Below are 230686 nucleotides of genomic sequence, written 5' to 3' on the forward strand. Positions count from 1 at the left end.
CCCGCGCAGCAGGCGTTGTCTGTCCGGATGATGGATATGTGGGCCACGTTCGGACGATCGGGCACGACCGCGCCATGGCCGGCGTGGACCCCGCAGGCCCCCGATGTCACGGTGCTGGCGCTGCCAGCCGATGGAGGGATCCGGATCGAGCGCGACGTGGCGGCCCGCCATCATTGCGGGTTCTGGGACCGTCATCCCACCATTCCCAACAGCCTTTTTCCGTAATCGCATCACCCGCGCCGGACACCCGATGGCGGGAATGCAACGTGGGTCTATAATACCCAGATAGAAAAGACGCCGCCATTCATGAACGCAGACCCCTTCATCCTGTCCACGATGCCGTGACAACGCGCGCCCATAGCCGGACATCCATATTCTTCAGGCAGGCCTGTGGGGCACGGCTCCTCCTTGCGGCCCCTGCCATACTGACATGCGGCGACGGGGTCGTGTCGCACTATCCGGACGGAGGAGGGGAGGACGGTTTGAACATCGGCATGAATGGCGACAGGGTTTTTGACGGCCATACCGAACTGAAAGGCGCCGATCCCGACATCATTCTGGAACTGATCGCGTGGGATGAACTGCGCTTCCTGATCAGTGGCGACATGGCCTATTGGTCAAAGGCCCATGAAGCCTCCATGGGAAAGCAGGGCTTTGCCTCAAAGATTTACAGGAAAAAGCCTCATCTCAGGCCTGCGCCCCGACACGTCCAGAGATCAAATGCTGGAAAATCCGTCGTCCGGTCCCGTGTCGAGCATGTCTTGGCTGATCAGAAAGCACAGACGGGACTGTTTGTCCGGACAGTGGATATCACCCGTGCTACCATGAGGATCGGACTGGCCAATATTGTCTACAACATGCGCCGCTTTCTGTTCCTGGAGCGGATCAGCGCCCCAATTTAGAAAACAAGACTATAATGTTCCCCGCTCTGCCCCGGACGCAGAGCGAGAGTCATCACCCAAAACCATCAATACCTGCTGCTTGAGCCCAAAATCAGGACATTGGTGCCTCAATCAAATGCTCGGATGACTGACACAAAACCGTTGTAGGTCCAGATCGGCGGCGATAAGGAATTACCGATGTTGCAACCCACGGTGGTGGTTTGTTTCATGGTAAAGAGGCTCGAGGGGATAGGATAGTCTTCCTATGTATCCTGCAATACGAAACCATTTATCATACTTATAATCACTCTTTAGCAGGACACGGATCAGGTTGTTCCAGTGGTATAAAAAAGTACTTTAATAAACGTTAATACCAGTGTAGGAGATGCAGGATATAGACATTTCAAGAAATATTCTGCAATAAAAGGTTTTTATGCTAAATGGCTACGGTACAAGGGCTGCCCGCGTCCAGCACCATTATCCCCGTCATCCTGTCAGGTGGGTCGGGTAGTCGCCTTTGGCCTGTTTCACGCAGCAGCTTTCCCAAACAGTTCTGGCCACTGCTCTCGGATCAGACACTCCTTCAGGAAACCGCACTACGTGGTGAGTGTGAAAGCTTTTCGCCGCCAGTCATAGTTTGTAATGAAGCCCACAGATTCATTGTGGCGGAGCAATTGCGTGAAGTAGGCATTACCGACGCGCAGATCGTGCTTGAACCGGCAGCACGCAATTCCGCCCCTGCCATTGCCGCTGCGGCATTTCTGATTGCGGCACAGCACCCGAACGCCATCCTGTGGATCATGGCTGCGGATGCTGCCATCCAGCACCAGGAAAAACTGCACAAGGCCCTGGCATCAGCCGTGGACGCGGCCTCAAAAGGGTATATTGCAACCTTCGGTATACATCCGACCAAGCCGGAAACCGGTTATGGTTATATAGAGCGTGGTGCCGAACTGGATGACGTGCCTGATGTTTACCATGTCTCAAAGTTCCTGGAAAAACCGGACGCGACCCGTGCTGCCGAGTTCGTACGTGATGAACGTTTTTCTTGGAATTCCGGGATGTTTGTTGCAAAAGCAAGCGTGCTGCTTCGTGAAATCGAAACCTTTGAACCGGATGTGTACGCATGCGTGCGGGAGTCCGTGAAGAACCGCACGGTTGATCATGACTTTGTCCGTCTGGCCCCGGATGCATTCCGTAACGCCCCCGATATTTCCATTGACTACGCCGTAGCTGAACGCACAAAGGCCGCGGCTGTCGTCCCCGCCGCTTTCGGCTGGTCGGATATCGGTAGCTGGGATGCGCTATGGGAAATCACGCCCAAGGATGAAGACGGGAATGCCACGTTTGGAAATGTCTTTCTCGACAGGGCGAAGAACTGTTACGTCCGTTCCGATGGGATTGTTGCCACCGTGACCGGCGTAGAGGATCTTGTTGTAGTCGTGACACGTGATGCCGTCATGGTATCTCATCGTAACCGGGCGCAGGATATCAAGGCTATGGTCGCGCGTCTGACGGCCGCTGGACGACCGGAGGCAACCAATCATATCCGTATGTATCGGCCTTGGGGTTTTTACGAAAGTCTGATCCAGGGCGATCGTTTTCAGGTCAAGCGTATCCACGTCGATCCGGGTCACAAGCTGTCGCTGCAAAAGCATTTTCACCGCGCGGAACACTGGGTTGTTGTTGAGGGTACGGCCATTGTGACGCGTGATACTGAACAGGTCATGGTGCATGAGAACGAGAGCATTTATCTCCCACTTGGGGCCGTTCATCGTCTTGAAAATCCAGGGAAAATTCCTTTGACCCTCATCGAGGTCCAGTCCGGATCCTATCTTGGAGAGGATGATATCGTCCGCATCGAAGACATTTATGCGCGAACATAAAACAACTCTCCCATGTGCATGAAGGATAATGTTCGTCCACAGGATTTCAGGCAAAACTAAACGACTGAATTCTGTAGAAGTTTTTATCTCCCCCCGCGTGCGTTCTGCATCACATTAAAGACGTGAGAATCCCCTGATGAAGTCCGATTATGGTAAGTACCTGCTTGCCAGCAGCCTGTTTTGCCTTCTATCCGCCACGACGCTCCATGCGGAAACCGTCAGCACCCTTGCCCAGCAGGGGATGACGGACGGCATTTCGCTTCTTGATGGCGAAAGTCCCGCAAATTTTTACATGCGCGTGCCAGCGGACATGGCGTTGGCAAATGCCCATATTGGTCTCCACCTCGACGTGGCGCCGGGGCTTGGTCAGAATTCGGTCCTGCAGGTCTTCATCAATGGACTGCCCCGCGTGCAGGTGCCGATCGGCGATCTGTCAGATGCGAATACAGACCGTATGGTCAATATACCACTGACCGTGCATGACCTTGAAAGTCGTTATCTTGCGGTAAGGGTGAATCCCGTTTTTACCGACAAAGGCACGACCCATGGCCGTGGGTATGTCCATATTCTCCCCGACAGCGGATTCGTCTTTGACGATGCAGACCGCGGTGCACGTTCCATCCGCGGCTTTCTAACCATGCTTGGCCCGACTGTGCGCGTCCAGCTTCCCCCCGCTGTCACAACCGGCCATGATTTCCAGTCAATCCTTGCTGTTGCCACCTACCTGCAGGCCCAGGGGCGCCGCATCGACTGGGTTGCCGCCAATAGCACCCCCCAAACGCCTGTAGACATTATCCTTGGCGATAATGGCAACAATGGGGCCACTGGAACGAATATGCACGGTATGCATCTTGTTCCTGGCAAGCCGGGCATGCCGACGCACCTCGTGATCTCCCTTGCTGGTCCGCAGGCCCTTCTGCTCAGCCCATGGACGGATCTGCTGGTCGCCAATACATACGATGACAGCAGCATGCCCGTGCACAATGGGCCGCCAGCCGGACGGGTCATTCCACTATCGGAACTGGGCGTAACCGGGGACACGATGTCGCTTGCGACACGTGCTTCCTGGTCGTTCACCCTGCCGCTGGAAAAAATGCGCCAGCAGGCCCCCAGTCATATTCACCTCAACATGGTCGTGCCGCCCAGCATACCGGGCAATCCCCTGCTGCTGCATGTCTTTGACAACGGGGAACTGCGCAACATCGCGGCCTTGCCTGAACATGGCGGTCCGGTCAGCGTTGATCTGCCGCTGGCTGAAACGAACAATGCGACGACGGACAGCGTACGCCTTGACCTGTTGCGGCAGGATTCCACGGGGGGGCAGAATACCCTTACGCCGTCCTATGCACAGATCATGCCGTCATCAACGATCACGATCAGTCCTGTTACGGCTCCGGCCGATACACTTAATGTTATTGGCCGGACCTTCGGTGCAGCAACGCCGGTATATCTGCCAGCAGATGCCCTGTCCCATCCCGATGCATGGATGGCGACACTTGGTGGCATTATCAATACGCTTCACCTCAACCCGTACAACCTGGTCATCCATGCTGATGCCAGCATGCCGGCGGACGGGCAGTCTTTCATCTGGCTTCGGTCGGAACTGCCGGCCGGCTTCACGGCGCCCGTTGCGTTCGATCACGGTCGGCTGCGCATTGTCGAAAGCAATGGCGCGGTCCTGCTTGACGCGCCTCCGCTGCCGGACATCGAACTTGCCGCCATTCTACGGAACGGCAACAACCGCGGGTTGTGGATCAAGCCCACGGCTGATACGCCGCCCATCCGTCCGCTGGGCTTTGATACTGCGGCTGGCGACCTTGTCTTTATGGACCGTCATGGACAGGTCACGTCGCTCGATACGCGTGTGATACCCGTATCACATGATGCGCCTCCAGCCATTGCCTATCCTGACAGTCAGACCTGGCTTGACCGTGTCCAGAACGCCCGGCTGTGGATTCTGGGAAGCGGCCTCTTTGCCCTGACGCTGATTTTCCTGGCCATCATTGACAAAATCAAGCCGAGGCAGTCTGGAAAAAATGACTCGTGATCTTTCGCGTCTTGCCCTTGCATTCACTGGCCTGATCGTTGCCTGTAGTATGGCGGTACTGGGAGCGGGGCATGCATATGCCTCCGCCTGGACACAGCCCAAGGGGCACGGCATCGTCATCATTCAGGACGATCGCTGGAGCGCCAATGACGGTTTTGCCAGCAACCATAACCAGTTCCGGTTTCCCAATAACGGCCAAAGTTATGTGAATGAGACGAACGTCTATGTCGAATATGGCCTGACACGCAAATTGACCCTTCTGGGCAATTTCTGGCTGGATCAGGTCGGATATAAAAATGACTACAGCAGGCAGGAAAATTTTGGCTTTGCCGATCAGGAAGTCGGAGCCCGCTATAAAATGCGACCTCTGGGCTTTCTGGGTAAACCATGGGTCGGGTCATCGCAGATACTGGTCGGATTTCCGACCTACAAGCTTCATGATGTTGCACAGCCACTCGGGACTGGCGGCGCTTCTGTTGAAGTCCGGCATGCCATAGGTCGTCCCTACAAGCTGTTCGGTATGTGGTCCTATATCGACATGAGTGGCGGCCTGCGCATGACCACCGGACGTGGCTCGCATGAACTGCGCTTTGATGCGACAAACGGCACAAATATTGGCGCCGGGTTCACAGTAATGGTTGAATTCAGTCACATCCAGACGATGAACAATGCGGCGATATACAACTACGGAAATCCGATCAGCAGCACCAATTTCGACCTGACGAAGATGCGTTTCTCGCTTCTGAAAAAGCTGGGGCCGGTCAGCCTTCAGGCGGGTTATGAACGGGATCTTGCCGGTCGGAACACGGGTGATGGTCAGGGTCCTTTTGTGGGCATATGGATCCCCTTCGGCGGCTCTTCCGGCCACTGGGAACCATGAGAGGATCGGGAAACATGGCGACATCCACAGACAGGCTTCTGTTCGGTCAGTTCCTGATCAGTCATGGCTATCTGGACGCGGACCAGGTCGAGATGGCCCTCGAACTGCAGAAAAACTGGAAATCCCGTATTGGCGAGATCATCCTGTCGAAACGATGGATGAAACCGCTTACGTTCTATCAGGCGCTGGCACAATATTACGGTCTGGACTTTGTCAACCTCATGACAGAAAAGCCTGACCCCACGCTGTTCGATAAAACAATGATCGATGCGTACAGCGAGCGATCCTTTCTGCCATGGCGTCGCAACGACAATAACGGAATCACATTTGCCCTTGCCAATCCTACGGATGCGCTGATCCAGGAACTGGTGGGCAAATACGGTCCCCAGACCAGCTTCGTTGGTACCGGTCGCTTTGATATTATCTGGCTTGTTCAGGAACTGGGTCAGAAGACGCTGTCGGATGATGCACTTCATGCGCTGTCCCGCCTGTCCCCCGAACATTCCGGCCAGAATGTTTTTACAGTGCGGCAGATCATCTTTTTTTACCTTGTCGCCATGGTCTTTTTCGCATGCCTGTGCTTCCGCATGGAAGCGACTCTGATTGCGGCCAATGTCATCGCGGCTGTCATTTTCTTTTCAAGTTTCATCCTGAAATTCCTCCTCGCCTGTGTCGCCAGCCGACGCGACGTTGACGTGAAGGTTGAGGAAAGCGAAGTCGGCAGCCTGCGTCATGAGGAATATCCGATCTATACAATCCTTGTACCGATGTACAAGGAACCCGATGTTCTTCCCATCCTCGTAAATGCAATTCGTAATCTCAGCTATCCGCAGTCGAAACTCGATGTGAAACTTGTACTTGAGGAAGATGATATCGAAACCATTGATGCGGCAAAAAAGCTGGCACTAGAATCAACTTTTGAAATCATCGCTGTCCCGCCGTCACAACCGCGCACCAAGCCCAAGGCCTGCAATTACGCGCTTCGTTTTGCCAAAGGTGAATTTCTTACAATTTACGACGCCGAAGATAAACCTGAAGCGACCCAGCTTGAAAAGGTTCTGGTTGCTTTTCACAAGATGCCGAAGACAACCGTCTGCATCCAGGCGCGTCTCAATTATTACAACGCCACTGAAAACTGGCTGACCCGGATGTTTACGCTTGAGTACACATCCTGGTTTGACTTTTATCTTCCGGCGCTTGAGTTCCTGCGTATTCCAATTCCGCTGGGTGGCACATCCAATCATTTCCGTATGGATGCCCTGCGTTCCCTGAAGGCATGGGATCCTTATAACGTTACGGAAGATGCCGATCTTGGGGTGCGTATCACGCAACGCGGGTGGAAGGTTGCCGTCGTTAATTCAACAACATACGAAGAAGCGAATGTCAGCATTCCGAACTGGATCCGGCAGCGCTCGCGATGGCTGAAGGGATACATGCAGACCTATCTGGTGCATATGCGTTATCCCATCCAGTTCTATCGCAAGACAGGGGCAACTGGCTTCTGGGGGTTCCAGTTCTTTATTGGCGGCACCTTCATGACGGCACTGCTTGGGCCGATTTTCTGCATACCGTTCGTACTGTTTACGATTTTTCACCTGCAGACCGGGCTTAATATCTTTCCGACCTCTATTGTTGCGATGAATACTGTTAACCTTCTTATGGGTAACGGGTTTCTTATCTATACTTACGTTTTATGCTCGTTCAAACGACAATATCAGCATCTGGCGCTCTATGCGCTGACAGTGCCCCTGTACTGGGTGCTCCAGTCCATTGCCGCCTACAAGGGGCTGATCCAGTTGATTACCAAACCTTTCTACTGGGAAAAAACCCAGCACGGCCTTAGCAAACATACGGCTGCCGAACTTAAGGACATCACCACATGAGGGTGGCGCGGCTTGTTTTATTTTTATGGGCGGTCGCTCTATTTAGTGCTGTCGCATTCATGCTTCTGCATAATCAATATCTCAGTGATATTATATTGCGAGAAGTCTCTGATCACATCGTCCGTTCGGGGGGCGATACCCGTGCCGACCTGATCCTGGGTAACCTGCCATATGACCTGCCTACGGCGATTTATGATCTTACGGCGCGTATATTTGGCCGGATGCATGAAGTTGTTCCCATAATTACGGCAATTATCTCGACAGCGGGCCTAATATGGCTCGCCGCCACTCCAGCAGATGAAAGACCGGAACAACGTCCCGGTTTATTGTGGACAGGGCTGTTCGTTGCCGCGATCGCGCTTAATCCGATTGTATTGTGGGTTGCAACCGCTACGGGCGGCCATGCGCTTGCTGTCCTGATCTTTGCCTATTTATGCAGTACGCTTACGCAGATCGCCGAGCGGCAGGATCCGGGTGCGTATCTTAAATTCGGACTTGCGGCCATGCTTTTTATCATGACCGATCCGACTGCGATCATCATGTGTATCGCAATGATTCCGTGGATCATACTGACCAAGCCACGCAACGAAACCGTGCAGCAGCCTTTTGCCTATTATCTGGTGACATTTACACCGGTTGCCATGACGGCCCTTTCTGTCTGCTACCTAAACTGGGCTGGAATTGACCGGGTTTCACCGTTTATCACTTCGCTTAATGCTGATCATGGACAGGATTTCATCTGGGATCATGCCCTCAATGCCACCGGACTGGCCGAACGGCTTGATATCGTGCCAATCTTCATGATCGCTGCTGTGGCATTTTTCCCTGTCCTCGTATTGTCGCGCCCTTTTGATACCGCACCGGACAAGCGTGCGTTCGCCGTCGTCCTGCTTACGATCTTCACCGCGCCCGCCATTGCTGCCCTGGGTGGCACGCCTTATCATGTCCTTGACTATCTGCCCTATCTTACGGGACCGCTTGTCATGATTGCCAGGCAGACCGCGCCGAACCACCGCATGACGACATTAGGTATTCAGATAGCGTCCGTTGCACTTGGCTGGATGCTCCTTTCAGTGCCGGGGGAGGCACTTTCCAACGGCTGGATGCAGGCTGTAACAGGTACAAAAATCGCAGGACATGCCGATGAGGAAGCCATTGCAAAATGGATTGCAAAACGGCATGACACGATAATTGTCGATCCGACTACGGATTATCGCGTCATCGCACTTACCGGTCGAAGCGATAATCTGGTCATGCCAGTCAATGTCACAAACCAGACGACAGATCTCCGATCCATATCTCACGATGTACTAACAATGAACCCGGACACCGATCAGGGTGAAATCGATCGTCTCAACGCACTGAAGCCTACGATATGGGCGTTTGGCATGCCCGGATACAAGCTGGCTTTCGAACGTGGCATCTACAGAATATGGACGCAGGTGACCCAACCATGAAGATCTTTCGCATTGCTCTTGTCGGCGTAGCATTATTGACAGTGGGCTTACTCTTGTTTTTCCGTACACCCACCTACTGGACCGGCGCCAACATCAAGATGTCACCCAGTGCGCCATGGGGTTCACCTGCGGCGCAGGTGTCGATGAAACAGCTTGCTGCGACGGGTGCAAAGACCGGCATGCTTGTCGCCTTTACTTGGCAGGAGAAACCGGAATCGGTTAATCCGATCCTGGGTAACGATAGCCAACCAGAAACGGTCAGGCAGGGCCTGCGTGATATTCGCGCGGCCGGCCTGATACCCATTCTGAAAATTCACCTCTGGATTCCGTGGCACTGGGCAGGCGAGGTCGCGCCTGCGCAGATGGATGTATGGTTCGATAATTACCAGAAAGCCATCATGCCGCTGATTGACATCGCCCGTGAAGAAAACGTGCCAACGGTAATCGCCGGGACCGAAATGCGCGGCGTGGAAACCGCATCCCAGTGGCCGGCTTTCGTCAGTGCCGTTCGGGCCCATTATGCAGGTCACGTTGTGTATGATACGGACAGTCTTGAACAGGCTGAGAAATTCCAGCACTGGGATCTTTTCGATGCGGTTGCTACCAGTCTTTACACGGCGCTTCCAGATAAAAAGGATGAGCGTATTGCCGTAATGACCGACAATGCCCGCCGTCTGCAGGTCTTGGGAAAGAAATGGAAGCGTCCTGTCTGGGTTGCCGAACTGGGTATTCGTTCCGGTCAGGGAATTCTACAGCGACCGTGGATGAGCCCGGAACAACTCAAGGTTCCAGTCGATCTTGCCGTTCAGAAAATGGCCCTGACCGAATGGCGCGACATCCTCACGGCCCATGGCGTGACTGGCATTTCAATCTGGTGCTGGTATACCGATCCGCATGACGGGGGGAATGACAACTCTGACTTTACCGTACAGAACAAGCCAGCAGAAAGCGTCCTTTCCCGGCCTGCTTTCCATTTCTAGAGGGCGTTATGTAATTTCGTGCCTGATTGGTGCAGTGATGAAGAATGGTCTCTGGTTGTCCCGTATCTGGTCCTGTGCGCGAGGATGCGGAGCAGCGACGTCATGCATTGCGCGAACTGTTCAATGGGCTGCGCTACGTAATCCGCTACGGAATTGCCTGGCGCGCCATGCCGAATGACCTTCCGCCGTGGTCGGCGGTCTACCAGCAATCCCGGCGCTGGATGGAGGCAGGCTGTTTTGACGCATTGGTGTCTGATCTGCGTGCCGTCCTGCGTATCGCTTCTGGCCGCAGGGCGGACCTAACGGCAGCCATTATCGACTGGACTTGTGACGGTTCTGTGCCGGTCAGGAAGTGATTATGCCCATCTTGCTTCAAAAGCGAGGGGGCTGATGCCGCCCCGATATGAATGGCGTCGCCGTGGATTGTAGAAACCATTGATATATTGGAAGGTGGCGGCGGTGGCCTGACGACGGGTTGGCCAGTTCTGCCTCCAGAGCCGTTCCGGCTTCAGGCTTTTGAAAAACGTTTCGACAGCAGCGTTGTCAAAATAGTTTCCCTTCTCGGACAGTAAGCCACCATCCATTTCGTCAAGGTGGATTTGCCAATACCCAAATCGACCGCAACGCGTGTGCGTCACAGCCCACTGCTCAACGCAATCCCCACGGCCTCGCGCTTGAAATCTTCCGTATGCTTCATGGTCTCGTCGGTCTCCTGATACGAGCTTAAAATACTCGGATGACCGACACAAAACCGTCACAAGTCCAGTCCGATGGCCGCCAGAAGCAGGGGCGGGGTGAAGCGCGCGGTCGAGAGGATTTCGCGCCAACGCGCTGGATCCCGTATCTCTGCCAGACGCTGCCGTGTCAGTTGGTCAAGGCGGGCGTGCAGCGCGGCCAGAGTCTGCCGCTTGGAGCCGAGGATACGGACATCGCTCAGCATGGGTGGCTTGCCCAATCGTATTACCCCCGGCGATCATATGGGCAGTCGGGCAAGAGCTGGTAGACAGACATGGTGAAAAGGCTCTGGAGCCGGTGCATTGCAGGTTTTTTGCTGAAAAGCCGCATTAATGGAATGGAAATCCCATTTTATTAATCACTTAATTTTAATACGTTAATCAGGAGAATGCCCTTAATTGAGGTGAAAAAATATCCTTAATTATGCGAAAGAATGATTTCAATATTTTCAGAACTGAGACTACTTCCGCCACATTTCGATCATCAAGAACATTACCACTCGTTCTAAAATGCCGACACGTCGTGATCCGATCAATCGCTGCGGCACATGCCATCCAGCAACACGTCCAGTGCGGCCGGGACTGGCGCGACCCCAACCTTCTCCTCAAGCAACTGATTACTGATCGCCAGCATGGCCAGACCATGCACCTGCGCCCAGCCTGCGGCCGCCAAAGCACTGACGGCAACCGGCCGGAAGCTGCCGTCGCGTTGTCCCTTTTCCAGAAGCCGCAGAAGAATCCCGAAGGTATTCATGGCCGCGTCATGCAACAACGGGTCTACCGTCTTGTCGGCATCGGAACTGAACATCAGCCGGTAAAGACCGGGGTTCTGGCAGGCAAACCCGATACAGGCCTGTGCCGCCGCCATGAATTGCGCGCGCGTGGACGACAGGTCTGGCGATATTGCTTCAGTCAGGCTCTCCCCAAGCCTGACAAATCCGATCCGGGCCAGTTCCCGCAGCAGCATCTCGCGGTCACGGAAATGCTTGTACGGCGCTGCATGACTGACACCCGTGCGTCGCGCCACTTCCCGCAGGGTGAAGGTCCAGTTCTGCTCCGTGGCCAGCATGTCCAGCGCCGTGTCGATCAGGGCGCGGCGCAGGTCGCCGTGATGGTAGGGGCGGTCCGTGGTTTCACTCATCCGTGAGGCCCATGTTTACACAAGAAACTTTCATTGACACCAGATCGTCATGCTCCATACCCTGCCTGCATAAGTTTCTCCTGTAAACATGGAGGGCGCGATGTCCGATGTTACTCCCGCTGACCTGCACCGTATTCTCGACCGCCAGCGCGCCGCGTTCCTGAATGCCGGGCCACCCGACCTGAAACAGCGCCGGGCCGATCTGCGTCGCCTGAAAGCCGAGATCCTGAAGCGACGGACTGACATTGTGCATGCCCTGAAAACGGATTTCGGCCAGCGGTCGGAACGCGAAAGCGCCATTGTGGAACTGATCCCGCTGGTGCAGTCGATCAATTACATGATCGCGCATCTGGGGCACTGGATGAAACCGCAGCGCCGCCACGTCTCGGCCTATTTCCAGTGCGGTCGTGCGTGGGTGGTGCGGCAACCGGTGGGTGTTGTGGGGATTATCGCGCCTTGGAACTATCCGGTCTCGCTTGCCCTCGTGCCGCTGGCGACAGCGATTGCGGCTGGCAACCGGGCCATGCTCAAACCCTCTGAATTCACCTCGGCCACATCGGCGGTGATTGGCGAAATCGTTCGGGCTATTTTTCCGCCAGAGCAGGTTTCTGTCGTGACCGGCAATGGCGAAGTGGGGGCTGCGTTCTCGGCCCTGCCTTTCGATCATATCCTGTTCACAGGCAGCACGGCGGTCGGAAAGAAGGTCGCTGAGGCTGCCGCACGCAATCTGACCCCGGTCACGCTGGAACTGGGCGGCAAGTCGCCGGTGGTGATCGCGCCCGGCTTTTCCATGCGGCGGGTGGCAGATCGCGTGGCGTTCGGCAAACTGACCAATGCAGGGCAGACCTGCATCGCGCCGGATTATGCGCTTGTGCATGAAAACGACAGGGATGCTTTTGCCGCAGCCTATCAGGACGCCGTGAAAAAGCAGCATCCGGGTGGTTATGCGGGATCGCCTGATTATACGGCCATTCTCAACACGCATCATTACGAGCGCCTGAGCGGTCTGATCGACAATACCGCAGCACAGGGGGCGCAGGTTATCCGGTTGGGGACAGATTCAGCTACGGATCACGTCCTGGCCCCCGTGCTGCTGCTGGACGTTACCCCCCAGATGGCCGTCATGCAGGAGGAGATTTTCGGTCCCGTCCTGCCTGTGCTGACCTACCGCACACTGGACGAAGCAATCGCCTTCATCAACGCGCGTCCCCGGCCCCTGGCTCTGTATTATTTTGGTGACAATCGCATTGAACGTGACAGGGTGTTAAAGAACACGGTTTCAGGAAACGTGACGATCAACGGCACATTGATGCATTATGTGCAGGACGATCTGCCGTTTGGTGGCGTTGGGGATAGTGGCATCGGGGCGTATCATGGCAAGGAGGGATTCATGACACTCACCCATGCCCGTGGCGTGTACCGACAGGGACGGTTCAATGCGGCAACGCTGCTTCAGCCGCCTTTCGGCAAACTCACCGACGTCATCACAAATCTGATCCTGCGATGACGACGCGCGTTCTGCTTATCGGAGGCACCGGTCTCATCGGGCATTCTGTCGATGCGGACCTTGCCAGGCGGCCCGATACCATCGTCACCAGCCTGACGCGTCGGCAATCATCTGGCTCCGATCATATCATTGATTTCGAACGTCTATGCGCGGCGCCTGACGCGACGTTACGGACCGTCGCTCCAACTGGTGCTGATGTGGCGATTTCCTGCCTGGGCACCACAATTCGTGCCGCTGGATTGCTGGCGGCCATGTTCCGTGTCGATCATGACTACGTACTTGCTTTTGCCAGGGGCGCGCATGCGCTTGGCGCACGTCAGTTTATTCTCGTTTCTTCCGTGGGGGCGGGCGGTCCTGGCTTTTACCTCAGGACCAAAGGCGCGATCGAGCGCGACATCAGGGCGCTCGGTTTCAGCCGTGTCGACATCCTGCGCCCCGGCATACTGCTGGGTCATCGTGCACAGGCACGACCGATGGAGGCGATCGGGCAGCGACTGGCGACAGCGCTGTCGCCGCTTATGGTCGGAAGACTCTCGGAATATGGCGCGATTGATGCGAAAACCGTCGCGAAGGCGATTGTTGGGCTTGTGGGGCAAACGGGCAATGGATGTCGGGCATATGACAATGCGGCCCTATGCCGCATTGCCAGTCAGACTGCCAACTCATGAGATGACCCGATTCAGAACCACTGGGATCAGGAATTAAGCAGACAGGCAGCACTCGCCTTCATGTTGGTCGAGTTGGCTGATGGCATTAAGCTGGTGAAGCGTAACCTCAAGCTTGAACGCCAGATAGACCTTGCCCGTGAAGTGCTGCGTGAACAGGCTGACGCATTTCAGGAACTGGCGAAACGGTGAACGAACCGGGGTTTCTCGAGGTTGATGCCGTGCAGAGGTGGCCCTGTTTGTTCGGACAGTTTTGGGGGTGAATAAGCTATACCCGATTGATGTCATGCTGCCATTCTGACGGCATTGCTGCTGGCCATCTGGTCCGGGGTTTTAACCCCGGACCAGATGGCGTTGATGCGGCATGATACGCCTCATCAGGCGTGCGTCCACCCTGCGCGGTATGCGGACGCTGCCCGTTATAATGGGCGATCCACTTTGCGCGACCCGCACGGAGATCTGAGCCGGTCTCAAAACCATGCCGGTAGACGCATTCATATTTCAGTGACCGCAACAGACGCTCGATGAAGACATTGTCCAGCCACCGGCCTCGGCCGTCCATGCTGATGCGGATCTGACGTTCCTCCAATACTTCGGTGAGGCGGGGCGTCGTGAATTGCGAACCTTGGTCGGTATTGAAAATATCCGGTGAACCGTAGCGCGTCAGTGCTTCCTGGAGCGCCTAGATGCAGAACCCGGCGTCCATTTTATTCGACAGACGCCAGGCCAGAGCCCTGCGCGTTGCCCAGTCCATGATCATCGCCACGAGGTAAAGGAAGGCTCGCCTCATGGGGATATAGGTAATATCAGAACATCAGGCCTGGTTGGGCCGGTCGATCGCCAGATCCCGCAGCAGATAGGGATATTTCTGGTGTTTAGGATGCGGCACTGTCGTGCGCGGCTTCTGGTAGGTCGCCCGCAGCCCCATCTTTGCCATGAGCCTGCCGACCTGTTTGCGGCCAACTTCGTGGCCCAGACGCCGAAGATGACGCGTCATCTGCCGTGACCCGTAATACGGCGTCTCCAGAAACTGTAAGTCGATCAGCCGCATCAACGTCAGGTTCGCCACATTTTCCGGCATAGGTCGGTAATAAACGCCAGACTGGTTAAGCTGCAACCGCGTGCATTGCCGCACCACCGAAAGCCGGGGCGGTTTCAGGTCGATCATTTGCCGCTTCTGATCACGCCCAACCGAGCAAAGGCATCCCGTAAAAAATCCCGCTCCACCAACAGTTCGCCAATTTTCGCATGCAGAGCCATTTGCGACTTGAACTCACCTGAATACCATTTCCTCGTAACCTTACCCATAAACCCCGTCCTATTTCAGGTTGGATTATAGCTTAATCATCTGTCCGAAAATCCGGGACCACCTCTTCACGCGAGTGTAAGCCATGCTTTTGGAAAAATAAGACCGTAGATCGGCCTTCTGTCCGTTCGGCAGCTAATACATGCACTCGCATAATAAAAATTTAGTAATAATAAATTTAATCAATAAATACCTGCTGGTTCAGTATGCCTCCATATCGAAATGATAATCATTTTCACAATATAAATTCTTTTTCGTATATTGGGTGTTCAGGTTCGCGTCAGGTTTCTCTGTTATCGTTATAAAGTCATCACTGTGATGGCAGGAATTTTATGTATAACGGAGAACAGACGCTGATTATGCAAAGGATATTGCGGGATAGTCTGTATACAGCCTGTATTTTCTGCCTGATGGTATCGACCGCCTGGGCAGATGTTGGAACAGAGGGCATATGCATGACGGTCCGTCAGGGTATCCGTCTGCATGTGGATGGCATGTATGGGGGCTATCCCCATTCCGTACTGCGTGATGCGGTGCTGCAGGGCGTGGCGTGTCCGTCTGATGATGCTGAACTGCACGCATTCGGTCTGATTGCCGACCCCTCACCGCATTTACGTATTTCTGTTACGCGGCCTATTGGGCAGGGGCAGCAGGGGGCGATTTCCGCCAGGCTGTTCTTCAAGGGGCATTTTGTTATTGGGGAACGCATGTCCCTTTCGCCCCTGGCGCGTTCCCAGTCCCCCTTTTCGGTCACGTCTGACATCAATCTCATGATGGCGCGGCTGTGGAGCGATCTGGCCGAACGGATCAGCCACGGTGGTCCCGTCATTCCATGATGGCCTGAAGCATGAACCACACCATGCGCCCGTTCCTGTTCATCGCCATGGCCTGCGCCGTGGCGTGGGCGGCGTCCGCACGGGCTCAGGTGCCCCAGTCCGGCCCATCCTTTCATGAAGCGGTCGGAATGGCATGGGCCATTGATCCTGTCCGCATTGAACTGCAGGTCGGTCATCATTCCGCCCGCGCCCGCGTCAGCGCGGCAGGATCATGGTTTGCCGGTGGCCCGACCCTGTCTGGTGAATACATGGATGACCATATGCTGGGCAGTAACGAAGGCTATACAACGTATCAGGGCGGTGTGTCCGTTCCGCTATGGCTGCCGGGACAGGGCAGCGCCACGCAACAGGTTGCAAGCGCGGAAGCCGCGTCGCTTGATGAACAGCTCAATGTCGAACACATGGCGCTGTCCATCCGGGTGCTTGACGCGGCTGCTGCGTCCCTGATCGCCCGTACCCGGGTGGATGTGGCCCATACCCTGTATGATGCGATGGCACGCATGGCCGCCAGCGCCACGCATGCAGTGCATGGTGGCGAACTGGCCTCGACCGATGGGCAGATGGCGCAGGCGGCGATGGAAAACGCCCATAACGAACTGGCGCTGGCGCAGGAAGAGGCTGAAAACGCAGCCGCCTCACTGGAGGCGCTCCTCGGTCGCCCGGTCGTGCCGGATCTGGCCCGTTATGGGGAAGGCGACGTTACGCATGCACGCTTCATCGCGCCTCGTGACATGGAAGATAATGATCCCCGCATCAAGGTCGCGCACCGCAATGTGGAAGCCGCCGAGGCCAATATGAAGCTCGCCCGTCGTTCCTTCATGCCCAACCCGGAAATTGGTGTCGACGCGATCCATGAAAAGCAGTACGGCAGCCCGTGGGATGATCGCGTGGGCTTGAATTTCAGTATTCCCTTGCCCAGTGAGGTCCGCAATACCCCGATCATGTCTGAAGCCCGCAACCGGCTGGCTTCGGCCACCAGTCAGGAAACGCAGGCACGACGCATGGTGCATCTGGAAATGATGCGCGTGCGGGAACGCCTGATTGCCGCCACTACGGTGCGACAGGCCACCCGTACCGCCGCCGACAGCATGGAGCGGCGCGCCGCGGCACAGGAACATGCATGGCGCGTGGGCGAGGCTGGTCTGGACACGGTAATTGCCGCCCGGCAGGCGGCAGGGGGCACCCGGATGGCCAGCGCGCGGGCCGATGTGGAATGGCATGTCGCCAGCATCCGCATGCTGATCGCGACAGGCATCGTGCCATGAAGCACATTGCCCTCGCGCTGCTGCTTCTGGGATATGCCTGCCTTCAGGCCCGGGCGGAAGAGGGAACGCTGCCTCCTGTCGTGAAGCTGGATGCGGCGGCTGTTGCCAATGAAGGCGTGAGCGTCGCCACCGCCATGCCCGGAACGGTTACGCCCGTACTGCCGGTCATAAGCCGGGTCATGCCTGATACGACGCGGGTCGTTCATATCCACCCGGCGGGTAGCGGCAAGGTGCTGGCGGTTCTTGTCCAGCCGGGCACGTCCGTGCGGCGGGGACAGGCGCTTGTGCGCTATCAGGATCATTCCCTGCACGTTGCGCGCCTGCAGGCGGTCCAGATGCGTGCGGCGCTCACGGCTGCCATTGCAGCCCGGACCGATGCGGCAGGTGCGGTGCAGCGGGCAAGGGCCCTGGCGGGCGAAAGCATATCCATGGCCGAACTGCACCGCAGGCAGGATGCGCTGGCGCAGGCGGACGCCACCCTGCGCGCGCGACAGGCGGATATGGACACGCTGGGCCATCGCTTTGCGGAGGAGTTCAATTCATCATCGGAACAGGACAGCCAGGGTGCGGAAGATGAGACTTCGACCCTGATTTCCCCCGTCGATGGCATGGTGCAGGCGATCAATACCTCGGTGGCGGGCGACATGGACCCGACCATGGATGTGGCGACCGTGGCCGACCTGTCCAGCGTATGGCTCGTCTCCGACATTGCGCCCGATCAGGCGGCGCAGGTCGCACCGGGCGGGCAGCAGGTGACTCAGGCGGCAACTGGCCCGTTCATTTCCCGCATTGATACGGTGGACGGCATGGCCAGCCCCCTGACCGGGCTGGTCCGGGTCACAAGCAGTGTTGCCAACCCGACGGGCCTGTTTGTGCCCGGCATGGTGCTGGACGCAACACTGGCGCAGCGTGGCAGCGTGGCGGGCATTGTCGTGCCGTCCGAAGCCATCCAGGAGATTGACGGGCATAGCGTCGTGTTCATGCGGGTGGATCAGACCGATTATCGGCCCGTCGTGGTTGATGTGGCGCTGGATGAAGGGTCGCGGGCGGTGCTGCGTTCCGGCCTGAAGGGGGGGAGGCAGTTGTCGGCCATGGCAGCTTTGCCCTGCGTTCCATCATTGGTCTGGCCGGAATGGATGCCGACTGATGGCGCGCGCCTACCTTGCCGCGCTGATCCGCGCGCGCATGCTGGTGCTGGGCGGGCTTGGCCTGCTGCTGGCGGCTGGCATCATGGCGGTGCTGGGCCTGCCGGTGGAGGCTGTGCCGGATATCTCGCCCCGGCAGGTGCTCGTTTCGGTCGTTGCCCCCGGCCTTGCGACGGAGGAGGTGGAAAAGCTCATCACCTTTCCCGTCGAGGCCAGCATGACCGGCATTCCCGGTATGACCGACCTGCGTTCCGTCTCCCGTGGCGGGGTGTCGGTGGTATATGTGCAGTTTGCCGATGACACCGACATCAACCTGGACCGCACCCGCGTGAACGAGCGCATGCAGCAGGCGCGCGCAACCATATCCGTGCCCGGAATCACCATCAGCATGGGACCGCTGGCCACCGGCATGGGCGAGATCATGCAGTTCCAGATCACCGGGACAGGGCGCTCGCTCATGGATCTCAACCGTATCATGAACTGGACCGTGGTGCCGCAGATGCGCCTCGTACCCGGCGTGGTGGATGTCAACGTCAATGGCGGGGCGGAGGAAACCTATGAGGTGACACTGGACCCGGCACGCCTGACAGGCAGCAACCTTTCGGTGGGCGAGGTCTATCGCGCGGTGGACGCAGGCAACGCGGCATCCGGCGGCGGCTGGATTACCCACCATGCCGAACAGCAGAGCGTGGTCGGACGCGGGCTGGTGGGCAGCCTTGCGGATTTTGGCAATATTGCCGTGCGGACCAATACGGACGGTTCGATCGTGCGGCTGCGCGACCTTGGACGTATCACCACGGGGGCACGCACCCGGCTGGGGGCGGTCACGCGCGACGGGCAGGGCGAAATCGTGATTGGCGTGGTGATGATGGAAAGCGGGGCCAGTTCCAACGCCACCCTTGCCGCGATCGACCACGCCCTGCCTGGCATCAGGCAGGCATTGCCCGCGGGTGTGACGCTGAAACCCTATTACACCCGCGCCACCCTGACCGGACAGACCATCGCCACCGTGCGCGACAACCTTCTGATGGGGGCGGTGCTGGTGGTGGGCGTGCTGGTGGTGGTGATCGGTAGCTGGCAGGCGGCGCTGGTGATCGCATCGGTCATTCCGGTGGCCCTGATCTGCGCCATGGCGGGGATGCGGCAGTTCGGCATTTCGGCCAACCTGCTCAGCCTGGGGGCCATTGATTTCGGCATGATTGTCGATGGCTCGCTGGTGGTGATCGAGCATGTCCTGTCGCGGCGGGAAGAAGAACCGGACGCCGAATTCATCCCGCTGGTCATCTCGTCCGTGCTGCAGGTCATGCGCCCGGTGGGGTTCGCCATACTGGTCATCGTCATGGTCTACCTGCCCATCCTGACCCTGCAGGGGATCGAGGGGCACATGTTCCGCCCCATGGCGCAGACGGTCATCATGGCGCTGCTGGCGTCGCTTGCTTACTGCTTCATCTGCGTGCCGGTTCTGGCGGCCCTGACGCTGGGGGGCCTGCGGCCTGCGGGGGATACGCGGCTGATCGCCTTCATGCGCCGCCCCTATGCCCATATGGCGATGTGGGGGGAAAACCATCCACGCGTCCTGTTTGGCGGCACGCTGGCGGTGCTGGCCGTATCGGCGGTCCTTGCCACACGGCTGGGTGGCGAGTTCATTCCCCAGCTTGACGAGGGCGCGCTGGCGGTCACCACCACACGGCTGCCCTCGGCCTCGCTTGACACCGTTCTGGCTTCGGTCACGAAGCAGGAGCAGATCCTGCGCCGCTTCCCCGAAGTGCGCTCCGTGGTCAGCAATACCGGCACATCCGCCATTCCGACCGATCCGATGGGCGTGAACGAGACCGACAGCTTCATTTTCCTCAACCCGTCCTCCACATGGAAAACCGCCCGCACGCAGGCGGGGCTTGTGGCCGCGATGGACGACACCCTGCGGCACGAACTGCCTGACGCGCTGTATTCGTGGAGCCAGCCGGTGCAGATGCGCATGGATGACCTGCTGTCCGGCGTACGCACGCAGATTGCCGTGTCGATCTTTGGCGATGACCTGGCCACGCTGGCCGATCTGGGCGACCGGGTGGTGGCTGCCATGTCGGGCGTGAAGGGGGCGGCGGACGTGGCGGCGGCGGGCGATGGCACCGTGCCGCTGATCGTGGCCGATATCGACCGCACGCAGGCCGCCAGCCGCAACGTGGCGGTGCAGGACATACTGGATACGGTGGAGGCGATAGGCGGCCATATCGGCGTCCGGCCGGTGATCGTGGACAACGCCATCATCAGCACGCAGGTCCGCCTTGACCCCCGCGCGGCGACATCCGCCGCCGCCATCGGCGCGCTGCAGGTCAGGCGCATGGACGGGCAGGGCAGCGTCATGCTGTCGCAGGTGGCGCATGTACATGAAGTCGATGGCCCGCCACGTATAAGCCGTGATGGCGTGCGTCGGCGCATGGTGGTGCAGGCCAATGTGCGCGGGCGCGACCTGTCTTCCTACGTGGCCGAAGCACAGGCCCGCGTGGCGCGGGAGGTGAAACTGCCCGCAGGCTATACCATGCAGTGGGATGGGCAGTTCCGTAACCTGCAATCGGCCATGCAGCGGTTGGAAATCGTGCTGCCCATTGCCCTTGGCCTGATCTTTGCGCTGCTGGTGGTGGCGTTTGGCGCCGTGCGGCCCGCGCTGCTGGTGTTTGTCAACCTGCCGGTGGCAGCAACCGGTGGTATCGTGGCGTTGACCGTGCGGGGTATGCCGTTCAGCATTTCGGCGGGGATCGGCTTCATCGCGCTGTTTGGCGTAGCCATTCTGAACGGCGTGGTGCTGGTCAGTGAGATCGCAGCCCTGCGGGCACGGGGCATGGCCGTGGCGCAGGCAGCCTTTGCGGCTGCGGAATCCCGCTTCCGTCCCGTCATGGCCACGGCCCTTGTCGCCAGTCTTGGCTTTTTTCCCATGGCGTTTTCCCAAAGCGCAGGCGCGGAGGTCGAGCGCCCGCTGGCCAGCGTGGTGATTGGTGGGCTGGTGACATCTACATTGCTCACACTCCTGGTGCTGCCATCGCTTTATGCCCGGGTCATGCGAGAGAAGGTTCAGGATTGATGCGTATCCTTATCGTGGAAGATGAACATGACCTTGGGGCGGCAGTGCAGGAACGCGTGCGGCTGGATGGGCATGCCGTGGACTGGTTCACGACGCTGGAGGATGCGCGCGCGGCCATGGCGACGGTGGATTATGATTTCATGCTGCTCGATCTCGGGCTGCCGGACGGGAACGGGCGCAACCTGCTGCGTGACATCCGCCGGACACCATCGAATATCGCCATTCTCATCACCACGGCGGAAGACCAGATCAGCGACCGCATCGCAGGCCTGTCCGACGGGGCGGATGATTACATCGTCAAGCCCTATGACCTGAACGAACTCGTGGCCCGCATCGCTGCCGTGGCGCGGCGCTATGCGGCTCCCCGCAGGCGGGTTCATTACCGTATTGGCGAGATTACGATTGACCGGGAAGGCTGTTCGGTATCGCGTGATGGACGGGTGCTGGATCTGACCGCGCGTGAATGGGCCATCATGGAACTGCTGTCACGCCATCCCGGCCGGATCTATTCACGTCCGCAGATCGACACGGCCCTGTATGCGCTGGACCAGGATGTGGATAGCAACACGGTTGAGGTTTTCATAAGCCGCCTGCGCAAGAAGGTGGGTAATAAGGTTATCAGGACGGTCCGTGGTCGTGGGTACTGTCTGGCCGATGGTGAGACCGTATGAAGAACTGGAGCCTTGCCACCCGGATCGTCAGTGGTGTCCTGAGCGTCGTGACGCTCAGTCTGCTGGCCCTCAGCCTGGCCGTCGCGGGGTTTACCCGCTACGAAATAACGGAACGGCTGGACAATTCCCTGCAGGAAGTCTCCGAACGGCTGCAGGCCACCATCGCCACACAGTACCGTGGACCACGGGACACTGTTGCCTGGGTGCCCGATGTCGGGCCACGCACGCTTGCCTATCAGGTGGTCGATCAGTCCGGGCATGTCGTGTTGCGTTCACAGAATGCGCCGGTTCAGTCTTTTGTGCCAGATATCCATACCGGGTTTGTCGATACGCCCCGTTTCCGGGTCTATATCGCGGCGCCTACTGCCACGGCCTATCGTGTCCTGGTGGGGGAGCCCACGTTGCATCGTCGTGGTGCCACGTGGCGCGCAACGGCGATTGCCATCGTGCCGATACTGGTTTTTCTGCCTGTCATCTGGCTGCTGGTACGCCTGATCGTGCGGCGGGCCCTTCGCCCGCTGGACCGCCTGCATGATGAAATGCAATCCCGTGGCAGCGGCAACCTGCGGCCCATCCCGTCGCTTGACCTGCCGGTCGAACTCGTCTCCATCCAGCATGCCGTCAATACCCTTCTGGCCCGTCTGGAAACGGCGCTTTCCACGGAACGGGCCTTTGCCGCAAGCGCCGCGCATGAACTGCGTAACCCGCTTGGAGCCCTGCTGGCGCAGGTGCAGATGCTGGGCCGTATGGTTCCGGCGGGCACGGAGGCCAGCCGCAGAGTGGACATTATTGCCGACCGTACCCGCCGACTGGGACGGACGGTGGAAAAACTGCTGCAGTTTTCCCGTGCATCCTCAGGCGTTGCCTTCCGGCGCAACCGCTTTGACCTGCTGACCGTGCTGCGTGTCCTTGCTGATGACCTTGGTCATAACCTGAATGATGGCCGCGGCATCATCCTGAACGCAAACGGGATCAGCCACATATTCGTGCATGGTGACATGGATGCGACCGGCATCATGCTACGCAACCTGCTTGAAAACGCGTTGCTGCATGGGATGGGCAACATGCCGGTGAATGTGACCGTCCTGCCGGATGGCGGCATTGATATCATCAATGATTGCCCGGCTCTGGCGCCTGACATGCTGGCGCGGCTGACCAGCCCGTTCGTACGCGGCGGGACAGGCACGCGCGGAAGCGGCCTCGGTCTGGCCATCGCCAGCAATATCGCGAGGCAGATGGACGCGACCGTGTGCCTGCGTTCCCCCCTTTCGGAATCAGGCAGGGGGTTTGGCGTCCGCATTGCTTTTCCTGACCCTGACGTGACGCAATCACCTGGTGAAGTCTGAGACCACGCGTCCAGTTTCGATTCTCTTGTCAAATACGGTATCAGATGACGAAAACGCCTATAATTCCGGTGGTGTGTCATCGGCGCGCCGTGGGGGAATGAAGCGTGCGGAAACGGTATTTGCCGCATGCCAGTGTCTCCGGTATCGCTCCGCAGGCTCACGCGCCAGGGGTGATCGGCAGGTTGCGCTCCCGCCTGCCGGTCGCATGGAAAATGGCATTGGCGATGGCGGCGGCCGTCCCGCACATGCCGATTTCCCCCACGCCCTTGACGCCCAGCGGGCTGACCTCATCATCATGCTCATTCACGAACAGCACGTCCATGTCTGGAATGTCGGCATGGGCCGGAATGTGGTACTCGGCAAAATTGTGGTTCATGAAGCGGCCGACGCGCTCATCCATCAGGGAGTCCTCATGCAGTGCCATGCCGGTCGCCATCACCATGGCGCCGCGTATCTGGCTTGCGGCGGTTTTCGGGTTCATGATCCGCCCGGCGGCAACGGCATTGACCAGACGCGTCACGCGCACGGTGCCCAGTTCCGGGTCCACGCGTACCTCGCAGAAAACCGCGCTGTGCGTGAAACGGGCCTTGCGCATCTGGCTGATTTTTCCCCTTAGTCCCGGTTTCGCGGTCTCCTCGGCCTCAAGAACATCCTGCCCGGTCAGCGACAGGGCATCAGACAGGGACAGGCTGTCCTGCGCATTTTCGTTCATGCCATGCAACGCGCCGCCTTCCAGCTTCACGCTGTCCTGTCGTGCCCATAATGGCGCATTTTCGCATCTGGCCAGCGCCGCGAGCAGTTTCGTGCGCAGGCTGTGGCACGCAAGCCAGACCGCCGCACCGGCAGAGGCAGCCGTCCATGACCCGCCTTCCGTCGGGCATTCGGGCAGGGCGGAATCCCCCAGTTCGATATCGATCCGGTCCAGCGGCATGCCGAACGCCTCCGCCGCGGTCTGCGCCAGTATGGTATAGGTTCCGGTGCCAATATCGGAAGCCGCCGTGGCAATATGCAGCCGTCCATCCTGACCCAGCCGGGCACGGGCGGAAGTGGGGGAGAACATGGCATCCCATATGCCCGTCGCCATGCCCCAGCCAACCAGTTCCCTGCCATCACGCATGCTGCCGGGGATCATGGAACGGTCATGCCAGCCGAAATGCTGTGCGCCCTGGGCCATTGCGTCCCGCAGCGCCTTGCTGGTCAGGGGCATGTCATGCATGGCGTCAATATCGGAATAATTGTGCAGACGGAATGCCAGCGGGTCCATGCCGCAGGCATAGGCCATCTCATCAATGGCCATTTCCAGCAGGTTGACGCCGGTTGCCGCACCCGGTGCGCGCATGTCGCTGGACGTATAGGTGTCACGCGGTGCGACCTTGTAATCAGCCATGGCGTTCGGGCATCTGTAATTGATCAGTCCCCAGATGACGATGTTTTCCATATTGTGCTCGAAGCGCGACGTATCGGTCACGCCTTTGACAATCATGGACTGCAGGGTGCCGTCCCGGCTGGCGCCAAGGGCAATGTTCATGACGGCTTCGGGGCGGAAGGCGTGAGTGAACATCTGCGGTCGCGTCAGGGTCACGCGCACCGCTCGTTTCAGCATTTTTGCGGCCAGCGTGGCAAGGAAGACATTGTACACCGCCCGCAGGCCCGAACCGAATGCGCCGCCTACATAGGGATTGCGCACACGCACCTGATCCCTTGACAGGGAAAGGGCGCTTGCCAGATAGGCCTGCACCGCCTGCGGACCCTGTGTCTTGTCCCAGACCGTGAACGTACCGTCATCTTCCATGATGACGGTCGTGGCGTGCATTTCCATCGGGTTGTGGTGTTTGGGGGCCAGATGATAGCGACCCTCGGTTTTTACCGCGCTCAGCGCATAGGCTGCGGCAGCGTCGCCGCGGGATTTGGGCGGCACGTAATTGCTGCGTGTTTTCGATGGCATGTATTTCTGGTGCAGGGCAACTTCGAAATCCGCATTGTGCGGCCATCGTTCATAATCGACCCTGACCAGCATGGCCGCTTCACGCGCAGCCTCGAATGTTTCGGCAAGGACGACGGCGACGGGCTGCCCGTTGAAGTGGATTTCACCGTCATGCAACGGCCTGTAGGGCGCACCAGGTACGCCCAGGCCGTCCATGTACGATTTTTCGAACAATGCGGCATGGGGACGGTTGAGGTGGGTCATGATTTCGATCACGCCGGGAATCTGTCGCGCCTCGGCGTCGTGAATGGTTTCAATCCGTCCGCGTGCGATGGGGCTGTTGACAACGACGCCATACAGCATGCCCGGTGGGTGAGGCTCTGCGGCGTATTTCGCCTGACCGGTGACTTTCGCAACACCATCGATCCGCGAGACAGGCTGCCCGATATGCGTGGATATGACGTTCATGGCTACGTATCCTTCAGCGAATGGCCTTGTCGGTCTGGGATTGCGGCGTGCCGACTGCGGCCTGCCACAGCGCGCGTTCAATCACGCGCGGAGTCAGCCTGATCTTGGCGGCGTTGTCACGGTCCGCCACGGCCCCATGCAGAAGCCGTTCGGCAACATCGCGAAACAGCGAATGCGACGGTGGCTGACCGTTCAGCAGCGCTTCGGCTTCCGGCACGCACCACGGTTTTGTTCCCACGCCACCCAGCGCGATGCTGCCGCGCCTGATCCGGCCATCTTCCATCTGCAGCCCCACGGCTACCGAGACGATTGCAAACGCAAAGGACTGCCGGTCACGGATCTTGAGATAGGTATGATGCGGCCCGAACGGTGCGGGCGGCAGGTCGATGGCGGTCACGATTTCACCCGGTTGCAGGACATTGTCGCGCCATGGCGTATCACCGGGCAGGCGATGGTAGTCACGCACGCTGACCGTGCGTTCACCCTGCGGACCATGCAGGTTGACCGTGGCGTTGAGTGCTGCGAGGGCTATGCACATGTCGGACGGGAAGGTGGCGATACAGGCGTCACTGGTGCCCAGAACGGCCATGATCCGGTTGCGCCCGCCGCGTGCGGCGCATCCCGTGCCGGGCGAACGCTTGTTGCATGCCATGGCGGGATCATAAAAGTAGTGGCAGCGCGTCCTCTGGTTCAGGTTGCCGCCATTGGTGGCCATATTGCGGATCTGCGGGCTGGCCCCCGCCAGAATGGCCGAGGCGAGCAGGGGATACCTGCCTGTTACAAGGGGATGGGCCGCCGTATCGGCATTGGTAACCAGCGCGCCAAGGCGCAGGCCGCCATCGGGCCGGTCTGTCATATCGTGCATTGGCAGGGACTTGATATCGACCACATGGGCGGGCCGTTCGACATCCGATTTCATAAGGTCGATCAGGTTTGTCCCACCTGCAAGAAAGCGCACGGATTCCGCACCCTGACAGGCTTCATCAAGGGCGGAGGGCCGGGAATACGAAAAACTTCTCATGCCGCCTCTCCCGCATGATTGCCGCGCTGCTGGGCCACAATCCGTTCGATGGCGTCGATGATGCCGTTATAGGCGCCGCAGCGGCACAGGTTGCCGCTCATGAATTCGCGGATTTCCGCTCGGGAATGAATATGACCTTCTTCCAGCAGGGCGATGGCCGACATGATCTGCCCCGGCGTGCAGTAGCCGCACTGGAAGGCATCCGTGTCGATGAAGGCCTGCTGCATCGGGTGTAACCGGCCGTTCTGGCTGATTCCCTCAATGGTCGTGACTGCGGCATCCGGGATCGAGATGGCAAGGATGAGACAGCTTTTGACCCGCTTTCCATCAACCAGCACGGTGCATGCGCCACATTGTCCGTGATCGCATCCTTTTTTCGTACCTGTCAGGCCAAGCCGTTCCCGCAGCAGGTCGAGTAACGTGACAGAAGGCGGCAGATCGGCAGCATAGCCCTGGCCATTGATCTGGAGGCGACACGGCACGGCGACAGACACATGGGTCATGGGAAATCGCTCCGGCGGATACCTGGATTTTTCTGGGTCAGTGCAGGGTTTAAGGGATCAGCACGCCGCCGGTTGCGCCTGCAGGCACGAAAATGGATGTATAAAATTTCGGGGATGACGTCTGGGTGTCAATTATCGCCATACAGAACAGCCCCATATGAATATGCATAAATTAAATATTGGAATTTTTGTATAAAACCATTTTCGGGAATGATATTTCCCGTGTGCCCATGGAAACATATGGCACAGATATGGGTATAATCTTATGCCATGCAGGTAAATACAGGCATCGTATCCTCCCAGTATGCTCGCCATATTCACGGCTGTATGGCAGATATCTCTTCCTGCATTGCAATGCCCTGACCTGAACCCAGGAGGGTATGGTAATAATTATGATTTAAAATCATTCAGAATGAATTCAAAATGAAATATTCCCAATATGTTTTCATATTTTTATTTTCAGTAATATAATATTCTTCTCAAAATTTTTGAAACTGTATTCAGGCCCGGCGGTTTGTCCTGGGGCGGTCGGATGAACGATCGTCCCCAATCAGAAATAAAGGAATGGAAAAATGGCAAATCAGGGTGGTAGCCATGAACAGCACGTCAAGGCCGGCGAACAGAGCCACAAGAACACCGGCACATCGCATGGCGAGAAAAACGAGGGTGCCCACAGCACCGGCACCCGGGGCGGCACGCATGAACAGCACGTCAAGGCTGGCGAGCAGAGCCACAAGAACACCGGCACGTCGCATGCCGGAAAAGACGAGGGTTCCCACAGCACCGGCACCCGGGGCGGCACGCATGAACAGCATGTCAAGGCTGGCCAGCAGAGCCATAAAAACACCTGACATCCTGTTGGATACCGGGGGCGTCAGCGATCTGCTGCCGTCCCCCGGAATCTGAATGCTCCGGTCAACGCATCGACGACCGTGCGCCGACCAGGCGAGCGGTATCTTTTCGAAAATGGAGAAAATCAATGGGCCTGTTTTCAAAACCGATCAAAACCCTTGATGACCTGTTCGTGCATACCCTTCAGGACATCTATTATGCCGAAAACCAGATCGTCAAGAATCTGCCCACCATGGCCGAAAAGGCCGCTGAACCGGAACTGAAAGCCGCGTTTCAGGATCATCTGACGGAAACACGGGAGCATGTACGCAGGCTCGAACAGGTCTTCCAGATGCATGGCCAGCCCGTTAAGGGGGTGACGTGCCAGGCGATGGACGGAATCCTTACCGAAGCAAAAGACATCATCAGCGACTGTGACGACCCTGCGGTCCGTGACGCCGCCATGCTTTCGGCAGCCCAGGCGGTCGAGCATTATGAAATAACCCGTTATGGCAGCCTGATTGCCTATGCCCGACAACTTGGTCGCAACGACTGCGCGCGTGTTCTGGAACAGACACTTGCGGAAGAAAAATCTGCTGACCAGAAACTGACGCGCATTGCCGGGATAAGTGTAAACCAGCATGCGGCCTGAAGCCGGATATATATATGAAAAGGCTTGTCCTTCCTATCGGGAGAAAAGGGGCAGGGGACCCGGTCCCGGCTGCCCCATTCCATGTGCCCTGATGTAAAACGCTTTGTTTATAAAATAATTTCTACATATCAGGGCACGCATTGTTCATGTTCAGCATGAATAACCGGTTTCTCCTTGTGTCTATGCAAAACAGTTCTGCCAGAAGACAATCACACAGGGGGCGTACGCGCCCTGCATGTGACCGTTCGCGCCATACCCGGCGGAAAAGAAGTAACCCCTTCGAATTTTCGGCGTTGGCCAGATGTATCCGACAGGAGACCCCGAAATGAATGTCAGCGAATTCTTATGGAAACGCCTTCAGGAATGGGGTCTCAGGCGCGCTTACGGTTACCCGGGCGATGGGGCAGGCGGAATAGACGTGGCCCTGCAACGCGAAGTGGATGCGGGCAATGTTGAATACGTTCAGGTGCGACATGAGGAGATGGCGGCGTTCATGGCGACAGCCCATGCCAAGTTTACCGGGCAGGTGGGGCTGTGTTTCGCAACGTCCGGCCCCGGTGCCATCCACCTGCTGAACGGACTGTATGATGCCAAGCTGGACCATGTCGGTGTGGTGGCGATCATGGGCCAGCAGGCCCGCACGGCGATTGGCACGAATTACCAGCAAGAAGTGGACCTGCAGTCGCTGTGCAAGGACGTGGCATGCGAATACATCGTCACCGTGACCGAACCATCACAGATGCGCCATGCGCTGGACCGGGCCGTGCGGATCGCACGCGACAGACGCGCCCCCACGGTCGTGATCGTGCCCAACGACCTGCAGGAATTGCCCTATGCCGACCCGCCAATGGCCCATGGTTCGACCCATACGGGCATTGGTACGACAATCGGCAGCAAGGTGCCGGAGGATACAGGCCTGCGCGCCGCGGCCGAAATACTCAATTCAGGCAGAAAGGTCGCGATCCTGGCCGGCGCGGGTGCGCTGGAGGCAACGGACCAGTTGCTCCAGATTGCGGAAATCCTTGGGGCAGGAATCGCCAAGGCGCTGCTGGGCAAGGCCGCCGTGCCCGACGAACTGCCCTTCGTCACCGGTTCGATCGGGCTGCTGGGGACGAAGCCATCATGGGACCTGATGAAGGAATGCGATACGTTCCTTATGGTGGGGTCATCGTTCCCTTACAGCGAATTCCTGCCAAAACCCGGTCACGCACGCGGGGTGCAGATCGACATAGACAGCGCCAACCTGTCCCTGCGTTACCCGATGGAGGTCAACCTGCAGGGCGATAGCGCCGCGACATTACGCGCCCTGATCCCGCTGCTTCATCACAACAGTGACCGCTCATGGCGCGGCCGTATCGAAAGGGAAGTGGCGCAGTGGTGGAAAGTGCTGGAAGCCCGCGCCATGACCAGCGCCCGGCCGCTCAACCCGCAGCGTGTGTTCTGGGAACTGTCACCCCGTCTGCCCGAAAACGCCATCATCACCGCTGATTCCGGTTCCGTCGCCAACTGGTATGCGCGTGACCTGAAAATGCGCCGGGGCATGAAGGCATCACTTTCAGGTGGCCTGGCCTCCCTCGGGACGGGGACGCCTTACGCCATGGCGGGCAAGATGGCCTATCCCGAACGCACGGTCATTGCCTGCATGGGCGACGGGGCCATGCAGATGAACGGCCTGAACGTCATGATCACGATTTCCAAATACTGGAAGCAGTGGTCCAATCCCAGGCTGATCGTCCTGGTACTGAATAATCAGGACCTCAATCAGGTGACATGGGAAGAACGCATCCAGCTTGGCAGGGGCAAGACGGAATCAACCCAGTCCATCCCCGATTTCCCCTATCATCGATATGCCGAACTGCTGGGGCTGAAGGGTATTTATGTTGACGACCCCGCACACGTCGCCACCGCATGGGAAGAAGCCCTGAGCGCCGACCGCCCGGTCATTCTGGAAGCACGCACTGACCCCAACGTGCCGCCACTGCCCCCGCACATCACCCTGCAGCAGGCCAGGGCCTTCCTGTCCGCGCTCCCCACGGAACCGGAGCGGGCCAGCGTCATCCTGGGTTCGGCAAAGGAAATGCTGGCGTCCCTCCTGCCAGCAGGGAAATCTTGAGACGCCCGGGTTTACAGATCGACGGCGTCATGGCGCAGGCCTTTATACCCCCTGCCGACAGCCCGGAAGCCGATGGCACACGATGGCATGATCGGCCACGACAATCAGTGTCGTGCACGTCATAGCGGGGGCTTTACCGGCCTTGGCTATACCTATTCCGATGCCGCGGTAGCGCGCCCTGAAGCATCGGATTGTGGGGAGCGACCCGTATGCTCCGACAAAATTGCGGGACACGCCATCAGGCGGGCGTGCGGACATGGTGGCCAATGCAATCTCGGCTGTCGATACGGCGGTATTCACCGTCTTGTGATGGGATCGTTTTTTTCGGCAGTAACGTTCTGTCCGGGGGATGCCCCGAGCGTGCCGCGTACCTGCCTGTGACCAGATAAAGCCCGGTCCAGAAGGCCGCCATCACAGATGGAACGCAAACTGATGGGAGCACCGTTCACCCCCCGCGCCAATATCATCATGACGACATGCCTGGCCGTCATTGCCTGTGTGGTCATAAGTGTGTGCCTGCTGTGGTTTGCATGGCCGTATTCCGATTATGACCGGCATGTGGGCTGGGCTGTCGAACAGCCGGTTCCTTTCAGCCACCAGCATCATGTGGCTGGCCTGGGGCTTGATTGCCGCTTCTGCCACAGCAGCGTGGAACGCAGCGCTCAGGCCAGCCTGCCCCCAACCTTTACCTGCATGACGTGCCATTCACAGATCTGGACGAATGCCGCAGTGCTCGCGGCCGTTCGCGACAGTTTGCTAAGGAACACCCCCATGACCTGGCAGCGCGTGACCAATGTGCCGGACTATGTCTATTTCAATCACAGCATTCATGTCGCCAAAGGGGTGGGCTGCGAAAGCTGTCACGGCAACGTTGCCGCCATGCCGCTGACCTACAAGGCAAAAACACTGACGATGCAGTTCTGTGTGAACTGCCATCGCAACCCCAGTCCGAACCTGCGCCCGGCGGAAAACATATTCGACACGGACTGGCACCCCGGCCCCGACACACCGGGCGCACCCGCCTTGATGGCACGGTATCATCTTGGCAGGCGTAACCTTACGGAATGCTCGATATGCCACCGGTAGGGCAGGCGCCACGTACCGCCATCGAAATGTCGGACAGGGCGCTCGTCCGCCATTTTCCCCAGCTTGAATCCGCGCTGTCCCACACGCTGGATCGGCGGCGCATGCTCAAGCTGCTGGGGCTTGCGCTGGCCAGTGGCGGGGTGGCCGGCTGTGACCCCGGCACGCCTGACCGCGGCTTCGTTTCGGCCGTGCGCGCGGCGGAAGGTGTGGTGCCCGGTCTGCCCAATGTCTACGCCACGGCTCATGTGCGTGATGGTTATGCGGAGGGAATTCTGGTCACGCACCAGATGGGGCGGCCGATCAAGGTAGAGGGCAATCCTGGTCACCCCAGCAGCCTGGGCGCCACGGATGTGATGGCCCAGGCGCTGATTTACGATTTTTATGATCCCGACCGCGCCACGGGTCCGCTCCACAAAGGCATGCCGACCTCATGGCCGGATCTGGCCGCCGCCATGCAGAAGATGCGCGCAACCGCCATGACCCCACGCGTCGGTGGTACCCATGCAGGCGAGGGGGTGCGTATCCTGACCGGTACGGTCACGTCTCCCACGCTGGGCCGGACGATCGAACGGATCCTTGCCGCTTTCCCCGGTGCGGTATGGCATGAATGGGATGCGATCGGGCGTGAGAATGTAACGCGGGGCCTTGGTCTGGCTTATGGCGCACCTGCTGCGGTTATTGTCGATCCGGGACAGGCGGATGTGCTGCTCGCGCTGGATAGTGACCTGCTGGATAGCGCGCCGGGACATCTGAGCCATGCCCGCGCCTTTGCCACGCGCCGCAATCCGGTCAACGGCACCATGAACCGGCTTTATGCAGTGGAACCCACGCCGTCACTTACAGGCGTTGCGGCGGACCATCGCTTCATTGCAACGCCCGCCTTGATGAATGAGGTGATCGGACGCCTGTCGGCCCGGCTTTTGCAGAATGAAGCGCCATCGGGCGGTCCTGACTGGCTTTCCCCCGTTGCGACTGACCTGCGTGCCCACCCCGGCCGGGCCCTGGTGCATCTGGGACCGGATTACCCGCCCGAAGCACAGGCTGCCGTACTGGCCATGAACGAAGCGCTGGGCGGCCGGGGACAGGTGTTTGATATTGTTGAATCCCCTCTGTACCAGCCAGCCGTCCCCACCAGCACCCTGACGGCATTGATGGACGACATGGAACGGGGCGCGGTTCAGGCGTTGCTGATCCTGGACGTAAATCCGGCCTGTCAGTCACCACGCTTTGCGGCGGCACTGAAGCACGTGCCCACCAGTATCGCCCTGTCAGACCGCCCGCACGAGACGGCACTGGCCGCACATTGGCATGTGCCCCTTGCGCATGCGATGGAGGAATGGGGCGATGCACGCGGGCATGATGGCACCGTTGCCCTTATCCAGCCACAGGCCATGCCGCTTTATGGCGGGATGAACGCGCTCAGCGCGCTTCATGCCTGCCTGGGCCAACCCCTGCGCCCGGCCATGAACATGGTGCGCGGGACATGGCGCGACCGGCTTGCGTCATCACGTGACTGGCACGATGCCTTGGCGGCCGGTGTCATTACGGGCACGGCATCACGGCGCATGGACGTGCCGCTGCTGCAGGCGGCGACGCGCGTGGTGTCACCGGCCTGGCCTTCCCGTCCATCTTCCGGACCCGTCCTGCTGCTGCGGCCCGACCCGTATCTGTGGGATGGTCGCGGGGCCAGCAACCCATGGCTGCAGGAACTCCCGCGTCCTTTGAGCAAGGTGGTCTGGGACAACCCGCTGCTGATCCCGCCCGACATGGCGTGGGCCATGAACCTGCATAATGGCGACAGGGTCACCCTGACCTGCGGCACAACCCGCACGCAGCTACCGGTATGGATACAGCCGGGGCAGGCGACAGGCTGTGTGGTCGGGCTGCTGGGGTGGGGCCGCCGCCAGGCAGGCGGGACGGGCAGCAACGTCGGCTGCGATCTCTATCCGTTCCGTGATGCAACTGGTTCCGTTCAGATCGAGGCGGCGCGTGGGGACAGCATGCCTGTCGCCAGTACGGAACATCATGCCACGCTTATTGATGCATCCCCGTCTGATGTGGCGCGACATGGCACGCTGGCACAGTTTCGTGATCGGCCTGACTTCCTGGCCGCCGTGTCCGCGCCACAGGACACGCTGTACCGCCACGAACCCGATGCGCCCGTGGCCTGGGGCATGGGTATTGACCTCAATGCCTGTATTGGCTGCAACGCGTGTGTGACCGCCTGCCAGGTGGAGAACAACATTCCCGTGGTCGGTCGTGACGAGGTGCTGCGCCAGCGCGAGATGCACTGGCTGCGGATTGACCGTTTCTACGAAGGAACGGAGCATGCGCCCGATACGTTCTTCCAGCCGATGCTCTGCATGCATTGCGAACAGGCCCCGTGCGAGACCGTCTGTCCGGTAGGGGCCACGACGCATGATTCTGAAGGCCTGAATGTCATGGTCTATAATCGGTGTATCGGCACGAAATTCTGCTCCAACAACTGCCCCTACAAGGTCAGGCGGTTCAATTACTTCGCCTTTGCCGAACAGGAAGGCAGGCCCGCCATCAGCCGCAACCCCGATGTATCGGTCAGGGCGCGGGGCGTTATGGAAAAATGTACCTTCTGCGTGCAGCGCATCGCCCAGGCCCGCATTGCCGCCGATCGCGATGGAACAGGCGAGCACGTGGTCACCGCCTGTCAGGCCGCATGTCCCACGCAGGCCATAAGTTTCGGGGATATCAACGACCCCGGGGCCGAAGTGACGCGCCGCAAGGCCAGTCCGCTTACCTATGCCGCCCTGCCCGAACAGGGCACGCACCCGCGCGTGACCTATGAAGGGCGTATCCTCAACCGCAATCCGGCCATCCCGTCATGAAGGCGGAGACAGGTGCCGGGGTAGAAGATGACATCCTCGTCTTTCCAGCCGAGACACCACACTCCCTGACGGAACACATCTGCGCCACCACCCTGCATGAGGGCGAGGCGGGCTGGACACCCCTGTGGTGGTGGCTGGGCCTTGGCTTTGCCCTGTCGCTGCTGGGCATGGGGATCATTTCCGTTGCCTGGCTGTTTTATGCGGGCCTGGGCATATGGGGCATCGACTGGCCCGTGGCGTGGGGGTTTGATATCCTCAATTACGTCTGGTGGATCGCCATCGCCTCGGGCGGGACGTTCATTTCCGCCCTGTTTTTCCTGCTGCGCGCACCGTGGCGTACCTCGCTGAACCGGCTGGCCGAAAGCCTGACCCTGTGCGCGGCCCTGTGCGCGGCCATATTTCCCATCCTGCATCTGGGGCGGCCACGGTTTTTCTACTGGCTGTTTCCCTATCCCAATACCATGGGGCTGTGGGCCCAGTTCCGCAGCCCGCTGGTGTGGGATTTCTTTGCAATCCTGGCCTATGTGCTGTGCTCGATCGTGTTCTGGTATTTCGGGCTGCTGCCCGATCTGGCCACCCTGCGCGACCGGGCGCAACGGCGCTGGCAGCAGGTGTTCTATGGCGTGCTGGCGCTGGGGTTTCGTGGTTCGGGGCGGCAGTGGCGGCATTACCAGCCCGTGTATGGGGTCATGGCGGCGCTGATGGCGCCGCTGGTTGTTTCGGTCCACAGCATTGTCGGCATGGATTTCGCGGGGGGCGCCACAACCGGCTGGCATTCAACCCAGTTTCCGCCGTTCTTTGTCTTCGGGGCCGCCCTGTCAGGTTTTGCCATCGTGCTGCTGGCGGTCATACCGCTCCGCCCGGCCATGGGGCTGCAGCCATACATCACGCCGCGGCACCTCAACATACTGGGGTGCCTGCTGCTCACCAGCAGCCTGTGCATGGCCTACGCCTATGTGATGGATGTATTCTCGACCTATTATGGCCCTGACCCGGCGGACAGGATCATGTTCGCCTTTCGGCTGCATGGCCTGTACGCGCCCATCTACTGGGGCACTATCGTGCTCAATATCGTGTTCCCGCAACTGTTATGGTGGCGGGCGATCCGGCTTAACCAGTTAGTGGTATGGCTGGTCTGCCTGGGGGTGCTTGTCGGCATGTGGCTGGAGCGTTTCCAGATCATCGTGAGCAGCCTGGCACGCACGCAGCTTCCTTCCGCCTGGGGACAGTACACGCCCACCGTGTGGGAATGGAGCCTGCTATGCGGCAGTATCGGGCTGTTCCTGACCACTTTCCTCCTGCTCCTGCGCTTCATGCCCATGCTTGCGATGGCCGAGATGCGCACCATGCTCGGTAACCGGTCATGATCGTCGCGGCCTTCGCTACCGAAAACGCGCTGCATGCGGCCGCGGCCGAACTGCGGCGCGACCGGGCCTGCAGGGTCGAAACCTACGGCGCGGCCCCGCCACCCGGTGTGGTCACGTCCTCCGTCGTGCCGCTGTTCATGCTGGGTGGGGGCATGGCGGGCGCCGTGGGCGGATTTGGCATGCAGGTCTATGCCACGACACTGTCCTATCCGCAGGATATTGGCGGCAGGCCGGCCTTCTCATGGCCTGCCTACATCCCGGCCAGTTTTGAACTGGCGGTCATGGGGGCCATGCTGGCGGGCATTATCGGTTACTTCATGACCGTGCGCCTGCCGCGCCTTTATGATCCCGTGGATGAGGCCGGGGCCATGCATGCCGTCATGACAGGCGGCCATGTGGCTGTGGTGCGCGATGGCGATATCGGGGAGGTAATGAATACGCTCACCCGCCACGGCGCGCTGACGATTGAGGAAATCGGGCCATGAGGTGCCCGTGGCCACTGCACGTCCTGCCCGGTACGTTGCTGCTTCTGGTGGCCGGGTGCGATGACATGTCAAGGCAGCATAAGGAAAACCCTTATGCCAGCCCCCGCAGCGCGCCGGCCGATGTCGTGCAGGGCAGCGTGGAATACCATGATGCCCCCCATCATGCGCCCGCCCTGACGGCCACCCTGCTGCAGCGTGGACGTAATGAATATCATGCCTTCTGCGCGCCGTGCCATGCACGGACGGGGCAGGGTGACGGCATGGTGGTGCAGCGGGGTTTTCCCGCCCCGCTGCCTCTTGCCACCGCCCCGACACGCAGCGCCACGCCAGGGCAGCTTTATGCCATCATCACAATGGGGCAGGGCGTGATGTATGGTTTTGCCCAGCGGATCATGCCCGATGACCGCTGGGCCATCGTGGCCTATCTGTACGCGCTGCGCCGCAGCCAGCAGGCCATGCTGGCCGACATGACCCCCGCCCAGCGGGCTACCCGGCCATGAACCGTGTCCGGTACAGCGCATTTCTGGTGGCGCCTGTCGCGCTGGCTGGCATGGTGGCCGCTGCCATCTTCATGCCAGCCGCCGCATTCCCCGCATGGCTTGCGGTCGGGGCGGCATGGCTTGGCTGGCCGCTTGGCAGCATGGCGCTCATGCTGGTGCATGCCCTTACGGGCGGGCGCTGGGGGGAAATCCTGCACCCCGCCCTGCGCGCGGGGACTGCAACCCTCCCGCTGGGCCTGCCCGCGCTGGGGGGCGTTATGCTGGGCGCACGCTACCTGTACCCGTGGCTGCACCCGGACAGGGCCACGCCACTGGCAAACGGCTTCTATCTCAACATGCCTGCCGCGCTCGCACGGGTGGGGATCTATGTGGTTGCGTGGGGCGCATTGGGGCTGGTCTGCCTGCGCAGGCGGGATCTGGGGCGGGTGGCGCCTGCCGGGCTGATCGTACTGGGTTTTACATCCGGCTTTGCGGCAATCGACTTTACGGAATCGCTTGATCCGCATTTCAGTTCCAGTGCTTACGGGCTGGTGGCCTCTGCCGGGGCCGTACTGCTGGCGTTTGCGATAGGGATCGTGCTGGACGCGGCACGGGCAGGTACGGCGGAATTGCCGGATCTGGCGCGCCTGCTGCTGGGGCTTACGGTGCTGTGGGCCTATCTGGATTTCATGCAATTCCTGATCGTGTGGCAGTCCAACCTGCCGGTGGAGGCGGCATGGTATGGCCCCCGCCTGCGCGGTAGGTGGGGGGTGGTGGCACTGTGTATCGTGGGGCTGCATTTTATCCTGCCATTCGTGCTGCTGGCCGTGCCGCGATTACAGGCACTGCGGCCTGTCGTTATGGCAGTGGCCGGGTTGCTGGTGGGCATGGAGGTGGTGCGCAATTTCTGGCTGGTGCTGCCTGGCCTTTCATCCGCATACGTCGTTCCGCCCGTGCTGCTGTCGCTTGCCTTCTTCGGCAGTGCGAGCATTTTTCTGGCTTTTCGCCCCACGATACAGGTGCCGTTTGCAGCACGCGGACCCGAGGGGAAAGATGTTCATGTCTGAGCACAAATCCCAACCTGGCGCACCACCATCGGGGCATGAAACCCGCGATGTTTCCTTTCGTGCAGTCATGATCGGGGGGCTGGCCATCGGTCTGGCGGTGGGCGGGCTTGTGGTGGCGGCGGATATGCTGTTTCCGCAAAAATCACTCGACCGCCTGCTCAAGCCGCCTTTCCCGGTCATTGCCGAACCCCGGCTTCAGTCTGATCCGGTAGCGGACATGGCGGCATTCGCGGCCCGTGAAAAGAACGCCCTGAACAGTTTCGGCTGGACGGATACGGACAGGGGGATCGGCCATATTCCGATCGATCAGGCCATGCAGGAAATCGCCCGCGAAGGCATTCCCGGCTGGCCGGCGAACGCAGGGGCCGCACCATGATGGGATACCGTGCGGCCCTGTTGCGTCATGGCATGGTGCTGGTGGTCGTACTGGCCTGCATTGTGCCGGCATGGTGGATACAGCCTGCCGCGGCGCAGGATACATTGCAGGCGCTGGCTTTTACCCCACGGCAGGGCGCAGTACTGCCGCTTGATGCGCCCTTTACCGATACGTCAGGCCAGACCCGGCCATTGCGGGCCTTTCTGGGGCACGGGGCGACCATTGTATCAATGGGATATTATGCCTGTCCCAACATGTGTGAACTTGAACGCACGGACCTGCTGGACGCGCTGGCGCGGGGGGGGCTGAAAACGCCAGCGGATTACACGCTGCTGGTTGTCAGTATCGACCCGGCGGAAACACGCTTTACGGCGCGGCAGGCGCTTGTGGAAGATCTGGCACGCTTTCCCGACCCGGGGGCGGGGCAGGGATGGCATTTCGTGACCGGCGCGCCCGCCAGCATACGGCGCCTGTCGCGCGCGGTGGGATTTCACGCGCGTTATGATGAAAAACTCCACCAGTACCTGCATCCCATGGGGCTGGTGTTCATAACCCCGGCAGGCATCGTATCGGGGTATGTGCTGGGTATCGGTTACCAGCCGGGTGACGTAAGGCAGGCCGTGGTCCATGCCGCGCGTGGCGAGCAGGCCAGTGCCGCGCCCATCCTGCTTCTGTGCTTTCATTACGATGAAACGACCGGCCGTTATACGCTGGCAGTGGAAAAACTGCTGAAACTGGGCGGCGTTCTGACCGTGCTGATGCTGGGCACCCTGCTGGGCATGGCCCACTGGCGGGGGCAAAGATGAGCTGGCTGCCCGAAGCATCAGCCCATGCCAGCCGGGTCGATATCCTGCTGGCGGGGCTGCTGCTTATCAGCCTGGCGGTGCTCGGGCTGGTATTCGGGCTGATGATGCTCAACATCATCCGCTTCCGCGTTGGCAGCAGGGTGCCCGTCTCGGCGGAGACGGTGGCCCATAAAAGCTGGCGTTTCGAGATTGGCTGGACCGCGACCACGCTGGCTATCTTTTTCATGCTGTTCCTGTGGGCGGCACGGCTTTACGTGGTGGGGTTCCAGCCGCCACCCGGCGCCATCCAGATTTATGTGACGGGCAAGCAGTGGATGTGGAAGGTCCAGTATCCCGGTGGCCAGCGTGAAATCAATGCGCTGCATGTGCCAATGGGGCGGCCGGTGCAACTTCTGCTTACGTCGGAAGATGTCATTCATGATTTCTCGATCCCGGTGCTGCGCATCAAGCATGACGTGCTGCCCAGCCGGTACCAGAGCCTGTGGTTCACCGCGACACAGGCGGGGGCATTCCGTTTTTACTGCACGCAGTTCTGTGGCATCGGGCATTCGCGCATGACCGGCACCCTGATTGTCCTGACCCCGACCGATTATGCCAGATGGCTGGGCCAGACCCCTGCCAGCGGCAGCCTGGCGACAAAGGGGGAAGCCCTGTTCATCCACAACGGATGCAGCGGCTGCCATGTATCGCAGCCTTATGCCCCCAGTGCGGATGATACCAGTCGCGCGCCGTCCATGGTGGGGCTGTATGGCAGCGAGGTCACCGGCGCGGATGGCCAGCGCATGCGGGTGGATAACGCATTCCTGCACGATGCCATCCTTCATATCGGGGCTGCGCGCGGGCAGGTGGTGACTTACGCCACCCGGATGCCGTCGTACCGTGGCGTGCTGGGGGAGGAGGATCTGGCGGCCCTGATTGCCTATCTCCAGACCCTCTCGCCATCCCGGTCGTCGGGTATGGGCGTATCGGCCGTCAGTGCGCGCAAAGGGGACTGACACAATGGCACCCATATCTGGCCCGGACACCACGCAGCGCAGCTATCTGTGGCAGGATGGCACGGTGCGCTCGTGGCTGCTGACAACCGATCATAAACGGATCGCGCTGTTATACATGGCCTCGATCACCGCGTTTTTCGTGCTTGGCAGCGTTGGCGCGGCCCTGATCCGGCTGCACCTGATTTCCCCCACCGGGGCCATCCTGTCCGATGCGACCTACAGCCGCATGTTCACCATGCACGGCATTGTCATGGTGTGGCTGTTCCTTGTGCCTTCCATACCGGTCACGCTGGGCAATTTTCTTGTGCCCCTCATGCTGGGGGCCAAGGACCTGGCCTTTCCACGCCTGAACCTGATCAGCTGGTACCTGTTCATCATGGCGGGCGCGCTGGTGGTGTACGGCCTGTTCCGTGGCGGGCTGGAAACGGGATGGACCTTCTATACCCCGCTTTCCACCGATTATACGCAAGGTCGCGTGCTGCCGGTCGTGGCGGGGGTGTTCCTGAGCGGGTTTTCCTCCATTGCCACGGGGGTGAATTTCATCATCAGCATCCATCAGCTTCGCGCGCCGGGACTGACATGGTACCGGCTGCCACTCATGCTGTGGGCGCTTTATGCCACCAGCGTCATTTTTGTTCTGGCGACCCCGGTGCTCAGTATTACGCTGCTTCTTCTGGCGTTCGAACATTTCTTTCATGTCGGTGTATTCGACCCCGCGCTGGGGGGTGATCCGCTCCTGTTCCAGCACCTGTTCTGGTTCTACTCCCACCCGGCGGTCTATATCATGATCCTGCCGGGTATGGGCGTGGTCAGCGAGGTTGTGAGCACGTTCTGCCACAAACCGGTTTTTGGCTACCGGTTCGTGGCGTGGTCTTCCATATCCATCGCGGCCATCGGCTTTCTGGTCTGGGGACATCATATGTTCGTGGCTGGCACATCGCTTTATGCGGCGGTTGTGTTTTCCATGCTGAGCTTTCTGGTATCGGTGCCCTCGGCCATCAAGGTCTTCAACTGGCTGGGCACCATGCATGGTGGCGCCATAAGACTTGACGCCCCGATGCTTTATGCCATGGGGTTCATCGGGCTTTTTACGGTGGGCGGCCTTACGGGGCTGTTTCTGGCTTCCCTTGCCAGCGACGTGCATCTGACCCAGACATATTTCGTGGTGGCGCATTTCCACTATATCATGGTCGGCGGCATGGTATCGGCCTATTTTGCCGGCCTGCATTACTGGTGGCCCAAGATAACAGGGCGCATGTACCCTGAAATGTGGGGGCGCACGGCAGCGGCGCTGCTGTTCTTTGGCTTCAACCTGACATTCTTCCCCCAGTTCATTCTGGGTTATGAGGGCATGCCGCGCCGGTACGCGACCTATCCCGCGCAATTTCAGGTACTTAATGTCCTGTCGTCTGCCGGTGCCAGCATTCTTGCGCTGGCCTATATCCTACCGTTGATCTACTTCACCTGGTCGCTGTTCCGCGGCGCGCTTTCAACCGACAATCCATGGCAGGCGACCGGGCTGGAATGGCGGACGTCCTCGCCCCCGCCAGTGGAGAATTTCATTACCCCGCCCGTCGTAACACATGAAGCCTATGATTACGCCGCACTGGACCACCCGGACACCGCCCAGCGTGCGGAGGCCCCGCATGTCTGAGCACCCTGAACCCTATGACAGCCCGCAGCACCGCGATGAAACGGCAATAGCCGGCATGTGGCTGTTTCTTGCCAGCGAAATACTGCTGTTTGGCGGTCTGTTCCTGATTTTTGTGGTCTATTCCCACAGCCATGCCGCAGGCTGGGCGCTGGGGGTCAGGCATACCAGCCTTGTAATCGGCGGCATCAATACCGTACTCCTGCTGACCAGCAGCATGGTCTATACCCTTGGTGTAGAAGCCGCACGCAATGGAAATGCGCGTGGCATCATCCAGGCCGGGCTGGGTGCGGCCGCGCTGGGTATGACTTTTCTGTGCCTCAAAGGGTGGGAATGGCATACGGAACTCGGTGAGCACCTGTTTCCCGGACCCGGATTTGCCATCGGCGGCCCACAGGCCGGTGGGGCGCAGCTTTTCTACAGCTTCTATTTTCTCTCCATCGCACTGCATGGTCTGCACATGCTGGTGGGGATCGGGCTGATTGCCTGGGTCTGCCTGCGGACTTACCGGGGCAGGGGCAGGCTGCTCCAGGTCATGCCAGTCGAGGTTGTCGGTCTTTACTGGAGTTTTGTCGATCTGGTCTGGATCCTGCTTTTTCCCGTTCTTTACCTGATCGGGCGGGTATGATGGTACGCGTCCTGTCATGCTGGGTTGTGCTGCTGATGCTGCTGGCAGTGGAACTGCTCGTGGCTGCAGCCGGGTCCGGCTGGGGCATTGGCGCCTGTGCCGGAATGATGGCTCTGCTGATTGCCTATGGCTTCATGCGTATTAAGCGGGCCCCCGCGCTGGCCTTTATTTTTGCCATTGGTGGTCTGTTCTGGCTGTCCATCCTGCTTGCGCTGGGCAGCCTGGACAGTTTTACACGCACCAATTTCCCGGTAGGCGATACGTTATCTTCCACTGCGCACGACCCGCGCACACCGCCTGATACCGCGCCCTGATGCAAAATTATTTACCGCGCGTCACAAACCGGGCAGCACTGCAGCCATTATCTGAAGCCGGACATGCCATGAACCACAGGTCAGCAATAGACACCGGACCGGTTGAGCTGCAGCAGCGCACTGCCGCATCACCGGAGGTCGTGGCTGTGGCATGTTGATCATTTGCCGCCTCTGATCACGCGACAGCGAACGGAGGTATTACGTAAAAAATCCCGTTCCACCAGCAGTTCGCCAACCTTCGCATGCAGCTTCGCCACGTCAACCGGCCGTGCCGACCTGCCTTACATCAACTGGATGTGGCTTTTGAATCCCAACAGGGCTGCGTCACGCAGGTTGGATTGGGCATTGGGGTGAATATAGTATTCGAACAATGGGGTGAAGATAACGCCCGGCATGACGTGTATGGCATAGTTTGCTTCCATGACGACCGTATCGCGCTGCACGCCGGTTGCATGGTTGGGCAGGCTGCTTCTGTTGCCGGTGTCGATCATGTCCTGTTCCGTCATTGTCACGCCATCGGCGATCCGTGTATAGGTCAGGGCGAAGCCCATCGTGTCATACGGACGCGCACGGAAGTAACCGCGATTGATCAGCGCGGCATATACAAGATATTTGCGCAGTGACGTACGCGGGTCGTTATATATCGCGCCGGACAGCGCGGTCAGGCCGGAATCCTTGTCATGGTAATGCAGCAGACGCTGGTCGAACATGACCCATGTGGACCATGACGCGCCATGCTGTCTCTGCTTGCGGCCCGTCAGCGCGTAGGGTGCGCCGGCCACGTCAAGGTAATTATCGTTCTGCGGTGTGCTGAACAGCTGCGCACCGAATTTATAATGCCCCGGCAGGGTGCCATGGCGGAACACGGGTTCCCACGCGGTTTCGATTGGTGCTGCATAACCGATGATGTTCGCGCCATTGAACTTGAAGCCGGTGCGGTGCTGGTACACCTGGTAAATCCCGTTTTCAATCGGGTACAGGCCGGTCTGTACGTAAACCGACCGGGCGGGGCGGCCACGCACGCGGAACCCCCATGTGCCCGCGGGGTAGCCCGCGTCGTAATTCGTGTCGGTAATGCCCTTGGGCCGTCCGCAGAAACTGCCGTTCTGGAAGTTGCAGAACAGGGGGCTGGCCGCGAAATCCGATATTTCGGACATGCGGCCTGCGGCAATCGCCAGCCGGCCGCCCAGAAGCGTTTCCTCCCCATAGGCATAGACAAGGTGGACCACCACGTTGCCGCCGCCGCCGTAATCTTCGGATGCATGGTTCAGCCAGTCGCCAAACATGCGGTTGGCGGTCGTGCCATACCGGCCCACGGTTATCATATGGGTGGCGAACCCGTGCCAGCCCGCCAGCTTGTCCCAGTCCACGTCCAGCTGCATGGCGTACTGCCCGGCGTTGCTGGCCCCCTGCTTGTAATTGCTGAACCCCGGCGTGCTGCCCCGCGTGGGCGGCGTGATCGCACCCGCGAATTCATTGGTATTGTCCACAAGGAAGTTGATGCCGCGACGGCGCAGCCATTTTGACACGGGGTTGGGGGCCACCGCTTCGGGCTGGGAAAACGGCGGCACCCATGTCTTGTGCGAGTCATGCTTTGGCAGCGGGCGCGACACCAGCAGGCTGGGGGCCGATCCGATGTCACGATCCATGACCTGTGCCCCTGCGGGCATGACCCCGTACAGCAGGCAGCCCAGCGCAAGGGCGGTCGCCTGAAGCGCCATATTGCGCGCGCGCACGGGTATTGCGGTATCCGGAAACAGCATGATGCGTCCCTTCAATGCACGAAAATGGAAGCAATCAGGCAGAAGACCAGCCCGCATACCGCAATCAGCGTTTCCAGCACTGACCACGTTTTTATGGTCTGCGGTACGGTCAGGCCCAGATATTCCTTGATCTGCCAGAAACCGGCGTCATTCATCGGGCCGAAGGCAACCGATCCCGCCCCGGTCACCAGCACCATAAGTTCAGGTGAGACCCCGGTGCTGTGTTCCAGGATGGGGGCGACAATGCCCGACGCCGTCGCCATCGCCACGGTGGACGACCCGCACGCCACGCGCACGATGGCCGCCAGCACCCATGCCAGCACCAGCAGGGGCATGTGCGCGCCAAGGGCGGCATCGGTGATGGCGCGTGATACCCCGCTGTCGATCAGCACCCGGCCAAAGCCGCCGCCCGCGCCGATCAGCAGCATGATGAGCGCCGTGGGGCCAAGGCATTCGTTGGTAAAGCGCAGGATGGTGGCGGCAGAAAAACCCTGCGCCACCCCCAGCACGTAAAAGGACAGCAGCGTTGCCAGCGCAAGCGCTATGTCCGTATTGCCCACGAAATGCAGCACCGTATTGGCCGTACCGTGTACCGTCGTGATCCGGTCGGCCATCGAGCCGACCAGCATCAGGACAACAGGTGAAAGGATGGTAAAAACCGTCAGGAAGAAGCTCGGCATATTGGTCGCCGGTTCGTGTTTGACGAACTGTTCCGCCAGCGGGTTTACCCCGCTCAGCGGCACGCGGGCAGAGGCAAAGCGGCCAAAGACCGGCCCGGCAATTACGGCGATGGGTGTGCCGATCACGATACCCAGCATGATTGTATGGCCGATATTGGCGTGATACGCGCTAAGGGCCAGCAACGCCGCCGGATGCGGCGGAATAAGCGCATGCGTGACCGACAGCGCCGCCCCCATGGGCAACGCCACCCGCAGCAGGGGCATATTGGTGCGGTCCGCCAGCACGAATACCAGTGGAATGAGCAGGACGAAGCCCACCTCAAAAAACACAGGCAGGCCGATCAGCAGGCCAATCACCATCATGGCCCAGTCCACGCGTTCGCGCCCTGCGAACCCGGATATGGTCAGTGCAATACGGTCGGCCCCGCCGGATTCCGCCAGCATCTTGCCCAGCATGGTGCCAAGCGCGATGACGGTGCCAACATGGCCGAGTACATGGCCCGCGCCATTTTCAAAGGACGCAACGACATGATCCGCCGGCATGCCGGCAAAAAGGGCAAGGGCTATGGATACGACGAAAAGAACAATGAAGGGGTTCAGACGGAACCGGGCGATCAGGACAATAACGGCCAGAATTGCCGTTACCGCAAGAGAGATGGCAAATGCCGCGCTCATCCCATAAACACTCCCATGGTTTGACATAACGCCTAACGCCTGCGGTTGATGGGAAGGTCAAACCATAAAGAAAATGTTATAAAAACATCGTTTGTCCTATAATTGTTCTGATCATTGTTGCGGGATCCTAAATAAAAATAGACATAAAAACTAAAAATATACATGTCTTTTGCAGAAAAATTTTTTATGAATTGTGCAATGCACAATGTCTGGTCCAGCCCCATCGGGGATGACAGGTTACCTGTCATGATCATGTAGCCTTTCCACACAGGGCAACGGGCCTGCAGCATGATTGCGCCGCCGCACGCGCAGACGTGTGAGGGCATGGACGCGTGGTCCTGCTATGATCATGGTCCTGATAACACAGACGGACATTGTCATGCAGGACGATACTCTTTTTTCACTGGCCGGAAGATGCGCGCTTGTTACCGGGGCCTCTCGCGGCATCGGCCTGACCCTGGCGCGGGGCCTTGGCCGGTATGGGGCGAAAATTGTGCTGAATGGCCGCCATCCCGAACCGCTGGAGGCCGCCCGCGCCATGCTGGAACGCGAAGGGGTGGATGCCGCGATCGCGCCCTTTGATGTGACTGATCAGGATGCCGTCATTGCAGGGGTTGAAAAGATAGAGGGCGAATGCGGGCCGATTGATATCCTGATCAACAATGCCGGCATCCAGCGCCGTGCGCCGCTGGATCAGTTCAGCCGGGCGGACTGGGATGCCCTGATTGCCACGAACCTTAACGCGGTTTTCTTTGTCGGGCAGGCCGTGGCAAGGCATATGCTGCCGCGTGGGCGGGGGAAGATCGTCAATATCTGTTCGGTACAGAGCGAACTGGCACGACCAGGCATCGCGCCCTATACCGCAACCAAGGGGGCGGTCAAAAACCTGACCAAGGGCATGGCAACGGACTGGGCGCGTCATGGTCTGCAGATTAACGGGCTTGCTCCGGGTTATTTTAAAACGGAAATGAATGAAAAGCTGGTGGCCGACCAGGCGTTCACCCACTGGCTGTGCCAGCGCACGCCTGCCGGTCGCTGGGGGAACGTGGAGGAACTTGTCGGGGCGGCTGTCTTTCTGTCTTCCGATGCCTCAAGCTTTGTCAACGGGCATGTGCTCATGGTTGACGGGGGCATAACCGCTTCCGTGTAAACGGAAGCCGGGCTTCTTACCCATTTCTGTCAGTAAGGTCGGGCAGAAATGGGTAGCGTCCTTTCAACTGCTCAGGGACAGCAGGATCTTGGCGGCCTGCCTGCGATCTGGCGCCAGGGCAAAGGCTGCGGCAAATTCGCTCAGGGGAAATTGCTGGGTGACCAGAATATCTGCAATTTCGGGCCGTTCGGCCAGTAGGGCAAGGGCTGCATCAAATTCGGTGTCAAAACGGAAAGTGCCCCTGAAATCGAGTTCACGGTTGATGATCTGGGCAATCGGCACGGGTATGTCCCCTGGCGGGAACATGCCAACCTGCACCAGTATGCCGCCCCGCCGTGTGCGGGCTATGGCCGCAGGCAGGGCGGCTGGCACGCCTGTGGCCTCAAACAGGATATCGAATTCTTCCTCTACTGCGGCATGGCGGGTGTTGTAGCACCTGCTTGCGCCCAGCCGGGTTGCGCATTGCAGTGGAAAATCTTCCAGATCAGTTGCCACAATCCGTTCTGCCCCGTGATGGACCAGCCCCGCCACGATTAACAGCCCGATTGGCCCCGCACCCTGCACCATCACGCTACGACCGCGCACATCGCCCGCGCGCGCAATGGCATGCAGGGCCACGGATAAGGGTTCGGCAAGACAGGCCCGGCGGAGCGTCAGGCCGGGGGGGAGGGCATGAAGTTGCGCCGCCTTGACAGTCATCGCCCGACGAAAGCCGCCATCGGTATGGGGATCACGGGCGGCACTACCCAGAAAACACATGTTACGACACAGGTTGCGCTGTTCGCGCATACATTCGGGGCAGTGACCACAGGGTCGCGCGGGGTGAATGGCCACGGCCTCGCCTACGGAAAAGCCTTTAACATCGCTGCCCAGCGCATCAATGGTGCCCGAGACTTCATGCCCCAGAACCATGGGGGCGTGCAGCACGGACGCCCCCACGCCTCCATGCGCAAAATAATGCAGGTCCGAACCGCATATGCCGCCCCAGGCCATATTTACCCGTACTTCATCGGCGCCGGGATAGGGTAGGGAAGCGGGATCCAGCCTCAGGTCATGCGGCGCATGGATAACCAGTGCCTCGGTCAGGCAGGAACCGACGTTTTTTTGACTTGCTTCAGCGTACACGTTCAGGATGCTCCCCGCCTGTAACAGGACCGCCGCCGCATAAGGACGACAGGCCATTTTCCTGTTTTTTTTGAGCCGACATGACAGCCCAGAACAGTGCATGGCACAAAAATAAGGCTGCGCTCACTCTAACGAGACAGTAGACGGTCTGGTTTCCAGCATGAGCAGGGACGACGATCGTCGGTGGAAACGGATCAGGTGCTGCGCGCATGGTCGCCTGAATATTGTCCAGCCTGAGGCGTCCGTATCGAAGACTGGGGCGGTCAGTACTTCACGCAATGCCTATACGCTACCATTTTACTGGATTTATTCATCCCGTTTCTGTCAGGATAAGACGACCTTGTGCGTCAACGGGGCGAGAAATGATTACTTTCTTATTCGTTCCCTGTTCAGAGAGGCGAAGGCTTATCACTTTATCATGATAATATTCGGTAGGATATGCAATGTATGATACTGGGCAGGATATGGTTTCACTCTCACGTAGATTTGGTGAGGCAGGACGACCGTGTGTGCTGATTGTTATGGGCGTGTCAGGTTGTGGCAAGAGTACACTGGCCCAACTGATGGCTGAACGGATGGCCTGGCCCCTTATCGAAGGGGACGACCTGCATCCTCCCGCCAATATCGCGCGAATGAGCAACGGCATTCCGTTGACCGATATGGATCGTACGCCATGGCTTGATCTTATTGCTGGCCGGATACAGTCATGGCGCGATGCAGGCCAGTGTGGCATCGTGACGTGTTCATCGCTAAAGCGCAGTTACCGTAGACAGATTGGCGGCGACAGCGCGGATGTCTGCTTTGTCTATCTCAAGGGCAGCAGGGAGGACATCATGCCCCGCCTGCACCAGCGCACCGGTCATTTCATGCCGGTTGCCATGCTGGACAGCCAGTTCGCCACGCTGGAGGAACCCGACATGCATGAGGAAGTGGTCATGGTTCTGGATGTCAACGCCCCGCAGGAGCATCTGGCTGAGCGGGCCTGTGCACATCTGGCACAGTTTTCCCTGTAAAAACACGGCATGCCGTGACCGGTATTCCCTCACTATCTGATACCGAAACTCCCGAAGTCCTGGCCCACAAGTGTGCGTGTTTTAGGGCTTGTTAGACCATGAATGACAGAACGGATTGCATCGCTGTTTATGATGAGCATGATGCAGCCTGGCATTTCCGATACCGCATAGTCCGTCTGGGAGCCTTTGATCGAGGAAATCCGCCCGAAGGGCAGGACCTCACCGAGGAACTTTCGGCGGACGATATTCGCGATTTTCTGGCGCCATCGAAGCGGCGCGAAGTGGCGGACGCATCAGATCCCAGGGAGCTGCGCTCAGCGCTGCATCACTGTCTTCATCGTCATGGAATTTCATGCTGGCCTGACATTGAAGGGGACAAACCGAAGCGTCAGCGCTTCAGACGCTACCCGATCAGGTTCTTCAACCTCGATATCGCCGAGGTCCAGACTGCTGATGGTAAGTCGTATCTCTTTGTGACCATGGACCGGACGAGCAAGTTTGCGGTAGTGCAACTCGCGGACAAGGCCACCAGAAGAACAGCCCTGGACCAATGGCCAAGGTCGAGCGGATGAACCGCACGATCATGGAAACAACTGTCAAACACTTCCATTACGACGGCCATGAGCAGTTGAGGACTCACCTCAATGATCTCATGGCCGCCTGTAATTTCGGGCGAAGGCTCAAGATACTCAAAAGTCTCACGCCCTATGAATACATCTGCAACGAAACGCGTCAGTTCGATGATATATGCGACCGATTACTTTAAAGGCATGCGTGCCGCAGTAACCTCGATTTCAACCAGCCAGCCCGGATTGGCCAGACGGGCAACACCAAAGGCCGACCGGACCGGCAGAGCCGGCTGTTTGTCGGTACCATAAAACTGGGTGTAGGCTTTCATCATCCCGTCAAAATCGAGTTTGCCCAGCTTGGGATCATCAACCATGTAGATATGCATCTGCACGACATCGCCCATGCCCAGACCCAGCTTTTTCAGTTCATCCTGAATACGCCGCAGGGCAGCAAAGGTCTGGGCCTGCGTGTCCCCATAGGCGGCAAGGGTGTGCGGGTCTGCCTTCTTGTCCTGCACCGGCGCGCCCATGCCGCTGAGGTAGATGGTGCTCGCCCCGGCTGGAACCTCGATAGACGATGCAATGGGAAATTTGCCAGCGGAGTGACGCACGATACCGTCATCGGCCCAGGCAGGGACGGCACCAGCCATGCCCGTCATGATGGTCAGGCCCGCAACTGTCTTCTTAAGGTCGAACATCTGTCTACTGCTCCTGCGGTGATGTGGCGGGTCGCTGGGCGGCGACATCGGCCGGTGTAATGGCATCCGTATAATGATTGCCAAAATGCGTGCGGATGTAATTGACCACATTGGCAATCTGGTCATCTTTCAGCGTGCCCGAAAACCATGGCATGCCGCCATATCCGTTCATGATGACATAAACCGGATAGGCACTGCTCTGCAGTTTTGCATTGCCGGCAAAGGCGGGGAACTGCGCGCCAGCCCCGGTCGCCCCCTTGCCGTCGGGCATGTGACAGCCCTGGCAGACATGGCGATATACGTCCTCGCCTGTATTCAGGGGCTGTACCTCACCCACAACAGCGCTGGCGCTATCCGCCCGCGCGGGATGGGAGGTGGCCAGAAGCGGCAGGGAGGCAAGAACGGAAAGGAAAAGGATCTTGCGCATCAGCTGGCTCCCTGTGCCCGTTTATGCAGTTGGGTTACGGCATCCAGCGCGGACAGGATGGCCCCTTCCTGCCAGCAGCCCACATAGGATGCATGTTCACCAGCCAGCACGATGCGGTTGTCCATCGTGCACAGGGCCTTGTAATGGGTCTTGCGGGCCTGTTCGCTCCACATCGAGCAGCAGCCCATGGTCCAGGGCACGCGGCTCCATGCAAAACTGACGCCGTTGGAAAATTCCTTGCGGTATTGCTTATGGAAGACCTCACCCTGCGCAAGGGCATGTTCGATCCGCTCCTGCGGGGTCATGCCGGCAAAATCATATGCTGCCGGGCCGAACATGTAGCCCCCCAGCAGGACCGCTGGCCCGCGGGAGAAGTAGCCATGGCTGGGATAGGAAATCTGGCTGATCGGCTGGTCGGTAAAGCTGATGCCGCCATAGATCTGGTCATCCTCCTCCCAGAACCGGCGCTTGAATTCCAGCCCCAGCTTGACGGAGGAAGCATAGGGCACCGCCATGATCGCGGCCTTGAGCGGTGCGCCAACCTGCACGTCAAGCTGCGACAGGATGGGAAGCGGGATGGTGCACACGCAGTAATCGGCCTGCGCCTCACGCACGGCACCGCCATGGGTCATATCGTTATAGGTAACCGTTACGCCGCTGTCGTCCTGATGGATCGCGGTGACCTTGCAGTTCAGGGTGATCAGGTCATGCACCTGCCTGTTGAAGCCCTTGCCGATCATGTCCATGCCACCCACGGGCTGGAACATGGTGGTCTGCATGTCCAGACGTTCATGGAAGGCCAGCCATGTCCACAGGCCGGAGCGCATGACATCCTTGCGGGCAAACGGCTCGGACGGGATGGGCGCGCCATTTATGCCGCCACCCTGCGCCTTTTCGTAACCACGGGTTTCGGAACTGATAATACCTTTGCTGTAATTCAGCCCGGAATCCAGACTGCCCCACCGCCGCATGGCGGTCATGATGTGATCATGCTCATCGGCCGAAACCATGTCATCAAGCTTGTGCTGGTTGATCGCCTTGCCCAGCAGTTCCGCCGTGAAACCATGAAAATCCGAGGCGAATTCCCGATACCGGACCGGCTTGCCGTCAAACGCCCGGCTCGAATGAAGCCATGAATTGTGGTTCAGTTCCACAAACGGTTCCAGTTCCACCCCGAATTCGCGGCAATAATGCAGCAGGCCCTGATGGTGATAGGGAATACGCCACGGACCCGGATTGATGTAATTGCCGGATGCGAAACCGACCTTCTGGGTAACACCCCCCAGTTCGGTTACGGTATCGCCCCCACGCAGGCTGATATTACGGCCACCGGCGCGGTTCTGGAATTCCAGAACCTGCACATGGTAGCCTGCCTTGCGCAGTTCATAGGCGGAAAGCATGCCCGCGAGTCCGGCCCCCAGAACCAGCACGCGTGTGCCACGTTTTGCACCGGACAGGACAGGGGGGGCGGTAAAGTCCGTGCCCTGCGCATGCCCCATGGACGTCATGGCCTGATACAGTGCCGCACTGCCGGCAAGGGTGCCGATCCGGGTTAGAAGTTGCCTGCGCGTGGGCGCCTTGCGCGGATGAGCGTTTGTCACCAGAAAATTCCCATAATATCGACTGTGGTAAAGGTGGCTTCCATTGGATCGGACCGATTCCGACCGAACACGATGCCAGCAGGTACGAAGATCATGCCCCCCAGGAAAATTAGGTACACTTCAGAAATAATACAGAAAAACAGAAGCCTGTCACGCCTGCCCGTCAGTACAATGCCCATGACTCCCGTCATGGGCATTTTGGCTTCAAATCTTAAACACGATCAGAAGTTGGCGTTGAGACGACCATAGTAATAGCCGCCCGTGATGGGAATCTGCGCCGAATTCTCATCATACGGCATCGCACCAAGGGCGTTCAGTTCCTGGGACATCATGCGGGGACGAACATTGAACACATCGTTCGCGCCGACGGCAAAGTGCCAGTTTTTCTGGAAACGCACACCGATTTCGATATCGGTCATCCAGTGCGGCGTGTTGATGAACTGCTGAAGGGCGTTGTTGGAGTACTGCAGGGCCGCAGGACCCCAATCCTGGTACTGCACCATGTCGCTGGTCTGACCGTAGCGGGTCTGGCGAATGTTGAAGTCCCAGTTTTTGTAAGTGTAATATGCGTTCAGGATGATTTTGCTGCGGGGATTGTCCGAGGTGATCGAGGCAATGTCCGCCAGGTTCAGGTTCGAACCATTATGGTGCAGGCGGGTGCGGTTGAGGTCGATGGACATCGACAGCGCCAGGTTACCGTATTTATGGAAGTGGAACAGGTAATCTGCCTTGATGTCCACGCCCTGCGTGCGGGTGCTGGCACCGTTGGTGAAGTAGTCGGCATACACGTCATTATAACCGGAGAAGCCGGTTGGCAGGGAAGCCAGCTGGGCAATGGCCTGAGCCGCGACGTAGCCTTCGGTCGTGTTGCCGTAAGGGGTCGAACCGCCGAAGTTGGTATCCTGAACGATACGGTCACGCAGGTTGATCTGGTAGACGTCAGCTTCCACATGGAAACCATCGACGGGTTCCAGCACGATGCCACCGCTGACACTGGTCGAGCGTTCGGGCTTCAGCTTGGTCGCGCCAATCGCCTGGGCCGCCGCAGAATCCGCTGCAAGCAGGCCGCTTGCACCCGTGGGCGAGACGTTGACGGCGCTGAAGTGCGATTCAGCCAGCGTAGGGGCACGGAAGCCCGTGCTGATGGTGCCACGGATGGCGATACGCTTATTGAAGTTGTAGCGCGTTGAAATCTTGCCGTTTTCCGTGTTGCCCACGTCGGTGTAATGTTCCAGGCGACCGGCGAAATCGAGTTCCCACTTCTTGGTCAGGCGGAAATCGCCATCCATGTACCACGCCCAGATGTCACGGTACCACGTACCAGCCGACCCCGGTGAGATACCCGCATAACCCTGCGTGCCACCGCTGGTGTAGGAAACCGGTTCACCAGCGGTAATATTGTAGGATTCCATCCGTTCTTCGGCGCCGAAGGCCAGCGTCATCGGAACGGCGTTCCCGATATTGAAATGACGCCGGAAATCAACGTTGTTGGTCCACTGCGTCATGCTGTAGGTTTCGGCCCGCGCCGTGCGGGGGCTGGAGCCGTATTCGGTCACATAGGCGGTGTTAAGGGTGTTCTTGTTACCGATCTTGTCGATATCTTCACCGTAAGTGGAGCTGATATCCCAGTTGAAGCCCATGAAGTTATCACCCTTCAGGCCCAGCGTGGCGGCAAAATCGTTTTCTTCCATGGTTTCCAGTGGTGAAAAACCGAAGGGCGCGATGGAGGCACAGGCCGCGCAGGAGTCGCCTACCGTGGGAGTACGGTAGTTTTCATAAGCTTCCGCATGACGATGGGCATAGGTAATCAGCCCGTAGAAATTGATGCCGGGCGTAAACTGCTTGCCCCATTCGATCGCCAGGTTTTCACGCGTTTCTTCCGGCGTGCTCATGATCTTGTTGGAGCGATCTGAAATCTTGCCGGCATTCACGCCCGTGTAGCTCGCGGTGCTGGCGTCGGCAGGCTGGGAGCCAAGCAGCCGGTGGTCACGCGCATTGTTGGCCACGAAATGGTCCGTATGGTACATCTGCCCGCTGATATGCAGGAAACCATCCTGACCCAGCTTCATGCCGCCATCGGCATTGAGCTGATAGTTCCAGCCATCCCCGTTATAGGCGTTCGCACCGGTCTGGCCGCTCAGGTTCAGGCCGTGATCCTGCTTCTTGGTGATGATGTTGACCACGCCCGCGATCGCGTCCGAGCCATACATGGCCGCCGCGCCATCTTCCAGCACTTCGATATGATCGATGGCGTTGGCGGGGATCATGTTCAGGTCAACGGGGGTGGAACCTGATTCCGGACCGGAATCCGCGTACAGGTTGGCCGTGGTATGACGGCGCTTGCCATCAACGAGCACCAGCACTTCGTTCGGGTTCAGGCCACGCATGCGGATGGCGGATGTCAGGGCCCCCGCATCCGCGCCCATGGCGCTGACATTGATCGAGGCATTGGTGCGCGTCAGCGCATCGGCCAGGTTCATCTGGCCGGACCGGCGCAGGGCCGCTGCACCAATCACCGAGACCGGGCTCATGCTGTCACGGGCCTTGCGGTTGACCGAGTGCGTGCCAGTAGAAACATTGATTGTTTCTACACCGGAACTGTTCACGCCCCCGCTGTTATCATGCTTCAGGGTCTGCGAGGCACGTGCGTGGGTCTGTGCCGTGGCCGCATGATGTTGCGTGTGAACCGTACTTGTCTTCTGCTTCTGTTCCTCTGTGACAGAATTGCCGTTAGGTGTGGCGGCGACGGCCCCGTAAGAGACCAAAGAGCAGATGGTCGTAATTAAAAGAGAAGTGCGTCTGTTCATGATGCCCCGCGATTCTTCTATCGTTTACGATATTAACGGGTCGTAATGAATATCTAGGAAAAAATGCCCGCCATATCGTTCCGATATCAGCACGTTGCAATAAGGCAACACTTTTCAGCATGTCACGTTATATTTACAACATAAATAACTTAACAGGATAATATTCAGAAATGGCGATTGATTGCCGGTATCTATAAAAACATTAAATAAGAACTCTGATTGGGATATCGACTGATCATGCGGGAGCTTGCAGATATTTCCTGGCGCTACAGTTGCATTTTATAGTGAGCGCCAAATCCATGGATAACCATGATACAGTATTTCATTAATGACGGGGTGTATGTTGACGAGACGCTGGAAGGGCGGGCGTCTGCATTTCGGGCAGCCAAGGAATGGATTGTTCCGCTGTCTATTCAGAAGCGTGTCGCGGCTTCTGCATGTGCCTGAACTTGTGACGGTTTTGTGCCGGTCAGGAAATGATTATGCCACTCCTGCCTCAAAGGTGAGGGGTTGATACTGCCTAGATATGAGTGGTGTCGATATGAATTATAAAAGTTATTGATATACTGGAAGATGACAACAGCAGCCTGACGATGAGTTGGCCAGTTCTGTTTTCAGAACCGTTCTGTCTCCAGGTTTTTAGAAAAAATTTCGACAGCAGCGCTGTCAAAAGTGGTTTTCATTTCCAGACATTGAAGTCACCAGCCCAGTTATTCGGCCGCATGTACAAATGTCCGCGTGATAATCCCTTCTGAGTTGGCGTCGCTCATGCTCTCCATGCATTCGGCATAGCTGTCTTATTCCGGCAACACCTGCTGACTATATATACGCAAACATATGTATGGATACGAATATATATAGACAAGCCCAGCCTGTGAATGAAAGAACTCTATATACGTCGTTTATTCATATAATGGGCAAATGTTATGCGAAGTTGTTATAGTGCGTTTTTCATCACCGGAACGTCAGGCATGTTTCTGCTGGCGACGACCGCGCTGGCGGCCCCGTCAGTTTCCGCGTCGGTGAACGCACCTGACGGGCCGGTCACCGTAAAAAAGCCGGCTCCCCAATCCCGTGCCACGCCATCGGCAAAAACGCAGGTAGCCCAGACATCGTCAGCCGCAACATCAGGTACAGGCGCGCCCATCGCCGGAATACTCGACGGATCCAATGGCGAAACGATAACCGTTCACGGCCACCATGCGGCAGACGGTACCGGCGCCAAATATATGAACAAGAACATCTATCTTGGCCCGCTGGGCAACCGGGACACGCTGGATACACCATATTCCGTCATGGGTGTCCCGCATGATGTCGTGGTGAACCAGCAACTGCGAAACGTCAACGACATGGCGGAGTACCTGCCTTCCGTGCAGCTGGAAATCCGCGGTGACCCCAATACGTCCCGCCCGCAGTCGCGTGGGTTCGAGGCGGACGTGATTTCCAACTCCCGCCTCGACGGGCTGAACGTGGTGTCCACCACCCCGTATCCGGCGGAATGGGTTGACAACCTGCAGGTCCTCAACGGTCTGGCCGGGGCGATGTACGGACCGGAAAACCCGGCTGGCGTGTTTGAATATACCCTAAAGCGTCCGACCAACCGGCGCACCGAACGGCTTTCGGTTGGCGTGGATTCCATCGGCACGCCTACGGTCAATGGCGACATTTCCGGTCGTGTCGGCAAGAAGGGCTGGTTTGGCTACCGCCTGAACATGCTGCATGCCAATGGTTCGGCCTATGCGCCCGGCAGCTGGATCCGGCGTGAGATGGTCAGCGCCGATTTCGATATCCATTTCGATTCCAAGACGGTCCTCGAACTGGACGCCAGCCACTATACCTATGACGAACGCGGCATGGCGCCGGGCTTTGGCATTTCTGCCGGCACCGCCACCAATCCCACCGGCATTGGCGGCCAGTTGCCCGAGGCCCCGGACCTGAGCCGGCGCATGGCTCCTGACTGGAGCGGGTACAACATGGAGACCAATACCTTCCTGGCCAAGATCAAGCACCAGATCAACAGGGACTGGAGCTTCACGCTGGGGGGGCTGTACCAGGACGCCAAGCGCCAGTCCTTTGGCATAAGCGATACATTGAGCGCCACCCAGGGGTATGAAGGCTTTTATACCTCCAAGGCCACGGCGACCACGACGGCAGATGATTTCCGCGTGGGCAGTAACATGGCGTATTTCAACGGTCGTGTCCGTACCGGTCCGCTTACGCATGACCTGGTCATTGGCACCAATGGCTACATGATGGGGAATTATAATCCGACCACGGCCGTGACCAGCGCCCAGCAGTTGGGTACGTACAACATGTATGGTAAGGCACCCACCAACGGTACGCAGCCCTATTATAGCGGTCGCTATAAATCCAGCAGCATCATGAGCCAGTCCTTCATCATTGGCGACACGATGCGGATCAACAAGCACTGGTCGGTCATGGGAACGCTGGCCTGGAGCTGGATCAGTCAGGAAGGCACGACCAGTTATAAAACCCCGCTTCAGAAAACGTTTGAAGCCGACGCGACGTTCAGCCCGACGGCCAGCGTCATATACAAGCCGACCCAGAACCAGACCCTGTATTTCACCTATGGCCGGTCGGCAGAGGTGGGGCCTGTTACGCCCAATAACGCTGCCTATACCAATCCGAACATAGCGTTGCCGGTCTCGCATTCCGAGGAATATGAAGTCGGGTACAAGGTGCGTTACCAGAAGATGCAGTTCAATGTTGCGGGTTTCCGCATGACCTCGCCTTATGCGATGTATGTGCCCACGGCCAGCAATATCTGTACTAACGGCAAAAGCTGCCAGACCTATGAATATGGCGGGACGCAGCGCAATTATGGCGTGGAAGCCCAGATTTCGGGCGAGGTCCTGCCCAACCTGTCCGTACTCGCCGGCATGACCTGGCTGGATGCGGAACTGGTCAACAGCAAGACCGCCACCTATAACAACAAGGAAATCGTGGGCGCGGCCCCGCTGCAGGCCAACCTGCTGCTGGACTACCGCCTTCCGGCCTCGCTAGGTGCGTTTGCCTCGGGCTGGGCGTTCAATGCCAGTGTCCATTACATGGGCAACCGTGCGGCCAACATTACCAATACGCTGCATACCGGTTCCTACACTACGCTGGACCTGGGTACACGTTACGCCTTCCACGTTTCCAAATTCCCGTGGGTTGCGCGTTTTGGCGTCAGCAACGCCACAAACGAACGGTACTGGGCATCAGTCTATACCGGTGCGCCCAGCGGCACGTCTGGTGCGGCCTCTACCCTGTATGCCGGGTTGCCGCGCGTCTATCACTTCACCCTCTCGCTGGAATTCTGAGAGCACTGCCGGGTCGTCAGCAGATCGTGGTCTGCGGCGACCCGGATATAGCAGGAAATGCTGCCGGTAGCAGAGCGGCAATCAATATTTCATAAGATCCGTTCTGAACGACCGCATACGGAACTGCCATCCGCTGTCCTGCGCGTCCGGCATGAAATCCAGGTTCAAGTACTGATTCGGCCCATCGGGCAGCATCATTGGCAGGCGTGTGCCCATCGCCCTTTTCCGACCGCCATGCTTGCGATACCTCCATCCCGCCATATTTCGACCGCCAGATGTAGAAGATCGTATCGCTGATCCCGTGCCTGTGGCACAGACCCGCAGCCGTGGCGCCCGCCTGATGTTCCTTCAGGATGCCGATGATCTGATCTTGCGTAGAGCGTGTTCTCTTCATCGTCCGTCTCCGGTGGACAGGCCTTGCTTCAATCCGAGGGCATTTCAGGGGACAAGGTCAACAGGCTCCGGCGGCTTTCTCTACAAAACAATGTATATTTGCAGTAGGGAACGACCGCGTGAGCGGATCAGTTCGTGTTTGCCGAAGATCATGAATTCGGGAGCTCACAGCATTATTATTATATTTTCCAATATATTACCAATTTATTATTTTTTATTGTTTGAAATATATTTCATAGACCATGAAAACGTGGGGAAACTTCAGAATGATTTCCCCGTGTCGAAGATACTCATATTTACAGTCCTGATTTTTGTATCTCTGATCTACGCAGACGAAGGATTTGCCCAGAGCGAAACCTCCAAGTCCCTGCCGGTTGTCCTGGAACCATACTCCGCCCATGCCTTTCCGCTCGAAGGATGGGGTAACGCTGTGGTGGATCCGCAGGTGCCCACCCTGCACGGCGCGCCGCATCTGTTTGGTGACTGGTTCGGCACACGGAAATGGCTGAACCGGCGCGGCCTGTATCTCAACGTCGCGGTCAATGAAGAATACATGGGCAATGTGCGTGGCGGGCGCACGCGTTCGGACGTGCTGGCTGGCCAGGTCGCGGCCGAACTTGATATCGACTGGCAGCGTCTTGCGGGGGTCAGCGGGTTATGGACCCATCTTCTCGTCATCAACGGGCATGGGCGCAACTTTGGCTATAATCTTGGTGATTCGGTTACGAACCCTGAACAGATATATGGGGGGCGCGGTAATGTCGTCGCACATCTGGTTGCGATGTATGCTGAAAAGACATTCCTGCGCAAACGGATTGTTGTTTCCGCCGGGGATATTCCGACCGGCAGTTTCTTTGCATATGATTACGTGGCCTGTTCCTTTATGAACGTGTCCGTGTGCAGCAATTTTGCGCCGGGTAAATATGTTCCCGGCGGGCGGGACTGGCCTTCGGGTAATCTCGGTGGGGTGGTGCGGGCCTTTCCTGCCAAGAAAGTCTATGTCATGGGCGGGATCTTCGCCGTTTCGCCCCATGCCTATAACGGTGGCATTTCAGGCTGGGCGCTGGCCCAGAGCGGGCTGGGCAAGGTCTCGTCTCAGGTCGAGGTGGGCTGGATGCCGTGGTTTGGCAAACATGCCCTGCGCGGAAATTACAAGATTGGCGCGTGGTACGATAATTCACGCTATCCAAACCTTTATGCCGATATTCATGGCAATTCCTTCCAGTTGACGGGGCAGCCGCGCCGTTACGAAGCGGGCATGAGCACGGCATGGTTCATGTTTGACCAGATGCTGGTAAGGAATGGCCCGGGCGTGGCGGAGGGATTGCTGGCGGTTGGCGGCGTGGGTTATTCGCAGGGCAGCGTCGTGGCCATGCGTGACCATGAATGGATCGGACTGGTGGAGACGGGATCTCCATGGCACCGTAGGGAGGACCAGATCGGGGCCATGTTCCAGCATATGGACATGAGCCGCACCGTTTCCCGGCAACAGGAATCGTCCCGCGCGTTAGGTCTGCCATACCTTGCCAACCAGTGGGGGCCGGTATGGGGCGTTCAGCGTTGGGAAAATGTCTATGAAGCTTTCTACAGCACGCATGTGCTGCGCAATTCGACAACGATGCAGTTTGACTTCCAATATCTGCAGCATCCCGGTGCGACCACAACATTCCGGGATGCAGCCGTAATGGGCATTCAGTTCACGGCCAATCTGTAGAGGATAGGCGAAGAACCCTGATTGTAATGGTTTCAAAAACTTCGTCCTGTAGACAGCACCCAGCCTTACGACTTTGCCGTCCAGTCATCCCTGTCTGTTCCGATCATCATCAATACATGGCTGGTAAAAAAGCAGGCATGGAAAGCGACCTGTCATCCATCCGCCAGGATCATTTCAAGGACGGCCCCTAGCGTGTTGTTCAGGATATCCGCCTGTTCACGGGAAAATATGAGGGGCGGACGGATTTTCAGGACATTTCCGGCCGGACCGGAAGAACTGATGAGCACGCCGCGCACACGCATTTCATTGACAACCCGTGAAGCAATGGTCCCGTCCGTCAGTTCGGCACCCATGAAAAGTCCCACCCCACGGACATCATGAATGCCCGGGTGTCGGGACAGTTGCGCCCGGAGGTAGGCACCGACTGTATGGGCGTTTTCCATAAGGTGCTCGTCCTGAATTACACACAATGTCGCCAGCGCTGCGGCCATGGCGACCGGGTTGCCGCCAAACGTATTGAAATAACGGATACTGGCCCCGAAATCCCGGATCACTTCCGGTTGGCATACAAGGCCCGCAACCGGGTAGCCGTTCCCCATGGGCTTGCCCATTGAAACCATGTCCGGCACGATGCCATGCCGTTCAAACCCCCACATATGGGAACCGGTCCGCCCAAAACCTGGCTGCACTTCATCGGCAAGGAACAGCGCGCCGGCTTCGTGGGCAGCTTCAACCGCAGGCGCCAGGAACCCGGCGGGATCAGAAAATATCCCATCGGAGGAGAACAGCGTATCCACCACCAGAAGGGCGGGCCGGATATCATGGCGTTGCAGGTCCGCGATGGCGGATCTGACCCCCGCGGCAAAATCCGTGCCCGCGACAGGGGCGGGAACCGTGCGGACATGCATTCCCAGATTGACGCTTTTGCCAAGGGAGGGAGAAATCGCGGCTGTTGCGGAAGTCACGCCATGGTAGGCGTTTTCGGTTATGATTATGCCTTCGCCACCGGTTGCATGGCGGGCAATCCGGATGGCCAGGTCATTGGCCTCGCTGCCCGAGCACGTAAATGTTGCCTGCGCGGGGAAGGGGAAGGTCGCAAGCAGCGCATCCGCATAGTCCACGATGGTATCATGCAGGTAACGCGTATGCGTGTTCAGCCGTTCCGTCTGGGCCACGATGGCGGCCACAATGCGCGGGTGGCAGTGCCCGGCCGGGACAACATTGTTATAGGCGTCCAGAAAGCGGCGGCCATGCACGTCAGTCAGCCACGCCCCCTGGCCCGATGCCAGATGGAGCGGTTCTTCATAGAACAGTCGGTAAGACGGACTGAGTAACTGCTGGCGGCGTTCAAGAAGGGGCGGCGTCATATTGCGTCCAGTCTGGAATGGGAAATTGAAACACGCAAGGGCATGATATGCGGGCGGTAGTCGCCTGCCAGTTATTGCAGGCGGATGTACGGTGTCCAGTACGCCAAGTTTAGGACCATAGCCCGAACATGACGGTGGCAGCGCGGCAGATTGCCGGGAAGAGGACGGTCGGGAAGCTGTCATGGCATGTGACGACATGACGCCGGTTCCTGATACGGTCGAACATGATCTCAATCCATGCCTGCACGGGTGCGGTCGCGGCACGTCTGCATGATTATGCTGCGCATGGAGGCCGATCATCAACCATACAGGCCAGTCCCTGCCGGAAATCCCCTTTGGCGGGATCGGGAATTCCGGTTATGCCTCGGAAGGCGGGGCGGAGGCGCTCGACGCCTGCCTTGACCCGTCTGGTGACGTCAACGGATTACATGTGAACAGGAGGCACCCGATGGGCGCGACTGTATCTTCTACCGGCATGGGGAAGGCCGGGTCCGATTTTGAAGCGGCGCTGACCCTGCTTGAACAGCCATCGCGCCCCGTATCGGTCGAGGACGCCACACGGATCGCGCATGACATGTTTGGCATGACCGGCGTGCTGTCACGCCTGCCGGGAGAGCGCGACAGGAATTTCCGCCTCCGGTCCGCGCAGGGCGGGGATTATGTGCTGAAAATCGCCCATTGTGCGGAACGACCGGACGTGCTGGACCTGCAGGACAGCGTCCTGCGCTACCTTGGTGCGGAAGACCCGACGCTGGCCGTGCCGGAGCTGCTGGCCCCTCATGTGCCGCATGCCGTATGGCGCGATTGCGCGGGTGATGAGCGGATCGTGCGGATGGTGACATTCCTGCCCGGTACGCCACTAGGCAACCGGGCGACGACGGTGCCGCTCTGTGCCTCTATCGGGGAAATGCTGGGGCGGCTGGATCGGGCTTTGGCGAGCTTTCACCATCCGGCCCAGTCCCATGCGCTTTTGTGGAATTTGTGCAATGCAGCCTATATGCACAATTTCATCCGTTATTTCCCGACCGGGGCACAGAGAGCGCAGGCCAGCGCGGCGCTGGCGGCGTTCGAGCAGCAGGTGCAGCCTGTCATGGCAATACTGCCCGCGCAGGTGATCCATAACGACTTCAATGTTCATAATATCCTGTGCAGCGAGCAGGCCATCGAGGGGGTGATCGACTTTGGCGATGTGATATGTGCCCCGCGCGTGCAGGACCTTGCAATTGCCGCATCGTACATGATGGGCACCGGCACGCAGCCGCTGGAGCAGTTCATGGCGATCCTGTCTGGCTATTGCCGCACCATTGCGCTGACAGGGGTCGAACTGGCGTGCCTGCCCGCGATGATGGGCGCGCGGCTGGTCATGTCGCTGGGCATCAGTTCATGGCGCGCCAGCCGCAATCCTGCCGATGCCGAATACATCACGCGCAATCAGGCGATTGCCTGGCAGGGTCTGGCCCGGCTGGAGGCCCTGCAGGACATCCTGCGTGACAGGGTGCTGACTTTTGCAACGGCGTGACCGTATACGATACGGCTGACTGAGTGCAGCCCTTGGCTGTTTCCTTACGGTAGATACCACGGCAGCCAGCTTTCGCGCTTGCAGGGGAACAATCACAGCCTCCCACCGCTGATGATGGGTAGCCATCTCGATACCCCGTCCATCGGCGGCAGATACGACCGCATTTCCGGCGTGGGACATGACGTAGCCCATATGATTCGGATCTGCCCGGCCGCGATGATCTTCATTCCCCGCCGTGACGGGTTGAACTACAATCAGGCGGAACACGCCGATCCGGGTGATATCGTAGCAGGCGCAAACGTGCTGGCACACACGATCATGGCGGCGGATGAACATTGCGACCTAGCCTGAGTGATGACAGGAAAGTTTCTGGTGAATCGTGTTTGAAAGATTCAGGAAACGCCGTCTTTTTAGAAACATGACCCATGGGATTAACGGGACAGTCCGGGTAATACCGCCTTGATCCCCGCGATAACCATGCCGACGGAAATGGCCAGCAGGATCATGCCCATGAGGCGCGTGGTAATGGTGCGCATGGTCTCGCTCATGACCTTGCCGATCTCCGAGGCAAAGAACAGGGTGACAAACAGGATAAGGAGTATGCCCGCGATAATGCCGCCAATCTCCGCCATGTCGGTCAGCGAACTGCCATGGCCGGTATAGATGATGATGGTCGCGATCGTGCCCGGGCCGATCAGCATGGGAAAGGTCAGGGGGTAAAAGGCCAGGCCGGACAGGTTCTGTAACTGGGCCTGTTCCTGATGGCTGCCCTGATGGGAGGGAATGCTGCTGCCATTGAGCATCGACCACGAAATCTGGGCCAGGACAATACCGCCCGCCACACGGAACTGGTCAATGGTAATGCCGAAGAAACCGATGATCTTCTGGCCAGCCAGAAGGATGACCAGGCACATGACGGCCGAAAACAGGGTGACCTTGACAGCAAGCGCGCGCTGCTGGGTCACCGAGAACCCTGATGTCATTGCCAGAAAGACGGGCAGGCTCAGGAAAGGGTTCATGATGGCCAGAAATGTACCAAGCGCCTTGACGATTTCCGTATGGTCCAATGGTTGATGTCTTTCGTACTATGCAGCATATGACAGGAGAAAATAAAATGTCTCATACGGGCATAATGCGTGGCCGCCAACCTTTTTAACCCGCGTCAGCGGCAGGGAAGATATGTGCCTGCCACTGTATCGCATGCGTGTTGTATTATTCAAGAACGCTACACATGCATGGCAGAATTGATCGATCGTTAATTTTTGAACTAGTTCATTATTAAATTAAAAATATATTTCATTAAATATTCATTCGCGCACGCGGGAAGCAGTATTGTCTGGCCAGAACGAGGCCATCGGAAATGTACGCCGGTCGGATATCGCATCTTTCCGCCATCTCACGCTTTTTGTGAACCGGATTATGGGATGCAACCTGATTTTTTGATACGGTTCATTCACACAGAACCGGCAATATCTGAATTTTCGTGTTGATGAATACGCGGACCAATGTTTCCGGTCTGAAGACTGTTGCCGTGTCGTGTAATGACCATTCGGTGTCTGGTAAAATCGTTAATGCGCTCCGTTGTCATGAAAAAGCTGTTGGATACCTTTACCACAGGTAAACGAATTTGACGTAATATGCATTACTTTCCGGAATATTCCGGCCATCAACGGAATGCGAATATCGTGTGGTAAAGGAAACATGCTTCGTGATGTTAAACATGGCACCAAGGCCCAGGGTTATTTCACGACTGTTCGAATCGTCCAGATACTGGCCCGCCGTCCGGTCATAGGTGCCTTTGACATTCTGCCAGTCCAACGCGAAGAAAGGTTCGAATAACCGCGTGGCTTTCCAGCTGAAGCGCAGATTGGTGTAGAAGACCACACCGGGTGAATAGGTGTGGCCGCCTTTTACATGCTTTGCCGCCCCCGCGACAGTGCCGGCGTCGCCATCAAAGCTGAAATGTTTCCATTCATAATCAAAAATAAAACTGGATATGTTCGACCAGTAATTCGGGGACGTTGCGTCGCGTGTACCAACGGCGGTCTGCATGAAGGTCTGGATGCCAAACGTGCTGTGCCTGTTGGGTTTGAACCATGCTGCCGGCCCCACGATGGTTGGGCCAAGGCCACCATAATTTGTGCCATCTGCCAGATTGTAGCTTTCGGTCTGGATCAGTTCAAACGCAAAACCGACATGGGGGATGGCATCGAAACTGCGGAAATGGACATATTTGGTCATGCCTGACCATGTATGGCTGCCGCCACCGGGTTTGCGCTGGCCAAGACTGTTATAGGAATTGCCTGCCGCATTACCATCGCCATACTGGACCAGTACATTGAACGGCTTGAAATCAACCGGCAGGTCATATTCGTGGGGACCGATGATACCAAGCGTGACGTCCGCAGCATGCGCGCCGGACGCACAGAACAACATGATGGAAGGGATGGTGATGCGGAGCAGGGCAATGAACCCGGACGATCTTGCCGGCAGATACATGGGACGAAATCCCCGGGAAGGAGCAGGCACAGGGTTTTCTCCTGTTGCCTGCATTGTTAATTACCGGGCGGCATGATCTTCCTGTGTACCATCATGGATGTAGGTGATGCTGTCGTCTTTCCTACAGGTACCAAAGCCATCATGGCCGCTTTCATTTTTACGCAGGACATGGAGGCTGCCTTCCGCAATGGGCGGACGGTTCCCCATGTCCCCTGTCAGTGACAGGATCGAAGATATGTGGGCACACCATCTGCCGCATCGGCAATGAATGCAATGCATGGAAAGTAAAAATATTGATATGTTTGTTACATATACTTGTGATTTCATACAAATAATTGTGCATATGAAAATGGCGTTATTCCGGATGGCGCCGGAAATTTCTGTCGATCAGAACTTATTCCTCAGGTCACTTGCATTCGGTGTGCCCTGTACAAGTCATGTCCTGGGGCACGTAACAGGTCCGGAGCGCATATCTGAGCGTAATCGGTTCAGGCGTCATGCTGCCCGGGCTCAACGGGTAAATGGGGTCTGAGGCTGGCAGACCGGGGCGGTTGCAACCCTGTGCGGAATGCCCCACCCCAGCGTCTGATCCCTGCGCCCCTTTTCCGTTCGCAGCCTGTTGATGGGCGCGGACGATCATTGAATTGAACATCAGGTACTGGTTGTCCCGATCGGTCGTCAGCGTCGCGCAAATCCTTCCAGTGTGCGCCCGAACGTAGAATTCAGAGGCAGCCATTTACGAACAGGCGGTTATCCGCCCCACTGCGGCCTGCATTTCCAACTTTGCCCGGGAGCAGAGGCGCAATGCGCTGCCATAGCGCTTCGTTCAATTCGTGTCGATCGCGTCATGAGATACGCCAGTGATGTCTTGCAATCTGACTGCCTGGCATGTCGCCCGTATATGATCAGGCAATTTCTGCAGCGGCCCTTGCGGCTGCCCGCGCGGCGTTCTTTTCTTCTTCGGTCCAGACTTTCCGTTCGCGCTTTTTCTGCGGCTTGATCTGCTTGACCGGTCCACCGCCCAGAACCGGAGGCCGCATGGTCGAATTCCGTGCCGCTTCCGAATGCCACGGATGATCGGCCTGCACGGTCAGGGGGCGACCGATTTCGCGTTCCACGTCCCGCAGCCAGGCGCGCTGTTCGGCATCGCATAGTGTTATGGCAAAGCCATTGCGGCCAGCGCGCCCGGTGCGGCCTATGCGGTGGACATAGCTTTCAGGCAGGCTGGGCAGGTCGTGATTGAAGACATGCGTCACCGTATCAACATCGATGCCACGCGCCGCGATATCCGTTGCCACCAGCACCTGTGCCGCGCCAGAGCGGAAAGCGTCAAGCGCACGTTCGCGCTGGCCCTGCGACTTGTTGCCGTGCAGGGCTTCAGCCGTGATGCCTGCCTCGGTAATGAAGGCGCAGACTTCGTTGGCAATATTTTTCTGCAGGGTAAAGACCACGGCCTGACCCATCCCCGGCGTCTGCAGCAGCGCCAGCAGTGCCGCCTTCTTGTCGGTGGCATCGACAAACATGACCGACTGTTCGATCCGGTCAACGGTGGTCGAGGGCGGCGTGATCTCGACCTTTGCCGGGTCGCGCAGCAGGCGTTCGGCCAGTGCGGTTATGGATTTTGGCATCGTTGCCGAAAACAGCAACGTATGCCGGTCGTTCGGCAGTGCCGCGACAATACGCTCGATCGGCTTGGCGAAGCCCATGTCGAGCATCTGGTCGGCCTCATCCAGTACCAGTGCCTCAAGCTGCGACAGGTCGCACAGGCCCTGATTGATCAGATCCAGCAACCGTCCCGGCGTGGCCACGATGATGTCCACGCCGGCCTTGAGCGCATTGATCTGGTGAAACTGGCTGACGCCACCAAAAATCGTTGTCACGCTGGGGCGCAGATGGCGACCGAAGCGCTCGAAACCATCCGCGATCTGCGAAACCAGTTCGCGCGTGGGGGCCAGCACCAGCACGCGGGCGCCACCTGCGGGCGCCGGGCGCGGCGTCGTGGCAAGACGATGCAGCAGGGGCAGCGCAAAGGCGGCGGTCTTGCCCGTTCCGGTCTGGGCCATGCCCAGCAGGTCGCACCCTTCCAGCAGCAACGGAATTGACCGGGCCTGAATCGGGGTGGGGCTGGTGTAACCTTCCTCGGCCAATGCACTGAGCAGGGACGGCGCCAGGGAAAGGTCGGCGAATGTCATGGACATGGTCAGGCGGCGCCTCCGGCGCTAGGTCAAAGGCTACGCCGGTTCGGGCTTCGCTGGTTCGGGACGCGCACTCTTACGGGGGATGCCACATTACGTCAACGCGCGAGGGTGGACCGGCCAAGGTTTTTTTCTTGTCCTGACATCCCTCGGTCAGGTCCGGACCCATGCCCGGAAAAGGTGGCTGAAAGGACAGTCCCGGTAAGCCTGTCGCCACCCGGTCCCGATCCGTGGGATGTGAAGGCTGCACCTATTGCGGGCCTACCGCCCGGTGTGACCGGCATGCGGGATGGCCGGTTTCGGTGGCCGATGTCGTCGTGCCGCGAAGGGCAGCATTTCAATCAGGAATATCGGCTGCCGACACGTGTAATTCACGCCCGCGTGGCATTGGCCAGGCATGTCATGATGCAGCCCGCTTCATGCGGTAACGGATACCGGATGATCAGCCATTCCTGGCGGCCTGCTGGACATCTTCCGTCCTGTCGCGTCATTCTTGGGCATAGGCACCACAAAGGAGAATGCATCATGGATGAACAGGCCAGAAAAACCGCGTTGCGGATGATTCCGTATGGACTTTATGTGCTGACGGCTGGAACGAAAGAGACCACCATCGCGTCCGCCACGATCAACTGGGTCACCCAGACCAGCTTTGCCCCGCCGCTTCTGGCCCTTGGCATCAAGACGGATTCCGCTGTTTATGCCGCCGCGCGTGAAAGCCGTGATCTGGTGCTCAACATCCTGGGTCAGGGGCAGGGCGGTCTGGCCTTCGCTTTCTTCAAACCCGCGGAATACGCTGATGGCAAGCTGGGTGGACAGGAAGTCCGCTGGGCCGCGAATGGCGCGCCCATCCTGACCAGCGTGCCGGCCGCAGTGGAACTGAAGGTACGTCACATCGTGGAACTGGGGGACCATCATACCTTCGTTGCGGAGGTCACGAATGTGCACCTGAACCAGCAGATTACGGGTCGCCCCGATGAAGCCATCCTGCATATGAAGGATCTGGGCGAAAAAGTCTTCTACGGCGGCTGATTGTCCTGTTCCGTGACCCGCCCGTGTCGGTCATGCAGGCTGGCACCGGCATGGCGGCGGGTCATGGCCGGTGGGGATCTTCATTCCCAAGCGCCAGTATCTGCATGGTTGGCTTTGATGACGACCGACTTGCTCCGCCATGGTGCAAGCGTATCTTCAGGTCATGATTCCGCCCGGTATATGTCCTGTGATTTCAGTGTTATGGTCGGGCCAGACGCATCACCGAACCGGATCAGGAGTTTCCCATGTCACGACCGCCATTTCCCCCATTCGATGCTGAAACCGCTGCGATAAAGACCCGTCTTGCCGAAGATGCCTGGAACAGCCGCAATCCCATGCTGGTTGCGCAGGCCTATACAATGGACAGCCAGTGGCGCAACCGTATAACCTTTATCAGGGGGCGGAGTGAAATCGTCTCTTTCCTCACGCACAAATGGGCCATGGAACATGAATACCGCTTGATCAAGGAATTCTGGGGCTTTCGCAATAATCGCATGGCGGTCCGTTTCGCCTATGAATGGCATGACGCAACGGGATGCTGGTTCCGGTCCTATGGCAATGAAATGTGGGAATTCGATGAGGTGGGGCTCATGCGCCGTCGCTTTGCTTCAATCAACGACCTGGCAATTGCCGATGCGGACCGGCTGTTTCACTGGCCACAGGGGCGCCGTCCGGACAGTCATCCGGGATTGTCCGAACTCGGGCTGTAATTCTGGTTAAAAAGCCAGTCTTCAAATTATAAAGAAGTTTTGGTGAAACTTTTTTCAAACGGTTTCCAGGCAGGCACTTGCAGATATGACGATTTGCAGGAATGCGTTTTTCGTGAAAACGGATTTCGTCCTTTTCTGCAAACGATCCCTTTATCTGTGGCTTTGCAAGGACAGACATTCATGGATGAAGACCAGACGGTATCAATGCCATGCCGTGGCACTATTTCCTAATATCCAATGCCTGTTACCGCAATGCGTCCTCAAGCAGGTCTTCAAGTGATATGTCTTCCTCCTGGCTTGACAGGAGGGGATTCAGAAGCCCGTCAATGGCCAGGACCGCCAGCCCATGCACCTTGCCCCAGTGGGCCGCGCGTATTCCACTGCGTGTCCGCTGGGGCGGGTGATCCGTCATGTTGCCGATCAACCGGGTCAGCATCTGTGAAGTCCGGGCGGAGGCTGCAACCAGTGCGCGATCGCTCCGGTCAATCACGTCACTGCGGAACATCAGGGTAAACAGGCCAGGATTGTGAATGGCAAAGCGCACGTAAGCCAGACCGGCGGCATGGGCACCGATTTCAAGAACGGGTTCAAGGGCGACAGCCAGCTCTTCATGGCCAGTGGTTGCCAGCGCACTCAGCAGGCCCGCAAGATTGCCGAAATGCGGAACGGCAGCCGCTGAGGAAACACCGGCATGGCGCGTGATGGCACGCAGGCCAAGGGCTGAAATCCCCTGCTGTTCAAGCAGGGCACGGGCCGAACGCAGGAGCGCCGACCGCAGGTCCCCATGATGGTAATTCTTCCTGGCTTTCTGCCGTTCCATGACCTGTGATCCCATGAGCGCCCTGCCTGCCATCATCCTTGACAACAGGTCCGGGGCGATATCTTATCATTGATAAGTTTTGTTCTCGGGGCGGGTCAAGCAACGATTTCACCGCAAAAGGATTCATCATGCTTTTTTGTCGTTTCAGCTTTACGGTTGCTGGCCTGCTTGCGGGTATCTGCTTGCCTGCCCTGAGTATCGGTGCCTATGCCGCCGCGACCTCTACCCAGGCTGGGCCAGGCACGCTGAGTTCATCTGAAACCCTGGCCCCATCTTTCAGCCTGCCCGATGCGGGGCGGTCAGTGCGGATTACCTACCTTTCCACGAATGGCGTGACGGACAAGGGGCTTGTTCCCGTGACGGCGGAAGTCATCCTGCCCGCAGGCAAGCCGCCGGCAGGTGGCTGGCCAATCGTCGCCTGGGCCCATGGCACGGTGGGTGTGGCCGACCATTGCGCACCGTCCAGCAATCCGTGGACCGAACGCAACCGTCGCTATCTGTCGGAATGGATGAAACGTGGCTTTGCCGTGGTTGGTACCGATTATCAGGGTCTGGGCACGCCCGGAACGCATGCCTATCTTGATACCCGCGTAGAGGCGTACAGCGTGCTGGATGGCGTGCGCGCGGCGCTTGCAGGTGTTCCGGGATTGCAGAACAAAATCATGATTGTCGGGCAGTCGCAGGGTGGTGGGGCCGCATTTGCCTCGGCCGCTTTCGCGCCCGGCTATGCGCCTGAACTGAATATCCGGGGAACGGTGGCCACGGGGGCACCCTATATCACGTCAGAACTCCTGCAGCAGATGACCGCACTGGATCAGGCAAGGGGTGGCTATGATCCTGTCATGGTCTACGCCCTGTATCTTGCGCAGGGTCTGGCAGGCTACGACCCCGCTTTCCGACCCGAAGACACCTTTACCCCAAAGGCGATGCCGGCCTATCAGGCGGCTGCAGATCTATGCGTGCATGAACTGACGGATAAGGTGAGGCAGGACGGGCTGAATTTCAGCAATTCCCTGAAGCCGGGTTTCCTGAAGACCCTTGGGCCGGCCCTGCTGGCAATGAAATATCCGACCATGAAGCTTCCGCAACCGCTGTTCATGGGAACAGGCGAACTGGACCGTGATGTCCCGCCGCCGCTGCAGTTCGGCCTTGTCAAGGCAGCCTGCGCTGCGGGGACGGTTGTGCAGGCGCATGTCTACAGGGGACTGGATCACGACCAGACCGTCAATGCATCCCTGCCGGATTCAGCAGCCTTCACAAAGGCGGTCATGGCGGGCCAGCCGGTAACGCCGCAGTGCAGCCCGACCCCTGAATAAATATCCGGAAAAGCAGTCGGGTCAGGTAAAGGACGATCACGCCCGTATGCAAGATCTGCCTGCCCGATGACCACCCGCATGGTCGTCTGGTTCATGTCGACATCATGAAAATCATGCGTTGCGGGGGGCACATCATATGCACTGCCCCCGGAATGCATTTTCATCTGGTTGCGGACGGAGGGCATGGAACGCAGTCGCATGACAGGCGGTATGCAGGCTTTGCCCGGTTTCGTATCATGGCAGGCGGCTTAATTGTGTCAGCACGACTTCCCATAATGCCGCGCTGTCCACTTCGCGCAGGAAAAGGGCATTGCGTGGTCGGTCGGTGACCTGCCACCAGTCCACGGCTGTGGCTCCCTGCATGAGGGGGCTGTCCACCTCGACCGAAACATTGACCGTGCGGCCTGCAAACAGGTCTGGCGCCAGCAGCCAGCCGATGGTGCAGGGATCGTGCAGCGGCGCACCATCCCAGCCGTATTTTTCAAGATCGAACCGTTCGGAAAATCCCAGCATGGCTGCTGCCGCCTGCGCGCAGCGACCGGGCAGGGCACGCAGTCGATCCAGACGCGATGCGCTGATCAGGAATTTATGTGTGATATCCAGCGGGACCAGCGTCAGTGGCAACTGCCTGCGCAATACAATGTCCGCGGCATCGGGATCAGCGAACATATTGAACTCGGCACTGGGGCTGATATTGCCACATTCGGAATAGGCCCCACCCATGGAAACAACCCGCCCGATGCGTGCCGCAATGTCGGGTGCCTTGACCAATGCGACGGCAAGGTTGGTCATGGGGCCAAGGGTGACCACGGTTACGCTGCCTGACGGATGGGCCCTGATTGTATCAATCAGGAAATCCACGGCATGCTGCCCCTGTGGGCGCAGTTCAGGTTGTGGCAGGTCCGGACCATCCATGCCGGTCCGGCCATGGACATGCTCGGCCGTGATGGGCGTGCGGCGCAGGGGGGCGGCGCATCCGGCATGGACCGGGATATCCGGCCGTCCCGCCAGTTCCAGAATCCTGCAGGCATTCGCGGTGGTCTGGCTGACCGGCACGTTGCCCGCCACGGTGGATAGCCCAAGGATTTCCAGATGCGGTGCCGCCAGCGCCATCATGATGGCAATGGCATCATCCTGACCCGGATCCGTATCGATTATGATCTTTTGCATATCCACTTGGGTTTCATTCCTTTTCGCGGCTGAAGTGTTACTGGATGATGATACCGGCGATCGCGGCACTCAGCAGGTTGGATAGCATGCCTGCCAGTACGGCGCGGGCGCTCCTGCGGGCGACTTCCTCGCGCCGGTCGGGACACTGGCTGCCGAATGCCGCCACAAGCAGGCCGATGGAACTCAGGTTGGCGAAGCCGCATAGCGCGAATGAAGCAATCGCGGCAGCCCGGGGCGACAGCACGCCGCCCCGTATGTCGGGACCAAGATGCAGGTAGGCGACAAATTCGTTGACGGCCATCTTCAGCCCCAGCACTGACCCCACGGTGCCACATTCAGACAGTGGTACGCCCAGCAGCCATGCGACCGGGGCAAACAGCAATCCCATAAGGTATTCCAGTGACAGGGCAGGCCACCCGACAACCCCGCCCACGCCCTGCAATATACCGTTGACCAGCGCAATCAGCCCGATACACGCGACCAGCATGGCCGCGACCGATACGGCCGTGCGCGTGCCATTCAGCGCCCCTTCCATGACGGCTTCAAAAAAGGCGCGGTGATAGGCGGCATCGCCTGTGGCAAGTGGTGTGGGCGGTACGCCGGGGGGAAGCGGTTCAAGCAGCTTGGCAAACAGCAGTCCGCCGGGTATGGCCATGAAGGATGCGGCGACCAGATAATGCGCCGGAATACCCAGTCCGGCATAACCAACCAGTGTAGCGCCCGAAACGGACGCCGTGCCACTGCACAGTACGCTGAACAGTTCCGTCCCGCCCATGGTGGCAAGGTAGGGACCAAGGGCAACCGGCAGTTCGCTTTGCCCGACAAAAATGGTGATGATGGCGCCAAGGGATTCAACGGATGACGTCCCGGCCAGCCATTGCAGCCCGCGCCCGGACACGCGCGCGAAGGCCTGCATGATGCCGCAATGGTACAGAATGGCGATCAGGGCGCTGACATAGACCAGCGATGGCAGCACCTGAAACGCAAAAACATAGCCTTCTCCCGGAAAGACCGTATTCATTCGTGGCCCGACCAGCGCGCCAAACAGGAACCGCCCGCCTTCGTCACCATAGGCCAGCAGGTGCGTTACCATGCCCGATATCGCGCGCAGCAGCGCCTGTCCCGCGGGAATGCGCAGGACGATAAACCCGATGGCGACCTGAAGCCCAAGGCAGACAAGGATGATGCGCGGCCTGATCTGCCTGCGATCAGCCGAGAAGAGGATGCCTGTACACACCAGAAGTATGATACCGATACATCCACGGATATGCATGAAGCCGCCTTCAGGGAAGCAGGGAGACAGGTTTGGGGTAACGGTTTTTCTGATTATATGGTTGATTTATCGTAACATTGCACAGGCGCGCGTCAAGCCGCACGTGCCATACATCCTCCCGCATGAAGAATGGACACGATGATTTCCCGCCTGCTCGGGGTCGCCCTGCGCGGCATGTATGTCATTTCCGCCCTGTTGATGGTCACGCCCGCCAGTGCGCAGGCCACGCAGGGGACGCCAATGTCACGTATCCAGGCCCGTAGCCGTGCGCAGGCGCTCAGTGTGCTTGGGCGTGACCTGTTTCATGATGTCCGGCTGTCGGCATCCGGGCATATGGCCTGTTCTTCATGCCATGATGACACCCATGCCTTTGTACCCGCCAACGGCCTGCCCGTGCAGTATGGTGGCCCGGACATGCGCCAGCAGGGGCACCGGGCGGTGCCATCACTTATGTATCTGCAGGATGTGCCCCAGTTTGCCGAACATTTCTTTGATTCGGAAGACGAGGCCGATGAAAGCCTCGATAATGGTCCCACCGGGGGCCTGACGTGGGATGGCAGGGTGGATACGGCGCGGGGACAGGGGGAAATTCCGCTGCTTTCCCCGTATGAAATGGCGAACGCCAGCCGGAGGGATGTGCTGCGGCGGGTACTGGCCGCAGGCTACGGCCCGCGTCTGGATATGCTGGTCCGGACCCCCACGGATGACCGGTTTGCCCTGATTGTGGAGGCCCTGGCCACCTATCAGCAGGAACCGGGGCTTTTTTACCCCTACAGCAGCAAATACGACGCGGTGCTGGCAGGCCGTGCGCGGCTTTCACCACTGGAGGCGCGGGGACTGGATCTGTTTGAACGGACGGACAAGGGGAACTGCTCGTCATGCCATGTCAGCCAGCCCGGCCATGATGGCACGCCACCCCAGTTCACGGATTACGGACTGGTGGCGCTTGGGGTGCCGCGTAATCGTGCAATCGGACTGAATGCCAATCCGGCCTATTTCGACATGGGCCTGTGTGGACCGGATCGGACCGACCTGTCCGACCACCCGGAATATTGCGGCCTGTTCCGCACGCCATCGTTACGCAACGTGGCGACACGGCACGTCTTTTTCCATAATGGCGTGATTCATTCCCTACGGCAGGCCATCGCCTTCTATGCATTGCGTGATATCCGGCCACAGCTATGGTACCCAACCGGGCCGGATGGCAGGGTGCGGATCTATGATGATCTGCCCGCGCGTTTTCATGCCAATATCAACATGGACCCGCCCTTTGGTCCCCGGCCCGGTAACCGACCGGCTTTATCCGATGATGAGATTGATGCCGTTGTTGCCTTTCTCGGGACCCTGACGGATGGATATTTTCACCCCGCGGGCCACGTGCGTTGAGCCTCACCCACAGGGGGCAGGGGCGGAAAGCGCATGCTCCGAAAGCCTGCCATGACAGGACATGATCGACAGGCAGGGCCTACCGCATCCCCCGTGTCAGCAGCAGGGCGCCGGTCAGGTCGCCCAATGGTTGGCCCGTGCTGGCCTGTATGGCCTGCTCGCGGGTGGCAAGACCGTCCAGCGTACGCAGGTGAAAACGTTCGGTCAGGAATTTCAGGATGGACGTCGTATCCTGCACCGTATGGTCAACATAGCCACGTCGTGCGTAAGGCGAGATGATAATGGCGGGAATGCGTGATCCCGGTCCCCATCGGTCCCCTTTCGGCGGTGCGACATGGTCCCACAGCCCGCCATTTTCATCATATGTGACGATTACCAGCATATGCGGCCATTGGGGGCTTTTTTCCAGATGGGCGATCAGGTTGGCGATATGATGATCCCCGGACTGGATATCGGCATAGCCGGAATGTTCGTTCAGGTTGCCCTGTGGTTTGTAGAAACTGACCTGTGGCAGGGTGCCGTGGTCGATATCGTCAATGAACCGCATGCCCGCCAGCCCGCCATCGCGCAGGTGCGCCTGTCGCGCCGGTGTGCCGGGGGCGTAATTGAGGAAATAGTTATATGGCTGGTGGTGGTACTGGAAATCCGGCGTGGGATAATGGTTGCCATGGACCAGCACATCCTGCCATGCGCTGGCATACCATGCCCATGTGACCGCCTTTTCACTCAGGCGGTCACCAATGGTGGGGATCGTCTGGGGCGGCAGGGTGGTGGCCTGTGCGGGATCGGCAAAGCGTGGATCCTGTCCCGCCGCCGGTGCGTTGCCACTCGGCTGATAGGGGGGCTGCATCGTGTTGATGGCGTGAAAATCGGGCGTCAGGTTGCCGTCGCGCACGAATTTCGGAATGCCCTCCAGTGCGGAACGGGGGGAATTGGCGGCGACAAGCAGGGACGTGCCCGAAGGATCAGCCGCGGAAATGACCGGATGGGCGGGACTTGTATCCGCATCGGGATAGTAGGGGGCGCAGGCACAGGCCAGCCATTGATGGTTGAGAAACGAGCCGCCAAACGCCCCCATGAAGAAATGGTCGGCCAGGGTGTACCTGCGTGCGACCTGCCACATTTCCATCTGCGTGCCATCCCAGTAACTCATGGGCATGGCCCCGGAATCCGCCCATGCGACAAACATGTCGTTACGGCCGCCGTTGATCTGCATCTGGTTCTGGTAATACCGGTGCCACAGGTCATGCGTGCGCGTGCTGAGGGGGCGGTTGAACCCCTGCGGGTCATCCACGCGGAATGGCTGGTTCGGCAGGTGGGCACTCATGGCCTGCGTGACCGGATCAGGCACGCCCCGCCCCGTCAGCCCACCCCATACAGGGGGAAGTTCATGCAGTATTGATCCATCCCGGTCGCGCTGGGCAAACAGCGACAGGGGCTTGCCCGCAAATGTGTCCGCACCGGGAAAACCATTGTACAGGTTATCAAGGGAGCGGTTTTCGGCAAAGATCACGACCACTGTCTGGATCTGGTCCAGTGAAGGGGATACAGGCCCGGCACGGCTGCCGGTGACGCCGCAGGCCATCGTGACGGCAAGGCACAGGAGCCCGATCGTGGGCCGCACCACGCTGCGTCGGCTATTGGTATATGTCACGTCTGCCATGCTTTTTCATTATCCTGAACTTGCAACCGGTCAAGTCGGATGGCCCGCTATCCGTGATCGCGTGCGCGTGGGGCCGATGACCAGAATACCGGGATGGTGCAGGCAGGGCCTGTCCGTCCCGGCAGGACAGCGGGGCCGGGTGGTATTCTATTCCTGGTTGCGGTCAAGAAGGGTGACCTTCATATGGCTGAATTCGGTCATGCCGTTTTCGGAAAAGGTCATGATGCGATCGGCATCGGCTGGCGGAAAGACAAGATCCGTCATGACAACCGAACCATTGCGCGACAGGACTTCTACCGAATTGCGGTCAACAATGACATGCAATGAAACCTCCCCTGCCGGGGCAGGCATGCTGACGCTGTGTTCATGACTGAATTTGGGTGAGAACCCTGTCTGGCCCGAACGTGACCGGTCGACGGTCAGTGTCTGTTTCTTCATGTCATAGACAATTTTCGTGCCGACATGACCATCGACGGTAGCCCGCACGAATATCCCGGCACGATCCGCGCCATGCATATGCATGCGGATGTCAATGTCCATGACCTGACCACGCGCGGGTTCGGGCAGCAGGCGTCGTTCCGAGGAAAGCCGCATACCGTCAAAAGACAGCGCCGCATGGGCGGCGACCAGTGCGGTGTAATGCCCGTCGGGGGTCAGGCAAAGCTGCGGCCGGCCATCAATTGTCCGAAGGGCCATGGTCATGGGCAGGGTCATCTGGCCTTTCCATGGTGCTGTCGGAACCTGGGATGCATAGTCCCAGTTACTCATCCACCCGATGGTAACCGGTCTGGCTGCCGGCAGGCCCGCAAACACGATGGCGGCGTAATGGTCCGCCCCGTGATCTACCCAGTCATAGGCGGCAGGTCCCGACCCCTCGGGCGGCAGTCTCTCTGGCCGGAATGTCGTGCCATCGAAGGAACCGACGTAATAGATGCTTCCCGACCCGCCCGAGACGCCCCATGGATTGACCCCCAGCATCAGGATCCATTTCAACTGCGTGGGATTTCCATCCAGCGGCAAGGGAAACAGCGATGGCATTTCCCACTGGATTCCCGGCTGGACCAGGCCCACAGGCCCGAAATCACTAAGCAATGTCCAGTCTGTCAGGTTGGTTGATTTATACAGCTTGACCTTCGGTGCATTCGCAACGACCGTTGCCATGATCCAGTAGTCTCCGGGTTCGTACCAGAACACGCCGGGATCGCGGAAATGGGGCGAAGGGGGAGACAGCGTCAGCACGGGATCCTTGTGGTAGGATTTCCATGTCCGGCCTTCATCATTGCTGTAGGCAAGGGACTGGGCCTGCACGTCTGGTGTATTGGATGCGTTCTGCTTGAAAACGCTGGTGTACAATGCCACCAGCGGCGGGTTGTCAGTCGTGCCCAGTCCTGACGTATTGTGCTTGTCCACCACGACCGTACCGGAAAAAATATCTTTTGTTTCACTGAACGGCAGGGCCACGTCGTGTTCATGCCAGTGCAGCATATCCGTACTGGTCGCATGTCCCCATGACATGTTGCCCCATTCCGGGGCTTCCGGGTTGTACTGGTAGAAAAGATGATAGACCCCCTTGTAGAAAGACGGGCCATTGGGGTCATTCATCCAGTTGCGCCGGGGCGTATAATGCAATAACGGGCGCCACTGGGGTGTTTCATTCGCCTGCGCGGCAGGCGGGTTGGGCAGTGATGCCATCTACACGGTCCACCGTATCATTTTTGTCTGCATGGTATTGAGGTCTCCCCTTTCAGAATGCCGGTGGCGCATGGACGGCTGCCGCATTGTTATCGATGCATGAACGAGGCAGGTGATATATCGCCACTTGACCACGTTCCAGGGTGCGGCAGGCCATGCGCGTATTCCTGCCTGCAGGGATCATACCGGTCCGGCGCGTATGTGCATATGCCGGGCATCAGGCGTCGGAAGAGGCATGAGTATCCCCCATGGGAAACGGCACTGTCCGGGCGGGAGGATATCTGTCAATCCCCTACAGACGGGGCTGGAACGGGCTATGGATGGCCTGATATCGTCGTTGCATGGATATGGGACCCGGATGACCGTTTTTTGAGTTCGCGATGCTGCCAGCATATATTTTCATGCTTTTATCTGCCTGAACAGCCAGTCCCTTGCCGCCTTGATATAAAAGAATTTCCGCGCGGATCCCATGTGATCGACACCTTCAAAGGTCAGGAAGGTGATATTGGCGTCGTGGGCAAGATAGCTGTTGACCTGATCGGTAAGCTTCTGCTGCCTATCGAGCGGGAAGATCAGGGCGGGATCGAGGCGTTCCGCTGGCCGGACGACCCGGCCGCCTGCCTGTTCCCATACCGGTATGCACTTTTCATTCCAGGGCGTGGCCTTGTCATCCTCCGACCCGGTAATGATCAGGACTTTCTGGCTGGCAAGGGGGACAAGGTCACCGGGGCGCTGCTGCCCCGCAATAATCAGGCCCGCCGCAAACGTCTGTGGATGTTTCGCCATAAGCCACAGCGACGTCATGGCCCCCATGGACCAGCCGGTGCAATAAACCCTTTTGGGGTCGATCTTCAGGATCTTGTCACGCCGGTCATCCAGATTGGGGTTGCCATAATTCCACGTATTGCCGAGCAGGGATTCAACCAGCCGGTAGGTATTCTCGACATCGGATGTATGTTCCCAGTAATCGTTCATCGTCGTGCGTTCATAGCGCGGGGTAATGACGACGCATTCATGCCGCTCCTGTTCTTCAGGCAGGCTCCAGATACTGGCGATGCACTGTTCCGTCAGCGTCTGGGCACAGGTGCCATCGGGACTGGTGCCGGAATGGGTAACGGCCAGAACGAGGGGATAGGCCCTGTTCTCTCCACCTTTTTCCAGAAAGGATTTTGGCAGGTAGATGCTGTATTCAAGCCAGGCCGAACGCGTGTCATCCCACCACCAGTGATGCTGCTCCCACGCATCGACCCCACGGATCGCGACCCTGTTGCCGTGATGGCCCGCGTTGCTCCATACGGTCTTGCTGGCGGCATAGACCACGCCGCCCGTGGTTCTGACGCTCTTGTCCTGTGTCAGCGTGACCCTGTCGCTGTCGGTGGTGGGCACGCTCAGGTCCGGGTCATGCCGGAACTCCGTGATGACATACCTGCCGGTGACACTCTGCCTGTCGGGACGGATCGCCGGTCCGTCACTGGTGTAGATGGCCACGACCGGACGCGGCTTCGGTGCCGCAGTGGTGTCGTTCTTGTCCGGTTCGTGCGGCATTCCCGCGAAAAAACCCTGGGCGGCGGGAAAGACGGATGTGGTGTATGTATCGTGTGTCAGGCTGGCAGGATCGATCACGGCATCATATTCTGCTGCAATGCCGTAAACCTTCTCTCCGCCGCCCGTGACTTCACACAGCGCGCAGATGCCCTGCAGGCCTGGCGCTTTGTGCCTGTTGGGGCCGGGGCCGTCAGGACCGTCCGGCCCGCCTGCGGATGCGGCCATGAATCCATTTCCGCCCCCTGCGGCATGGACGGCCTGAACACCGGACCCCATGGCGGAGGCCACACCTGCGAAAGCCGCCCCGACCGTCACGAAGTTGCGTCTTGATATATCGGTCATGCGTGTTTTCTCCAGTCAAGGCAGTCGGGGGCAGGAAACACTGCAGCGCCATGACAGCATGCAACGGTGTTGCTGTCGAACAGGCCCCATATTTCAGATATCGCGGCCGTCGCCTGTCCCGGCGGCCTGTTTGCATCACGATCCCCATGCGTGGCATCACCCCGGCGGCCAAGACAGGCCCATGCCGCGGGGAGGGACGCAGGACTGCCGGATATACGGCGCATCCTGTCGCCTGCAGGTATCACCATGTCCATTGCCGTGATGACTGCAACCGGGTGCAGGCCGCATGGACCAGCAACGACATTGATGGATGTGTCCGCAAAGGAACTCCTTTCCCCATGTATCCGTTGACTTCCGGCCGAAGCAATGTGTGACGGGTGATGGAGTCTGTTCTCCGTCATCGGGAGGTCCTCATGTCCTGTTCTGCGAATACAAGATGGTTGTGTCTGGCTGTAATGGCCTGCAGTTTTCCCCTGGCGGCACATGCCCAGTTTGCAACGCCGCGTTCCTCTCCCGGAAAACCGGTCACCACGACCCCGCCTGCGCATGACCAGAGTGGGTCGGAAACGGGAATGCCGGAACACCGGCATATGAAAACCCATAAAAAACATGAACAATACCCATCAGGCCAGTCATCGACAGGACCGGAACCGGTAACGGGGGACCAGCACAGAACGGAACAGGCGGCCCCCATGCAGTAAGTCCATGAATGCCGCCTGTGTATCCGGGGTAACGGATTGCGGTCTGTTGCTTGTCGGCGCTACCCGGCAGGTCCGGGCCGAAATGAAGCATGCGTCGCAGGATCGTTGTGGCATATGGCGGGATCCGGGGACGCTATGCCGGGACATAAAGTGGCATGGAATCTTCCCACAGACTGTCCGTCAGGATACGTTTGTGGCTGCCATCGGCATTCATGATGAAGATCTGCCCGTAAGGCTGGAACGTATTGTCATACAGGGCCGCTTCGTCACGGAAGCCATATATGCCGCTTGACCACATGATCCGCCCGTCGGCGGTCCATACGGCATGGCCGTCATTGGCGCCGCTGGTGGTCAGCCGCTTCAGCCCGGTTCCATTGGGCCGGATGGTGAAAATATCATAATTTTCGTCGTCTACCCGACGTGTGAACACGATCCGGCCGCCATCGGGCGACCAGCCGGGCAGGTTGTCATATGCGGTCGTCAGCACGCGTGTCTGCCGGGTCGGCAGGTCCAGTATGCGCAGTCCCATGTTGTTTTCGCTCCACACCCGATACACGACCTGCTGGCCATCGGCGGAATAGCTGGGGAAACCGGAATGCACGGTGCCATCGGTCAGGGGTTCGACCGCGCTGCCGTCGCGGCGCATGCGCATGACCACAGCCCTGCCCGTGCGGCGCGCCTGGAACCATTGGCCCAGGCCAAAGGCGATCCATTGCCCATCCGGTGACCAGGCGGGGGCAAACGCACCGGCCATACCATGCGCCACCTGCATCTGGTTGAGATGCGTCCTGGACACGTCGAAGATCCGCTGCCGGTCCGATCCGTCCGGGTTCATGATCGCGATGGAGGAATTGAGCGCCTTTTCCGTCAGTACCAGCTTGCCATCATGTGACAGGCCGGGAAAGACATCCGTATGCCGGTAATCCCGCTCCGGATCCCAGCTGTACAGGGGCTGGTTCTGGGCAAAGGGCCTGAAGCTGGCTTTTTCGTACACGACCTGCCGTCCATCGGGGGACCATGCGGGGGAACGCAGGACCCTGTGAATGGCGGCGATATCGGTGGTATAGGCCAACCCCTCGTCCGGGCCGCCCTTGCGGTGATAACCGATGATCCGTGCCGTCACGAACTGGGGAAAAACCTTCAGTCCCGGGCCGGAGGTATGCTGGATACGCTCCCCGCTGGCGACATCGACGGATACGATCTGGGAGACGATGGACGCGACCCCTTCGGGCCGTCTGGCCCCCCATGTGCTTTCGGTCAGCATTTCATAAAATACCACCCGTCGGCCGTCCGGTGACCATTTGGGGGAGCCAAGGCAGTAGTCGGGACGGGCGGCGATGCGGCGGAAACCCCGGCCATCCGCACCGATGATGTAGATGCTGAGTTCCTGCGTATGTTCCCAGCCCCGGCCATTGTCATGCCCGCGCCACGGGGTATTGCGGTCTGAGGAAAAGGCCAGCCACCTGCCATCGGGCGACCATGCGGGGCGGAAGAAACAGTCCGGTCCCGCCTTGTTGCCCTGCACGCGGGCCGACCCGGTCAGGTTGCGCAGCTTTCCTGTCCGCAGGTCCATGACCCAGATATTGGCGCGGTAGCCATTGCGCGTGGAAACAAAGGCCAGACGCGTGCCATCGGGCGACAGGACGGCGGCGTCGTCCACAGATGGATGGCTGATCAGGGGTGTGACATCGGTTCCATCCGGACGGGCGCGGAATATGTCCGCCTGTCCCAGCCCGTTCCGTTCCGATGTAAAGAGGATGGACTGTCCATCCGGGGAAAAGGATGCGTGATAATCAAGGCCGTTCCCCGACAGGAAAGGCCGCTCATCACGCCCGTCCGCATTGGCAATGTAAAGCTGTGATGCTGATGGCCCGATACGATTCATCAGCATCACGCCCTTGCTGCGGGTGGCCGCCACGGCGCCGGCAGGCATGATGAGCCCGGCCCCCAGAATTTTCAGCAGATTCCGGCGGTTCATGAAGGTTTTCCCTGTTCTGGGGAGACTGCGGATGCGGTGCATTCTTCAGGATCCATCTTTGCGGTCAGGTCACTTAATGGACGGCATGGGTTTCAGGATGCCTGCCTCTTGTTCCGTGCGGATCAAGGGGCAGGGCGATGCGTACACGCAGGCCAGATGGCTGGTTGTGGTGAAAGGTCAGCGTACCCCGATGGCGCTGTACGATATCGTGGATGATTGACAGCCCCAGTCCCAGCCCGCCATCCGCACTGCGGGCCGGGTCCAGGCGTGCGAAGGGCAGCAGCACGATATCGTGCATTTCCGACGGGATGCCGGGACCGTTATCCGCGACTTCGATAATGGCCTCATTATCGTGCCGTCTTGTGTCAACCCGCACATGGCTGCCAAATTTGCAGGCATTATCGATCAGGTTATTGACCATGCGGGCCACGGCCACCGGCTGGCACAGGCAGGTCAGGCCCAGATCGCCCTGATAGGTCACATTCCGGCCAATGGCCTCGAATTCCGCGCATACGCTTTCCACCAGCGCGCCGATATCAACCCATTCGGCCGGTTCCGTGTCCCCCTGGCCCTTCAGGAACGACAGCGCCCCGTTCAGCATCCGGTTCATGAGCCACAGGTCGTTGCGCAGGGCCGAAGGGGAGGCGTCGGCCCCCCCCATTTCAATCCGCATGGACAGGCGCGTCAGTGGCGTGCGCAGGTCATGACCGATTGCCATGAGCATGCGGGTACGCTCCTCGGCCGCGGCGGCAATGCGGGCCTGCATGCGGTTGAAGGCACGCGCGACGCGGCGCAGTTCCACCGGTCCCTGTTCGACCAAGGGTTCGGGTGTAATGTCGTAGCCAAAGGTTTCGGCCTTGTCCGCCAGCACCTTCAGCGGGCGGTTGATGCGCCACAGGCTCCACAATGACAGGGTACCCATTATCACCAGCAGCGACAGGAACGACACGATCAGCGGCAGCGTCGTGCGCATGAGCTGTGGCAGGTGGTGATTGATTCCGTTATGGGCGGTAATGAATATCCCTTCGCGTGGCATGTCGATATGGGTCGAGGTCATGCCGCTTGAATCGGCGTCGCAGGTTGATTCCGTAATGATGGCGTTCCGGTTGTCCGGCTGTGCCTTGAGGATACGCCGCAGGAGGACCGAAAAATGCTCGGTCGGGATCCGCGCGCAGGGGAAGGGGCCTGTCGTATGGATCTGCATATCCGGCGCGGACATGCCGCGCGCGACGGCATCACGCGTGGCGGTTGGGCTGGCGCGCAGGGCGTCAATCGCCGTCTCGATGGCCAGCGCGTTTGGCCATGGCCCTTCAGGCAGCGGCGGCACGGTCGGGCGCAATGCGACGACCAGGAAGGCGACGACAAAAATGGTGACCAGCATGCTGGAGATCACGATCGCGACCATCTGCCCGTAAACCGTGCGGGGAAGCAGGGAAAAGCGGTCCGTCATCGTTGTGGCGCTTCCCCATCGGGGCCTGTCATGCCCGGGTCGAATATATAGCCGTCGCCGCGAACGGTCCGGAGCATTTCAAGCTGGCGCCCGCCATGGGCCAGCTTGCGGCGCAGGCGGCTGACAAGCAGGTCGATGGTGCGTTCCTCGACAGCGCCCGGTGAATTATAGAGCAGTTCGATGATGCGCTCGCGGCCCAGTAACATCCCGGCATGGTTCCACAGCAGCAGAAGAAGGTCGGTTTCGGCGCCAGTCAGCGTCATGCGCACGCCTTCCGTGCTGTAAAGGGCGCGTTTTTCCGGTGTGAAGATCCAGTTTCCAAATCTGTAGCCCTGCCCGGATTCCCGTGCCGCATGACCGGCGGGAAGGGGGGGACGCCGCAGGACCGCCCGCATGCGGGCAGCGAGTTCCTCCAGGTCAAAAGGCTTGCTGATGTAATCATCCGCCCCCAGGTCAAGGCCCGCGATCCGTTCGCGGACATCGGCAAGGGCCGTGACCATGATGATCGGGGCAGCGCTTCTGTCACGGATCATGCGGCAGATGTCATGACCGCTTTCGCGCGGCAGCATGAGGTCAAGCAGGACAATATCGGGTGGTCGCAATGCAATGATGGCCAGCACTTCGGCCGCCGTCATGGCGGATGCAACATGGTAGCCCCTGTGTGACAGGAAACGTGTCAGCAGGCTGCGGATATCCATGTCATCTTCCACGACAAGGACGGAATGATGCGCCTTCTGCGCCGGAACATCATCATTTCCGTGCCTGTCCGGGCGATCATTGCCACAATGCCCCGCTGCCAATCCCGTACTCCGCGCCAATCCATGCCAGTCCGTTCGCCGGCAGGGAGTATACCCGCTCCCGCTGTACTGCGTAGCAAAGAGAACGGGCGCCCGGCATTTATGTCAGGATTGACAAAAAACCATGCGGGCATGCGCCCGGCAGCCCCGGTGTAGCCTACTGGCAAATACGTGCTGTTGCATTTGCCGCCACGTGCCGGGATATGATCGTGGGACATGAAGCGCCACATACATATGCTGGCCAGCAGACATTATGACCGACAACGTCATTCACTGGAAAATCAGCCCTGCATGTCCAATTCATCCCCACGGAATCACTACACGCAACAGGCGGCCCCCGGTGCCACGATCGCGCGTTATTCGCCGCTCCTTGCCTTTATCATGGCCATGGCCACGTTCATGCAGAACCTTGATGGGGCCATCATCAATACCTCGCTTCCGGCCATGGCCAGATCCTTTGGCGTCAGGACGCTGGACCTTTCGCTGGGGGTTACGGCCTACATGCTGGCATCTGCCGCCATTTCGCCTGTATCCGCCTGGCTGGCCATGAAATACGGCGAAAAGCGCGTGATGTGGGTGGCCATGCTGCTTTTCACTTTCTCGTCCTTCCTGTGTGGCATCGCGCAAGGACTGGGCGCGTTTGTCTGCGCGCGCATCGGGCAGGGGCTGGCGGGGGCCGTCATGATGCCGGTCGGCATGTCCATCATCCTGCGCCACACGCCCAAAAGTGACCTGCTGAAAGCGCAGTCGGTTACGGTCTGGCCAGCACTCAGCGCACCTATCATCGGGCCTGTCCTGGGCGGTTACCTGACCCAGACCGTGGGGTGGCGGTGGAATTTCTGGCTTAATCTGCCGGTGGGGCTGATTGCTGTATTCTGCGTGCTGCGCGTTGTGCCGGCGGAACCGCCGGAAGGGGCGCCCCGGTTGGATGTCAGGGGATTCGGGCTGAGTGCCCTCAGCCTGACATGCCTCCTGTCCGGGCTTCAGCGATCGGCGGAAACGGGGACAGCGCGGTTTGTAGCCCTTGGCCTGATGGGGATCGGGGCCGTGACGGGGGTTGCCGCAATCCGTCACCTGCGGCGGCATCCCACGCCCATTCTCTCGCTCGCGCCGCTGAAGCGGGCCAGCCTGCGTTATGCCTCGCTTTATCCGGGACTGATATTCCGGGCCGTATTTTCATCAGCACCGTTCCTGTTGCCGCTGTTCTTCCAGCTTGGCTTCGGTTTTTCGCCCGCGCGTGCGGGCACATGGCTGCTGGCCTATTTCTGCGCCAATCTGGGCATCAAGCCGGCTACATCGGCCATCATCCGGTGGGCTGGTTTTCGGAATGTACTGTTCTTCAACGGGTTTCTGGTGTGTGCTTCCCTGTTGCCTTTTGTATTCCTGACACCGGATACGCCCGCCATCGTGCTTGGCCTGTCGCTGGCCTTTGCGGGCATGACCCGTTCCCTGCAGTTGACGAGCCTGTCGACCATTGCATTTGCTGATGTGGGGCAGGACGAACGCAGCCGGGCCGCCAGCGTCATGTCCATTCTGGGGCAGACCGGTTCAACCGCGGGGGTGGCCATTACAGCATTCTGCCTGACGGTTCTGGAAAGGGTGTATGGCCATGCGACGGTCAGCCTGAAGGAACTTCATATTGCGTTCTTCATGACGGCGGTCTTCGTGCTGGTGGGTACGCTGGGCTTTGGAAAAATGCCCGCGAATATCGGCCGGGAGGTTTCGGGCCATGGATTGCGCCGATAACTGCTGTCCTGTGATTCATTGAAAAAAACGGGACGTGATTATTGACGGCAATTGCGGCCTGCCTGTTTTCACGACGTCGGGGGCGCAGGGCACATACCGGCTGGTACCTGTGTGCGGCGGAAGCTGCGTGTTGATCTGGTTCAGGCATGGCTGTTCCGTCTGCGGTCAGTTGGAAAGATATTTTAAAAAACATATCTAGATATATCTTGACGTACGATATATCGGGACGTATATCGGTAAACATGAAACACAGAAACAGACACGCAGGCGGTCGTAACCGCCAGACTTTCTCCCCCGAAGGCATGGCAGGTTCCGGGGAACCCCGCCGCCATCACGGTCGCGGTGGACATCACGGCGGTGGCCGCCGGGGCGGGCGTCACCGGCTGTTCGATTATGGTGAGATGCGGCTGCTGGTTCTTTCGCTGATCGCGCAACAGCCGACTTACGGCTACGAAGTGATCCGCATGATCGAGGAAAAATTCGGTGGCAGCTACGCGCCCAGCCCCGGCGTGATCTACCCCACGCTGACCTGGCTGGATGAAGCGGGTTATGCCCGGATTGTCGAGGCCGATGGCCGCAAGAACTACCACATCACGCCGGAAGGCGAGGCCTTCCTGGCCGCCAGCCGTGCGGCCCTCGAGGAAATCCTGTCCCGTGCCGCGACCGGTGCGGCAGAGGGCAGGGGAGGTCGCAAGGATGTCCCGATGCCGGTCATGCGCGGCATGGAAAACCTGCGCACGGCACTCCGCCTGAGGCTGCGTAACGGTGGTCTTGATACGGAAGCCGAGGAAAAGATCGCAGCCCTGCTGGACGATGCCGCCCGGGCGATCGGGCAGGTCTGAAGCCGGTATTGCCCTGAGTGGTAGGTCAGCCGGTCAGGAAATATTTCCCATGATCAGGAATGTATAGGTAAAATTCTTTCAGGAATTCGTGGCATGATCCGTGAGTTTCCGAATCCCTGTCACTCCCGTTCCAGAATATTATGTCGATATCTGGAACATTTACCGGAATAATCTTTGTCGATAAATCTGGATGATTTTCAGGCAGGATATTTCTGATGCTTTTTGTTACATCATTCGGCCTTACATTTTCAGTGACACGACACAATGTGTAAAGGGTCGAATTAAAGGATATCATATTATGAAGCGTTCAATTCTTTTCGCACTGGCACTTGGCGCCTCCCTCCCGCTGGCGGCCCATGCCCAGTCCAGTGACTGGAACCAGGGCAGTGAACAGGGCGAACATGGTGGTCGTGGTGGTCACGGTCATCACGGTGGTCGCCATGGCGGGGGCGAAGGCAACCGTGGCGGCCAGGGTGGCGATCACCAGGGCGGTGGCGAGCAGAACGGTGGTCCGGGCGGCGATCGTGGCGAACGCGGCGGCGAAGGTCGCGGCGACCGGAACGGTGGCTTCGGTGGTCAGGGCAACCGTGGCGGCGACAGCCAGAATGGTGGCTGGGGTGAGCACGGCGGCAGTCGCGGTGGTGACCACAACGGTGGCTGGAACCAGAACAACGGCTCCAACTGATCCGCTGACTACCCAGAAGGCCCGGCATGTTGCCGGGCCTTTTTTATTATGGGCTGGTTTATTGGCGGCCATTTCATCGGGCGCTGTCTTGTCAACGGGATCTTCGCGCATGTCCGCAGGCTTCATGCCATGGCGGCAGGCCGGGCCAGACAACTGTAGTAATGGTGTGCTGTTCATCGGCCTGCGCGCCATGATCGGCATGGATAAGGGGTGGGCACGCTATTGCGCTTTGTCGGGCGCAATGATGGGGAACGGCGCATTGCGCTGAACATCATCGGTCCCCGCCGGGATGGCAATCAGGCCTTGTTCATCCCGGGGAGCGGGGCGATCATGCCTGCCGTCGTATAACGCTATTACCCAGCCGATGACATGAAGCACGGCATCCGGATATCCACGGGTGGCATGTCCTGTTTTTTACATGATTGTTATGGCCATATGGACCGGTTGGCAGTGCAGCCTTGAACCGGATCAGAAAAACGGGTTGTGTCAGTTGGCAGTACATATGCCATGCCAGACCGTCCGGATTGAATAACCCGATTGCGCTGTGCATGCCCCCTGCAAGGAGCCAGTCATGCATAATCTCGATTTCAGTTCATGGCATAGCCTTCTGGCCACAGCGATTGGGCTGTCCCTGATTACGTTGATTGGGGTGGGGATCCGGCTGCTTGTCATGGTTGTTGTCCAGCAACGGCGCGAACGGATGAACCGGCAGATCAACGAGCGCCTGCGCACCCTGATCGCCGCCTATCGCACGTTGGGCGGGTCCTTTACCGGTGATCTGGCTGTGGACCCACGGCACAGGCGGGAACTGCGTGTTATGGAAAATGGCGATATGCAGGCATCCGTCCGTCCGGATGAAGGAACGGATACGGCTGGATCTGACCGTGCCCGGCGTATTCGCGACGCCGTGGAGGCCGCGTTGTCGGATATCATCCTGCTGGGAACGGAGGAGCACGTCCGGCTGGCTGACCACGCGGCCCGCGAACTGGTGACCGGGCAGCGCGTGCATACGCATGATCTGGTTGTCTCCCTGCGGGATTTTATCCGTAAGGCGCTTGATCTGGAGCCCATTCCTTCCGACCTTTCCCTCCCGATGCAGGGACCGGCCCGCGCGCAGGCATCAGGGAACCGGGGGAAGGAAGAAGGCAAGAAAGAAGGGGCAGGGGGTAACGCCGGTGGAGGGGGCGGTGGCATGCAGGCAGGTGGCGATATGACTGTAACGGGTGAAAACCACATCGAGGGTCATGGCAACATATCGCAGCATTGATGGCATGACCTGGTTTATGAAAAATAATATTGCATGATGTGCTTATGATAAAGCTGCACCCTGTTTGAAAGATGCAGGGTCCGTGCTGTAGACCATTACAGTTTACCTCCAGGGGGGCATAAGACCGGATGGACGGATACAGGCAGGAAACGCAACCAGAGCCACCCGGCGATGGCTGCGATAACTGACCCCACGAATATCCCCATCTTGGCCAGGGCGACAGTATCCGATGCGGGAAATGCAAGACCGGCAATAAATATACTTATCGTAAAGCCAATGCCACAGAGCAATGAAAGCCCGAACAGTGTTTTCATGGATGTTCGTGACGGGAGTGTCGCGATTTTCAGGCGTGCAACCAGCATTGTCGTCCCGAAAACCCCGACCGGCTTGCCGATGAGCAGCCCGAGCATAATGCCAAGCGGAAGGGGTTCAAGCAGCATGCCGGCATTCAGGCCCGCAAGGGAAATCCCCGCATTCATGAAACCGAACAGCGGTAAAATCCCCCATGTTACGACAGGTCCCAGAACGCTGAGCGTGGTTTCCAGGGGCGTGGACCGTTTGATATCCCTGCCCGCTGATGTTGCAGGCAGGCACAATCCGGTCACGACCCCGGCCAGTGTGGGGTGCAGCCCTGAATTCAGCAATATGATCCACAGGAATACGCAACCGGCGGCATAGGGCCAGACAGTTCCTATACCTCCCCTGTTCATGCAGGCCAGCGCGGCGGCAATGATGAACGCGGCGACCAGGGCATCCGGGTAAAGGGCGGTCCCGTAAAACAGGGCAATGACGATAATCCCCAGTACATCATCGAAAATGGCCAGCGTCATCAGCCATGCCCTGGCAGCAGCCGAAACGCGTTGACCAAGCGCCATGATGATCGGCAGGGTAAATGCGGCATCTGTCGCCACGGGAATGGCCCAGCCACGTGAAATATCGGCATGGCCATGGGTGAGCAGAAGATAGGTCAGCGCGGGTACCATCATCCCGCCCACCGCACCGATCAGGGGAAGTGCGATCTGGCGGGGGGAGGAAAGATGCCCTGATATGACCTCCTTCCTGATTTCCAGGATCACTGTCACAAAAAACAGGGTCATCAGGCCGTCCGAGACCCATTCAGCACTATTGCGCGGCCCATGATCTCCCAGCGGGGAAAACTTCATCGGCCATGTTATCAATACTGCGTAATCTGTCCTCCATGGGGAATTTGCCATGGCAAGTCCCAGCACCGACGCCAGTAGCAGAATGGTGGCGCCACCGGCAGGGGACGCAAAAAGTCGACGGGCATGATGAAGGAGCACGGTCATGCATGTGTATTGCAGGAATTGAAATTCACGGGCAAGAAAAAGTCAGGCACCATGTCCATAGGTTAATGCATGGTGGAAATATCCTTTATAAAGGTGAATGGCGGGCAGCGTCCTGCTCCAAGGTACAGGTCTGCTTGCGTGGCCTGGCCGTATCATGCTGATGGGCCGCCAGTTCCATACGGGCCAGTTCCATGTCCGCACGAAAATCCGGGCTGCCGTGCATGGCGGCGACTTCCGCGGCGCCGAGCATATAGCCTGCCTGCACGTCACTTTCCCAATGCACGCCGCATATGATGCGGCTTTCACCAAAGACGCGGCCCCGCTGCAATATCCGTGTTGCCTGCTGGGGTAACAGTTCCGCCAGAACAAGTGCCGTACTCCAGCCCAGCATGGTGTGCCCCGACGGATAGGCACCGGATGTCGCAAGGTGCGCCCGGTCATTTTCCGTGCAGATGGGCTGTCCGTTTCCGACAAATGGACGCGCACGATGCCAGTAGGACTTGCTGTTACGCATGTCGGTTGTTTCAGATACATCCATCCTGTGTATCAGGGCGGTCAGATGTGGCATGTCGGCACTATTGATCGTAAATCCCGCCGCGCAGGAAAAGGCGCGTAACAGCGCATCTTCATGCAGATCGGCATCGGAGGTGGCCAACATCCAGCGTGGACTGCCCCTGAGCATGCGGGTTGAAGTGAATGCCTTGTCATCCACCATCTGTCGGGCCGTGCCCGGTTGGGGTGGTGGTGGCAGGTACGCCGTCGCATCCGGTTGCGTGGCCGGTGTGAAATACCCGGTTTCATCACCATTCGCGGAAAGGGGTTCAGCCGCCATGCCTGTACCCTGTAAAAGAGACAGGATGACGCAGAACAATTTTACATGATCCATGCATTTATGCAGGAAATGGTGTCCACCCCGCGTGGAATTGCCACGGGTTCCCGTGTTGCATATTCCTGCGATGGGGGAAGGGAACGGAAAGGGATGTCGCATTGCAGGCTCGTCTGAATGAATCACAGGGAAAGGCCGCCGGAACATTTCAGGAGTACAGGCGCAGTATAGATGTCATGACCGTGTCTGGTAATGAAAAAAGACGTGGATCATGTTGATGGCCGTCCTTCATCTGTCAGGTTTCCTGTCCGCAGGCATTAAAGGTAGTCATGACAGTTGGACAGGCGGAATATCGTTTTTCCCATTACCACAATGCAATCTTCATGAAACTGTCACATATTTTTCCTGATAGAATATTTTACACAGCAACGGTCTTTTTCGATGACCCAGAACGGGGTGAGGAAGCTGTTGACGGAAAATTGGTTACCACGTCGGCAGGATTGGTTACGCCTGTACCGCCGCGTACGTATGCTGACGCACAGACATGATGCGGAGGACCATCTGCAAAGTGCCTTCATGAATTATCTGGAACGGCCGGAAGGAAGCATCGAACATCCCGAAGCCTATATTACCCGCAGTGCAGTCAACCTGTCCCATAACGCGCGCAAGCGTGAACAGACCATCTGCACGGCGGCTGTCAGTTGGGATGACATGCTGGTTGATGTGCGTGATGCCACGCCTTCTCAGGAGGACGCCTATGAAAGCCGCCAGAAACTGGCGCATTTTCATGCGGGTTGCCAGCAGCTTCCGGAACGGACCCGTCAGGTCTTTTTATTTCACCGCGTAAGAAAAATGAAATACCGCGATATTGCAGGCCTGCTGGACATAAGTGAAAGCAGCGTGGAAAAACATATTGTCAAGGCGCTGACCTTTCTTTCGGCATGGATGGAGCAGTGAAGGATTCCACACACCGTTCCACCATCCGTCATGACGCGGCATGCTGGATTGCACGCCTGCATGCCGAAGACTGCACGGAACCTGAAAAACAGGCATTTCGATCCTGGCTTTCCATGGATCCGGACCATGCGGCCGAATTCCAGCATCTGACAGGGTTATGGGAATTGGGGGGCGGTGTGCCGCCTGCCTTGATTCCTGCCCCGCCTGCGGCAAGGAAACATGCTGCCGGGTTAAGCCGACGGCACATGCTGGCCTGTCTGGGGGCGGGCGGGTTGATGTTTTCCCCGTTGGGACGGCACGCGCAGGCGGCGCGGGTGCAGCAGACCGGGCCGGGGGAACTTGCGACCATTACCCTGGGCGGGCAGGCACGCTGCCTGCTGGATACCGATACCCGCCTTGTTTTTCTGCCTGATAGCCAATGCTGTCGCTTGGAAAAAGGTCAGGTGGTCCTGTCGACCGCAGGCTCCATTCCGCCGGTATGGCTGTTTGCGGGCAGTATCAACCTGCGGCTGCGACTTCATGCATCGGCTGATATCCGGATTGATTCCGACTGCGTTCATGTAACGGCAGTGCGGGACAGGGTGCTGGTGCATGATGGGGCCAGTACCCATCAGGGCAGGTGGCTGCAGCCCGGCCAACGGCTACGCTTTTTTAAAGATGGCCAGTTGCATGACGATTATCCGGATCTTGACGCCCTGCTCTCGTGGCAGGAAGGGCGACTGGTGTTCCGCAATCGTCCGTTGTGGGAAGTGATAGCCGAAATCAATCGCTATATGTCACGAAAGATCACGCTGGCTGCCCCGCTTGTGGCTGACAGGCGGTTGAGCGGTGTCTACTACATTGCCCGCGGCGACAGTTTTTTGCAGATGCTGGTGCACCTGTTTCCCGTTCGGCTGGTCAATGGCGCAGATGGACTGACAATCGCGCCAGTATGACATTTTTATGAAAACACGTCGGGAAGAATGAGGAAAGGCAGGGCCCCGTCTGTCTTTTATGGCGGTATGGTTCCGTCCCACGTGAAGAAGGATTTTTTTCATTATGGTATTTCTCAAGCGCAGGCATGTGCTGGCAGGACTTGGTGCCGGGCTGTTGCTGTCCGGTCGCATCAGGGCCCTGCATGCCGCAAACCCGCGTAATCTGGATGAAAAGCCCAGATTTGATACCTCTCCTTTTCAACTGGGCGTGGCATCAGGCGATCCGTCACCGGATGGTTTCGTAATCTGGACCCGACTGGCTCCCAGGCCCCTGTCGCTTGATGCAGGCATGACCCATAATCGTCCCATGCTGGTAAACTGGGAAATAGCGGAAGATGAGCATCTGTCGCACATCGTGCGCAAGGGGCAGGCATTGGCCCACCCTGAACTGGCGCATTCCGTCCATGTGGAGGTCACGGGCCTGAAACCGGATCGTCCGTACTGGTACCGCTTCCATATCGCCGGGTATGACAGCATGGTTGGACGCGGCCATACGTTTCCATTGCCTGGCGCATCACCTGCACGTGTAAGGTTCGCTGCGGCAGGCTGCCAGCATTATGAGGAAGGTTATTACACCGCGTGGCGCAATATTGCGAATGAACCAATTGATTTCGTCTTTCATTATGGTGATTACATATATGAAGGTGGCGACCGGAAAGACGGCATGCACAAGCTGAATGGCAGGCCGTTCAGGGCATTGCGCCGACATATCGGGCCTGAATGTTATTCGCTGGATGAATACCGGCGCCGTTATGCGCAGTACAAGACGGATCAGGACCTGCAGGCTGCCCACGCGGCTGCGCCATGGATTGTCACCCTGGATGACCACGAAGTAGACAATAACTGGGCTGGTGACAGCGATCAGGATGGCACGCCACCGGGCATATTCCGCCTGCGCCGTGAAGTTGCGATGCTGGCCTATTACGAACATATGCCGCTGCGCCTGACGTCCCTGCCTGATGGCAGCCATATGCAGGTTTATCGCAACCTGCGTTATGGTGATCTGATGAACACATTCGTGCTGGATACCCGCCAGTATCGTAGTGATCAGGTATATGGCGACCAGACCGCAGCACAGGGCGCGGATGTATGGTCGCCAGACCGCACGATGATGGGAGCGGAGCAGGAACGGTGGCTGTTTGACGGGCTGGGGCGTTCGGATACGAAATGGAACCTGCTGGCCCATCAGGTCATGATGATGAATCTGGCGCACCGCAAGTCCGGTCATGCCGAACTGGTTTACAGCATGGATCAATGGTCCGGCTACATGTACAGCCGCAAGCGGCTGCTGCAGTTTATCGAACAACACTGTCCGGGTAATGTCGTCAACGTGACAGGGGATGCGCACCGTCATTTTGCGGGCAACCTTGTTTATGACGCCAGTCATCCCGCGCCGGTATCGGTTGAATTCCTGGCGACATCGGTCTCATCCGGGTCGGACGGACTGGGGGATGATGACACCTTCAGCCGTTCCGTCCGTCGGGAAAACCCGCAGCTTATGGCAACAACGGACCAGCGGGGCTATGTCATATGCGATGTGGGCCGTGATGTCTGGCATGCAGACCTGAAGGTTCTTGATAAGGTAATGGAACGTGATGGCAGGCTGTCGACCTATGCCAGTTTTGCGGTGGAAAGGGGCAAGCCGGGCCTGCAGAAAGCCTGAAACGACAGGGCGGGCAGCCGCGGGGGCGAATGTATTTCCGCCTGTGGAAACGGTCCGCCCGTTCCCATTCACCATACCGCCACGCTGCTGTCTGATCTGGTCAAGATAGATCCCCGAATGCTGTTTTTATTATATGAATATGAAATATTATTGTAAAAATTTTCAGAAGATACCGATTTTTTTTGAAGCAGAGCGACGCGCAAAAAACTTTTGTTTATTCGATTTCAGACAGTTTCCAAGGGAATGGACGGCATTGTGGACAAATCTGCATATTCCATGCAGGACGGTTTGCAGGGAGGGTTTTCATTTCAGTAAATGTTTTTCCTGTATCCGCTGTCAGCATACATAGTCATATATTGTATTTGGTTCTGTGATATTTATGACAGTTTCATGAAACCTGTATCCCAGTAATGGGGAAGTCATTTTCCAAACTGTCTTCCTGTCATGACCGCTTTTAGCGTAGCCCGACAGGAACATGACATATGACAGCCCGCAGCCGGTGTAATTTTCGTTCTTTTCTGCTTCTGACCGCAGGGACGATTGGTGTTGGGACATCGGTCCCGTGTGGTAACGCGAACGCGACACCTGTCCATATTGCCAGCCAGCCCATGGCCCAGGCGCTGGAAATGCTGGGACGGCAGACAGGTGAAAATATTGTTTTTACTCCGCAGCAGGTTGCCAACCTGAAAGCGCCTGCCGTGAATGGGGACCTGTCGCCTACAGAAGCCGTGAGACGCCTGTTGGGGCAGAGTGGACTGACGGTTGAAAGTGTGCCGAATGGTGGCTTTATCATTCATGCGGCCTCCCCGGTGGCCAGAGGATCCGGGCATAAGACCGCGGCACCGGATCATGCCCGCAAGGACGGTGTCAATGACATTGAAAGAATGTTCGTGACAGGACACCGGAAGAGCCAGAGTGAAAAACGGACATCAAATATCATAATGGATTCGGTGGCTTACGATCCGTTTGAAAATCTGGGTGGGGTCTCGTCCGTGGCCCAGTCGGTCATCCAGTTACCCGGTGTCACGGCTATTACAGATGGTGATGAACCGCGTTATGTCAGTGTGCGCGGGATCAGTCCCGACCTGAACCATACGACAATGGATGGGGTGACCATTGCCTCCATTGGTGAAAGCGGGGCTGGGGGAACCCGGCGTGTCAATCTGCAGGATATTCCATCTGAAATGACATCGCGCACCAATGTGTACAAAAGCTTTACCGCCGAACAGGACGGTGATGCCATCGGCGGCGTGATCGACATGATTCCCATGAGTGCCTTTGACCACAAGGGACTTTACAAATACCTCGATGCCTATGGCATATGGTCCAGCAAACGCGGTGGCGTGGGCGCCAATGGCCTGAGCGGATATTCGCCCCATATGGGTGAAGGGGCCAAAGGTACATTTTCCGATACGTTCGGAAAAAATAATGAATTCGGTATCGTTCTGTCCATGCGCTATCAGAATCGCGCGCGTAATACGACCAAGAACTGGCAGAGTTATTATTATGATAACCCCGATGGAGGCAGTGACAGCACGCCAGACAGTTCGTGGAATGGTCATGTCAGGCCCAGCCAGTATTCCACGGGCGAATATGCCAATGACGTTACAAATATCGGCGGATCAGGCAAGCTGGAATGGAAGCCCACGGACAAGAACATTTACATGTCGCTTATGGGATGGTCCTACGCGCGGTGGGAACATTCCGTCATGGACAAGGAAGATTATAACCTGAAAGATACGGTAACGAGTGAAGACGGGATGAATATCCCGGTCAACAGCATGTATGTGCGGCGCAGGCAGAATGAATGGCACCGTCAGAACAGTGGTATCATAGGCCATATTGACTGGCACAGGGATAAACATAGCGTGCTGTTGCGTGCAGGCTATACAATGGAAGACTATAGTGACTATCAGCCCTATATAGCCGCGCGGGCTTACCCAAAGGGGATGACTGCAAATTATACCGGATATCCGAATGGTGAATACATGTGGCAGCAGGGTAGCATGTCAAACCCCGCTGCAGCACAGACATCGACCTGGAATCTGTACAATGATGGTTCGTACCAGACCTGGGAAAAAGCATCGGAGCGCATACCTACCGTTCGTCTGGATTATGGCTGGAACACCGGAAAAAGTGCCAGTGGCTTTGGTGTAATGAGTGGTTTCCAGTGGCGCGAACTGACGCTTGACCATAATGAAGAGCAGACTTATTACGACAGCAAGGCAGATTTCAGCAGCCAGATGCTACAGACCAGTCATATACCCTGGCTCAATACGTATTCCGAGACATTCATTGGTCCGAATGGTTATACTTTTCCATGGTCGAAATTGACGGTAGACCAGAAAAAATCGGCTTATAATAGTGGAATCGCCAATTACAAATACCGCGAAAACATATTCGATGGTTATGTCTCGCTGCATTATGCATGGAAAAACACCGTCCTGATCGCAGGCGTTCGGGCGGACGCCACCAATTATGCGGGCTGGACACCACAGATCAACAGTGCGGCCCAGACTGTTTCGTCAGGTTATACAAAGCAGCCGGGTTCGTATATCAACCCGCTTCCTTCATTCGATGCCGTGCATCATTTTCCGCATGATGTCACTGTTCATGCTTCCTACAGCCAATCCCTGGGGCGGCCCGCGCCGGGGCAGATTGCCATGGCCGCATCAGAAAGTTGTGGCGATGACGACGCGGGTGGCGCCGACTGTACTTTGACCATGGGGAATGCCCATCTGAAGCCACGGCATTCTCATAATTTTGATATTTCGGTCGATAAATGGTTCAACCGCGGTAATGGCATGGTCAGTTTGGCGTTTTTCAGTAAATGGATCAAGGACGATATTATAACCAGCCGCAGCCTTTATAGCCAGAATGGTGCAAATTACGAAGTCATAACCCCAATGAATGCGAATTCGGCTGGGGTAAGGGGAATTGAATTCAATATAATGAATAGAAACCTGCATGTTTTCAGTCAGATACTGGACCTGCAGGCCAATGTGACATGGCTGCAGGGGCACGAGAGTTATTCAGCTGGCACCACGACATACCGGTATAACGCAATGATCGATCAGCCCGGATTTATTGCGAACGGTATGCTGACATGGCATATACCGCAAATCAAAGGCGCGCTGCGCACGACAGTCAATTATTCTGGAAAATATTATACATCCTTTGGCGCAACGCCTGGCGCATCAGATGGGTTCGGGAAATTCCTGACCTTCAATCTCGGCTTCTGGCATCAGGTTTATCCGGGTATTACCCTGAAATACGAAGTAATGAATCTGGCAAATTACCAGCCTACCTATATGACAGGGGATCATCTGCAATATGCAGATGAACGGGATAATTATGGACGTGCGGTCTATTTCCATGTGGTTTTCAATTAAGAATAATATCTGACGGGCTGGCAATATCGGGTCATCCATACGGAATTGATGCACCAGTCAGGACTGTTGCAGGATAAAAACCGCGTCTGTCATGTTCCGAATGGTAATTGTCAGCCGTCCACCCACCATGCGCCTGCCCGTCATTTATAGGTCAGGTCCTAATGTTATATAATAACCAAATTTCATTTTCTGTTTTTTGGAATTACTATTTTATCGTCTGACAATCCAGGCAATGAAAGAAAATATTATACTGGCAAGCACGCAGGTTGTAATGGGAAGATAGAAAGTGAAATTCTGTCTCTGTATCAGGATATCGCCCGGCAGCCTGCCAAGTGGCAGGCGCGAAAGCAGAGGCCAGCACAGACCTGCAAAAAGAAGGATCAATCCGGTGGCAATCAGAGTGCGGGGCATAAAAGGTTATCCGTAACCTGGTCAGTCAATCTATCTATGTGTTACAAGATGGATATGGTCCCGTTGGAATACAACCCGATACGATGTCTTTTACACGTCAGGACATGGTCATGATCCCGAAAACAAGGACCATATACCAGTAAGACATGCGGAAGGGCCGCGTTCTGTTGACCCCTATGGTACGGAACAGCGCAGGGGACGGATGATCATGATGTCTGGCATATGGTAAATCTGTTCAGGAAACCATCATTGCCTGTTGTAAGGAAGGCATGGGATAAAGTTCAGCTTTTCTTTTCCCCGTATTGTATGGGAGGCGTGCCAGCAGGAGACTGAACAGCAGTATGGCCGCTGCCTATTATATATTCATGCAGTTCCTGTGCTTCCTGTTCCGTATTTTCGGCACGCAGTTTGATAATATCTCCCTCACTGAGCAGTCCCGCCAGTTTCCCCTTTTCCAGAACGGGTATGTGTCGGCTGCGGGAATACGTCATGCGGCAGGCAATATCATGAATACTGTCATCTGGCGTTGCGGTCGGCATGTCTCTTGTCATGATGTTTCTTGCAGTCAGGATCGCAAGATCCGGACCGCGCTGGGATAGCGCATGGACAATCATTTTTTCCGATATAAGACCGACCAATTGTTCATCAGGACCAACAACAGGTGCCCCACCAATATTATGTCGCGCCAGTGTGGTCGTGACGTTCAGAAGGGCAGCGCTGACCGTCAGCGGAATTGTGGATGTTGTTCGTAAAACCGATATGGTTTTGACCGACGTGCTGACTCAACCGATTGCAAGGATCGTCCATGTGGGAGACGCTGCCAGTTGTTCAGACGCGATAGGATGGGAGAAGTTGCGGTCTGGGCATGGAGGTTTTTTCCAGATGCGGCACCGTGTGTTACAGGACGTGTTCTTGCCGGTCTGTATTGTGTGTCTGTATGATGTAAACGGGGACGAAAGGCTGTCAACAGGAACGAAATGATCGCAAGACCCGTACTTTATAATTTTCGTCGCTGTCCTTATGCCATGCGGGCGCGCCTTGCCCTGCTTTCGAGTGGTGTGGAATGTGAAATCCGGGAAGTCAAACTGGCAGCCAAGCCTGTCGGTATGCTGCGTGCATCACCGAAGGGAACCGTGCCTGTCCTTATCCTGCCAGATCATACGGTTATTGATGAAAGTCTGGATATCATGCGTTGGGCATTGGGACTGCATGATCCACAGCGCTGGCTGGCCCATATCCGGCATGACCTGATTGCACAGAATGACGGTCCCTTCAAATATCATCTGGACCGTTATAAATATGCCAGTCGCTATCAATCCGATCCTGGTTATCACAGGGCTGAAGCCCTTAAGATTCTGGCAAACATTGATAAAGTACTGCAAACGGGATTTTTTATGCATGGGGACTGTCCTGGCCTGACCGATGCCGCCATCGCGCCATTTGTGCGCCAGTTCGCCGCAACCGATCCGGAATGGTTTGCCAGCGTTCCCCTGCCACGATTACAGCAATGGTTGCAGGCATTCCTGACTTCACCGTTATTTGGTCGCGCCATGTGTCGTCTTTCCCCGTGGCAGGAAGGTGATGCCCCGGTGTTGCTTCATCAGGATTACACAAATATCGACGCGTAGACACGCAACCTGAAGCAGGCGATATCCGTTATGGGGCGCAGGCGACGTTGCACATTTCATGAGATGGGAATTTAGATACAGAAATCCATGCTCCATGTAACAGGCATGTCCGGATTATATGTCTGTGACGGATGCATGTCTGAATATATTTTTTATTGTATTGATGAATCACGTTATAATGGAAAAGTGCATAATAGCCCCGCATGCCGTTAAATAGATAATAAAAAATAAAGGCGACTGAAATGACGAAAAACCGATTTTTTACGTAAAAAATAATAAATAAATCCATGGATGGAACAGGAACATATTGTCCGTTGTCCGGATCAACAGGCAACGGATGATCTGCGCAATCATCTATCCTGATTATCGGTGGATATCGCCCGTTTTCCAGGTAGCGCGACATTGATTTCCGTGAGGTCTAGGGTATGCACGTTCCTCATGAATGGTTTTTATTATCATTTTTCCATCATTGCTTTGACAGGATCGGCAGGGCATACCGCCAGGCAGGAATGGTATTCCTGCTTCTGATGGGCCTGTGTTCAGCCATGGATCTGTCATATGTATTGCCAGCCAGGGCTGCGGATCAGGATGCGGATCAAATATCAACAGTAAAAAATACACAGCAATCTGAACAGCCCGCGTGGTTGCGCAGGATATTGGGCACACAGGCTGTAAAAACAAAACTGCCGGAAGTTTCCAATCCCACGCCCTATGGCGAAACACAGCCGACGACGCCCTTTTATGAAACAATCCCCGGCTTCCTGCGCGCGCCTTACGGTCCTCCCTCATTCGGTCCACCCTATGGCACCACGCATATGCTAGGCGACTGGGGCGGTATCCAGCCCTGGTTGCAAAAACGCGGGCTGTATGTTGCGCTGGATGTCTATGAAGACCTCGCGGGCAACGTGATGGGTGGTAAAAAACGCGATTATAGCGTTGCGGGGCAGGTCGGGACCACGCTGGACGTTGACTGGGACACGGTGCTCCATTCACGTCCATGGACGAAGGACCTATGGCTGCACATGCTTGTGGTCAACGGGCATGGCCGTAACCTGAGCCGGTTGTTTGGTGACAACAGCAATCAGGTGCAGCAGATTTACGGTAGCCGTGGTAATGTAATTGCGCATCTTGTCTGGGCATATTTTGAAAAAGCATGGTTCGACCGTAGAGTGGACCTGTCCGTGGGCTGGATCCCGACCGGTGTGTTTTTCCAGAACTCACCATGGGTCTGTAACTTCATGAATGTGTGGCTGTGCGGGGGAGAGGCGCCAACCAAATTCCTGCGCGGTGGCCGTGGCTGGCCTTCGGGTAATATTGGCGGCATCCTGCGTGTCATGCCCATGAAGGAACTGTATGTCATGGGGGGACTGTTTGCTGTTTCGCCCCATAATTACAATGGGGGTATTTCTGGCTGGTCATGGGCGCAGGATGGACTGGGCAAGCTATCGACACAGGTTGAAATTGGCTGGCTTCCCGCCTTTGGGCGCAGCCATCTGGCCGGGCATTACAAACTGGGCGTGATGTACGATAATTCGCGGTATGATGACCTGTATGAAGATATCCATGGAGATCCGTGGGTATTGACCGGCCTGCCTGCCCGCAGGCAGAGCGGACAGACATCCGTATGGGTCATAGCTGACCAGATGCTGGTCCGTCGTGGTCCGGGGGAGATGAACGGGTTGATCCTGGGTGGCTATTATGCCTATGCATCTGGCCAGACTTCACAGATCAAGCATAGTTTCATGGCTGTCCTTATGGATACGGGCGCATTATGGCATCGCCCGCTTGATAGCGTGGGTATTGCTTTCCTGTGGGCCGGTTTCAGCCGTTCCGCCATCCTGTCGCAGGAAGCTGCGGCGACCCATGGCCTTGCCCTGCCGGGAGCAAATTTTGGCATACCATACGGTATTCAGGGCCATGAGACGATTTATGAAGCATATTATGGTTTCCATATAATCGAAGGCCTGTCGATCAAGCCGGATTTCCAGTACGTCAATCATGTTGGTGGCACCACGGTATTCAGGGACGCCGTAGTATTCAGCACCGCCATGAACGTTGCGTTCTGAAATGGATGTATTCCGTATAATTACGGTAAAGAATATGTTTTCTTAAATCTTTTTCCCAAGCCGGGTGTTTTCTTGGTGCCCCGCCATATCCCGTGGTGTGGGAATAAAAAAGAAAGATCACTATTCATGTCTCTCGTTGGCAAAGTTGCTGTTGTTACGGGCGCTGCACAGGGTATTGGGCGTGGTATCGCGCTACGCCTGGCGCATGATGGGGCAGATCTGGTACTGGTGGATATCAATCAGGACCGACTGGCTGATGTACGGGCGGAAATACTGGCACTTGACCGCAGGGTCATCACGCTGGCAGCCGATATCAGTGCGCGCGATCAGGTTTTTTCCATGATTGACCGGACGGTGGCGCAACTGGGTGGTATTGACATCATGGTCAATAATGCAGGGGTGGCGCAGGTCAGGCCACTGCTGGATGTAACAGGGGAGGATATGAACCGTATCTTCCAGATCAATGTCAACGGTACGTTATGGGGTATGCAGGCTGCGGCGCAGGCATTCAGGAAACTGGCCCGGAAGGGAAAGATCATTAATGCCTGCTCCATTGCCGGGCATGAGGGTTATGCCTTCCTAGGGGTCTATTCCGCCACGAAATTTGCGGTCAGGGGATTGACGCAGGCGGCAGCAAAGGAATTTGCCCCTTATGGTATTACCGTGAACGCTTATTGTCCCGGTGTGGTCGGAACCGATATGTGGGTAGACATAGACCGGCGTATGGCGGAAGCAACCGGTGCGGAAATAGGTGCAACCTATCGAAAATATGTCAGTGGGATCGCCCTTGGCCGTGCGGAAACTCCAGATGACGTCGCAGCCTTTGTCGCATGGCTTGCCAGTGCGGATTCAGATTACATGACGGGACAATCGGTGTTGATCGATGGGGGAATGGTATTCCGCTGACCTTGCAGGGCATTTTGCCTACAGATGTAAGAGCAGGCTTGTGTGCAGGTCTGGCAGAACTGTCAGGCATGATATTATGGCACATAATAAAATTAACAGGTCATTGATCCGCCTGTAGCGGCGGGAACGATACATATGACAGATTGCAGGAGGATGGTTTGCTACGCAGGATATCGACTGATGGCAGGACAGCCTGTAGGCAGGAAGGTCGGGATTATCAACGGTTCATGCAGACCGTCCTGGCTTCGTTATATGTTTGATGCCCGCCTGACATGGCGTGAATCACTTAAGGAAGGTTCCGCATAGGCAGCGCCTTGGGACCTGTTCGAAAAGGCCGCCTTTGCCACATCGTGCAAATTATTTTGGTGAAAACTTTTATTTATCAATGTGTTGTTTTCAGATAATCGCTTGAAACCGGTAACATTTCCTGACGATGGCTCAAAACGGGCTCTGCGGCCTGTTTTGTCGCCATCATGGCTTGATTGTCGCGATGATGATGCAGGGATTAAGCATTATGATCCGCTTTCGCGTCGTGCCGCGTTGCGACGCCGTATGGTCCACATGACCATGCCCGAGCACGTCAGCACGACAAGCGCCAGACCACTGGCCCCCACGGCGGTTTTCCATATGACGGCCATGGGGGCAGGGGCGGCAAGTCTTGCTTCATGAAGCATGTGCAGCCACTGGAAAATCCATTCTCCCTGCCGTTGCTGTCCCGGGTCGTGGCTTATGTGCATGCGGCCTGCATGCGCATCGTATTGAATGGTGGCCGGGTGGTTGGCGCCATAGGCAGGCAGGATTACCTCAAGCGACTGTTGTGCCGGGCGATCCCCCAGTTGGACCGACAGCAGGGCCGCTTCCGGCATCTGGCTTTTCAGCATGGCCAGCGCCCTGTCCAGTCCCTGTTCCCCCATGGAAGAGGTAGGGGGCATATGGTCATGATGGCTATGTTCGTGGGGCGCGGGACGGCTGATGCCAAACAGGGGGCGTGAAAAGGGAAACGCCAGTACGGACCCGCTCAGCGCCAGGAACAGCAGCAGGAACGAAAACCAGAATCCTGAACTGACATGTACTTCCCGCCACAGGCGCAGGCCACGTGCACGTGGTGCGATCATGATGGTCTTGCGCCATTTCCCCGTTTTCCACAGGGCAGGATGGGGCCACCATATGACCAGTCCCGTAAGGGCCATGGCGCTCAGCATTATGCCCATTATGCCCGTTGCTGTCTGTCCATACGGTAGAAGGAACAGGTCAGCATGAAGATTATGCATGAAACGGATATATGATGGTACGGTGTATGTACTGATAACTGACGGATTATAGGGGTTAACGAAAACCTCAAATGTCGGATGCCGTTCCCCCACCGGCCCGTATGTAACCATGGCGCTGTCCCCGGACCAGCGTGCCGGGTTGAAACGCAGCGGGATCATGCCCGGCAGGGCATGGGGGCGGGACGCGGCGATTATGGCTTCGGCCCCCGCCTGCATGCCGGTAGCCGTGACATGGGGACGTTGTGGCAATAGCAGCGGAATGACGATCAGCAATGTTCCGCTCAGTCCCTGCAGGACCATGGGAAGCATAAGGAGAAGTCCCATCCAGCGATGGATTTTACGAAACACGCTGCCTGTTTTCCTGCATGTCTATATCAAGCCGCAATGTTATCATGACATGGTGATGATGACCAACTGTTGACCCTTTGGATGGAAGTAAAGAAAGGTATCATTTCGGCCCGCATGCACTGCATGCGAATCAGATCGCATGATGTTGATCATAGTATGAATCCTCAACGGCAACATGAATTCAAATGTGTAGAAATACGCAAGGACTGCAATAATATAATGTAAAAATAGTATTCATTTATTTTTTAATAATAATTATATGGCCGTGGCAGCATTGTAAGCTGACTGACGGGTGCAGTCATTTTGTAATTCGTTTGTAACGACACGGTAAAAAATTTACATATCCACGTTTGTATATACACAAAATGCAATATTGATAAAATCAGAAAATATGTTCGCCGTAACGAAACGATTCCGTTATGAATGGGATGGTCTGGACAAAACTGAAGGTTAACAGGAGGATTTGTGAACAACGGTCCCGGTCATGCGCGCCGCGCAGCACTTTCGGCTTTTGTCGGAACCTCGCTCGAATTTTATGATTATTACGTCTATGCACTGGCATCCGCGCTGGTGCTCGGGCATGTATTCTTTCCTGGTGAAAAAACGACCGTTTCCGATATTGCATCTTTCGGCACGCTGGCGGCAGGGTTCGTTGCCCGTCCCCTGGCCGGGACCATATTCGGCATTCTGGGGGACCGCTGGGGACGCAAGCGGATACTGACACTGACAGTGGCGGCAATGGGCATGGCCACCATGGGGGTGGGCCTGCTGCCCGGCTATGCGTCCATCGGAATATGGGCACCCGTCCTGCTGGTGGCGCTGCGTATTGTGCAGGGCATATCGGTCGGGGGCGAATGGGGCGGTGCCGTGCTTATGGCCAGTGAACATGCGGCAGCGGGCAGCAAGACATTCGCAGCCTCCTTCGCCCAGCTTGGCAGCCCGGCCGGTATGCTGCTGGCATTGCTGACCTTTCGCATGGCCAATGCCTTTGGGCTGGAAACGTTTCTGGCCTGGACGTGGCGTATTCCGTTCCTGTTGGGCGGCGGCATTGCGCTGGGCTGTTACATGTTGCGACGACAATTGCAGGAAACCCCTGAATTCCTTGCCCAGGCTGCAAATGTGGAAGCGCCGCCGCCTTCATCCCTGCGTAACCTGTCGGGAGAGTGGATGAAGATCGTTTATGCCGGTGCCGCTGCCGTTATCGGGACGGCAGGTTTTTTCTTCATGAACACGTTCCTGCTCAGTTATGCGACGCGTTATGAACATATTGACCGCGAAACCATCCTGAATGCCCTGTTCATTGCCACTTTCCTGCAACTTGTTTCCCAACCGCTGGCGGCATGGACCGGCGAACGTGTGGGGGAAACGCGCTTCCTGCTGGCTATGGCCACGGCCTGTGTTTTTCTGCCTTATCCCATGTTCCTGCTGTTGCGAACCCATGATATCTGGCTGATTTCTCTGGGCATTTCGGTGACCATTATGGCCCTGTCCGCCTTTTATGCCGTTGTGGCGGGGTATATGGCGGCGGCATTTCGGCCTGCGATCCGTTATACCGCCATTTCCATTGCCTATCAGACCAGTTCTTCGCTGATTTCCGGTTTCACGCCGCTGATTGGCACGCTCATCGCAGCGCATTATGCAGGACAATGGCTACCGTTGGCTGTTTTTTTCTCTCTCCTTGCGGTTATATCCATCGTGGGCGTCATTGGACTGGCGCGCATGAAGACTGCAGGGCATTAAAAAGACTGTTTGAGAACAGACCGTTCATAAGTAATCAGGCAGCGGTGGTCGGGCATAAAAGCATGAAAATGCCTGTGCCACCCCTTATGCCCGGCTTTTTCATCCGGTCATGCCCATAAACCGCGTGACCCCGCCAGCGCCTGCCGCCGGGCTGATGCCAGCCGCGGTACTGGTAGCCGGCAACGGTGCGATGGCTCAGGACTGTCATGCGCCGGTCTGGCCCATGTGGGGGTCCGTGCGGCTTGGCCGGCCATTTTCGATATGTCCCGCGAACTGGACCAGATCGCGTGCATGGTCCGGGTCGTGGATGGTCAAATCATACCAGTGATCGGACCCGGCGATCGGCCATACGGTCTCGACTGTCCTATCGGGGGGCAGTTCAGTCTCGCGGGTGGTGTGGGCGTAGGCATCCTCGACCCGGACCGTGCGGGATGTATGGCCATGGTTATGCAGCGACAGCACGACCACATCACGGGCCGGGTCAAAACGCAGTGTCGTGGCCGGCAGGCTCTTGCCCTGGAACTGACGGAAAAAACCGTTGGGTCCATGGACTGTCACGGGTTGGCTGCCATGGGCCGTCACCGTTATGGTCATGTCGGATCCGGCGCCCAGCGTATAATGACGTGTTACCTTGCCATCACGGATACGCAGTACCGCCCCCTGGCTGCCTTCATTCGCAATATGAAGATGGCCTGGCGCAATCAGGTCCGCGTGCAGGCGATAAGGCAGGGCACGGGCCGGGCGCTGGCCGGTTTCCTGCTGCGGCAGGGTCTGCTGGACGGGAATGGTGGGTTTGGGCAGCATGCATGACTGGCGCGTTTCAGCCAGGTAGGTATCAGTCCGGGGCAGGCGTGCGGCCCAACGGCGATCCGTCTGTGCGAAATCGAAAATGGACGTCATGTCCCCGCACACGGCCCGCCGCCATGGGGTGATGTTGGGAGCTTCCACACCAAAGCGTGTCTCAAGAAAGCGCAGGACGGATGTATGGTCGAATACCTGTGAATTGACCCATCCGCCCTTGGTCCATGGTGAAACCACGATCGCGGGCACGCGTGGCCCCAGACCCACCGGGACGGTATGATAGGCTTCGCCATCGGTCACGACCGTGCTGCCGCCATGGCGTGGGTCCAGTGCGGGGACAGGCGGGGGAACGTGGTCAAAGAAACCATCATTTTCGTCGTAATTCAGAATAAAGACCGTCTTGGCCCATACATCGGGATGACGCACGAACACATCCATCAACTGGGAAATCAGGTGTTCCCCATAGCCCGGCGGGGCATTGGGGTGTTCCGACAGGGCGGCGGGCGGCACGATCCATGAAACCTGCGGTAGCCTGCCGTGCGCAACGTCGTCTTCAAAGGCAGCGACCAGATAGCGGCCTTCGGTGTCATGCATGCCGGAAGCGGTTGACCCCGGCACGATCATGCGGGCGCGCTGGTATTCCCATGACCGGGGATCAAGATTGCGGAACTGCGCAAAGGACGCCAGGGGATTATCGCCAAAATTGTCATATTCCTGATAAACCCGCCACGATACGCCCGCCGCCTGCAGTTTTTCGGGATAGGTGGCCCAGCGGAACGGTGTGAAATCGGCCCGGTCATGCGCCATGTCCGCCGACCAGTTGCCATCATCGACATTCCGTATGGCCTGTACTCCGTCATTGCCGACCGCCAGGCCGTTCGTGCCGGTGAACAGGAACAGGCGGTTGGGGTTGGTCGGCCCGAAAATGGAGGCATGATAGGCATCGCAGACCGTAAAGGCATCGGCCAGCGCGTAATAATACGGGATTTCCGTACGGGTGAAATGGCCCATGGTCATGGGTGTCTTGTGCGGCACCCATGTATCCCACTCATTCCATGCCGTCTGCGTACCCTTCCAGCTATGGTCAAGGCTGGCGATGCAGGCACTGGAAGTATGCGCGGTATTGAACAGGAAGGGCATGACATGGCCGCCCTTCCCATCCGGTTGGGCAAAGACACTGCTGCCATCAGGCAGTTTTTCGGCGCGGGGGTCGCCATACCCCCGCACGCCCTGCAGGCAGCCGAAGTAATGATCGAACGATCTGTTCTCCTGCATCAGGATGACCACATGCTCCACGTCCTGTATCGTGCCGGTCACCCTGTTGGGGGCGACTGCAAGGGCCCGTTTCAGGTTTTCAGGCAGTGCCGCGCCGATAGCGGCGGCAGCGCTGAATTTTAGGAACTGGCGACGGTTGGCGATATCGGACATGGTGGTCATCCTCGGGCTGATGGCAGGGCTGACGGGGGGTATCAGAAAAAGTGCTTGCGCAGGGTAAAGAACACCATGCGCGGCGCACCCGCCTGCAACGTCTGCAGGCTGCCCGTGGGGTCGCTGACCGCAAAGCCCGTGCTGCCGACCGTTGCAACGTAGCGCTTGTCGAACAGGTTGGTCACGTTGATCTGCGCATCCAGGCCATGCAGCGCCCAGTTATGGCTGTGGAAGCGGTAGCCGACGTTCAGGTTGAAGATGTCGTTCGGCTTGATCCACTGGTCGTTGGTGTAGGTATAGGTCCGGCGGCCCTGGTACTGCATGCCGATATTGCCCCAGATCGTGCCGTCATCATAACTGATCTGGACGTTGGCCAGGTTACGCGGCATGCCAACCACGCTCTTGCCGCGGGTGGCGTAGGTGATGCCGCCAGTCGTCAGGTTGTCGTCATAGACGGACTGGTTGTAGGCGTAGGACACATACAGCGACCAGTTATCCGTAAAGCGATAGTTGAAAGCCGTATCAATGCCACGTGCGGTCACGCCACCGACATTGGTGAGGATACTGGCGTAGCCCTGAACGTTCGTGCCGCTGGATACTGGCGAGATGGATGCCAGCCGGTCCTCGAATTCGATGTAGTAACCGGTAATGGACGCCTGAATGCGCCGGTTATGGAAGCGGTAGCCAATTTCCTCGCTGTAGGACATTTCCGGATGCAGCGTTTTCTTGGATGCGGCATAGGCTGCGGATGTCATTGCAAACGGACTGGTGGCACCCGTGGTCGAGTTGTCAAAGGCTGCCATGTTGCGGGCAAAGTCGGCAAAGATTTCATTATGGCGGTTGATGCGGTAGTTGGCGCCAAGCTGTGGCAGGAAGCCATTGGCTGAAGTAATGGAACCCGATGCATATGTATTGGCCACCGGCGTGCCCATGTAGTTGCCTTCCAGCTGACGCCCCCGGTTGTCAACAACCAGCGATTTGAAACCGTAATTAAGTTTCAGGGCCGGGGTGATCTGCCATGTATCCTGAATATGGAACTGGTAGGTCTTGGTGTTGAAGGCGCTCTGCCACTGGGTTTCAAACGGGTTGTTGCGGAACCAGTGGACGGAACTGCCGGTATATTTGTCGGCGCTGAGCGGATAGAAACGGCGCGCCTGTTCAAAATCATTGTTTTCAAACCAGAAGCCGCCTTCGATCGTGTGGTGACCGATCTCATAGGACAGGCTGCCGATGAAGCCTTCGCGGTGAATGTCATATTCCGTGGTACGGACGGAAAGGGGCGATCCACCCAGGGATGCCGGCGTTGCCGTATATGGCGTGGCATAAATGCCTTCACCCGTATTGGTATGACCGTAAACGGTCGCGAAGCCCTTCAGGTGGTCGGTAAGATGGAAGTCGAACTTGCCATAGCCCATTACGTCCTGACGGAGACCGGCGGAATTGTAATAGGACTGATCCTGATTGGCGATGCCCGCGGGGAAGGGCTTGCCGGTCTGGTAAGCCGTGGCGATCTGCTTGGCCAGTCCATAGTTGTTGGTGATGTTGTCGACGTTATAGCCTTTGGTCTGGATCATCTGCAGCGAGAGATCCTGATAATCGTTTTCCGCGCGCTGGCTGTAATCACCGAACAGGGTCAGCTTGACCTTGTCACCCAGCGGCTGGATGAACTTGGCGTTGGCCTGCTGCTGCTGCTGGATGCCGTCGCCCTTCCACTTGTTGGCATCCTGATAGTCATAGGAAACGTAAAGCCGTCCGCCACCGGGCAGGGTGCCGGAGTTAATGCGCCCGAATGTGCGCCATGTGCCGTATGACCCCACGGTACCCGCTACATCAACGCCAAATTTCTTGGTCGGGTCAATGGATGTGAATTCCAGCGCGCCGCCAAGGTCGTTTGAGGCCGCAACCCCGACCGCACCCGCGCCCTGGGCCAGTGTTGCCGGACCATTGTTTTCCGTCTGCAATGCACGGCCGATCGAAAGGCCATTGTCATTGCCGTAAGCAAGGTTGCCCAGCGGGATGCCGTCCATGGTGAAGCCAAGACGGCTCTGATCAAACCCGCGGATGATGATCTGCTGTGACCATTCATACGATCCCAGGGGGTCGGACGATGTGAACATGACGCCCGGCAGCTTGGACAGCGTCTTGAGCGGGCTGGTGCCGGGGGCGACTTCCTGCAGGGCAAGGTGAGACAGCGACTGTGTTTCGCGCGCGGCCCCCGCGCCCAGGACAATGATTGATTCCGCCTTGGTGGCGGTTACGGAACCAGCACTGGCGTTCGCCGTGGCTTTGCCGCGCTGGTCCGTCTGTTTGGTTGCGGGCTGCTTCTGTGCCGTGCCGGCTGCATGGGCGTTATTGAAAAACAAAGAACTCATGCATGTTGTGAGAAGAAGAAACGTGTTCTTTTTCATGCAGCGTGATCCCTCATGACAAGGCCCCGATCGGTGGTGGTTGGATGACGCGGCACACCCTATGTTTCGGGTTTCATGGTGTCTCGTGATGTTTTTATGACACTACAGTTACAGTATTATTAAACATATATTTGTCTATGGCGTATGAGTAATCATGTTATTATTGAAGTATCTGTATTTATTTTTATTAATTTTGGTGCGCTTATAAATTAAGTATAGTCATGTAAATTCCCTTATTTTATACTTAAAATTATAAATTATACCATTAAATAATATAATTTTATTTTAAAATTTAGGGTTGAGTTGCTTTGGGGATGGTCATTTTATAGAGCAAGATGGATTGTTCACATATAATGAATTTACAATGGAACATAAGGCGAATATGGAACGAATTTTCATAATTTCATTATTTTGAAAAGAAAATATTGAAACGGTATGGATATGAATTGGGGGAACTGCTCTGCCCTTGGGCATTGATATCACAGTGCCGGGATACATTGTTGTTTTTATGACACAGGGTTGATCGTTATCGTAATGGCGGCTTATGCGGACCGGAAAATGCTCTTGATATCCGTATTGTCACGATGACGAAGGGGCATGCCGTTTCCCGGCGATCCTGCTCTGCCTGTAATATGTCGCACGCAAGCAGGCCGATATCCTGTCCGGTTGTAGTGATGGGTGTCTGTATCATGCAGGCGCGGATCGTGTGCTACGTCATTTTGTACCATGCCATCTGGTGGCGTCAGAAAATTTCAGTATATATCTGGAGGGAATTTCAATATAATATTTACATAATTAAATAATAAGAAAGCTTCAGGGAATGTCATCTTTTTAGGAAATACTGCACCTGAAAGTTTTATTATTTTTTCAAACAATATTCGAAAAATAAAAATTGTATTTCCAACATATTGTCTGTTCCAAGGTTGAATACCCGATGGTTGACGGAAAAATCACGTGTCATTCCCGTCCATATTAGATACGATACAGGAATATTTAAGTCATGCGGGCTTTATCAGGAAAGGAAACAGGCTTCATGAGCATGCAGTACATTACCATATGGGGTCATCATCTTCCAAATCTTCGGTGGCGTGATGTCCTGCTGGGTATGGGAATGCTCCTGTGTGCGGCTGCCCCGGTCCATGCGGAATCGACAGGGGACGCCATTATTCATGCCGATGACCATCCCGGTGACTGGCTGACCCATGGCCGTACCTATTCAGAACAGCGATACAGCCCTTTAACGCAGATCAATGCCAAAACCATTGGTCGTCTGCATCTGGCGTGGCATTATGATCTGGATACCAACCGGGGGCAGGAAGCGACGCCCCTGATCGTCAACGGGGTCATGTACACCACCACCGCGTGGAGCAAGGTCAAGGCGCTGGATGCCGCGACCGGCCGCCTGCTATGGGCCTATGACCCGAAGGTGGATGGCAGGATCGGTGTCCGGGGGTGTTGCGATATCGTAAACCGTGGCTTGGGCTACTGGAATGGCAGGCTGTATCTGGCGACCTTTGACAACAGGCTGATTGCCCTGGATTCAAAGGATGGCAAAGTCGTCTGGAGTGTCAACACGATCCCGACAGATGCGGATCTGGGCCAGCAGCAGGCCTATACCATTACCGGCGCACCCCGTATTGCAAAGGGCAGGGTGCTGATCGGAAACGGTGGGGCGGAATTTGGCGCCCGTGGTTTCATTTCAGCGTTTGATGCGGAAACGGGCAGGTTGGACTGGCGGTTCTTTACAGTGCCCAACCCCCATAACAGACCCGACCACGCGCCGTCCGATACGGTTCTCATGACCCGCGCTTATCCGACATGGAGCCCCACGGGCGCATGGGTGCGTCAGGGTGGCGGCGGTACGGTATGGGATTCGATTGTATATGATCCGGTAACGGACCTTGTCTATTTCGGGGCGGGTAACGGGTCACCATGGAGTTATGGCATCCGTTCCAACGGAAAGGGGGACAACCTCTTCCTTGACAGCATTGTCGCGGTGAAACCGGAGACGGGTGAATATGTCTGGCATTTTCAGGAAACACCTGAAGACCAGTGGGATTATACATCAACCCAGCAGATCATGACGCTTGACCTTCCCCTTGGTGGGCAGATGCGGCATGTGATCGTGCATGCGCCCAAGAACGGCTTCTTCTACGTTCTTGATGCCGCGACAGGTGAATTTATCTCTGGCAGGAACTTCGTTTTCGTAAACTGGGCAAAGGGACTGGACCCGAAAACAGGGCGGCCGATCTTCAATCCGGCCGCACAGTATTCCGTCACCGGCAAACCATTCTACGTCTTTCCGGGGGATATGGGGGGGCACGGTATCGCCGCGATGAGCTACAGCCCCCGTACGGGACTGGTGTACCTGCCGACCCAGCAGGTGCCCGATCACCTGAAGGGCGCGCGTAAATTCAGGGCCCTGCCGGATGGCTGGAATCTGGGGCTTGATATTCAGCCGGATGACAGAATGCCGTCCACCGAGGAACAGAAAGCCGCGGTCAGGGACCTGCGGGGAACGCTGGTGGCGTGGGATCCGGTATCACAGACGGCACGATGGGAAGTGGTGCAGAAAGGCCCGGCGAATGGCGGAACACTTGCCACCGCTGGCGACCTGGTGTTCCAGGGACTGACGGACGGCACGTTCCATGCCTATGACGCGCATGACGGGAAGGATCTGTTCAGCTTCGATGCGCAAAGTGGCATCATCGCTTCTCCCGTCAGCTATCGTATCGGTGGGCGGCAGTATGTCGCGATTGAAGTGGGCTGGGGCGGGTCGTACGGCCTGTTCGCGACAGGACTGGCCCGTCAGGAAACCGGGTCTGTCAATCATTCCCGTGTCCTTGCCTTTGCCCTTGATGGCAAGGACCATCTGCCTGCTGTCAATGATGCTCCTGTTCCCTCATCCCCGCCACCGGCGTCGTTCGTGCCCCGGCAGGCACTGGCGGGAAGCCAGCAGTACCAGAATTATTGCCAGTACTGCCATGGTGCCAATGTGGAATGGAATGGCGTCCTGCCGGATCTGCGGAAATCCCCGGCCATTCAGGATAAGAACAGTTTCTACGCCATCGTGGGCAAGGGGGCGCTGAGCAGTTTCGGCATGGACGGGTTTGAAAAATCCATGAAGCCGGATGAAATTGAAAGCATCCGGCAGTTCATTATCGAACGCGCGCACCAGACCCTGTCACAACCATAGACGATACGGGAATCAGGAATTCATGCTGTCGGATACTTCAATCCCCCGGCCTACATAACTGCGCGAACGACCATATCCGTAATATATGAGCAATCCTATCACGCCCCATACCGGCAGTACCAGTATCGCGATCAGGTCCAGTGACAGGTAAAGATAGATGCAGCCAATGATGGCAAGCGGCGCGAACAGCCATATGGCAGGGGCCCGGAACGGCCGGACGCGCGTGGGATCGGTCCGGCGCAGGATCAGGACGGATACGGCCACCATGGCGAATGCAAACAGCGTGCCGGAATTGGAATAGTCCGCCAGGGTGCCCACGGGCAGGAAAGCGGCACCAAGCGCCGTGCCAATGCCCGTTACAATCGTCACGATATGCGGCGTGCGATAGCGGGGGTGGACACGGGCAAAGCTGTCGGGCAGCAGGCCATCACGCGCCATGGTGAAAAATATGCGCGTCTGCCCGAAAATCATCATCAGCACGACGGAAGGCAGGGCGATGGTCGCCGCAAGACCAATCAGGTTACCGATCCTGGTCCACCCGATGGAGCGCAGCACGTGTGCCAGGGCTTCATGCGAACAGGGCAGGGGATCTTGCGCGCCGGTTGCGGCAATTGCGCGGCATCTCTGTTCCAGCGCCAGCGTGCCTGGTGCCAGTATGCTGCCATCGGCCCCGGTAATTGGCTGTGCGCCAAGGGGGGAACCAATCGCCCCAAGCGAAACCAGCAGGTAGAAAATGGTGCAGAAGGCGAGGGAGGCAATCAGGGCAATGGGCACATTGCGCTGCGGGTTGCGTGTTTCCTCGGCCGCTGTTGATACGGCGTCAAAGCCGACATAGGCAAAAAAGATGGATGCCGCGGCCCCGGCCATGCCCGTGATCCCGGTCGGCATGAAGGGTTCGAAATGGCTGGTGTTCATGACCGGGATGGCAAGGATGGCGAACAGGGACAGGGCCGCGACCTTGATGCCGACCAGAATGGCGTTGGCCCGCGCGCTTTCGGTCGTGCCCAGAATCAGGAGCCAGGTGATCAGCAGGGTAATGACCACCGCTGGCAGGTTGATATAGCCGCCAGCGGACGGACTGTTCACCCATAAAGGGGATATCTTGATATGGAACAGGTTCTCGATCAGCCCGATCATGTATCCCGACCAGCTTGACGCCACGGCAGAAGCCCCGATGGCGTATTCCAGGATCAGCGCCCAGCCCACCATCCATGCCAGCCGTTCACCCATCACGGCATAGGTGTAGGTGTAGGCCGATCCGGCAGTGGGGACCATGGACGCCAGTTCGGAATAACAGATCGCCGCGCACATGCAGATGAAACCGGCAAGGATGAAGCTTAACATCATGCCCGGCCCCGCTTTCTGCGCGGCTTCCGAAGTCAGCACGAATATACCGGTTCCGATGATCCCGCCGATTCCCAGCATCGTGAGTTGGAAAGCCCCAAGCGACCGGTTCAGTGATTTCTTTTTGGCCGTCGCCAGGATTGCGTCCAACGACTTCACGCGATCAAACTTCATCCACCCGGTTTCCCCCGTTTTGCCCCTGGTCCGGCATTATACGCTTCCATGCGGAGCAGAACCTACGGATAAAATCGCCAAGCGCAAGCACCGGGGGGAAATGCGGCCTTCCGCGCGGCGGTATCACATATCCGGCATTTCTATGTCGCGTCCGGCACGCCGTGGAAAATCCGGGTGATGGGGGTCAGTCCCCCGATCCAGTATGACAGTTCATGCGGGCCACTGACGTTCCATATCGCCATGTCCGCCATCATGCCGGTCGTCAGCCTGCCCGTGCTGTCCTGCAGGTTCAGGCCCCGCGCGCCGATACGGGTGACGGCCGCCAGTGCCTCGGCCGGTGTCATGCGGAACAGGGTGCAGGCCATGTTCATTATGGCCGTCAGGCTGGTCGCGGGGGATGTGCCGGGATTGCAGTCGGTCGCCAGTCCCATGGCCACCCCATGCCTGCGGAACAGGGCGACGGGGGGCGCATGCTTTTCACGAATGAAGTAGAACGCGCCGGGCAGCAGTATGGCGATCGTTCCGGTCTGCGCCATGTCCATCACGCCCGCCTCGCTGACATATTCGACATGGTCGGCGGACAGGGCGCGGTACTGCGCGGCCAGGCTGCCGCCACCCGTATCGGATAACTGATCGGCATGGATGCGTACGGGCAATTGCAATTCCATGGCCCTGTCAAACAGCCGGCGGACCTGCGCGGGACTGAAGGCAATGTTTTCGCAAAAGGCATCGACGCTATCGACCAGTCCTTCGGCTGCGGCGCGTGGCAGCACGACATCAATCAGGAAGGAGACGTAATCATCCTGCCTGTCCGCATATTCAGGGGGAAAGGCATGGGCGCCAAGGAATGTTGTATGTACATATACCGGCAGGACCTCGCCCAGCCGTCGGGCGACGCGCAACTGCTTGAGTTCGTCTTCAAGCGTCAGGCCGTAACCGGACTTGACCTCGATGGTGGTGGTGCCCGCGCGGATCATGCGCTGCGCACGTTCCATGGCAAGGGAGAGGAGGGTATCCTCGCTTGCCGCGCGCGTGTTGGTGACCGTGGACAGGATGCCGCCCCCCTGCCGCGCAATTTCCGTATAGGAAACGCCGTTCAGCCGTTTTTCGAACTCCGTGCTGCGATCGCCCGCATAAATGATGTGGGTATGGGCATCAATCAGGCCCGGCGTCATCCAGTGCCCATGCCCGTCAATGACGGTATGGGCCAGCGTATCAGGGGTGGCGGGCAGGTCCGCGCGCGCGCCGATCCAGGCAATCTGGCTGCCGCTGGTGGCGATGGCGGCGTCATGAATGCACCCGTACGGATCATCCGATGCGTCAGTGGCGGGCATCATCGTCGCGATATTCAGGTTGATCCAGAGTCTGTCCCACATCGTGCGTTTTCCTTCGTTTCCCATGTTTTTTAGATAAGTATATACAAATAAGTCAAATCTGTTATCAATTCATAACAAAACGCAGGATCACCTGCCTATCAGGCATGAGAGTGAAAATGGTCACGATTTTTGCAAGACAGGCCATGCTGCCCACCGGATGGCGCAGCAATGTGCGGATCGAAGTGGGAAAGGATGGCTGCTTTTCCGCCATTATACCTGATTCCAGTCCCGACCCCGACCCTTCGGTAATATGCACGGATATTGTTATTCCCCCGCAATACAGCCTGCATTCCCATGCGTTCCAGCGCGCCATGGCCGGCCTTGCGGAAGGGCGCAGCAACCCGTCCGATACGTTCTGGACATGGCGCAGGGCCATGTACCGTCTGGCTGATAATGTTACGCCGGAACAGATGCAGGATATTGCTACATTCCTGTATATGGAAATGCTGGAACGCGGTTATACGCAGGTTGCCGAATTCCATTACCTGCATCATGGCAGGGGGGGCGTGCCGTATGCCGACCGTGCGGAAATGTCGCTGCGTATCGTGCAGGCCGCGCGAAACGTGGGCATGGGCCTGACCCTGCTGCCGACATTGTATGCCCGGTCGGGCTTCGGGGCACAGACGACGTTGTCCCAGCAGCAGCGTTTCGCCAGTACGCTACAGACCCTGGCGGATATCATAAGCCGGGTGCGCCAGGCAGATGATCATGCAATGTCCCCCATTGTCGGGGTCGGGCTTCATTCCGTCCGCGCCGTGGATATCCGTGAGGTCGGGGCGGCAGTCGATCAGCTGGCGGCTGGCGCGCCGATCCATATCCACGTGGCCGAACAGCAGGCCGAAGTGGCGGAATGCCTGCAGGCAACCGGTGCGCGGCCTGTGGAATACCTGTTTGATCATGCCGCTGTCGATGCGCGCTGGTGCCTTGTGCACGCCACGCATCTTTCGGCGGCCGAAACGACACTGGTCGCCCGCAGTGGCGCCGTGGCCGGTCTATGCCCGATTACGGAGGCCAATCTGGGGGACGGGCTTTTTCCCTTTTCGGCATACGTGGCGCAGGGCGGGCGTTTCGGCATTGGTAGCGACAGCAACATCCTGATCAGCCCTGGTGAGGAACTGCGCCTGCTGGAATATGGCGCGCGCCTCGATCGGCAGCAGCGTTGCGTCTGTCTGCCGGACGGGGAGATGGGTTCGGTTGGCGGCTACCTGTACCGTGCGGCATGCGAAGGCGGCCGTCAGGCCTGCGGCCTGCCATCATCGGGGCTGGTTGTGGGGGCGCGGGCCGACCTGTGTGTGCTGGCCCCGGAAAAACTGTCCCTGCCGGAACTGCAGGGGGACCGGATCCTCGATTCAGCCATTTTTGCCTGTCCCACGCTGCCGGTGCGTGATGTGATGTGTGCGGGGCAGTGGGTTGTGCAGGACGGTCGTCATGCCGATCATGACGGCATTACCCGTAATTTTCATCGTGCGCTTGCCGCGCTGGCGGCTGAATGAAAGGTTACGATCGATAATGACCAATCTTCCTTCGGGTTCCCCGGTATTCGACTTCCATCCCGGTCATGCGCCCGTCCTGCTGACCCTTCCCCATTCGGGCACGGACCTGCCCCCCGGCATGGCGGCGCGCATGACCCCGTATGGCAGGCAACTGCCTGATACGGACTGGTATATTGACCAGCTTTATACAGGCCCTGCACGCGAACGCGGCATAGGTGTCATCCGTGCGCGTTATTCGCGTTATGTAGTGGACCTTAATCGTGGCGCGGATGACGCCGTCCTGTATCCGGGACGGCCCAGTACCGGACTTGTTCCCAATCTGGCATTTGATGGCACGCCGATCTATCAGGCCGGACAGGAACCGGACCAGAACGAGATCCATGACAGGACCTCCGCGTTCTGGAAACCTTATCATGATGCAGTTGGTCAGGAACTCGAACGGCTGAAGCAGCAGCATGGCTGGGCGGTGTTATGGGACGGGCATTCCATCCAGACCCATATTCCCCGCCTGTTTGAAGGGCGCCTGCCTGACCTGAATATTGGCACCAACAGCGGCGCATCCTGCGACAGGCGGCTTCAGGACCGTATCGCGGCCCATGCCAAAAGCCTGTCCGGCTATACCCATGTCGTGAATGGCCGTTTTCGGGGGGGATACACCACCCGGCATTATGGACAGCCGGACCAGGGATTTCATGCCGTGCAGATGGAAATTGCCCAGAGTACCTATCTCCAGCATGAAGACGCGCCATGGCCGCTGGATGAAACGGCCTTCCGCAGGCTTTCCACAACCATGGCAGGATTTCTTGACACCGTTCTGGACTGGACGCCGCAGGTTCGGTGACCAGCAGAATACCACGCTAAAGAGATGGCAGATGCAGGCAGCACGTTTATACGGAATTGGGGATATCCGCATCGAAACCGTTCAGGCACCGGCTGCACCGGGTCCAGATCAGGTGCGGATACGGGTCATGGCGGCCGGGATCTGTGGTTCGGACCTGCACAATTTCCGGACAGGGCAGTGGATTACCCGCACCCCCGTCACACCAGGGCATGAGTTTTCCGGTGAAGTCATGGCGGTCGGCCCCGGCGTGACCGGCTTCCGGCCGGGGGATCGCGTGGTGGCGGATTCCCGGGTGGGGTGCGGGCAGTGCCCATCGTGCCGGCAGGGACAGAGCAATCTGTGCACCAGGCTGGCATTTGTAGGCGAGGTCTGTGATGGCGGGTTTGCACAGGAAGTCGTTCTCCCGGCCCGCCAGTTGCACCGTATTTCCCCCGACATGCCGTTCTGGCTGGCGGCACTGGCGGAACCCCTGTCCGTGGCGGTCCATGCCGTAAACCGGCTGGCTCCCGATCCGGGCATGCCTGTCGTGGTTTGTGGCGGCGGAACGATTGGCGGCCTTGCCGCACTGGTGCTGTCTGAACGGCATGATGGCACGGTGTATCTTGTTGAACGCGATCCGAAACGCATGCGCCTGTTGCAGGAAACCTGCGGCGTTTCGCCCCTGGCGCTGGATGCGGTCGGCACCGCCGTCAATGGTCAGGCGCCCCGTTTCATGCTGGACACCACGGGATCGGTTGCGGTGGCGGGGCATCTGCTGGATTGTGCCGCGCCGGGGACGCGACTGGTTCTGGCCGGACTGACCGCGACAAAGCTCAACCTCGACCTGAACTTTATTGTCGAGCGTGAACTGGAGGTGCGCGGCGTCAGCGCCTTTGCCGATGAAATGCCTCAAGCCATCGCCCTGTTGCCAGCCCTGCGCGAACGGCTGAAGGCTTTCGTCTCCATGATACAGGGGGTAGGGCAGATACCGGATGTCTATGGGGAACTGCTGGCGCAACAGCGTGCAGGACTGAAAACGCTGATCTTTCCCCATTCCATTGCGGAGGAAGCATGATGAAAAACCCCTTCTGTGTGCGCGGACGCACCATTGTCGTGACGGGGGGCGGTCGTGGCATTGGCCGGGCGGTGGCGCTGCATCTGGCGGGGCAGGGGGCACGGGTGTTTATCTGTGGCCGTTCTGTCGTCCCCTTGCGGGAAACCTGCGAGATGGCGCGGGGCGATGGCCTGCACATGGACCATTTTACGGTAGATGTTGCCGATACTGGTGATATCGAACGGGCTTTTCATGATCTCCACGCACAGGACATCCGGATCGATGCATTGGTAAACAATGCCGGTATGGAAGAACTGCGTCCCGCCATTGATGCGGACGAAGCATTATGGGACAGGATTGTCGATACCAACCTGCGCGGGGCATTTTTCTGTGCGTTGCATGTGGCGCGCGGGATGCAGGCCGGTGGGGCGATCGTCAACCTGTGTTCACTGGCGTCCGCGGTCGGCATTCCCGGGGCCGTGCCGTATGGTGCGTCAAAATCCGGCCTGCTGGGTGTGACGCGCGGACTGGCCACGGAATGGGGGCCAAAGGGTATCCGGGTCAATGCGGTGGGGCCGGGATATTTCCGCACGGAAATGACGGAGCCCTTTTTTCATGATGAAAAATGGCGTGAGACAATGATGGCGCGCATTCCGCTTGGGCGGTTTGGGGAGCCTGCGGAACTGGGGGGTATCGTGCAGTTCCTGTGCTCGGATGCTGCAGCCTATGTAAACGGCCAGATCCTGTATGTGGATGGCGGTTTCCTGGCGGCCATCTGAAGGTTGTATATATATGTATGATATTATCGTTGCCCATTCGTTTTGGAATTGATATGAATCGGGTGAACGGGGACCAGGAAGATCTGTAGCGCGCGGCAGGGAACAGACATGGTTTTTTGCCCGGCTATGGTTGCCGGTCGCCTATAATGCGTTGCCTGAGTGGAAGCGACCAGATGAACAAGACTGTCAATTTTGTCGATCTGCGGGATGCTGAAAATATTCCCGCCCACCTTCTTGACCGTACGGAAGCCGACCTTGGTCCGTATCTGGAACGGGTCAAGCCGATTATCGAGGCCGTCCGGACCGAAGGTGACGCAGCCCTGCGCCGTTTCGCGCAGGCCTATGACGGCGTGACCATACCCGACATGAGCATCCGCGCCACGGAGGAGGAGTTTGAAACCGCCTTCCGTGAAATGGATCCCGAACTGATCCGTTCAATTGAATATGCAATTGGCAATATCCGCAAATTCCATGAGGCCCAGAAGCCCGAGGACAGTTGGATGATCGAGGTCCAGCCCGGCGTATGGGCAGGGGACCGGAATGTCGCCATTGAATCGGTGGCCTGCTACGTGCCGCGTGGCAAGGGTGCGTTTCCCAGCGTCGTGAACATGACCGCCATTCCGGGCATGGTGGCCGGAGTGCCGCGCCTGGTCATCATCACGCCGCCCGCGCCGGATGGGCGCGTGGATGCGGGCACGCTTGTCGCCGCGCGCCTGATTGGCGTGACCGAAGTCTATAAATGTGGCGGTGCGCAGGGCGTGGCCGCCGTGGCGTATGGCACGGAAACCGTCCCGGCCTGCATGAAGATCGTGGGGCCGGGCAGCCCGTATGTCGTCGCGGCGAAGAAACTGCTTTCCCACGTCATCGATCCCGGCGTGCCCGCAGGCCCGAGTGAGGCGATCATCCTTGCCGATGACAGCGTGGATCCTGAACTGGCGGCGCTGGACCTGATTATTGAATCCGAACATGGGCCGGATTCCTCTGCCTGGCTGGTGACGGACAGCCCGCGCGTGGCAAAGGGCGTACAGGCGGCATTGCCCGGTCACTGGCAGCAGATGGACGCCAAACGCGCCGAGTTCTCATCCACTGTCCTGTGCGGGGCGTATGGTGGCATCGTTCTGACGCGTGATTTTGATACGGCAGTCGAATTCACCAATGCCTATGCCCCTGAACATCTGGAAATCCTGACATGCGACCCGATGGCTGACCTCGGGCGTATCCGTAACGCGGGCGAGGTGCTGCTGGGCAACCATACGCCAGTCAGCCTTGGCAATTACGTCATTGGTCCCAATGCCGTGCTGCCGACCAACCGGGCCGCGCGCACGCATTCACCGCTTTCGGTGCATGATTACATGAAACGGATGTCGTTTGCCCGTGTCTCCGCGCGGGGATACAGGGAAATGGCGGCCCATACGCACCGTTTTGCATCATATGAAGGGTTTTCCGGCCATGCGCGTGCGGTGTCTTCCGCCCGTCCACTACCCAAAGGCCAGTAAACCGTCGGTTGTGAACAAAGGCTGTATTCATGAATGACTCAGCATCCGCACAGGCGCTACAGGCCTTTCGTGCGAAAGACGTAGCGCGGACATGCATCATCCTTTCCGACCTGATACGGGAGGAATTCGGTCTGCAGGTCAGCAATATTACGCTGGGAAATGATGGATACAGCCTGAATTCCGTAAACGGCTTCCTGACCACCCCGACGGGGGAGGAATATTTCTTCAAGTTCCATCATGAGGAAAATGAAGAAAGTACCCTTCAGGAATTCTATCGTGGCGAGGTCCTGCGCGACGCTGGCTACCCGATCGACATGCCGGTTTATGTGTCGCGTGCTATCGGCCGGCAGATACTGCTTTATACCAGACGATCAACGCCACGGCTGGCTGATCTGTGCCGTACATATGACGGGACGGATGCGGATATCGGACCGGTCGTTGCGGCACAGCGCGAACTTGACGCGCTGACGGCGCGCATTTACCGCGAAACCTTCCACCCGATATCCGAAGCCGAATGCGCAGCCGAGCCCTTTCATCAGTTATTCCACCATCGGCTGACAACCGATGACCGGCAGCTTGGGGCGCGGGCGGCGCGTTTTTTTGCATCCGGGCGTACGTTTGCGTTTCCGGGCGTAAGTATGGCCGATCACGCGCTGCTGGACATGAAGTGGCGCATCAACGGGGTGATGCATGCCGATACGCTGCGTACTGTGCTGGAACGCAGCATGCGACTGCTGTCCCCCCGCATGCTGGCCCGTTCTGGCGGGGTTACGGCGCATGGGGACGCGCATAACGCCAATGTATGGTGGGAGGGGGCGGGCAGGAGCCTGACCTTCTTTGACCCTGCCTTTGCCGGACAGAATATTCCGGCCATCATGGCGGAGGTCAAGGCGACTTTCCATAACATCTTCGCCCATGCGGACTGGCTGTATCATCCCCACGACCTGCCTGCTGATATGGCGACCCATGCCAGCGTGACGCCCGACGGAATACTGGATGTCACGCTGGGGTGGGAGATGAATGACCTGCGGCGCGCCTTTCTGGATTCCAAGGCGGGGCTGCTGTGGCGTCCGCTGCTGGAGCATATGCGCGCCACGGGGCACCTGCCTGCCGACTGGCGTGCGACGATCCGGTGTGGCCTGTTCTGCTGTCCGACGCTGGTAATGGATTTGTGCGCCGATGGGGCTGGTGGCCATACGCCGCTTTCATCCCTGACGGGGCTGGCGGTTGCTGTCATGTGCGGCAGCGAACCCGTGCCGCCAGGGCAGGATGTGGTCAGCCGCTTTCTTGATGCAATTGATCCCGGAAATTAGAAATATCATTCCGGAACCAATCTGATAACAGTGATCCCCTGTTATTGAAGGAGTTGCCGTATATGGACATTGACGCACCATTGCGCAATTCGGTTCTGGCCGTTGAGGAAGATACGATTTTCCCCATACCGGCAGACCGGCGCAGGGGGAACACGCGTGGGCTGTGTCTGGTCTGGCTGGGGGCGAACCAGAACATACTCGCGATCCTGACGGGCATGATCTACTGCCAGGTCTGTCACCTTTCGCTGTTCTGGGCGGCGCTTGCCATTCTGGCCGGCAACGGGGTGGGGGGCATGTTCATGGCCCTGCATGCCGCCCAGGGGCCGCATCTGGGCATTCCGCAGATGCAGCAGACACGTGGCCAGTTCGGGGCCTATGGTGCGCTACTGGTCATTGTTGTCGTCATTGTCATGTATGTGGGGTTCACCGCGACACTGCTGGCCATCGGACGTGAACAGGTGCAGCAGGCCCTGGGGGGGCCGCCACATCAGTTGCCCGTCTATGTGCTGGCCGCGGCCATCCTTTCGCTGTGTATTGTCGGACATGGGTGGATTGAACGTTTTGTGGTCGGGTTTACCTATGTGGCGGCCACGGCGTTCTTTGCCCTTGCGGCCTTCTTCCTGTTTTACCTGCATGCCCTGCCGGTCCAGCCGTTGATGGCGCTCCCCAGCATGCATGATTTTGTGGCGGCCGTCTCGATCGGGGTGCTGTGGCAGGTGGCGTATGCCCCTTATGTGTCGGATTATTCGCGTTACCTGCCTGCCGATACACCCGAACGCGATGCATTCTGGTCATGCATGACGGGCAGCATCATTGGAACCGCGGTCCCCACCTTTCTGGGGGCCTATATGGGCAGTACCGCATGGGCGGGGAATTTCTATGCCGCGATCCATGCGCATTATACGCTGCCGACTTATGTCCTGCTTGGCATTGTCCTGATTTCGATCACGGTTTCATGCACGATGCAGATCTATTGCGCAGCCCTGTCCTGCATGACCCTGTTTTATACCATGTGGCCGACATGGCGCCCCACGGCGCGCAGTCGCGGGTTGCTGGCGGGTGGCCTGCTGCTGCTGTCCGTACTGCTGACGATTATGCTGAGTGGCGACATACTGCACATTCTCAACAGTTTCATTGAATTCCTGCTGGCGGTCCTGTCCCCGTGGACGGCAATCAATCTGGTCGATTATTACCTGATCCGGCATGGCGATTATGATATCCGGTCTTTTTTCCGTCATGATGGCGGCATATACGGGCGTTTCAACCGCCCTGCCATTTTCTGTTACATCATGGGTATTGTCGTGCAGGTGCCCTTTATTTCAAATGAACTGTATTCCGGCCTGATGGCACGGCAGATGGATGGGGTTGACCTGTCATGGGTGGTGGGAATCCTGCTGCCCGGCCTGGTTTACTGGCTGATATGCCGGCAGGCGGATTCCCCCGCACGCCCTGCCGTCAGATAAGGTCGTGGACGATACGGCCTGCCGTGACCGTCAGCATGCATTTCAGGTCCGGCAGGCTGTCCGGATCCGTCATGAAGGGATTGCCCGACAGGACGGCGATATCTGCGCGGTAGCCCAAGGCAATACGGCCTTCATACCGTTCCCGTCCGGCGGCCACAGCGGCCTTGCTGGTATAGCTGTCGAATGCTTCGGGAAAGCGGATCGCCTGTGTCGGGATCCATGCTTCCGATGCAGGTGCCCCGATGGGACGGCGCAGGACGGCCTTGCGCAATCCACGCAGGGGATCAAGGGATACAATCGGCCAGTCCGTCCCGAACGCCAGCATGCTGCCCGCATCCAGTAGCGAGCGCATTGGAAAAGCCAGTTGCGCGCGATTGTCCCCCACGCGTTTTTTCCAGACTCCTTCCATGCCCATCCACTCATCTGCAGGCGCGATCATGACGGGTTGCATGCTGGCGATGGTGGATGTGTGGGCAAAACGGGCAATATCATCGGGATAGGGCAGTTCGGCATGTTCCACGCGGATCCGTGGACGTTCCGGGCTGTTGCCTGCATTTTCCGCCGCGTCCAGCGCCAGGTGGATGGCGCCCGGCCCGATGGCGTGGGTCCATATGTCCAGCCCGTTTTCCACACCGGCACGGACCGCATCAATATAGGCCCTGCGGTCCCATAACAGGGTGCCGCGTGCATCAGGCTGGTCCGCATAGCCTTCGGGCATGTAGCCGGTATGGGATTCCAGCACGCCGTCAAGGAAGAACTTGATGCCATCCAGGCGAACCATCGCATTGTCATAGCGTGCGCGCAGGTCAAGTGCTTCGCGCAGGCGCTGTGACGTCAGGCCGGGATCGGGTTCTATTTCCGTCATCATCCCGATACGGACCGGCAGCGTGCCTGCCGCATCCCGTGCCGACAGCAGCGGCAGGTAGGCTTCGTCATATGCGGCACTCTGCATGCGGGTGATGCCCAGCCGGGATGCCGTATCCAGCACCAGACCCAGCGCGTGATCCATTTCCGGCCCGGTCATGGGTGGGATATGGCTGGTGACAAGGCTGACGGCGTCTTCCTTCAGCCAGCCCGATGGCGTGCCATCGGCGCGGCGCACGATCTCGCCATTTTCCGGGTCGGGGGTATCGCGGGTAATTCCGGCAATTTCCATGGCACGCGAATTCGCCCATGCCGCATGCGCCATGCCCGATGTCAGGATTACCGGCCGGTCTGGCAGGATGCTGTCAATCATGCGCGCATCGAATTCGCCATTGGGCAGGTCGGGGTAGCCATAGCTCCATTCCAGACCGCGGATCCATGGCGCGTCGGGATGCGCGGCCGCCCATTGCGCGACCCGTTCCAGCAGGGCCTTCATTGTCCGCACATCCCGCAGCCCGATGGCGGAAAGATAGTCCGCGGCCATGGCGATATGCATGTGGACATCAATAAAGCCCGGCATCAGGAACATGCCGCCCAGATCACGGATGACGGTTGTCGGGACACATTGCGCCATGATGTCGGATGATGTGCCGATCGCCACGATATGTCCGTCCATGATGCCGACTGCATTGACGGGTGGGGCATGGCCGTGAATGTCAGCATTGATGATGGCAAGGTCGAGGGGCATGGATCTGTTCCTGAGATGGCAATATAGTGTGATTAGAGCATATTGTTTCTTGGATGTAAGGGTATGCCAGCGGCCGCTGCGACACGTCCGTTCACGAACGGACGGCAACAGGAAAGCCGGGCCTGCGGGCCGGATGCTTCAGTGAATGGTCTATTGTTTTCAGCCGGTTGTCGGTAATGGTCTCGCTGGTTCGCGAATGATGCGGGCAGGGGAAGGGTGTCATCGCCAGGCCAGTTGCCTTGCATGGATGCAGCGCATCGGAAGTTTCTTCCTTTGGCATAGAAACTTCCGAGCAGGCGATGCCCCCGGACTGCCTTACGATAGGGCGGATGGCCCTGATGATGGAGCGAACATGACGTCCCTGCTGCATGACAGTAACCCGACCGTTGCGGCCCTTGCGCATCTGGTCGCGTGGCCGACCCTGAGCAGGGAAAGCAATCTCGGCCTGATCGAATGGTATGCGCAGCAGTTACGTGCGGTGCATGCCACGGCTACGATCGTGCGGCATGAGGAGACGGATCGTTATGGTCTGTTTGCCACGATCGGACCAGATACCGGACAGGGCATCGTGCTGTCAGGCCACAGCGATGTCGTGCCGGTGCGGGGGCAGGGATGGACATGCGACCCGTTCAGCCTGACGGACCGTGATGGAAAGCTGTTCGCGCGCGGCAGCAGCGACATGAAGGGCTTTCTGGCCTGTATGCTGACGGCGGCACGATACGCGGCGGGTCGGACATTGCGTCATCCCCTGCATTTCGCCATTTCCTGTGACGAGGAAATCGGCTGCGTGGGCGTGCGTTCCCTTCTGGCGTTCCTGCGTGAACGCGGGATTGCGGCACGGGGCTGTATCGTAGGGGAGCCAACCGGGCTGCAGGTTGCCGTGGCGCATAAGGGAAAGGTGGCCGCGCGCATTGTATGCCACGGCCGCGCGGCACATTCCGCCAATCCCATGCTGGGGTGCAACGCCATCCAGATCGCGGCCCGCATGACACAGGAAGTTGCCCGCATCCAGGCGGAAATGATGGACGCCCCGATACAGGACCCGTCATTCGACGTGCCATTCAACACGGCGCAGGTCGGGCTTATAAACGGCGGGGTTGCGCTGAATATCGTCCCCGACCGGTGTGAAATCCAGTTCGAGATGCGCCTGCTGCCCGGACAGTCGGCGGATACATGGCTGGAGCGGTTGCGCGAACGCGCAGTGGGTGTGGCAGCCGATTATCCCGGTGGGGCAATCGACTTCGAAATCATCAATGAATATCCGGGCCTTGTGCCCGAACCTGATACCGCCATCCGCAATATCGCCCTGCAGGCCAGCCAGCATAATGCGGTGACCACCATCGGGTTCGGGACGGAAGCGGGACTGTTCCAGCAGGAACTGACCCTGCCCACCGTAATATGCGGCCCCGGATCAATCGATCGTGCCCATAAGGCGGATGAATACATTACCCGCGACGAACTGGCCGCCGGTGACGCCTTCCTTGCCCGTATTGTTGATACATTGTGCGTGGCGTAAGGCCGTCGGCCCTAGTCGCTGCCCGGAAGTGGCTTTCCCGCAAGCAGTTCACGGCATACCTGCAGGAAGGCCGTCGCCCGTGCCGTCTGCCGTATGTTCGCGATCGTGGCCGTGCCGTACAGCAGCGGCTGGGGTGTGTCCTTGAGCGCAAGATAGGCCAGCGGCCTGCCATCCAGCGCCGCCTTGTTGCGGGGGCGTGCGTTGGCCAGGCTGTAGCCTTCGCCGCGGGCAACCAGCGAACGGATGACATCAATGCTCTGGAACCGTCCCATTATGTTGGGCACGATGCCCGCATGGGAAAACAGGGACAGGAAATAATCCCGTGACAGCGGCAGGTCCAGCAGCAGGAAGGGTTCATGTTCCAGTTCAGACAGGGCGACATGCCGCCTGCGGGCCAGACGGTGCTGCGCCGATACAAAGACAAAGGGAGGCAGGGCGGCCAGCGGAGAAAAATCCAGATCCTGCGGCATGTTCAGGTCATAGGCCAGCATGGCGCAGATTTCACCATTGCGCAGCTTTTCAATCAGTTCACTGTGATGGCCGGCGATAATGCGCAGCTGGGCACCGGGGTGGCGGGTTTCGAATTCCTGCAGCAGTTCCGGCACGATCAGGGAATACAGCGTTGTCATGCATCCGACTTCAATCATGCCGCTGACCTGCCCCGACAGGCCAGACGCCGTCATGTCCAGTTCCGCGGCATGAAGCAGCAGGTTGCGCGATTCACGCAGGAAGCTGTGACCTTCCTGTGTCAGGGACAGTCCGGCGGCATGATGGCGGATGAACAGGGTAATCCCGAACACGGCCTCAAGCTGGGCGATGGCGGCGGAAATGGATGGCTGGGAGATGTGAACCCGCCTGGATGCCGCGGTAATCGACCCCGTTTCGGCAGCCGCGACAAAATATTCGATCTGTTTCAGTGTGAAACGCATGGGGTGGCTCCGGCTGCTGTGTCTGTCACGACGGGACCAGGGACCGCATGGCGGCAGGTGGCGCCGGATCGGATGAAACAGGATAAAAAAGGAAAGGCAGGATCATGACATTTTCCATCGTCGCGCATTGCGCGCGTACCGGGCAGTTTGGGGTGGCGGTCGTATCGTCGTCGCCCGCCGTGGCGGCCCGCTGCGCCTATGCCCGCGCGGGCGTGGGGGCGGTCACGTCGCAGAATGTAACCGACCCGCGACTGGGGCCAATGGCCCTTGACCTGCTGGAACGTGGACTGACACCCGCTGAATGCCAGGTTGTCATGGCCCGCGTCGCAACCCATGCGCAATACCGGCAGATGACCTTTATCGACGGCAGCGGCCGCGGGGCCGCGTGGTCGGGTACCGGCACGCTGGGTACCCACGCCGAGGCCTTCGGCAAGAATGTCGTGTCCGCCGGCAACCTTCTGGCCAATGCGGATGTGCCGGCCGCGATTGTCGCCGCGTTTGAAAAGGGTGATCCGCCCCTCGAACTGGGGGAGCGGATATTGCTGGCCCTGCAGGCTGGCGCTGATGCGGGTGGCGAAGCCGGACCTGTCTATTCCGCCGGCATGCTGGTGGTTGACCGTGAACAGTGGCCGCTTGCGGACCTGCGGGTGGACTGGGGTGAAAATCCGGTCGCGCGCCTGATGGAACTGTGGGCGGTATGGAAACCCCAGATGTATGATTATGTCCAGCGTGCGCTGCATCCCGCCCAGGCCCCTTCATATGGTGTGCCGGGAGATGAGTAGAGCATTGCAATAACCTTTGATCAATCATTATTGCTTCGGTTTTTCTGAGGTCGATCTTCGATATATATTTCTTTAGCGGAATGATATTCCGTTCGAATATCCCATGGTCATAAGCACTGGTTTTCGGGAGGCGTGCCATGTCCACCCAGGCATCGGTATCACAGCATGGGCAGGGATCATCCGAACGTGACCTGTTTGTCGCGGCCATGGGGCATGTTGCTGCCCCCGTGGCCGTGATCACCACGGACGGCCCCGCCGGACGGTTCGGCATTACCGTCAGTTCCGTGACATCCGCATCCGCCGACCCGCCAATGATGATGGCGTGCATCAACCGGCGCAGCCCGGCTTTTGCGGCCATTATCGAAAACGGCTGTTTCGTCATCAACATGCTGTCGCACGACCATGTGGGGGTTGCGGAAAATTTCGCGGGCCGGGCCGGGGCTTTTCCGGCATTCGATTTCGGCTGCGCGGCATGGAAGCCGGGGCAGGCCGGGGGATGGCTGCTGGACGGGGCGCTGGCGTCCTTTGACTGCACCCTTGAACAATCCGTCGATGTCGGGACGCACGGGGTGATTATTGGTGGCGTCCGGCACACCTGTCTGCGGCCCACGATGACATTGCTGCATTTCCGCCGGGCGTTTCATCGGCCGGAACCCGTTCTTCATAATTCTTGAGCAGGAATATAATTCATGATCCGTACAGGACAGCAGTATCTGGACTCCATCCGTGATGGCAGGCGGATATGGATGAACGGCGAACGGGTGAAGGATGTCACGACGCATCCGATGTTCAGACCCATCGTGTCCATCCGTGCGCGGATGTACGACATGCAGCATGAAGCGGCTTTCCGTGACCGGCTTGTCTATACGGATGACAAGGGTGATGAATCCCCGCTGGCCCTGCAGTTGCCCCATACGCAGGAAGACTGGAAGGCAAAGCGTATCGCGACCGACACCGTGCTGGATGAAGTGGGGGGCATCGTTACGCGCGTCGGTGACGAGACGATTGGCGAGATGTGGTCACTGTATGACGGTCAGGACATCCTGAACGAGGTCAATCCCCAGTTCGCTGAAAATATCCGCCATCACGTTCACAAGGCGATGTATGCGGACCCGTTTCATGTCTCGGCCAACACGGACCCCAAGGGGGACCGTTCCAAGCGGCCGCAGGATCAGGACCCGGACATGCTGCTGCATGTCGTGCGTGAAACGGATGCGGGCATCATTGTCCGTGGCGCCAAATACGAAACGGCGGCGGCTTACGCCAACCAGGCCTTTACCAAGCCTACCATTGCCAACTGGGGTGATGCTGAACTGTCTGATTACGCAGTCGGGTTCATCTGTGACTTTTCCTCACCCAACCTGAAATTCATCTGTCGCACCGGGTTTGCCGGTCGCGCCCCGATCGAGGATTATCCACTGTCCAACAGATATGACGAGGTCGAAGCCCTTGTCATTTTCGATGACGTGCTGATTCCGTGGGAAAACGTACTTTTCTACCGGCATACCAAGGCCGCGACCTTCATCCGTGCGACGCTGCATCGCTACAGCGCCTTCGCCTTCGTGCAGCGCAACCAGAAACTGGCCGACATGATGATCGGCGCTGCCCTGTTCAACGTGCGCCAGACCGGACTGGACCGCCAGCAGGCGGTGCAGGAGAAGCTGGCGACCCTTGCCTGCTACCGTGAAGGGATCAATGCCCACCTGACGGCGTCCATCGCCATGGCGGAAGAAAGCCCCGGTGGCCTGCTCATGCCCAACCAGTCGCTGCTTATGGCCGGGCGTGTGCTTGCGTGTTCCAAGCTGCATGAAATGATGCACCTGACGCGCGAACTGTGTGGCGGACAGATCTGTGTCACGCCGGACGTGGCGACATTCCGGGATCCCGAAACCGCGCCATGGATGGAAAAATTCTATTCCATCAATGAAACATGGCAGGCCGAGGACCGGCGCAAGCTGCTGGCCTATGCCCGTGACATGCTCAATTCCGATTATGCCGGCCATCGTCTGACATTCCAGCTTTTTGCGCAGGCCCCGCCGTTTGCGCATCTGGCTGCGGTCTATCGTAACTTTGACTGGAACGGCGCACTGGAATTCGTGCAGCGTTCAGCCGGGCTGAGCGAAGGTGTGCTGCAGCAGGGCAAGGGAGGGAACAAATAATGACAGGCCAGGTAACACATAAGCGGATCCGCTGTTTCAACACGCGTGATACCTATCCCGAACAGAACCTGGACAATGACCTGTGTCAGGCTGTCGTCGCGGGCCAGACGGTTTATGTGCGCGGCCAGGTGCCGCAGGATCTCGATACACGTGAAAATGTTGCGGTCGGCGATCCGGTGGGCCAGGCTGAAAAGGTAATGGACAATATCGAACTGCTGCTGAAGGAAGCCGGTTCCGAACTGTCCCATATCTGCAAGGTTACGGTGTACCTGACCGATATCCGTTACCGGGAAGCGACATATCGTGTTCTGGGGCGGCGTATGAAGGGGGTCTTCCCCGTTTTCACGGGGCTGGTTGTCGTGGCGCTGGCCCGCCCGGAATGGCTGATCGAGGTGGATGTTATCGCTGTCATTCCATAAAGTATTTATACATAAGGTTTTTTTATCAGGGCTGCTGTTGCTGGCGCGACAGCAGCCCTGAATGTTTGTGGCAAGTATTGCAGCGAATGGTGATATAACAGCCAGAATAATTGCTAAAATGCAACATGTCCCGATAAATGTATGGACAGCCCATATAGAGACGTCTGGAATGTAGGAATTCTGTTGCCTTGCCATTACGGGACCACAATAATACAACGATGTTATCTCTGCTTGTACATACATGTGGTTATGCAGCCGGCTCCGGGCCGGAAAAGTCAGCAGACACGGGCATGACGCGTGTTGCTGGTGCAATCAGATATTTTCCTGTCATGATTTTTAAGGGGGCAGTATGCGCAGACGTTCGACTGGCTTGACTGTATGTATGATACTGTCATCAACATTCCTGACTAATGGACTGCGTCTGCACATGGCCCATGCGGCCGATGTCGTGCAAAAAAATCCTGTCAATGCAAAGGCTACGACTGCATCCGGTGGCGCGACGAAGGCTGCCAGGGCGGGGGGCACGACAGTCAATACGGGCATCAATGCCACCGGCGCGGGTGAACAGCTGCGTGTCACGCGCACGCGTTCGTATGGGGGCCTGATCCGTAACGAAACGGCGGCGAAATCGGTCAGTACCGTATCCCATGATTATATTGCCAAGCAGGCGCCCGCGTCCAACCCGCTGGCGCTGGTGGCCATGTCACCGGGTGCGAACGTGTCCATGGGCGACCCGTTTGGTGTCAGTGATGAATCCGATATCAATGTCCGTGGCCTGAACCAGCAGGAAATTGGCTTCACCTTCGAAGGGGCGCCAATGAACGATCCGGATGACTATACCCCCAATTCGTCCGAATGGGTGGATAGCGAAAACATGGATAACGTCCAGCTGCAGCAGGGCGCCCCCAGCCTCGAAACCCCCACCACCACGTCATCTGGCGGCACCATGGCCGTCAAGATGCGCGGGCCCAAGCATACCCGTGGCGGCGAATTCGATGTCAGTTACGGCACGCACCAGATGAACCGCCAGTTCATCCGGTATGACAGTGGGGATATCGCCAATACCGGTCTGCGGGCATTTGCGTCCTTTTCCGACCTGACCAGTCGCGCCTGGCGTGGTCCCGGGCGGAACAACCGCTGGCATGTGGACTACAAGCTGATCAAGGAATGGGGGGACGGGAATTACATTTCCCTGTCCGGTTCCTACAACAATGAACATACGGCGTGGTACAGCACCCCGACCCTGAGCGACTGGAACAAGTACGGGCTGAAGAACAACCCTGACGACATGCAGGGCAAATATACCTTTGGCAGTCCAAATTATTACAAATCCTATGCCACCAGCTGGACCGACTATTTCCTGAGCGCACCGTCACATTTCAAGCTGGCGCGTAACCTGACACTGGATGTAACACCCTATTATTACCATGGCAGCGGGAACTATCCCTTTGGCGTGACAACCGTTTCGACAACCGGGCCGTATTATAACGGAACGACAGCCAATTCTTCACCGCTTGCCGGGAATAATTATTCGGAAGATGGTCAGACCGCGGCAATCCAGAACTGGATTGGCGTGGAAAACTATACAGGATTCAACTCCACCCTGCATTACAAGGTGGCCAACCATGACCTCGTCTTCGGGTACTGGTATGGCTATACCGACATGCATGTTGATGAACCGCTCAGCGGGCTGGATGCGTCCGGCAATTCAACGGGCTACCTGCGGCAGCAGGATGGCACCACGCTGAATGAATGGTCCTATCACACCATCACCCAGACGAATGCGCTGTATATTGGCGATACCATGCATTTCCTGAACAGGAAGCTGACGCTGGATGTTGGCTTCAAGGAAGTCATGGCGGCACGAAATGGCACGCTGAACCAGCCTGGCCCCCAGTACAACGCCAATTATTATTCGGCACAGCCGCTGCCGCGCATGTCCATCAGCTACAAGTTCAACCCGAAAATCATGGTATTCGGCAACGTGACGACCAGTTACCGCCTGCCGCTGGGTTCCGCTTTCTACAACCAGTATGACAGTCCGTGGGATGGCGGGATGTATCAGACTGCGAACAAGAAACTGCATGATGAATACAGCGTGTCGGAAGAAGTGGGTGCACGGTACCATGACAAGTGGATCACGGCATCGCTGACCCTGTTCAATTACAACTTCTCGCATCACCAGATTAACGAATACATCGGTAACGTGCCATATTATCAGGATGCGGGCAGCATGACGACGCGCGGTTTCGATGGTGAACTGGCGCTGCATCCATGGCATCACATCACGCCTTACGGGTCGGTTGAATATCTGTATGCCCGTCAGGATTCCAACATTACAATGGATGGCGTGACCTATCACACGGCAGGCAAGATGGCGACTTCCGCGCCACGCTGGATGGCGGCGGCCGGCCTGCAATATGATGATGGTCGTTTCTTTGGCAGTGTGTCGCTGAAATATGTGGACAAGGAATATGGCACGTTCATGAACGATGAACAGATTTCCGGTCACAAGCAGGTTGACATGATGATTGGCGCCCGCGCGCCGGATATCGGCTTCCTCAAGGCGCCTTCACTGCGTCTGAACGTCATCAACCTGGCGGATCATCACTACCTGTCCGGTGTGTATAATACCGGGCCGGTCGCGGGCACCGCGCAGTACTACACGGCGCCGAACTTCGCGTGCCTGGGAACATTCAGCACGGGCTTCTGATCCGGTTGCGTTCCATGAAGGGGTCATGCCTGCGGGCATGGCCCCTTTTTTGTGGGGCTGGATAGGTTTTGACTATCCACCTGGTACGTTTTTTGTTGTTGTCCTATATGGGGTAAACATTACGATTTCAGTTATCTGAAATACATACATGATATCAGAAGCTGTTTGAAAAGTCAGATCGGGAAGCATCCTGCAATCATAGGGAAGTTTCTGCTGAAGCTTTTTTCGAAAAAGCGGAGCCTGGAAACTTTTACTGTTTCTTGTCAATCAATTGTTTTCAGATGGCTTCTTATCATGATTGTGACAAGGCAAGGTATGTAAATCGATGCGGCAGGCGTCCTTTCCTCGTGAATTTGACTATATCATTGTCGGGGGCGGATCCTCGGGGTGCGTGCTGGCTAATCGGTTGAGCGCCGATCCGCGTAACCAGGTCTGCCTGATTGAAGAAGGGGGCGGTGATAACACGCCCCGTATCCAGATCCCCGCCGGTACCCTGACCCTGTATAAAAGCCGCAAGCTGGCCTATCAGTTTTTCTCGGTGCCGCAGGCTGATCTGGATAACCGCCGCATCCATGTGCCGCGCGGCCGGGGTCTGGGTGGTTCCAGCATAATGAACAGCATGATCTATATCCGTGGCGACCGGTCGGATTATGATGGCTGGGCAGCACGGGGATGTGCCGGGTGGGACTATGCCTCGGTCCTGAAATATTTCATGAAATCGGAACATGACTGCCTTGGCCATGATCCCCGCTTTCATGGGACGCAGGGCGAACTGGATGTCACCGCCCCGCGTGAAGCCAATCCGCTGTCACGTCTGTTTATCGAAGCGGCCGAACAGGTCGGACAGAAGGAAAATCCCGATTTCAACGGCAGCGTCCTTGAAGGTGTGGGGATTTACAATGTCACGCAGCGCGATGGAAAACGGTTGAGCGCCTATCGTGCATTTGTGCATCCTGTACGCCACCGGCCCAACCTGCATGTCATGACAGGCATGACGGTCAGGTCCCTGATTATCCGGCAGCACAGGATACTGGGGGTCAATGTGGTCTATGGCGGGCAACAGTTTGGCCTGTTCGCCCAACGGGAAACCGTACTGTCGGCGGGGGCCATTGGCTCCCCTGTCATCCTTATGGCATCGGGGATCGGGCGGGGAAATGATCTGGTGGGGGCGGGTCTGTCCGTGATCCATGAATTGCCGGGGGTGGGACAGAACCTGCAGGATCATCTGGACGGCTTGGTCACCGTGCGGTCGGATGAGGCGCGCAGCCTTGGCTTTTCATGGAAATCGTTGCCCGCCGTCCTGTCTTCCCCGCATAAATATGCCCTGTGGCGCAAAGGGTGGCTGACAACCAACTATGTCGAAGCAGGCGGCTTCGCCCGCACGCCACTGGCGGATGGCCTGCCGGATGTCCAGTTCCATTTCGTACCCGGATTTCGCAGCCACCGGGGGCGTCTGTTTGAAATGGGGCATGGGTTTGCCATCCATACCTGCGTGCTGCGTCCGCATAGCCGGGGAGAAATCCGTCTGGGCCGAAATGGGCCGCAGGATATCCAGATTGATTTCCGTTTCCTGCATGATCCCCGTGACGGGATGGTCCTGCGGGAAGGGATCCGTCTGGCGCGCCAGATCATACGCGCCCCGGCCTTTGACGGCATTCGTGGGCGCGAAATGGCGCCTGGCCCCGATGTGGTGACTGACGACGAACTGATGGCCTATATCAGGCGTAGCGCCAGTACGGTCTTCCACCCCGCAGGCACATGCCGGATGGGCATGGACGAAAACGCGGTGGTGACCCCGGACCTGAAATTACGGGGAATGACGGGACTACGGATTGCCGATGCCTCGATCATGCCGACATTGGTCAGCGGCAATACCAATGCGCCCTGTATCATGATTGCTGAAAAAGCTGCCGATATGATCCTGTCAGACCGGCAGCAGTAAACAGGCGGGAAGACCGGAGCGGATCGGGGATGCCCTCAATCCGCTGTGGCGGCAAGGCCGGCCGGGGTTGCGCGTGCCTGCCGCCCCGCTGCCCACCAGTACAGGGGCGTGGTGACAACAAGACCGACAATCCATGACAGGTCTACCCCATGCACCAGCCGCGCCATGGGACCAGTGAACAGGGCATTGGACAGGAAGGGGATCTGGATCAGGATGCCGACAAAATAGCAGATGAAGGCCGGTTTGTTGTAGCGACCATAACGTCCGCCCGTCGGGTGGAAAAAGGCTTCGACATCATATTCACCCCGATGGATCAGGTAATAATCCGTCAGGTTGATCGCGGTCCACGGGATCATGACCGACATCAGCAGTTCAAGGAATTCGCTGTACAGCGTCATGAAGCTGCGGGCCATGAACACGGCCATAAGCAGTGCGATCGTCAGCAGCCCCGATGTAATGGCAAGGCGCAGCGCCTTCTGGTGCCGGCGCGTGGAGACAAAGGTCTGGATGATTGTCAGGGTGGACAGGGCGCCGCAATAGACATTCATCGCGTTGGCCACGGCAATGCTGAGCGACAGGGCACACAGCACCGGCACGGCCGCGCCATGCAGCATCTGCCCCAGGGTCGCGACAATATTATGGCCACTGGCCAGCAGGCCGATCATGGCCCCCAGCGCCATGGGCAGCACGGATCCCAGCACGGCGCCCCAGAAACAGGCATGGAACGCCTTGCGCTCCCCATCCGGGCCGGGAGGCAGGTAACGCGATGAATCGGATACATAGGGGGCATAGGCAATCTGCCACAGGGCGGCGGTCGAAATCGTGCCCAGCAGGCCACGCGTGCTGATATGGGCGTGGCTGGCCTGCAGCAGGTCCGTGCCATGTTCCCAACCGACAAGACACAGGCACAGCATGATGGCGACCCCGCACACCCATGTCATGATGCGTGCGGCCGTATGGATCATGCCATAACCGTAAATGGCGGGAATGACGGACAGCGCCTGAATGATCAGGATACCCCCCAGTCGGCTGAGATGCGGCACGATGAACTGCAGCCCTTCGCCACCCAGCACCAGGTTGGACGCGGCAAAGCCCACATACATGATGACGATCAGGGCCGTGATCGGCACGGCGCCGACAATGCCGAACTGGCCACGTGTCTGGACCATCTGCGGCACGCCAAGGCGCGGGCCCTGCGCTGCATGCAGCGCCATGAAGATGGCGCCGATCATGTTGCCGGCAATGATGGCGGCAAGGGCGGGCAGGAAAGGCAGGCCAAAGACACCTGTCGCCAGCGCCCCGGTCACGACCGTCAGCATCATCAGGTTGGAACCGAACCATATCGTAAACAGGTCACGGGGCCGTCCGTGGCGCTGGTCCAGCGGGATACGGTATATGGTCGCGGATTCGATTTTTGTCGGAACCGTCTCTGCCATCAGGAAATATACTCCGTAACGATATGGCGTTCCCTGTCGGGCAGGGGCGCTGGACCTATCGTAAGTGATGCATAGCGTTTGCTTGCATAACTTATTCTGTCTCAACGAAACAAAAAAATATATGCGATGCTGAAGTTAAGGGCAGTCCGCGCCCTGGCGCGCGGTTGTGGCCGCATCTGTCGCCACAGGAAAACATCATATCATTTCGGGTATGGATTGACAGGGCAAAATCGATATGCGCTAACTATTGATATATACAAGTGCATGCAAGGTGATCCGACGCTATGACCGAGACCTCCCCCCCCTGTAATGATCGCATGGCAAACGACCGCGTGATCCGCGCGCCCCATGGTTCCCGGTTGACAGCGCGTAGCTGGCAGACCGAAGGGGCCCTGCGCATGTTGATGAACAACCTTGACCCCGAAGTGGCCGAAAACCCGTCCGAACTGGTTGTATATGGGGGTATCGGCCGGGCAGCCCGCAACTGGTCCTGTTACGACCGTATCGTTGAATGTCTGCGTGGGCTGGAAGATGACCAGACGCTGCTGGTGCAGTCGGGCAAGCCTGCGGGCATTTTCCGTACCCATGCCGATGCGCCGCGGGTGCTGATCGCCAATTCCAACATCGTGCCGCATTGGGCAAACTGGGACAAATTCAACGAACTCGACCGACTTGGCCTCATGATGTACGGCCAGATGACGGCCGGATCATGGATTTACATCGGTTCGCAGGGGATCGTGCAGGGTACGTATGAAACCTTTGTTGAAATGGGCCGCCAGTACTATGGCGGCAACCTGACGGGCCGCTGGATCCTGACGGGTGGCCTTGGCGGCATGAGCGGGGCGCAGCCACTGGCCGCAGTCATGGCTGGTGCGTCCATGCTGGCGGTGGAATGCCAGCCCGGCCGTATCCAGAAACGGCTGGAGACCGGCTATCTGGACCGTCGGGTGGACAACCTTGACGAGGCGCTGGAACTGATTGCCGAAGCAAACCGCAGCGGCAAGCCCGTTTCGGTTGGCCTGCTGGGCAATGCGGCTGAAGTATTTCCCGAACTGGTACGTCGTGGCATCCACCCCGATGCGGTGACGGACCAGACATCGGCGCATGATCCGCTCAATGGCTACCTGCCTGCGGGCTGGACGCTGGAACAGGCGGAAAAAATGCGCATTACCGACCCCGCAGCCGTGGAAAAGGCGGCAAAGGAGTCGATGCGCCTGCATGTCGAAGCCATGGTGGCGTTCCACAAGCTGGGTATCCCGACCTTCGATTACGGTAACAATATCCGCCAGATGGCGTATGAGGCCGGTTGCGCGGACGCCTTTGCGTTCCCCGGTTTCGTGCCGGCCTATATCCGCCCGCTGTTCTGCCGTGGGATCGGCCCGTTCCGCTGGGCCGCGCTGTCCGGTGACCCCGAGGACATCTATCGCACGGACCAGAAGGTGAAGGAACTGCTGCCGGACGACCATCACCTGCATAACTGGCTGGATATGGCGCGTGAGAAAATCCAGTTCCAGGGCCTGCCGTCGCGTATCTGCTGGGTTGGCCTTGGGGACCGGCACCGTCTTGGCCTCGCATTCAATGAAATGGTGGCCAAGGGCGAACTGAAGGGGCCGATCGTGATCGGTCGTGACCACCTGGACAGTGGTTCCGTCGCCAGCCCCAACCGGGAAACGGAAGCCATGCGGGACGGCAGTGATGCCGTATCGGACTGGCCGCTGCTCAATGCGCTGCTGAATACGGCGTCGGGTGCGACGTGGGTTTCCCTGCATCATGGTGGTGGCGTGGGCATGGGCTTCTCCCAACATGCCGGGATGGTGATCGTCGCGGACGGGAGCGAGGGGGCAACCCGACGGCTTGAACGCGTGCTGTGGAATGACCCGGCTACCGGCGTGATGCGCCATGCGGATGCGGGCTACGACATCGCCGTTTCCTGTGCCAATGAAAAAGGGCTCGACCTGCCCATGATTACGCGAAAGAGCTGAAATTATGACAACAACAGACAGGCTGGTGCTGGAACCCGGTCAGCTGACACTGGCACAGATGCGCCAGTTCTACCTTGACGGGTCGGATGTCGCGCTGGCGGCGGGCGTGGTGGCGCATCTGCATGAAGCCGCGGCTTCCGTGACCCGGATCGTGGAACGGGGCGAGCCGGTTTACGGCGTCAATACCGGCTTTGGCAAACTGGCCAAGACACGTATCCCCGATGACAAACTGCGTGACCTGCAGCGCAACCTCGTGCTCAGCCACGCCGCAGGGATCGGGGAGCCGATGCCCGCACGTATCGTGCGCCTGATCATGCTGCTGAAGGCAAACGGCCTGGCCCGTGGTTTTTCGGGTGTCCGGGCGGAAGTGGTCGAACTGCTGGTCACCATGCTCGAACGTGGTGTCGTGCCGGTCATCCCGTACAAGGGATCGGTCGGCGCATCCGGTGATCTGGCGCCGCTTGCGCATATGAGTGCCGTGATGATCGGGGAAGGCGAGGCCTTTATCAATGGCGAAAGGCATGCCGGGGCTGAGGCAATGCGCCTGGCCGGGCTGTCACCGCTGGAACTGGGGCCGAAGGAAGGCCTGGCACTGCTGAACGGCACGCAGGTTTCCACCGCGCTGGCGCTGGCGGCACTGTTTGACGCCGAACGCCTGCTGCAATGCGCCCTTGCGACTGGCGGCCTGACCCTTGACGCCGCGCGCGGCACGGATGCGCCATTCGACCCACGCCTGCATGAACTGCGTGGCCAGCGTGGCCAGATCGAATGCGCCAGCGTCTATCGGGCGCTTATGCACGGATCAGCCATTCGCGCGTCCCATGTCGAGGAAGACGAACGCGTGCAGGACCCGTACTGCCTGCGTTGCCAGCCGCAGGTCATGGGCGCATGTCTGGACAGCCTGCGCCATGCGGCGGGTATCCTGCTGCTGGAAGCGAACGCGGTTTCTGACAACCCCATTCATTTTGCCGATACGGATGAAATGATTTCCGGCGGCAACTTCCATGCGGAACCCGTGGCGATCGCATCTGACCTCATGGCGATTGCAGTATCGGAAATCGGGGCCATTGCCGAACGGCGCCTTGCCCTGCTGGTCGATGCGCAGATGAGCGGCCTGCCGCCGTTCCTGGTCAATGACAGTGGCCTGAATTCAGGCTTCATGATTGCACAGGTCACGGCTGCGGCCCTTGCGTCGGAAAACAAGACGCTGGCCCATCCCGCCAGTGTGGACAGCCTGCCGACGTCCGCCAATCAGGAAGATCACGTCAGCATGGCAACCTTTGCTGCCCGCCGGGTGACAGATATTGTCGATAATGTCCGTGTCATCCTCGCGGTGGAATATCTGGCGGCGGTTCAGGGCCTGGATTTCCTGGCGCCCCTGTCTTCGTCAAAGTCACTGGTCGCGGCGGCGCAGGTCCTGCGCGCGCATGTTCCGTTCTTTGAACAGGATCGCCTGTTCACGCCCGACATTGAAAAGGCGGCGGAACTGCTGGCGGATGGCAGTCTGGTCACAACCATTGGCCAGCATGTGGCGCTGCCGCAGGTCGGATAGGGCGGACATATCCCTTTCCCGGTCTTTATTATTGTAAAGTAATGGGTTAGGGATATTTCAGGTCATGACGTAACAAGGACGTGGAGAAAGACGGACGATGGAATTTTCAGGCATTGACGACCTGTGTCAGATGGCCAACCGTCGCCTGCCACGCCTGTTTCGTGATTATGTGAACGGGGGCGCGCATGGTGAAGTCGCCGTGCGCGCGAACCGGCAGGCCTTTCTTGACTGGAAAATCATTCCGCGCTGCCTGCGCGATGTATCGCAGGTGGATATCGGGTCCACGTGGCTGGGCAGGCCCCGTGGGGCACCGTTCATGCTGGGGCCGGTCGGTTTCGCAGGCATGATGCATGCCGGTGGGGACGTCATGGCGGCGCAGGCCGCGGCGCGGGCAGGTATTCCGTTGGCCGTTTCCACCTTCTCCATCGCTTCCATGGAAAAACTGTCCCGTGTGCCGGGCGTGGACCTGCTGGCGCAGATCTATGTCTTCAGGGATCGCGACCTGACGCGTGACATGCTGCGTCGTGCGCATGCATGCGGAATAGATGGCATCATCCTGACGGTGGATACTGCCATTACGCCCATGCGGGCGCGTGATGTCCGCAACGGGTTCCGGCGCATGACCCGTCCCTCGGTTGCCCAGCTTCTTTCGATGGCTGGCAGGCCGGGATGGAGCCTGCGCATGCTGATGGCAGGAAAAGCCCGCATCGGCAATCTCGCCCCTTATGGCATGGGCCGGAACCTGCTGGAGGAGGCGCGCAATGCTGCTGCTGAAATCGACCCCTCCCTGACATGGCAGGATCTGGCATGGCTCCGTAAGGAATGGGGTGGCAGGCTGATCGTCAAGGGAGTGATGGATGCGGCCGATGCCCGCCAGTGCGTGGACAACGGGGCGGATACGCTGATTGTCTCCAATCACGGTGGGCGGCAGATGGACCCATCGCCCGCAACACTGTCCGTATTGCCGGAAATTGTGGAAGCCGTCGGGGATCGGTGCGAGGTCGTGCTGGATAGTGGCGTGCGACAGGGGGGTGATATTGTCACCGCGCTGGCGCTGGGTGCGTCCGGGGTGGCGTTGGGCCGCCCGTGGGCATGGGCGCTGGCGGCTGGCGGACGGAAGGGCATGGACGCCCTGACAACTGGCCTGTCGGGTGAAGTGCGCGATGTCATGGGACTGGCCGGGGTTCGCAATATGGCCGAACTGGTGGCCCAGCGGAAGCAGGTGCTGCGTCGGGCCTGACCATTTTCCTTACATATACTGGCGGCCACCCAGGCTGTACCGGCTGCCAGGATAGGTGAAGATGCCTTTCATCACGATCCTGTCCTGCACCCATGTGCGGCGGACCAGTTGCAGACAGGCTTCCGGCGTTTCCAGTTCCAGCAGGTGCTGGAGTTCCTGCGACGGGGTGATGGCAAAAATGACGTGCTCGATTTCATCCGGTCCGGCAATGTGGTACAGGTGCCGGTGTGGATGCGCGATGGAAAAATCCTGATTCAGGTAATCCGGTGCAAAGTGTGGTGAAACATAACGCTCTTCCACCTGCAGGGGCGTATCGTCCTCATAATGTACGATTACGGAATGAAACAGCTTGCTGCCCGGACGCTGGTCGAACGACATGGCCAGGTCAACATCGGCCCGCGCCGTGTCCAGCGTGATGACGCGGGAGCGGTGGGTATGGCCGCTGGCAATAATGTCATCGGCAATATCATGTAACTGCAGCAGTTCGGCGCGTGGGGCAGGGCGGGCGACGAAGGTGCCGACACCCTGCGCGCGCGTGACCATTCCTTCCGTCATCAGTTCACGCAGGGCGCGATGTACCGTCATGCGCGATACGCCGGTAATTTCCACCAGTTCACTTTCGGATGGCAGGCGCTGGCCCACCTTCCACTCTCCCCGCTTTATCCGTGCCGTGATATACTGCTTGACCTGTTCATAGCGCGTGATTGCCTGAGTTTCAGCAATACCTGTAGCCATATTACAGTACTCAATTCATGGTCTATGGCAGCCTGCGGGGCGCCGGATGGAAAACAAATGATCAGGCGTCGTCTTAACATAGTCTTACATACATGATGAGGCAATGTAACACAACGCGGATTGCTGGTCCTGACCGGGCAAGGGGGCAATATGCCGTATCCTGCCATGCATGATTTCGCCTGTCGTAACATGGTGGACCGCGTTACTGGCGCAGGTTGCGCGCCACGAACCGCGCACGGGAACAATAACGGCATCCGCTTCTGCATTGGGAAAGAACGTTGTCGTTACCGACCGGATCGCGGCATCGGGGAACCGGTCAGGCGCAAACATGATGTTCAGTACGGAAACGGCACCTTCATCCAACCGACACGTAAGGGGAAGCATGCCGGAAAACGACAGGACCGCCCCCGCACGTTCCAGCCGCATGCATTCGCGTGTGGGCAGGATCAGTTCCAGCCCGGCGCCGGACAGCAGCGCCTGCTGGCGCTGCATGCCGGGATAGGCGGAAAAGGAACATGACCGGTCAATGGTCGCGATACTGACCCGCCAGCCGGGAGATTCCGTAACGGGCCGGGTTATGCCCTGCCCATTTTTCCATGGGCGGGTGGGCAGTATCCGGATGGAAGATATCCGCAATGTCACGGGCTGACTGCCGCGGGCAGCAGCATGCCGGGATTAAGGATATTGCGCGGGTCCAGCGCCCGCTTGATTGCGTGCATGACCATAATCGCGTCGTTGCCGTGCTGGTTGTGCATGAACATCTGCTTGGCAATGCCAATGCCGTGTTCCCCGCTTATGGAACCCCCAAGGTCAAGGGCGCGCTGGATGATCTTGTGATCAAGCGCCTGCGCGCGCGCCCATCCGTCCGGTTCTGGCGGGATCAGGATGACGGTATGGAAATTGCCGTCCCCCACATGGCCGACAATGGGGGCGACCAGACCCGATTCCTCAATGTCCTGCTTGGCCAGTGTAATCATGTCGGTCATGGCGGAAATCGGCACGACCGCGTCGGTAGTCATGCCCTTGTGCCCCTGTCGGTAGGCCATGCAGGCCCAGAAGGCGTCGTGACGGGCTTTCCATAACCGGGTGCGTTCCTCCGGGCTGGCGGATGCCCGGAATGACAGCCCGTTATGGTATTCGGTGATTTCGCGCAGCAGGTCCGCCTGTTCCGTGACCGATGCCGGGGATGCATGCAGTTCAAAGAACAGGGTGGGCAGGGGACGATATCCCTCCAGTGATGAATATCTGATACAGGCATCCATCTGCACGTCATCCAGCAGTTCCAGCCGCCCGATGGGCAGGCCGGCCTGAATGATGGAGGTGGCCGTGTCTACGGCATCCGCCAGTGTGCTGAACTGGCAGGTCGCCCCCAGAATGGTTTCAGGCAACGGATGCAGGCGGGCCTGGATTTCCGTAATGATGCCCAGCGTGCCTTCCGATCCGATCAGCAGGCCGGTCAGGTCATACCCGGTCGCGGATTTGCGGACATTGCCCCCCGTCTGGATGATTTTGCCATCCGCCATCACGGCGGTCAGGCCCAGCACGTTCTCGCGCATCGTGCCATAGCGTACGGCCCCCGTGCCGGACGCACGGGTGGCGCACATGCCACCCAGCGTTGCTTCCCCACCGGGGTCCACGGCAAAAAACAGCCCATCGCTGCGCAGCAGGCCATTCAGCTGCTGGCGCGTCACCCCGGCCTGCACCCGGCAGCTTAGATCCTGCGGGCGGATATCGAGAATGGCGTTCATCTGTGACAGGTCAAGGCTGACGCCGCCTTTCGTCGCGGTCAGCTGCCCTTCCAGTGATGTTCCCCCGCCAAAGGGAATGACCGGCAGGTACAGGTCATGACAGGCAGAAACGATGGCCGCGACTTCTTCCGTCGTCCGGGCAAACACCACCACGTCTGGCTGTGCGGCCGGGTCGAGGGACTGCCAGCCTTCGCCATGCGCATGATGCTGCCGGACAGTCGCATTGGTGGAAATCCTGTTCCCCATCAGGGGCTGGATGCGTGCGATGAAGGTCTCAATGGCTGTCATCGGTCAGTCCCGTTTCAATGGAGAGGGCACGGAGGAAACGGTCATTATCCGCAGGCAGGCCAACGCTGACGCGCAGGCATGTTTCGAATCCTTTTTCACGCCACGGTTTGATGATGACGCCATGCCGCAGCAGGCGTTCCGCAAGGGCGGAAGCGTTCTGACCGACGTCAAGGAATATGAAGTTGGTATGCGACGGCACGGGGGCGTAACCCTGTCGCGTCAGTTCATTCATGAAGCGTGCGCGTTCTGCCACGGTTGCTGCGACGCTGTCGTGCATGTGCGTCCTGTCATGCAGGCATGCCAGCGCCATGTCCTGTGCCGCCATGTTGGTGTTGAACGGATCACGCACCTTGTTCAGGGTGCCGATGACGCTGCTATCGGATGCCAGCGCGTAGCCAATTCTCAGACCGGCAAGGGCATAGGCCTTGGAAAACGTGCGCAGCACCAGCCATGGCCGTGCCTGCCGGGGCAGGATTTTCGTGGCGTCGGGATAATCCGGGCTGCCAAGGGCGTATTCGTAATAGGCCTCGTCAATGACAATCAGGGTATCTTGCGGGCAGCATGCCACCAGTTCCAGCATGTCGGTTGCGTTCATCATGCAGCCGACCGGGTTGGAGGGATTGGAAAACATGAGGATTTTCAAGGAGGCGGCCTGAACCACCCGCTTCATGGCCGGCAGGTCGAACTGACCTTCGGCGGTAATGGGAACCGCATCGACCCGTGCGCCCATCATTTCAGGCCATATCACATGCAGCCCGAAGGACGGCAGCACGGTCACGACCCGGTCGCCAGGGGAAAGATAGGCCTCGCAGATCAGGCGTATGATCTGTTCCGATCCATTGCCCAGCATGATGTGGTCCGCTGGCGTGCCCGTTGCCTGCGCCAGCGCATGGCGCAGTGTCGATGCCGTTGCATCGGGGTAGCGGAATAGCTGGCGTGTCAGATTCTCCCACTGCTTCAGGGCGGCGGGGGACGGGCCATAGGGGTTTTCGTTGCTGCCCAGTTTTGAAATATGGGATGCGTTGTATTTCTGGCGTACCTCATCTTCCGACAGGCCTGCGTTGTAGACGGGCAGGGCGGCAACTTCGGGACGGGCGGGCACGCGTATTGACCGGGTAGGCACGGAAGAAGAAGCTGCCATGGAGATAGCCTTTTTCAATAAATTGCATCTACTTGTATATACATAGCGGCCATGACTGTTGTTGTAAATATGCAACGAGCATCCGCCATCGCGATTACCGGGTCAACAACATGTGCGATACGGCGCCCGGACGGGCATGGTCCATGCGCAATGGACAGGTATGGCGAACCCTGTCCATGCACCGGAATCCGTGGCGTGGACATGCGTCCCGTTCTGGCTGCGCTGCGGTTCCGGCGCGCGTCACGCCGTGATTTGTCATATCGGGTATGCTGGCTTATATATATTGTGATATCGCAATAATATTAATACCGTAAGAAATCTTGATGGAGGAAGTGCATGACAGGTTGGTTTCGGCGCGTATCGGCCATGATCGCATCTGTCGTGGTTTCCTCACCGGGTCTGGCGCGGGCGGCCGATCCGGCACCCGTCCTGCAGGCGGAACAGAGTGATGTCGCCCAGCTTCCGGCAATGGGCGCGCACTGGGTCCTTCCCTATACCAAAACGACTGCAATCACCCTTTATGACGGGGATAACGGTCACGTTCTGGGCACGCTGCCTGCAACGCCGCTGGCCAATACGGTCATTACACCGGACCGGCGGAGCATATACATAACCGAGACATCATGGTCGCTTGTCGATCATGGGGACCGGCATGACATGCTGCAGCAGTTCGATGCCCGCACACTGGAACGCGTGCGCGAACTGGCCCTGCCGCCGCGCGCGCTGGTGGGGCGCAAGCAGCAGAATTTTGATGTTGATGCCAATGGGAAGTTCGGGTTCATATTCGATCTCAGCCCGGCTTCCGCCGTCACGGTTGTTGACCTGTCCGCGTTCAGGGTGGTCCGTACGGTCGATATTCCCGGTTGCGCGCTGGTCTTTCCATGGCAGGGCGGCGGCTTTTCCAGCCTGTGCGGTGACGGATCACTGACCAATGTGGCGGTTGGATCGGACGGGAAGGCCACTGTTACCCATTCAAAACCGTTTTTCAGCGCGGATGGCGACCCGGTCTATGAACAGAGCCTGGCGGAACGCGCGAAGGGTGATGCCTATTTCATTACCTATAGCGGCAAGGTCATGAAGGCGCATCTGGGCCCGCAACCGGTTATTGAAACCGCATGGTCGATCCAGCAGGCGGCAGGCCAGCCCGTTGCCGGAACCGGGGTGCAGGAACTGGCGTGGCGTCCGGGCGGTACGCAGCCATTTGCCATGTCCTATTACAACCACCATCTCTTTGCCCTGATGCACATGGGCACATACTGGACCCATAAGACGGCAGGCACCGAAGTATGGGAACTTGATACGCAGGCCCATCGTCTGGTGCGTCGCATCGACCTGCCGGCACCGGCCAAGGCGGTGGCGGTCAGCCAGGACCAGAAACCATTGCTGTACGCCAATGGGGAAAACGGAAACCTGATGGTCATCGACCTGCAGAATGGGAAGACACTGCGCAATACCCACATTGACGCAGGCGCCATGACCCTCACGCCACCGTAAGAATCTTTTCCGTTAATTCATACTGTTCCCCTTGGTTTGGAAAATACTGGTCATGACTGAATCTTTTTTTGATAGGCTGGGTGAAAAGCTGACAAGGAAAATGGCGCAGGGAATTTCCCGTCGCAGCATGATCGCCAGGGCGGGAAGTGCGGCGGTGGTGACGTCTTCCCTGCCAGTTCTGCCCGTTCAGCGTGCACAGGCTGCTGCGGCACAGGCGCCGCAATCCGCCGCAGTTTCGGATTTCGACCGCCGTGCCCAGTCCACGGATCCGACAAAATGTGATTACTGGCGGCATTGCGCCATTGACGGGGTGCTGTGCGGATGCTGTGGCGGTGGTGTGCATACCTGCCCACCCGGCACACAGCCATCCCCCGTATCGTGGATAGGAACCTGCCGTAATCCTGTCGATAACCGGTCTTATGTCATTGCCTATCGGGATTGCTGTGGGCGCACATTGTGTAATTCGTCCCCTGATTGCCATTGTAATACCGAAGACAGGGAGCTGCCTGTTTACCGGCCCCAGGCCAATAATGACATTATCTGGTGTTTTGGGGGATCGTCTGCGGTCTATCATTGCTCCACAGCGGCACTGGTCGGGCAGGCGGAATAAATACAGGAATTTATATATAAATAGCGGAATTGATCTGTATTCATTCGGTGTTTCATTAATTTTTTCTGTACAAATACAGAAAAAATGAATTTACCGAATGATACGGTATTTCCCGTGACGTGTGGTTCCTCACGCAGCATGCATGGCCGGTTTGACCATGCATACAGTTCTTTCCGCCGTTCCGGGCACCAGTCGTCCATGTCCGGTAATGTTGTCTATAAAAAAATAAATTCATGGGAAGAAAAGAGAATTATATAATGTTATCGAATATTTCAAGAAACACTCTTTTTGCCTGTGGTTTTCTGACATGGGCCACGGTGCCTTCATATGCGCATGCCAGTGAACTGAAACAGGCGCAGCTTAAGGAATCCCGGAATGCATTGGAAAACGAAGCATTTTATCAGGCGCCGCAAGATGGTAATGCCCCCACATATCCGGGCGCACTGATCCGTCAGGAACGGGCAACGGATTATACCCTGCCGCCGGGTGTGCAGGCCTACCGTATTCTTTATCATTCGCTGGACGCCACGCGGCATGATGTCGTCTCGTCCGCTGTCGTGCTGGTGCCGGCAGGACCGGTACCGGCTGGTGGGTGGCCGGTTGTGGCATGGGCGCACGGCACCAGTGGTGTCGCCCAACAATGCGCGCCATCACTGATGAAGAATCTGTATTACGGGAACGAAGGGCTTTTCGATTTTCCTGCACATGGCCTTGCTGTTGTCGCAACGGATTATCATGGGCTGGGCACGTCCGGTGCCCACCAGTACATGAACAAGTTGGCCCAGGGTTATGATGTCATCTATTCGGTTGCGGCCGCACGGTCGGCCGTACCGGCACTGGGAAGCAGGTGGGTCGCCGATGGGCACTCCCAGGGCGGCATGGCGTCATGGAGTGTCGGGGAAATGGAACATGATATTGCCGATCCCGGCTACCTGGGAACGGTATCGGTTTCCGGCACGATCAATATGCCAGATTTCGTTCATCCGTTACCGGGAGAAGGAGGCGAAAGTTTTTATACCCCCATGGTGGCGTATGGCCTTCAGGCCCGTTACCCGCAGTTTGATCCGCGCTTCATGCTGAATGACGCGGGCATGACGCATTATGATGGCGCGGTCAGGCAGGGCTGCTGGTACGTTGCCAGCGCCCTGTATGATGGCCAGTCCATTGACAGCATTACAAGGAAGGGCTGGCTGGATAACAAATTCGTCCAGTCCATGTTCCATGAGGACGCGGTGGGGCGTCAGCCACTGAAGGGGCCGCTTCTGGTCATTACCGGTGGTGGCGATGTGACAGTGCCCCCGGAAGGGGTCAGGGCGACGGCGCGTACGGCCTGCCACAATCACATTCCGCTGTCTTTCACTGAATTACCGGGACTGGATCATGACCCGACCATGATCCAGTCCACTGCCATGCAGATTGCATGGATCAAGGACAGGTTTTCGGGCAGGCCGGCGCCGGAAAACTGCGACAGCCTGAAATGATACTGTCATCCACGCATGACGACGGGAAACCTGGCAGATTATGGCCTGTCAGGTATATCCGCGACTGACGAGGCACTCCTGCACCGCGCGTTCGGCTGCGTCTATTGCGGTATTGGTAAAGGCTGCCGCAGTGGAGTCGGCATTGGCAATGGCGATCCGTCCATAAGGTTGCCGTCCGATCACATGGGGGCGCAGGGCCGCGGGCATGTACGGATCCCCCAGCGTATCGTAAGTATAGGCATAGCCATGGGGCCACCGGTTCACGGTCAGCCCGACAATATCGTGTTCATGGTTGAAACCCAGTGGCCCGAACATGCGCTGAAGCTGGTCACGGGTTTTTGCCTCGATTTCAGGAAACGTCATGGCCAGCATTTCCTGGCGTCCCAGCCTGTTCTGTTCCTTGCGTGGCCGACCCGGTGCATTCGCATTGCGTAGCAGGTGGATCATGGTCGGACGATCGGGGGCGGGATTGGTCGTGTATCCACCAATATCTACCGGTTCGTCCACCAGCAGACGGGTATGATAGGAACAGGGTGCATAAATTGATCTGGCGGCGCATCGGCGCAGCGCCTGCCCATTACGCAGCAGAACGGTGCTATACTGCATTGGAACCTTGGACGGGTATTTCAACGCATCCTTTTGTGCATCAGGCAGGGATGGCACAATAAACGGAATGATATTGTTGAAGCACGCCATGATGACATTGTCCGCCATGACGGCGTGACGTGTATCGGCTGTACCATCCGGTTTCTGATACACCACCCGCACGGGCCTGTTATCATTTGGCCGGGCCGGGTCGCCTGTATGTTCCACGCGCACGACCATGCCGTTCAGGCGGATCCGTACCGGACCCGGTCTGTCCAACTGTGAATAATTTCCCTGTGCCATGATGACACCCGCTGCCGTTTGCGGCGTGCCAAAAAATGAGGGCACCAGCCGACCGACCAGCAGCCGTGCAATGGTGGCATTGCCGTCGGGGAAATGGAAAACAGCCGATTCATGCGGTGTTTCGTGCGTGACCTCCATCCCGTTGAAACCGGGTGCCTCCGCCTTCATCGCGTCATAGGCGGGGCAGGTGTCCACACGCATATTGTTGCGATAGGCCTTGCCTGCAAAGAAACGGATGGCCCCGTCCGACATATGGGCATAACGGCGCAGGAATGTTTCGTAACTGATCGTGCGCAGCAGGGCCTGGCGGGCATCCGGCGTCATGTCAGGCAGGTAATTGATGGCTTGCGTATGCAGGCGCAGAAGATCGGCCCGGGTTTGATCATCCAGCGGTGAATCGTGGAAAAACCGCTCCCAGTTGCCATTATGGTAACCGGGAACAAGCTGATCCCTGCCAAACGTTTCCCGATCATAAAAAACAGCCGGTTCCAGCCCTTTCAGGCGACTGGTCTTGAGATAACCGGAATAGCTGTCCGGCCGGATGCCAAGGTCCATCAGCAGGGATGTCGCGGTATAGCTGTAGGGAAAGGGGGTTTCGATACTCATCGTCCCGCCGTAGCCCAGATATGTCTGTCCGCCGTAATGGAACTCGTTCCGTTTGGCATGGCCGCCAAAATCATCATGGTTGTCGATGATTAGGATCCGGGCATCCGGCCCCATTGCGCGCTGGTAGAACAGCGCCGCCGACAATCCGGATATGCCGGCCCCCACGACAACCAGGTCATAATGTTCACCTGTGTCCGTTGCCGTGACCGGCCCGGCAAACAGTCCGTCGCGTGCCGCGTGGGCGGCTTCGAAAGAACCGGGATACTGCCCGCGCAGTCCGGTCCGCAGCGGCGGGTAGGATGCCGCCGTGCCTTTCGGGGGAACCGCGTCGGGCGCGGCAGCCTGTGCACGGGGTGGCATGGCGTTCGCCATGATCGGCACGATGACGCCCTGTATAACGTTGCGACGTGTTATCCGGGGTGTATCGGCTGGAGATTTGTCAGTCATGCCGGGTCCATGGGTATGGGTTATATCTTATTCATGCGCACCATGTTGCAATATCAGAATAAACTGCCACGGCAACGCGTATGGTACGGTTTTCCGTCCGGAAGGGTAACGTTTTCAATCGGGAACGAAAAGGCATGGTCAGGATCGGGAATTAAGATTATTTTGCGAAACCATTCCGTTCTGGTTTCAAAAGGTCTTATTCCGGATGTCAAGGAAAACAACGGTTTCCACGCCCGCGATTACGCGTCGTGATTTTATCAATGGCGTGCTGGTCAGTGGCGCGACCGGCATGATGGAAGGGCAGGCGCGGGCAGCGGGTACGGCAGGTATTGCCCCACCGGCACGGACAGGCATGCGTGGCAGTCATCCCGGTGCGTTCGAGGCGGCACATGCCCTGCGTGACGGAACCATTCCGGCCCACAGGATCCGAAAGACGGGCGAGGTCTATGACCTGGTTATCGTGGGCGGTGGACTGAGCGGTCTTTCGGCGGCCCATTTTTTTCGCAAATATGCAGGCGCAGACAAGAAGATCCTCATCATCGATAACCATGACGATTTCGGGGGACATGCCAAGCGGAACGAATTCAGTGTCGATGGCGCGCGCATGGTGCTTAACGGTGGCACGCTGGAGGTTGAATCTCCGGAACGCTACAACCAGTGGGCACGGATGATTCTGGATGATATCGGTGTCGATCTCGATCGTTACCTGAAGGAAAATGCGCCCAACGAGTCCCTTTATTCCAGCCATGGCATGGGACCGGGCCTGTTTTTTGATCAGGAAACATGGCATGCCGATACCCTGGTGCGCAGCGCCGTGGGGACGGAAAACTGCCTGAATGCCCATGCCCTGCAACATGCGCCACTCAGCCGCCACGCACGTGCCGACCTTATGCGCCTGCTTTCAGCGCGGCAGCCGGATTACCTGCATGGCCGCTCCGTTGCGGAAAAGAAGAAATTCCTCGCCAGTATTTCGTACCCGGATTACCTCAGCAACTGGGCAAAGGTCGATCCGTCCATCCTGTGGTTCTTTCGCAAGGCGGGCAGTGGTGTTTTCTGTGTCGGGTCGGATACGCTGCCCGCGCTGTTCGCCTGGACGCTGGGGCTGCCAGGGTTTTCGGGGCTGGGACTGGGGGATGTGCCGGAGGGGCTTCTGGCCGACCTGCCCGGCGGCCAGCACGGGCGGCAGAAGGAAAGCGGGCATAGCGTCCATTTCCCCGATGGCAACGCAACCCTTGCGCGCCTGCTGGTCGCCTCCCTTATCCCGGCTGCGACAAAGGCACGCACGCAGGAGGACATGGCGACCGCCACGTTCGATTATGCCGCGCTGGATCGGGCCAGATCCAATGTACGCCTGCGACTGGGCAGCATGGTCATGAATGTTGCCCATGACGGCGCCCCGGATCAGGCGCGGCAGGTATCGGTCCTGTATACGGCTGCCGGGGACGCGTCCCCCATGCAGTATCATCAGGTGCAGGCCCGGCAGGTGGTCATGGCATGCTGGAACATGTTCATTCCTTACCTTGTGCCGACACTGCCCGAGACCCAGAAGAAAGCACTTGCCTATGGCGTCAAGGGACCGATTGTTTACGTGAATGTGGCATTGCGCAACTGGCGGGCATTTGAAAAACTGGGTGTAAGTGAAATCCGTTGTCCGGGGATGTATTTTGATGAGATCTCGCTTGCCGAACCCGCGGCCCTTGGTGGACTTTCCCTGCCATCCGACCCTGATCGTCCCATTGTCATCCGCATGATCAAGACGTTCAGCGTGCCGGGTCTGTCAAAGCGCGAACAGTACCGGGCCGCGCGTGGCATGCTGCTGGGCATTTCATTCGAGACGTTTGAGCATGAAATCCGCAATCAGCTGCAGCGCGTGCTGGGTGCGGGCGGCTTTGACGCCACCCGTGATATTGCCGCCATAACCGTCAATCGCTGGCCGCATGGTTATGCCTATACCTATAACAGCCTGTATGATCCGGCTGAATGGGTGTTTACGGAAACACAAGCGCGCCCCTGCGTGGTGGGCAGGCAGCTGTTCGGGCGCATTGCAATCGCCAATTCGGATGCGGCGGCCAGTCCCCATACCGACGCGGCCTTTCTTGAAGCCCACCGTGCCGTGACGGAACTGCTGGATGCGGGCCAGTATCCGTTTGTCCCGACCGTGCCCGGCAATGCGGCTGATACACATACTAACGAAGGAAAAATGTAAGTCATGACAGGCGACAACCCGATTTCTGCGCACGCCCACCAGATGTATTGTAACGGGCAGTGGGTTACGCCAGACGGACGGGAACAGATGGATGTCATCAATCCCGCAACCGAGCAGCCCTGCGCCCGCATCACACTGGGCAATGCCCGGGATACGGAACGGGCGATCAAGGCCGCCCGGGCGGCGTTTCCCGCATGGTCCATGTCCGACCGCGCCACCCGCCTGGCGGCGCTGGAACGGATCGTGGAGATCTATAAAAGGCGCATGAAGGAAATGGCCCAGGCCATTTCACTGGAAATGGGCAGCCCCCTGACCCGTGCGTATGACAGCCAGGCCTGGGCGGGGATGGCGCATCTGGAAGAAATGGTGACGGTACTGCGTGACTTCCCGTTTGAGGAACGACGCGATGACATGCTGATCGTCCATGAAGCGGTAGGCGTTACCGGCCTGATTACACCGTGGAACTGGCCGATGAACCAGATTGCCTGCAAGGTTGCGCCGGCACTTGCGGCGGGTTGCACCATTATCCTGAAACCCAGTGAAGTTGCGCCCCTCAGCGCCTTGCTGTTTACCGAAATCCTTGATGAAGCTGGTCTGCCACCGGGTGTGTACAACATGCTGAACGGCACCGGTCCCGAAGTGGGGGAGGCGATGGCCCGTTCCCCGCTGGTCGACATGGTCTCCATTACCGGGTCCACCCGTGCTGGTGCGGCGGTGGCGCGTCTGGCGGCGGATACGGTCAAGCGCGTTCATCAGGAACTGGGCGGGAAATCGCCCAATATCATCCTGCCTGATGCCGATCTGGAACAGGCCGTGGCGCAGGGCGTGCGTAAATGCTTCAGCAATTCGGGCCAGTCCTGCGATGCGCCAACCCGCATGCTGGTCCCTGCGGCCCGGATGGAAGAAGCACTGGATATCGCCCGCCGGACGGCTGCCACCATTCGCGTGGGTGACCCGACGGACCCGGAAATCGATCTGGGCCCGGTGGTCAGCCATCTCCAGTTCGATCGCATCCAGACGCTGATCCAAAAGGGGATGGATGAAGGGGCCACGCTGGTATGTGGCGGGCCGGGTCGGCCGGAGGGCCTGACGCGCGGGTATTATGTGCGCCCAACCGTATTCGGGAATGTGACGTCCGACATGGCCATTGCACAGGAGGAGGTTTTTGGGCCGGTTCTGGTCATAATGGCCTATGATAACGAAGAACATGCGATCCAGATCGCCAATGACACGCCCTATGGTCTGGCGGCATATATCCAGTCAGGTGACCTGTCCCATGCGCGGCATGTCGCCCGTTTCCTGCGCGCGGGCAACGTGAACATCAATGGCGCCCCGTGGACCGTTGCCGCACCATTTGGCGGATATGGGCAATCTGGCAATGGGCGGGAATGCAGTGTGTATGGTCTGCGTGATTTCATGGAAATCAAGGCGATCCTCGGATACTGGACAGCATCGTAATCGGGACTGAACAGTTCAGGCTGGCCCGTACGCGCCGTTTCCATAGTGGAGATGGCGCGGCGGGCACCAGTTGGCTGTATTGGGTCTTGTAGGCTATTTCAAAGTAATTAATTAATAAAAAACAATAAAAATTTTTGGATGTTTCTTTTTTTTAAAAAGGTGGCATCGAACTGCCTAATGATTGCAGGTATTTCAAAGGCTGATGTTTCAACGGTCATTTGGCGGATCTGATCGGAATTTTTAAAACAGAAATTAATCTTATCTGAATATCCTCCTGCGCTGTCACATTGTTCTCGTGGAGAGGTTTATCAATGCACAGCAGCAGGCGGTTTACGGTTCATGTTCGGTTACTGCTCTGTTGTCTGATAACCGTGGCTGCCAATAATGCAAACGCTACGCCTGCGCACAGGACAGCGGACCTGTATGACCTGCGCGACATGGGTGCCAGACTGGATGGCGGTATTGATGATGAGTCACGGATACTGGCTGCGTATGACGCGGTTCCAGACAATGCCACGCTGATCCTGCCATGCGGGAAATGGCCGGGTATGCGCAACAGATCCGGCTATCCCTGGGCGCCTCATATCGCAGGAAAAACCGTAGCGTGGGAAGACATATGTGGTCTTTCCCTTGGCAATACGACGCAACCATTGGACCTGGCGCTGGGGGATGGGGATCTGTATATCCGCAACCTTGCAGGTGGGCGGTGGTTCCGGCGCACGGATTTTAGTGGCGGCAGTGAACATCCGACCGTCAGTATAGGATATTCAAATTACAGCGCGGACAACCGCTGGGCCTGGGGCAATGTATTCCCCGATAAACCCAATCTGGAAGTCTATACTATCAATGGGGCACATGACCCTGCCAACAGGAACGTCAATGGATCTGTTGTCGGCATAAACGATGTCATGGATTCCTATGGCAACAACACATGGTCGACACAGGATCAGGGACTGAAAATAAAAGCCAACAAGTACGGGCAAAGCAGTACATGGGCCCTGGTTTCCGAACTGAATGACTATACCGGCCTGCCGCCGCGATCATGGGCACAGACCAATGAACTGGATATCAATGCAAATGGTGCGGATACCCCGGAAAGCCTTTATGATCCCAAGCAGTCAGATAGGAAACTGCTCTATCTGTCTGCGGGGCCGCATGGTTTTGATCAGTATGTTGCCGGTAAGGACTATGATGTTGGAAACAGGGTTATCAATGTTGATCGTAGTGGAATAGCAGCCATATATATTTGCACCAGATCAGGAAAAACCGGTTTTAAGAAACTGGAATTTCCTGATCATATTCATGGCCTGGTTACTGACGGAACGGTTGTGTGGATGCGTGGCGCCGATTACAGGGTAGGCATCGGGGTCGGGATATGGGCCAATCGGGACAATAATGATCAGAATGTATCATTTAATACATTCCTTTCGGGTAATATTGTCGTCAGGAATGCCTTTATCGACACGACACAAATATCCCTGACCGAACGCAATAGCGCGATCATTCGCCTAGCTGCCAACCAGATTATTGATTTTTCCGCCGAAGGCACCAATGAGAGCAAAAATCACCATACGCTGCAGTTTTCAAATTACATGGGACATAACCAACTGGCCTATCAGGTAAAAGGAACAACAGAATTCAGCGTGGATGATAACGGGAATACATGGTCTGGCGGTATCCTGATGTCAGGGAAGGGATTACGTCTTGCATCCATGACGCGCCAGCAGATACTGAATATCCGGGATCCCCAGGAAGGGATGGAGATCAACGACAGCGACGATCATGTGCCTGTCATTTTTGAAAATGGACACTGGTACCCCATCCTGCTCGGTAAATATATTGAATAAAAGAGAGAATATATTTTCCCTATTTTCTTATGATATTTCCAGATATTTCGCGTATTCGGACATTAGCTTATATTTGGATGAAAAGACACCGACCCCCCCACAAAAATGGGCCAGGCCACGAGCTTCCATGGCATCAAAATTGCCATCAGAGAAATTGACGACATATGCCGAAAGAGATGTCAGGTCAAAACGTCCCATTTTTTTCAACGCATAATTGAAACATGGCTGGTCATAAGCTTTCAGGTCGTGTCCCCATTTCGTGTAGGCTGCATGGCAGATCCTGAGGGTTGTCTGAAACAGGGGAATTACGGACCGGATATTGTTGAAACAAAAAAGACCGGAATTGACAGATAATGCCTGCCTGTCTTCAAGATATGGATCAGTGGAAATGAATTCTCCACCAAACCAGATGTCCTGTCCTTCCTTTCCCTGTTCCGTATTCACCAGGATATTCTCATTCAACAGGGCTGTTTCAACAAGTGATTTAAGGGAGGCATTACATATAACGTCGATGTCGGAATAGATAACCGGTTGATAGGAAGAAAGCTTGTCAAAGCGCGTGATTGTAAAGCGTGCGTACAGATATTCCATCTTTGACAGGAAATGCGCCGGGATTATTTTTTTCTTGATGATGAATGCGGTGGCTTCCATCACATCGTCAATATCGAGATCGGTTATGATGATGAATGTAAAATTCACATTGGATCGTTTCATGATCGATCGTGCACATAGTATAAACATATCAAGAAATTCACGTTTCCCGAATACGCAAAAATATATTGCAGGATTCAGAACGGTTATCTGATCGATACTGATATTTCCATAGGATATGGTGCTATCACGAAATGATATATGTGAATTCTGTTCAAGGCTGAAGCTTATATCCGCATACCGGACATGGAATTTTTTTACTATACATTTTCTCGCATTGAAAAACTGTCCCAGCGATCCGGAATGGAAACCGTTTTCCATCATGCATCTCAGGAAAGCAAATCCATCATATGGAAGCAGGAAGAATTTTTCCCAGTTTTCCCGGTTGTTTTTCAGGTCCACCCTACCGTCGGGATTGGATGATATGTAGGTTGGGCCATTGGACAGAAAGATGAAATGGCCTTCCTGCTGAATCTGAAGGCAGGACATATCCCGCGGTGCAATAAAAATACGATCTTCTTTTGTATAAAGACACACTTTCTCAGCCTGAAATTTCAGGCATGAATGGCGGAGATCAAATAAAAGCGGGGTAGAGTGGGAAAGGATAGATGTGGCCTGCACATGCCCGTCCATGGACACAGATAATATATGCCCATGGAAATCCATCAACAGACAGGTACCAGAAGGCATATCATATGCGGGAAACATCATGTCGGGCCGAGTGGACAGGGTCATGGGATTTCTGGCAACAGGCCAGATAGTGTATCGATCGAGAAAATTATATTTTTTGTTTTCTTCAGGAAACGCAAGGCTGACAGATCTTCTACATCATTCAGATCAGCATAGCGGAAACCTTCCAGAACCTTTTCATCGTCGAACGCTGACGTATCCATGTCTGGATACCCGCGCTGGAGTTTCCTGATCCATTCTTCGCGGCTTTTGGTATAATAATGATTGATCTGGCACTCATCATAGATCGGAACATAACTGACGATGCCCGCCTTTTCCCATTCCGGTTCCTTGCGGTGGACATTGACGGTCTGGCCGTCAATCTCGAAAACATGGGGATTGATGCAATGCTTTGTCCTGGCGGGGTTCAGTATTGTCTTTACATGGCGTGCATTGAAAAAATGTTCGTCTGACCTTCTGGTAAAGGACTCGATGACCAGATTTTTTGGTGGCGTGATGTGCCCCGACGATCCAAACATGGCCCAGTTCAGGACGAGTGCATCATAATCGGTATATTTCTGCAGAAAGTGATTGATGTTTTCATCATGCTTGGGAACAATGAATTCATCAGAATCGATAAATGCAATCCACCTGAATTCATCACGATATGTCGAAATGCATGAATTGTAGGCATCTATCTGATAGAAATATTCTTTATTTTCCCATGCGTGATATCTGACATCCATGAAACGTGAAATTTTTTCAATTTCATTTCGCGTTCTGTCTGTTGAATTGTTATCGAATATAATAATGGAATCAAAGCCAAGGGCCTTATGGTAGCATATCCATTCTTTTATGCGGTATTCTTCATTTTTTACAATCATGCATACTGCGGATTTGAAGGGATACATTTCCAGGGCCTGATAGATTTTACCAAAGTGCGCACATCCTACAGAATGATATTTTACAATCGGTAAAGATTACGGCAGCCTGCCAGAAAGGGCTGGCCAGGAAATCCCGCATGCAAAACGGCACATTATCGGTCATCCTGATTATTAATTAATTTACGCCATTAATTTTTTATATTTTCAAGAAAGGCAAAAAGACGCGGATTATCCGCATGCGCCACATTGAACCGGAACCATTGCGATGGCTGTTCATCGGGGCGGAACAGATGGCCGGGGGCAAGCATGATGTCATATGAACATGCCCGTTCCGCCAGGGCGCGCACATCCATATCCTCCCGGAAGCGTGCCCATGCAAACATCCCGCCTGCAGGATGGAAGTAAAGCTGCATGCCGACCTGTTCCAGTCTGGCACAGACGCGTGCCTGCGCCCGCATCAGGCTTTCACGCAGATGTGCCAGATGCGGATGGTAAAGTCCGCTGCTGACGATGTTATGGACAATTTCCTCGTTCAGGGGGGCCGTGGTCAGGTTGCTGGCCATTTTCTGACGCAGGATACGCTGTGCGGTATCCGGGTCACATGCGACATAGCCTACGCGCAGTCCCGGCCCAATGGTTTTGGAAAAACTGCCGATATGGATGACCGTCTTCAGGCCGCCCAGTTGTGAAAGCGTCTGCTGCCCGTTTGGGGCAAGGTCAAGGAAGATATCATCTTCGATCACTGTCACGTTATTCTGCCGGGCAATACGCAGGACATCGTGCATGTTCTGCGCCGTGCTGCAGGTGCCGGTGGGGTTGTGCAGGATGGATGTGGTGATGAACAGGCGCGGCTGGTACTGGCGTATGATCCGTTCAAGCTGTTCGGGGCAGGGGCCGTCACGCAGGCGCGGAATGCTGGCGATCTGCAGTCCCAGCGCCTGTAGCGCCGGATAGAGATTGCAGTAACCCGGGTCTTCCACCAGGATCGTATCGCCCCGTGTCGAAAGACAGCGGACCGCCAGTTCCAGCGCCTGGCTTGCCCCATGTGTCAGGATGATGCTGCTTTCCTCGCACCCGATGTCCCGACGCGCCAGCATCTGCCGGATGTTGTGCCGCAACCCGGCATGGCCGTAGGGATTGCCATATTCCAGCATGCTCGCCAGTTTCTGTGCGGACAGCCCCGTCAGCGCACGCTGGGCCGCCGATGTAAACAGCATGTCAGACGGAAGCCAGCCGCATCCGGCCTTGATGACCGGGGCCTCGTCCTCATACGCATGCTGGAGCAGCCACATCGAATCAATCGACCGCTGTAGCATCGGTGTCTCGGGTGTCGGCCCCGTGACGAAATACCCCCGGGTGCCACGACTTTCCAGTAGCCCCGCAGTCGCCAGGCGCAGATAGGTATTGGCGACCGTAATGGTGCTGACCCCGCATTGTCGTGCCATGCGCCGGATGGAGGGCAGGCGTTCCCCCCGACGTAGCACGCCGCTGCGGATACGGTCTTCAATATCCTGCCCGATCTGGCCGACCAGGGGCTTGGGGTTGCGCCGGTCCGGATTGGGAAAGGGAGATGAGGAAGTCATGGTGGATGTGTTCCCAATCAGTACAGTTTCATGATGTGTCGGCTGATTGTACATATACAGGATGTCGGTTGGGTATTACGTTTATGGAATGAATCGTCTCCGCACCAGGGATTGGGGGCGTATTTCGGTAACAGGATTGTAATATGGCTCAGGATTCAGAAAAAGCGGATCTCCTCCGTAACGAGCGTGAAGGGGTTTACTGGCAACCTTTTACCGCCAACCGCCTGCTGCGCGCCGATATGGAAGCGCGTACGCTGGTCAGCGCCAAGGGGGCATATTACACCACCAGCGAAGGTAACAAGGTTTTTGATACCCTTTCGGGTCTGTGGTGCACCCCGCTGGGCCACGCCCATCCGCGCATTGTCGAAGCCGTGCGCAAGCAGGCCGAGACACTGGATTTCGCGCCATGTTTCCAACTGACCCATCCCGGCGCCATTTCGCTGGCCGAACGGATTGCCGATCTTGCCCCGCAGGAGATGAATCACGTCTTTTTCGCCAATTCCGGATCGGAAGCGGTGGATACGGCACTTAAGGTTGCGCTGGGCTATCACCGGATCAAGGGCGCGGGTAACCGTTTCCGCATGATCGGGCGCGAACGCGGGTATCATGGCGTGGGCTTTGGCGGCATGTCCGTGGGTGGCATCGTGTCCAACCGCAAGATGTTTGCCGCAGGCATGATGCCGGGTGTCGACCATCTGCGCCATACCTATGAACCGCAGCACATGGCCTTTACCCGCGGGCAGCCGACATGGGGCACGCATCGGGCGGAAGATCTGGTCCGGCTGGTGACCCTGCATGATGCATCCACCATCGCGGCGGTCATTGTCGAACCGGTACAGGGATCAACGGGCGTGATCGTGCCGCCGGTCGGCTACCTGCAGCGCCTGCGTGAAATCTGCACGGCCAATGGCATCCTGCTGATTTTTGATGAAGTCATTACCGGATTTGGCCGCATGGGCGAAAATTTCGGTGCCCAGCGTTTTGGCGTGACGCCGGATATCATCACCTTTGCCAAGGCGGTCACCAACGGTATCGTGCCGATGGGTGGCGTGATCGTTACCGACGAAATCTACAATACTTTCATGACCGGCCCGGAAAATGCCATCGAGTTCTGTCATGGCTATACCTATTCCGGTCACCCCATGGCGGCGGCCGTAGGGCATGTGGTGCTGGATGTCATGCGCGAGGAAGGTCTGGTTGCCCGGGTGCGTGAACTTGAACCCGTGCTGGAGGACGCCATACACAGCCTGAAGGACCTGGATGTCATTGCCGATATCCGTAATATCGGGCTGACGGCGGGCATTGACTTCAAGCCGGTGGACGGCAAGCCCGGTGCGCGTGGACTGGCGCTGTTTGAAGCAGGCCTGCGCAACGGACTGCTGCTGCGCTGCACGGGTGATACGGTGTCGTTCGGTCCCCCGTTCATCTCTACCGCGCAGGAACTGCGTGACATGGTTTCGACACTGCGCAAGCTCATTACCCAGGTGGGCTGAGTAACTGGTTTCAGATAGAAAAAGGAAAATATCATGCCTTTGCTGCATTTCCACGTTGTGAAGGGTCAGCGAAACCCGGCCGAACTGCGCAGCCTGCTGGACGCGGCGCACGATGCCATGCTGGAAGCCTTCAAGGTACCGGCGCGTGATCGCTACCAGTTGGTATCCGAGCATGAACCGACCCATATGGTGATCGAGGATACGGGGCTGGATATTCCCCGTACGCCCAAGGTCGTGCTGCTGCAGGTCGTTTCCCGCCCGCGTGGCAAGGAACAGATTGCCGCGTTCTATAAATTGCTGGCGGAAACACTGCAGGCCCGCTGTGGCCTGGCGCCATCCGACCTGATGGTCTCCATTATTGAAAATCAGGATGAACACTGGAGCTTTGGCCTTGGCCGCGCGCAGTTTCTAACTGGCGAACTGCCATTGCCGGGCGCACCGGCCTGATATGATACAGCCGGGCTTCATGAAGTCCGGCTGTCTTCTTTTTTGTTCCGTTTGGCAACAAGAATTAATATTTATATTTAATACACAAAATAAAAAGTAAATGTAATTACATTTCAATAAATTAATACAGTTAAGAAATATATTGTAATGCATGCGCTACAATATAACAGAGCCGTTGGCGTAAACGGGCTAGTATTGGGCAAGTCAATTGCTTGCAGGGGGCACTGATTTTTTTAACGGGGGTGTGTTGCATGTTTAACACAGGTTGCGCCCGATGACGCATCCCGCGCGGATGGAGATCCGGCATGCATGATATAACACGTTCCAGTCACATTCGATCAGTGTGATGCAATTGAATATATACAATACAATATTGATTTTTAATCGATTTTAATTTCGATCCCGTTTTTTGACCGAACTGATATGCTCCGCATGGTGGCAATGGCCATGTGGCCACTGTCAGGTGTGTCGTTACGGCCACAGATATCGCTACACTTCCGAAATTGTAATGGGAAAGAAAGATTGTTCCTATGCAGCGTTGATTGTTCCGAATAGAAAATGGGCATTGATCGAAACCTGAATTCGGGATGCGTGGGAGAGTTGAGCGGATGTGGATGTTGAGACCAAGGTACATATCTTTACTTCTGACATCATCAGCGCTGATTTTCGGCGGTGACCATCATGCCCGGGCGCAGTCCGTACAGTCTTCTTCCGATACGGGTTCTTCCACGGTCACGCCGGCGCATCATCCGATCCGGGGAAGCATGGGCGGGGCGAAGCAGGTCCACGTTACCACCAACAGCAATGCGCGCGTGACCGCTGGCAAGCCGGAAGTCCTGACGGTCAGCCATACCCGTCGCGCCATTTCGCATAATAGTGAAAACGTGATTGGCAAGAAGGAACTGGCACAGCAGGTGCCGGGCCAGAACGTGCTGAAGGCCGTTGGGCAGTTGCCTGGCGTCAGCTACAGTTCCACTGACCCGCTGGGTATCGATACCTGGGGCGCCAGCGTTTACATGCGCGGTTTCTTCATGAACCAGTTGGGCGTGACGCTTGATGGCGTGCCGCTGAATGATCAGACCTATACCACGACCAACGGCCTGAATATTGCGAATGCGTGGATATCCGACGATATCGGCCGGGTCAGCGTTTCGCAGGGGGCCGGGGCGGTTGACCTGCCATCCAATACCAATCTTGGCGGGACGATGCAGTTCTTTACTGCGGATCCCAAGGAAAAGGCTGGTGCCACCGTCTCGCAGGGCTTCGGCAGCTATGCGATGAAGCGCACCTATGTCCGGGTGGACAGCGGCAAGCTGAACAAGACCGGAACCCGTTTCTATGTGGCATATTCGCGTGATTTCGAAAAGAAATATGACGCAGATAGCCCTGATTTCATGCAGCAGGTGAATGCGAAGCTTGTCCAGCCGATTGGCGAGGAAAGCAAGATGACCGCATTCTTTAACTGGAACAATGCCGAAGTTTACGGCTATCTGGATAAATCGTTGGGATCGCTGCAGAAGTATGGCTGGCGGCAGGAGTTGTTGTATCCCAACTATGCGCAGGCCTACAGCTATGCGGAGGGGAATTATCCTTCTGGCTGGAATTCGCTGACAAGCGGCAACTATACCCAGCTTTATGATGCCGGGCAGTCCACGCAGGATTATATCGGTGGCATCAATTTCGACCTGAAGCTGGCCAATAACCTGCGTTGGAAGACGACGCTTTATGCGCATCGTGACCTTTCCAACGCAACATACAGCGCGCCAGGCACATACTCTCCCGGAACGGGCGCGCCTCTGTCCGAACAGGTCTGGATGAATCGCGAGATGCGCGAGGGCTTCAATACCTATTTCGAATACAAGATCGGCAATCATACCATCAATACAGGTGCATGGTATGAAAACAACTCCAGTTCCGCATTGACTGATTACTTCAATGAGCCTGCGCTGGGACATGGTGCGCCGCTGACCACGACTGGTCCCTATACCACCTATGGTCAGGCGTTCGCGACCGGTTGGGCATACAAGTGGAGCACCAATACGTTCCAGTATCATGTCATGGATACGTGGCGCATCCTGCCCAATTTTACGGCGACCTATGGTTTCAAGTCCATGCTGCAGACCACGGCAGGGGGGGATTATGCGTATGACCCGACCGGGAATTATTCCGGCCTGACCAATCCGGGGCCCACGGGTTCGATGACATCCGCCGCGGCATTCCTGCCTGCGGTAAACCTGGACTGGCGTTTCCTGCCGGGTCATGAACTGTATTTCGATTTTGCAGAAAACATGCGCCCCTACAGTGCATCCCCCTATGCCAGCGCGAATGAGCCGGGGCCGTGGATGGTCCAGACGCAGTCGCAGTTCAACCAGTTGAAGAAGACGCTGACCCCGGAACGCGATTTTACCTATGTGCTGGGTTATCGTTATTCGTCACGCCTGCTGACGGCCGGGATCGATGGTTACCATTCCGACAACTATAATCGCCTGATTTCCGCGGCAAGCGGCATCGGTGGCGGTGACCAGTCGGCTTCCTTCATCAATTCCAAGCATGCCAGCCAGTGGGGCATGGATGCGGTGCTGACGGTTACCCCTGTCAAGGGACTGGCGATCACCAACTCGGTCAGTTACAACCACTTTGCCTATGCGGCCAATGTACCGATCTGCCTGACGTCTGCCACAACAGGGTGCTACAACCTGCGCGGCAAGAAAATGGATGGCTACCCGTCGGTCATGTATAAGGCGAACCTGTCCTATACCTGGCATAAGGCTTCTGCCTACCTGGATGTGAACTACTACTCCAAACGACAGTATTCGCTGCTGAACGATACCCACGTGCCCGCATACTGGCTGGCAAACCTGGGGGCGAGCTATCATTTCGGCAAGGTTGGCTTCCTGCATAACGTGACCGCCAGCTTCACTGTCTACAACCTGTTCAACGCCAAGTACATCTCCATGATGGGCGAAAATGGTTTCCCGGCCAGTGGGGACATGCAGTCCATCGAACGTGGTGCCGTGCGTGAATACTTTGGCACGATCAAGGCTGAATACTGATATTTGACCTAACAAAATACAGCGGGGCCGGGTAATGGAAGGGTGCGGAATGCGTCGGTCTTTCCCGGCTGCCTGTTCGCTGTCGTGAAAGGATAGCCAGGGCAATGACGTGTTTTTCCAGACCCAGGTACCTGCTGCTGGCCAGCGTTATCGGAATGGGGGTATCGGTGGGGGATATGGCGAAAGCCATCCCTCCCGTTCTTCAGCCGGAACAGAGCGACGTGGCCAGCCTTCCCCCAATGGGCGACCATTCGGTTCTGGTGGCCACGGGGGAACAGTCCTTTACCCTGTATGACGGGGACAAGGGACGGATACTGGGCACGCTCCCTGCCGAGATGGTCGATAATATCGCCATTGCCCCCGACCGTAAGGATATTTACGTCGCCGTAACCATGTGGAGCCGGGGAGATCATGGCACGCGGGAAGATTTCCTGCGGGACTATGACGCACATACCCTTGACCTGACACATGAAATTGAACTGCCGCCCCGTGGTCTGGCGGTATTCAAGCAGCAGAACCTGGAACTCAGTCAGGATGGCCACTGGGCATTCGTATTCGACATGAGTCCCGCGACTGGCGTCACCGTGGTTGACCTGCATGAACACAAGGCAGCCCGGACGGTTGACATACCCGGTTGCGCATTGATCTTCCCCTGGGCGCATGATGGTTTTTCCACCATCTGCGGTGACGGATCCCTGACCAACGTGGCGCTGGCGGGCAATAACGTAAACGTCACCCACAGCAAGCCGTTTTTCGATGCCAACCGCGATCCCGTATTTGAACAGAGCCAGGTTGATCGCAAGACGGGCAAGGCCCTGTTCATAAGCTATACCGGACAGGTTTATCCCGTCACATTGGGGGCAACGCCCGTCATGGGCAAAACCTGGTCGCTACAGGCTGCAGCAGGCCAGTCCGCAGCCGGTACGGGACAGCAGGAACAGGCATGGCGTCCGGGTGGAGACCAGCCATTTGCATGGCATGAAGCAGACAACAGGCTGTATGTCCTGATGCATGTGGGGGGATACTGGACCCACAAGCAGGAAGGGACCGAGGTCTGGGTCTATGATGTCACGACCCAGCATCTGTTGCAGCGTATTGACCTGCCTTCGCCCGCCAAGGGCATTACAGTCAGCCCCGATACAGCCAATCCACAGATATATGCCATGCTGGCATCCAAGAAGATGGCCATTTTGTCTGCCACAACCGGTCAGGTTGAAAAAACGGTTGAGGCAAAAGCCAGTGGCATTTCAATTGTGCCGCAGCCGTAACCGGCGACCCGTCTTCTGTATGTGAATGTTCCAAAAGCGACTGGAAAGTTTAAGGGATCTATCGGATGAAACCATCATTTCTGGAGCAGATAGGGGAACAGTTAACCCGTAAGCTGGCTTCATCATCCTCGCGCCGTGGTGTGCTGGGACGGGTGGGGACGGCCATGGTCGCCGGTGGTGTTTTCCCGCTTCTGCCGGTACAGCGCGCCAGGGCCGCGGCGGGAAGTGCCGCACCCAGGCCGGCGGATGTGACGACATTGTCCGATTTTGAACGGCGCGCCCAGTCATCCGATCCCACAAAATGCAATTACTGGCGGCATTGCGCGATTGACGGCGTGCTGTGCGGGTGCTGTGGCGGTGGTATCCATACCTGCCCGCCGGGCACGCAGCCTTCGCCGGTATCGTGGATCGGCACCTGTCGTAATCCGGATGACGGGCGTTCGTATGTCATCGCCTATCGTGATTGCTGCGGGCGTACCACCTGTACCACGTCATCGGATTGCGAATGCAATACGGCAGACCGCGAAATGCCGATTTACCGACCACAGACCAGCAATGACATCATCTGGTGTTTCGGTACGACCTCCGCCGCCTATCATTGTTCTACCGCTGCCATAGTCGGGCAGGCTGAATAAGTACAGAAAACGGTTATGCAGATGCGTAGGGAACGGCCCGGTCCATGGTTTTTGCCGATTGCAATGTCTGTCGCTACCATCCTGGCATTCAGTGCCGCGTTACCCCTGACCGCCCATGCCGATGGCGGGAATGCGCATCCGGCAGGGGAGAATGGACCTGTGCTGTCACAGGTCAGGGCGCATTATCTGGTCGGTTGTGGCGGCTGCCATGGCATAACGGGGGTATCGGCATCTGATGTCGTACCTGATCTGAAGGGACAGGCCGGATATTTCCTGTGTTCGCCCAAGGGGCGCGAATACATGATCCATCTGCCCAATGTTGCGTTTTCCCCGCTGTCTTCGGCCGATCTTGCCGATCTCATGAATTATGTTGCGTTTGGCCTGGGGGGCGATAGCGTGCCTGCGGGCGCGCCCCCCTATACCACAGCCGAGGTGGCGCGGTTGCGACAGGCGCCGTTCCGTAACTACAGCCTGCAATCCTACCGGCTTGATGTGGTGCGTGAGGTCATTCATGCCTGTCCGCAGGCGGCAACGGTCATTCATGCCTATGACCTTGCGCTTGATAAGCGTGAAATAGACAATAAATGAAACTGGTTGTGAAAGGATAAACCAACCGGATACAGCCCCCATATTTTCCCTGCGCATGGCGCATGGGAGCGGGTTGGTGGGGGTGACGTGTATTGTAACTCATGATTCCTGCGCCATACGGAATGTGCAGTGTCAGGGCAGGAGAAGCATATGAGCCGGATTCCCCCACACAACAGTGCTGCTGAAGCCCCGTCACAGGCGGCACGGCTCAAGGACCGGCATGTGTCGATGATTTCCATTGGCGGCGTGATCGGGGCCAGCCTGTTTGTCGGATCATCGACCGCAATCGCAACGGCGGGCGCGGGGGCGCTGTTTTCCTATTTCCTGTCTGGCATCATGGTCATGTGCATTACCCGCATGCTGGGGGAAATGACGGTTGCTTCCCCCGGGACGGGATCGTTTGTCGGCCAGATACGGCGTGGCCTCGGCCCCCGCGTGGCGTTTGTCGCTGGATGGCTGTACTGGATCATGTGGGCTACCGTCCTGGGGTTCGAGGCCATTGCCGCCGCGGCCTTTCTCGCACCCTATGTGCCCTTGCCGTATCTGGTGATCGAACTGCTGACGGTCGCCATCATGACGGTGGTCAACCTGTTTTCCGTGCGTGGGTATGGGGAGTTCGAATACTGGTTCTCCGCCCTCAAGATCATCACCATCATTGTATTCATCCTGCTTGCCCTGTCCGGTCTGCTCGGGCTCTGGTCGCATGTGAAAGTGGCGTCCGGCCTGTTTTCCGTCGCGGGTCTCGTGCCGCATGGCACATTCGCGCTTTTTGCGGTGATACCGGGTATCATGATGTCCATGGCCGGGGCGGAAATAACCAGTATTGCCGCATGTGATACCACAGATCCGGCCGGTAACGTCGCCCGTTCGACACGGACCGTGGCGCTGCGGATCATGATTTTCTATCTGGCATCCATCGGGTTGATCCTGCTGCTGCTTCCGCTGTCGCGCGTCGTGCCGGGTTCTTCGCCCTTCCTGGCCACGCTGGATTATATCGGCATTCCGTTTGCGCGTGCCCTGATGACCGCCGTCATGCTGATCGCCACGCTGTCCGCCCTGAATTCCGGGATCTATATTACCTCGCGGGTCCTGTGCGACCTGGCGGAAAACCATGACGCGCCGCGCATGTTCCTGCAGCGGGACGGGCAGGGTACGCCCGCGTGCGCCATTCTGTGCGGCAGTGCGGTTGCGGTCATTATCGCTGTCATCGGCATGCTGGCGCCGGGGCGGGTATTCAGCTTCCTGGTCAGTGCAAGCGGCACCTTCATCCTGTTTGACTATGTGCTGATCGTGCTGGCCCATATCCGCCTGCGGCGCGCCTGCCTGCGTAATGGTGAAACGGTGTCCCTGCCCATGTGGGGGTTTCCGTTTCTGTCCTATGGTATGCTGGCCTGCCTGCTTGGCGCGCTTGTCACAATGTTTTTTGCAACGGATCATACACGTCAGGAAATCGTGCTGAGCACGATCAGCCTGGGCCTGATCATCGTTGTGGAATACCTGTCCGTGGGATATCGGACGCGGCGCCGGATGGCCCAATGTCAGGCTGAACGGAATGATGCATCCGGCACAACCCTGCGTGGTGATCCTGCCCGGTTGTCATGATGTCCTGATGCCGGCCTGGCCGGATTATGCTGGAGTACCCGTTTTCCATGGTTTCATCTTCCATCAAATCCCTTCCTCCCAGCCTGTACGCGGCCATCACCCCGCCCGGCCCGGATGCGCCTGTCCTGACATCGGCGCAGGTGACCGATACCGTGATCATCGGTGGCGGCATTACCGGCCTGTCGGCTGCCCTGCATCTTGCGCAGGCAGGGCACAAGGCCATGGTGCTGGAAGCGAACGCCATTGGCTGGGGGGCATCTGGGCGTAACGGGGGGCAGGTCAATCCCGGCCTCAAATATACCCCTGCCGAGGTCGAACGTGACATGGGTGCGCGCGGTCGTGCCCTGGTTGAAGCGGCATGGAATGCGCCCGATCTGGTTTTCGACCTGATCGAACGGCATGGCATTGAGTGTGACGCGGCGCGTGGCGGCACGATCCGGGCCGCGACGGCATCGGGCCAGCTGGACCATGAACGGACCCTGTTCAACGAATGTCGTGAACGTGGTGGCCCGGTCACATGGCTCGATCAGGGTGATATTGCCCGGCACACCGGGACAGACCGTTACTGTGGCGGGTTTATCGATGCACGTGGAGGGCAGATTAACCCCCTGGCCTATACACGGGGTCTGGCCCGGGCGGCGATGGACGCCGGTGCGGCTGTGCATGTGAACAGCCCGGTCCTTTCCCTACGGCGGGACGGGGGAAAATGGCAGGTCAGGACACCGGCGGGCAGCGTGCATGCGCGGCAGGTCGTATTCGCCACCAATGGCTATACGGGCCGGTTGTGGAACCGGCTGCGCCGCACGCTGGTCCCGGCCTATAGCGCGATTGTTGCGACCGACCCACTGCCTGAATCCGTACGTACGCGCATCCTGGCGCAGCGTGAAGTCGTGTATGAACTGGGTGAGCTGGTTACCTATTACCGGATTGATGGGGCGGGGCGACTGCTGATTGGCGGGCGTTCAGCCTCGCTCGACCTGTCCGGGCCGGAAACCTTTCCGTTCCTGCAGCAGCATGCACGGCGGCTATGGCCGTTTTTGGGTGATGTGACATGGCGTTACGGGTGGAACGGACAGATCGCCATTACGCTGGACCATTATCCCCACTGGCATGAACCGATGGAAGGGATCATGGCATGCGTCGGCTATAACGGCCGGGGGGTTGCCATGGCCACGCTGATGGGGCGTGAGATCGCGCGGCGGGTAGAAGGGACCGGTGCAGGGGACCTGCTGCTGCCTGCTTCGCCAGTACGTCCCATTCCCGCCCATTTTGGCTGGCGCATCGGGGTTGCTGCCGCCGTGATACGGGGCCGCATCATGGACCGGCTGGCGCGATAACCTGAACCCGGGACCGGTTGCCGCTGGCGATACCGTCACCGGACGCCGGTACCCGGGAACCCGTATTTTCCCGCCATGAATATGGCTGCCAGATTGCCTGACAGTAATGTTTCTGGCGGAATACTTTGTGCTGCCGACAAAAGGATGACGGTATCACTGTATTCCGTCGGGAATATACCTGCTGATTGAACTTGTTACGGAACCGCGATACAGTCAAACACGAAATCAATAGACCGCGGCAGGCGGGGCATATTCACTCAGAACAGGAATATCATGCTGATATTGCAGATTAATGGCAAAAGTGTCGAGGTGGACGTCGACCCCGATACGCCTTTGCTGTGGGTGCTGCGTGACGTGCTGGGCATGACCGGGACCAAATATGGCTGTGGCATTGCGGAATGTGGCGTATGCACCGTGCATGTCGATGGCAGGCCCGTGCGGTCATGCTCCCTGCCGGTGGGACTGATCGGGCCCCGGAAAGCCATAATCACGATCGAGGGGCTGCAGGCGGATCCCGTTGCCGCAGCCGTGCGCAAGGCCTGGCTGGATATTGACGTGGTGCAGTGCGGCTACTGCCAGCCCGGGCAGATCATGGCTGCGATCGCCCTGCTGAAAAAAATTCCCAATCCCACTGATGAACAGATCGAGGCGGGCATGTCGGGCAACCTGTGCCGGTGTGGAACCTACATGCGTATCCGTGCCGCCATCCGTAATGTCGCCGCAGCCCAGGGGGCAACCCCATGACGTCGAAACGCATTTCTTTCCCGGCACTCCGGCGCAGGCAGGTTCTGGGCGGGGCAGGGGCCTTCGTGCTGGCCGCCATCCTGCCCGCCGGGCGCAGCCGTGGCGCGGGCATGCTGGTGGAAGATGCAACCGCCAGCTTCGCCCCCAATGCCTATATCCGGATCGGCAGTGACAATATCGTTACGATGATCCTGCCCAATATCGAGATGGGGCAGGGGATCTATACATCCTCCGTCATGCTGATGGCCGAGGAACTGGGCATTGATCCCCAGTCCGTCCAGATCGAGGCCGCACCGCCCGGTGGCGGGGCCGAGATTACCGGCGGGTCCACCTCCTCCATGACCGAATGGATGCCGTTGCGGCAGGCAGGTGCTGCGGCGCGCACCATGCTGCAGCAGGCCGCCGCCGCACGCTGGTCGTGCGCCCCGGGCGCCTGTGTGGCGCAGGACGGCTATATACTCGGCCCCACCGGGCAGCGCCTGTCCTATGGCGAACTTGCGGCGGATGCGGCGAACCTGCCGGTGCCGAAGGATGTTGTTCTGAAAATCCCGGCACAGTTCCGCCTGATCGGCCGCCCGATGCACCGGCTGGACAGTCAGGTGAAGGTGGACGGGCAGGCCACGTTCGGCATTGACGTGCAGGTGCCCGGCCAGAAGGTCGGCGCGGTGGCGGCCTGTCCCGTGATCGGTGGGCACGTTGGCCATGTCGATACACAGGCGGCGTTGAAGATACGTGGTGTGGTTGCCGTATTGCAGATTGATGATGCGGTCTGCGTTGTGGCCGACCACTACTGGGCTGCGCGCAAGGGACTGGCGGCGCTGGATGTGCAGTGGGTCGAAGGACCGAACGCCACGGTCGATACGCAGGCAATCTATCGGCAGTTGGAAGGCGGCCTGTCCGGTTCCGCCATCCTGGCGGACCATCATGGTGATGCACAGCAGGCCATAACCCAGGCACATGGGCGGTACAGCGCGACCTATCGCCAGCCCCTGCTGGCCCATGCTACGATGGAGCCGATCAACTGCACCATCCATGTCCGCCCCGATGGCTGCGACATATGGACCGGCACGCAGGTGGCTGAACGCGCGCGTGATACCACGGCGGAAGTCACCGGCCTGCCCAAGGACAGGATCAGGCTGCACAGTCAGTATATCGGTGGCGGCTTCGGGCGCAGGCTGGAACATGAATATGTGACGCAGGCCGCCCGCTTCGGGCGACAGGTTTCCCATCCGCTCAAGATCATCTGGAGCCGGGAGGAAGATATTACCCGTGACCGTTTCCGTCCCGCCTATCTGGACCATCTGGAAGCGGGACTGGACGAACGTGGCTATATCACCGGCCTGACGCATCGCATCGTCGGTCCTGCCGTGGTGGCGCGATGGGAACCCTCTGGCCTGGGTGCCAACGGGTATGATGATGACCTTTCGGTCGGCACTGTCATCACGCCCTATACCTATCCGGCCTATCGCCTGGAATTCGCACGGCGTGAACCTCCCGGTGTGATTACCGCATGGTGGCGCGGGGTGGGTGGCACGCGTGGACTGTTCGTGGTGGAGGGATTCATTGACGAACTGGCGCAGCGCGCGGGCGTCGACCCCGTGGCCTATCGCCGTGAAATGGTGCGCAACAACCCGCGCGCCCTTGCGGTGCTGGAACGCGTGGCGCGTGAATCCGGCTGGGGCACGCCGCTGCCGCCTAATTGCGGGCGCGGGGTCGCGCTGCAGTTTGCCTTTGGGTCGTACCTGGCCACGGTTGCTGAAATCGAAATGGCCGGTCCGCACGATGTCCGCATCCGGCGCGTGACCTGCGCCGTGGATTGCGGGCAGGTCATCAATCCCGACCAGATTGCGGCACAGATCGAAGGCGGGCTGATCTTTGGTTTCAGTGCCGCATTGTATAACGAGATTACCTTGGAAAAAGGGCGCGTGCAGCAGGACAATTTCCATACATGGCGCGTCATGCGCATGAACGAGGCCCCCGGGCGGATCGATGTCCATCTGATCGAGAGTACGGAATCCCCCGGTGGCATAGGGGAGACAGGCACCGCCGCCGCCGCCCCCGCGCTGGCCAACGCCATGGCGGCGGTCCAGAAACGGCGTTACCGCTTTTTGCCGCTGCTTTCCCCCCTTAACCAGCCTTCTGGCCATGAGAAGGAGCAGCAGGGATGACCATGACAGAACGTGGCCTTGGCCGCATCACCGGCATGCTGTTCGCGCTTCTGGCCAGCACGGGCATCCATGGGGCGCAGGCGGCCGATGCCCCTGATGGGCAGTACCTGACCCGCGCGGCCGATTGCGAGGTCTGCCATACCCGCCCCGGTGGCACGCCATTCGCAGGTGGGCGTGCGTTTGCCATTCCCGGCATGGGGGTGATCTATTCCCCCAACATCACGGCGGACCGGCAGGCAGGTATCGGCGCGTGGACGGATGACCAGTTCGTCAAGGCGGTCCGTGACGGGGTTTCGCCGGGGTGGAAACACCTGTACCCGGCCATGCCCTACCGTGATTACGCGTATATGACGCCAGACGAGGTCAAGGCCATCCGCGCCTATCTGGCGACCCTGCCGAGCAGTGCCGCGCGGCCGCCGGAAAATACCCTGAAATTCCCGTTTTCGATCCGTTCAGCCATGATTTTCTGGAATCTGGTCAACGGACCGGCATCCTCCCACCCTGATGATCCTGCCCACACCCCATCGTGGAACCGCGGCCGGTATCTGGTCGAGGGGCCGGGACACTGCGCGGAATGTCATTCACCGCGTACGTTCACCATGGGTGTGTCCGCCACCAATGCCTATGCCGGGGCGGATGTGGGGGGATGGCGGGCGTATAACATCACGTCCTCGAAAACCGACGGGATTGGCGCATGGAGCGCTGATGACCTGGCCACCTATCTGTCCACCGGCCATGCGGATGGCCATGGCAGCGCATCGGGTGACATGGGGGATGTTGTCAGCCACAGCCTGCGTTTCCTGACCCGTCAGGATATCGATGCCATGGTTGAATACCTGCGCGACATTCCCGCGCGGTCTTCCACGGATGGCGCGCCGCCTGCCGTCACACAACCGACAGCCACCCACGATCAGGCAGACAGCCATGGCGCCATGCTGTATGCGGGGGCGTGTGCCGGATGCCACCTGCCTGATGGGAGCGGGCGACAGAACCCGGTAGCCTCCATCGCCGGGGCACGTACGACGCTGGGGGCCGCGAACGGGCAGAACCTGCTGCAGGTCCTGACTCATGGCAGTGCATTGCAGACGGCGACTGGCACCGCCGCGATGCCCGCGTTCCATGGTGGGTATTCCGATCAGGATGTGGCGGATATCGCCAATTTCGTCATGCACCATTTTGCCCGGTCTTCCACAACGGTGAGTGCTGCGGATGTGGCGAAGGCAAAAACCGCGTCCGCACCGGAATAGGGCGGCATGTTCCCATAATGCCCCGGCCTGCATGCCGGGGCGGGGGCTTGAACAAAAAAAGGATATGGCCCCGCGGACGGGTCATATCCTTTTTTTTATGTCAGGGCCTGCCTTGCGTGATGGGAAGGATCACGTCGGTTTATGGGTCTGACAGGCTGCGACCGCATTTTGCAGGATATGGGCGCGTCGTTCCATGAAATCCGTAACGGACATGGGTGACTGTCGCCATTCATGAATTTCGGCAGCGGTATAGGGTTTTGCGGTGGGGGGCGTGCTTTTGCCACCCAGTGTGAACAGGACGAAGTTCATGACATCGGCCAGTTCCTGATCATCGCGTATCAGCGACATGGAAACACCGGGCACCTGTACCAGATATCTGCGCCCTTCCTCGCTGCAGGCAAAGGTGCCTACCGTATCACGCAACATGGGTACGAAAGTCGGGCCGGAAACACCTTCGATACCGTGGCATCCCCCGCAATGGGTCAGGTAGGCGGTCTGGGTCCGGTTCAATGTGGGGGCAGGCACAGGGTTGGCCCGTGCCTGTAGTCCCCCTGATACAAACAGTGACGCGGCCACAAAGACCGCGCCAATGCTTTTCTCAAGGCAGCTTTTTCTTGTCATTAAGCGCATTGCGTTCCTGCAGCACGGCGGTCGGCGGCATGGTGGCGTCGCGGGCCGCGTGGATTTCGTCAGCCGTGAAGGACGGCGCCGACGCATTGCCCCCAAGGTGGGAAACATAGGTCAGGATGGCGGCAAGCTGCTCATCCGTCATGGCGCGGAAGGACGGCATGTAACCCATATAGGTTGCGCCACCTGCCTGAATGCTGCCGGTCATGCCATTCAGCACGAGGTGCGAAAGATAGGTCTTGCCTTCGGGCGAACCCGCGATGACGTCCAGACGCCCCTTCAGCGGGGGAAACTGCCCCGGAACACCCGTGGCGCCCGCCTGGTGGCACAGGCCGCAATTGGCCCCGTAAAGCTGCTGTCCGTCTTCCGCCGCATGCGCGCCATGGGTGCCGGCGACAAGACCGCAGGCAACAGCAAGGAGGGAGAGGGTTTTCTTGATCATGTCGTGCTTCCGATAATTGCGGCGGTTGAGCAGTTGTACATTTCCGATGTTCCCGTGCCGAAACACCAGATAATGTCGTTATTGGCCATGGGCCGGTAGGACGGCTGGTCACCATCCGTGTTCAGGCAGTTGACCTCATCACAGGCATCCTGACCACAGCAGTCGCGATAGGCAATCAGGTAGGAACGTCCATCCTGTGGATTGAAGCAGCTGCCAATCCATGAAGTAGGCGACGGGGCCGTGCCGGGCGGGCAGCTGTGAATGCCGCCACCGCATGATGTGCACAGGTAGCCGTCAATGGCGCAGTAACGCCAGTAGTCACATGCCGTGTCATCCTTGGCCTGTGCGTGGGCGGCAAACGGGCTGGGGGCCTTGACCGTCCTGGCCGCCGGGCTGGCGGTGGCGGCGGATGCACGGGTCACCGGCAGCAGCGGAAATGCCGGGACCGCCGCCATGGCAGCGCCCAGGCGGGCCAGCACGCCACGGCGCGATGACTGTCCGGCCAGCCTGCGCACCAGGTTTTCCGTCAGGCGGTCCATCAGGGACCCGTTACGTTCGTTATCAGCCCTGTCAGACGGCAGCATGGGCAATTTCCTTTGTGACGTTACCGGCATTCTTGGCTCCGGCTTCAGAAGACTGGACGGCAGCTTCGATCTGCCGGCGCGTATTGACAATATCCTTGGCCAATATGGTCGCGTGGTCATCGATTATGACCAGTGTGGGCAACCGGTTGACCTGCAGCACCAGCGACAGTTCCACGCCGGTAACCAGCGTAAGCCCCGCCATGTCGGGACGGGCGGCCATTTCCTTCAGTTCAGGTTCCGCCCCATCGCCCACCAGCACCAGATCCAGTCCCTGCTCACCCGCAATCGCACGTGCCAGCGGCACGACGCGTTTGCATACGGGACAGTCGGGTGCAACGAATATGACCATCATCCGCCGACCCGCATCCAGCGGGCCGCCAATGACAAACGGCGCGCCCGCCAGCGTGCGCATGACCAGACGGGGGACGCTCTGGCCAACATCCAGTCCCTGATGCGCGGCCTGCGGGCCGATGGGCGCCAGGCGTTCGTGCAGGATGCCGATCTGGCGGGCCAGCGCGAACAGGCCCGCAGCCAGCCCGAGCGCCACAATCGCCAGGGCGACCTGCCAGATCACCAGAAATGTCATCATGATGACAGCCCTTCCGTATTCGTGGGGGCCAGCACACGGGTCGCCCGCCACATCATGAACAGGCAGACCCCACCCACAATGCTTTCGACACGCAGTACCGCGGCCTGCGGCAGGGCGATCCATACGGGCATCAGTGCGGGCAGCGCGCACAGCGCCGTGCGGGCGACCAGCTTCCATGAAAGGTGCTCGCCATCGCTGCCGGGCATGCACCCGCATGACAGGGCGGTGCGGCCACGGGCGACGTTTATGCCCATCGCCAGCGTGAACACGGCAATCAGCGCCAGCGACAGCAGGCCACCCGGACGGGTCGCCATGCCGGACAGCAGGGCCACCGCCGCCAGCGTTTCCGCCAGTGCGATCCCCCACGCCACCACAGTGACAAGTGATGACGGCACAAGCCGGTAGGACGCGATGACCCCAAGGAAGCTGTCGTGATCCGCAAGCTTAGGCAGTCCCGCAAGCAGGAACATGCCCCCCACCAGTCCGCAACAGAGGCCGCATGCCCCTTGCAAAACCAGCATATCCATCTCTTATTCCCCCGGAGCGACCGTGAAGACCAGATCCGTGCCAAGATGTTTCATGGTGCGCTGCAGCTTGCCGCTACGGGCATCAAGGATATGAAGATCGCCCGCTTCATCCGACGTGAACATCAGGGGATGGTCATCCTGCGTCACGCCCACGATCGGGCTGGCGGCGGGCAGGGGAATGCGGCGCACGCGCTTGTGCGTATTCGTATCGAATACCCAGACTTCCGTGCCGTCTTCCTTGTGGGTCCAGAACGTACCCCGGTGCATGAGGACGTACAGTTCCCCGCTGCTGGCGTGCAGGGCGGCAAGCTGCCAGCCACCGGGCCGCCATGCCACGTCGAAGGGCGCGCGCGCGTCGGATGCAACCGGCATGCCTGCCCCCTGCTGCAGGGACCACGGTGTGCCGATTTCGTCCGTCGCACCCAGCTTGACGGGATAGACCATGCCGCTGTCGGTAATGAACCACATATGCCCGTCATGCGTGCCGGGGCTATGTTCCAGCACGCCATCACGGTCCGGCACGAAGAAGGGAGCGGAATGGGTCAGTGACGCCTTGCCATCCGTGCCGATGGAGACGTTGGCCAGCGTGCCATCCGCGCACAGCGAGGAGAACCCGCTATTGCCCCATGGATAGGCGAGTGCGCAGCCGGGAACCTCAACCGTCTGTTCAACCGTATGGTTGTGCGTGTCGATCACTTCCACGCCGTTGGTCGGGCTCATGACATAGACATAGGCCCGGCTGCCATCGGCACTGATGGCCAGATCGTTTTTCTTGGGCGTGACCAGGGCGCGTGCCGGCAGTTTTTCATCTGACAGGACAGCCAGCGTATGCGGGTCATACTGGACCAGCAGGTCATCGCGCTGCCCGCGGTTGCCATGTGCCCATGTCGTTTCCGCGACATAGAAATGCTGCCCGTCGGGGGACTGCGCCACGTTGGCGTTGTAGGCGGCCTGTACCATGCCCAGACGCCGGCCATGGTCCGCATCCACCACATAGACCCGGCCGTCCTTGTTATGGTTGTAAACGGCGTCTTCAACCAGGATCGTATGGGGACCGGCGGCGGGCAGGGTAATGGTATCGCTCTGTTCCGTCTGCAGAACAGGTTCCGCCCCGACCGCCATGGTCGGGGAAAGGGCGGTTGACGCAACCAGTCCACACAGAAAAAGGCCAAACAGGTTACGGCATGCGCCGCTGTAACTTACAGTCATGAAATCGTTATCCCATCCAGGAATCATTCAAGGATTATACCAGCATTATAGAACGATCAAGAAACGTTATGGCTTGGATGCACATATGTAACGGATATGTCACGTTTATTTTCAAAAGGCGCAAAATACCGGCCCGCCATCTGGATCATGCCGGCTGGATGGCGGTAGGATCATTCCGGCCCGTGCATGTATGCATGGGCCATGCGTCTTCATCATTCCACACAGCAGTGGCAGGCCGACCAATGGAAATACTCGTGGTTTCATCTTCCATATGTACGCTGGTCCTGCTGATGGCGGCATGGACGCTGTGGCAACTGCTGCGGCAGGTCCGGCAGATGTTCCGTGAAATCCCGCCTGTCGGCGCGCTGATCAGTGCTGCCGGTCCCCAGCCGGGCGACCGTTGTCCCGACCGCGCATTCCATACCCTGGCCACGGGCCGCGATGTCGTGCTGACACAGGGCGCGCCCGTTGGCCGGCTGGTCATGTTCGTTGCATCGACCTGTCCCATTTCGCGCAAGATGATCCCGATCGCCCGCATGTTCTGCCAGCGTGAGAAGCTGGATCTGATCTTTGCAGGCGATGATACGCCACAGATGCAGCAGGCCTTCGTCAGCAGCCAGCATATCGACCCGGAAAAGTTCATCAACGACCCGGACCTTGGCCGTATCCTTGAAGTGGACAAGCTGCCATCCGCCTTCCTTCTGGACGGGCAGGGGCATATCCTTTCACGTGGTCTGGTCAATAACCGCGAACATCTTGAAAGCCTGCTCAACGCACAGGAAACCGGTTTCCGTACGACCCAGGACTATCTGGCGGCACGCAAGGCACAGCCCGCGTAGATCCTGCTACCTGATTTCGATACGCGGCGGATGCGGGCGACATGCCGTTCGAATGCCGATATGGAACGGAAAGACATAAAGCCGGCACATTTCATGAATAAGTGAATGATTGCAAGGGGCCTGACCGGCAACCCTGCTGCCGCCCCGAAGTTGGGAAGGCGCATTGGAACGGTTCCGGACTTTCCCAGGGGGATGGCATGAGGGCATTTTTTTACAGCAGGCCCGATACGCTGGCGGCTGTCGTAAGGGCGCCGCCGCATAGTCGTTACCTCGCCGGTGGGACCAGCCTGATCGACCTGATGAAAGTGGATGTCGAACGGCCCGAACACGTCATCAACATAAAGGCGCTGTCGCTTGACGCCATCGAACCGTTGCCCGGTGGGGGGCTGCGGCTTGGGGCGCTGACGACCAATGCCCGCACGGCCGCCCATCCGCTGGTACGCACGAACTATCCCATCCTGGCCTCGGCCCTTCTTGCCGGAGCCAGCGCGCGCATCCGCCACGTTGCCACCAATGGGGGCAATATCAACCAGCGTACGCGGTGCCATTATTTTTATGATACGAACGCCGCATGCAACAAACGCGCGCCCGGAACGGGCTGCGCCGCGCGGGGCACACGCAACCGGGTCCATGCCATACTGGGCACAAGTGCTGACTGTATCGCGGCCTTCCCGTCCGATATGTGCGTGGTGCTGGCCATGCTGGACGCCACGATCAACCTGTACGGACCGCAGGGCGCGCGCCGGGTCCACGCGCGTGATTACCATCGCCTGCCGGGCGGTACGCCATGGCTTGAAACTGTCCTGCGGCCCGGTGAACTGGTCCTGTCGATTGACCTGCCACCGATCTCGTTCGGTAGTCATTATACCTATCTCAAGATACGTGACCTGAATGTCCTGGCGCTTGCCGTCGTCTCGGTTGCGGTGGGGCTGGAAATGGATGGCGATATCATCCGGCACGGCCGGGTGGCGCTGGGTGGTGTGGCCAGCAGGCCATGGTATGTGCCCGAAGTCGAAGGCATGCTGTGCGGCAGGCGGCCCTCACGCACCTTGTTTCGTGATGTGGCGGACCGTTTGATGCAGGGTGCTGAGGTGGACCGGGGGAATGCGGCCAAAAGAACCCTTGCGCCACGGGTGATCCAGCATGCTTTGTGGCAGGCTGCAACCGCATCACCCCAACCGGATGGGAACCTGCCCGTCTGGTCATGTTCTGACTGATTATCCAGCGGATAGTTTCATATCGTGACGGATGCAGGCATTGTCGCCTAACAGGGCAGCCCGTTCGCCGCGCCATGGATAATGTCGGTCGGGATTGACCGTCACCGTGGCATCAGGCGGGGGGGGGATGACTGCCGGGATCTTGTATGCGGAACCGACCGTGGCCTGTTGCCGCGATAGACCGCAACGACATCAGGGACGATGCCGTGAAATCGTAATCATGCCGGATGGACAGGTTGGCCGTTATGCCCAGCGCAACGGATCATGGGACAGCATGATCGTCGTGATGCACCCATGTCGTAATCCGTCGGGGATCCGGAACCCGTTCGGGGGCAACGGGCTTATGTATCCTGCCTGCCGGCACTTTACCTTTTTACGGGATCTGTCCCTGTTTGCCGTCATGAATTATATTTATGTAATGTGATATTCATTACCGGAAATTCGCCATGAATATGGATTTTTTCCGTTATCATTATTGGAATATGCATTTTTCTCTGGCTGTATCTGTGGTCATGCGGGGTTTTCATGCCAGTTGCCCGGAATAAACGGTATATTGATACAGTAGTGTGACAATCCGCCATTGTTTTGTCGTGACGTGATATCAGGTTAAGGGAAAAGGAGTAGGGTAATGAGGCATATGAAATCCCTGACAATGGCACTGACTGTCGTGGTGCTGGCCGCTGCGCCGGTTCTGCCGCTATCCCATGCACATGCACAGCATGGTCCCGGTGGCGGCGGCCATGGCGGCCCTGGCGGTGGTGGCCATGGTGGTGGACCAGGATTTGGCGGCCGGGGTGGTCCCGGCGGTCCGGGCGGTGGTCCCCGTGGCGGTGGCTGGGGCGGCGGCCCGCGTGGTGGCTGGGACCGTGGTCCCGGTGGCTGGGGTGGTGGCCCGGGATGGTATGGTGGTCCGCCGCCTTATGTATATGACGGTTATGGTTACCCCGTTTATCCCGGCTACTATGGCTATCCCTATGGCGGGTTCGTGGGGGGCTGGGGGTGGGGTGGCTGGTAAAGCCATCCCTTCCTGCCGTTCAGTGACGGCGTGACGCCAGCCACAGGGCTATGCACAGCCCTGCGATGGACAGGCTGGCGAACCATATGAGCACGCCCGTCACCCCGCCCATCCGGGCCGCCAGTACCAGTGCGACGGCAGGGGCGGCAATCCGGCCGACAAGCGCCATGCGTTGTCCATGCGGGGCAAGCGTGGCGAACCCGTAACGGTGCGGATGCAGCCGTACATGGCATGAAAACGCCATGAGCCAGAGCAGGAAGGTGGCGGGAAAGATCATTCTCCGTCACCTTTCAGCCTGCGGCGGATATACAGGACAATAATCGCCACAAGCAGTCCCGTGCCATCTATTGCTGCATGAATGGCAGGCAGGCTGTACACGGCCCGTGGACCGGTCAGGATATCGAGCACGGGCAGGCCGCCCCCCAGTAACGCAATCAGGCGCAACTGTGACCTCCACGCCATGTTCACGCGCCTGCCTGATGTACATAGGCTGGCATGGCTGGCGCACAGGATCCATGCACCCAGGAAACAGCCGATTTCCACACGGTCCCGGCCTGCCATGCTGGTCGGTAGCATACGGTTGCACCACAGGAATGCCAGTATGCTGACAGGCAGGCCGGTCAGTGTGCTGATGGTCAGGCTTTCCGCCACACGAAAACCGATCCGGTGTCCCGATCTGCTGCGCCGTTTCATCAGGAACAGGACAAGTCCGCTGCCGATCATGGCCGTGGCGCACAGACCCGATACGAAATACAGCCAGCGCAGGCCCGGGGTGGCAAAACGGGCATAATGCAGGCCATGCATGACCTGCATGGTGTGGGCGATGCGACCCGGCGTTGTCGTCATGCCCAGCAGGCGACCGTCCGGCAGGCGGAAATCGGCATGGTCGCGGGTCAGGAAAGGCCCGGATGCATCACTGGCGTATACGCTCAGGCGGTCAGGGGAAAAAAGGATAAAGCCCGCATCGCGTCCCTGCAGGCTGTGGCGTGCTGTTGCAAGAAGCGGGGCAAGCGGCGGCAGGGGGGGCGGAACACCCGGCGCGCCCTTGGTGTCCGATGCAGGGGCCGTTGGCGGCTTTTCATGAACAAGCAGGTTTGCCAGCGGTGTGGCAGGCAGGATCAGGCCTGCATTGACCAGTACACCGGTATAGATGATCATGATGGTGAAGGGCAGGAACAGCACGCTGACCAGCAGGTGGGCATCCAGCCATCCGCGCAGGCGTGCGGCGGACAGGCGCAGCCTTACGATATCGGGAACAAGCGCACGGATATGAATGACAATCCCCGACCCGATGGCGACAAGCAGGATAACGCCAGCAATATTGACGATACGGGTGCCCGTCGTCCCTTCCAGCAGGGTATAGTGGAAACTGAAGAAGAAAGTCCCCCCCATCGTGGCGCGGACCGGGATGGGCATGCCGGTGCGGGGGTCAAGCAGCGTGCCCACAAACTGCCGCCCATCATAATGCAGCACATCAAGGGTTGGCGACCGGGCGGAGGGCAGCGTCAGGAAAACCGACACCCCACGGACCTGCTGTTCATGGATCAGGCTGGATGCGGCATCCAGGGCGGTATCGGTCAGGGGGGTGTAGGCCGGTACCTGGTTTTCAGGCTGCATCCATCGTGTGATTTCCGTATCGAACACCGACAGGGTGCCCGTCATGAAAATGCATACGGCAAGCAGGCCAACCACAAAACCTGCCCAGCCATGTAACCATCCCATGCGGGTACGCAGGGTTTCACGCATCAGGAAACCAGCAGTCCAACAATGATCGCGACACATCCGGCAGCACATACGCTCAGCAGGCCAGCATATGCGCTGAAGCACAGCACGATCAGTACCGGCAGGCCGGCAAGCGCAATGATCTGGCCCAACTGGACAGTGGCATTGCCGCCCGACATGCCCGCAATGTCCATCATTACGAAACAGGCAACAGGATATGAAACCAGACAGGCAATCACGATACCCGCTATGCGGTTACGTGTCAGGCGTGTCCGGTCTTCTGTCCTGTCTGTGGTCACGACGCCTCCCTTTCCAACAGTCTGACACATAAATGCGACGCATTTGCATTGTGTCTATGCCATGAAGGGTCGTCCATGCGAAGGGACCTGAAGCATTTTATTTTGGGAAGATCACACGGTCATGCACGGGAATGGGCGGATCGCTGCAGCCTTCTATCCGTGCGCCACGATCTACAGGGGGGACGTGGTCTGCACGGCAAGGGAACGGGCCAGACCATCCAGCGCTGTCATGCCATCAGGCCACAGGCCGACACGGGCATGATTGCCGATATGACCCACCGCGCCTGCGTTGACCAGCGTTGCCTGCCATTGCACGGCCAGATGCCGGGCGCGGGACATCGACAGCCATTCATCATCCTGACTGGCCATAAGCACGGCAGGGAACGGCAGCGGTGTTGCTGGCAGCGGCCCAAAACTGGCTACCCGGCCAGAATCGGGGCCATGATGGTGGTCAATATCCGCCGGTGCGACCAGAAAGGCCCCGGCGACGCCATCCAGCCCATGTTCGCTCGCCATGCGCACGCTCAGTACGGCGCCCAGACTATGGGCCACCAGAATGACAGGTTGATGGCAGGCGTGTAAGGTCTGTTGCAGTTGCCGTTTCCAGTCCGGATAGGTCGGGCGTGTCCAGTCATCCTGCTGGACACGATGCACCGTAATCCCGCGCAGGCGTAAGAACAGTTCCCAACGTGACTGCCAGTGACGCGGCCCCGATCCATCTAGGCCGGGCACGATGACAATGGCGAACCCGGCCAGGGCCTGTACCAGCGCATTTTCCACGGTTGTCCCGTGGTCCGGGGCGTATGGCGGCATGACTGCCCTGAACATCGGATCCGGATCTGTGGAAAGGGGCAGGGGCATCTTCATGCTTTCAGCAGGGTGATCAGTGGATTGTACGCACATGGAGACATGCTGGTGGCCTGCAGGCTGTCACGCATTGCCTCGTATGCGTGGTGAACCAGCCTGTCCGTTCACGTCCCCGAGTTTTCTATGCCGCACGGGGAATGTGCCTGAGTGGCGCGCAGTCAATACCAAACCCGCGTGCCACGTGTATGACCGTGGCAAAGTCCTGCTCGGTGGCAGGGGGGTGGAGCAGGGTGCTGCGAACCGTATTGTCGGGATCAATGATGAACGCCGCATGTTCTTCCAGTACCGGGTTTTCTGGCCCGACATCCACCGCAATACCCCGCCACAGACTGGCAATGTGGCCCGTTTCATCATGAATGACCGGGAAATCCGGCATGGCTGGCAACGTGATGGCAGAAGGGTGGGACGGCATATCCGCAAGGCGCGGGGAATGTAGTGGTGAAAGACCCAGCAGGTGCACGGGCTGCACGCAGGTGCGTGCCCACCGTATCCCGGCCCGCAGGCTTTGCGTGCTGTAACCTGCCGGATGGGTCAGGACAATGCGCCAGCACCCATGGCCCCATGCGTGGAAACGGATCGGGCCCATGGTGGTATCGGTCATGAAATCCGGGGCTTTCCAGCCGGGTGAAATGGCCATTGCCTGTCTCCTTGGATGGGCAGAAGCGGGTGGGCAGGAAACCGTGCGCAGGGTTGTTCCATGATGTTGGACTGGCAGGTCTTTTTTCCGGTCCACGTTCAGGGAATCAGTTATCCTGTTTCATATGTGGATTATATAAACACATCAATAAAAATGTGCATATAAAAATTGTCATATAAAAATATAACAAAAAATAATGATATTATGCATGGGTGTTCCGACGATCCTGGCCGTGTGAACGGGATGGGACGGCCATATGCAGGCATATTGGCCACCGCGCGGAAACGGATAAAAAATGCATATAACATGCTGTTAAAAAGGAATAATTTATTAACGATATGTGAAATGTCGCATATTATGATATATAAATTATTCCACTATATATATGTTATTATGTGTTGACGTATATCGCCGGGTGTGTATGATCCCGACTGAAACGCCATACACGTCAATAATCATGCGGGATGATGATCGATGATCCAGCCAGCCATGCGAATGCGTAGCACTGATCGATGTCGCACCATCGCTACCGCCCCCATTGTGCGGGTGACCATTCCATAAAACAGCCGGTGGAAATTCTGCCGGAAACCGTCCGCATTCCATCGCGGACATGCAAGGGCAGTCTTTTCAATGCTTGAATCACGTATCATCGAAATCGACGGTACTTTCCTTGGCACCGTCATTCTTGAAGCGGATCGCCAGACGCGCCGCTTTTACGCCACGCATGACAGCGTGCGGGCGTTCCATAACCATACCCTGAAGGGACATGATGACGTTGCCCTGCAGGTCGCGCGGCTTTACCGCCGGGCGCATGCAAGCGCGCGCATGGCTGCAACGGGTAAATAACCGCTTCATGTAGCGACACGGTTTTCATGATCAGGGCCATGTCCGGAAACGGTTTTCGCCACAACCCGCATGGGTTGTGGCGGCCTGTCATCTGTATGGGATCACATGGTCCTGCCATTTGGTGCGGGTCAGCAGCTTTTTCAGGCGGCTTAGAGGAACGCCGCCTTTTTTAAGGCAGCGCCCGGACATGTTTATTTTTTATCAGTGATCTGTTTTCAAATCGCGTCTCAAACTGGCTGGCCCGCAGGTGGTGTCAGTCGACCGGGATTGGCCTTCCAGTCGCGCAGGGCTTCCTCGCAATAAGGTAGGACCTCGAACACGGCCATCATGCCCAGCGCGCCCAGTGCATAGGGCAGCCCCAGCGGCACGCGCTTCATCCGCAATGGCCTGGACCGGATGACCTTGCGGCCCAGCAGCGCCTGTACCTGCGGCCAGTGCAGGACCGCGATCAGGGCGACGGCCAGCAGCGGAACCATCTCGAGGAAGCTATGGACATGCTGTTCCATCGGCTGGACTTCGCGGCGGGTCACGGCATAGCTGACATCCCACATGGCTGTTGCTTCATGCACGAAGAATGATGCGATCATGAATGACAGGACCGGCGCGTCTATTTCCAGAAACAGCCCGGCCAGAACCGGAAACGCCGCTTCCCCCAGCATAAGCAGGTGGATGCCGGTTTCCTTCAGTCCCGTGGTGTGTTCGATATCCGTCCGGCGGTGGCACCACCAGTCCGTCAGACCCGATGCCAGCCAGACAGGTATGACAAAATACTGTATGACCCGGCGCGCGACGTGGCGCGTGGTATCGGTTTCCTCCGGTTCATCCTCGACCGGTCTTTTCGTCGACATGGCGGCGGGCGGGTCTGCCGTGGCCGGTTCATCTATCCTGCGCCCGCGCCACCATGCAATGAATCCGGCCCCCAGCGTCACCGCCCCGGCACAGAGCATGGTGGACGCATAATATCTCAGGAAAGTGCGGTTTTCCATCATGTCCTTGCCCCTTCCATCCTATTGCGGGGCGTGGTGGTGGGCAGCCGCAAAAAGCGCGACAATGGCGGGACAGAAGGCTTTCAGGTCATGGGGATTGCGGGATGTGACCAGCGTGCCGTCGGTGACCACTTCCTCATCCACCCAATGCGCGCCTGCATTGGTCAGGTCCGCGCGCAGGGAGGGCCATGACGTGATCCGGTGCCCCCGTACGCCATTGGCATTGATCAGCGTCCATGGTCCGTGACAGATGGCGGCGATCGGTTTGTCGGCCTGGACGAATTCGCGCACGAACCGCACGGCGTCGTCATCCATGCGCAGGTGATCGGGGCTGGTGGTGCCGCCAGGCAGGACCAGCCCATCAAAATTGCGCGCATGGGCCTGTGCCACCAGCAGGTCGACCTGATAGCGGTGGGTGGGGTGAACATCCGCCTCCATGGCCTGGATGGACCCATGGGTGGGGGAGACAAGGACGGTCTGCGCCCCCGCCTGCCGCAACGCCGCGACAGGTTCGGTCAGTTCCACTTCCTCCACCCCGTTGGTGGCAAGAATGGCGATGGTCCGTCCCGCCAGTCGGCCATACTGGGGATGGGCCTGCGTTTCGGTTTGCATGTCGTGAAGGGGCATGGCGTCCGGCATTGCCGTCGTACTGTCTGATGTGCGGACCGTATTGGACACATGGTTGGCCATGATCGTTCTCCGTCAACTGTAAAAGGTTGCGGGGACATGGTTTGTGCTGTTGTCCCGCATGCAACCTGTTGGCGTCATAACGACCGGTCCGGATGGATGTTCCCCCTGAATATGCCTGTCATTGAGAGGGGTTGGCATGTCTGTCTGGAAACAAATTGTTGATAAGAAAGAATAAATATTTTGGGGGGTAGCGTTTTTTTTAAAAGGCGGCGTCCTTCCGGGCTTTCTGAACAAAAGCTTCTCCAGAAACGTCTTCATGATTGCAGGATCTGTACTGGACTGAATTATCCAATTATCCTTCGTTTATAAAAAACGGGGCAGGATGTATTTATTTCTGAAAATACATCCTGCTCCGACAGTATTGGCAAATATGACATATGGATTGATGGCCCAGGTAACGGCCTTATTTGTTTGGCCCCGTCGTCCGCCCCTGTGAGGGGGGATCACTTGCGGGAAAGCTTTCATCCAGTGCTTCGTCGCGACCTTCATCTTCCTGTTTTTCAGCAGGAGTCTGCGGTTTTGCCTTGTCGGGATCTGGTCTGTCCTGCATGGCCATGGTTCCTTGCGGGTATGAACGCCCGTCTGTCAGTCTGTTGCGGGCGTTGTTGTTAAGCGGGGGTGGTGGCCGGTCCGGTGTGTCAAATGGAAACGGATCCTGTGGTCCCGGCGGAGGATAGTCGCGTGGGTGGGACGGACCGGGCGGCGGCAGCGGTGGCTGGCCGGTGGTGTAGGGGAAAGATGTAAACATGACCGTTCTCATCAGGCTTGCGTGTGGGAAACCCGGCCCGTGTCGCCTGTTTCCCTGCCGGTCGGACCGGGGTATTTTCAGTAATACGTTACTGTTCGCCACTATCTGCGGGCGAAGGGGTCTTGTTTCCGCCATGACTGCTGCGACCGTAACTGTCGCGCATGCGCTTGTGGTGTGTCGTTTCATCATTGCTTGGTGGCTGCGTACCGGGCTGTTCCTGCACGGTGCGCGGGTTGTTCCACAACTTGTCCGATGGTTCCACCCGCTGGCCGTTGCGTGACGTGGCGGAAGGCGGGTTCTTGCCTACTTCCGATGCGGCGGAACCGGCCGTTGGCGCAGGTACGGTTTCCATATCGGTCTGTGCCATGGCCACGATGGGGGTCATGACCGGCGCACTGGCCATGATTGCCGCCAGCAGGGCATAATGCATTGTTTTTGCCATGGTATCGTCTTCTTTCATTGATGAAGATGGACTGACCACAAAAGCATTCATGGATCGAAAGGTTGCATCCTGTTTGCCAGAACAGAGCGAATACCAGCCATACAGGCGCAGTTGATAAAGAAATAACCCATGCGGCGGGATACGAATACATGAACCGGCGCAACCGGTTTGCCGAATGTCCCCAGATCCTGGCGACGCGGGCCTTTCCCATGTGCCTGGCGCGCCTGTCCGTTGCCTGCAACATGACTCTGACGGCACGGTGACGGCGGACCGGGAAAAGACCGCCTGCGTATGCGTGCTACCGCGTATTCATGGTTGTTCGGGCGTGTTGTCCTTCGCTGGCGCGTGATCGGTGGCGTGTTCGTCACATCCGGCCTGGTCCTGATGTTTCCCCTTGTGACTGGTGGCTTCGACCCGCTCATCATTGTCGCGGGTGGATTCCGGTTCGTCCTCGCCCGCGCGGGGCTGGCCGGTGCTGGTGGTCTTGCCATCCGGGGTGTGGGTGGCATGACCTTCGGGTGTGTGCAGGGGATAGGGACGTTGTGCATGAACATGCGGTTCACGGGGCATGATCGTTCTCCATTACGGAATTGGGGCGGCCTGTGCATCCCTGTTCCGTTCAGGGAAAAGACAGGGTACCCTCATGCTCGACTAACGAATGGCCTGTTGAATGGTTTTTCAGTTTTCTTCCCATCCCTGCACGAATGAATACCTGAAGTATGCAAACAGGTCGCGGCACGCATTCATGTGACGGGCTGCGGTCCCAGCGTGACCGCAACATCATGGGACTGTCCGTCATCCACCATGTCAATTGTGCCGGTTGCGGGCAGGGGCGCGCCGTCACAGGTGACATGGCTTATGCCACGGCAGACATGGTCAGGATTGTTTACGGTAATATGATAGGTTGCCGTGCGCCAGCGTACCGTTGCCGTGAACCCGGGCCATTCATGGGGGATACACGGGGCGACCAGCAGCTGCGTGCCATGAATACGCAGGCCGAGAATGGTTTCGGTCCCCACGCGCTGCATCCATCCGGCCGATCCGGTGTACCACGACCATCCCCCCCGGCCCACATGGGGCGGGCGTGAATAGATGTCGGCCGCGACCACATAGGGTTCCAGCCTGTAACGGGCCACGCCTTCGGGTTTGCCCGTGTGGTTGATCGGGTTCAGCATATGGAACAGGCCGTGGGCGCGATCGCCATCGCCCAGTACCGCCATGGCCATGGTGGTCCACAGGGCGGCATGGGTGTACTGGCCGCCATTTTCGCGTATGCCGGGCGGGTAGCTGCGGATATAGCCCGGATCGGGACCGATGGCGTCAAATGGCGGCGTCAGGACAAGGACCAGCCCCTCATCAGGCCGGACAAGCCGCGCCATGGCCGATCGCATGGCATGTTCCGCCCGTTCGGGCAGTGCGACACCGGACAGCACGGACCATGACTGTGAAATCGCGTCGATCTGGCATTCCGCGCTGGCGTGGGAACCAAGGGGCGTGCCATCGTCAAAATAGGCGCGCAGGTACCAATCGCCATCCCATGTGGCTTCCAGCGCCGTGGCAAGGGCGCTGGCGTGGTCCTGCCACGCCTGTGCGCGGGCATCATCGCCGCGTGCGCGCGTCAGCGGGATGAAGGTCGTCAGCGCGTCATGCAGGAACCAGCCCAGCCATACGCTTTCGCCACGCCCCTGTTCGCCCACGCGGTTCATGCCGTCGTTCCAGTCACCCGTACCCATGAGCGGCAGGCCGTGCGCGCCGACAGCAAGGCTGTGATCCAGCGCGCGGGCGCAATGTTCGAACAGTGTGCCGCTCTGCTCCGAAATCGCGGGGATCATGAAACGGTCATGCTCGGTAATGGGCAGTTCGGGCGCCTGCAGGAAGGGGATGCGTTCATCCAGCACGCCCGTATCGCCAGATGTCGCGACATAATGCGCCACCGTGTGCGCCAGCCACGCGCAGTCATCGGAAATATGGGTCCGCACGCCCGCACCCGTGTTGGGCAGCCACCAGTGCTGCACATCCCCTTCGACAAACTGCCGGGACGCGGCGCGCAGCAGGTGCGCGCGCACGCGGGCGGGACAGGACAGGGTCAGCGCCATGCCGTCCTGCAGCTGGTCACGGAAGCCGTATGCCCCGCTGGCCTGGTAAAACCCGGCCCGTGCCTGCACCCGGCTGGCCAGTGACTGGTACAGCAGCCAGCCGTTGAGCATGATGTCCATCGTGCGGTCAGGGGTCCGGACCTGTATCGCACCCGTTACCGTGTCCCAGTGCTGCGTGACGGCTGCCAGCACATGGTCAGGATTGGCGGTGCGGTACTGGGCAATCAGGCTGCGGGCGTGCTCGGCATCCATGCCTTCACCCAGCAGGAACATGATTTCCGCCCGTCCACCCGGTGGCAGGGTCACCATGGTCTGCACCACGCCGCACGGGTCCAGCCCGGCCCCCGTCGCCCCCTGCACGCCACCGGCATGGGTGAAGGCAAGGGGATGGTCCATGGTGCCGTTGGGACCGATGAAGGCCGCGCGGTCACCGGAAGTGGCGGTCAGGTAACCGCCGATATCGGCAAAGGCGACGCGGTCCGCATATGCGGCATTCCAGCGGTTACGGGCGAACAGCGCACCGGTTTCCCCGTCATGTTCGGTCATGACAAAGGGGGCGGCCGTACTGCGTGCCGCCCCCAGCACCCATTCAACATAGGCGGTGACGGACAGGGTGCGCGGCTGGTCTGACTGGTTATGCAGCTGTATGCGCGTGATCTTGACCGGGTCCGATACCGGCACGTACTGCAGCAGGCAACTGGCGATCCCGTGCGCCACGCGCTCCAGGCGCGTATGGCCGCGTCCGTGGCGGGTGACATAGGTGGCCGTGGCGTCACGCCGGGTGGCGGCGGTGGGACACCACAGGGTGCCGGTGTCCTCGTCACGGAAATAGAAGACTTCGCCCGCATGGTCACTGACCGGGTCGTTCGACCATGGCGTGATCTGGTGTTCGCGGCTGTTGCCCGACCACGTATAGCCGCTGCCTTCGGCCGAGACCTGGAAGCCGAATGTGTCATTGGTGATCACGTTGATCCATGGCGCGGGCGTGGTCTGGCCGGGACCAAGAACGATCACGTATTCCTGTCCGTTTCTGGCAAAGCCGCCATGGCCGTTGAACAGTTCCAGTTCGGGTACCGGCGGCACGTCAGATCCCGAAGGCGGCGGCGGGACCGCGGGCGGGGCAGGCGGGAACTGTCGCGTCCGTGGCCTTTCCCCCTGGTCAAGCTGTGCTGTCAGCGTGTGGTCCGCATCCAGCACCACGCGGGCCACCGATATGATCAGGTGGCGCACGGCGGGCGTAATCAGGTCGGCGCGCAGCACGCGCACGGATCCCGCGGTCCCTGCCGTGCGGGGGGCCGCGCGGACAAGCTGGTCCAGCGATGCCTGCAGGTCCTGCAGGTAGGAAGACGGGTGTTCGTTAAGGATGACAAGATCCACCGCCAGTTGCTTGAGCCGGAAATATTCATGCGCCAGCAGCAGGACGCGCACGATGTCCGTGCCGGAATTTTCGCGCACGCGCAGCACGACAATCGGCAGGTCGCCCGAAATGCCCTGTTCCCACAACAGCGGCTGCGCGCCAGCCCCACGTGCGATCTGTGCGGAAGTGGCCCGCAGGCTGGGCGTTGCGAACACGATGTGCCCCGCCAGCCGCTGGAACAGATCCGCCATGGCGGGGGAGACATCCAGATGGCGCAACTGCACCTGCGCCTGCGTCCACGCCAGCGTGCGCACGCGATCGAATGCGGCATGGTCCTGATGCGTGTCGATCAGGTCCAGCAGGGCCGCACGGCTGGGGGCGACCATGGTCCAGAACGTGATGCGCGCCATGGCGCCGGGGCGGATGGATGCCCGCGCGCGGATGGCGAGGAGCGCGTCCAGCACCGTCCCGGTCGTGCCGGACAGGGGGGCATGCGTGGCCATGGCGGCGGGATGGCGTGCGTTATGCCTGCGGCCGATGAAGCGGGCGCGGTCCGTCTCGATCTCGATGGGACCGTCACACAGGACCAGATGGGCGACCCATATTTCCGGCTCGTCTCCCGTGCGCCTGCGGCGCGTGGCGATCAGGGCGCGGGACTGGGGAATATATTCGGTCTGCACGAACAGCTTGGTAAAGGCGGGATGGGCAAGATCGGCATTCTGCGCCAGCAGCGCCAGTTCGGCACAGGACGTGATATCGATATCCAGCGTCTCGCCGCCCGCATTGAAGACCGAGACCTGTCGCGCTTCAGCATCGTCCTCGGCCGATACCAGTACGTCCAGCGTGGTGGTGACCGTCCCGTCACGGCGGGCGAATTCGGCGCGGTCTTCATGAAAGACCACGGCATATTCATCGGGGGTGGTGTCGGTGGGTTGCAGCCCTGCTGACCACAGGCGGCCTGTCCTGCGGTTGCGGATGTACAGGTACTGGCCGTATTCATCCCGTGTTGCATCCTCGCGCCAGCGCGTGATTGCCTGCCCCTGCCACCGGCTGTAGCCTGATCCCGCCGCCGTCAGCATGACCGTGTAACGCCCGTTGGACAGCAGGTGCGTGACCGGGCCACCCATGTCGGCGCGGTCCACGTAACGCCCCGCAGGGGTTGCCAGGGTGGGGACGGGGGCATGGGTATCGTCCTCGGACGGCAGGGGGCGGGCGACGGCGCCGGTGCGGGGCGCGCGTTCCTGCAGCAGCAGTTCGGCCGAGGCAATGACCGGGTCATCATGAAAGCGCGCGCGCATGATGCCATTCATGACCGTATCGGCCACCGCAAGGATGGACATGCCCTGGTGATGGGCCATGTAGGCGCGGATGATCGCGACGCGCTGGTCGTCGGGCACGCGGTCGGGGGTATAGTCCAGCGCTTCATACAGGCCGTACCGCCCCAGCGCCCCGGTTCTTTCGAGTGTATGCAGGTTGGCCACCGCTTTCTGCGGGTCGATCATGGCGGCCAGCATGGTGGCGTAGGGGGCGACCACCGTATCCAGCCCCAGCCCCCGTTTCAGCCCCAGTCCGGGAATGCCGAAATTGGAATACTGGTAGGTGTAGTCGAGATCGCGCGCATTATAGGCGGATTCCGATATGCCCCACGGAATGTCGCGGTCCTGTCCATAGGCGATCTGGCGCTGCACGATCAGCCTGTTGGTCTGTTCCAGCAGGCTGCCCATGGGGGCCCGCATGACCAGAGAGGGCATGAGGTACTCGAACATGGACCCCGACCACGAAACCAGCGCCGCCCCGCTGCCCACCGGTGTGATGGACCGGCCAAGGCGGAACCAGTCATGGGCGGGCATGTCGCCCTTGGCAATGGCGAAGAACACCGCCAGCCGCGCCTCGGACGCCAGCAGGTCGTAGCAGTTGGCGTCCTGCGTATCTTCGGCCACAAGGTAGCCGATGGACAGCAGCTTGCGCGACGGGTTGCACAGGAAGGCGAAATCCATGTCCTGCGCCATGCGCCGCGCCTTCTGCGCCACGGTGTCCAGCCGTGCGCCCAGCGTTGCATACAGGTCCGTGTCAAGGTCGCGCAGGTGGCTTTCCAGCGTGCGCATCGGGGCGGCGGCCCAGAACGTCTGTTCAGCAGCGTCCTGTCCGTCCTGACCCGATGACGGGGCAGGCATCGTCGCCACGTGATCCAGGACCGCGCCGGCCTGACGGTGCAGGGCGGACAGGGCCGCCATCGACCGGCTGGCGCCAGCGGACAGGACGGCATTCTTCAGTCCCGTCAGCAGCCGCAGCAACTGGCGCTGTGCCGGTGCATGGGTCACGCGCCTGCCGTTGTGGAAGGTCAGGTCGGCTATGGCGATATTAAGCGCATCCGTGACGCCCTCGCGCCATGTATCGATTTCCGGACCGCTTTCCAGCCATCGCTGGCACGCGCTGGACAGCGCGATGAGGTGGCCAGCCAGATTGCCGCTGTCAACACTGGAAATATAGACCGGATCAAGCGGGCGCAGGTCATCGGTGGCATACCAGTTGTAGAAATGCCCCCGGTAGCGCGCCATGGTTTCCAGCGTGGCAAAGGTCGCTTCCAGCCGGGCCACGGCATCGGCCAGGCCGATCCAGCCAAAATCCCGCGCGCTGGCGCAGCACAGCAGGTACAGGCCGATATTGGTGGGCGACGTGCGCCGGGCCAGGACGGGGGCCGGGTCTTCCTGAAAATTGTCCGGCGGCAGCATGTGGTCCGCAGGCGTGGTAAAGGTTTCAAAGAAACGCCACGTCCGGCGCGCGGTCATGCGCAGGATGCGGATATCGGTGCGCGAGGGGCGCGAACGCGCGGCAACGACCGGCGTGCGGCTGGCCCACATCGCCACGGCGGGCGAAAGCGCCCACAGTGTCGCAACGGGCACGGACATGAACAGGCTCCATGGCGCCCAGATGACCGTGGCCATGACGCAGCCCCCACCCAGCAGGGGGGCGGTGGCCATCCGTCCGTAATATCCCGCAAGGCCCGAGCGCATGAGCCCCGCGATCTGGGCGGCGGGCACCCATTGCAGCAGGTGACGGCGCGTGATGAGCACGCGGACCAGCGTGCGGATGATCGCATCCGTCATGATGACGGCCTGATGGGCAAGGAAGGTGATGGTCAGGAAAGTCATCACCGCTGCCTCGGCGCTTTTCGCACCGATTACGCTGAGGTAGCTGCGCAGCGTGATCCATTCCCGCCGGGGCACGATATCGGGTAGCACCGGCAGGAACGCGGGCAGCGCCAGCGCCAGCAGGATGAAAGTTGTCCAGACCACGGCGGCATGGAACGGCAGCAGCCATCCCGCCACAAGTGTCGCCAGCGCCAGTGGCATGCACAGCGTGCGGCGCAGGTTGTCCAGCATCTTCCACCGCGCGATGCCCGAAAGCCGGGCACGGACGGGCACGCTGCGTGGCGGCAGGCTGGATACGATCCAAGGCAGCAACTGCCAGTCGCCCCGTGTCCAGCGATGCAGCCGCTGGGCCGCGACAAGGTAGTCGGTGGGGAATTCCTCCACCACCTCGATATCCGTCACCAGACCGGCACGGGCGAAAATGCCTTCGAACAGGTCATGGCTGAGCATGGTGGAATCCGGCACCCGCCGGGCCAGTGCCGCCTCGAAGGCATCGATATTGTATATGCCCTTGCCTGCGTATGATCCTTCGCCAAACATGTCCTGATACAGGTCGGACACGGCGGCGGAATAGGCGTCGATACCGCTGGCGCTGGCGAAAATGCGCTGGAACAGCGTGCTCTGGTGGCCCACGGGCAGTGATGGCGTCACCCGTGGCTGCAGGATCGCGTAGCCTTCATGCACCCGCCCCGATACCGGATCAAAGCGGGGCGTGTTGAGGGGATGGGCGATCTTGCCAATCAGGCGGCACACGGTTTCCAGCGGCAGGCGCGTATCGGCATCCAGCGTGATGACATAGCGTATGTCCGCGGGCAGGGCATGGGCAGGGGGCAGGAAGGTCGTGTCCATGGCCCCGCGCAGCAGGTGGTTGAGTTCATGCAGCTTGCCGCGCTTGCGCTCCCACCCCATCCACGCCCGTTCGCTTTCGCACCATACGCGCCTGCGGTGCAGCAGGTAGAAGCGCACGCCATGCGGGCCGTGCCCGTATTTCTGGTTGAGGCGTTCCATACCCGCGCGCGCCAGCGCCAGCAGGCGCTGGTCATCTGGCGCATCGGCGCTGTCATGGTCGGTCCAGTCGGTCAGCAGCGCGAAATGCACCGCGTCATCACGCACGGTCAGGTAATGGACCTCCAGACGGGCCAGCAGTTCGGCCACGGTTTTTTCCGTCGTCAGCAGCGCGGGTACGACCACCATGGTGCGCAGGTGCGCAGGAATGCCGTGCCGGAATTCCAGACCCGGCAGGGTGGTGGCATGCACCGCCTCCAGCGCCAGGCGGTTGACGCAGGCGACCGCTGCCTCCGAAACCGGTACGAAGGCCAGCAGGGGCAGCAGCCACGCGGTATTCATGCCGGTCTGCCATGTCAGCCACAGCGGAATGGCGATGAACAGCATGGTCAGCAGCGTGACCACGAGACTGTAGGCCGCGATCCCGTATGCGCAGAACCCCCTTACCATCCGGCGTGGCAGGGTGGGCCGGAAATGGATGGCGGCTTCCAGCGCGGGCCGTCCGGCCATGAGCAGGTAATAGCCCGGATCGGCGCGGCGTGGGTCATCCGTGCCCGTGGCCTGTGCGGCGCGCGCCATGGCTACCGCCTGTCCGGCTATGGCCATCTCGGTCAGGGTGCTGCCGCGGGCCAGATCCTCTATGGCCTTGCGATACAGGTCCCGGCTGGCGAAATCGGCCTGTGTAAAGCTGTCATACTCGGCAAAAAGCCGGTCGATGAGGCAGATGCGCCCGAACGCCTCGGTCCAGTCAAAACCCGCGATCAGCCGCAGGCTGGTGATGATGTTGCGTATGGTGGCGTTGAACGTGCCCTGTTCATGCAGGTCATCGCGCACTGCATTGTCAATGGTGGTGCCCCGGTCCGCCAGACGCTGCTCCAGCCAGACAAGGGCGGGATCCTTTTCGGGGTCCAGCCCGCGCGAACGGTGGGCAAGCTGCGCCGTAAACGCATAGTTGAGGATACGCGGGTCAACAGCGGCCAGAAAGCCGGACATGGCGGCCTGCGTGCCCTTGCGGTAGGCATCAAGCTGGTCGGCCAACTGGTCGGCCGCGCGCCTGCTGGCGTTATTGTCCATGATCGCGCCGACAACCCGGCGCAGGTTCTCGATCAGCACGATCCGCAGCGTGATCGAGACGGCCCACAGTTCCCCGATCGTAAGGGGCGTCACGCTCTGGTATGCCAGCAGGTAATTATACAGGATTTCGGGCTGCAGGTTGCTGTCGGTATGGGCGACCAGCGCCCATGTCACGCCAAAGACCCGGGGCAGTCCGGCAAAGGGGCCGTTGGCCAGCTTGGGCAGGCGCGCGTAATAACCGGCGGGCAGGTCCAGATCCGTCTCGCGTATCTGCATGTCCACCAGCGCGTAATTGTCCGCCAGCCACTGGGCCGCGGGGGTAAGCTGTTTCCCGTTCTGGATATCCTGCGCGATCCGCGCGTCGGCGGCGCGCAGGAAGGCCCCGTTTTCCGCTAGCCGGCGTGACAGCGGCCGACCGTGCTCACGGCCATGCCCGTGGGGGACGACGGTCTGGGCGGCGGCAAGGCTGCGGGCATGGGCCTCCAGCCGTTCCATGCCAAAGATCTCGCTTTTCAGCGGGGCGAAGTCGTCTTCCCATATGGGTGGCGGCACCCGGCCCAGCAGGCGTGCCAGCCATGGGTGGCGTTTAGGCCAGAATGCACGGTCGGGCTGTGGGAAGGTGGTGGTCCCGTCCATATTCTGCTCCAGTTTCATGCACATCTGCGCCTGCGGGCAGGCGGCCGCCTGTGCTGGCGTTCATTTTCGGAAAAGGCTTTTCCTTGGCCGTGGCGCAGGGGGCGTGGGCCCGCGCAATATGGTTTCTGGCGCCGCGTCGGGCGGACGGGGCGGCGCCGCGCGGGGGGGCTGCGGCATGGGGGTTCCGTTGCGCGGGAAATGCCCCGGCGTATCGGGCATGGCGGTCGGTTGCGTCCTGTCGGACGGCATGGGCTGGCCCGGCTGTGCGGGTTTTTGGGATGCACCCATCCTCTGTCCTCCTCTGTGCGGGGAATACGGGGGTGGTGTAGGGGTCATGTCAGCTTGTACGGGCATGGCGGCAGTCACGTGGGCCGGATTGCCGACAGCCTGTCATGAACGTGCCTGTCGGGGCTGCGTTGCATGCACATTCCACGTCTTTTATTGTATTTTTAAAATATCAATTCCGATTCCATAATGAAAAATATGCAAAGGGATGGAACGTCGGGAGAACTGTTTCGGGCAATACTGTATTTGGAAAAACAGACCGCGCCGTTCGTGGTGGCGCGTCCGGACATGGGTGCAGTCCCGTGCCGGCCCCACGGGCGGGACTATGATTGCCTGCGTCACGCCATACCGGGGCGCGGAACCCGTGCGGGTCATGTTTTATTACAGTATACATTACCCCCGCGGCATCAGCGCAGGGCACCGACCCCGTCGTGACGCGTTACGGACAGGGGCCATGGCGAATGCCCGGCAACCTGACAGGTATGGCGCGCATGTCCAATGTAGGGCGGTTTGAATTCATCCTGCTGCTGATCGTCCTGATCGTGGGGCTGGAACTGGTGGCGCGCAAGCTGCGCCTGCCACCCGCGGCCGCACTGGTGCTGGGGGGGATCGCCATTGCGCTGGTGCCCGGCGTGCCGGTGATCGGGATCGATCCCGATCTGGTGCTGATCGTATTCCTGCCACCGCTTCTGCTGGCGGGGGCGTATTTTTCCGTCTGGCATGCATTCCGGACGCATCTTCTGGGCATACTGCAACTGGCGGTGGGCGGGGTTGCGTTCACCACGCTGGCCGTGGCTGTCGCGACGCGCTGGCTGATTCCGTTCATGCCGTGGGCGGCCTGCGTTGCCCTTGGCGCGATCGTCGCCCCGCCCGATGCGGTGGCGGCGAAGGCGGTGCTCAAGCACGTACCCCTGCCTGAACGGATGACGACGCTGCTGGAAGGCGAAAGCCTGCTGGATGACGCGGCCAGCCTGGTGATCTACCGTTTTGCCACGGTTGCTGTCATGACCGGCAGTTTCGGGGCCGTGCACGCCACGGTCACGTTTTTCTTCCTGGCGCTGGGTGGACTGGTGCTGGGCTGTGCGCTGGCATGGGTCTGGATCAGGCTGCTGGCACGGGTGCGTGACCGTATTCTCAGCATCACCATGACGCTGCTGCTGCCATGGGTGGCCTATATCGGGGGGGAGCAGGTCGGGGCGTCGGGCGTCATCACCACGGTCGTGGCCGGGCTGGTTCTGGGCTGGCGGCAGCATGACGTGTTCAGCGCCGACGAACGCCTGCGCTGGGCGGCGGTATGGGAAGTGCTGGTGTTCGTGCTGGAATCCCTTGTTTTCGTGCTGATCGGCATTTCGCTGCATGCCATCGTGCTGCGTCATATGGGCACGCCATGGGTGGCGCAGGACGTGTTCCGCCCGGTGGCGGGCATCGTAGCGGTGGTGCTGGTGTCACGGTTTGTCTGGATGCTGATGACCGAAGGCATACGTGTCGCGTTCCTGTCGCGCGGCAGGCGGCCGGGATGGCGGCCATTCTTCAGTTTCGTCGCCATCATGGGCTGGTGCGGCATGCGTGGCGTGGTCAGCCTTGCCATCGTGCTGGCGCTGCCTGCCGAAATGCCGAACCGTGATATCATGCAGATCGCGACCTTCGTGGTCATTCTGGTGACCGTTCTGGGGCAGGGAACAACCATTGGCTGGGTCATCCGCATGACCGGGGGGGAACGGGGGCCGTCGCGCGGGCAGCGCCATCACCTGTCGGTGTCGCAGGCGCGCGCGCTGATCGCGCGGTCGCAGGAACATGCCATGCGGCAGCTGGCCTTTGCCCCCGATGGACAGATCGTCCATTCCCGCCTGCTGGAACAGTACGCCTACCGTGCGGAACTGGCTGAACGCTTCAGTCATGAACAGCAGGCGCTGCAGGGACGCAAGGACGCGCATTACAGGGCGCTGCTGGCGACCATTGACGCAGGCCGCGCCGAACTGCTGCGCCTGCACCGCAGCGGGGAAATCCATGATGCCGTCCTGCACCAGCTTGAACATGAACTGGACCTGCAGCAGATGACGGCGGAAGGCGGCCTGATCTGACCCTATCCGATCGCCTGCGCCATCACGCCCTCCAGCCATTCGGCAAAGACCTGCAGGCGGCGCGACAGGTGCTTGCGGTGGGGATAGAGCAGCGCCATGGGCATGGGTTCCGCCCGGTAAAGGGGCATGACTTCCACCAGTTCGCCCGCTGCGACATGGTGGCGCACGTCATAGGCCGGGACCTGTATCAGCCCAAGACCGGCCAGGCAGCAGGCCACAAGGGCTTCGGCACTGTTGACGCTGACCCGACCGGGCAGGGCGATGGTCCGTATCCTGTCGCCTTCCATCCATTCCCATTCCTCCACCCGCCCGTTGGAAGGCGAGGCATAGCGCACCGCTTCATGCCCCGTCAGGTCGGCAGGGCTGTGGGGCACGCCATGGCGGGCAAGGTAGGCGGGACTGGCCACGTTCATGAAGGCCAGTTCCCCCATGCGGCGTGCGATCAGCCCGGAATCGGACAGGGGGCCGACACGCAGCACGCAATCGATCCCGTCTTCGATCAGGTTGATGGCACGGTCGGTGACACCCAGTTCGATCTCGATTTCAGGGTAGCGGTCCAGAAATTCTGGCAGCGCCGGGGCGACCAGCAGGCGGCCGATCCGTCCGGGCATGTCCACGCGCAGCAGCCCGCGCGGGTTGCTGCGGTCATGGCGGAACAGGGCTTCGGCTTCCTCCACATCCGCCACCAGCCGCACGCAGTGGTCATAAAATGCCATCCCGTCCGGCGTGGGGGCGACGGAGCGTGTGGTGCGGGCCAGAAGCCGTGTACCCAGCCGGGATTCAAGTTCCTGCACGGCGGTGGAAACCGTGGAACGGGGCATCTTGAGCGTATCCGCGGCCCGGGTGAAGCTGGCGGTCTCCACCACGCGGGCGAAAATGCGGAAAAGGTCGATACGGTCCACCATTGTCACCGTCAGGCTGCAGGTTTGTTCGTGTTTTCTGACATGTGTTGTCAGGAAAGGGAACTTTATATCCCGATTTTAACTGATAACTTACAGGCATGAACAGCGCGGCACAGGTTCGCGCAGTATGAATGGAGGCTGGATATGGCTGATCATAGCATCAAGGGTAAGACTGTCCTGATCGCAGGCGGGGCAAAGAACCTCGGCGGCCTGATCGCGCGTGACCTTGCGGCACATGGCGCGAAGGCCATCGCCATCCATTACAACAGCGACGCGACCCGACCCGAGGCGGAAAAGACTCTTGCCGATCTGAAGGCCGCAGGCGTCAATGCCGTTGCATTTCAGGCGGACCTGACGCGCGATGGCGCGGTGGCCGGACTGTTTGCCGATACGGTTGCGGCCATAGGTCGGCCCGACATCGCCATCAACACGGTGGGCAAGGTGCTGAAAAAACCGATTGCCGACACCAGTGAGGCCGAATTTGATTCCATGTTCGCGATCAATACGCGCGTTGCGTATTTCTTCATCAAGGAAGCGGGCATTCACCTTAACGACCACGGCAAGCTGCTGACCATCGTTACCTCGCTGCTTGGGGCCTATACGCCATTCTATTCGACCTATGCCGGGTCCAAGGCGGCGGTGGAACACTTTACCCGTGCCGCGTCCAAGGAATATGGCGCGCGTGGCATATCGGTCAACGCCATCGGGCCGGGGCCGATGGATACGCCTTTCTTCTACGGGCAGGAAGCGCCGGAAGCCGTGGCTTACCACAAATCGGCCGCCGCCCTTTCACCGTTCAGCAGGACGGGCCTGACCGAAATCGAGGACATCGCCCCCCATGTCCGCTTCCTCGTATCCGACGGGTGGTGGATGACCGGACAGACCACCCTGATCAATGGTGGCTACACCACGAAGTAGGCAATCAGTTTCAACAGGCGCCCCCCGCCGTTAACCCATGCGTGCTTTCCTGACCTGATCCTGCCTGCTTCTTCGGGGCAGCAGGCAGGGAAGGGCCAGCGCGCGTGGGTTGCGGGTAGCGGGAATGTCTGTTCCGGGGTGCCGGGTCGTTATGTCCGATATGCTGGACAGGCGGCTATCACAGCAAGGCACCAGGCGGCTGTTTGAAAAAACCAGCCCGGAAACTTTTGTCTTTTTTATAAACAAGTTTTTAAAACAGATAGTTATTGATATCCGGCAGCCTGCAGTTCAAACAGTTCCGCATACCGGCCGCCCTGGGCCAGCAGTTGTTCATGTGTACCGGCCTGCAGGACGTGGCCATGTTCCAGCACGACAATCCGGTCCGCCGTGCGCACGGTGGAAAAGCGGTGGGAAATCACCAGTGCCGCCTTGCCATGCCGTAGCGCGCGCAGGCGTTCGAACACGTCTGATTCCGCACGCGCATCCAGCGCGGCGGTGGGTTCATCAAGTATCAGCAGGTCGGCGTCGCGCATATAGGCACGGGATATGGCGATTTTCTGCCATTCCCCGCCGGACAGTTCCCGCCCGTTCGCCACGCGCTTACCCAGTGGCTGGTCATATCCCATGGGCAGTCTGGCCACGACATCGTCAGCCAGTCCCTCATGTGCTGCAGCCCCGATCCGCTGCGTGTCGGCAAGGGCCGTGATCCGGCCCACGGCGATGTTTTCCGACGCGGTCAGGCTGTAGCGGACAAAATCCTGGAATATGACACCGATATGCGCGCGCAGGTCCGTCAGGTCCATGTCATGCAGGGGTACGCCATCCACCGTGATCTGGCCTTCGTCGGGGTCATACAGGCGTGTCAGCAGTTTGACGATGGTGGTCTTGCCCGCCCCGTTTTCCCCCACCAGCGCCACGGTTTCCCCCGCGCCAATGTTCAGGTCCAGATGCCGGATGGCCCAGCGGTCCGTGCCGGGATAGCGGAAGCCCACGTTTTCGAAGCGGATGCCCTGTCTTATCGGTGACGGAAAGGGCCGGGCTGCCACCGGCGATACGATGGATGGGCGGAGGTCAAGGAAGGCGAAGAAATCATTGAGGTACTGCGCCTGGCTGGCAGTCTGTGTAATGCCCAGCAGCAGGCTGGACAGCACCGAATGCAGCCGCAGGAACGATCCCGACAGGAATGTCAGGTCCCCCACCGTAAACCGGCCGCGCACCGTATCCCACACAATGACCAGATAGACGCCGTAATAGGCGACCGACCCGATCGCCGCGAAGGCCCCGCTCCAGACAAAGCGGCGCAGGGCCAGCCTGCGGTTCTGTTCCAGCACGGTTGCCGCGGCGGTGCGGAAGCGGCCTACCAGGAAATCCCCCAGCCCGAACAGCTTGAGTTCCTTGGCATGTTCGGCGCTGGCGCCAACATGGCGCAGATATTCCATTTCGCGCCGTTCGGCCGTCTTGGCCCGGATCAGGCGGTAGCCTTCGGCATTGAAATGCGCTTCGCCCGCCGCCGACGGCAGCAGGGCGATGACCAGCACCACGACCATCCACGGTGCGAACGCCACGACACCAATCGCAAGCGTCAGTGCGGTCACGGCGGTCTGGGCAATGTTGAACAGTTGCACCAGCAGGTTGTTGCGGCCCGATGCCTGGCGGCGTGCGCGTTCCAGCAGGTCCTGCAGGGCGCTGGATTCAAACTGCTGCAGGTCCAGTGTCGCGGAATGGCCCATCAGGGCGAGGCTGACGGAATTGATATACCGTTCGTTCAGCAACCCATCGACCAGCACGATCGCGCGGGATATCAGGTCCGACAGGATGATCAGGGCGAATTCCAGCGCAATCCAGACCTCCAGCCGGGTGGCTGGCCCATGCAGCAGCCAGTCCGGCAGGGAACCTGACGGGGCGGCATGGGCGCTGGTGCGGATGACCTCATCCACAATCAGCTTGCCGACATACAGCGCCAGTGGCGGCTGGATGGCCTGTACCAGTCGCAGCGCGATACTGGCCAGTGTCAGGGCCGGACTGCATTTCCATATCTGGCGGAACATGCGCGGCACATGCCCGTAAACCCCGAAGCGCGCGGCCAGTCGCGCACGCCACGATGGGGCGGACGGATTACGATGATCCGGGCTGTCAGGTTCTGCGCTCAATCAGGAATGGCTCCGGCAGGGATGGGGAAATTACCGTGCGGCAGGCCGGCTTATCCACCCCATATCACGGGTGGCCCGGCATTGCCGCCGTGGTGCGGGGGAGATGTGGGGGAAACCTCCCCTTCAGGGCAGCCGTGTCGGTGGAGGAGAGCCGGTCTGGATCGCACATCATGTCCTGTCGGGCCGGCTTGGCCCGGACGGTCATGCGTCGGGATCGTCACCGGTCGTGGCGCCGCGTTGCGTGCATGGGGTGGGCAGGCCCAGATGATGTGTGCCCTTCTGCACCGCAAGCTGGATCTGGCGTTCACGTTCCGCGTAACGCCGGCGCTGGGCTTCGGTGCGCTGGTTGGTGCAGTGGGGGCAGCTTATGCCTTCCACGTAGTCCGGGCTGGCGCGGTCCGCTTCGCTCAGGGGAGTGCGGCAGGCATGGCAGATGTCGAATGTGCCGGGTTTCAACCCGTGGCCCACGCTGACGCGCTGGTCAAACACGAAACATTCGCCATCCCACAGGCTTTCATCCTGCGGCACGGTTTCCAGGTATTTCAGGATCCCACCCTGCAGGTGAAACACGTCTTCCACCCCTTCGGCGCGGACGAAGGCAGTTGCCTTTTCACACCGTATGCCGCCGGTGCAGAACATGGCGATCTTTGGCGTGCGCCCCTGTTCCAGCAGGTCGTGCCGCCGGTCGCGGAACCATTGCGGGAATTCCCGGAACGTGCGCGTGCCGGGATCAATGGCGCCGCGGAAGGTGCCGATTGCGACCTCATAATCATTGCGCGTGTCAATCACGATGGTGTCCGGATCGGAAATCAGGGCATTCCATTCATCGGGCGCGACATAGCGGCCGACATCCCGGCGCGGGTCCAGTCCTTCGACCCCCATGGTCACGATTTCACGCTTTATACGCACTTTCATGCGGTGGAAGGGCAGGGCGGGCGCACGGGAAAACTTGACTTCCAGATCATTACAGCCGGGCAGGGCACGGATGACGTCCAGAATACGCCCGATCGCATCATCCGTCCCGGCAATGGTGCCGTTTATGCCTTCGTGCGCCACCAGCAGGATGCCTCGAATACCCAGTTCATGGCAGGCATCGAGCAGTCGGGTACGCACGGCGGCACAATCCGCGAAGGGTGTGAAGTGATAGAGTGCCGCCACACGAATGGGCAGCGTGGCTGCTGTCGTGGTGTGGGCAGTGGAAGGGGAAGAATCTGTCACAATGGCAACCATGCGCTTCATAAGGGGACTGCTGACGAAAGTCCGTAAGTCAAACTGGACATGCCCGGTTGCCCGGACACGCAATCAGCGCAGTCATAGCGGAAATTCCATGTGAATGCACGATGTCAGGCAACAGGCTGCCATCAGGGGCGGGACGTGCTTATATATGCGCGTATTGACTGACCATATGGGAAAACCATGGATGACCGTCACCCTGTACCATAACCCTGCCTGTGGCACGTCGCGCAACGTGCTGGCCATGATCCGTGCGGCCGGGATCGAGCCGGTCGTGGTGGAATACCTGAAAACGCCACCGACCCGTGCCGATCTGGATGTGCTGGCAAGCCGTCTGGTGGTGCCGGTGCGTGATCTGCTGCGCCAGCGTGGCACGCCCTATGCGGAACTGGGTCTGGATGATCCGACGCTTGCGGATGGGGACATACTGGATGCCATCGCCGCCCATCCGGTACTGCTCAATCGCCCTGTGGTCATGACCGGTCAGGCGGCGCGACCCTGCCGGCCCAAGGAAACCCTGTTTGAAATCCTGCCACAGGCCCGTCTGGCCTGATGGCTGTTTCAGGTCATAAAGGCGTTTTTCCCAAAAAGCTTCGGGAAACGTCGCCTTTTTGAACGAAAGGCGGCACCCCAAAAACTTTCATTATATTTTGGGGCGCATCCTGCCACGCGCGGCATGGATCACGATAAAGAACACGGTTGTGCCAAGGCTGGCCACGGCGGTCATGCGTTGCGTGTCATTGACCAGCATGGCCACGAAAATGATGATCACACCACCCAGCGTCGCCAGATTGACCGCCGGAAAAAAAGGCAGCCGGAAAAATGACTGCTGCACCGCCCCGGATGCCCGTCGGCGCAGGACCATGTAGGATGTGACAATCAGCGAATAGACCAGCAGGATCACACCGCCGCTGCAACTGAGCAGGAAGGCGAATACCGTGCCCGGTGCAAGAATGGACGAAAATGCCACCACGCCCCCGGCCAGCGAATTGGCCATGATGGCGTTGACCGGCGTATGCTGCCGTCCATGGCGTTGCAGCAGGGCGGGCGCATCACCATGGCGGGCCAGTTCGGCCAGGATGCGCGACGTGATGTACAGACTGGAATTCATGCACGACAGCACCGCCGTCAGTACCACAACCTGCATGCATGTGGCCGCCCCCGGAATGCCCATGGCCTGCATGGCGGCGACAAAGGGCGAATGACCGGGCACGATATCCGTCCACGGCACGATCATCAGGATCAGCGCGATGGACAGGCTGTAGAATAACGTGATGCGCGTGCCCAGGCTGCGGGTGACATGGGCTACATTCCGCGCGGGCTCGGCTGACTCGCCCGCCGCAACCGTCGCGATTTCAGATCCGATCATGGTGAACAGGACGGTGGGAATGATGGAAATCATCGCTGTCATCCCATGCGGGAACATGCCGCCATGGCCCAGCATGTTCCGGGCGACCGGCACACCGGGGCCAAATACATGGGCGACATACAGCCCGCCCGCCCCGATGAACAGCACGATGCTGACCACCTTGATCAGCGAAAGCCAGAATTCGCATTCCCCGAATATATGGACAGCCGCAAGATTGATCAGGTTCAGCACCACGATCAGCGCCGTCGCCAGCACCCAGACCGGCAGGTTGATCCAGTCATGAAGCAGGATGGCCCCGGCTATGGCCTCGCTGCCCAGGGCCACGAGCCAGAAGAACCAGTACAGCCATCCCGTTGTGAAGGCTGCCCCGTTGCCATGGGCCATGCGGATATATTCCACGAACGATCCGTGGCCGGGGCTGGCGGTCACCATTTCGCCCAGCATGCGCATGACCAGCATGACCAGCAGGCCCACCGCGACAAACGCCAGCATTGCCGCCGGTCCCGCCGCTGCAATGGCGGCGCTGCTGCCTACAAACAGGCCGGCCCCGATCGCGCCACCCAGCGCGATCATGATGATGTGGCGTTGCTTCAGGGTGGAAACAGGCCGGGTAGGCGGCTGGTGTGTGCCAGTCGTGTCAGACATGCCGTGTGTTATTTCCTGAATGGCAAGGGAGCGTGATATGAAGAATGTTGCATGCTGCCGTGTCCACGGGTGGCTATGCCCACATGGTCCGGCCCCGGTCCGGCCGGAACGGGCAGTTCCTGATGCGGGCATCGTGACGCCAGGGGGCATTCATCATGCCTGCCGGGCGGAAATGCAGGCAGCATACTGATATCGTTTCAGTTTCATCCTTAACATAGGACAGGAACACGCGGGTTATGTAAAGGGGCATGGTATCCGGGCAGGATATGGCGGGACACTTGTTTTAAATAGTAAAGAGCATGATTTCATGTTTTTATAAAACAATGTTCCAATTAATACAAATAAATAAACATAAATTCATAAAATAATCCGGCGAAATCATATTCGCCATGGCTATTGGCGGGAATGGATTGTAAACACTCCGATCATATTATTGCCTTTTGACAGATTTCAGGAATTTCCAGAAGATACGCCCCATGCCCGATCAGAATGTAAAAGCGATCATTATCATGAACCCGACTGCCGGGCGTCGTCGCATGGGGCGTGTCGTGCGCTTTGTCCGGCTGTTGCAGCAGGCGGGCATGCAGGCGCAGATCATGTCCACCCGTTACCGGGGACATGCCACGGTTCTTGCACGCATGGCGGTGCAGGAACGGGCCTGTACCCATATCGTTGCCGCAGGGGGGGACGGTACCGTGGCCGAGGTGGCCGAGGGTATGGCGGGATCAGATATCATATTGGGCATTCTGCCTGTCGGCACGGCAAACGTACTGGCCCGGGAACTGCGCGTGCCGTTTTATGACGCCAGTAATGCCCGCAATATCGCAGGCGGTGCGTGCACCGTTATCTGGCCCGGATGCCTGCGGTCCAGCGAAGGGGCGTGCCTGTTCGTGCAGATGGTCGGCGTTGGCTTTGACGCGCATGTGGTGCATGCCGTGTCAACGCGCCTGAAAAAAGCGACCGGGCGTGCGGCCTATGTGCTGGCGACACTGGGTTCGTTGTGGAAATATACTTTCCCGACCATGACCGTCTGCGTTGATGGCGTGTCCCACACGGCAGCATCGGTCATTGTCTCAAAAGGTGCGTTATATGCCGGGAAATATGTCCTGACGCCCCGGTCCATGCAGGAAAGCAGGCAGTTTTCGGTTGTCCTGTTTGGCGCGGCGGGCATTGGCAACAGTATCCGCTACGCCATCGCGCTGCTGCGTGGAAACCTGTCACGTCAGAAGGATGTCACGATCCTGACGGCGAAGACAGTTGAAATCAACACCCCACGCAACATGCCCGTGCAAAGTGACGGGGATGCGCGCGGTCTTACACCCATACGGATCGACATGCCCGGTCGTGCCCTGCGTATCGCGGTATAACAGGAATAATCTGGGTTTATTGGGAATAGTAAAAGTTTCCGGGCGCCGCCTTTGTTCAAAAAGGCGGCGTTTGATGAAGCTTTTTTCTACAGGCTTCATCAAATGATTTGAAGGCCGTCTCGTTCATGGCCACTTCAGGCAGGCAGGTCATGCCATGTCCTGCCTGTCCGGTGATGGGGAAGGGTCGCCGCATACACACCACGTGCGACGGCGCGGGCTAGGGTGTCGGCTGCGACGGACCCCAGTCGGGCAATGACCAGTTCGCGGTTCTGGCCGGGTATTTCCTTCTGCGCGGTTGAAAGGGCAAAGACCACATCCCCGTCAAACGGTGAATGGATGGGACGGATTGCGCGGGCAAGCCCGTCCTGCGCCATCATCGCCACGCGCTTGAGTTCATCCGCATCCAGCCGTACGTCCACGGCAATGCAGGCAATGGTGGTATTGGCGCGCGCGCCGGGGTTCAGTTTGGCCTCGCCCCAGTCTTCGCCATAGACCGAGCGCGATGACGCGCCCAGCCCACCGAATTCATTGTCGATTTCCAGCGATCCCGCCCAGAAATTGCGCGTGCCCGGCACCACGACCGAACCAAGGCTGTTGACACAGACCAGCGCGCCAACGGTCATGCCATCACCCGTCCGGAACGAGGCCGAGCCCAGGCCCCCCTTCAGGCTGCCCGCACCCGCGCCATACCCGCCGCCTGCCGTGCCCAGTGCAAACGGCCCGGTCCTGGCATGGCGGACCGCCTGTTCCCCCAACCGGCGATAGGGGGGATTGGTACCCCACTGCTTGTTCCCGCCATTGGCAAGGTCATACAGCACGGCCGTAGGCACGATGGGGGAAGGGGGCACGCCATTTTTGGGAATGAGCGAGAAGCCACGCCCCTGCGCGCCCAGCCAGCCTGCCACGCCATCCGCCGTCGCCAGGCCGTAGACCGAACCACCGGACAGGACGATGGCGTCAACGCTGCGGACCAGGTTCCCCGCAGCCAGCGCATCCGTCTCACGCGTGCCGGGGCCGCCGCCACGCACATCCACTGCACAGGCCGCGCGCTGGTCAGGCAGGATGACCGTAACACCGGTATAGGCACCCGGATCATCGGCCAGCCCGATTTTCAGGCCCGCAACATCCGTCATCAGGTTCAGCCTGCCTGGTGCGCCAATGCGCACGGGGCTGGCGGCAGAAACGGCACGGGGTGCAACCGCCATGCCGCCGGTGGCCAGCATGGCCTTGATCAGTTGGCGTCTATGCACGTTCATTACCTTTCAATAATAGGATTCTGTTCTTGTATGTCATGATGGGGGTCGTGGATATCTCATGCGATCCGCGGGGCACGTGATATGCCCGCCCATATGACCAGTGCATTGATGATCAGCCCGATCATGCCGGGGTTCAGCCCCGCTGGCATGACATGAAGGAAAAACAGGCTCATCCCGACCAGGTCGCCACATAACAGTCCGGCAATAATGGGAATGGCCGGTACCTTGCGATCAAGAAGGGCGACGATAATGCCCGGCGCCAGCTGGGTAACACCGATATAATACAGGTTGTTCAGCATGACCATCAGGCCCGACAGGGACGCGCCGCCCAGCACCGAAACCACAAGATAGATGGCGATGGTGACCTGCGCCCCGATTTTCTGCGCACGATCCGAGTGGCCGGGCATGAGGTTGCGCGAAACCAGCGGTCCCAGCGCCAGACAGACCCCCGCCAGGATCACCAGCGCCGATAACGCGCATCCCCCCGCCACCAGTCCACGCGCCCAGCCGGGCAGGGTGGCGCAGACCGCGACCATGAAGACATCATTGGGTGATGCAGGTGTCGCACCCGATGTCCGGACATACAGCGCCATCATGAACAGGAACGGAAACATGAGCATGTAAAGCGGCATGAAAATCTGGTTTTTCTGCAATGTGCGGGGGGATTTTGCAGTAAACAGGAAGGCGACCGTCTGCGGTGCGATACACAGGCCGATCGACTGCAGGATGATGGTTGACACAATAAAGGCATTCCCCCCCGGCAGGCCATGCCCACCGTTACCGGGACTGGAGAATTCCGGCACGCCGACAGGCCAGTGCATGGCATGCATGGCCGCATACCCACCCAGCAGGATGGCCACCACCATCAGCACATCCTTGAGTATGGAAACATAGGCCGGTGCCCGTATACCCGACAGTAATATCCACACCAGGGTCAGTAACGCGGACAGTCCCGTCATCATCATGCCCGGGATATGCCAGCCCAGGCTGCGCACCACGACCATAAGGCCCGCAAACTGCATTTCACCAAACGGAAGAAGGAATAATGCCGTATTCAGCACAACAAGTATTTCCAGCGCCCGGCTGGCGTAATGGTTGCGGAAAATATCGGCAACGGTAATGCACGAATATCGCTGTCCCAGTGTCCATATGCGCGGGTTCAGGAAATAACCCACCGGATAGGACAGCAGGATATACCCCAGGAACCACATCCCGAACCCGCTGCCCTGCGTGTATATCCCGGCGGGAAAACCCAGCACGCTGCCAATACTGTATGTTTCACCAATGGTCAGGAAGAAAATGAGGACCGCCCCGAACTGACCCGACGCCACAAAGAAATCGCGCGCGTTCCGGGCGGCGTGGCGATATCGTGAATAAACGGCGATCAGCACCGAAGCCGTAATGACAGCCAGGAATATGGAAACTTCCATCCCTTATCCTACCCGCTTTGTATCTGTGCCAGATCGTGCATGTGGTGGCAGGTTCCAGCATATGGTCAGGCATGCGGGAACAAGGATGAAGCATGCGAACATCCAGATTATTTCAAGGGGAATCCCGAATGCCGCCATCCTTTGCGCCCGCAGGGCCAGGCCACCCCCGATGACAAGGCAGAAGGGCAGGACAAGGCCCGCAAGCAGTGCGGGGAGGGAAATGGCGGGAACTGCCTGCGTGCCGTCGTCCCGTCTGTCCTGATCGTGCATGCCCGTCTGACCCTGTCCTGTTGGTAATGGTCTTATGATGTCATCAGTATGTATAGCTGATACGGGCGCCGTAGAAACGCGGCGGCCCGACAATGCCGAAATTGGACGTTGTAAAGAAATTACGCGTCATGTCATAGGTGCGGTTAAGTGCATTCTGTACATAACCCGTTACACTCCATTTTCCGTTTTTTGGCCGAAACGTCAAGCTGGTGTTAAGCAGGAAATAGGGCTTGATATTATACAGCGGGCCAAGGATGACGGCATATTCCTCACTACGGTAGGAATAATCGGCCTCGGGCGTCAGTATATAGCCACGCAGCGCACCGGGCAGGCGGATGTCATAACTGGCCGATCCACTCAGCTGCAGTTTGGGAAAACCCATGTCTTTCCCCTGCATGTTCTTGTTTATGGTCTGGTATCCGTTCCCGCTTGCGCCGGTGGCCTGTGATGCGGCGATGTTCAGCGCCTGGAACTGTTCATACTGGCCCTGTTCATAGCCGAAATTCTGCGTCAGGTGCAGGCCACGGACCGGTTCGGCCTGTGCTTCAAGTTCCACCCCCCACAGCGAGGAACGCGGTGCGTTGATGATCTTGCCGATCGCGCCGATCGTGGGATCTTCAATCGCGCTCTGCACCTGCTGGTCATGGTAGTCATATTTGAACGCAGCACCGTTGATGCGCAGGCGATGGTTGAAGAACGTGCTCTTGAACCCGACTTCATAGGCCATCAGCCATTCCGGCTTGAAGGGCGCCAGCTGCGATGGTGCGGAGACGTTATAGGCGGAAAAACCACCTTCCTTCACGCCACGGCGAATATTGAAATAGGCCATGACGTCAGGCCGGATATCATATTCGATGAACGCCTTGCCCGAAACCTGATCCATCCCGGTCTTACGGTCGTAATGCGTTGCGGGGCCTGTCGCGATGGATGTCTGGGTAAAGAAGTTGTTCAGTTCCTTCCATTCGTTCTCATGCCGCAGGGCAAAGCCTATGCGCATGTGGGAAACGGGACGGTAGGTGATGGATGCGAATTCGGAAAACCCCTGATCCGGCTGGCTGTATCGTGTTTCCGTATTGAAGCCGAATGCATCCTTGAAATCGGAATACATGGCGTCCTGCAGGTTTTCCTTGAAGTAATACAGGCCGGCATTCCATGTCAGTGGCCCCCGTTCGTGCGAGGCAAGACGCAGTTCCTGTGAAAAGATCGACAGGTTGCTGTCAAAATATTCATCGGCGTCCGCTGCCGACGTGCCGTCCCAGTCGTTCAGTTCACGGCGGTACATGACTTCATATGCACTGATGGATGTCAGGCGCGCCCATGAAAATTCCTTCTGGATGTTGATATCGATACCCCAGCTCTGGTTATTGCGGAATGGTTTGGCATTGGGGTTCAGGCGCAGGCTGTTCGCGAACTGCCGCGACATGCCCCACCCGGTTGCGTAATGGTCGCTGTCGGCGGGAATGATGCCGCCATTCGGCATTGACACCGAATTGATCAGGTAACCCGGTGTGGATTCCGAACGGTCGATGCCCCAGTGACCGCTCAGGTTGATGCGGGTCGTGTCATTTGCTTCCCACCGCAGCCTGGCGCGCACGGCGCCCAGGTCGGCATCACCGATATGTTCGCCCGTCGTGCGATTGTGTTCGTACGCGCCGCCATGGATCGTCTCTGCCGAAATGCGGTAGGACAGGCGTTTGGTAATCGGGCCGGATACGTAAAGGTCCGTCTTGCTGCGTGCGCGGTTCGCTATGTCTTCGGATATGCCGGCACTCAGCGTCCTGGTCGGTTCGGCGGTCTGCATTTCAATGTTGCCACCCGTGACGCTGCGCCCCGACGTGTAGCCCGTCGGGCCACGTTCGACATCAACGCCCGCAAGATCGAACATGACCCCCTGCGTCATGACCCCGATGGGATAGGCCACCCCATCGACATAGGTCATGACGTCAGGCGTATTGTTGGATCCGTAATCGAAAAAACCGATGCCACGCAGGTGAAACTGTGGCTGTCCACCCCCGAAGGCGTTTTCCACCTGCAGGTTGGGTATGACATGCTGCAGGTCATTTACCGTGGTGACATGGGCCTGGATCAGCGCCTCGCGGCTGAGATGCGCGATGGACCCGCCGACATGCTGCAGGTGTTCGGCATGGGCGTTGGCGCCGCTGACATGGATGGTTTCAGGCTGCATCGCCGCCTGGACGCTGCCCTTCTGGTTGCCCGGTGCGGGCTTGGGTTTGTGTTCGTTCGTCGTCACCGATGCCGCAAAGGCATCGGGACAGGTCGGCAGGGCGCAGGTAAACAGGACCGCGACACGGCCTATCGTCGATATCTTTCCATATTTTTTCATTACACACACGCCTGGTCAGAAATTATGGGAAGGTCGGTTGCCGACAATACGAAGCTGTTTCCTCTGGTCATGATGGGGGTAGCGGCCAGCGTGGCATGGGGCCACGCGCCGTTTCATACATGGCCGCCAGCCGGATGGCCTGCAGATCCGCAAAGCGCGGGGTTATGATCTGCGCCCCGATTGGCATCCCGCCGTGTGAAAAACCGCAGTGAATGGATATGGCAGGCTGTTCGGACATGTTCCATGGGACGGTAAAGGCAATGTGGTCGAAGGAGCGTTCCGGGTCGTTGGTCGGCCCTGGATATTCAGCGGGAAAACTGACATTAGGCGTGGTGGGCGATAGAACAATGTCAACATGTTCAAACAGTTGAGCACATTTGCGCCGCATGGCAAATGTCTGTCCCAATCCATCCACGGCGGCGACGCCGCTGACCTTCTCGCCGCGTTGCGCCCATGTGCGGATGAAGGGCAGCACCTTTTCCAGCCTGTCGGGGGGAAGCTGGCTCAGTTCCGCCCAGCTGCGTGCGGACCAGTAATGGTCCAGCCCTGACAGCATCGCGGGTGTCATGACCGGATCCACCGGGATGATTTTAGCCCCCATGTCCGCCAGTACGCCGGCCATGTTTTCAATTGCGACACGGATTTCATCATCCAGTTCCAGCCCACAGCCTGCATCCAGCATCAACCCGACCTTCAGGCCCCGTACATCCACGCCCTTGTAATAGCTGTCCCAGTCAATATCCGCATAAGGCAGGCTGGTCGCGTCACGCGCGTCGGGCTGGGACAGCACATTCATCATCAGCGCCGCATCGCCCACCGTGCGGGTCATGGGGCCTGCGCAGCGACCAATATAATAGGGATCGATGGGAATGCGCCCGAGGGAGGGCTTGAACCCGACCAGCCCGCACCATGCCGCGGGCAGCCGGACGGACCCACCAATATCCGTGCCGACATGCAGTGGCCCGTAACCTGCCGCCGCCGCCGCGGCAGCACCCGCGCTGGAGCCGCCGGGGTTGCAGGCCAGATTCCATGGATTGCGCGCCAGCGGATGGAATGTCGAAAGCCCCGACGACAGCATGGCGAAATCGGGTACCGTGGTTTTCGCGAAAATCAGCGCGCCCGCTTCCTTCAGCCGGGCGGCTGGCGGGGCGTCGTATGTTGCGGGTACCAGCTTGGTGGCGATGCTACCCTGCGGGATGGGCAGGCCCCTGGTTGCGATCAGTTCCTTCAGCGTTGCGGGCACGCCATCCAGGATGCCGCAGGGGCGACCGTTCATCCACCGCTGTTCCGACAGGCGCGCTTCACTGACAAGCCTGTCGGGTTCGTAGGCGTACAGCGCCCCAAGCGTGCTTTCCCAGCGTGCGATATGCGCGATCAGCGCATTGGCGTATTCAACCGGGGAAAGGGTTCTTTTCCGATAGGAAGAAAGGATTTCTCGTGCCGTCAGGTCCATCATGGGCGTAGGTTCCTTTATTCCCCCTTTCACCCTGTAATGACAGGATAAATATTTGGGGGAGGGGCATGTTATTTCGAGAACATAATGATATGGGTCGCCCGTCGCGCATGAATATCCCAAATTTGTGCGCAGGGTGGGATACAAAACGATCCTCATTCGAAACGATATTGTAAAGTCATGTCTTTTTGGCCAGTCGGGGCGTGATTTTTCTGGTTTCCTACTTTTTTCTTAAAATATTACCGCCTGACGTATATGTTCGATGCTATTGGTCCGGTGCGTCTCAATGGGGAATATGTATGTCACTTAAAGCCCTGCAACTGTTCCTGATCGTGGCGCAGGCGGCATCCCTGCGGCAGGCTGCCCAGCGACTGAACATGACCCCCACCGCCCTGCGCCGCCAGATTGACAGCCTTGAATATTATTTCGGATCGGAACTGATTGACCGCAATGCAGGCGGCATCAGCCTGACCGAGGCAGGCCAGCTGCTGCTGGGGCAGGCGGCGCGCATCCTGAATGATATCGCGGTGACCCGTACACAGATCGACGACCTGAAGCAGCTGAAACGCGGCACGGTCAGGATACAGGCAGGTGGCGCGATCGTGGCCGAACTGCTGGTGCCCACCATCTGCACGGTCCATGAACAGTATCCCAACCTGCGCTTTCATGTGTTCGAAAGCAGGGCGTCGGGTCTGGTTGAGGCCCTGACCGATGGCGGGATCGACCTGGTGGTCAGCCTGTTTACCCCCGAAACGGCCCAGTCCTTTGTCAGCCACAGCATACAGCTCAGGCATAGCGTGATCGTCAGCACGGATCACCCGCTGGCCTGCAGGCCGCACGTGACCATCAATGAACTTGCGTGCCATGCGCTGGCCATTCCCGATGAATCCTTTGGCGTGCGCCGCGAACTCAACCGCGCGGCACGGGCCCGCGGCGTTACCCTTGACCCTGCCTTCGTGACGGGTTCGCTGGTCATGCAGAAGGAAGTGGCGATGCGCGGCATGGCGGCCCTTGTCCTGCCCCCGGAATGCTGCCGGCGGGAAATACAGGACGGGCTGCTATGCGCCATTCCCATCCAGCCCGCCAACGCCATCAGTGCGCGGCTGGACCTGTGCAGCCTGCCCCAGCGGCGCAAGTCCTTTGCCTGCCAGGCGCTGTTTGACGCGCTGGCGCAACAGATGCGCATCGGTTTCGCGGCCGGCGCGCTGGAACGCGTGCATGAAGTGTCACGGGCCTGACCCCCGCCCGGCGCGGCGGCAGATATCGTGGATATTTACGGTATATGACATGATGTGGTGTACGGGCCATGGGCGCCGTGCGGCCCGTATCGCCGGGCATTGGGAAATTCACTCCCCAACCCAGTGGGTTGCGTGATACATCTTTCCCCGACATGACAACCCAGATGATGATCGAACTGATTGCCGTCCTGACAGCCGTGCGTGACGATGTGCCGCAGGTCATGACGATCGACCATGGTCGCCTGCTACCGTCCGGGCCGCTGGAAAGTACCCACCGCTCCCTGCAGGCAGGGGTCAGGGCATGGGTGGAACGTCAGACCGGCCATCCCATCGGGCATGTGGAACAGCTGTACACCTTTGCCGACCATGACCGCCTGCTGGCTACGGGGCAGGGCAGGCTGATCGCCATTTCCTACCTCGCCCTGACCCGCAGCCACGCGGGGGAGACGGGCTGGCGGGACTGGTACGACTATTTTCCATGGGAAAACACCAAGACGGATGCGGGACGGGACTGCCTGGCCATTATCGAACGCCTGCTGTGCCGGTGGGTGGCGGACATGGACAACGCTGCCGCGCGCGTGCGGCAGTGGCAGCGATGCGTCACCCTGTTCGCCATTGGCGACATGGTGGCCTGGAATGATGAACTGGTGCTGCAACGCTATGAACTGCTGTATGAAGCAGGGCTGGTTGCCGAAGCAGGCTGCCCGCCGGAAGATGCCGTGCCGGGGCAGGCAATGCATCATGACCACCGCCGCATACTGGCCACCGGCATGGCGCGGTTGCGTGCAAAGATACGTTACCGCCCTGTTGTGTTCGAGCTGATGCCGGAGGAATTCACGCTGCTGCAATTGCAGCGCGTGATGGAAAGCCTGTCGGGTATTCAGATCCACAAACAGAATTTCCGCCGCCTGATCATGCAGCAGCAACTGGTTGAGGAAACAGGCGGAATTGAAGAAAATACCGGCGGTCGCCCCGCCCGGCTGTACCGTTTCTGTGGGGAGGTCAGGCAGGCGCGGCAGTTCGTTGGCACCAAGATTCCGCTGTTCCAGCCCTGATGGAAAAAAGGGCACCTCACGAAAAACCTGATTGACAAGCGGTCTGTTTGCCTTTGCTACTGTCCCACCGGCTTCTGCTGCTTGGCTTATACTCAATATGAGCATAAAGAGTGTGGCAGGCATGGCCGAAGGGAGAACAGGCATGAACCAGATTAAGCCGCGTGGCGGAACAGACGGGCTGTATGACCGGGTGCGGCATCTGGTCCCGGAAATTGAATGGGAAACTTTTGTCGAGGATATCCGCGCGATCGAAACGCTCAAGCGTGAACGCAACGCCGTCATCCTCGCGCATAACTACCAGACGCCCGAAATCTTCCACTGCGTAGCCGATATCCGCGGTGACAGCCTGGCCCTGGCGCGGGAGGCACAGGAAACGGACGCGGATGTGATCGTCATGGCCGGTGTCCATTTCATGGCGGAAACGGCCAAGATGCTGAACCCGCACAGCACCGTCCTGATCCCCGACCTGCATGCCGGCTGTTCCCTGGCGGATTCCATTACCGGACGCGACGTGCGCCTGCTGCGCGAACGCTATCCCGGCGTGCCGGTCGTGACCTACGTCAACACTTCAGCCGAGGTAAAGGCCGAAAGCGACATCTGCTGCACGTCGGGCAATGCGAAGCGCGTCGTGGAAGGCCTTGGCACCGACCGCGTCATCATGATCCCCGATGAATTCCTGGCCCGCAACATCGAAGCCGAAACCGGGATCAAGATGATCACATGGGCCGGCCATTGCGAGGTGCATGAACGCTTCACCCCGCAGGAAATCGAGCGCATGCGCGCCGACCATCCCGGCCTTGTGGTGCTGGCCCACCCTGAATGCCCGCCCGAAGTGGTGGCGGTATCCGATTTCAGCGGCTCTACCGCCATGATGGGCGATTTCGTGCGCGACCATACCGGCAGCCGCATCCTGCTGGTGACCGAATGTTCCATGAGCGACAATCTCGCGGTGCAGTATCCCCAGACCGAATTTGTGCGTCCATGCAACATGTGCCCGCACATGAAGCGTATCACCCTGTCCAATATCCGCCACGCGCTGGAAAACATGACGCATGAGGTTACGCTGGACCCGGAACTGGCCAGCCGTGGCCGCCGTGCCGTCGAACGCATGCTGGCGATATGACATCCCTTCCGCCGCTGGGCCAGCTTGCCGGGCAACCGCTGATTATCGGTGGCGGGCTGGCGGGCGTCATGACCGCGCTGTCCACCGCGCGTCCCTGCGTGCTGGCCTGTCCGGGGCGGCTGGATGAAATACGGCCCCCCCTTGCCGCCAGCATGCTGGCGCAGGGCGGCATGGCGGCGGCCATGGGCGCGGATGATACGCCCGCGCTGCATGCGGCGGATACGCTGGCGGCCGGGGCGGGGCTATGTGACGCCACGGTGGTCGATCGCGTAACGGCGGCGGGGCCCGCGGCGGTTGAACGCCTGACCGCCCTGGGCGTGCAGTGGGACAGGCAGGCCGATGGCAGCCTGCAACTGGGACTGGAAGCAGCCCACGGGCGGCGGCGCATCGTGCATGCGGGGGAAGACGCCACCGGGGCCACCATCATGCGCGCGCTGGTTGCCCGTGTGCGGCGGACCCCACGCATAACGGTACTGGAACATGCCCACGCGCATGACCTGCTGGTACGGGATGGCGGGATCGTGGGGTGCGTGCTTGTTGTCGGCGGGCAGACCGTCACGCTGTCCACCCCGGCCGTCGTGCTGGCCACGGGTGGGGTGGGCGGCCTGTTTGCCGATACCACCAATCCCGCCGGCGCCACGGGGAGTGGCCTTGCCATGGCCGCGCGCGCGGGCGCGGTGCTGGGCAACATGGAATTCGTGCAGTTCCATCCCACCGCGCTTTCCGCCGGACCCGAAGGGCAGCGCCTGTCCCTGATCAGTGAGGCGGTGCGGGGGGAAGGTGCAACCCTGATTGATGAGACCGGCGAACGCTTTACCGATGAACTCGCCACCCGTGACAGCGTGTCCCGCGCGGTCTGGCGTCATATGATGGACGGCCACAGCGTGTATCTGGATGCCCGTACGGCGCTGGGCGCGGCCTTTCCACGACATTTTCCCGCCATATCCGCGCTGTGCGCGGCCCGTGGCATTGATCCCGCAACGCAGCCGATCCCCGTGCGCCCCGCAGCCCACTACCATATGGGCGGCATCATGGTGGACCCTGCGGGCCGCACCGGGGTCACCGGCCTGTGGGCGGCGGGTGAGGTCGCGTGTACCGGCCTGCATGGCGCCAACCGGCTGGCCAGCAATTCCCTGCTGGAAGCCGTGGTGTTTGGCACATGGATCGGCCAGCAGATGGATGATGGCCTGCCGCAGGCCGCCACGTTGCCCGATGTTTCGCTTTTTCCATCTGATCCGGCGCCGTCTCCCGTATCGTTGCGCCTGCGGCGGATCATGAGCCGCCATGCCGGGGTGATCCGTACGGGTGATGACCTGCGCAACGGCCTGAAACAGGTCATGCCCATCGCGAGTACCGATGCCGGGCTGGTCTGTGCCGCGATCCTGCTTGCCGCCCTGTCGCGGCATGAAAGTCGGGGTGGCCATTTCCGCAGTGACTATCCCCATGCCGGGGCCGTGGCCACGCCGTCGCGTTTCAGCCTGACGGATCTCCATGCCCGGCTGGCGGAAATGCGTGATACGTTTTCCCCCGCAGCCCTGAATGAAGGAATGCCCTCATGATCCATCCCCTGCCAGACATCATGCTGGAACCGCTGGTGCGTGCGGGCCTGCTGGAGGATCTGGGGCGCGCGGGCGACCTTACGACCGATGCGGTGATCGTGGACGGGGATGCCCCCGTTTCCGCCGTGCTGGCCGCACGGCAGGACGGGGTGATCGCCGGGCTGGACATGGCGCGCCTGTCCTTTGCGCTGATGGATCCGCGCATCGTGTTCGCGCCGCATGTGCGTGATGGCCAGGCCGTGACACGTGGTGCGCGCCTTGCCACGGTGCGGGGCCCAGCGCGTGGCATCCTGTCGGGGGAACGGGTGGGGCTGAATTTCCTGTCGCATCTTAGCGGTATCGCGACCGCCACGGCGCGGCTGGTGGAACTGGTCCGGCCCTATCGCGCCAGTATTACCTGCACGCGCAAGACCATGCCCGGCCTGCGGGCGATCCAGAAATATGCGGTCCGGGCCGGGGGCGGCAGCAACCACCGCTTCGGTCTTGATGACGCCATCCTGATCAAGGACAATCATATCGCCTTTGCTGGCGGGATCACGCCCGCGGTGCAACGCGCACGTCAAGCTGCGGGACATCTGGTGCGGATAGAGCTGGAGGTCGATACGCTGGCCCAGCTGCGCGAGGGGCTGGAAACCGGCGACGTTGATGTCTTCCTGCTTGATAACATGCCGCCCGACGTGCTGCGTGAGGCCGTGCGCATTGTCGACGGCCGCGCCGTGACCGAGGCATCGGGCGGGATAACGCCCCAGACCGTCACCGCCGTGGCGCAGGCGGGGGTGGACCTGATCTCCCTTGGCTGGCTGACGCACACCGTGCGTGTCATGGATATCGGGCTGGATTACCAGCCGTGATCCTGTAGGAAGGAAGCCATCCATACAGGGGAGAACCACAATGACATCCGCCATCACCACCCGCGCGGGTTATCTGTGCGCGCTGCTGCTGGGAACCACCATCATGGCGGCGGGCGCGCAGGCCCAGCCCGACATGCAGCAGGCGCAGCAGCGCGCCCAGCAGATGGAGCAGATGCGTATGCAGCATGACCAGCAGATGCAGCAGATGCAGCAGCAGTTCCAGCAGCAGCAGATGCAGATGCGCCAGCAGGAACAGCAGATGAACATGCAGCGTGACCAGCAGAGGCAACAGATGCAGCAGCAGTTCCGCCAGCAGCAGATGCAGCTGGACCAGCAGGAACGCCAGATGGGCAACCAGCCCGGTGGCCGTGAACAGATTGCCCGCCAGCGTGAACAGTTCCGCATGCAGCAGCAGCAGCAGGAACAGCAGATGCGCCAGCAGTTCCGGCAGCAGGACGAACAGCTACGCCAGCAGCGTTTCCAGATGCAACAGCAGCAGGACCAGCAGCGCAGGCAGATGATGTCGGGGCCGCAGAACTGGTAAAAAGCCAGTAAGGCATAAAGAAGTTTTCTGGTGAATTTTTTACAAAAAACCTCAGAAGACATCGTCTTTTAAAAAAGGCGGCACCCCGAAACTTTTATTATTTTCCCGTCATTGCAACAGGTTCGGCAATGGGCGCGCGGGGTAGTTCCAGCAGGTTGATGCGGACATCCCCAGCGCGCATTTCATCGCGCAGGGCGCGGGTCATGTCGCGTATGCTGTCATGGTGGGTAAACAGCAGCACCTGTGTGGTACGGGCAAAATCAGCCAGCACCCGCAGGGTGCCCAGGCTGCGCGCATCATCGAACTGCACCAGCAGGTCATCGGCGATGAAGGGCAGGGATTCGGCTGATTTGCAGTAGGTTTCCACGCTGGCCAGCCGAAAGGCCAGAAAAAGCTGGTCGCGGGTGCCGGCACTCATCATCATGACCGGCACGGTGCTGCCATCGTGGCGCACGCCATGCACGACTGGTTCATCATGCGCATCAAGTTCCGTCCTGATGCCGGCAAAAGCCCCCAGCGTGGCAAGGGATAGAAACTGCCCCGCACGTGTAACCAGCGGATCCTGTTGCGCTGCCCGCACGCGGTCAATCGCATCGGCGATCAGTTTGCGGGTCAGGGTCAGCCGGGTATATTCCTCCACAATCTGGTGCAGGCTGGCAATGGCGGCCTCGCGTCGTGCGGCGGCCTGTTGGGCATCCGTGTTGTGTTCGAATGCACGCAGCGCCATGTCCTGTTCCTGTTCGGCACGCACGGCGTTGTCACGCAGGCGCTGCAGGTCGGCCAGGCGGTCATGGATCCCTGCTATTTCCGCCTTCAGTTCCGGCAGGTCGCGCCCATCCAGGGCACGTTCCAGTTCGGCAGGGGACTGCCCGTCCGTCATGCGCGACAGGGTATCGCGCGCCTGCGCCTGGTCGTGCTCCAGCCGGTCGCGGTGATCCAGCCGGGCAGCAAGCTGACGCAGGGCGTCCATGCTGTCGGTATGCGTACGGACCATCAGCGCATCAATGGCCGTGCGGGCGTGCGACAGGCTGGCTTCGCTATCAATTACATCCCGGTTGGCCGCAGCCAGCGCCGGCTGCAGGGCTTCGCGCTGATGCCGGGCTTTTTCCGCCGCCTGCCACTGACGGTCCAGTTCCTCGGCCGCCGCCACCCCGTCATGTGGCAGGGGCAGCGGCAGATCCTGCCGCATGGTATCGAGAACCTGTGCCAGCGCCTGCCCGGTGGTGCTGGCCTGTGTACGGGCTTCGTGCAGTTCCGCCAGGCGTTCGATATGCGCGGGGGCCGCCGCCCATTCGGTCGCAAGGTCACGCGCGACATCGGGCAGGGCGTCCGCCGGAAGACCGATGGCCTGCATGGCGCTGGCCCATTTCTGCTGCCATGCCTGCCGTGCGGCGATCAGGTCCGTACCCTGCTGGCGCAACTGTGCCTGCAGGGGAAGCAGTTCATCCAGTTCGCGCCGTAGCCTGCCGTATTCTTCATGCCCGCTGACATGCGCGCGCACGGCGGCGGTGGTGGCTTCAACGCAGGCGGGTAGGTCCAGTGCGGGATCAATCCCCAGCCGCTGCGCCAGCCGCCGCAGCCGGTCATGTACTGCATCGGGGCGGATGCGTTCTTCCGCCAGTGCTGCCCGTTCGGCTGCGACCTGTTCGGCGTCAGTCAGCAACTGCGCGCGTTGCTGAATGAACGCCAGCAAAGATTCGGGTGTTGCCGCACGGGACTGCAGGGCGGGGAAGGGCGCGATGAATTCCTTCCACTGGCGGGTAAGCTGCTTTTCTATCTCCGCCCGGTTATGGTCATGGAAGGCGATTTTTTCCATGCAATGGCTGATGTCGTGGCGCAGTCCCTCGATCCGGGCAACACGGTCCGCCTGCGCCATCAGTTGTGCCGACAGGCTGTCCACCCGTTCCAGAGCGGTGTCCAGCGCCACGGCACGGACCTGGCGCGTGGATACGGGCGTGTCGTGGTCGGGATGCAGGTAGGTAGCGCGGATTTCCTGCCACAGCGTGTCGCGCTGGTCGCGCGCGGCCGCCAGCATGTCCGGTGTTATGGAACTGCCTGCCTGTTCCAGTCGCGTAAGCTGGGGCTGCAACGTGGTCAGGCGTTCGCGTTCCGCCGCCAGCGTGCTGGCCAGACGGTCGTGCTCAATGCGCAGTTTATGCTGGGCCTGCGTGATATGATGCACGCCATCGGCGGCAGGGCAGTGCAGGTGATGCAACTGGTCCACCGTATCCGCCCCCAGTGCCCGCGCCTGCGCCGCAAGGCTGGCCTGACGCTGGTCCAGGGTCGCCGCGCGCAGCGCCAGCCGCTTCATTTCCGTGGGCAGGGCGGCAAAGGGGGCTGTGTCTTCATGCAGCGGCAGGTCGTGGCCATCTGCCTGCAGGCTGTCCATGCGGCGCTGTTTCTGTGCAATGGCTAGGTCCGTCTGGCGGGCCTGTTGTTCCAGATTGTCGTGCTGGTTGCGCCACCGGGCCTGTGTGTCGGCCAGTACGCGGATGCTGTCCAGAACCGTACGGTCCGGCATGGACTGGCGTAAATCGGCATCCGCACCCTTGCCCAGCCGCTGGCGCAGGCTGGCCAGACTTTCATTTATGCTGCGCCATTTTTCGTCCTGCGCGGCCTTCAGCGCACGGTGCTGGCGGACACTCTGGCCAAGGCGGATGGCCTGCATGACGGGATCGCGCAGGGCAGCAAGGGCAGCCTGCGCCAGGGATATGGCCGTCTGCTGTCGCAATTGCGTGGCCTGCGCCACGGCGGCGTCATGGCGTCTGGTCGCAGTGTCGCATGTATCCAGCGCAGTGGTGATGGTGGCGGCCATGCCTGCGGGCAGGGCGGCAAGATCGGCCTGTGCAGTCAGTTCATCGTGCAGCCGACCGATGTCGCGCAGCACAGGCACGGCTTTTTCCAGCCGTTCGTAGCGGGCATGCAGGCGGCGCAGTTCGTCCTGTTCATGGCTTATGTCAGTTTTCTGCTGGCGGGCTTCGTCACGCAGGCGACAGTGTTCGGTATAGGCGTCATGGGTGAGCGAGGCCTGCCTCAAGCTGTCTCTTGCATCGTTGAAGGCTTTCAGAGCCTTGTTGAACGCACGATCTCCCCCGCGCCGCGGGGTGAACAGGGCATTGCGGCGTGCGTCGATTGCCTCCAGCCGTTCCACAAGGGCGCGCAGGCCGCCGCCTGCTTCCACGATCAGGCGGCCGATATCCCCGTTCGCCCGCAGCAGTTCCGCACCACCGGAACGCAGGGTTTCATCATTCAGCCCGAACAGCGCGGCAAAGCGCTCCCGCGTCATCGCCCCCAGCGGCTGCGCCAGCACGCTGTCGGGCACTGCGTTGCGATCAGGGTCCTGCAAGGTGTTCTTGCGGCCCTTGTGGCGACTTAGTTCCAGTAACTGCCCGTCATCAAGCCGTACCCGCGCATCCAGCCGGATCTGCGCATTGCCAAACATGGCCCCGGCAGTCGACAGGTTGGGAATGCCGAACAGGAAATCCGCCAGGGCGGACAGGCAGGTGCTCT

173 protein-coding genes and 11 pseudogenes (2 of these 184 cut by a window edge) are annotated in these 230686 nt (G+C 58.8%); 106 read left to right on the top strand and 78 right to left on the bottom strand.

Translation table 11 applies throughout. From position 1 onward, the window contains the following. The 9 genes and pseudogenes from S101446_RS00830 to S101446_RS00875 form a co-directional block, all read left to right on the top strand. Positions 1-225 carry the 3' end of a carboxylesterase family protein gene (locus S101446_RS00830; protein ID WP_087608790.1) on the top strand. Its footprint begins 1395 nt before the window's first position, so only the last 225 of its 1620 coding nucleotides appear in the window; its start codon lies beyond the left edge, outside the window; it ends in the stop codon at positions 223-225. Between the two features lie 377 nt (positions 226-602). Beyond that, positions 603-902 (top strand): annotated as a pseudogene (locus S101446_RS00835) (IS5/IS1182 family transposase); the annotation flags it as partial. A gap of 419 nt (positions 903-1321) precedes the next feature. After that, positions 1322-2767, top strand: coding sequence for a mannose-1-phosphate guanylyltransferase/mannose-6-phosphate isomerase (locus S101446_RS00840; RefSeq protein ID WP_087607283.1), 1446 nt, complete (start codon positions 1322-1324; stop codon positions 2765-2767). Between the two features lie 136 nt (positions 2768-2903). Next, a complete protein-coding gene (locus S101446_RS00845) occupies positions 2904-4814 on the top strand; it encodes a hypothetical protein (protein ID WP_087607284.1) in 1911 nt (636 codons plus the stop codon). Next, positions 4804-5694 (top strand): hypothetical protein, encoded by an 891-nt coding sequence (locus tag S101446_RS00850; protein WP_244184322.1) that lies wholly within the window; start codon positions 4804-4806, stop codon positions 5692-5694. The genes S101446_RS00845 and S101446_RS00850 overlap by 11 nt, the downstream gene beginning before the upstream one ends. A 14-nt stretch (positions 5695-5708) precedes the next feature. Further along, positions 5709-7577 carry a glycosyltransferase family 2 protein gene (locus S101446_RS00855; RefSeq protein WP_087607286.1) on the top strand — a complete coding sequence of 623 codons (1869 nt, stop codon included), beginning with the start codon at positions 5709-5711 and terminating at the stop codon, positions 7575-7577. 2 nt (positions 7578-7579) lie between these two features. Beyond that, positions 7580-9034, top strand: a complete 1455-nt coding sequence (locus tag S101446_RS00865) for a glycosyltransferase family 39 protein (RefSeq protein WP_157684791.1) — start codon at positions 7580-7582, stop codon at positions 9032-9034. Next, a complete protein-coding gene (locus tag S101446_RS00870) occupies positions 9031-10014 on the top strand; it encodes a glycoside hydrolase family 113 (RefSeq protein WP_087607289.1) in 984 nt (327 codons plus the stop codon). The genes S101446_RS00865 and S101446_RS00870 overlap by 4 nt, the downstream gene beginning before the upstream one ends. A gap of 18 nt (positions 10015-10032) precedes the next feature. After that, positions 10033-10334, top strand: a pseudogene (locus tag S101446_RS00875) (transposase); the annotation flags it as partial. Between the two features lie 36 nt (positions 10335-10370). On the opposite strand, the pseudogene S101446_RS00880 reads toward S101446_RS00875, so the two are convergent. The 4 genes and pseudogenes from S101446_RS00880 to S101446_RS00895 form a co-directional block, all read right to left on the bottom strand. Then, a pseudogene (locus tag S101446_RS00880) lies at positions 10371-10583 on the bottom strand (IS3 family transposase); the annotation flags it as partial. Between the two features lie 11 nt (positions 10584-10594). Further along, positions 10595-10711 (bottom strand): annotated as a pseudogene (locus S101446_RS18720) (transposase); the annotation flags it as partial. A 57-nt stretch (positions 10712-10768) separates the two neighbouring features. Continuing rightward, on the bottom strand, positions 10769-10954 hold the full coding sequence (locus S101446_RS00890; RefSeq protein WP_244184325.1) for a hypothetical protein: 186 nt from the start codon (positions 10952-10954) through the stop codon (positions 10769-10771). A 326-nt stretch (positions 10955-11280) separates the two neighbouring features. Beyond that, complete coding sequence (locus S101446_RS00895) at positions 11281-11889, bottom strand: TetR/AcrR family transcriptional regulator (RefSeq protein WP_087607291.1); 609 nt, start codon at positions 11887-11889, stop codon at positions 11281-11283. Positions 11890-11989: 100 nt separating this feature from the next. On the opposite strand from S101446_RS00895, the gene S101446_RS00900 reads away from it, so the two are divergent. Genes S101446_RS00900 through S101446_RS18580 form a run of 3 tightly spaced genes read left to right on the top strand, consistent with a single transcriptional unit; the run spans position 11990 to position 14253 of the window. Beyond that, positions 11990-13396 carry a coniferyl aldehyde dehydrogenase gene (locus S101446_RS00900; protein WP_087607292.1) on the top strand — a complete coding sequence of 469 codons (1407 nt, stop codon included), beginning with the start codon at positions 11990-11992 and terminating at the stop codon, positions 13394-13396. Continuing rightward, complete coding sequence (locus S101446_RS00905; RefSeq protein WP_087607293.1) at positions 13393-14064, top strand: Rossmann-fold NAD(P)-binding domain-containing protein; 672 nt, start codon at positions 13393-13395, stop codon at positions 14062-14064. The genes S101446_RS00900 and S101446_RS00905 overlap by 4 nt, the downstream gene beginning before the upstream one ends. A gap of 60 nt (positions 14065-14124) precedes the next feature. Further along, on the top strand, positions 14125-14253 hold the full coding sequence (locus tag S101446_RS18580; RefSeq protein WP_279629049.1) for a hypothetical protein: 129 nt from the start codon (positions 14125-14127) through the stop codon (positions 14251-14253). Between the two features lie 76 nt (positions 14254-14329). Here the strand turns inward: S101446_RS18580 and S101446_RS00915 are convergent. Further along, a pseudogene (locus S101446_RS00915) lies at positions 14330-15315 on the bottom strand (IS3 family transposase); the annotation flags it as partial. 411 nt (positions 15316-15726) lie between these two features. Here S101446_RS00915 and S101446_RS00920 point away from each other — a divergent pair. The 6 genes and pseudogenes from S101446_RS00920 (at position 15727) to S101446_RS00945 (ending at position 23706) form a co-directional block, all read left to right on the top strand. Continuing rightward, positions 15727-16203, top strand: a complete 477-nt coding sequence (locus S101446_RS00920) for a hypothetical protein (protein ID WP_373852489.1) — start codon at positions 15727-15729, stop codon at positions 16201-16203. Between the two features lie 11 nt (positions 16204-16214). Further along, positions 16215-17468 carry a TolC family protein gene (locus tag S101446_RS00925; RefSeq protein WP_087607295.1) on the top strand — a complete coding sequence of 418 codons (1254 nt, stop codon included), beginning with the start codon at positions 16215-16217 and terminating at the stop codon, positions 17466-17468. Beyond that, positions 17465-18615 (top strand): annotated as a pseudogene (locus S101446_RS00930) (efflux RND transporter periplasmic adaptor subunit). Before S101446_RS00925 ends, S101446_RS00930 begins: the two are co-directional and overlap by 4 nt. Next, positions 18615-21689, top strand: coding sequence for an efflux RND transporter permease subunit (locus tag S101446_RS00935; protein WP_087607296.1), 3075 nt, complete (start codon positions 18615-18617; stop codon positions 21687-21689). Before S101446_RS00930 ends, S101446_RS00935 begins: the two are co-directional and overlap by 1 nt. Further along, positions 21689-22360, top strand: coding sequence for a response regulator transcription factor (locus tag S101446_RS00940; RefSeq protein WP_087607297.1), 672 nt, complete (start codon positions 21689-21691; stop codon positions 22358-22360). Before S101446_RS00935 ends, S101446_RS00940 begins: the two co-directional genes overlap by 1 nt. After that, positions 22357-23706, top strand: a complete 1350-nt coding sequence (locus S101446_RS00945) for a sensor histidine kinase (RefSeq protein ID WP_087607298.1) — start codon at positions 22357-22359, stop codon at positions 23704-23706. The genes S101446_RS00940 and S101446_RS00945 overlap by 4 nt, the downstream gene beginning before the upstream one ends. A gap of 157 nt (positions 23707-23863) precedes the next feature. Here the strand turns inward: S101446_RS00945 and S101446_RS00950 are convergent, their stop codons facing one another. From S101446_RS00950 to S101446_RS00960, 3 genes are read right to left on the bottom strand one after another with little or no spacing between them, the layout of a single operon-like run. After that, positions 23864-26098 carry a xanthine dehydrogenase family protein molybdopterin-binding subunit gene (locus tag S101446_RS00950; protein WP_087607299.1) on the bottom strand — a complete coding sequence of 745 codons (2235 nt, stop codon included), beginning with the start codon at positions 26096-26098 and terminating at the stop codon, positions 23864-23866. A 13-nt stretch (positions 26099-26111) separates the two neighbouring features. Next, positions 26112-27119, bottom strand: a complete 1008-nt coding sequence (locus tag S101446_RS00955) for an FAD binding domain-containing protein (RefSeq protein WP_087607300.1) — start codon at positions 27117-27119, stop codon at positions 26112-26114. After that, positions 27116-27622: a (2Fe-2S)-binding protein gene (locus tag S101446_RS00960; protein WP_087607301.1), complete on the bottom strand. Its 507-nt coding sequence runs from the start codon at positions 27620-27622 to the stop codon at positions 27116-27118. The genes S101446_RS00955 and S101446_RS00960 overlap by 4 nt, the downstream gene beginning before the upstream one ends. A gap of 572 nt (positions 27623-28194) precedes the next feature. Between S101446_RS00960 and S101446_RS00965 the strand changes: the two genes are divergently transcribed. From S101446_RS00965 to S101446_RS01035, 15 genes are all read left to right on the top strand, one after another. Further along, positions 28195-28473, top strand: a complete 279-nt coding sequence (locus S101446_RS00965; RefSeq protein WP_087607302.1) for a hypothetical protein — start codon at positions 28195-28197, stop codon at positions 28471-28473. Positions 28474-28601: 128 nt separating this feature from the next. Continuing rightward, positions 28602-29105, top strand: a complete 504-nt coding sequence (locus tag S101446_RS00970; RefSeq protein ID WP_087607303.1) for a YciE/YciF ferroxidase family protein — start codon at positions 28602-28604, stop codon at positions 29103-29105. Positions 29106-29430: 325 nt separating this feature from the next. Continuing rightward, a complete protein-coding gene (locus S101446_RS00975; RefSeq protein ID WP_087607304.1) occupies positions 29431-31218 on the top strand; it encodes a thiamine pyrophosphate-requiring protein in 1788 nt (595 codons plus the stop codon). A gap of 432 nt (positions 31219-31650) precedes the next feature. After that, the gene (locus S101446_RS00980) at positions 31651-32304 is read left to right on the top strand and encodes a cytochrome c3 family protein (RefSeq protein ID WP_244184328.1); all 654 of its coding nucleotides are present in this window, start codon (positions 31651-31653) and stop codon (positions 32302-32304) included. Then, a complete protein-coding gene (locus S101446_RS00985; protein ID WP_244184329.1) occupies positions 32283-35165 on the top strand; it encodes a 4Fe-4S dicluster domain-containing protein in 2883 nt (960 codons plus the stop codon). Before S101446_RS00980 ends, S101446_RS00985 begins: the two co-directional genes overlap by 22 nt. Further along, positions 35162-36532 (top strand): NrfD/PsrC family molybdoenzyme membrane anchor subunit, encoded by a 1371-nt coding sequence (nrfD, locus tag S101446_RS00990; RefSeq protein WP_087607306.1) that lies wholly within the window; start codon positions 35162-35164, stop codon positions 36530-36532. The genes S101446_RS00985 and nrfD overlap by 4 nt, the downstream gene beginning before the upstream one ends. After that, the gene (locus tag S101446_RS00995) at positions 36529-37017 is read left to right on the top strand and encodes a DUF3341 domain-containing protein (RefSeq protein ID WP_087607307.1); all 489 of its coding nucleotides are present in this window, start codon (positions 36529-36531) and stop codon (positions 37015-37017) included. The genes nrfD and S101446_RS00995 overlap by 4 nt, the downstream gene beginning before the upstream one ends. Positions 37018-37082: 65 nt before the next feature. After that, complete coding sequence (locus S101446_RS01000; protein WP_244184331.1) at positions 37083-37517, top strand: c-type cytochrome; 435 nt, start codon at positions 37083-37085, stop codon at positions 37515-37517. Then, positions 37514-38563, top strand: coding sequence for a hypothetical protein (locus S101446_RS01005; RefSeq protein ID WP_087607309.1), 1050 nt, complete (start codon positions 37514-37516; stop codon positions 38561-38563). Before S101446_RS01000 ends, S101446_RS01005 begins: the two co-directional genes overlap by 4 nt. Beyond that, the gene (locus S101446_RS01010) at positions 38556-38939 is read left to right on the top strand and encodes a hypothetical protein (RefSeq protein ID WP_244184332.1); all 384 of its coding nucleotides are present in this window, start codon (positions 38556-38558) and stop codon (positions 38937-38939) included. Before S101446_RS01005 ends, S101446_RS01010 begins: the two co-directional genes overlap by 8 nt. Beyond that, complete coding sequence (locus tag S101446_RS01015) at positions 38936-39745, top strand: SCO family protein (protein WP_087607311.1); 810 nt, start codon at positions 38936-38938, stop codon at positions 39743-39745. Before S101446_RS01010 ends, S101446_RS01015 begins: the two co-directional genes overlap by 4 nt. Then, entirely contained in the window at positions 39742-40740 is a 999-nt protein-coding gene (gene coxB / locus S101446_RS01020; RefSeq protein WP_087607312.1) for a cytochrome c oxidase subunit II, read from the top strand. Before S101446_RS01015 ends, coxB begins: the two co-directional genes overlap by 4 nt. 4 nt (positions 40741-40744) lie before the next feature. Then, a complete protein-coding gene (locus tag S101446_RS01025) occupies positions 40745-42394 on the top strand; it encodes a cytochrome c oxidase subunit I (protein WP_087607313.1) in 1650 nt (549 codons plus the stop codon). Then, on the top strand, positions 42387-43019 hold the full coding sequence (locus tag S101446_RS01030) for a cytochrome c oxidase subunit 3 (protein ID WP_087607314.1): 633 nt from the start codon (positions 42387-42389) through the stop codon (positions 43017-43019). The genes S101446_RS01025 and S101446_RS01030 overlap by 8 nt, the downstream gene beginning before the upstream one ends. Continuing rightward, positions 43016-43333 (top strand): hypothetical protein, encoded by a 318-nt coding sequence (locus S101446_RS01035; protein WP_087607315.1) that lies wholly within the window; start codon positions 43016-43018, stop codon positions 43331-43333. Before S101446_RS01030 ends, S101446_RS01035 begins: the two co-directional genes overlap by 4 nt. 86 nt (positions 43334-43419) lie before the next feature. On the opposite strand, the pseudogene S101446_RS18300 reads toward S101446_RS01035, so the two are convergent. The 3 genes and pseudogenes from S101446_RS18300 to S101446_RS01045 all read right to left on the bottom strand — a co-directional run. Continuing rightward, positions 43420-43599: pseudogene (locus S101446_RS18300) on the bottom strand (IS3 family transposase); the annotation flags it as partial. A gap of 15 nt (positions 43600-43614) precedes the next feature. Beyond that, a complete protein-coding gene (locus tag S101446_RS01040) occupies positions 43615-45096 on the bottom strand; it encodes a carbohydrate porin (protein WP_087608792.1) in 1482 nt (493 codons plus the stop codon). Positions 45097-45107: 11 nt separating this feature from the next. Beyond that, positions 45108-46451, bottom strand: coding sequence for a GntT/GntP/DsdX family permease (locus S101446_RS01045; protein WP_010509589.1), 1344 nt, complete (start codon positions 46449-46451; stop codon positions 45108-45110). A gap of 343 nt (positions 46452-46794) precedes the next feature. On the opposite strand from S101446_RS01045, the gene S101446_RS01055 reads away from it, so the two are divergent. Then, on the top strand, positions 46795-47601 hold the full coding sequence (locus S101446_RS01055) for an SDR family oxidoreductase (RefSeq protein ID WP_087607317.1): 807 nt from the start codon (positions 46795-46797) through the stop codon (positions 47599-47601). A gap of 63 nt (positions 47602-47664) precedes the next feature. Here the strand turns inward: S101446_RS01055 and S101446_RS01060 are convergent, their stop codons facing one another. Beyond that, positions 47665-48783, bottom strand: a complete 1119-nt coding sequence (locus S101446_RS01060; RefSeq protein WP_087607318.1) for an L-idonate 5-dehydrogenase — start codon at positions 48781-48783, stop codon at positions 47665-47667. A 386-nt stretch (positions 48784-49169) separates the two neighbouring features. Between S101446_RS01060 and S101446_RS01065 the strand changes: the two genes are divergently transcribed. Together S101446_RS01065 and S101446_RS01075 are read left to right on the top strand one after the other, a co-directional pair. Continuing rightward, positions 49170-49739 carry a gluconokinase gene (locus S101446_RS01065; protein WP_408884626.1) on the top strand — a complete coding sequence of 190 codons (570 nt, stop codon included), beginning with the start codon at positions 49170-49172 and terminating at the stop codon, positions 49737-49739. Between the two features lie 290 nt (positions 49740-50029). Continuing rightward, positions 50030-50460, top strand: a pseudogene (locus tag S101446_RS01075) (IS481 family transposase); the annotation flags it as partial. 36 nt (positions 50461-50496) lie between these two features. Here S101446_RS01075 and S101446_RS01080 read toward each other — a convergent pair. From S101446_RS01080 to S101446_RS01100, 4 genes are all read right to left on the bottom strand, one after another. Further along, the gene (locus S101446_RS01080) at positions 50497-51006 is read right to left on the bottom strand and encodes a RidA family protein (RefSeq protein WP_087607320.1); all 510 of its coding nucleotides are present in this window, start codon (positions 51004-51006) and stop codon (positions 50497-50499) included. Positions 51007-51010: 4 nt separating this feature from the next. Beyond that, complete coding sequence (locus S101446_RS01085; RefSeq protein ID WP_010509603.1) at positions 51011-51433, bottom strand: c-type cytochrome; 423 nt, start codon at positions 51431-51433, stop codon at positions 51011-51013. Beyond that, entirely contained in the window at positions 51433-53034 is a 1602-nt protein-coding gene (locus tag S101446_RS01090; protein WP_087607321.1) for a flavin monoamine oxidase family protein, read from the bottom strand. The genes S101446_RS01085 and S101446_RS01090 overlap by 1 nt, the downstream gene beginning before the upstream one ends. 221 nt (positions 53035-53255) lie before the next feature. Further along, entirely contained in the window at positions 53256-55841 is a 2586-nt protein-coding gene (locus S101446_RS01100; protein ID WP_200906115.1) for a TonB-dependent receptor plug domain-containing protein, read from the bottom strand. 971 nt (positions 55842-56812) lie between these two features. Here S101446_RS01100 and S101446_RS01105 point away from each other — a divergent pair. Continuing rightward, entirely contained in the window at positions 56813-59164 is a 2352-nt protein-coding gene (locus S101446_RS01105; protein WP_087607323.1) for a TonB-dependent siderophore receptor, read from the top strand. 229 nt (positions 59165-59393) lie between these two features. Here the strand turns inward: S101446_RS01105 and S101446_RS01110 are convergent. Further along, positions 59394-59558: pseudogene (locus tag S101446_RS01110) on the bottom strand (transposase); the annotation flags it as partial. A 249-nt stretch (positions 59559-59807) separates the two neighbouring features. On the opposite strand from S101446_RS01110, the gene S101446_RS01115 reads away from it, so the two are divergent. Beyond that, positions 59808-61271: a carbohydrate porin gene (locus S101446_RS01115; RefSeq protein ID WP_087608793.1), complete on the top strand. Its 1464-nt coding sequence runs from the start codon at positions 59808-59810 to the stop codon at positions 61269-61271. 152 nt (positions 61272-61423) lie between these two features. Here the strand turns inward: S101446_RS01115 and S101446_RS01120 are convergent, their stop codons facing one another. Further along, positions 61424-62638: an aspartate aminotransferase family protein gene (locus tag S101446_RS01120; protein WP_087607324.1), complete on the bottom strand. Its 1215-nt coding sequence runs from the start codon at positions 62636-62638 to the stop codon at positions 61424-61426. A 448-nt stretch (positions 62639-63086) separates the two neighbouring features. Between S101446_RS01120 and S101446_RS01125 the strand changes: the two genes are divergently transcribed. Then, complete coding sequence (locus S101446_RS01125) at positions 63087-64157, top strand: phosphotransferase (protein WP_087607325.1); 1071 nt, start codon at positions 63087-63089, stop codon at positions 64155-64157. 111 nt (positions 64158-64268) lie between these two features. Then, positions 64269-64508, top strand: a complete 240-nt coding sequence (locus S101446_RS01130; RefSeq protein WP_087607326.1) for a M20/M25/M40 family metallo-hydrolase — start codon at positions 64269-64271, stop codon at positions 64506-64508. Between the two features lie 80 nt (positions 64509-64588). Here the strand turns inward: S101446_RS01130 and S101446_RS01135 are convergent, their stop codons facing one another. The 4 genes and pseudogenes from S101446_RS01135 to S101446_RS01150 all read right to left on the bottom strand — a co-directional run bounded on the left by S101446_RS01135 (position 64589) and on the right by S101446_RS01150 (position 68854). Next, positions 64589-65224: a MarC family protein gene (locus S101446_RS01135; RefSeq protein WP_087607327.1), complete on the bottom strand. Its 636-nt coding sequence runs from the start codon at positions 65222-65224 to the stop codon at positions 64589-64591. Between the two features lie 541 nt (positions 65225-65765). Beyond that, positions 65766-66656: a transporter gene (locus tag S101446_RS01140; protein ID WP_087607328.1), complete on the bottom strand. Its 891-nt coding sequence runs from the start codon at positions 66654-66656 to the stop codon at positions 65766-65768. Between the two features lie 725 nt (positions 66657-67381). Beyond that, positions 67382-67486: pseudogene (locus S101446_RS18725) on the bottom strand (IS5-like element ISNeu3 family transposase); the annotation flags it as partial. 75 nt (positions 67487-67561) lie between these two features. Beyond that, the gene (locus S101446_RS01150; RefSeq protein WP_087607330.1) at positions 67562-68854 is read right to left on the bottom strand and encodes a DEAD/DEAH box helicase; all 1293 of its coding nucleotides are present in this window, start codon (positions 68852-68854) and stop codon (positions 67562-67564) included. A 522-nt stretch (positions 68855-69376) separates the two neighbouring features. On the opposite strand from S101446_RS01150, the gene S101446_RS01155 reads away from it, so the two are divergent. Further along, complete coding sequence (locus tag S101446_RS01155) at positions 69377-69880, top strand: flavin reductase family protein (protein ID WP_019086725.1); 504 nt, start codon at positions 69377-69379, stop codon at positions 69878-69880. A gap of 245 nt (positions 69881-70125) precedes the next feature. Continuing rightward, complete coding sequence (locus S101446_RS01160; RefSeq protein ID WP_087607331.1) at positions 70126-70590, top strand: nuclear transport factor 2 family protein; 465 nt, start codon at positions 70126-70128, stop codon at positions 70588-70590. Between the two features lie 244 nt (positions 70591-70834). On the opposite strand, the gene S101446_RS01165 is transcribed toward S101446_RS01160, so the two are convergent. Continuing rightward, positions 70835-71410, bottom strand: coding sequence for a TetR/AcrR family transcriptional regulator (locus S101446_RS01165; RefSeq protein WP_087608794.1), 576 nt, complete (start codon positions 71408-71410; stop codon positions 70835-70837). 128 nt (positions 71411-71538) lie between these two features. Here S101446_RS01165 and S101446_RS01170 point away from each other — a divergent pair, with 128 nt between their 5' ends. Next, positions 71539-72726, top strand: coding sequence for a lipase family protein (locus S101446_RS01170; RefSeq protein ID WP_087607332.1), 1188 nt, complete (start codon positions 71539-71541; stop codon positions 72724-72726). A 234-nt stretch (positions 72727-72960) separates the two neighbouring features. Here S101446_RS01170 and S101446_RS01175 read toward each other — a convergent pair whose 3' ends face one another. Further along, positions 72961-73902 carry a nucleoside hydrolase gene (locus tag S101446_RS01175; protein ID WP_087607333.1) on the bottom strand — a complete coding sequence of 314 codons (942 nt, stop codon included), beginning with the start codon at positions 73900-73902 and terminating at the stop codon, positions 72961-72963. 31 nt (positions 73903-73933) lie between these two features. After that, entirely contained in the window at positions 73934-75169 is a 1236-nt protein-coding gene (locus S101446_RS01180; RefSeq protein ID WP_087607334.1) for a NupC/NupG family nucleoside CNT transporter, read from the bottom strand. 129 nt (positions 75170-75298) lie between these two features. On the opposite strand from S101446_RS01180, the gene S101446_RS01185 reads away from it, so the two are divergent. Continuing rightward, positions 75299-76555 carry a cytochrome-c peroxidase gene (locus S101446_RS01185; protein WP_087607335.1) on the top strand — a complete coding sequence of 419 codons (1257 nt, stop codon included), beginning with the start codon at positions 75299-75301 and terminating at the stop codon, positions 76553-76555. A gap of 79 nt (positions 76556-76634) precedes the next feature. Here the strand turns inward: S101446_RS01185 and S101446_RS01190 are convergent, their stop codons facing one another. The 6 genes from S101446_RS01190 to S101446_RS01225 form a co-directional block, all read right to left on the bottom strand. Then, the gene (locus tag S101446_RS01190) at positions 76635-78218 is read right to left on the bottom strand and encodes an acid phosphatase (protein ID WP_087607336.1); all 1584 of its coding nucleotides are present in this window, start codon (positions 78216-78218) and stop codon (positions 76635-76637) included. A gap of 147 nt (positions 78219-78365) precedes the next feature. Continuing rightward, positions 78366-79910 carry a glycoside hydrolase family 32 protein gene (locus S101446_RS01195; RefSeq protein ID WP_087607337.1) on the bottom strand — a complete coding sequence of 515 codons (1545 nt, stop codon included), beginning with the start codon at positions 79908-79910 and terminating at the stop codon, positions 78366-78368. A gap of 399 nt (positions 79911-80309) precedes the next feature. Then, positions 80310-81797, bottom strand: a complete 1488-nt coding sequence (locus S101446_RS01205; protein WP_208620539.1) for a prolyl oligopeptidase family serine peptidase — start codon at positions 81795-81797, stop codon at positions 80310-80312. A gap of 834 nt (positions 81798-82631) precedes the next feature. Beyond that, positions 82632-84476 carry a PD40 domain-containing protein gene (locus tag S101446_RS01215; RefSeq protein ID WP_087607339.1) on the bottom strand — a complete coding sequence of 615 codons (1845 nt, stop codon included), beginning with the start codon at positions 84474-84476 and terminating at the stop codon, positions 82632-82634. A gap of 73 nt (positions 84477-84549) precedes the next feature. Further along, complete coding sequence (locus S101446_RS01220) at positions 84550-85926, bottom strand: ATP-binding protein (protein WP_087607340.1); 1377 nt, start codon at positions 85924-85926, stop codon at positions 84550-84552. After that, positions 85923-86624: a response regulator transcription factor gene (locus tag S101446_RS01225; protein ID WP_244184336.1), complete on the bottom strand. Its 702-nt coding sequence runs from the start codon at positions 86622-86624 to the stop codon at positions 85923-85925. The genes S101446_RS01220 and S101446_RS01225 overlap by 4 nt, the downstream gene beginning before the upstream one ends. A gap of 390 nt (positions 86625-87014) precedes the next feature. Between S101446_RS01225 and S101446_RS01230 the strand changes: the two genes are divergently transcribed. Both S101446_RS01230 and S101446_RS01235 read left to right on the top strand, forming a co-directional pair. Next, the gene (locus S101446_RS01230) at positions 87015-88469 is read left to right on the top strand and encodes an MFS transporter (RefSeq protein ID WP_244184339.1); all 1455 of its coding nucleotides are present in this window, start codon (positions 87015-87017) and stop codon (positions 88467-88469) included. Positions 88470-88711: 242 nt separating this feature from the next. Beyond that, positions 88712-89311 carry a PadR family transcriptional regulator gene (locus S101446_RS01235; protein ID WP_208620540.1) on the top strand — a complete coding sequence of 200 codons (600 nt, stop codon included), beginning with the start codon at positions 88712-88714 and terminating at the stop codon, positions 89309-89311. Between the two features lie 307 nt (positions 89312-89618). On the opposite strand, the gene S101446_RS01240 is transcribed toward S101446_RS01235, so the two are convergent. Then, positions 89619-90107, bottom strand: a complete 489-nt coding sequence (locus tag S101446_RS01240) for a hypothetical protein (RefSeq protein ID WP_244184341.1) — start codon at positions 90105-90107, stop codon at positions 89619-89621. A gap of 13 nt (positions 90108-90120) precedes the next feature. Here S101446_RS01240 and S101446_RS17935 point away from each other — a divergent pair. Both S101446_RS17935 and S101446_RS01250 read left to right on the top strand, forming a co-directional pair. Continuing rightward, a pseudogene (locus S101446_RS17935) lies at positions 90121-90335 on the top strand (cytochrome d ubiquinol oxidase subunit II); the annotation flags it as partial. A 232-nt stretch (positions 90336-90567) separates the two neighbouring features. Next, positions 90568-91263, top strand: coding sequence for a hypothetical protein (locus S101446_RS01250; protein ID WP_087607345.1), 696 nt, complete (start codon positions 90568-90570; stop codon positions 91261-91263). Positions 91264-91358: 95 nt separating this feature from the next. Here S101446_RS01250 and nhaA read toward each other — a convergent pair whose 3' ends face one another. Next, positions 91359-92570 (bottom strand): Na+/H+ antiporter NhaA, encoded by a 1212-nt coding sequence (gene nhaA, locus S101446_RS01255; protein ID WP_087607346.1) that lies wholly within the window; start codon positions 92568-92570, stop codon positions 91359-91361. Between the two features lie 85 nt (positions 92571-92655). Next, positions 92656-93402: an acid phosphatase gene (locus tag S101446_RS01260; protein WP_048850616.1), complete on the bottom strand. Its 747-nt coding sequence runs from the start codon at positions 93400-93402 to the stop codon at positions 92656-92658. A gap of 323 nt (positions 93403-93725) precedes the next feature. Here S101446_RS01260 and S101446_RS17940 point away from each other — a divergent pair, with 323 nt between their 5' ends. The 5 genes from S101446_RS17940 (at position 93726) to S101446_RS01280 (ending at position 100382) form a co-directional block, all read left to right on the top strand. After that, complete coding sequence (locus tag S101446_RS17940; RefSeq protein WP_167376400.1) at positions 93726-93944, top strand: hypothetical protein; 219 nt, start codon at positions 93726-93728, stop codon at positions 93942-93944. Further along, positions 93925-94353, top strand: coding sequence for an RNA polymerase sigma factor (locus S101446_RS01265; RefSeq protein ID WP_244184346.1), 429 nt, complete (start codon positions 93925-93927; stop codon positions 94351-94353). Before S101446_RS17940 ends, S101446_RS01265 begins: the two co-directional genes overlap by 20 nt. Continuing rightward, a complete protein-coding gene (locus S101446_RS01270) occupies positions 94350-95288 on the top strand; it encodes a FecR family protein (protein ID WP_087607348.1) in 939 nt (312 codons plus the stop codon). The genes S101446_RS01265 and S101446_RS01270 overlap by 4 nt, the downstream gene beginning before the upstream one ends. A gap of 103 nt (positions 95289-95391) precedes the next feature. Then, positions 95392-96990, top strand: a complete 1599-nt coding sequence (locus tag S101446_RS01275) for an alkaline phosphatase D family protein (RefSeq protein ID WP_087607349.1) — start codon at positions 95392-95394, stop codon at positions 96988-96990. A 482-nt stretch (positions 96991-97472) separates the two neighbouring features. Then, positions 97473-100382 carry a TonB-dependent receptor gene (locus S101446_RS01280; RefSeq protein WP_087607350.1) on the top strand — a complete coding sequence of 970 codons (2910 nt, stop codon included), beginning with the start codon at positions 97473-97475 and terminating at the stop codon, positions 100380-100382. Between the two features lie 210 nt (positions 100383-100592). On the opposite strand, the gene S101446_RS01285 is transcribed toward S101446_RS01280, so the two are convergent. Both S101446_RS01285 and S101446_RS01290 read right to left on the bottom strand, forming a co-directional pair. Further along, complete coding sequence (locus tag S101446_RS01285; RefSeq protein ID WP_087607351.1) at positions 100593-100793, bottom strand: DUF2905 domain-containing protein; 201 nt, start codon at positions 100791-100793, stop codon at positions 100593-100595. A gap of 281 nt (positions 100794-101074) precedes the next feature. Continuing rightward, entirely contained in the window at positions 101075-101554 is a 480-nt protein-coding gene (locus S101446_RS01290) for a CBS domain-containing protein (RefSeq protein WP_087607352.1), read from the bottom strand. A 216-nt stretch (positions 101555-101770) separates the two neighbouring features. Here S101446_RS01290 and S101446_RS01295 point away from each other — a divergent pair, with 216 nt between their 5' ends. The 3 genes from S101446_RS01295 (at position 101771) to S101446_RS01305 (ending at position 105393) form a co-directional block, all read left to right on the top strand. Further along, positions 101771-102421 (top strand): glutathione S-transferase, encoded by a 651-nt coding sequence (locus S101446_RS01295; protein WP_087607353.1) that lies wholly within the window; start codon positions 101771-101773, stop codon positions 102419-102421. Between the two features lie 656 nt (positions 102422-103077). Continuing rightward, positions 103078-104487 (top strand): carbohydrate porin, encoded by a 1410-nt coding sequence (locus S101446_RS01300; protein WP_244184352.1) that lies wholly within the window; start codon positions 103078-103080, stop codon positions 104485-104487. Between the two features lie 126 nt (positions 104488-104613). Continuing rightward, entirely contained in the window at positions 104614-105393 is a 780-nt protein-coding gene (locus S101446_RS01305; protein ID WP_053323413.1) for an acetoin reductase, read from the top strand. A 512-nt stretch (positions 105394-105905) separates the two neighbouring features. Here the strand turns inward: S101446_RS01305 and S101446_RS01310 are convergent. After that, positions 105906-107012, bottom strand: a complete 1107-nt coding sequence (locus S101446_RS01310; RefSeq protein ID WP_087607355.1) for a PepSY-associated TM helix domain-containing protein — start codon at positions 107010-107012, stop codon at positions 105906-105908. A gap of 465 nt (positions 107013-107477) precedes the next feature. On the opposite strand from S101446_RS01310, the gene S101446_RS01315 reads away from it, so the two are divergent. Continuing rightward, positions 107478-108752, top strand: a complete 1275-nt coding sequence (locus S101446_RS01315; RefSeq protein WP_087607356.1) for an MFS transporter — start codon at positions 107478-107480, stop codon at positions 108750-108752. 204 nt (positions 108753-108956) lie between these two features. Here the strand turns inward: S101446_RS01315 and S101446_RS01320 are convergent, their stop codons facing one another. Beyond that, entirely contained in the window at positions 108957-110990 is a 2034-nt protein-coding gene (locus tag S101446_RS01320; RefSeq protein WP_408884627.1) for a phosphocholine-specific phospholipase C, read from the bottom strand. A 32-nt stretch (positions 110991-111022) separates the two neighbouring features. Further along, positions 111023-113353, bottom strand: coding sequence for a TonB-dependent receptor (locus S101446_RS01325; protein WP_244184354.1), 2331 nt, complete (start codon positions 113351-113353; stop codon positions 111023-111025). Between the two features lie 1069 nt (positions 113354-114422). Here S101446_RS01325 and S101446_RS01330 point away from each other — a divergent pair. After that, positions 114423-116585 (top strand): PQQ-dependent dehydrogenase, methanol/ethanol family, encoded by a 2163-nt coding sequence (locus tag S101446_RS01330; RefSeq protein ID WP_087607357.1) that lies wholly within the window; start codon positions 114423-114425, stop codon positions 116583-116585. Positions 116586-116597: 12 nt separating this feature from the next. Here the strand turns inward: S101446_RS01330 and S101446_RS01335 are convergent, their stop codons facing one another. Both S101446_RS01335 and hutI read right to left on the bottom strand, forming a co-directional pair. Then, complete coding sequence (locus S101446_RS01335; RefSeq protein ID WP_087607358.1) at positions 116598-118103, bottom strand: amino acid permease; 1506 nt, start codon at positions 118101-118103, stop codon at positions 116598-116600. 140 nt (positions 118104-118243) lie between these two features. Continuing rightward, positions 118244-119479, bottom strand: a complete 1236-nt coding sequence (gene hutI, locus S101446_RS01340) for an imidazolonepropionase (protein ID WP_087607359.1) — start codon at positions 119477-119479, stop codon at positions 118244-118246. A gap of 116 nt (positions 119480-119595) precedes the next feature. Between hutI and S101446_RS01345 the strand changes: the two genes are divergently transcribed. The 7 genes from S101446_RS01345 (at position 119596) to S101446_RS01375 (ending at position 127897) form a co-directional block, all read left to right on the top strand. Further along, positions 119596-120972: a formimidoylglutamate deiminase gene (locus S101446_RS01345; protein WP_087607360.1), complete on the top strand. Its 1377-nt coding sequence runs from the start codon at positions 119596-119598 to the stop codon at positions 120970-120972. Between the two features lie 16 nt (positions 120973-120988). Then, positions 120989-121813 carry an N-formylglutamate deformylase gene (gene hutG / locus S101446_RS01350; protein ID WP_087607361.1) on the top strand — a complete coding sequence of 275 codons (825 nt, stop codon included), beginning with the start codon at positions 120989-120991 and terminating at the stop codon, positions 121811-121813. A 31-nt stretch (positions 121814-121844) separates the two neighbouring features. Then, entirely contained in the window at positions 121845-122867 is a 1023-nt protein-coding gene (locus tag S101446_RS01355) for a zinc-dependent alcohol dehydrogenase (RefSeq protein WP_087607362.1), read from the top strand. After that, positions 122864-123625 carry an SDR family NAD(P)-dependent oxidoreductase gene (locus S101446_RS01360; RefSeq protein WP_087607363.1) on the top strand — a complete coding sequence of 254 codons (762 nt, stop codon included), beginning with the start codon at positions 122864-122866 and terminating at the stop codon, positions 123623-123625. Before S101446_RS01355 ends, S101446_RS01360 begins: the two co-directional genes overlap by 4 nt. A 173-nt stretch (positions 123626-123798) precedes the next feature. Then, entirely contained in the window at positions 123799-125121 is a 1323-nt protein-coding gene (gene hisD / locus S101446_RS01365) for a histidinol dehydrogenase (RefSeq protein WP_087607364.1), read from the top strand. A 29-nt stretch (positions 125122-125150) separates the two neighbouring features. Continuing rightward, positions 125151-126434 carry a hypothetical protein gene (locus tag S101446_RS01370; protein ID WP_087607365.1) on the top strand — a complete coding sequence of 428 codons (1284 nt, stop codon included), beginning with the start codon at positions 125151-125153 and terminating at the stop codon, positions 126432-126434. Positions 126435-126496: 62 nt separating this feature from the next. After that, the gene (locus S101446_RS01375; RefSeq protein WP_019086708.1) at positions 126497-127897 is read left to right on the top strand and encodes a purine-cytosine permease family protein; all 1401 of its coding nucleotides are present in this window, start codon (positions 126497-126499) and stop codon (positions 127895-127897) included. Here the strand turns inward: S101446_RS01375 and S101446_RS01380 are convergent. Beyond that, positions 127890-129509: an amidohydrolase gene (locus tag S101446_RS01380; RefSeq protein WP_087607366.1), complete on the bottom strand. Its 1620-nt coding sequence runs from the start codon at positions 129507-129509 to the stop codon at positions 127890-127892. The two genes, S101446_RS01375 and S101446_RS01380, sit on opposite strands and share 8 nt — an antisense overlap. A gap of 352 nt (positions 129510-129861) precedes the next feature. On the opposite strand from S101446_RS01380, the gene argE reads away from it, so the two are divergent. Then, positions 129862-131025: an acetylornithine deacetylase gene (gene argE, locus S101446_RS01390; RefSeq protein WP_087607368.1), complete on the top strand. Its 1164-nt coding sequence runs from the start codon at positions 129862-129864 to the stop codon at positions 131023-131025. Between the two features lie 11 nt (positions 131026-131036). Here argE and S101446_RS01395 read toward each other — a convergent pair whose 3' ends face one another. Further along, the gene (locus S101446_RS01395) at positions 131037-131954 is read right to left on the bottom strand and encodes a LysR substrate-binding domain-containing protein (RefSeq protein WP_087607369.1); all 918 of its coding nucleotides are present in this window, start codon (positions 131952-131954) and stop codon (positions 131037-131039) included. A 104-nt stretch (positions 131955-132058) separates the two neighbouring features. Here S101446_RS01395 and S101446_RS01400 point away from each other — a divergent pair, with 104 nt between their 5' ends. The 6 genes from S101446_RS01400 (at position 132059) to S101446_RS01425 (ending at position 139969) form a co-directional block, all read left to right on the top strand. Beyond that, a complete protein-coding gene (locus S101446_RS01400; protein WP_087607370.1) occupies positions 132059-132736 on the top strand; it encodes a DUF1028 domain-containing protein in 678 nt (225 codons plus the stop codon). Positions 132737-132873: 137 nt separating this feature from the next. After that, positions 132874-133410, top strand: coding sequence for a flavin reductase family protein (locus S101446_RS01405; RefSeq protein WP_087607371.1), 537 nt, complete (start codon positions 132874-132876; stop codon positions 133408-133410). Between the two features lie 15 nt (positions 133411-133425). Next, entirely contained in the window at positions 133426-134895 is a 1470-nt protein-coding gene (locus S101446_RS01410) for a 4-hydroxyphenylacetate 3-hydroxylase family protein (protein ID WP_010507339.1), read from the top strand. Next, on the top strand, positions 134895-135314 hold the full coding sequence (locus S101446_RS01415) for a RidA family protein (protein WP_010507340.1): 420 nt from the start codon (positions 134895-134897) through the stop codon (positions 135312-135314). Before S101446_RS01410 ends, S101446_RS01415 begins: the two co-directional genes overlap by 1 nt. 427 nt (positions 135315-135741) lie before the next feature. Then, positions 135742-138027 (top strand): TonB-dependent receptor, encoded by a 2286-nt coding sequence (locus S101446_RS01420; protein WP_087607372.1) that lies wholly within the window; start codon positions 135742-135744, stop codon positions 138025-138027. Positions 138028-138352: 325 nt separating this feature from the next. Beyond that, positions 138353-139969 (top strand): GMC family oxidoreductase, encoded by a 1617-nt coding sequence (locus S101446_RS01425; protein ID WP_087607373.1) that lies wholly within the window; start codon positions 138353-138355, stop codon positions 139967-139969. A gap of 35 nt (positions 139970-140004) precedes the next feature. Here the strand turns inward: S101446_RS01425 and S101446_RS01430 are convergent, their stop codons facing one another. Beyond that, entirely contained in the window at positions 140005-141405 is a 1401-nt protein-coding gene (locus tag S101446_RS01430) for a purine-cytosine permease family protein (protein ID WP_087607374.1), read from the bottom strand. 284 nt (positions 141406-141689) lie between these two features. Here S101446_RS01430 and hutU point away from each other — a divergent pair, with 284 nt between their 5' ends. The 3 genes from hutU to S101446_RS01445 all read left to right on the top strand — a co-directional run bounded on the left by hutU (position 141690) and on the right by S101446_RS01445 (position 146179). Next, positions 141690-143387 (top strand): urocanate hydratase, encoded by a 1698-nt coding sequence (gene hutU / locus S101446_RS01435; RefSeq protein ID WP_182355388.1) that lies wholly within the window; start codon positions 141690-141692, stop codon positions 143385-143387. Between the two features lie 4 nt (positions 143388-143391). Beyond that, positions 143392-144939, top strand: coding sequence for a histidine ammonia-lyase (hutH, locus tag S101446_RS01440; RefSeq protein ID WP_010507346.1), 1548 nt, complete (start codon positions 143392-143394; stop codon positions 144937-144939). Between the two features lie 97 nt (positions 144940-145036). Beyond that, positions 145037-146179, top strand: a complete 1143-nt coding sequence (locus tag S101446_RS01445) for an alpha-hydroxy acid oxidase (protein WP_087607375.1) — start codon at positions 145037-145039, stop codon at positions 146177-146179. A gap of 9 nt (positions 146180-146188) precedes the next feature. On the opposite strand, the gene hutC is transcribed toward S101446_RS01445, so the two are convergent. The 4 genes from hutC to hisC all read right to left on the bottom strand — a co-directional run bounded on the left by hutC (position 146189) and on the right by hisC (position 150091). Beyond that, complete coding sequence (gene hutC / locus S101446_RS01450) at positions 146189-146914, bottom strand: histidine utilization repressor (protein ID WP_010507350.1); 726 nt, start codon at positions 146912-146914, stop codon at positions 146189-146191. 84 nt (positions 146915-146998) lie between these two features. Then, positions 146999-147556: a HutD/Ves family protein gene (locus S101446_RS01455; protein WP_087607376.1), complete on the bottom strand. Its 558-nt coding sequence runs from the start codon at positions 147554-147556 to the stop codon at positions 146999-147001. Further along, a complete protein-coding gene (locus tag S101446_RS01460) occupies positions 147553-148950 on the bottom strand; it encodes an FAD-binding oxidoreductase (protein ID WP_087607377.1) in 1398 nt (465 codons plus the stop codon). The genes S101446_RS01455 and S101446_RS01460 overlap by 4 nt, the downstream gene beginning before the upstream one ends. Then, positions 148937-150091: a histidinol-phosphate transaminase gene (gene hisC, locus S101446_RS01465; RefSeq protein WP_279629050.1), complete on the bottom strand. Its 1155-nt coding sequence runs from the start codon at positions 150089-150091 to the stop codon at positions 148937-148939. The genes S101446_RS01460 and hisC overlap by 14 nt, the downstream gene beginning before the upstream one ends. A gap of 336 nt (positions 150092-150427) precedes the next feature. On the opposite strand from hisC, the gene S101446_RS01470 reads away from it, so the two are divergent. The 3 genes from S101446_RS01470 to S101446_RS01480 all read left to right on the top strand — a co-directional run bounded on the left by S101446_RS01470 (position 150428) and on the right by S101446_RS01480 (position 153676). Then, a complete protein-coding gene (locus tag S101446_RS01470; RefSeq protein ID WP_239648500.1) occupies positions 150428-151585 on the top strand; it encodes an amine dehydrogenase large subunit in 1158 nt (385 codons plus the stop codon). A 52-nt stretch (positions 151586-151637) separates the two neighbouring features. Then, on the top strand, positions 151638-152195 hold the full coding sequence (locus S101446_RS01475; RefSeq protein WP_087607379.1) for a methylamine dehydrogenase light chain: 558 nt from the start codon (positions 151638-151640) through the stop codon (positions 152193-152195). A 380-nt stretch (positions 152196-152575) separates the two neighbouring features. After that, on the top strand, positions 152576-153676 hold the full coding sequence (locus S101446_RS01480; protein ID WP_244184360.1) for a lipase family protein: 1101 nt from the start codon (positions 152576-152578) through the stop codon (positions 153674-153676). A gap of 48 nt (positions 153677-153724) precedes the next feature. On the opposite strand, the gene S101446_RS01485 is transcribed toward S101446_RS01480, so the two are convergent. Beyond that, complete coding sequence (locus S101446_RS01485) at positions 153725-155617, bottom strand: NAD(P)-binding protein (RefSeq protein ID WP_244184362.1); 1893 nt, start codon at positions 155615-155617, stop codon at positions 153725-153727. 205 nt (positions 155618-155822) lie between these two features. On the opposite strand from S101446_RS01485, the gene S101446_RS01490 reads away from it, so the two are divergent. The 3 genes from S101446_RS01490 (at position 155823) to S101446_RS01500 (ending at position 161128) form a co-directional block, all read left to right on the top strand. Further along, positions 155823-157823, top strand: a complete 2001-nt coding sequence (locus S101446_RS01490; protein ID WP_087607381.1) for an NAD(P)-binding protein — start codon at positions 155823-155825, stop codon at positions 157821-157823. A gap of 3 nt (positions 157824-157826) precedes the next feature. Continuing rightward, complete coding sequence (locus S101446_RS01495; RefSeq protein ID WP_010507363.1) at positions 157827-159281, top strand: aldehyde dehydrogenase family protein; 1455 nt, start codon at positions 157827-157829, stop codon at positions 159279-159281. Positions 159282-159718: 437 nt separating this feature from the next. Next, positions 159719-161128, top strand: coding sequence for a hypothetical protein (locus S101446_RS01500; protein WP_244184364.1), 1410 nt, complete (start codon positions 159719-159721; stop codon positions 161126-161128). 27 nt (positions 161129-161155) lie between these two features. On the opposite strand, the gene S101446_RS01505 is transcribed toward S101446_RS01500, so the two are convergent. From S101446_RS01505 to S101446_RS01515, 3 genes are all read right to left on the bottom strand, one after another. Next, positions 161156-162514, bottom strand: a complete 1359-nt coding sequence (locus S101446_RS01505) for a glycosyltransferase (protein WP_244184366.1) — start codon at positions 162512-162514, stop codon at positions 161156-161158. Then, positions 162511-163332 carry a glycosyltransferase family 2 protein gene (locus S101446_RS01510; protein ID WP_232272492.1) on the bottom strand — a complete coding sequence of 274 codons (822 nt, stop codon included), beginning with the start codon at positions 163330-163332 and terminating at the stop codon, positions 162511-162513. The genes S101446_RS01505 and S101446_RS01510 overlap by 4 nt, the downstream gene beginning before the upstream one ends. A gap of 188 nt (positions 163333-163520) precedes the next feature. Next, positions 163521-164915 (bottom strand): aminotransferase-like domain-containing protein, encoded by a 1395-nt coding sequence (locus tag S101446_RS01515; RefSeq protein ID WP_087607382.1) that lies wholly within the window; start codon positions 164913-164915, stop codon positions 163521-163523. 143 nt (positions 164916-165058) lie between these two features. On the opposite strand from S101446_RS01515, the gene S101446_RS01520 reads away from it, so the two are divergent. From S101446_RS01520 to S101446_RS01570, 11 genes are all read left to right on the top strand, one after another. Next, the gene (locus S101446_RS01520) at positions 165059-166408 is read left to right on the top strand and encodes an aspartate aminotransferase family protein (RefSeq protein ID WP_087607383.1); all 1350 of its coding nucleotides are present in this window, start codon (positions 165059-165061) and stop codon (positions 166406-166408) included. A 33-nt stretch (positions 166409-166441) separates the two neighbouring features. Further along, the gene (locus tag S101446_RS01525) at positions 166442-166855 is read left to right on the top strand and encodes a tautomerase family protein (protein WP_048851661.1); all 414 of its coding nucleotides are present in this window, start codon (positions 166442-166444) and stop codon (positions 166853-166855) included. 764 nt (positions 166856-167619) lie between these two features. Further along, entirely contained in the window at positions 167620-169908 is a 2289-nt protein-coding gene (locus S101446_RS01530; protein WP_087607384.1) for a TonB-dependent receptor, read from the top strand. Positions 169909-170012: 104 nt separating this feature from the next. Continuing rightward, positions 170013-171176, top strand: a complete 1164-nt coding sequence (locus S101446_RS01535) for an amine dehydrogenase large subunit (RefSeq protein WP_010507375.1) — start codon at positions 170013-170015, stop codon at positions 171174-171176. 65 nt (positions 171177-171241) lie between these two features. Then, positions 171242-171811 (top strand): methylamine dehydrogenase (amicyanin) small subunit, encoded by a 570-nt coding sequence (gene mauA / locus S101446_RS01540; protein WP_048852030.1) that lies wholly within the window; start codon positions 171242-171244, stop codon positions 171809-171811. 63 nt (positions 171812-171874) lie between these two features. Next, positions 171875-172399 (top strand): cytochrome c family protein, encoded by a 525-nt coding sequence (locus tag S101446_RS01545; RefSeq protein ID WP_244184369.1) that lies wholly within the window; start codon positions 171875-171877, stop codon positions 172397-172399. Between the two features lie 150 nt (positions 172400-172549). Next, entirely contained in the window at positions 172550-174001 is a 1452-nt protein-coding gene (locus S101446_RS01550; RefSeq protein WP_087607386.1) for an amino acid permease, read from the top strand. Between the two features lie 47 nt (positions 174002-174048). Continuing rightward, complete coding sequence (locus S101446_RS01555) at positions 174049-175338, top strand: NAD(P)/FAD-dependent oxidoreductase (RefSeq protein ID WP_244184371.1); 1290 nt, start codon at positions 174049-174051, stop codon at positions 175336-175338. A gap of 273 nt (positions 175339-175611) precedes the next feature. Beyond that, the gene (locus S101446_RS01560) at positions 175612-176082 is read left to right on the top strand and encodes a (2Fe-2S)-binding protein (protein WP_087607388.1); all 471 of its coding nucleotides are present in this window, start codon (positions 175612-175614) and stop codon (positions 176080-176082) included. Continuing rightward, entirely contained in the window at positions 176079-178250 is a 2172-nt protein-coding gene (locus tag S101446_RS01565) for a molybdopterin cofactor-binding domain-containing protein (protein ID WP_087607389.1), read from the top strand. Before S101446_RS01560 ends, S101446_RS01565 begins: the two co-directional genes overlap by 4 nt. Next, complete coding sequence (locus tag S101446_RS01570) at positions 178247-179497, top strand: c-type cytochrome (protein WP_087607390.1); 1251 nt, start codon at positions 178247-178249, stop codon at positions 179495-179497. The genes S101446_RS01565 and S101446_RS01570 overlap by 4 nt, the downstream gene beginning before the upstream one ends. Before the next feature lie 129 nt (positions 179498-179626). On the opposite strand, the gene S101446_RS01575 is transcribed toward S101446_RS01570, so the two are convergent. From S101446_RS01575 to S101446_RS01600, 6 genes are read right to left on the bottom strand one after another with little or no spacing between them, the layout of a single operon-like run. Continuing rightward, entirely contained in the window at positions 179627-180118 is a 492-nt protein-coding gene (locus tag S101446_RS01575) for a c-type cytochrome (RefSeq protein ID WP_087607391.1), read from the bottom strand. Continuing rightward, positions 180096-180566, bottom strand: a complete 471-nt coding sequence (locus S101446_RS01580) for a c-type cytochrome (RefSeq protein WP_010507389.1) — start codon at positions 180564-180566, stop codon at positions 180096-180098. The genes S101446_RS01575 and S101446_RS01580 overlap by 23 nt, the downstream gene beginning before the upstream one ends. Continuing rightward, on the bottom strand, positions 180563-181150 hold the full coding sequence (gene mauA / locus S101446_RS01585; protein WP_053323331.1) for a methylamine dehydrogenase (amicyanin) small subunit: 588 nt from the start codon (positions 181148-181150) through the stop codon (positions 180563-180565). The genes S101446_RS01580 and mauA (S101446_RS01585) overlap by 4 nt, the downstream gene beginning before the upstream one ends. Further along, complete coding sequence (locus tag S101446_RS01590; protein ID WP_019086062.1) at positions 181137-181739, bottom strand: thioredoxin domain-containing protein; 603 nt, start codon at positions 181737-181739, stop codon at positions 181137-181139. The genes mauA (S101446_RS01585) and S101446_RS01590 overlap by 14 nt, the downstream gene beginning before the upstream one ends. After that, on the bottom strand, positions 181736-182266 hold the full coding sequence (locus tag S101446_RS01595) for a MauE/DoxX family redox-associated membrane protein (protein ID WP_244184374.1): 531 nt from the start codon (positions 182264-182266) through the stop codon (positions 181736-181738). Before S101446_RS01595 ends, S101446_RS01590 begins: the two co-directional genes overlap by 4 nt. Before the next feature lie 3 nt (positions 182267-182269). Next, complete coding sequence (locus tag S101446_RS01600) at positions 182270-183475, bottom strand: amine dehydrogenase large subunit (protein ID WP_408884628.1); 1206 nt, start codon at positions 183473-183475, stop codon at positions 182270-182272. Positions 183476-183717: 242 nt separating this feature from the next. Between S101446_RS01600 and S101446_RS01605 the strand changes: the two genes are divergently transcribed. The 3 genes from S101446_RS01605 (at position 183718) to S101446_RS01625 (ending at position 186546) form a co-directional block, all read left to right on the top strand. Beyond that, a complete protein-coding gene (locus tag S101446_RS01605) occupies positions 183718-184314 on the top strand; it encodes a thioredoxin domain-containing protein (RefSeq protein ID WP_019091804.1) in 597 nt (198 codons plus the stop codon). 197 nt (positions 184315-184511) lie between these two features. Beyond that, the gene (locus tag S101446_RS01610) at positions 184512-185531 is read left to right on the top strand and encodes an FAD binding domain-containing protein (protein WP_087607394.1); all 1020 of its coding nucleotides are present in this window, start codon (positions 184512-184514) and stop codon (positions 185529-185531) included. 628 nt (positions 185532-186159) lie between these two features. Further along, on the top strand, positions 186160-186546 hold the full coding sequence (locus S101446_RS01625; RefSeq protein ID WP_208620541.1) for a hypothetical protein: 387 nt from the start codon (positions 186160-186162) through the stop codon (positions 186544-186546). A 19-nt stretch (positions 186547-186565) separates the two neighbouring features. Here S101446_RS01625 and S101446_RS01630 read toward each other — a convergent pair whose 3' ends face one another. The 5 genes from S101446_RS01630 to S101446_RS01650 all read right to left on the bottom strand — a co-directional run bounded on the left by S101446_RS01630 (position 186566) and on the right by S101446_RS01650 (position 190071). Next, entirely contained in the window at positions 186566-186823 is a 258-nt protein-coding gene (locus S101446_RS01630) for a hypothetical protein (protein WP_087607396.1), read from the bottom strand. Next, positions 186820-188292, bottom strand: a complete 1473-nt coding sequence (locus S101446_RS01635; protein WP_087607397.1) for a PepSY-associated TM helix domain-containing protein — start codon at positions 188290-188292, stop codon at positions 186820-186822. Before S101446_RS01635 ends, S101446_RS01630 begins: the two co-directional genes overlap by 4 nt. Next, on the bottom strand, positions 188292-188567 hold the full coding sequence (locus S101446_RS01640; protein WP_010507404.1) for a hypothetical protein: 276 nt from the start codon (positions 188565-188567) through the stop codon (positions 188292-188294). Before S101446_RS01640 ends, S101446_RS01635 begins: the two co-directional genes overlap by 1 nt. Positions 188568-188738: 171 nt before the next feature. Then, positions 188739-189380 (bottom strand): RBBP9/YdeN family alpha/beta hydrolase, encoded by a 642-nt coding sequence (locus S101446_RS01645; protein WP_244184377.1) that lies wholly within the window; start codon positions 189378-189380, stop codon positions 188739-188741. Positions 189381-189555: 175 nt separating this feature from the next. After that, positions 189556-190071, bottom strand: coding sequence for a thioredoxin domain-containing protein (locus S101446_RS01650; protein ID WP_087607399.1), 516 nt, complete (start codon positions 190069-190071; stop codon positions 189556-189558). Between the two features lie 630 nt (positions 190072-190701). Here S101446_RS01650 and S101446_RS01655 point away from each other — a divergent pair. Then, complete coding sequence (locus S101446_RS01655; protein ID WP_010507407.1) at positions 190702-190917, top strand: hypothetical protein; 216 nt, start codon at positions 190702-190704, stop codon at positions 190915-190917. A gap of 227 nt (positions 190918-191144) precedes the next feature. Here S101446_RS01655 and S101446_RS01660 read toward each other — a convergent pair whose 3' ends face one another. The 6 genes from S101446_RS01660 to S101446_RS01680 all read right to left on the bottom strand — a co-directional run bounded on the left by S101446_RS01660 (position 191145) and on the right by S101446_RS01680 (position 203121). Next, positions 191145-191906 (bottom strand): hypothetical protein, encoded by a 762-nt coding sequence (locus tag S101446_RS01660; protein WP_087607400.1) that lies wholly within the window; start codon positions 191904-191906, stop codon positions 191145-191147. A gap of 18 nt (positions 191907-191924) precedes the next feature. Further along, on the bottom strand, positions 191925-192593 hold the full coding sequence (locus tag S101446_RS01665) for a type 1 glutamine amidotransferase domain-containing protein (protein ID WP_087607401.1): 669 nt from the start codon (positions 192591-192593) through the stop codon (positions 191925-191927). A gap of 403 nt (positions 192594-192996) precedes the next feature. Continuing rightward, positions 192997-193149 carry a hypothetical protein gene (locus S101446_RS17565; protein WP_010507412.1) on the bottom strand — a complete coding sequence of 51 codons (153 nt, stop codon included), beginning with the start codon at positions 193147-193149 and terminating at the stop codon, positions 192997-192999. A 280-nt stretch (positions 193150-193429) separates the two neighbouring features. After that, a complete protein-coding gene (locus S101446_RS01670; RefSeq protein WP_187293517.1) occupies positions 193430-193783 on the bottom strand; it encodes a hypothetical protein in 354 nt (117 codons plus the stop codon). Positions 193784-194092: 309 nt separating this feature from the next. Further along, entirely contained in the window at positions 194093-194353 is a 261-nt protein-coding gene (locus S101446_RS01675; protein WP_087607402.1) for a hypothetical protein, read from the bottom strand. A gap of 173 nt (positions 194354-194526) precedes the next feature. Further along, on the bottom strand, positions 194527-203121 hold the full coding sequence (locus S101446_RS01680; RefSeq protein WP_087607403.1) for a GH36-type glycosyl hydrolase domain-containing protein: 8595 nt from the start codon (positions 203119-203121) through the stop codon (positions 194527-194529). 758 nt (positions 203122-203879) lie between these two features. Here S101446_RS01680 and S101446_RS01685 point away from each other — a divergent pair. Then, positions 203880-205469 carry a cation:proton antiporter gene (locus S101446_RS01685; RefSeq protein WP_029335089.1) on the top strand — a complete coding sequence of 530 codons (1590 nt, stop codon included), beginning with the start codon at positions 203880-203882 and terminating at the stop codon, positions 205467-205469. Positions 205470-205471: 2 nt separating this feature from the next. On the opposite strand, the gene S101446_RS01690 is transcribed toward S101446_RS01685, so the two are convergent. Further along, complete coding sequence (locus tag S101446_RS01690) at positions 205472-206374, bottom strand: LysR family transcriptional regulator (RefSeq protein WP_087607404.1); 903 nt, start codon at positions 206372-206374, stop codon at positions 205472-205474. A gap of 141 nt (positions 206375-206515) precedes the next feature. Here S101446_RS01690 and S101446_RS01695 point away from each other — a divergent pair, with 141 nt between their 5' ends. After that, positions 206516-207289, top strand: a complete 774-nt coding sequence (locus tag S101446_RS01695; protein WP_019086827.1) for an SDR family oxidoreductase — start codon at positions 206516-206518, stop codon at positions 207287-207289. A 263-nt stretch (positions 207290-207552) separates the two neighbouring features. Here S101446_RS01695 and S101446_RS01700 read toward each other — a convergent pair whose 3' ends face one another. Next, on the bottom strand, positions 207553-209439 hold the full coding sequence (locus tag S101446_RS01700) for an ABC transporter ATP-binding protein (RefSeq protein ID WP_087607405.1): 1887 nt from the start codon (positions 209437-209439) through the stop codon (positions 207553-207555). Between the two features lie 201 nt (positions 209440-209640). Further along, the gene (gene trhO / locus S101446_RS01705; RefSeq protein ID WP_244184586.1) at positions 209641-210669 is read right to left on the bottom strand and encodes an oxygen-dependent tRNA uridine(34) hydroxylase TrhO; all 1029 of its coding nucleotides are present in this window, start codon (positions 210667-210669) and stop codon (positions 209641-209643) included. Between the two features lie 190 nt (positions 210670-210859). Between trhO and arsC the strand changes: the two genes are divergently transcribed. After that, a complete protein-coding gene (gene arsC, locus S101446_RS01710; RefSeq protein ID WP_087607407.1) occupies positions 210860-211225 on the top strand; it encodes an arsenate reductase (glutaredoxin) in 366 nt (121 codons plus the stop codon). A gap of 90 nt (positions 211226-211315) precedes the next feature. On the opposite strand, the gene S101446_RS01715 is transcribed toward arsC, so the two are convergent. After that, complete coding sequence (locus S101446_RS01715; protein ID WP_087607408.1) at positions 211316-212686, bottom strand: amino acid permease; 1371 nt, start codon at positions 212684-212686, stop codon at positions 211316-211318. Between the two features lie 476 nt (positions 212687-213162). On the opposite strand from S101446_RS01715, the gene S101446_RS01720 reads away from it, so the two are divergent. Beyond that, positions 213163-214053: a diacylglycerol/lipid kinase family protein gene (locus S101446_RS01720; protein WP_087607409.1), complete on the top strand. Its 891-nt coding sequence runs from the start codon at positions 213163-213165 to the stop codon at positions 214051-214053. 134 nt (positions 214054-214187) lie between these two features. On the opposite strand, the gene S101446_RS01725 is transcribed toward S101446_RS01720, so the two are convergent. The 4 genes from S101446_RS01725 to S101446_RS01745 form a co-directional block, all read right to left on the bottom strand. Next, positions 214188-215309 carry a P1 family peptidase gene (locus S101446_RS01725; protein ID WP_087607410.1) on the bottom strand — a complete coding sequence of 374 codons (1122 nt, stop codon included), beginning with the start codon at positions 215307-215309 and terminating at the stop codon, positions 214188-214190. A 56-nt stretch (positions 215310-215365) separates the two neighbouring features. Then, positions 215366-216739, bottom strand: coding sequence for a sodium:solute symporter family protein (locus S101446_RS01730; protein WP_087607411.1), 1374 nt, complete (start codon positions 216737-216739; stop codon positions 215366-215368). 313 nt (positions 216740-217052) lie between these two features. Continuing rightward, a complete protein-coding gene (locus S101446_RS01740) occupies positions 217053-219353 on the bottom strand; it encodes a TonB-dependent receptor (RefSeq protein WP_010507436.1) in 2301 nt (766 codons plus the stop codon). Between the two features lie 67 nt (positions 219354-219420). After that, positions 219421-220809, bottom strand: coding sequence for an amidase (locus S101446_RS01745; RefSeq protein ID WP_087607413.1), 1389 nt, complete (start codon positions 220807-220809; stop codon positions 219421-219423). Positions 220810-221105: 296 nt separating this feature from the next. Between S101446_RS01745 and S101446_RS01750 the strand changes: the two genes are divergently transcribed. The 6 genes from S101446_RS01750 to S101446_RS01775 all read left to right on the top strand — a co-directional run bounded on the left by S101446_RS01750 (position 221106) and on the right by S101446_RS01775 (position 227176). Beyond that, the gene (locus S101446_RS01750; protein ID WP_087607414.1) at positions 221106-222044 is read left to right on the top strand and encodes a LysR family transcriptional regulator; all 939 of its coding nucleotides are present in this window, start codon (positions 221106-221108) and stop codon (positions 222042-222044) included. A 164-nt stretch (positions 222045-222208) separates the two neighbouring features. Then, positions 222209-223099 (top strand): NUDIX hydrolase, encoded by an 891-nt coding sequence (locus S101446_RS01755; protein WP_087607415.1) that lies wholly within the window; start codon positions 222209-222211, stop codon positions 223097-223099. Between the two features lie 142 nt (positions 223100-223241). After that, positions 223242-224222: a quinolinate synthase NadA gene (gene nadA, locus S101446_RS01760; protein ID WP_087607416.1), complete on the top strand. Its 981-nt coding sequence runs from the start codon at positions 223242-223244 to the stop codon at positions 224220-224222. Next, positions 224219-225781 carry an L-aspartate oxidase gene (locus S101446_RS01765; RefSeq protein WP_087607417.1) on the top strand — a complete coding sequence of 521 codons (1563 nt, stop codon included), beginning with the start codon at positions 224219-224221 and terminating at the stop codon, positions 225779-225781. Before nadA ends, S101446_RS01765 begins: the two co-directional genes overlap by 4 nt. Then, entirely contained in the window at positions 225778-226632 is an 855-nt protein-coding gene (gene nadC / locus S101446_RS01770) for a carboxylating nicotinate-nucleotide diphosphorylase (RefSeq protein ID WP_087607418.1), read from the top strand. Before S101446_RS01765 ends, nadC begins: the two co-directional genes overlap by 4 nt. 40 nt (positions 226633-226672) lie before the next feature. Continuing rightward, complete coding sequence (locus S101446_RS01775; RefSeq protein WP_087607419.1) at positions 226673-227176, top strand: hypothetical protein; 504 nt, start codon at positions 226673-226675, stop codon at positions 227174-227176. Positions 227177-227273: 97 nt separating this feature from the next. Here S101446_RS01775 and S101446_RS01780 read toward each other — a convergent pair whose 3' ends face one another. After that, on the bottom strand, positions 227274-230686 hold the 3' portion of the coding sequence (locus S101446_RS01780; RefSeq protein WP_087607420.1) for a YhaN family protein. It continues 112 nt past the right edge of the window; the window shows 3413 of its 3525 coding nt (coding positions 113-3525); its start codon lies off the right edge, out of view; it ends in the stop codon at positions 227274-227276.

It is taken from the genome of Komagataeibacter europaeus, assembly GCF_002173515.1.
GTDB classification, from domain to species: domain Bacteria; phylum Pseudomonadota; class Alphaproteobacteria; order Acetobacterales; family Acetobacteraceae; genus Komagataeibacter; species Komagataeibacter europaeus.

Excerpts from the sequence above, each read along its gene's own strand:
- S101446_RS00840 (WP_087607283.1), top strand. The coding sequence starts at position 1,322 with ATGGCTACGGTACAAGGGCTGCCCGCGTCCAGCACCATTATCCCCGTC.
- S101446_RS00845 (WP_087607284.1), top strand. The coding sequence starts at position 2,904 with ATGAAGTCCGATTATGGTAAGTACCTGCTTGCCAGCAGCCTGTTTTGC.
- S101446_RS00850 (WP_244184322.1), top strand. The coding sequence starts at position 4,804 with ATGACTCGTGATCTTTCGCGTCTTGCCCTTGCATTCACTGGCCTGATC.
- S101446_RS00855 (WP_087607286.1), top strand. The coding sequence starts at position 5,709 with ATGGCGACATCCACAGACAGGCTTCTGTTCGGTCAGTTCCTGATCAGT.
- S101446_RS00870 (WP_087607289.1), top strand. The coding sequence starts at position 9,031 with ATGAAGATCTTTCGCATTGCTCTTGTCGGCGTAGCATTATTGACAGTG.
- S101446_RS00890 (WP_244184325.1), bottom strand. The coding sequence starts at position 10,954 with ATGCTGAGCGATGTCCGTATCCTCGGCTCCAAGCGGCAGACTCTGGCC.
- S101446_RS00895 (WP_087607291.1), bottom strand. The coding sequence starts at position 11,889 with ATGAGTGAAACCACGGACCGCCCCTACCATCACGGCGACCTGCGCCGC.
- S101446_RS00900 (WP_087607292.1), top strand. The coding sequence starts at position 11,990 with ATGTCCGATGTTACTCCCGCTGACCTGCACCGTATTCTCGACCGCCAG.
- S101446_RS00905 (WP_087607293.1), top strand. The coding sequence starts at position 13,393 with ATGACGACGCGCGTTCTGCTTATCGGAGGCACCGGTCTCATCGGGCAT.
- S101446_RS18580 (WP_279629049.1), top strand. The coding sequence starts at position 14,125 with ATGTTGGTCGAGTTGGCTGATGGCATTAAGCTGGTGAAGCGTAACCTC.
- S101446_RS00920 (WP_373852489.1), top strand. The coding sequence starts at position 15,727 with ATGCAAAGGATATTGCGGGATAGTCTGTATACAGCCTGTATTTTCTGC.
- S101446_RS00925 (WP_087607295.1), top strand. The coding sequence starts at position 16,215 with ATGAACCACACCATGCGCCCGTTCCTGTTCATCGCCATGGCCTGCGCC.
- S101446_RS00935 (WP_087607296.1), top strand. The coding sequence starts at position 18,615 with ATGGCGCGCGCCTACCTTGCCGCGCTGATCCGCGCGCGCATGCTGGTG.
- S101446_RS00940 (WP_087607297.1), top strand. The coding sequence starts at position 21,689 with ATGCGTATCCTTATCGTGGAAGATGAACATGACCTTGGGGCGGCAGTG.
- S101446_RS00945 (WP_087607298.1), top strand. The coding sequence starts at position 22,357 with ATGAAGAACTGGAGCCTTGCCACCCGGATCGTCAGTGGTGTCCTGAGC.
- S101446_RS00950 (WP_087607299.1), bottom strand. The coding sequence starts at position 26,098 with ATGAACGTCATATCCACGCATATCGGGCAGCCTGTCTCGCGGATCGAT.
- S101446_RS00955 (WP_087607300.1), bottom strand. The coding sequence starts at position 27,119 with ATGAGAAGTTTTTCGTATTCCCGGCCCTCCGCCCTTGATGAAGCCTGT.
- S101446_RS00960 (WP_087607301.1), bottom strand. The coding sequence starts at position 27,622 with ATGACCCATGTGTCTGTCGCCGTGCCGTGTCGCCTCCAGATCAATGGC.
- S101446_RS00965 (WP_087607302.1), top strand. The coding sequence starts at position 28,195 with ATGGCAAATCAGGGTGGTAGCCATGAACAGCACGTCAAGGCCGGCGAA.
- S101446_RS00970 (WP_087607303.1), top strand. The coding sequence starts at position 28,602 with ATGGGCCTGTTTTCAAAACCGATCAAAACCCTTGATGACCTGTTCGTG.
- S101446_RS00975 (WP_087607304.1), top strand. The coding sequence starts at position 29,431 with ATGAATGTCAGCGAATTCTTATGGAAACGCCTTCAGGAATGGGGTCTC.
- S101446_RS00980 (WP_244184328.1), top strand. The coding sequence starts at position 31,651 with ATGGGAGCACCGTTCACCCCCCGCGCCAATATCATCATGACGACATGC.
- S101446_RS00985 (WP_244184329.1), top strand. The coding sequence starts at position 32,283 with ATGCTCGATATGCCACCGGTAGGGCAGGCGCCACGTACCGCCATCGAA.
- nrfD (WP_087607306.1), top strand. The coding sequence starts at position 35,162 with ATGAAGGCGGAGACAGGTGCCGGGGTAGAAGATGACATCCTCGTCTTT.
- S101446_RS00995 (WP_087607307.1), top strand. The coding sequence starts at position 36,529 with ATGATCGTCGCGGCCTTCGCTACCGAAAACGCGCTGCATGCGGCCGCG.
- S101446_RS01000 (WP_244184331.1), top strand. The coding sequence starts at position 37,083 with ATGTCAAGGCAGCATAAGGAAAACCCTTATGCCAGCCCCCGCAGCGCG.
- S101446_RS01005 (WP_087607309.1), top strand. The coding sequence starts at position 37,514 with ATGAACCGTGTCCGGTACAGCGCATTTCTGGTGGCGCCTGTCGCGCTG.
- S101446_RS01010 (WP_244184332.1), top strand. The coding sequence starts at position 38,556 with ATGTCTGAGCACAAATCCCAACCTGGCGCACCACCATCGGGGCATGAA.
- S101446_RS01015 (WP_087607311.1), top strand. The coding sequence starts at position 38,936 with ATGATGGGATACCGTGCGGCCCTGTTGCGTCATGGCATGGTGCTGGTG.
- coxB (WP_087607312.1), top strand. The coding sequence starts at position 39,742 with ATGAGCTGGCTGCCCGAAGCATCAGCCCATGCCAGCCGGGTCGATATC.
- S101446_RS01025 (WP_087607313.1), top strand. The coding sequence starts at position 40,745 with ATGGCACCCATATCTGGCCCGGACACCACGCAGCGCAGCTATCTGTGG.
- S101446_RS01030 (WP_087607314.1), top strand. The coding sequence starts at position 42,387 with ATGTCTGAGCACCCTGAACCCTATGACAGCCCGCAGCACCGCGATGAA.
- S101446_RS01035 (WP_087607315.1), top strand. The coding sequence starts at position 43,016 with ATGATGGTACGCGTCCTGTCATGCTGGGTTGTGCTGCTGATGCTGCTG.
- S101446_RS01040 (WP_087608792.1), bottom strand. The coding sequence starts at position 45,096 with ATGCTGTTTCCGGATACCGCAATACCCGTGCGCGCGCGCAATATGGCG.
- S101446_RS01045 (WP_010509589.1), bottom strand. The coding sequence starts at position 46,451 with ATGAGCGCGGCATTTGCCATCTCTCTTGCGGTAACGGCAATTCTGGCC.
- S101446_RS01055 (WP_087607317.1), top strand. The coding sequence starts at position 46,795 with ATGATCATGGTCCTGATAACACAGACGGACATTGTCATGCAGGACGAT.
- S101446_RS01060 (WP_087607318.1), bottom strand. The coding sequence starts at position 48,783 with ATGGCCTGTCGTCCTTATGCGGCGGCGGTCCTGTTACAGGCGGGGAGC.
- S101446_RS01065 (WP_408884626.1), top strand. The coding sequence starts at position 49,170 with ATGTATGATACTGGGCAGGATATGGTTTCACTCTCACGTAGATTTGGT.
- S101446_RS01080 (WP_087607320.1), bottom strand. The coding sequence starts at position 51,006 with ATGTTCGACCTTAAGAAGACAGTTGCGGGCCTGACCATCATGACGGGC.
- S101446_RS01085 (WP_010509603.1), bottom strand. The coding sequence starts at position 51,433 with ATGCGCAAGATCCTTTTCCTTTCCGTTCTTGCCTCCCTGCCGCTTCTG.
- S101446_RS01100 (WP_200906115.1), bottom strand. The coding sequence starts at position 55,841 with ATGAACAGACGCACTTCTCTTTTAATTACGACCATCTGCTCTTTGGTC.
- S101446_RS01105 (WP_087607323.1), top strand. The coding sequence starts at position 56,813 with ATGTTTCTGCTGGCGACGACCGCGCTGGCGGCCCCGTCAGTTTCCGCG.
- S101446_RS01120 (WP_087607324.1), bottom strand. The coding sequence starts at position 62,638 with ATGACGCCGCCCCTTCTTGAACGCCGCCAGCAGTTACTCAGTCCGTCT.
- S101446_RS01125 (WP_087607325.1), top strand. The coding sequence starts at position 63,087 with ATGGGCGCGACTGTATCTTCTACCGGCATGGGGAAGGCCGGGTCCGAT.
- S101446_RS01130 (WP_087607326.1), top strand. The coding sequence starts at position 64,269 with ATGATGGGTAGCCATCTCGATACCCCGTCCATCGGCGGCAGATACGAC.
- S101446_RS01140 (WP_087607328.1), bottom strand. The coding sequence starts at position 66,656 with ATGTATCTGCCGGCAAGATCGTCCGGGTTCATTGCCCTGCTCCGCATC.
- S101446_RS01150 (WP_087607330.1), bottom strand. The coding sequence starts at position 68,854 with ATGTCCATGACATTCGCCGACCTTTCCCTGGCGCCGTCCCTGCTCAGT.
- S101446_RS01155 (WP_019086725.1), top strand. The coding sequence starts at position 69,377 with ATGGATGAACAGGCCAGAAAAACCGCGTTGCGGATGATTCCGTATGGA.
- S101446_RS01160 (WP_087607331.1), top strand. The coding sequence starts at position 70,126 with ATGTCACGACCGCCATTTCCCCCATTCGATGCTGAAACCGCTGCGATA.
- S101446_RS01165 (WP_087608794.1), bottom strand. The coding sequence starts at position 71,410 with ATGGAACGGCAGAAAGCCAGGAAGAATTACCATCATGGGGACCTGCGG.
- S101446_RS01170 (WP_087607332.1), top strand. The coding sequence starts at position 71,539 with ATGCTTTTTTGTCGTTTCAGCTTTACGGTTGCTGGCCTGCTTGCGGGT.
- S101446_RS01180 (WP_087607334.1), bottom strand. The coding sequence starts at position 75,169 with ATGCATATCCGTGGATGTATCGGTATCATACTTCTGGTGTGTACAGGC.
- S101446_RS01185 (WP_087607335.1), top strand. The coding sequence starts at position 75,299 with ATGGACACGATGATTTCCCGCCTGCTCGGGGTCGCCCTGCGCGGCATG.
- S101446_RS01190 (WP_087607336.1), bottom strand. The coding sequence starts at position 78,218 with ATGGCAGACGTGACATATACCAATAGCCGACGCAGCGTGGTGCGGCCC.
- S101446_RS01195 (WP_087607337.1), bottom strand. The coding sequence starts at position 79,910 with ATGGCATCACTGCCCAACCCGCCTGCCGCGCAGGCGAATGAAACACCC.
- S101446_RS01205 (WP_208620539.1), bottom strand. The coding sequence starts at position 81,797 with ATGACCGATATATCAAGACGCAACTTCGTGACGGTCGGGGCGGCTTTC.
- S101446_RS01215 (WP_087607339.1), bottom strand. The coding sequence starts at position 84,476 with ATGAACCGCCGGAATCTGCTGAAAATTCTGGGGGCCGGGCTCATCATG.
- S101446_RS01220 (WP_087607340.1), bottom strand. The coding sequence starts at position 85,926 with ATGACGGACCGCTTTTCCCTGCTTCCCCGCACGGTTTACGGGCAGATG.
- S101446_RS01225 (WP_244184336.1), bottom strand. The coding sequence starts at position 86,624 with ATGGATATCCGCAGCCTGCTGACACGTTTCCTGTCACACAGGGGCTAC.
- S101446_RS01230 (WP_244184339.1), top strand. The coding sequence starts at position 87,015 with ATGTCCAATTCATCCCCACGGAATCACTACACGCAACAGGCGGCCCCC.
- S101446_RS01235 (WP_208620540.1), top strand. The coding sequence starts at position 88,712 with ATGAAACACAGAAACAGACACGCAGGCGGTCGTAACCGCCAGACTTTC.
- S101446_RS01240 (WP_244184341.1), bottom strand. The coding sequence starts at position 90,107 with ATGCGCGAAGATCCCGTTGACAAGACAGCGCCCGATGAAATGGCCGCC.
- S101446_RS01250 (WP_087607345.1), top strand. The coding sequence starts at position 90,568 with ATGCATAATCTCGATTTCAGTTCATGGCATAGCCTTCTGGCCACAGCG.
- nhaA (WP_087607346.1), bottom strand. The coding sequence starts at position 92,570 with ATGACCGTGCTCCTTCATCATGCCCGTCGACTTTTTGCGTCCCCTGCC.
- S101446_RS01260 (WP_048850616.1), bottom strand. The coding sequence starts at position 93,402 with ATGGCGGCTGAACCCCTTTCCGCGAATGGTGATGAAACCGGGTATTTC.
- S101446_RS17940 (WP_167376400.1), top strand. The coding sequence starts at position 93,726 with ATGACAGTTGGACAGGCGGAATATCGTTTTTCCCATTACCACAATGCA.
- S101446_RS01265 (WP_244184346.1), top strand. The coding sequence starts at position 93,925 with ATGCTGACGCACAGACATGATGCGGAGGACCATCTGCAAAGTGCCTTC.
- S101446_RS01275 (WP_087607349.1), top strand. The coding sequence starts at position 95,392 with ATGGTATTTCTCAAGCGCAGGCATGTGCTGGCAGGACTTGGTGCCGGG.
- S101446_RS01280 (WP_087607350.1), top strand. The coding sequence starts at position 97,473 with ATGACAGCCCGCAGCCGGTGTAATTTTCGTTCTTTTCTGCTTCTGACC.
- S101446_RS01285 (WP_087607351.1), bottom strand. The coding sequence starts at position 100,793 with ATGCCCCGCACTCTGATTGCCACCGGATTGATCCTTCTTTTTGCAGGT.
- S101446_RS01295 (WP_087607353.1), top strand. The coding sequence starts at position 101,771 with ATGATCGCAAGACCCGTACTTTATAATTTTCGTCGCTGTCCTTATGCC.
- S101446_RS01305 (WP_053323413.1), top strand. The coding sequence starts at position 104,614 with ATGTCTCTCGTTGGCAAAGTTGCTGTTGTTACGGGCGCTGCACAGGGT.
- S101446_RS01320 (WP_408884627.1), bottom strand. The coding sequence starts at position 110,990 with ATGACCACCATGTCCGATATCGCCAACCGTCGCCAGTTCCTAAAATTC.
- S101446_RS01325 (WP_244184354.1), bottom strand. The coding sequence starts at position 113,353 with ATGAGTTCTTTGTTTTTCAATAACGCCCATGCAGCCGGCACGGCACAG.
- S101446_RS01330 (WP_087607357.1), top strand. The coding sequence starts at position 114,423 with ATGAGCATGCAGTACATTACCATATGGGGTCATCATCTTCCAAATCTT.
- S101446_RS01335 (WP_087607358.1), bottom strand. The coding sequence starts at position 118,103 with ATGAAGTTTGATCGCGTGAAGTCGTTGGACGCAATCCTGGCGACGGCC.
- hutI (WP_087607359.1), bottom strand. The coding sequence starts at position 119,479 with ATGTGGGACAGACTCTGGATCAACCTGAATATCGCGACGATGATGCCC.
- S101446_RS01345 (WP_087607360.1), top strand. The coding sequence starts at position 119,596 with ATGGTCACGATTTTTGCAAGACAGGCCATGCTGCCCACCGGATGGCGC.
- hutG (WP_087607361.1), top strand. The coding sequence starts at position 120,989 with ATGACCAATCTTCCTTCGGGTTCCCCGGTATTCGACTTCCATCCCGGT.
- S101446_RS01355 (WP_087607362.1), top strand. The coding sequence starts at position 121,845 with ATGCAGGCAGCACGTTTATACGGAATTGGGGATATCCGCATCGAAACC.
- S101446_RS01360 (WP_087607363.1), top strand. The coding sequence starts at position 122,864 with ATGATGAAAAACCCCTTCTGTGTGCGCGGACGCACCATTGTCGTGACG.
- hisD (WP_087607364.1), top strand. The coding sequence starts at position 123,799 with ATGAACAAGACTGTCAATTTTGTCGATCTGCGGGATGCTGAAAATATT.
- S101446_RS01370 (WP_087607365.1), top strand. The coding sequence starts at position 125,151 with ATGAATGACTCAGCATCCGCACAGGCGCTACAGGCCTTTCGTGCGAAA.
- S101446_RS01375 (WP_019086708.1), top strand. The coding sequence starts at position 126,497 with ATGGACATTGACGCACCATTGCGCAATTCGGTTCTGGCCGTTGAGGAA.
- S101446_RS01380 (WP_087607366.1), bottom strand. The coding sequence starts at position 129,509 with ATGCCCCTCGACCTTGCCATCATCAATGCTGACATTCACGGCCATGCC.
- argE (WP_087607368.1), top strand. The coding sequence starts at position 129,862 with ATGACGTCCCTGCTGCATGACAGTAACCCGACCGTTGCGGCCCTTGCG.
- S101446_RS01395 (WP_087607369.1), bottom strand. The coding sequence starts at position 131,954 with ATGCGTTTCACACTGAAACAGATCGAATATTTTGTCGCGGCTGCCGAA.
- S101446_RS01400 (WP_087607370.1), top strand. The coding sequence starts at position 132,059 with ATGACATTTTCCATCGTCGCGCATTGCGCGCGTACCGGGCAGTTTGGG.
- S101446_RS01405 (WP_087607371.1), top strand. The coding sequence starts at position 132,874 with ATGTCCACCCAGGCATCGGTATCACAGCATGGGCAGGGATCATCCGAA.
- S101446_RS01410 (WP_010507339.1), top strand. The coding sequence starts at position 133,426 with ATGATCCGTACAGGACAGCAGTATCTGGACTCCATCCGTGATGGCAGG.
- S101446_RS01415 (WP_010507340.1), top strand. The coding sequence starts at position 134,895 with ATGACAGGCCAGGTAACACATAAGCGGATCCGCTGTTTCAACACGCGT.
- S101446_RS01420 (WP_087607372.1), top strand. The coding sequence starts at position 135,742 with ATGGCCCATGCGGCCGATGTCGTGCAAAAAAATCCTGTCAATGCAAAG.
- S101446_RS01425 (WP_087607373.1), top strand. The coding sequence starts at position 138,353 with ATGCGGCAGGCGTCCTTTCCTCGTGAATTTGACTATATCATTGTCGGG.
- S101446_RS01430 (WP_087607374.1), bottom strand. The coding sequence starts at position 141,405 with ATGGCAGAGACGGTTCCGACAAAAATCGAATCCGCGACCATATACCGT.
- hutU (WP_182355388.1), top strand. The coding sequence starts at position 141,690 with ATGACCGAGACCTCCCCCCCCTGTAATGATCGCATGGCAAACGACCGC.
- hutH (WP_010507346.1), top strand. The coding sequence starts at position 143,392 with ATGACAACAACAGACAGGCTGGTGCTGGAACCCGGTCAGCTGACACTG.
- S101446_RS01445 (WP_087607375.1), top strand. The coding sequence starts at position 145,037 with ATGGAATTTTCAGGCATTGACGACCTGTGTCAGATGGCCAACCGTCGC.
- hutC (WP_010507350.1), bottom strand. The coding sequence starts at position 146,914 with ATGGCTACAGGTATTGCTGAAACTCAGGCAATCACGCGCTATGAACAG.
- S101446_RS01460 (WP_087607377.1), bottom strand. The coding sequence starts at position 148,950 with ATGACAGCCATTGAGACCTTCATCGCACGCATCCAGCCCCTGATGGGG.
- hisC (WP_279629050.1), bottom strand. The coding sequence starts at position 150,091 with ATGGCAGCTTCTTCTTCCGTGCCTACCCGGTCAATACGCGTGCCCGCC.
- S101446_RS01470 (WP_239648500.1), top strand. The coding sequence starts at position 150,428 with ATGACAGGTTGGTTTCGGCGCGTATCGGCCATGATCGCATCTGTCGTG.
- S101446_RS01475 (WP_087607379.1), top strand. The coding sequence starts at position 151,638 with ATGACTGAATCTTTTTTTGATAGGCTGGGTGAAAAGCTGACAAGGAAA.
- S101446_RS01485 (WP_244184362.1), bottom strand. The coding sequence starts at position 155,617 with ATGACTGACAAATCTCCAGCCGATACACCCCGGATAACACGTCGCAAC.
- S101446_RS01490 (WP_087607381.1), top strand. The coding sequence starts at position 155,823 with ATGTCAAGGAAAACAACGGTTTCCACGCCCGCGATTACGCGTCGTGAT.
- S101446_RS01495 (WP_010507363.1), top strand. The coding sequence starts at position 157,827 with ATGACAGGCGACAACCCGATTTCTGCGCACGCCCACCAGATGTATTGT.
- S101446_RS01500 (WP_244184364.1), top strand. The coding sequence starts at position 159,719 with ATGGGTGCCAGACTGGATGGCGGTATTGATGATGAGTCACGGATACTG.
- S101446_RS01505 (WP_244184366.1), bottom strand. The coding sequence starts at position 162,514 with ATGACCCTGTCCACTCGGCCCGACATGATGTTTCCCGCATATGATATG.
- S101446_RS01510 (WP_232272492.1), bottom strand. The coding sequence starts at position 163,332 with ATGATTGTAAAAAATGAAGAATACCGCATAAAAGAATGGATATGCTAC.
- S101446_RS01515 (WP_087607382.1), bottom strand. The coding sequence starts at position 164,915 with ATGACTTCCTCATCTCCCTTTCCCAATCCGGACCGGCGCAACCCCAAG.
- S101446_RS01520 (WP_087607383.1), top strand. The coding sequence starts at position 165,059 with ATGGCTCAGGATTCAGAAAAAGCGGATCTCCTCCGTAACGAGCGTGAA.
- S101446_RS01525 (WP_048851661.1), top strand. The coding sequence starts at position 166,442 with ATGCCTTTGCTGCATTTCCACGTTGTGAAGGGTCAGCGAAACCCGGCC.
- S101446_RS01530 (WP_087607384.1), top strand. The coding sequence starts at position 167,620 with ATGGGCGGGGCGAAGCAGGTCCACGTTACCACCAACAGCAATGCGCGC.
- S101446_RS01535 (WP_010507375.1), top strand. The coding sequence starts at position 170,013 with ATGACGTGTTTTTCCAGACCCAGGTACCTGCTGCTGGCCAGCGTTATC.
- mauA (WP_048852030.1), top strand. The coding sequence starts at position 171,242 with ATGAAACCATCATTTCTGGAGCAGATAGGGGAACAGTTAACCCGTAAG.
- S101446_RS01545 (WP_244184369.1), top strand. The coding sequence starts at position 171,875 with ATGTCTGTCGCTACCATCCTGGCATTCAGTGCCGCGTTACCCCTGACC.
- S101446_RS01550 (WP_087607386.1), top strand. The coding sequence starts at position 172,550 with ATGAGCCGGATTCCCCCACACAACAGTGCTGCTGAAGCCCCGTCACAG.
- S101446_RS01555 (WP_244184371.1), top strand. The coding sequence starts at position 174,049 with ATGGTTTCATCTTCCATCAAATCCCTTCCTCCCAGCCTGTACGCGGCC.
- S101446_RS01560 (WP_087607388.1), top strand. The coding sequence starts at position 175,612 with ATGCTGATATTGCAGATTAATGGCAAAAGTGTCGAGGTGGACGTCGAC.
- S101446_RS01565 (WP_087607389.1), top strand. The coding sequence starts at position 176,079 with ATGACGTCGAAACGCATTTCTTTCCCGGCACTCCGGCGCAGGCAGGTT.
- S101446_RS01570 (WP_087607390.1), top strand. The coding sequence starts at position 178,247 with ATGACCATGACAGAACGTGGCCTTGGCCGCATCACCGGCATGCTGTTC.
- S101446_RS01575 (WP_087607391.1), bottom strand. The coding sequence starts at position 180,118 with ATGACAAGAAAAAGCTGCCTTGAGAAAAGCATTGGCGCGGTCTTTGTG.
- S101446_RS01580 (WP_010507389.1), bottom strand. The coding sequence starts at position 180,566 with ATGATCAAGAAAACCCTCTCCCTCCTTGCTGTTGCCTGCGGTCTTGTC.
- mauA (WP_053323331.1), bottom strand. The coding sequence starts at position 181,150 with ATGCTGCCGTCTGACAGGGCTGATAACGAACGTAACGGGTCCCTGATG.
- S101446_RS01590 (WP_019086062.1), bottom strand. The coding sequence starts at position 181,739 with ATGATGACATTTCTGGTGATCTGGCAGGTCGCCCTGGCGATTGTGGCG.
- S101446_RS01595 (WP_244184374.1), bottom strand. The coding sequence starts at position 182,266 with ATGGATATGCTGGTTTTGCAAGGGGCATGCGGCCTCTGTTGCGGACTG.
- S101446_RS01600 (WP_408884628.1), bottom strand. The coding sequence starts at position 183,475 with ATGACTGTAAGTTACAGCGGCGCATGCCGTAACCTGTTTGGCCTTTTT.
- S101446_RS01605 (WP_019091804.1), top strand. The coding sequence starts at position 183,718 with ATGGAAATACTCGTGGTTTCATCTTCCATATGTACGCTGGTCCTGCTG.
- S101446_RS01610 (WP_087607394.1), top strand. The coding sequence starts at position 184,512 with ATGAGGGCATTTTTTTACAGCAGGCCCGATACGCTGGCGGCTGTCGTA.
- S101446_RS01625 (WP_208620541.1), top strand. The coding sequence starts at position 186,160 with ATGAGGCATATGAAATCCCTGACAATGGCACTGACTGTCGTGGTGCTG.
- S101446_RS01630 (WP_087607396.1), bottom strand. The coding sequence starts at position 186,823 with ATGATCTTTCCCGCCACCTTCCTGCTCTGGCTCATGGCGTTTTCATGC.
- S101446_RS01635 (WP_087607397.1), bottom strand. The coding sequence starts at position 188,292 with ATGCGTGAAACCCTGCGTACCCGCATGGGATGGTTACATGGCTGGGCA.
- S101446_RS01645 (WP_244184377.1), bottom strand. The coding sequence starts at position 189,380 with ATGCCGCCATACGCCCCGGACCACGGGACAACCGTGGAAAATGCGCTG.
- S101446_RS01650 (WP_087607399.1), bottom strand. The coding sequence starts at position 190,071 with ATGGCCATTTCACCCGGCTGGAAAGCCCCGGATTTCATGACCGATACC.
- S101446_RS01655 (WP_010507407.1), top strand. The coding sequence starts at position 190,702 with ATGCTTGAATCACGTATCATCGAAATCGACGGTACTTTCCTTGGCACC.
- S101446_RS01660 (WP_087607400.1), bottom strand. The coding sequence starts at position 191,906 with ATGATGGAAAACCGCACTTTCCTGAGATATTATGCGTCCACCATGCTC.
- S101446_RS01665 (WP_087607401.1), bottom strand. The coding sequence starts at position 192,593 with ATGGCCAACCATGTGTCCAATACGGTCCGCACATCAGACAGTACGACG.
- S101446_RS17565 (WP_010507412.1), bottom strand. The coding sequence starts at position 193,149 with ATGGCCATGCAGGACAGACCAGATCCCGACAAGGCAAAACCGCAGACT.
- S101446_RS01670 (WP_187293517.1), bottom strand. The coding sequence starts at position 193,783 with ATGGCAAAAACAATGCATTATGCCCTGCTGGCGGCAATCATGGCCAGT.
- S101446_RS01675 (WP_087607402.1), bottom strand. The coding sequence starts at position 194,353 with ATGCCCCGTGAACCGCATGTTCATGCACAACGTCCCTATCCCCTGCAC.
- S101446_RS01680 (WP_087607403.1), bottom strand. The coding sequence starts at position 203,121 with ATGAAACTGGAGCAGAATATGGACGGGACCACCACCTTCCCACAGCCC.
- S101446_RS01685 (WP_029335089.1), top strand. The coding sequence starts at position 203,880 with ATGTCCAATGTAGGGCGGTTTGAATTCATCCTGCTGCTGATCGTCCTG.
- S101446_RS01690 (WP_087607404.1), bottom strand. The coding sequence starts at position 206,374 with ATGGTGGACCGTATCGACCTTTTCCGCATTTTCGCCCGCGTGGTGGAG.
- S101446_RS01695 (WP_019086827.1), top strand. The coding sequence starts at position 206,516 with ATGGCTGATCATAGCATCAAGGGTAAGACTGTCCTGATCGCAGGCGGG.
- trhO (WP_244184586.1), bottom strand. The coding sequence starts at position 210,669 with ATGGTTGCCATTGTGACAGATTCTTCCCCTTCCACTGCCCACACCACG.
- arsC (WP_087607407.1), top strand. The coding sequence starts at position 210,860 with ATGACCGTCACCCTGTACCATAACCCTGCCTGTGGCACGTCGCGCAAC.
- S101446_RS01715 (WP_087607408.1), bottom strand. The coding sequence starts at position 212,686 with ATGTCTGACACGACTGGCACACACCAGCCGCCTACCCGGCCTGTTTCC.
- S101446_RS01720 (WP_087607409.1), top strand. The coding sequence starts at position 213,163 with ATGCCCGATCAGAATGTAAAAGCGATCATTATCATGAACCCGACTGCC.
- S101446_RS01725 (WP_087607410.1), bottom strand. The coding sequence starts at position 215,309 with ATGAACGTGCATAGACGCCAACTGATCAAGGCCATGCTGGCCACCGGC.
- S101446_RS01730 (WP_087607411.1), bottom strand. The coding sequence starts at position 216,739 with ATGGAAGTTTCCATATTCCTGGCTGTCATTACGGCTTCGGTGCTGATC.
- S101446_RS01740 (WP_010507436.1), bottom strand. The coding sequence starts at position 219,353 with ATGAAAAAATATGGAAAGATATCGACGATAGGCCGTGTCGCGGTCCTG.
- S101446_RS01745 (WP_087607413.1), bottom strand. The coding sequence starts at position 220,809 with ATGATGGACCTGACGGCACGAGAAATCCTTTCTTCCTATCGGAAAAGA.
- S101446_RS01750 (WP_087607414.1), top strand. The coding sequence starts at position 221,106 with ATGTCACTTAAAGCCCTGCAACTGTTCCTGATCGTGGCGCAGGCGGCA.
- S101446_RS01755 (WP_087607415.1), top strand. The coding sequence starts at position 222,209 with ATGATGATCGAACTGATTGCCGTCCTGACAGCCGTGCGTGACGATGTG.
- nadA (WP_087607416.1), top strand. The coding sequence starts at position 223,242 with ATGAACCAGATTAAGCCGCGTGGCGGAACAGACGGGCTGTATGACCGG.
- S101446_RS01765 (WP_087607417.1), top strand. The coding sequence starts at position 224,219 with ATGACATCCCTTCCGCCGCTGGGCCAGCTTGCCGGGCAACCGCTGATT.
- nadC (WP_087607418.1), top strand. The coding sequence starts at position 225,778 with ATGATCCATCCCCTGCCAGACATCATGCTGGAACCGCTGGTGCGTGCG.
- S101446_RS01775 (WP_087607419.1), top strand. The coding sequence starts at position 226,673 with ATGACATCCGCCATCACCACCCGCGCGGGTTATCTGTGCGCGCTGCTG.